This window comes from Polymorphospora sp. NPDC050346, assembly GCF_040655695.1.
Lineage (GTDB): Bacteria > Actinomycetota > Actinomycetes > Mycobacteriales > Micromonosporaceae > Polymorphospora > Polymorphospora lycopeni.
Genome location: NZ_JBFAKM010000002.1, coordinates 168,864 through 399,549, shown reverse-complemented (window position 1 = coordinate 399,549; position 230,686 = coordinate 168,864). Strand labels below are relative to the sequence as shown.

Sequence of the window (230,686 nt, the reverse complement as noted above, 5' to 3'; positions counted from 1 at the left end):
CTCGTACGCCTCGGCGGTCTCGGCGACCGACTTGAACGGCATGTTGAACTCGTCGCCGTAGCGGGCGGCCAGTTCCGGGGTGCGCTTGGCGCCCCGACCACCGATGATCACCGGCGGGCCGGGCGTCTGGACCGGCCGGGGCAGTGCGGGCGCGTCGACCAGTTGGTAGTGCTCGCCGTGGTGGTTGAACCGCCCGTCGGCCGGGGTCGCCCACAGGCCGGTCAGGATCGCCAACTGCTCCTCGAGCCGGTCGAACCGCTCGACGGTGCGCGGGAACGGGATGCCGTACGAGATGTGTTCGCGCTCGTACCAGCCGGCGCCGATGCCGAGGTCGACCCGGCCGCCGCTCATCTGGTCGACCTGCGCCACCTGGATGGCGAACGGCCCGGGCAGCCGGAACGTGGCCGAGGTGACCAGCGTGCCGAGCCGGATCCGGCTGGTCTCCCGGGCCAGGCCGGCCAGCGTGATCCACGCGTCGGTCGGGCCGGGCAGGCCGGGGTCGGCACCCATCGACTGGAAGTGGTCGGCGCGCAGGAAACCCTCGAAGCCGCTGTCTTCCACGGCACGCGCGAAGCGGAGCTGGTCGGCGTAGCTGGCGCCCCGGTGCGGCTCGGTGAAGATCGTCACTCGCACGGTCAGCGTCCCCCCACGCCCGCGGCCGCCGGCGGCTCCCGCTCCATCAGGAGTTCGTGCAGGTCGGCGCTGCACCTGGCGACCTCTTCGAGGTGCGCGTTGCGGCCGAGGCTGCGCGGGCGCGGGATGTCGATGTCGACGACCTTGCGGATCCGGCCAGGGCGGGGGCTGAGCACGACCACCCGGTCGGCGAGCAGCACCGCCTCGTCGATCGAGTGTGTGACGAAGATGATGGTCGCCTGGTTTTCCATGTGGATGCGCTGGAGTTCGACCGACAACTCTTCGCGGGTGAGCGCGTCGAGTGCGGAGAACGGCTCGTCCATCAGCATCACTTTCGGCGAGCTGATGAGCGACCGGCACAGCGACACCCGTTGTTGCATGCCGCCGGAGAGTTCGTGCGGCAGCCGCTTCTCGAAGCCGGCCAGGCCGGCCAGCTCCAGCAGTTCGTGGGCGCGGTCGACGTATTCGGCCTTGCGCCAGCCGAAGATTTCGACGGGCAGCAGCACATTGTCGAGTACCGAACGCCACGGCAACAGGGCCGGACGTTGGAAGAGCATCGCGATGTCGCGGCGGGCCTTGGTCACCCGCTCGCCGGCCACCTTCAGTTCGCCCCCAGTCACCGGCAGCAGTCCGGCCACCAGACGCAGCAATGTGGACTTACCGCAGCCCGAACGGCCGACGACGGCGACGAACTCGCCCTGGCGAATCTCGAGGTCGATGCCCCGCAACGCCTCGACGGTCCCGGTGCGGGTGGTGAAGGTTCGGGACACCCCGTGGAGCTCGATCACCCGAGTGGCTCCCATCATCGGATCAATAGCCTGGCCAGGCTAGCCGCATCGGCTGGGAAGCACTAGACGTCTGGGGCTGGCGATTTTGTGGCCGTTCCGCAACCTGATACGCGGGGTGAGCTAATCGTGACCTTCTCGTACGCTGTGCCGCGAACATTCCTCACACCGCGGCACTGGCCACCCCTCGGCGCGGTGCCGACCGGCTCAACAACTCCCCTCTGGTTGGGAAGGAAACGTCTCCATGACAAGGCTCACCCGTACGATCGCCGTTGCGGCGTTGGCCACGGCCCTCGCGGTCGTTTCCGGCTGCAGCGGCTCGAACGAGTCGGACGGTTCCGGGAGCGACGGCTCCCTGGAGAAAGTGACATATCTCACTTCGTTCGGCAATTTCGGTCGTGACTCGTACGCCTGGGTTGCGAAGGACAAGGGGTTCTTCGAAGAAGCCGGCTTCGATGTCGAAATCAAGGCCGGCAACGGCACCGGTGACAACATCAAGAACATCGTGGGCGGTCAGGCCGAATTCACTCCCATCGACCTGACCGGTGGTCTGCTGCAGATGGGTAACGGCCAGGCGAAGGACTTCGTCGCGGTCGCGGCCATCCAGCAGCGTACGATGGCCGCGATCATCGCCCTGGAGGGCGCTGGCATCACCACCCCGAAGGACCTGGAGGGCAAGAAGCTCGCCGACACCCCCGGCTCGGTCGTGCGTAACCTCTTCCCGACCTACGCCAAGCTCGCCGGTGTCGACGCCACCAAGGTGGAGTGGGTCAACGGCCAGGCGCAGACCCTGATCGGGACGCTCGCCGGCGGGCAGGTGGCCGGCATCGGCCAGTTCGTCGTCGGCAAGCCGACCGTCGAGACCGTCGCCAAGAAGCCGGCGGTGGTGCTGCCGTACAGCGACATCATGACCGACCTCTACGGCATGGTGCTGATCACGTCGTCCAAGCTCGCCAAGGAAGACCCGGACAAGGTCCGGCGCTTCACCCAGGCGCTGCTCAAGGGCCTCGAGTACAGCATCACCCACCCCAAGGAGTCCGGCGAGATCCTCAACAAGAACGTCACCACGGCCCCCGCGGCCCCGGCGGCGGCCGAGCTCGAACTGATGGGTGCCTACGTCCGGTCGGCCGGATCGGGTGCCGCGGTCGGTGTGCTCGACAGCGAGCGGGTCGCCCGCAGCATCGCCATCCTCCAGGGCGCCGGCGCCATCCCGCCGGGCCTCACGCCCGAGCAGATCATCGACTTCGACGTCACGCCGAAGTCCTGACCGGACCGTCCCGAAACAGGGGTACGCCCACCGCTCCGCGTCGGTGGGCGTACCCCTCGCGTCACCCCGGCTCCGCGAGCCGGACGAACTGAGGAGTGAAAGATGGCCGAGTTGACCGAGGTCCGGGCAGCCCCGGCAGTGGTCCCGGCACGACGGCGCAAGGGCGGTGGCAGCGTGGCGGTGGTCGGGCTGCCGGCGCTCGGGCTGGTGGTCGCGCTCACCGTCTGGTGGCTCGTCACCTCCGTATTCAACCTGATCCACCCGGTGGTCCTGCCACCGCCGCAGGACGTGCTGTCGGCGTTCAACGCCGTCCCCGCGCGGCTGCTCGAAGCGACCCTCGCGACGACCCTGGAGACCGTCATCGGTTTCCTGCTGTCGACCGTCGCGGGTGTCCTCATCGGTCTTGCGCTGGCCAGCTCCCGGCTGGTCGAGCGGATGTTCTCGCCGCTGCTGGTGGCGGTCAACGCGGTGCCGAAGATCGCACTCGGGCCGCTGCTCGTCGTCTCGCTCGGCTGGGGGCAGAAGCCGATCCTGACGATGGTCTTCCTGCTGTGCTTCTTCCCGATCGTGCTGTCCACCGCCACCGGTCTCACCTCGACCCCGGCGGACCTCGCCGAACTCGCCCGGTCGCTGGACGCCTCGCGCTGGCAGGCGTTCCGCAAGGTACGGCTGCCCGCCGCGCTGCCGCAGATCTTCGTCGGCCTCAAGGTCGCCATGCCGCTCGCCGCGATCGGCGCCGTCATCGGCGAGTTCCAGGCCGGCGAGGGCGGCCTGGGCTACGAGATCGTGCAGACCAGCGGGATCGGCGACAGCGCGACCGCCTGGGCCGCGATCATCCTGATCGCCCTCATGAGCATCGTGCTCTACTTCGCGCTCGTCCTGATCGAGCGGCTGGCGCTGCCCTGGGTCCGCGAGACGACCTCGTCACGCTGACCCCGGCACGAATCCGCCGTACGACGCAGCAGGGGCCGCCCCGAACCGGGGCGGCCCCTGCGTGGCACTCGCGGTCAGCCGGCGAGCCGCCAGCGGCCACTACGGGCGACCAGCATCGTCAGCGCCTGCGGCATCAGGCCGGAGTGGTTGTCGGGAGTCATCCGGATCGGGCCGGACAGCCCGTCGAACTGTGACGTCTCGAGCACGTCGCGGATGCCGTCCCGGTTCGGGGAACCGGAGTCGCCGTCGCCGGCCAGCACCGAGTCGACCACGAGCTGCAGGGCATCGGCGGCGAACGACGAGATGCCGTCGTAGCCGCCGTACCGGGCGGTGTAGTCCCGGAACCACTGCTTGCGGGCGGCCTTCGCCGGCGTCGTCGCGATGACGTCGTCGATGACCATGGTCTGGGTGAACACCATGGTCGCGCCGTTGGTGGACTCGCTCGCGTTGCCGCCGAAGAACAGCCCGCTCGCGGCGGCGGCGTCGAAGTAGAGCTCACCGTCGAAGTTGGCCTGGCGGGCGGCGGCCGAGGCGGCGAGCGCCTGCTCGGGGCCGGTCCAGACCACCAGCGCGTCGGTGTTGCCGCTGGCGGCCGAGCGGACCAGCGACTCGATGTTGGTGGCGTCGGGCTTGACCGCCTGGGCGCGGTTCAGCCGGATGTTGGCCTTCTCCAGCTCGGCGGTCAGGGCCGCCTGGCCCTCCCGGCCGTAACCGTCGTCGGTGTACAGCAGCGCGGCCCGGGCGACGGTCTTGCGCCGCAGTTCGCTGACGAGCGCCGCGGCACTGTCGGCCGCGTTGAGCCCGAGCTTGAACATGTAGCGGCGCTCGGCCGCCGGCGACGCGATCTCGTTCGCCGGAGCGAGGGCGACCGTGGGCAGCTTGTTGTCGGCGACGGTCGGCAGCGCGCCGATCGCGCACTCGCTGCAGCCGCCCATGATGACGGCGCTGACCGAAGTGTTCTTCGCGAAGTCGCTGACGTTACGCAGCGACTCGTTGGCGTCGGAGCGGTTGTCTTTCATGTCGACGCGGACCTTGCGGTCGCCGAGCACACCGGACTCGTTGAGCTGCTCGGCCTTGAGTTCGAGCGCCCGCCGGTATGCCTCGCCGTACGCCGACGCGGAGCCGGACAGCTCCAGGTCGGCACCGACGACGATTTCGCGTGTGTCGCGTTCTTCCTGGGTGAACTGGCAGCCGGCGAGCGACGATGCCAGAACGGCCGCGGTGAGCGCCGTGATGCTCACGGAGCGGATGCGCCTCAACTGAATCCTCCATGTTGCGCGGAGATGCCGCGGCGGAGCCGGGAACCATGGCCGATGCCGGTCGACCAGAACCGAACCGCAGTGGATGGAACGTGATGGTCTACCGTACGGTCTGCGCGAAGCCTTCAAACCTGGAGAACCTTGCCAACGGAGGGGTATCCGGGTCAAGCGGCCGACTGTTCGACTCTGGGATAGTGATCCCACGATCTGGCGAGGGGCCCCCGCCGTAGACCATTACTTTGCGGACACATGCCACCACTCTGACGATATCTGAGCTGTTCAGGGCGTTGTGGAAACGAAGGTGTTGAGTGATTCGAATAGGGCTTCGACGGTCTCCGACCGATTCCCGCCCAGTTGAGGCTTCCCAAGACGGGCTGCTTCTGATGAAATCGCGGCCGTGCCGCGTGCGGCGCCATCCGCTGCAGGAGGCAACGGTCGGTAGGTCACACGTAGAGAAAACGACGGAGGCGATGTCGTGAGCACCGGACCTACTAGCCTGCCCGGAAATGGCACGCAGGAGCATGGTGCGCGGCGCCGCTTGTTCCCTCGGCTGAGGGACACCCGGATCCGCTCGAAGCTCGCCCTCATCCTTGTCGTTCCCGTCGCCGCCGTCATGGCCCTGGCGGGAATCCGACTCGTCGACGTCGTCCAGGAAGCGTCCGCCGCCAGCATCGTCCGCTCGCTGACCGCGCTGTCGATCGACGTCTCGGCCCTGAACCACGATGTCCACCAGGAACGGATGGCCGCCGCGGCACTCCTCGCCACCCCGAACGCGGAGCCCGACGCCTTCAACCTGGCCGTACGCCGCACCGACGAACGGATCAGCGCGTACGAGTCCGAGCGACGGGCCATCGGTGAGGTCCCGGGCTCCGTCGAGGACCGGCTCGACGTCATCGACAGTCACCTCGCCACCCTGGCCGCCACCCGCCAGCAGGTCCTCGAGAGCGACGAGATGCCGGTCGCCGAGGTCGTGCTGCGCTACGGCGTGATCCTCACCGACCTGGTGTCGTACACCGACGCGGTCGCGCAGCTCTCCGGTGACGACGGCGTCGGCCGCAGCCTCCGTGCGGTCGCCGCCTTCATCAAGGCCAAGGCCGCCACCGCGGAGGAGCAGGCGGTCGCCTTCGCCGCGCTGACCTCCGGGCAGCTCGACGAGGAGCAGTACTCGTCCTTCGTGGCCACCCTCACCAGCCAGCAGGAGGCGCTCCTGGCCTTCTCGCTGGCCGCCACCCCCGCCCAGCAGAACCTGGTCGAGTTCACCGTCACCGGTGACGCCGTCGTGCTCGCGGACCAGACCTCCACCGAGCTGACCCGGTCGGTGGGCGGCCAGGCACTCATCACCGCCACCGACGCCTCGAACACCATCGGCGCGGTCAACGACCTCATGCGGTGGGCCGAGATCCAGCTCGAGGCGGACCTCCTGGCGGAGGCCGAGGAGGTCACCGCCACCGTCATCCGGCAGGCCATCACCGAGGCCGTGATCGTCTTCGTCACCCTGGTCCTCGCCATCGTGCTGGCCGTGATCCTCGCCCGGTCGCTCAACCGCTCGCTGCGCAAGCTGCGTGAAGGCGCCCTCCGGGTGGCCGACCACGACCTGCCCGACGCCGTCAGCCGGCTGCGTGACGTACGCAGCATCGGCGAGGGCGGTGTCGACGAGATCGTGCGCCAGGTCCGGGACCCGATCAAGCTCGACAACCGCGACGAGGTCGGCCAGGTGGCGTCCGCGTTCAACGTGGTCCACCGGGAGGCGGTCCGGATCGCGGCCGAGCAGGCCGCCCTGCGGACCAGCGTCTCGGCGATGTTCCTCACCCTGGCCCGGCGTAGCCAGACCCTGGTCGACCGCATGATCGGTGAGCTCGACATGATCGAGCGTGGGGAGGAGGACCCGAAGCGGCTGGCCCAGCTCTTCGAACTGGACCACCTCGCCACCCGGATGCGCCGCAACGACGAGAACCTGCTCGTGCTCGCCGGTGCCGACTCGACCGCGCCGCGGCGCGACGACGCCCTGCTGGTCGACATCCTGCGGGCCGCGCAGTCCGAGGTCGAGCTCTACAACCGGATCGAGTTCGGCACGGTCGACACCGACATCTCGGTGTCCGCGCAAGCCGTCAACGACGTCGTACGGCTCGTCGCCGAGCTGCTCGACAACGCGACCCGGTTCTCGCCGCCGCACACCACCGTCGTCGCCGACGCCCGCCGGATCCGTGACTACGTGGTCATCCAGGTCGAGGACCGGGGCCTCGGGCTGAGCGCCGACCAGATGGACTCGCTCAACCGACGGCTGGCCGAACCGCCGACCGTCGACGTGGCGGCGTTCCGGCTGATGGGTCTGGCCGTGGTCAGCCGGCTCGCGCACCGCTACGAGATCCGGGTCGAACTGCGGCGCAACGTCGAGGGCGGCACCGTCGCGCAGGTCACCCTGCCGGCCGCCATCGTCGTGCTGCCCACCCGTGGCCAGCAGGACAACATGCTGCCCCGGCCGCGGCAGCCGCTCGCGGTGGACTCGGCCCCGGCCCCCGCGCCGGCCGCCGGCTCGGGCTGGTCGGACGCGATGGCACCGGTCAACGGGGCCCGTACGTCGTCCGCGACGCTGCCCGACGAGTGGCGTCCGCAGCAGCCCGCCACCTGGGACGCCCCGGCCCAGCCGCGCAGCACCGTCGCGCCGATCACCGCCGCGCACAGCGCCGGGATGCAGCCCGCCGGCACCGAGCCGACCGGGATCCAGCCCAGCCTGGCCCCGCCGGCCCTGCCGGTACGTACCCCGCAGGCAGCACCGGCCATCCCACCGGCCATTCCGCCCGCCATCCCGCCGGCACCGTTCGCGCCGGCCATCCCGCCGGCCGCGGCCATCCCGCCGGTGTCCGCGCCGCCGAACGTGGGTACGCCGACGGTCGCCTACCCGGCCGTGCAGCAGTCGCTGCCCCGGCGGCCCGAGGGTGGCGTCGTACCGGCCACGCCGCACGCCCTGCCCCCGGTGGCCGGACTGCCGGCCGGCCCGGTCGCGGGCCTGCCCGCCGGCCCGGCGGCGGGCTTCACCCCGACCCCGCCGCCGGCACCCGTCCCGGCCGCCGCACCGATGACGCCGCCGGTCGCACCGCCGGTCGCGCCCCCCGTGGTGCCGGCCCAGCCGGCCCCGCCGCCGTCGAGCGTGCCTCCGCTGCCGCCCCGACCCGAGGACGCGGCCGAGATGCCGATCTTCCGGGAGATGGAGGCGGTCTGGTTCCGCTCGCACGGTTCGGCGTCGACGGAGATCTTCCAGGTGCCGCCGGGCGGCTACGACTCGCCGCCACCGCCGGTCACGCCGCCGGCCGCCAGCGGTCCGGCCGCCGGCCGGGGCGGACCCGCCGGCGGTGGAGCCTTCGGCGGGGCGGGCGACGCGAGCCGGGCACCGCTGCCGGCCCGTACCCCCGGCCAGTCGGCGCCACCGCGGGGCGCGGAGTCGTACCAGGCCTTCCCGCAGCCGGCCGCCCAGCCGGCGGCCACGCCGCAGCCCGCCGCTCCCGTCGAGCAGCCGGCCCCCGCCCAGCCGCTCGCGGCGACGCCGCCGCCGGCCGTACCGCAGCAGCGTGGCGGTGAGGCGGGCTGGCGTACGGCGGCCGACGAGGGCTGGTCCCGGGCCACCCGGGCGGCCGAGCCGGAAGTCACCGACACCACCCGCTCGGGGCTGCCCAAGCGGGTGCCGCAGGCCCAGCTCGTGCCGGGCGGCGTCGAGGCGACCACCAACCGGGAGCGGTCGCGGCGGACCCCGGACGAGGTCCGCGGTCTGCTGTCCGCCTACCACCGCGGAGTGCAACGCGGCCGGACCGCCAGCAACGAGCAGTTCGGCAGCACCAATAACAAGGAGACCAGCTGATGAACAGGCCAGCAGCTATGCAGGACATGGGTTGGCTGCTCAGCAATTTCGCCGACAGCGTGGCCGGGATCGCCCACGTGGTCGCCGTATCGGCCGACGGCCTGCTGCTCGCCTCGTCACGCGACCTTCCGGCGGACCGGGCCGACCAGCTCGCCGCCATCACGTCGGGTGTCGTGAGCCTCACCGACGGCGCGTCCCGGATGTTCAGCGCCGGGGGAGTGCTCCAGACGGTCATCGAGATGGACAGCGGTTACCTCTTCCTGATGTCCATCAGTGACGGTTCGTCGATGGCCGTGCTCGCCGCGCGTAGCTGTGACGTCGGTCAGGTCGGGTACGAGATGGCGCTCCTGGTCGAGCGGGTCGGGGCGGCACTCATCCCGCTGCCCCGCGAAGCAGTCGCGCCGCGGGCCTGAGCGCCGTGACAGCGAACAGTTTCATGACAGTCCGGCAACGGTGACGTCGCACCGGAACACGAGGAGGTGACCGCACGATGGGGCAGCCACGCGAGGATCCGCGCGGGTCACTGGTCAGACCGTATGCGGTCACCCGCGGCCGTACCGAACCCCGCCAGCACATCGCCATCGAGGCGGTACTGACGGCGACGGCGGCCGCGGTCCAGGAATCCCGGTTCGCCGGGCACGACAAACACCGGATCGCCTCGGTCTGCGAGGGACGCCCGCTGTCCCTCGCAGAGATCGGGGCGTACACCCGCCTGCCCCTGGGGGTGGCCCGGGTACTGGTCGCGGACATGGTGGCCGACGGCCTGCTGACGCTTCACACTCCCGCTTCGACCGAGGTTTACGAGGAGCGGATGGAACTGCTTGAAAGGGTACTTAGTGGACTTCGCAGGCTATGACCCGGCCAGGGCCCAGCCGCAACGGAGCCGGGGGATCACCTCGGCGAAGATCGTTGTCGCGGGTGGCTTCGGCGTGGGCAAGACGACCCTGGTCGGGGCGGTCTCGGAAATCACTCCGCTGACCACCGAGGCCGTGATGACCGCGGCCGGCGTCGGTATCGACGACCCGTCGAAGGTGCCCGGCAAGGAGACAACCACCGTCGCGATGGACTTCGGCCGGATCACCATGGCCGAAGACCTGATCCTCTACCTTTTCGGCACGCCCGGGCAGACCCGCTTCTGGTTCATGTGGGACGAGATCATCCGTGGTGCCGTCGGCGCCGCGGTCCTCGTCGACACCCGCCGCATCGCCGACGCGTTCGCGCCGCTCGACTACTTCGAGAACCGGGGACTGCCGTACGTCGTGGCGCTCAACCACTTCGACGGCGGGGCCCGGTACGCGACCGAGGAGATCCGCGAGGCGCTGGCCATCGCGCCGCACGTGCCGATGGTCACCTGCGACGCCCGGCAGCGGGACTCGGTGAAGTACGTCCTCGTCAACGTCGTCGAGCACGCGATGGCGAGGTTGCGGGCACAGCGCGACCGGGGACATCCGACCCCGGTCGGCTGACCCGCCCGGATCCGGCCCGGCGGCGCGGTCCGTTCGGGTCGGGTCCGCGCCGTCGGGCCGCCGGCGACGTCCGCCGGCGGTTCAGTCCACCGGCAGGCGGTAGCCGCGCTTCACCACCGTCTGCACCACGCCCGGGGTGCCGAGGCCGGCCCGCAGCCGTGCCACCGCCATCTCCACCGCGTGCTCGTCGGCGCCGCGTGGCAGCGTACGGAGCAGGGCCGACCTCGACAGCACCCGGCCCGGCGTCGCGGCCAGTGCCCGCAGCACCGCCATCGGAGCCGGCGCGAGCGGCCGCAACTCGCCGTTCATCACCGCCGCATGCCCGCGCAGGACCAGCGTGTGCCCGCCGACCTTCAGCCGGATCGCCCGCTGGGGAAGTTCGTCGACCAGGGCGTGCACGAGCGCGGCCGGATGCGCCCGGCCCGGTGTCACGACCGGCACCCCGTGCTGGCGCAGCGGTGCCGCCGTCACCGCCCCGACGCAACTCGCCAGCACGTCGGACCGCAGCGCGTCGAGTACGGCGTCGCCGTTCGCGCCGGCGGCCCGTAGCAGCGCGTCCACGGCCGGCGCCGACGTGAACGTGACCGCGTCGACGAGCCGGCCGGTGACGAGGTCGACCAGCCGGTGCAGCGGGGCCGGGTCGACCGGCGGCGCCCAGCGGTAGACCGGCACCTCGATCACGACGGCCCCGGCGGCCTCCAGGGCGGCGGCCTGCTCCGGTTGCCGTTCGCCGTGCAACTGCATCGCCACCACCCGGCCGGCGATGCCCCGCCGGCGCAGGTGCTCGACGATCTCGTCGTGCCCCTCCGAACCGGGGGACCACCCGACCCGCAGCCCGGCCGCCCGGACCGCGCGTCCGGCCTGCGGGTCGCGGGTCACGACGTGCGCCGGCCCGAGTACGGTGCGCAGCGGCTCGCCCAGCCCCCAGCCGTCGGCCGCCTCCAGCCAGCCGCGCATCCCGATCCCGGTGTTGACGATGACGATGTCGGGCGGGCTGTCCAGGCAGGCCCGGGTGGCGGCCCGCAACTCGGTGTCGTCGGCGAGCGGCACGATGCGCAGGGCCGGTGCGAGCACCACCCGGGCCCCGTGGCGTTCGAGCATGGTGGCCAGGTCGTCGCGGCGGCGGTGGGCGGTGACGCCGATGGTGAACCCGGCGAGTTCGTCGCTCACCGCCGGGCCGCCGGCCCGCTGGTGACCCGGGTGCCGGCGGGGGGCGCCGGCCGGGCGGCCGTCACCGGGCCCGTCGTCGACCCTGGTGAGGTCTTCCGCCGCTGGCAGGTGCGGTACGCGGTGACGCCCCGGCCCGGCCGCGTCGCAGCGTGTGCACTGCCTGTCATGACGGAAGCGTGCCGCCGGGCGGTTTCGCTGGAGCGTCCCGATTGTTTCGCGCCTGCTAAGAGCGGTGTCCGGCGGCCGGCCGCGCGGGGCGGCCGGGTAGGGTTCGGCGGGCGGTCCCCGTTTTGACCGTGCGTTGTACCACCGGGTATCGTTGCCTGCTGTTGTGCGACAGCCGTTTAGGCGTACCCCACGGGTACGCTTGTCGTCCGTGTGATCTGTGTGCGTGTGATCCGTACCGCGTCATTCGTGCGATTCATGCCTGGCGCGCGGTCAACACAGCGCTGACGAGAACCCAGACCGACGACGAGACAAGGTAGACCTGTGCGTACGTACAGCCCGAAGCCGGGTGAGATCGAGCGTCAGTGGCACGTCATCGACGCCTCTGATGTCGTGCTGGGCCGTCTGGCCACCCACGTCGCCACGTTGCTGCGTGGAAAGCACAAGCCCACTTTCGCGCCGCACGTTGACACCGGCGACTTCGTCGTCGTCGTCAACGCCGGCAAGGTCGCACTGACCGGCAACAAGCGGCAGACCAAGGTGGCCTACCGCCACTCGGGTTACCCCGGTGGTCTGAAGCAGGTCGGCTACGACGAACTGCTGACCAAGCGCCCCGAGCGGGCCATCGAGCTGGCCGTCAAGGGCATGCTCCCGCACAACCGGCTCGGCCGGCAGCTGATCAAGAAGCTGAAGGTCTACCCTGGTGCCGAGCACCCGCACCTCGCGCAGCAGCCGGTGCCGTTCGAGATCAAGCAGATCGCGCAGTGAGCGCCGACGAAGGAAGCAGCATGACCGACACCACCGCGCCCAGCCCGACGGCCGTCGCCGAGGCAGTGGTGCCCGCCACGACTGCCGCCCCCGTTGCGCGGGCGCCGCTCGGCGACCGCCCGATCCAGACCGTCGGCCGCCGCAAGGAGGCGATCGTCCGGGTCCGGATCGTCCCCGGCACCGGCAAGATCACCTGCAACGGGCGCGACCTCGAGGCGTACTTCCCGAGCAAGGTGCACCAGCAGCTGATCAGGGAGCCGCTGGTGACCGCCGAGAAGACCGAGGTCTTCGACGTGATCGCCAACCTGCGTGGCGGCGGCATCACCGGCCAGGCCGGTGCGCTGCGGCTCGCCATCGCCCGCGCGCTGTGCGCGAACGACCTCGACGACCGGCCCGCCCTGAAGAAGGCCGGCTTCCTCACCCGGGACGCCCGGGTCAAGGAAAGCAAGAAGTACGGTCTCAAGAAGGCCCGTAAGGCGCCTCAGTACTCCAAGCGCTGATCCGTTCAGCGCACTTGTACCTCTGACGGACGGTCGGGTCCGCCCCCCAATTCGGTGGCGTACCCGGCCGTTTCCGTTTTCTCTCTCATCGTTGGTGCTTCCGGAGGTCTCACGCATGGGTCGGTTGTTCGGCACGGACGGGGTACGCGGGAAGGCGAACGCCGACCTCACACCCGAGTTGGCGCTCGCGATCGCCGTCGCCGCGGCGCACACCCTCGCCGAGTCCGACCGCAGTCACGCTCCGCTGGCGGTCGTCGGCCGGGACCCGCGCGCCAGTGGCGAGATGCTGGAGGCCGCCGTCGTGGCAGGGCTGGCCAGCGCCGGCGCCAACGTGCTGCGGGTCGGCGTGCTGCCCACCCCCGGCGTCGCCTTCCTCGTCGGCGAGACAAAGGCCGACCTGGGCGTGATGCTGTCGGCGTCGCACAACCCGATGCCGGACAACGGGATCAAGCTGTTCGCCGCCGGCGGCCACAAGCTGCCCGACGAGGTCGAGATGCGGATCGAGGCCGCGATCGAGGCCAACGCCGCCACGGCCTGGGACCGCCCCACCGGCGCCGGTATCGGCCGGGTGCACGACCTGCTCGACGGAGCCGACCACTACGTACAGCACCTCGTCGGCTCGGTGCCGCACCGGCTCGACGGCCTCAAGGTCGTCGTCGACTGCGCCAACGGCGCGGCCGCGGACATCGCGCCGGTGGCCTACAAGGAGGCCGGCGCCGAGGTCATCGCGATCCACGCCGAACCCGACGGGCTCAACATCAACGACGGCTGCGGGTCCACCCACCTCGACGTCATCCGGGCCGCCGTGGTCGAGCACGGCGCGCACCTCGGCCTCGCCCACGACGGCGACGCCGACCGGTGCCACGCGGTGACCGCCGACGGCGAGGAGGTCGACGGCGACCAGATCATGGCGATCCTGGCGCTGGCCATGCGCGAGGCCGGGACACTGACCGACGACACCCTGGTCGCCACCGTGATGAGCAACCTCGGTCTGCGTCTCGCCATGTCGCGCGAGGGCATCCGGCTGGTCGAGACCCGGGTCGGCGACCGCTACGTCCTGGAGGAGCTGCGCGCCTCCGGGCTGGCGCTCGGCGGCGAGCAGAGCGGCCACATCATCGTGCCGGCGTACGCCACCACCGGGGACGGGGTGCTGACCGGCCTGCACCTGATGTCGCGGATGGCCGCCACCGGCCGGTCGCTGGCGGACCTGGCGTCGGTGGTGACCAAGCTGCCCCAGGTGCTGGTCAACGTGCCGGTCGGCGACCGTACCGTGGGCGCGACCGCGCCGGCCGTGGTGGCCGCGGCGGAACGGGCCGAGGCCGAGCTGGGGGAGACCGGTCGGGTGCTGCTGCGCCCGTCGGGCACCGAGCCGCTGGTGCGGGTGATGGTCGAGGCGGCCAGCGAGGAGACCGCCCGCGAGGTGGCGGAGCGGATCGCCGCCGAGGTCCGTCTGGCCAGCCCGGCCTGATCCCGCCTCAGGGTTGCGCGTTGATCAAGGAGTAGTTGCGCGACAAACGTCGTGTGACGGGCACGCTTTGTCCTTGATCAACGCGAGACCCGGGCGTGCGGTCGGCAGGGACGCGTTCAGTGCGCCATGCCGCGTAGGCGGGTGACCGCCTCGGCGAGCACCGTCGGGCGTTTGCAGAACGCGAAGCGGACCAGATGCCGGCCCGCCGCCACGTCGTCGTAGAAGACCTGGGTCGGTACGGCGACCACGCCGCAGCGGTCCGGCAGCGACCGGCAGAACTCGACGCCGTCGCGACCGCCCAGCGGGGTGATGTCGGTGGTGATGAAGTAGGTGCCCTCGGACGGCAGCACCCCGAAGCCGGCGTCGACCAGCCCCTCGGCGAGCTGGTCACGCCGTGCCTCGAGGTCGGCCCGGAACCCCTCGTAGTAGCTGTCGGGCAGGCCGAGCGCCACCGCGACCGCGGGTTGCAGCGGGCCGCCGTTGACGAAGGTCAGGAACTGCTTGACCCGCATCACGGCGGAGACCAGCGCGGCCGGACCGCTGACCCAGCCGATCTTCCAGCCGGTGCACGAGAAGGTCTTGCCCGCCGACGAGATCCGCAGGGTGCGCTCGCGCATGCCGGGCAGGGTGGCCAGCGGGACGTGCGCCGAGCCGGCGTCGGAGAAGACCAGGTGCTCGTACACCTCGTCGGTCACCGCGTATGCCCCGTGCTCCTGGCACAGCGCCGCGATCAGGGCCAGCTCGCCGGGGGTGAAGACCTTGCCGGTCGGGTTGTGCGGCGAGTTGAGCAGCACGAGCCGGGTACGTGGACCGAACGCGGCGCGTAGTTCGTCGGGGTCGAACGCGTACCGGCCGTCGGTGGCGGGGCGCAGCGTCACCGGCCGGCGGACGGCCCCGGCCAGCGCGATCGAGGCGGCGTACGAGTCGTAGTAGGGCTCGAAGGTGACGACCTCGTCGCCGGTCTCGCACAGGCCGAGGATGGCGGCGGCGATGGCCTCGGTTGCCCCGGCGGTGACCAGCACCTCGCCGTCGGGGTCGTAGTCGAGCCCCCAGAACCGGCGCTGGTGGTCCGCGACGGCGGCGCGCAGTGCGGGGATGCCGGGGCCGGGCGGGTATTGGTTGTGGCCGGTGCGCAGCGCCTCGGCCGCGGCGGCGAGCATCTCCGGCGGCCCGTCGGTGTCGGGGAATCCCTGGCCCAGGTTGACCGCGCCGGTGCGCACCGCCAGCGCCGACATCTCCGCGAAGATCGTCGTGCCGAACGGGCGCATCCGTCGCACCAGCGGGTCGGTGCCGGCTGCGATGCTCACCGGACCACCCTAGACGTGCCGGTCAGCCCCGTCGATGCTCTGCCGTACGACCGCGCCGGACCGCACGCCGGTGTCGGGCCGGTTGCTCCCGGGATCGTCCGGACCGGCCCCGCCGCGAGGCGTGTCCCCCGATGCCCGCCTCAATCAAGTCAGGTGATTGATAGCCTCACTTTCGAGCAACCATGGTGAGTGATTCTCCGCTACGCTGCTGCCCATGTGTGGAATCGTGGGGTACGTCGGCGCCCGTCCGGCGCTGAGCATCGTGCTGGACGGCCTGCGGCGGCTGGAATACCGCGGCTACGACTCGGCCGGGGTGGCGGTTGTCTGCGAGGGCGAACTGCTGACCGAGAAGCGGGCCGGCAAGCTGGCCAACCTGGAGAAGGCGCTCGCCGAGCGGGGCATCGCCGACCCGGACGGCACCGGGCCGGTCCTCGGCATCGGTGACGGCACCACCGGCATCGGGCACACCCGGTGGGCCACCCACGGCGGCCCGACCGACCGCAACGCCCACCCGCACGTGGCCCGCGACGGCCGGGTCGCCGTCATCCACAACGGCATCATCGAAAACTTCGCGAAGCTGCGGGACGAGCTGGAGGCCGAGGGCGTCGAGTTCGCCAGCGACACCGACACCGAATGCGCCGCGCATCTGCTCGCCGGCGCGCTCGCCGAGCTGCGCGCCAGCGGGGCGCCGGAGGGGCCGCAACTGCTCGCGGCCGCCATGCGGCAGGTCTGCGTCCGGCTGGAGGGGGCCTTCACCCTGCTCGCCGCCGACGCCGCCATTCCCGGCGCGGTGGTCGGTGCGCGGCGCAACTCGCCGCTGGTCGTCGGTCGTGGGGCGGGGGAGAACTTCCTGGCCAGCGACGTGTCGGCGTTCATCGAGCACACCCGCGAAGCGGTCGAGCTGGGCCAGGACCAGGTCGTGCTGATCACCGCGGACAGCATCGACATCACCGACTTCGACGGCCACCCGGCGACCGGCAAGGACTTCCACATCGACTGGGACGCGTCGGCTGCCGAGAAGGGCGGCTACGACTACTTCATGCTCAAGGAGATCGCCGAGCAGCCGCAGGCGGTCGCCGACACGCTGCTCGGCCGGCTCACCGAGACCGGCGAGATCATGCTCGACGAGGTCCGGCTCAGCGACCAGGACCTGCGCGACGTCGACAAGGTCTTCATCGTCGCCTGCGGCACCGCCTACCACTCCGGGCTGGTGGCGAAGTACGCGATCGAGCACTGGACCCGCATCCCCTGCGAGGTCGAGCTGGCCAGCGAGTTCCGCTACCGCGACCCGGTGCTCGACCGGTCGACGCTGGTGGTGGCGATCTCGCAGTCCGGCGAGACGATGGACACCCTGATGGCGCTGCGGCACGCCAAGGAGCAGAAGGCCCGGGTGCTGGCGATCTGCAACACCAACGGCTCCACCATTCCGCGCGAGTCCGACGCGGTGCTCTACACCCACGGCGGGCCGGAGATCGCGGTCGCCTCGACCAAGGCGTTCCTCACCCAGCTCGTGGCCTGCTACCTGATCGGCCTCCACCTGGCCCAGGTGCGTGGCGTCAAGTACGCCGACGAGGTGGCCGCCGTCGTCGCCCAGCTCCAGGAGGTGCCGAACAAGCTGCGTACGGTGCTCGCCGCCATGGAGCCGGTACGCCAGCTGGCCCGGGAACTGTCGACCGCCGGCACGGTGCTGTTCATCGGCCGGCACGTCGGCTACCCGGTCGCGCTGGAGGGCGCGCTGAAGCTCAAGGAACTGGCGTACATGCACGCCGAGGGGTTCGCCGCCGGTGAGCTGAAGCACGGCCCGATCGCCCTGATCGACCAGGGCACCCCGGTGATCTGCGTGGTCCCGTCGCCGGCCGGCCGGAGCGTGCTTCGCGACAAGATCGTCTCGAACATCCAGGAGGTACGCGCCCGGGGCGCCCGCACCATCGTGATCGCCGAGGAGGGCGACGAGGCGGTCCTGCCCTTCGCCGACCACGTGATCTACGTGCCGCGTACGCCGACGTTGCTCGCGCCACTGGTCACCAGCGTGCCGCTCCAGGTCTTCGCCTGCGCGGTCGCCGACGCCCGTGGGCACGACGTCGACCAGCCCCGCAACCTGGCCAAGTCGGTCACGGTGGAGTAGCCGGCAGCCGGCCCGCGTCGCCGAGCGCGATGCGGGCCATGGCGTCCAGCGCCCGGTTGTCGTGGTCCCAGTAGCCGGTGTGCCCGTTCGGGTCGCTGGCGAAGACCCGCGCGCCGAAATCGCGGTCGCTCGGATCGTGGCCGAACCACAGGTCGTCGCCGGGACGGCTGAACGCCAGCACCGGCCCGATGCCCGGCAGCGCGACACCGAGCGCCAGGTCGCCGGCGAGCGCGCCGACCGAGGGGACGTAGCGGATCACGTCGTTGCCGGCCGTGCTCGCCCACACCCGCCCGGCCGGCAGCCCGAGGTCGCGGGCGTGATCCACGCCGACCCCGGGGGAACCGACGAGCACCAGGTCGTCGGCGGCGAGTCCGTGGTCGCGGGCGGCGGATCCGACCACCAGCGAGCCGTAGCTGTGCCCGACCACCGTCTGGTGGGCGGGACCGCCCTCGTGGCTGGCCCGCAGCCCCTCCTGGAACCGGTGCAGCGCCGGCCCGGCGTCGTGGGCGTACGACGCGCGGTGAGCCTCGTGCACGAAGTCCGGTGCGTCGTAGTCGAGCCACAACACGGCCGCCGCGGGTTGGTCCGGGGCGAGTTCGGCGGCCCGGGCCAGGATCCGCTCGGCCCGGCCCAGCTCGCCGTCGGCGCTCGGCAGGTCGGACGTCATTCCCGGCACGTAGGTGACGACATGGTCGGCGCGGTCGGGGTCGCCGAGCGCCACGACGGTCCGGCCGTCACCGGCCGGGTCCAGGCCGAGCAGGTAGGCCCGTGGACCGCTCTCGGCGGCGAGCCGTGCCTCGATCGCGTCCAGGCCGCCGAGAATCGCGGCGATCCGCAGGCCCTCCAGATGGTTGCCGGGCAGCCGGGGCCAGGTGGCCAGCAGTTCGGCCCGGCGGGCGAGCAGGTCGGCCCGCAACTGCGGCAGGAGCAGCCGGTTGGCCTGGTCCCGCATCGCCACCGGCACCCCGTCGAGGCCACCGACCAGCGCCGGCTCGTGCCGTACGAGCCAGCGCCGCTGGGCCGGGGAGAGATCGTCCCACCACCGGCGTACGGCGGCCGGATCGGCGTCGCCCGCCGGGCGGTCCGGGGGCGGCTCGGTCGTCCAGCCGGTCACCGCCGCGGTGGCGAGGCCGGTGAGCCGCCCGGCCGCCTCCCGGTCGGCCCGCGTGGCGAGTTCCAGCGCGGCGCGGATCTGCGCACCGACCCGCAGCACGGCCGCGCCGGCCCGTGGGTCGACCTGCGGCACGGCGGGATCGAGCGACACGCCGCCGTGCCGGTCGATCAGCACCCGGTTCATGGCGGCACCGCGTACGGCGGCGTCGAGCAGCGCCTTGGCCCGGACCAGCAGGGCGGCGAACTCGGCCAGGATCTGGTCGATCTCGACCAGGGCCGGCGCGGCGGCCTCGACCGCGCCGCGCAGCGTGTCGAGCCGCGTCCCGGCCGTGCCGGCGGCCGGCCCGGCCCAGCTGTCGGCCAGCGCCGACCGGGTTCGGGCCACCTCGGCCGCCCGCCGCCGCACCATGGCGTCGAGTCCGCGCCAGGCCGTCCCGGCGGCCCGCCACGCGGTCGGGTCGGCGGCCCAGAGTTGCGCGTAGCCGATCATCCGATGCCGGCCATGCGTCGCGCCGCCCGGTCGTCGGCCGCCTCGTAGCCGTCGGCGGACCGCCGCAGGGCGTCGGCGGTGTCCGCCGCCCGGCCGCCCAGCACCGTCGTCGACCGGTGGACCGCCGCCTCGACCTGCGCCAGGGCGGCGGCGGTGGCCCAGCCCGGGGCGGTGACGACCAGTCCCGGAGTCGTGCCGAGCCCCTGACCGAGCCGGTGGGCCGTGGCGCTGAGGTCGCCGCCGGCCCGGCGCAGGGCGGCGATCCGCACCCGGATGGAACCGTCGGTCATGCATCCTCCCCGGACCTCGTCGTTCCGCGGACCTCGTTGTTCCCGCGGACCTCGTCGTTCCGCGGACCTCGTCGTTCCGCGGACCTCGTTGTTCCCGCGGACCTCGTCGTCCCGCAGACCCCGTCGTCCCCGCGGACCTCGTCGTCCCGCAGACCCCGTCGTCCCCGCGGACCTCGTCGGCGTCGACGCTAGGCGCGCGCCGGTGCGTACCGGGGGCCCTGTGGAGCGCGGGCGACCGGCGTACCCGCGGGTTGTCCACAGCCCTTGTCCACCACGGACCGCGCGGATAGCCTGCGCCCCGTTAGGGTGATCGGGTGATCGTGGCTGTCGGCATCGACGTGGTCCTGGTCGAGCGGTTCGCCCGGGCGCTGGCGCGCACACCCCCGCTGGCCGAACGGCTCTTCACCGAGGCGGAGCGGCACACCGGTGCCGGCAATCCGCGCTCGCCGGAGTCCCTGGCCGCGCGGTTCGCGGCCAAGGAGGCGGTGGCGAAGGCGCTCGGCGCCCCGGCCGGGTTGCACTGGCACGACTGCGAGGTCGTCGCCGACCCGGACGGCCGGCCCTGGCTGACCGTCTCCGGCACGGTCGCCGCCGCGGCCGACGAGCGCGGCGTCAACCACTGGCACCTCTCGCTGTCCCACGACGGTGGGATCGCCTCGGCGATGGTGGTGGCCGAGCGATGAGGACGGCGTGGCGGGTGGCCGACGTACGGGCCGCCGAGGACGGACTGATCGCCAGCCTGCCGGCGGACACCCTGATGCGGCGGGCCGCCGCCGGACTCGCACGCCGCTGCGCGCTGCTGCTCGCCGAACGCGGCGGGGTCTACGGCGCCCGCGTGCTGCTGCTCGTCGGCGCCGGCAACAACGGCGGCGACGCGCTCTACGCCGGTGCCACCCTCGCCGGCCGGGGCGCGACCGTGTCCGCACTCGCGCTGGCCCCCGACCGGATCCACGGTGGAGGGCTGGCGGCACTGCGTACGGCCGGCGGCCGGCTCGTCACCACCCTGCCCGACCGGGCCGACCTCGTCGTCGACGGCATCGTCGGCATCGGGGCCGCCGGCGGGCTGCGCCCGGACGCCGCCGCCCTGGTCGCGAAACTCGACACGCTTGCGTCCGCCGGGGGCGGCCGGCCCACGGTCGTCGCGGTCGACGTGCCCAGCGGGGTCGCCGTGGACACCGGCGACGTGCCCGGGGCAGCCGTACGCGCCGACGTCACCGTCACCTTCGGCTGCCTCAAACCGGCCCTGGTCGTCGGGCCGGCGGCCGTACACGCCGGCGAGGTCGACCTGGTCGACATCGGGCTCACCGACCGGCTGCGGGGCACCCCGGCCCTGCTGGTGCCGGAGTGGGACGACATCGCGGACTGGTGGCCGGCGCTCGGCCCCGAGTCGGAGAAGTACACCCGCGGCGTGGTCGGGGTCGCCACCGGCTCGACCACCTATCCGGGCGCCGCCGTGCTGTCCGTCGGTGGGGCGCTGGCCGGTCCGACCGGACTGGTCCGGTACGCGGGCGGCGCGGCGGCCGAGGTGCTGCACCAGCATCCGTCGGTGATCGCCACCGGCCGGGTCGCCGACGCCGGCCGGGTGCAGGCGTGGGTCTGCGGTTCCGGCCTCGGTGGCGGGGCGGCGGCCGCCGCCGAACTGCGGTCGGTGCTCGCCGCGCCGGTGCCGGCGGTGCTCGACGCCGACGCGCTGACCATGCTCGTCGACGGCAGCCACGCCGGCCGGCTGCGCGAGCGCACCGCGCCGACGGTGGTCACCCCGCACGACCGCGAGTTCGCCCGGCTCTGCGGCACGGCCGCCGGCTCCGACCGGGCCGGCGCCGCGCTGCGCCTGGCCGCCTGGATGAACGCGGTCGTCCTGCTCAAGGGCGACCGTACGGTGGTCGCGACGCCGGACGGCCGGGCGTACGTCAACCCGACCGGCAGCCCCGCGCTGGCCACCGGCGGCACCGGTGACGTGCTCGCCGGCCTGCTCGGATCGCTGCTCGCCGCCGGGGTGGCGCCGGAGCGGGCCGCCGTGGCCGCCGCCTTCCTGCACGGGCTGGCCGGCCGGGAGGCCGCCCGGCGCGGCCCGGTCACCGCCCCGGACGTCGTCGACGCCCTGCGCCCGGTCGTCGCCCGCCTCACCGCGCGGTGAGGCGCGAGCGCTGGTGACGGATACGTCGTGGCGACCGGCTCGGGGCGTCGGCCGCGGTCAGTAGGCTGAACAGCATGTGGCAGGCCGAGGTGCGGATCGACCTTGACGCGATCCGCGAGAACGTGGCCCGGTTGCGGGCCGGCACGAGCGCCGAGCTGATGGCGGTCGTCAAGGCGGACGGCTACGGGCACGGGATGCTCCCGGCCGCCCGGGCGGCCCTGGACGCGGGCGCCGACTGGCTCGGGGTGTGCACCCTCGACGAGGCTCTTACCCTGCGTCGCGCCGGGGTGACCGCGCCGGTGCTCGCCTGGCTGCTGGCACCCGGGCTGCCCCTGCACGAGGGGGTGGCCGCGAACGTCGACCTGAGCGCGGCCTCGGTCGACCAGCTCGACGAGGTGCTGACCGCCGCCGGCCGGGCCGGCCACCCGGCCCGCGTCCACCTCAAGGTCGATACCGGGCTGGCGCGCGGCGGGGCGACCGCCGCCGACTGGCCGGTCCTGCTGGAGGCCGCCGCCAAGGCCCAGGCCGACGGCACCATCGAGGTGGTCGGGGTCTGGAGCCATTTCGCGTACGCCGACGCGCCCGGGCACCCGACGATCGACCGGCAGCTCGCCAACTTCCACGAGGGGCTGGCGCTCGCCGAACGGTGGGGGGTGCGGCCGCGCTACCGGCATCTGGCCAACTCGGCGGCCACCCTGACCCGGCCCGACACCCACTTCGACCTGGTTCGTCCCGGTCTGGCCGTCTACGGGCTGTCCCCGGTCGTCGGCGAGCGCTACGGGCTGCGGCCGGCGATGACGGCCCGGGCCCGGGTGATGCTCGCCAAGCGGGTGCCGGCCGGCCAGGGCGTGTCGTACGGCCACACCTACACCACCGCCCAGGAGACGACGCTGGCGGTCGTACCGCTCGGTTACGCCGACGGGATTCCCCGGCACGCCTCCAACGCCGGCCCGATCCAGCTCGGCGGGCGGGTCCGCACCATCGCCGGCCGGGTCTGCATGGACCAGGTGGTGCTCGACTGCGGCGACGATCCGGTGGTGGCCGGCGACGTCGCGACGCTGTTCGGGCCGGGCGACGGCGGCGAGCCGACCGCCGACGACTGGGCCGAGGCGGCCGGCACGATCAACTACGAGATCGTGACCCGGTTCGGCGGCGTACGCGTACCCCGGGTCTACGACGGGGCCCGCTGATGGCGGCCGACAACGGGCGGACGAAGGCGAAGCGGCGGGCCGGCATCTTCGGCGCCGTGGTCGGTGTGGCGGCGGCCGGGCTCGCGGCCGGCATCGCCGCCGAACGGGCCATCGTCCGGCGGTCCAAGCGGGGCGTCGGCGACATCTACGCCGAGGAGCGGTTCGGCGCCCTGCCGTACGACGAGACGTGCACCGTCACCACCGCCGACGGCACCGACATCCACGTGGAGATCGTCGAGCCGGCCGACGGGGTCGAGATCGACGCCGGATTCATCACCGGGGTGGCGGCCGGGCCGGCCGAGCCCACCATCGTCTTCGTGCACGGCTTCTGCCTCGACATGGGCACCTTCCACTTCCAGCGTTCGGAGCTGACCCGGCGCGGCGACTACCGGATGGTCTTCTACGACCAGCCCGGGCACGGCCGTTCGGGCCGGCTCGAATCGGGGGAGTACGAGCTGCCGGCGCTGGGGGAGACGCTGCGGGCGGTGATCGACGAGACGGTGCCGGAGGGGCCGCTGGTACTCGTGGGGCACTCGATGGGCGGCATGACGATCATGGCGCTGGCCGAGCTCTACCCGCAGATGTTCGAGCGGCGGGTGGTCGGCGCCGTGCTGATCGCCACCTCCGGCGGTCTGGTGGAGCAGGCGAAGTTCGGCCTGCCGACCATCATCTCCCGGTTCGGCAGCCCGCTGCTGCCGCTGGTCAACAACGCGACCCGGCTCACCGGCGGGGTGATCGACCGGGCCCGCACCGCCGCCTCCGACCTGGCCTGGCTGATGACCCGCCGCTACGGGTTCGGCACCACCCGGCCGAGCCCGGCCCTGGTGTCGTACGTGGAGAAGATGAACTCGGGCACCACGGCCGAGACGGTCGCCCGCTACCTGCGTACCCTCTACACCCATGCCCGCTATCCGGCGCTGGCCACCCTACGGGAGACCCCGACCCTGGTCATCGTCGGTGACAAGGACATGATCACTCCGGTGGCGCACTCCGAGGAGATCCTGCGCCGCCTGCCGGACGCCGAATTCATCAAGATCGCTGACAGTGGCCACGTCGTCATGCTCGAACACGCCGACGAGGTCAACGCCGTACTGATCGACTTTCTCGGGAAGCTCGAACGATGACCGAACTGTCCACCGTGGAGGAAACCCGGGCGTACGGCGCCCGGCTCGCCGGGATCCTGCGCGCGGGAGACCTGCTGGTGCTGGCCGGGCCGCTGGGCGCCGGCAAGACCGCGCTGACCCAGGGCATCGGCACCGGACTCGGCGTGCTCGGCGACGTCACCTCGCCGACGTTCGTCATCGCCCGGGTGCACCGGCCCGACCCGGCCCGCGACGGCCGGGTGGCGCTGGTGCACGCCGACGCCTACCGGCTGGGCTCCACGTCGGACCCCCGGGCCGAGATCGACGACCTCGACCTCGACGCCTCGATGGACGACTCGGTGACCGTCGTCGAGTGGGGCGAGGGCATGGTCGAGCAGCACGGCGACGGCCACCTGCTGATCCGCATCGACCGGCGCGACGACGACACCCGGGTCGTCGAACTCGTACCGGTCGGCGGCGACTGGGCGGGCCGCCTGACGAAACTGGGATATGTCGCACCGCCGTTCTAGGGTTCGGTCATCGTCCGAACCCACGAAAGGCCGCTGATGTCCCTCGACCTCCCGGCGCTCCTCCCGCCAGCCTGGCAGACGCTGCTGGCACCGCACCTCGACGCCGACCGCACCGCCGCGCTCGGTGCCTTCGTCGCCGAGGAATACCAGACCCAGACGGTCTACCCGCCGGTCGACGACCTGTTCAGCGCCTACCGGCTCTGCACGCCCGAGGACACCCGGGTGCTGATTCTCGGCCAGGACCCCTACCACAAGGCCGGCCAGGCCCACGGGCTCAGCTTCAGCGTCCGCGACGGGGTGTCGGTGCCGCCGTCACTGCGCAACGTCTTCAAGGAGCTGAACGAGGACCTCGGTGTCCCGGTGTCCCGCAACGGCAACCTGACCGCCTGGGCCGAACGCGGCGTGCTGCTCCTCAACGCGGTCCTCACCGTCCGCGAGGCCAAGCCCGGTTCGCACGCGAACAAGGGCTGGGAGGAGTTCACCGACGCCACGATCCGGGCGCTGAACGCCCGGGACAGCCGGGTCGTCTTCCTGCTGTGGGGCGGCTACGCCCGCAAGAAGGCGGCGCTGGTCACCAACCCGGCCCACGTGGTCCTCGAAGCCGGCCACCCCAGCCCGATGAACCCGAAGGGCTTCCTCGGCAGCCGGCCGTTCAGCGCCACCAACAAGGCCCTCGCCGACGCCGGGCTGCCCGGCGTCGAGTGGGACCGCTCCGCCGGCTGACGCAGGTCGCCACCCCGGACGGGCGGGCCCGGACGGCGTGTCGCGTACGCCGGGCCGGCCGGTGCCGGGCCGGCACCACGGCGCCGATTAAGGTGCACAACGTGCTGGTACTCGTGGTGGACTCGGCGACCCCGGCGGTCACGGCCGCTCTCGTGCGGATCACGCCGGACGGGGTGGCCCCGGTGGCAGCGCGTCGCGCCGTCGACGCGCGGGCGCACGGCGAACTGCTCGCCCCCCAGGTCGACGCGCTGTTCGCCGAGTCCGGCGACCGGCCGGCCGACCTGGCCGCGGTCGTCGCCGGCCTCGGCCCCGGCCCGTTCACCGGGCTGCGGGTCGGGCTCGTCACCGCCGTCACGATGGGCCAGGTGCTCGGGATCCCGACCTACGGGGTGTGCTCGCTGGACGGCGTCGGTCGGCCGGCGGCCGGCGGCGAACCGGTGCTGGTGGCCACCGACGCCCGGCGCCGGGAGGTCTACTGGGCGGTCTACGCCGGCACCGGCGAGCGGGTCGCCGGCCCCGACGTGCACACTCCGGCCGAGGTGGCCGGCCGGGCCGGCGAACTCGGTGCCACCGCCGCCGTCGGCGACGGCGCGCACCGCTACGCCGACGCACTCGGCCTTCCGCTGCGCGCCGAGCCCCGCTACCCCGACCCGGTCGCCCTCGCCGAACTGGCCGCCGAGCGGGTCCTCGCGGCGGCCCCGTCCGAACCGTTGACCCCGCTCTACCTGCGCCGGCCGGACGCGGTGGCCGCCACCGGCCGCAAGCCGGTGCTGCCGTGACCGGGCGGGGCGAGGTGGCGCGGTGAACCCGGCGGGTTCCGGTGCACCGGGCCGCATCCGGCTGGCCCGGATGCGGTGGTGGCACGTCGACGAGGTGCTGCCGATCGAGGCGGACCTGTTCGGGGCCGAGCAGTGGTCGGCCGCCATGTTCTGGAGCGAGCTCGCCGGCGCGCACCACTACCTGGTCGCACTCGACCCGGCCGGCACCGTGGTCGGTTACGCCGGACTGGCCGTCATCCCGCCCGACGAGAGCTGGGTGCAGAACATCGCCGTACGCCGCGACGCCCAACGGTCCGGGGTCGGCCGCCGACTGCTGGAGGCGCTGCTGGCCGAGGCCGCCCGCCGCGAGGTACGACGTACCCTGCTGGAGGTCGCGGTCGACAACGCCGCCGCGCAGCGGCTCTACGCGGCGTACGACTTCGAGCCGGTCGGGATCCGGCGCGGCTACTACCAACCGAGCAACACCGACGCCCTGGTGATGATGCGCAATGGCTGACGAACCACTCGTACTCGGCATCGAGACGTCCTGCGACGAGACAGGGGTGGGCATCGTACGCGGGCACACCCTGCTCGCCGACGCGCTGGCCTCCAGCGTCGACCAGCACGCCCGGTTCGGCGGCGTGGTCCCCGAGGTCGCCAGCCGCGCCCACCTGGAGGCGATCGTGCCGACCATGCGGCGGGCGCTCGACCAGGCCGGGGTCACGATCGCCGACATCGACGCCATCGCGGTGACCGCCGGGCCGGGACTGGCCGGTGCGCTGCTGGTCGGGGTCGCCGCCGCGAAGGGCTACGCGGTCGCCGCCGAGAAGCCGATCTACGGGGTGAACCACCTCGCCGCGCACGTCGCCGTCGACACCCTGGAGCACGGCCCCCTGCCCGAGCCGGCGATCGCGATGCTGGTCTCCGGCGGGCACTCCTCGCTGCTGCTGGTCGACGACCTGACCGCCGGGGTGACCCCGCTGGGGGCCACGATCGACGACGCGGCCGGCGAGGCGTTCGACAAGGTGGCCCGACTGCTCGGGCTGCCGTTCCCCGGCGGCCCGCCGATCGACCGGGCCGCCCGGGAGGGGGACGGCGCCGCGATCGCGTTCCCGCGCGGCCTGACCGCGCCGAAAGACCTGGCCGCGCACCGGTTCGACTTCTCGTTCTCCGGGCTGAAGACGGCGGTCGCCCGCTGGGTGGAGGCAAGGGAGCGGGCCGGCGAGCCGGTCCCGGTCGCCGACGTCGCGGCGTCGTTCCAGGAGGCGGTCTGCGACGTGCTCACCGCCAAGGCGATCGACGCCTGCCGGCAGCACGGGGTCGAGACGCTGGTCATCGGGGGCGGGGTCGCCGCAAACTCGCGGCTGCGGGCGCTGGCCGAGCAGCGCTGCGCCCGGCACGGGATCACCGTACGGGTGCCACCGCCCCGGCTGTGCACCGACAACGGCGCGATGGTGGCCGCGCTCGGCTCGCACCTGGTCGCGGCCGGGATCGCGCCGAGCCGGTTGGACCTGCCGGCCGACTCCGCGATGCCGTTGACGACGGTGAGCGTGTAGTGTCCGCGCACGTGATCGTGCGGATGTGGGAGGCGCGGGCCGAGCCGGCCCGGTTCGCCGACCTCATCACGTGGGTGTGTGAGACGGTGCTGCCGGAGTTCGACCACAGTCCGCTGCACCTGTCGAGTGAGGTCTTCTCGTCGGTCGACCACCGGGTGGTGGTCATCTCGAAGTGGCGCAGCGCCCCGATGGCGCTGCCCGACCCGCCGCCGGCACTGGTGGCCCGGCCCCCCCACACATGGGACTTCACCCAGGTCGACCGCTGATCCACGAGCGGGTCGGTGCCGCCGGTCGATGCCGGCGCGATCGGCCGGAAAACCGCTGGTGACCAACGGGTGAGTCTCGTAACGTCGGCGGTGCTATGCGGCCCTTACCCGTCGGTGATCCCGGCACCCCCGACCACCGCAGCGCGACCCACTACCTGATCTGGCTGGCTCGCCGCGCGTGGCCGTCGATGACCGGCGCCGTCCTACTGGCCATCATCTGGATGGTGGCCCAGGCACTGATGCCGGCCGTGATCGGCCGCGCCATCGACGTCGGAATCGCCGGCCGGGACCCCGACGGCCTGCTGCACTGGGGGCTGGTGCTGCTCGGTCTCGGCGTGCTCCAGGCCGCCGCCGGTGTCGGGCGACACCGGTTGGCCGTCTTCAACTTCCTCGCCTCCTCCTACCGCACCATCCAGCTCACCGTCGAGCGGGCCAACCAACTCGGTGCCACCCTGCCCAAACGGCTGGCCGCCGGCGAGGTGGTCAGCATCGGCACCGCCGACATCAGCCACATCGGTGCCGCACTCGACATCACCGCCCGGGGCACCGGCGCCGTCGTCGCGATCGCCACGATCACCGTGATCCTGCTCGCCACCTCGGTCCCGCTGGGGCTCGTCGTCCTGATCGGCGTACCGCTGCTGATGGCGGTCGTCGGCCTGCTCATCCGCCCCCTGCACCGCCAACAGGAGGAATACCGCGACCAGCAGGGCACCCTGACCACCCGCGCCGGCGACATCGTGGCCGGGCTCCGCGTGCTGCGTGGCGTCGGCGGCGAACCGGTCTTCTCGGCGCGCTACCGGACCGAGTCGCAGGACCTGCGTAAACGGGGGATGCGGGTGGCCGGCATCGAGTCCTATCTGGAGGCGGCCCAGATCCTGCTGCCCGGCGTCTTCGTCGTCCTGGTGACCTGGCTCGGCGCCCGGTTCGCGCTCCGCGGCGACATCACCGCCGGACAGCTCGTCGCCTTCTACGGCTACACGGCGTTCCTGGTCTCGCCGCTGCGGACCCTGACCGAGGCGATCGAGAAGATCACCCGTGGGCACGTCGGCGCGCAGCGGGTCGTCCGGCTCTTCACGCTCACCCCGGAGCTGTCCGACCCGGACCGGCCCCGGGAGTGGCCGCGATCCGATGCCGAACTGGTCGACCCCGAATCCGGGCTCGTGGTCGCCCCCGGCCGGTTCACCGCGCTCGCAGCGGCCGACCCCGTCGACGCGGTGGCGATCGCCGACCGGCTCGGCCGCTATACCGACAGCGAGGCGAGCTATGCCGGCGTACCCCTGCGGGAGCTGGCGCTGACGTCGGTCCGGGAGCGGATCCTGGTGGCCGACAACAACGCCGCCCTGTTCACCGGCCGGCTCCGGGCCGAACTGGACCCGCACGACCGGGCCGACGACGAGACGGTCGAAGCCGCACTGGTCGCGGCGAGCGCGACGGACATCGTGGCGGCGCTGCCGGATGGGGTCGACGCGGTCGTGGCCGAGCGGGGCCGGGAGTTCTCCGGCGGCCAGCAGCAGCGGCTGCGGCTGGCCCGCGCCCTGGTCGCCGACCCGCAGATCCTGATCCTGGTCGAGCCGACCAGCGCCGTCGACGCGCACACCGAGGCGCGGATCGCCGGCCAGCTCGGGCCGGCCCGGGCCGGCCGTACGACGCTGGTCTGCACGACCAGCCCACTGGTCCTCGACCGGGCCGACCGGGTCTTCTTCGTCGAGGACGGCAAGGTCGTCGCCGAGGGCGGCCACCGTGAGCTGGTCGCCACCGAGCCGCGGTACGCCGCCGTCGTCACCCGCGGGGAGGAAGCGTGAGCGAGCGAGGTGACGTTGTGAGTGAGCGGAGCCATGGGGCTCAGTGGAGGACACGGCGGTGCCGAGCGCAGCGAGGTGACGTTGTGAGGGAGCGGAGCGAGCGAGCCATTGGGCTCAGTGGAGGACACGGCGGTGCCGAGCGCAGCGAGGTGACGTTGTGAGCGAGCGGAGCGAGCGAGCCATGAGGCTCGGTGGAGGACACGGCGGTGCCGAGCGCAGCGAGGTGACGCCGTGAGCGGGCGGGCGCTGCCGGTCGCCGACGCGGCGCAGGCGCGGGCGTACGCCCGGGTGTTGTTCCGCCGCCACCCGCGTGCCCTGGCCTGGGCGCTCGGCCTGCACGCGCTCGCCGCGATCGCCGGGCTCGTCGCGCCGCGGCTGCTCGGGGACCTGGTCGAGGCGATCTCGCAGGGTACGACCACGGTCACCGTGGACCGGATCGCGCTGGCGATCGGCGGGTTCGTGGTGGCCCAGGCGGTGCTGGTGCGGTTCGCGCACCTGGCGTCGGCGCGCCTCGGCGAGCGGGTGCTCGCCGAACTGCGGGAGGAGTTCGTCGACCGGATCCTGGCCATCCCCTTGTCTACAGTGGAGAAGGCTGGCTCGGGCGACCTGCTGACCCGGACGTCCCGCGACGTCTCGGCGCTGTCGAAGACGGTTCGGTTCGCCGTGCCCGAGACGTTGATCGCGATGGTCACCTGCGTCTTCGTCGCGCTGGCACTGGTGCTGGTCAGCCCGCTGCTGGCGCTGCCGTGCCTCATCGCGGTGCCGCTGCTGTACGCCGGAACCCGCTGGTACCTGCGCCGGGCCCCGGCCGGCTACCTGCGGGAGAGCGCCACCTACTCCGACATCACCGACGGCATCGCGGAGACCGTCGACGGTTCGCGGACCACCGAGGCACTGCGCCAGGCGGCCCGGCGCCGGGTCCGCACCGACGCGGACATCCGCCGGTCGTACGCGGCCGAGCGGTACACCCTCTTCCTGCGTACGGTGTGGTTCCCGGTTGCCGAGATCAGCTACGTCATTCCGGTGGTGGCCACCCTGGTCCTCGGCGGCTGGTTCTACCTCGAGGGCTGGGTGACGCTCGGCCAGGTCACCGCCGCCACGCTCTACGTACAGCAGTTGATCGACCCGCTGGACCGGTTGCTGTCCTGGCTCGACGAGCTGCAGGTCGGCGGTGCCTCGATGGCCCGGTTGCTCGGTGTCGCGCAACTGCCCGACGACCGGGCGGCGTCGGCGGCCAAGCCGGACGGCGAGCGGGTCGTCGCCCGGGACGTCCGGTTCTCGTACCTGGCGGAGCGCGACGTCCTGCACGGCGTCTCGCTCGCGGTCGAGCCGGGGGAGCGGCTGGCGATGGTCGGCCCGTCCGGGGCCGGCAAGTCGACCCTCGGGCGGCTGCTCGCCGGCATCCACGGTCCCCGGACCGGCGTGGTCACGGTCGGCGGGGCGCCGCTCGTCGGCCTGCCGATCGAGGAACTGCGTTCGCATGTGGCCCTGGTGACCCAGGAGCACCACATCTTCATCGGCACGCTGCGCGACAACGTCGCCATGGTCCGCCCCGACGCCTCCGAGGACCAGGTACGCGCCGCGCTGGCCGCGGTCGACGCGCTCGGCTGGGCCGACGAGCTGCCGGAGGGTCTTGCGACGGTCGTCGGCGCGAAGGGACATTCGCTGTCGGCGGCGCAGGCGCAGCAGTTGGCGCTGGCCCGTCTGGTCCTCGCCGACCCGCACACGCTGGTGCTCGACGAGGCCACGTCCCTGATCGATCCGCGGGCGGCCCGGCAGCTCGAACGCTCGCTGGCGGCGGTGCTGGAGGGGCGTACGGTGATCGCGATTGCGCACCGGCTCTTCTCCGCGCACGACGCGGACCGGGTCGCGGTGGTGGAGGACGGCCGGATCGCCGAGCTGGGATCGCACGACGAGCTGGTCGCCGCCGACGGGTCGTACGCCGCCCTCTGGCGCTCCTGGCACGGCACCCGCCCGTAGCGCCCCAGCCCCGCGAGCAGCGCGCGGGCGCGGGACGCGGGCGCGGGGTGCGGGCGTGCGGTGCGCGCGGCGCGCGCGGGGCGCGTTGATCAAGGGGAAATCGTCCCCGAGAAGCGACAAAACGGCCACGCTTTCCCCTTGATCAACGCTCCAGTGGGTGAGGAGAGGGGGAACAGGGTGGCGGGGTGGCGTTCCGATATTGCAAAGGAGTCTTTGCAAGGCTACGTTTGCAAACATGTCTTTGGAAGAGGATAGGCTCGTCCTCGACGGGCGTTCGCTGCGGGGGATCGCCCACCCGCTGCGGGTCCGCATCCTCAGCGCACTGCGCGAGGACGGACCCGCCACCGCCACCCGGCTCGCCGAACTTCTCGGCGAGTCGACCGGCTCCACCAGCTACCACCTGCGCCAGCTCGCCACCTACGGCTTCGTGGTGGAGGACACCGGGCGCGGCGTCGGCCGGGAACGCTGGTGGCGGGCCGCCCACCGGTTCACCAGCTTCGACGGCGAAGCCAACCGGGACATGCCCGAGGAGAGCGCCGCCTACCTGCGGGCCGTCGCCGCCCTCTACGCCGGGCGGGTCGAGCGCTGGCTCGACGAATCCGCTGATCGCACCGGGCCGTGGCGCGACACCGGAACCATCAGCGACTGGCGCCTCCAACTGACCGCCGAGGAAACCCGCGCGCTGGGGGAGGAGTTGACCGCGGTGCTCGACCGCTACCGCGAAGCCCGGCCGGATGCCCCCGCCTCCGACGGCACCGAGCGGGTCGTCGTCCAGTTGCAGCTCATGCCGTTCCTCCGGACCGAGGGCCGGGCGGAAGCGTGAAACGGCAGGGCCTGATCGCGCTGCTCACCGCCGAGGTCGTCTCGCTGGTCGGTAGCCGGATGAGCATGATCGCGCTGCCCTGGTTCACCCTCGTCACCACCGGCAGTGCCGCCCGTACCGGCATCGTCGCGTTCGTCGAGATGCTGCCGTACGTGCTCGCCTGCGGGCTCGGCGGACCGCTGCTCGACCGGCTCGGCCACCGCCGGGTCAGCGTCGCCGCCGACCTCGGCAGCGCCGCCGCGCTGATCGCCGTACCCGTCCTGCACGCCGGCGGCCAGCTGCACTTCGGTGTACTGATCACGCTGATCGGCGTCGTCGGGTTCCTGCGCGGGCTCGGCGACACCGCGAAACGGGTCGTCTTCCCGGAGACCGTCGCCGCATCCGGGATGGAGATGACCCGGGCCACCAGCCTGCACGACGGGCTCGGCCGCCTCGCCACCCTGCTCGGCGCCCCGCTGGCCAGCGTGCTCATCGCGACCCTGGACGCGTCGACCGTACTGGCCATCGACGCCGCCACGTTCCTGCTGGCCGGCGTGATCGTCGCGGCCCTGGTGCCCGGCGTACGGCGGGTGGTGGCCGCGGTCACCGACCGGGAGGCGTACCTGCCGGCGCTGCGGGCCGGGCTGGCGTTCCTGCGCCGGGACCGGCTCATGCTCGGCATCACGCTGCTGCTGTTCGTCACCAACCTCGCCGACGCCGCGTACGGGACGGTGCTGGCGCCGTTCTGGGCCAGCGACGTGATCGGCTCGCCGGTCGCGCTCGGGGTGCTGTCCGGCGTCTTCGCGGTCGGCGCGGTGCTCGGCAACGTGGTCTTCACCGCCGTGGCGCCGAGAGTGCCGCGGTTCGCCGTGTTCGCCGTCGGGTTCCTGATCGCCGGGGCACCGCGGTTCGCGATCCTGTCCGTGGCCGACTCGCTCTGGATCGTGTACGTCGTGTCGTTCGTGGCCGGCGTGTCGATCTCGGCGGTCAACCCGATCCTCGGCGCGGTGTCGTACGAACGGGTTCCGGAACACCTGCGGGCCCGGGTCCTCGGCCTCGGGCAGGCCATCGGGTGGGGCGGCATGCCGCTGGGCAGCCTGCTCGCCGGCTGGGCGGTGCAGGGCTTCGGCCTGAACGCGGCACTGATGCTCTTCGGTGGCGCCTACCTGGCGGTGACCGTGCTGCCGTTCGTCAGCCCGACCTGGCGTCAGATGAACCGCCCACCCACCGACCAGCCCCCCACCCCCGACCAGCCCGCACACCCCGCCGCCCCGGGCACCCCCGCCGAGCCGGTGCCGCGCTGAGTGCCGAGCCCGTGCCGCCGCCCGCGCCGAGCCGGTGCCGCGTTGATCAAGGAGGAAGCATGCCCGCTTCGTGCGAATTGTCGCGCAACAACTCCTTGATCAACGCGGCGCCAGCGGCGCCAGCCCGGGGCCGTGCGCCAGTCCCGGGGGCGGGGTCAGGGGGTGGCGTCCAGGGGGGCCGCGAGCAGGTGTTCGAAGGCCAGTTCGGCGGCGCCGATCAGGGCGGCGTCCTCGCCGAGTTGCGGGGTACGCAGCTTGACCTGCTCCCGCGACGCGGGTAGCGCCATCGAGTTGAGCCGGCTGCGGACCCGGGCGGCCGAGGCGAGGTAGACGTCGCGCAGCGTACCGCCGAAGATCACCATTCCGGGGTTGAAGATGTTGACCAGGTTCGCCACCCCGAACCCGAGCCAGTCGCCGACCTCCCGTACGGCCGCCTTGGCGCTGGCGTCGCCACGGGCCGCCGCGTCGACGATCGACAGCGCTGCCCGACGCCCGGTGCCACCGCCGCCCGCGGCGCCGTCCAGCAGGGCGTATTCGCCGATGACGGTTTCCCAGCAGCCCCGGGAGCCGCACCCGCACTCCCGCCCGCCGGGCTGCACCACCATGTGGCCGACCTCGCCGCCGAGGCCGCCGTGGCCGGTCAGCCGCCGGCCACGCACGATGATCCCGGCGTCGACGCCCACGTCACGGTGCAGGTAGATGAGGTCGTCGCAGCCGACCGCGGCGCCCCGGGCGTGCTCGGCCAGCGCCGAGACGTCGGCGGCGTTGCCGACCAGGATCGGCCGCTCCGGGTCGAGGTGCGCGTCGAGCGCCGCGCCGAGCGACCGGTCGACGAAGCCGGTCTCCGGCTTGACGTGGACCGGGCCCTCCTCCCGCATCTCCAGTCCGCAGACCGCGACGCCGGCGCCGACGTACGTCGAACCGGCCGGGACCGACTGCTGCATCTCCTTGACGAAGGCGGCGAGCAGCGGCGCGGTCTCGGCGGCGGCTACCCCGTACGGGCGGGCCGTCTCGCGCCGGTCGAGTACCGCGCCGCCGAGCCCGACCCGGGCGGCCCGCAGCCGGTCCACCTCGATGCTGTACGCGTAGGCGAAGACGCGTTCGGACTCTGGCCGGACGACCGGTGACGGCCGCCCGGCCCGGCCGGTTTCCCGCGGTGCCCCCTCGCTGACCAGGCCGGCACCGGCGAGGTCGGCGGTGAGCGCCCCGATGGTGCTGCGGTTGAGACCGAGCGCGGTGGTGAGTTCGGCCCGCGAGGTGGCCCCGTGGATGTGCACGTAGCGCAACAGGGCACCGAGGTTCTGCCGGCGGATCTCCTCCTGGCTCGGTCCTACACGCATCGTCTCGGTAACTCCACGGTGGCGGCGGTCAGCGGTTGCCGGTGGCGGTGGCCCGACGTCGGGACAGCGCGTCGACGCCAGCGGCCAGCAGCAGTACCGAACCGGTGACCACGTATTTGACCCCCGAGCTGTATCCCATCAGACCCATCCCATTGTTGATCACGGCGACCACGGCCCCGCCGAGCACCGCGTCGAGCACCCGGCCCTTGCCGCCGAAGAGGCTGGTGCCGCCGATGACCGCGGCCCCGACCGCGTAGAGCAGGACGTCGCTGCCGCCGGTGTTGGCGTCGACCGAGTTGGCCCGGCTCGCCGCCACGATTCCACCGATCGCCGCCATCGCGGAGCAGATGACGAAGACCGAGATCCGGATCCGGTCGACGTTGATGCCGGCCCGCCGGGCCGCCTCCTTGTTGCCGCCGACAGCGTAGATGTGCCGGCCGTACGCGGTGCGCTGGAGCACGAAAGTCCAGACGATCAGGAGTACGGCGATGATCGGCACCACGATCGGCACGCCCTTGAGCGAGGTGACCAGCACCCGGCTGCGTTCCTGGTTGAGGATGTAGACGGCGACGCCGAGGATCAGTGCCAGCCCGCCGATCCGGGCGGCGACCACGGCGAGCGGGTCGGTGACGAGTCCCCGGGCCGCCCGGTTGCGGTGCCGCAGCAACTGCACGGCGGCGTAGCCGGCGACCGCGACGCCGGCCAGCACCCAGCCGAGCACCGGCGGCATGTTCCGGTTGGCGATCGCCACGAGGACGCTGTCGCGCACCGACACGTTGTTGCCGCCCTTGATCAGCAACAGCACGATGCCCTGGAACGCCAGGAAGCCGGCCAGCGTCACCACGAACGACGGAATGCCGATCTTGGCGACCAGGAGCCCGAGCACCAGGCCGATCAGCACCCCGGTGCCGAGGGCCGCGAGCAGTGCCACGTACCAGGGCAGGCCCTGCTCGGTGACGAGCACCGCGAGCACGGCGGCGCAGACCCCGCTGGCGAAGCCGGCGGACAGGTCGATCTCGCCGAGCAGCAGGACGAAGACCAGCCCCATCGCGATCAGGGTGACCGCGGCGCCCTGGGTGAACAGGTTGGCGAAGTTGCCGGCCGACAGGAACGAGGGGCGCATGATCGAGAAGACCACGCAGAGCACGACCAGACCGAGTACGGCCGGCAGCGCCCCGATGTCGCCGCCGCGTACCCGGGCCAGGTAGCCCCGGACGTGGTCGCCGAGGGTCGGAGCCGGCGCCGGTGCCGACTCCTTCTGCACCGCAGCCGTCGTGGTGGTCATCGGTCCGCTCCCGTGCTGGTGGTCTTGCCGAGGTCGGCGGTGCTCTCCGTGCGACCGGCCGTGATGAGTTCGACCACCTGGGCGTGTGTCACGTCGGTGGTCCGTACCTGGGCGACCATCTGCCCGAGATAGAGCGCCGCGATGCGGTCGGAGACGGCGAAGACGTCGTTCATGTTGTGCGAGATGAGCACGACGGCCAGGCCGTTGTCGGCGAGCCGGCGGACCAGTTCGAGCACCTGCGCGGTCTGCGCGACGCCGAGCGCGGCGGTCGGCTCGTCGAGGATGACCAGCTTGCTGTTCCACAGCACGGCCTTGGCGATCGCCACCGTCTGCCGCTGCCCGCCGGACAGGCTGGAGACGTGCTGGCGCAGGGACTGGACCGTACGCACCGACAGCCCGGCGAGCGTGTCGGCGGCCATCTGCTCCATGGTCGCCTCGTCGAGCACCAGCCCGCTGCGCTTCTCCCGGCCGAGGAACATGTTCTGCACGATGTCGAGGTTGTCGCAGAGCGCGAGGTCCTGGTAGACGACCTCGATGCCCAGGCCGGCGGCGTCCCGGGGGCTGTTGATGCTGACCGGCGCGCCCTCGAAGAAGAACTCGCCCGCGTCGGTGGGATGGATGCCGCTGATGCACTTGACGAGGGTGGACTTGCCGGCGCCGTTGTCGCCGACGAGGGCGGTCACCTCGCCGGGCTGGACGGCGAAGGCGACGTCGCGCAGGACCTGTACGGGACCGAAGCTCTTGTCGATCCCGCGTAGCTCCAACAGGGGTGTCGCGGACACGGATGGTCTCCTTCTGAAGTGTCCGGTCGGGCGGTGTCCGGCAGGCCGCCGCCCGGCACCGGCGGGCGTGGGTACGCCCGCCGGTGGCCGCCGGGCGGCGGCCTGACGACCTTGGCGGGGACTAGCTGATGCCGACCTCGGCGCACCGGGCGGCGAACTCGCCGGCGCACAGTTCGGCCTGGGTGACGTAGCCGTCGTCGACGACGTCCTTGACGTTCTCCTTGAAGATCGCCTTCGGGGTGAGCAGCACCGACGGGACGTCCCGGCCGCTCTCCGGGTCCTTGACCGTCGTCTCGACGTTGCTGGTCTCGCCCTTGGCCAGCGCGATGGCCAGTTCGGCGGCGGCGTCCGCCTCCTGCTTGATCGCCTTGTAGACGGTCATGCACTGGTCGCCGGCGAGGATGTTCTGGAGCCCCTGCACGGTGGCGTCCTGGCCGGTGACCGGGACCTTGCCGTTGAGGTTGTTCTTCTTCAGCACCGAGATGACCGCGTTGCCGAGGCCGTCGTTGGCGGCGAGCACGCCGTCGATCTTGCCGCCGGTCGAGGTCAGCATCTGTTCGAAGATCGTGCCGGCCTGGGTGTTGTTCCACTCCGGGACGGACTGGTCCGGGCCCTTGGTGTATTCCTTCGAGGCGTACTTGGGGTCGAGGACCGAGTCGTAGCCGTTCTTGAACAGGGTCGCGTTGTTGTCGGTGGGGGAGCCGTTGAGTTCGGCCACCACCGGGTTCTGGGCGCCCTTGTCGGCGAGGCACTTCACCAGGCCCTCGCCCTGCTGCTTGCCGACCACCTCGTTGTCGAAGCTCACGTAGTACTGCGCGGAGCCGCCCAGGGTCAGCCGGTCGTAGTCGATCGTCGCGACGCCCTGCGACTTCGCCTTGTCCAGCACCGCCTTGCCGGTCCCGGAGTCCAGGTTGACGATCATCAGCACGGTCGCGCCGTTGGTGATCATCTGGTCGGCGATGGTCTGGAAGGCGGCCTTGTCGCCCTGGGCGTTCTGGATGTCGTGCGCGATTCCGGCCGCGTCGAACGCCGCTGCCAGGAACTTGCGGTCCGCGGTCTCCCAGCGGGCCGAGGAGGCGCTGTCCGGCAGGATCACGCCGATCTTCGGCGTCGCGCCGCCGGGGCCGGTGTCTTCGCCGTCGCCGCACGCGGCGACCCCGCCGACGGTCAGCAGGCCCACGGCGGTCAGGGAGAGGATCCCTCTGCGCATTGCACGGGTCCTTTCGGAGAGTGAGCCCCGGACGAGGGGCAGGGTGGGTTCGGACCGGGGGTGCGAAACCGGTCATAATGTTTTGTTGTGTCCGGCAACGTATTAGGTGCGGCGTGGGTCACACAAGAGCGCCGAGGTGGCGAGTTTGTTGTCGGCGATAACAATTCAGCAACGTCACCGAATTCGGCGGTCGCGGTCCTGGTCAGGCGGTTGCGATGGCGGCGAGGGTCGCGTCGGTCAGGCTGATCAGGTCACCCGGGGCGATCTCGATCTGCAGGCCTCGCCGGCCGCCGGAGACGAACACCGTCGACCACCGCGGCGCCGAGACGTCCAACACGATCGGTAGCCGGGTCCGCTGGCCGAGCGGGGAGATGCCGCCGGTGACGTAGCCGGTCGCGCGCTCGGCGGCCGCCGGCTCGGCCATCACGCCCCGCTTGCCGCCGGCCGCGGCCGCCAGCGCCTTGAGGTCCAGCGAACCGGTCACCGGCACCACGCCGACGGTGAGTCGGCCGTCCACAGTGGCCACCAGGGTCTTGAACACCCGCTCCGGCGCCACCCCGAGCGCCGCGGCGGCGGCCAGGCCGTACGACGGCGCGGCCGGATCGACCCGGTAGGGGTGCGCGGTGAACGGCACCTTCCGTCTGGCCAGCAGTGCCGTCGCCGGGGTGCCCTTGCCCGCCATGGTCGCGACCCTACCGCCGCCCCGGCCGATCGGCAGCGCGACGCCCGAGGGCCGGCTTCACCCCACTGTGGACGGCCGGCTCAGGCGACCGGCCGGCACAGGACGACGGTCGGTGCGCCGGCGACCCGGGTCAGCACGAGCGAGGTCGCCGCCGGGCCGGCGAGGCGCAGGTCACGGCGCAGCCGTTCCGGGTCGAGGGCCGAGCCCCGCTTGAGGATCTCGACCCGCCCGACGCCCCGGTCACGCAGCAGCGCCCGCAGTCTCTTGAGCGAGAACGGCAGCACGTCGGTGATCTCGAAGCAGCGGCCGTACGGCGTGACCCGGCCCTGGTCGGTGTAGACGTACGCGATCGACGGGTCGGCGAGCACACCGTCCACGGTGGCGGCGAACTCGGCCACCAGGTGGGCGCGTACCACGGCGCCGTCCGGGTCGTGGAGGTGGCCGCGCGGGGCACCGACCGGCGCGGCGAGGTCGCCCGGCCCGGTGAGTTCGGTCACGGCGGGAGCCGGGGACGCGCCGGCCGGAGCGGTGCGCAGCAGGGTGGCCCGGCGTGGCGTCGCCGCGAGCGGTCCACACCAGAACGCCGCCTCGACCACCTCACGGTCGACGCTGACCCACTCGGCCTCGGCGCCCTCGGGTACGAGCGCGTGGTCGACGCCGGGGGCGACCTTGACCACGGTTGCCGGGACCCGGCGGGTCAGTTCGACGACGAAGTCCCACGGCGGGGAGTAGGCGGTCGGGTCGAAGACCCGCCGGCCGGTGCCGGAGCGGCGGGCCGGGTCGCAGAACACGGCGTCGACGGTCGACACGTCGAACCGGGTGGCGTCGCCGCACGTGACGGTGAACCGGTCGGCCACGCCGGCGGCCACCGCGTTCGTGGCGGCCATCGCCGCGGTCAGCGGGTCGGCCTCGACGCCGTACACCCGGATGCCGGCCCGGGCGGCGGCGATCGCGTCGGCGCCGAGGCCGCACCCGAGGTCGGCCAGGGTCCGTACGCCGGCGGCGGCCAGTCGCGCGGCCCGCCGGTCGGCGACCACGGCGCGGGTGGCCTGCTCCAGGCCGGCCCGGGTGAAGAACATCCCGGCGGCGACCGGGCCGAACTTGGCGGCGGCCCGCCGCCGCAGGTCGGTCTGGGTGAGCGCGGCGGCGGCGAGGTCGGCGGGTACGCCCCGGGTCCGCAGCGCGGCGGCCGCGGCCAGCGGGTCGCCGCCGGGCAGTCCGGCGGCCGCGGCGAGTGCGGTCTCCCCGGCCGGGGTACGCAGGGCGTCGAGCACGGCGAGTTCCACCGGCCCATTGTGTCGGGCCGGTCGGCGCCGGTGCCGACTACGTCATCCGGCGGGTCGGGTTGGCACTCTCCTTGACGGAGTGCTAGCGGCGGCCTAATCTGCGATTAGCACTCTCGACAAGAGTGTGCCAGCGATCCGGCCCCGGCCGGTGGCTGGACAACGCCAGGCGGACCGGCACCCGCGACGACGGACCGCCCGGTGGCATGAGGCAGATTGACGCCGGTTGGGCGATCGACCGGCTACGAAACCAGATACCCCAGGAGGGTATGCCCGTGACTACCGCGACCAAGGTTGCGATCAAGCCGCTCGAGGACCGGATCCTGGTCCAGGCGAACGAGGCTGAGACCACCACCGCTTCCGGCCTCGTGATCCCCGACACCGCCAAGGAAAAGCCGCAGGAGGGCACCGTCCTCGCCGTCGGCCCCGGCCGCATCGACGAGAAGGGCAACCGGATCCCGGTTGACGTCCAGGTCGGTGACACCGTCGTCTACTCGAAGTACGGCGGCACCGAGATCAAGTACGCCGGCGAGGAGTACCTGGTGCTCTCCGCCCGCGACGTCCTCGCGGTCATCGAGAAGTAACCAACTGATCCGTGACGCAGCCCCGGACCGGCTCGCCGGGCCGGGGCTGCGTCGCTTCGAGAGGAACATAGATGGCGAAGATCCTGAGCTTCTCGGACGACGCCCGACACCTGCTCGAACACGGTGTCAACACCCTCGCGGACACGGTCCGGGTCACCCTCGGTCCGCGCGGGCGCAACGTCGTCCTGGACAAGAAATTCGGCGCTCCCACGATCACCAACGACGGTGTCACCATCGCCAAGGAGATCGAGCTCACCAACCCGTACGAGAACCTCGGCGCGCAGCTCGTCAAGGAGGTGGCGACGAAGACCAACGACGTCGCCGGTGACGGGACCACCACCGCGACCGTGCTCGCCCAGGCGATGGTGCGCGAGGGCCTGCGCAACGTGGCGGCCGGCGCCAACCCCTCCGGCCTCAAGCGGGGCATCGAGGCCGCGGTCGAGAAGATCTCCGCGGCGCTGCTCGAGAAGGCCGTCGAGGTCGACAGCCGGGCCGCGATCGCCCACGTGGCGACCATCTCGGCGCAGGACGCCACGATCGGCGACCTGATCGCCGAGGCGATGGAGAAGGTCGGCCGCGACGGTGTCATCACCGTCGAGGAAGGCTCCACCCTGGCCACCGAGCTGGAGGTCACCGAGGGCCTGCAGTTCGACAAGGGCTTCATCTCGCCGCACTTCGTCACCGACTCCGAGGCGCAGGAGGCGGTGCTCGACGACCCGTACATCCTGATCACCACGCAGAAGATCTCCGCGATCGAGGAGCTGCTGCCGCTGCTGGAGAAGGTCCTCCAGACCAGCAAGCCGCTGCTGATCATCGCCGAGGACGTCGACGGCCAGGCGCTGTCGACCCTGGTGGTCAACTCGATCCGCAAGACCGTCAAGGTCACCGCGGTGAAGGCACCCGGGTTCGGCGACCGCCGCAAGGCGATGCTCCAGGACATGTCGATCCTCACCGGTGCCGAACTGGTCGCGCCCGAGCTCGGCTACAAGCTCGACGCGGTCGGCCTGGAGTCGCTGGGCACCGCCCGGCGGGTCGTGGTCGACAAGGACAACACCACCGTCGTCGACGGTGGCGGACGGCCGAACGAGGTCGCCGACCGGGTCGCCCAGATCCGCAAGGAGATCGAGGCCTCCGACTCCGACTGGGACAAGGAGAAGCTGTCCGAGCGGCTGGCGAAGCTGTCCGGCGGCATCGCGGTCATCAAGGCCGGCGCGGCCACCGAGGTCGAGATGAAGGAGCGCAAGCACCGCATCGAAGACGCGATCGCCGCCACCCGCGCCGCCGTCGAGGAGGGCACCGTACCCGGTGGTGGCGCCGCGCTGGCGCAGATCACCTCGGTGCTCGACGGCGACCTCGGCCTCACCGGCGACGAGAAGGTCGGTGTCAGCATCGTCCGCAAGGCGCTGGTCGAGCCGCTGCGCTGGATCGCCCAGAACGCCGGCTTCGACGGCTACGTCGTCGTGCAGAAGGTCGCCGAGAGCGGCTGGGGCACCGGCCTCAACGCCGCCAGCGGCGAGTACGTCGACCTGGCCAAGGCCGGCATCATCGACCCGGTGAAGGTGACCCGCAACGCGGTCGCCAACGCCGCCTCGATCGCCGCGCTGCTGCTCACCACGGAGAGCCTGGTCGTGGAGAAGCCGGCCGAGCCGGAGCCGGCCGCGGGCGGCCACGGCCACTCGCACGGCCACGGACACGGCCACCAGCACGGCCCGGGCTTCTGAGTCCCGGCGTCGACGCACGCGGATCGGGGCGCCCACCGTACGGTGGGCGCCCCGATTCCGTCAGATGGTCAGTGCGCGGCGGCGGGTACGGCCGCCGGGCGTTGGGCCGGCACCGTCGACCGGTGCGGGCGGCCCAGCCGGGCCTCCAGGCGGGCGATGTCGACCCGGGACAGCCGGCGGTCGGCGGCGTCCTCCCAGCCGACGGCGAGCAGCCGCAGCCGCTCCGCCTCGCTGAAGCCACCCCACACGCCGTACGGCTCGCGTACGGCCAGCGCGTGCGCGGCACACTCGGCCCGCACCGGGCAGCTCCCGCACACGGACTTGGCCTTGGCCTCGCGCCGGTTGCGTGACGATCCCCGCTCGCCGTCGGGGTGGAAGAACTGGGCGCTGTCGCGCCCACGGCAGGCACCGAGCCGCTGCCACTCCCACAGGTCGACGATGGGTCCGGGCAGTCTGTTCACGTTCGACATCAGCACCCCTCCTCCCGCGCGGCCCCGCGGTCAGCTCACCTCGACGATCTGGCGGTCGGTCCGGGCGACGGGCCGCGCAGGCGCACCGGATCCCGACCTGTCGATGGCGATACCCCGCTTGCGCGAACCTCACACGTCCCTGATCGATTCGTTGCCGGAGGCGTGTCGATTCGTTGTCGGTAGGGAAGTGGATGGGCCGGTGAAGTGTCCGGAACTTTCCCTTTCCTAAGCCGTTAAAGCTCGTAATGATCACATGCTTCCGTGGTCTTCTCCTTGAGGAAAGGGGGATCACTGTGCGTACCGTCCTCGTGTGCGTCCGGACGCCGCTCGCCGCTCGTAACGTGGCGTCCGCCGCCGCCCGGCTCGGGATGTCCGCCGCCGTCCGCACCGCGGTTTCCGAACCCGAGGTGCTGCTCCGGCTCGCCGAGGGCCCGGCGGAGGTGGTGCTCGCCGACACCGCGCTGACCCGCCCGGACAGTGCCGGGTTCACCCGCCGGGTGCTGGCCCGCGCACCCGGCGCCGTACTGGTGCTCTTCGGGCCGGAGGACCCGCGGGTCGCCGCCGCCGCGATCGCCGCCGGTGCCCGCGGGCTGATCCAGGGCGGCGACCACGACCTGGTCAGCGTGGTCGCCAAGGCGTTGCTGCTGCTCTGTGTGCCCGGCCGGGCCGGGGTCGGACTGGGCGCCGGGCGAGGTACGGCCGGCAACGGGGTGCCCGGGACGGGTGGATCGGCGCGGCTCGCCGACCGGCCCGGGGTGCCGCCGCTGCCCGGCCAGCCCACGATGGTGCCCGCCCAGCGCGGCGACGAGGGGCACGACGGTTTCTATCCGCCGCAGGTCGACCCCCGGGCCGGAAACAGCCCCGACGGCCGCTATACCGGCCCGCCGACCCGGCGCGACACCGGCCCGCCGGCCATGGCCGCGCCGGCCGGCCCACCCGGGCGGCGGATCACGCTCACCGAACGCGAACTGCAGGTGCTGCGGGGGATGTCCGACGGCAAGAGCAACGCGGAGATCGGACGCGAGCTCTTCGTCTCGGAGGACACCGTCAAGACCCACGCCCGCCGGCTCTTCCGCAAGCTCGGCGCCCGGGACCGGGCGCACGCCGTGGCGGCCGGTTTCCGGGCGGGCCTGGTGGCCTGACCCGGGCCGGGCGACGGGGCGGTACGGTGCCGGCGCACGGGGGGCCGGCACCGGCCGGCGGCACCTGCGCGCCGGTCAGTCCCCGGTGGTCTCGTCGTCCTCGACGTCGTCGGTGCCCTCGGTCAGTGTGTCGTGCACCCCGTCGGCGTAGCCACGGGCGTAGTCCCAGGTCACGTAGTGGTCGGGATCGGGGTCGAAGGCCGGCTCGTGCACCCGTGTGCGCCCGGAGTCGAGCAGGTGTCGCAGGTTGCCGCGCAGCAGGTCCCGGTCGAAGTAGTGCGGCTCCCGGCAGTCCTCGCACTCGATGACCAGTCCGCGCACCCCGATCGGGCTCAGCAACGCCTGGTAGATCTCCAGGTCGGCGATGTCCTCTAGCACGTCCTGCCGCTCGACCTCGGTCAGCGGGTCGTGCGGGTTGTCCTGCTCGGGATCGTCGAGCCCCGCTGCCGGATCGGCGGGGTCGCCGTTGAACGGGTCGATCGGCTCGTCGTGCACCCCTCCACCGTAGTGGTAGGCGTGGCCGCCGCGCCCGCCCCGCCGTACGGTCGACGCGTCCGACCGGCCCAGGTCGCCGGGCGCGGGGCCACCACAGGCGGATGGGTACGATGAAGCGACGCGCCGCTGAGGGGACAAATCGTGGATATTTCGCCCGTGAACGATCGTGCGTCGGACCGGGTCGACGCCAGCTCGACGGGTCCGGCACCCGAGCGGATCGTGCCGCTCGGTCTGACGTTCGACGACGTGCTGCTGCAACCCGGCGAATCCGACATCGTGCCGAGCCGGGTCAACACGATCACCCGGCTCACCCGCAACGTCGAGATCGCCATTCCACTCGCGTCCAGCGCGATGGACACCGTGACCGAGGCCCGGATGGCGATCGCCATGGCCCGCCAGGGTGGCATCGGGGTCCTGCACCGCAACCTCTCGGTGGAAGACCAGGCGCTGCAGGTCGACCTGGTCAAGCGGTCCGAGGCCGGCATGATCACCAATCCGGTGACCGCCAGCCCCGACGACACCCTGCGCGACGTCGACGCCCTCTGCGGGCGCTACCGGATCTCCGGCGTGCCGGTCGTCGACGCCGACGGCATCCTGGTCGGCATCGTCACCAACCGCGACATGCGGTTCGAGACCGACACCAACATCCCGGTCCGCCAGATCATGACGCCGATGCCGCTGATCACCGCCGAGGTCGGGGTCTCCAAGGACCAGGCCCTGGCCCTGCTGCGCCAGCACAAGGTGGAGAAGCTCCCGCTGGTCGACCGGACCGGGCGGCTGCGCGGGCTGATCACCGTCAAGGACTTCACCAAGAGCGAGCAGTTCCCCAACGCGACCAAGGACAGCGCCGGCCGGCTACGGGTCGCCGCCGCCGTCGGGGTGGGCGACGACGCGTACAAGCGGGCCCGGGCCCTGATCGACGCCGGCGTCGACGTGGTGATCGTCGACACCGCGCACGGCCACCAGCGCGCCGTGCTCGACATGGTGCGGCTGCTGAAGAAGGAGACCGCGGTCGACGTGGTCGGCGGCAACGTCGGCACGTACGCCGGGGCGAAGGCACTGGTCGACGCCGGTGCCGACGGGGTCAAGGTCGGCGTCGGCCCGGGCGCCATCTGCACCACCCGGATCGTGGCCGGGGTCGGCGTACCCCAGATCACCGCGATCATGGAGGCGGCCCGCGCCTGCCGACCGGCGGGCGTCCCGGTCATCGGCGACGGCGGCATCCAGTACTCCGGCGACATCGCCAAGGCGCTGGTCGCCGGCGCCGACTCGGTCATGCTCGGCAGCCTCCTCGCCGGCTGCGAGGAGAGCCCCGGCGAGCTGCTGTTCATCAACGGCAAGCAGTTCAAGTCCTACCGCGGCATGGGTTCGCTCGGCGCGATGCAGTCGCGCGGCCAGGCCCGCTCCTACTCCAAGGACCGCTACTTCCAGCACGACGTGCTCAGCGACGAGAAGCTGGTCCCCGAGGGCGTCGAGGGGCGGGTGCCCTACCGCGGCCCGCTCGCCGCGGTGGCCCACCAGCTCGTCGGCGGCCTGCGCCTGGCAATGGGCTACGTCGGTGCCGAGGGCATCCGCGACCTGCACGAGCGGGGCCAGCTCGTCCGGATCACCGCGGCCGGGCTCAAGGAGAGCCACCCGCACGACATCCAGATGACCGTCGAAGCCCCCAATTACCACACCCGATAGGAGCCTCCTGTGCGTGACGTGGTCGAAATCGGGTCGGGTAAGACCGCGCAGCGCGGCTACCACCTGGACGACATCGCGATCGTGCCGAGCCGACGTACCCGTGACGTCGACGACGTCTCGACCGCCTGGCAGCTCGACGCCTACCCGTTCCGGATTCCGTGCGTGGCGCACCCGTCCGACGCGACCATGAGCCCCGCCTCGGCGGTCGCGCTCGGTCAGCTCGGCGGCCTCGGCGTGCTCAACGTCGAAGGGCTGTGGACCCGCTACGAGGACCCGGAGAAGGTGCTCGAGGAGCTGTCGACCCTCGACGAGGACGCGCCGGCAACCAAGCGGTTGCAGGAGGCGTACGCCGAACCGATCCGGCCCGACCTCATCGCCGAGCGGGTCCGGCAGATGCGCGAGGGCGGCAGCACCGTCGCCGTACGGGTGTCGCCGCAGCACACCCTCGCCCTCGCCCCGGTCATCCTCGACGCCGGTGTCGACATCCTCGTCATCCAGGGCACCATCGTCTCCGCCGAGCACGTCTCGACCACCGACGAGCCGCTCAACCTCAAGGAGTTCATCGCCGACCTCGACCTGCCGGTCGTGGTCGGCGGCTGCACCGACTACAAGACGGCGCTGCACCTGATGCGCACCGGCGCGGCCGGCGTGATCGTCGGTGTCGGCGCCGACGAGTGGTCGACGACCGACACCGTGCTCGGCATCCGGGTGCCGATGGCGACCGCGATCGCCGATGCGGCCGCCGCCCGGCGCGACTACCTGGACGAGACCGGCGGGCGCTATGTCCACCTCATCGCCGACGGTGACGTCCAGACCTCGGGCGACATCGCGAAGGCGCTCGGCTGCGGCGCCGACGCCGTCATGCTCGGCGAGCCGCTGGCGATGTGTGACGAGGCGCCGGCCTCCGGCGCGTGGTGGCACTCGGCGGCGAGCCACCCGCAGCTCCCACGTGGGGCGTTCGGGGTCGCCGGGGAGTCGCTCGGGACGATGGAAAAGCTGCTCTACGGCCCCTCCGACGACCCGGACGGTCAGCTCAACCTCTTCGGCGGCCTGCGCCGCGCGATGGCCAAGTGCGGCTACCGCGACCTGAAGGAGTTCCAGAAGGTCGGCCTGGTCATCGACCGGTGACGATCAAAGCTGCCCGGTCGGCGGGCACCGCCGCGCTGGTGATGGTGCTCGCCACCACCGGGTGCACGGCGCTGCCCGGCGCCGACGAGCCACCGGTCACCTTCGAGGCTGGGGCCGACGGCATCGGCGACCCCTACTTCCCGACGTACGGCAACGGCGGGTACGACGTCCTCGGCTACGGGTTGAAGCTGCGCTACGACCCGGCCGGCGACCAGCTCGGCGGCACCGCCACCATCACCGCCACCGCGACCGCCAACCTGTCCCGCTTCAACCTCGACCTGGTCGGGCTCACCGTCTCCGAGGTCACCGTCGACGGGACGACGGCCCGGCACGCCCGCGAGGGCGACGAGCTGGTGATCACGCCGGAGTCCGGCCTGCGCCGCGACTCCCGGTTCGTGGTCGAGGTCGACTACAGCGGCACCCCGGTCACGGTGCGCAGTCCCGACCTGGGCGAGGGCGGCTTCATCAACACCGACGACGGGGCGATCGCGCTCGGTCAGCCCGAGTCGGCCAGCACCTGGTTCCCGGTCAACGACCACCCGCTCGACAAGGCGACGTACGACATCGAGATCACGGTCCCGGAGGGGCTGAGCGCCCTCAGCAACGGGGTGCCGGGCGGCACGTCGACCGCCGACGGCTGGACCACCTGGAAGTGGGCGGAGCGCGCGCCGATGGCGAGCTACCTGACCACCCTGGTCATCGGCGACTACCGGGTGAACAGCGGCACCCACGCCGGCAAGCCGATCGTCACCGCGGTCGCGGCCGAACTGCCGACGACGTACGCGGACGCGGCGATGGCGCGTACCGGTGAGATCGCCGACTATCTCGCGACCCTCTTCGGCCCCTACCCGTTCGACTCGTACGGCGGGATCGTCGTCGCCGAGAGCCGCATCGGCTACGCCCTGGAGACCCAGTCCCGCCCGGTCTACGGGCCGTCGTTCTTCCGCCGCGACACCGGGGAGTGGGTGGTCGCGCACGAGCTGGCCCACCAGTGGTTCGGCGACAGCGTCTCGATCCACCACTGGCGTGACATCTGGCTCAACGAGGGCTTCGCCAGCTATGCCGAGTGGCTGTGGGAGGAACACGACGGCGGCCGTTCCGCGCAGGCCAACTTCGCGGACGAGTACGCCCAGACCGACTGGAGCCAGCCGACCGGCGACCCCGGCCGGTCCGGGATCTTCAGCCGGGCGGTCTACAAGCGTGGGGCGCTGACCGTGCACGCGTTGCGCCGTACGGTGGGCGACGACGCGTTCTTTCGGCTGTTGAAGACCTGGACCGCCGAGAAGCGGGACGGCAACGCCACCACCGCCGAGTTCGTCGCCGTCGCCGAGCGGGTCACCGGCAAGTCACTGCGGCCGTTCTTCGACGACTGGCTCTACGGCACCACCGCACCGCCGGTGCCGTGACCCCGGCCGGCCCGCCGGCACCGCGCGCGACCTGAGCCGTCGGCCGGTCAGCCCTGCAGCACCAGCGACGGGTTGGCGGCGACGAACTCGTCCTCCCGGCCGGCCCGTAGCTCGACGAGGTAGCGCTGGCCGATCTCGTCGAGTTGCTCGCCGCGGTAGCCCGAGCCGGTGCCGACCCCGGAGCCGGGCAGGCCGACCAGGGTCAGGTTCTCCGGCCGCAGGTCGCTGAGCGCGAACGCGAAGTCGATCGGCCGCTGGCCGCGGCCGTCGAAGACCAGGGCGTCGCCGATCGCGGTCAGCACCTGGCCGACGGCCAGCGGATTGGTGGCCATCGAGCTGGTCAGCACCCCACGCAGCAGCGCTTTGATCAACTGCTGGTGGTGGCGCTGCCGGTCGTACGCGCCGTTCGGCAGGTCGTACCGCTGCCGGGCGTAGTCGAGCGCCTGCCAGCCGTTGAGGTGGCGCAGGCCGGGCTCGTAGACCATCTGCGGCCCGGTGTAGCCGCCCGACCTCGACGCGGTGCGCAGCTTGCCGTCCGGCCGCAGGTGGATCGAGGCGACCCGCTGGTCGATGTGCAGGTCGACGCCGCCGACCGCGTCGACGAGGTTGCGGAAGCCCCGGAAGTTCAGCACCGCGCCCGCGTCGAACTCGTCGATCCCGGTGTAGTCGCTCACCGTGCGGGCCAGCAGTTGGAAGCCGCGGGCGACGTCCGGCGTGCCGCCGTCACGCTGCCGGCTGCCGTACACCATCGCGGCATTGATCTTGTTTCGGCCGCCCCGGTAACCGGAGGCCGGGAAGGCGGGAATGTCCACCAGCAGGTCCCGGGGGAGGGCGACCAGGTGGCCGCTCTTCAGGTCGGCGTCCACCCGCAGGATCATGATCGCGTCGGCGTTCGGCTGCCAGTCCGGCACGCTCTCCCGGGTGTCGATGCCGACCAGCAGGATGTCGAGCGGACCCTTGAGGTCGGCCCCGGGCCGCGGCGTCGGGCTGGCGGTCGGGGTGCCGCCGCCGGCCGCGCTCGCCGGGCCCGACGGTCCGAACAGGTCGGCGGTCGAGATCGGATAGCGCTGCTCCAGATACCCCTCGACGACGACCGCGGCGCCGCCGAGCAGCCCGATCGCCGCGACGATCGCCACGCACCACAAGACGAGGCGCCGGCGCCTGCCCTGTCCAGTCATCGACTTTCCTCCTGCGCAGACCGCGCCGACCCGTGGCGTGAAAGGTACCCGGCCGAGAAAATGACCCGCATGCGGTACGACGTGGTCGTCATCGGTTCCGGGTTCGGCGGCAGCGTAGCCGCACTACGGCTGGTGGAGAAGGGCTATTCGGTCGCTGTTCTGGAAGCCGGTCGGCGGTTCGCCGACCGCGAACTGCCCCGTACGTCGTGGCGCCTCCACCGTTTTCTCTGGGCGCCACGCCTCGGCTGGTACGGCATCCAGCGGATCAGCCTCCTCCGCCCGGCCCGCCGCGGGCGGGGCGCCGGGGTGCTGGTGCTCTCCGGCGCCGGGGTCGGCGGCGGCTCCCTGGTCTACGCCAACACCCTCTACGAGCCGCTGCCCGACTTCTACGACGATCCACAGTGGCGCCACCTCGCCGACTGGCGTACCGAACTCGCCCCGCACTACGACCAGGCGCGACGGATGCTGGGCGGGACGACGTACCCGGTCCGGACGGCCGCCGACGACGCGATGCGGGCGGTCGCGGAGCGGATGGGGGTCGGGCACACGCACCGGCCGACGCCGGTCGGGGTCCATCTCGGCCGGCCCGGCGAGGTGCGCCGCGATCCGTACTTCGGCGGCGCCGGTCCGGACCGTACCGGCTGCCTGCACTGCGGCGCCTGCATGACCGGCTGCCGGCACGGCGCCAAGAACACCCTGGTGAAGAACTACCTGTGGCTGGCCGAACGGCTCGGGGCGCGGATCCACCCGCGCACCACGGTCACCGCCGTACGTCCCGCCCCGGCCGGCGGCTACCTCGTGACGACCGTACGCACCGGAAGCTGGACCGGCCGGCGCCGGACCGTCGAGGCGGACCAGGTCGTCTTCGCGGCCGGGGCGCTGGGCACCCAGCGGCTGCTGCACGCGATGCGGGACAGCGGCGCGCTGCCCGACCTGTCCCCCCGGATCGGCGCGCTGACCCGGACCAACTCCGAGGCGATCCTCGGCGCCTCGGTGCCCCGGCCGGCGGCCCGGCGGCGGAACCTCGACTTCAGCCACGGGGTGGCGATCACCAGTTCGTTCCACCCCGACCGGCAGACCCACGTCGAACCGGTCCGCTACGGGCCCGGCTCCAACCTGTTGGGGCTGCTCCAGTCAGCCCTGGTCGACGGCGGCCCCCGACGGTTCCGCCGCTGGCTCGGCACGCTGGCCCGCCACCCGCTCACGTCGCTGCGGCAGCTCTCGGTGCGGGACTGGTCCCGTCGTACGGTCATCGCGCTGGTGATGCAGTCGGCGGACAACTCGCTGACCACCCGGCTGCGGCGCACCTGGACCGGTGGCCGGCGGCTGGCGACCGGGCCGGGCCACGGCCCGCCCAGCCCGACCTGGATTCCGGCCGGCAACACGGCCGCGCGGCTGCTGGCCGAGGAGATCGGCGGAGTCCCCGGCGGTGCGGTCACCGAGGCGGTCGACATCCCGATGACCGCGCACATCCTCGGCGGCGCGGTGATCGGCGGCAGCGCCGCCGACGGCGTGGTCGACCCCTACCACCGGGTGTACGGCCACCCCGGCCTGCACGTGGTCGACGGGGCGGCGGTGTCGGCGAACCTCGGCGTCAACCCGGCCCTGACGATCACCGCGCAGGCGGAGCGGGCGCTGTCGTTCTGGCCCAACCGCGGCGATCCGGACCCCCGCCCGCCGCAGGGCGCGCCGTACGACCGGATCGGGCCGGTGCCGCCCCGGCGGCCAGCCGTACCCGCCGACGCCCCGGCGGCCCTGCGCCGCTGAAGCGACCGCCGCCGATCAGTCGTTGAGCTGCGGCGACGCCCTCGGGCCGGGGGTTGCCCGGCCAGGCTCCGGCCGGGCGGGCGGGACCGGGCGGCCTGTCGCGGCGGTGCCGGTGACGGTGGGTAGGCTCTGAGCACATGAGCACGCCCCGCCCGGTCCTCGTCGTCGACTTCGGCGCCCAGTACGCCCAGTTGATCGCCCGCCGCGTCCGTGAGGCGCGGGTCTATTCGGAGATCGTCCCGCACTCGATGCCGGTGGCCGAGATGCTGGCGAAGGATCCCGCCGCGATCATCCTCTCCGGCGGCCCGTCCAGCGTCTACGCGCCGGGTGCGCCGCAGGTCGACGGCGCCCTCTTCGACGCCGGTGTACCGGTCTTCGGCATCTGCTACGGATTCCAGGCCATGGCCCAGGTGCTCGGCGGCACCGTCGCCCGCACCGGTCGCAGCGAGTACGGCGGCACCCCGCTGACCGTACGGCCGCAGGCCGGCGTGCTGCTGCGTGAGCTGCCGGCCGAGCTGCCGGTGTGGATGAGCCACGGCGACTGCGTGACCGAGGCGCCGACCGGGTTCACCGTGACGGCCGAGTCGGCCGGGGCGCCGGTGGCCGCGTTCGAGGACGTCGCGGGCCGCCGGGCCGGCGTGCAGTTCCACCCCGAGGTGCTGCACACCGAGCACGGGCAGACGGTGCTGTCCCGCTTCCTCTACGACGTGGCGGGCATCGAGCCGACCTGGACGCCGGAGAACATCATCGACGAGCAGGTGGCCCGGATCCGGGCCCAGGTCGGTGACAAGGAGATCATCTGCGCGCTGTCCGGCGGGGTCGACTCCGCGGTGGCGGCGGCGCTGGTGCACAAGGCCGTCGGTGACCAGCTCACCTGCGTCTTCGTCGACCACGGTCTGCTGCGGGCCGGCGAGGCCGAGCAGGTGGAGAAGGACTACGTCGCGGCGACCGGCATCAAGCTGAAGGTCGTCGACGCGGCCGACCGGTTCCTCGGCGCGCTCGACGGGGTCACCGACCCGGAAGACAAGCGCAAGATCATCGGGCGGGAGTTCATCCGGGTCTTCGAGGCCGCCGCCCGCGAGGTCGCCGCCGCCGGTGACGTCGAGTTCCTGGTCCAGGGCACGCTCTACCCCGACGTGGTCGAGTCCGGCGGCGGCACCGGCACCGCCAACATCAAGTCGCACCACAACGTGGGCGGCCTTCCCGACGACCTCCAGTTCTCGCTGGTCGAGCCGTTGCGCACCCTCTTCAAGGACGAGGTACGCACGCTCGGCCTGCAACTGGGCCTGCCCGAGGTCATGGTCTGGCGGCACCCGTTCCCGGGCCCCGGACTGGCCATCCGGATCATCGGCGCGGTCTCCCGCGACCGGCTGGAGGTGCTCCGCGTCGCCGACCTGATCGCCCGCGAGGAACTCGCCGCCGCCGGTCTGGAGCGCGGCGTCTGGCAGTTCCCGGTGGTGCTGCTCGCCGACGTACGCAGCGTGGGTGTGCAGGGCGACGGCCGCACCTACGGGCACCCCGTGGTGCTGCGGCCGGTCTCCAGCGAGGACGCGATGACGGCCGACTGGTCGCGTCTGCCGTACGACGTCGTCGCCCGGATCTCCACCCGCATCACCAACGAGGTGCCCGAGGTCAACCGGGTGGTGCTCGACGTGACGAGCAAGCCGCCGGGCACCATCGAGTGGGAGTGACCGGTCACGCCGCCGGCGGCGGGTCGGCCACCTTCGACCAGTTCGGCGGGGTGGGCCCGGCGGGCGGGTAGCTGCCCGGCGTCGGGTCCGGCCCGCCCGGGTACGGACCGGCCGCCGGGTGCGGCCAGGCCGGGGCGTTCGCCGGCTCCTCGGGCATCAGGAACCAGACGACCGGGTACGCCAGCAGCAGAAGCCCGCCGGTCGCCAGGACGGCCACGGCGAAGAGCACCCGGACGAGTGTCGGGTCGACGTTGAAGTAGCGGCCGATGCCGGAGGCCACCCCGGCGACCATCCGGTCGGTGGTCGGCCGGCGCAGCTGCTTGTAGGGCGGGTGGGCGGTCGGCTGTCGGGGAGGTGATTGAGTCATGCCTCCAGACTCCCGCGCCGACGGGTCCGCCGACCTCGGTGACTCTCCTGAGCCGTACCCTGACTGTCCCCGGATGGGCGATAGCCTGTCAGGAATCTGACTCGCGTCATAGACGTGTCACATGATTCGGGAAGAATCGACCGCTGTGACCCCCGCGCTGGAGCCGCTTCGCAGGATCGCGGCGTATGCCCTCTGTGTCGATTCCGATGACCGTGTGTTGCTGGTCCGGGCCTCTCCCCGCTCGGGCACACCCGGTGTGTGGTCGCTGCCCGGCGGTGCGGTCGACCACGGTGAGGACCCCAACCACACGGTCGTGCGCGAGACGGCCGCCGAGACCGGACTCTCCATCGCCGTCACCGGGCTGAGCGACGTGCTCGCCGACATGCGGTCGCTGCCGCACCGGGGCGTGACCATCCACACCGACCGGCTGATCTACCAGGGATCGGTGCGGGGCGGAAACCTCTACGACCGGATCGGCCAGCCCACCGACCTGGCCCGCTGGGTCACCCTCGACGAGGCGAAGGGGATGCCGCTGCGCCCCTTCACGGCCACCGCCCTCGGGCTGCCCGCCGAGCCGATCGACCTGCGCCCCGACGAGGCGCCCGACTTCCCGTCGTTCTACGCCGTGCCCGGCCCGGACGGGCTACACCGCGCGCAGCGCTTCGCCGCGTACGCGGTCGCCACCGACCCCGCCGGCCAGGTGCTGCTCACCCGGGTCTCCGACGGCTATCCCGGAGCCGGCTGCTGGCACCTGCCCGGCGGCGGCACCGACTACGGCGAGCAGCCCGGCGCCGCGCTCATCCGCGAACTGGTCGAGGAGACCGGCCAGCGCGGCCGGCTGGTCGAGCTGCTCGGGGTGGCGAGCCACCGCGACGCGGCGTCGCTCGGCCCGGAGGGCTATCCGATCGACTGGCACGGGGTGCGGGCCTTCTACCGGGTGGCCGTCGACACCCCGGCCCCGCCGACCGTCGGCGACGTCGGCGGCTCGACCTGCGAGGCACGCTGGTTCGGGCCGCAGGAGATCGCCGAGCTGCCCGCCGAACGGATGACCGAGGTCACCGCCGAGGCGATGCGGGCCGTCCAGCTCGTCTGAACCCGGACCGTACGATCGACCCGTCGGAGCCGCCAGTGGCGACGGGGGGTGCGGGTGGATCGTCGGCGAAGGATCGCGGCGTACGGGGTCTGTGTGGCTGCCGACGGTCGACTGCTGCTGGTCAGAGCTTCGGCCGCCACCGGACGCCCCGGCGTCTGGCAGGTGCCCGGCGGTGGCATCGAGCACGGCGAGCACCCGGCCGACGCGGTCGTCCGCGAGTTCGCCGAGGAGACCGGTCTCGCCGTCGGCGTACGCGGCCTGCGGGCCGTGGTCGCCGACGTGCAGGCCGGTCCGGACGGTGCCGTGCACACCGACCGGGTCATCTACGACGTCACCCCGCTGGGCGCGCCGCTACGCGCCGAACCGACTGGCAGGACGCTACGCGCCGAACCGACTGGCAGGACGCTACGCGCCGAACCGACTGGCAGGACGCTACGCGCCGAACCGACCGGCACCAGCGACCGTGCCGAGTGGGTCGAGCCTGGGCGGCTGGCCGCGCTGCCGCTGATGCCGTTCACCGCCGAACTGCTCGGCCGCCCGGTCGAGCCGGTGCCGGCCGACCGCGCGGTGCCGTCCGCCGACGTCGCACCGGCGGCCGCCGGGACCGGGCACGGGCAGGTGACCCCGGCCGGTGACGAACTGCCGGCGCGAGGCCAGCGTTTCGCCGCGTACGGGCTGGTCACCGACCCCGCCGGCCGGGTGCTGCTGACGCTGATCGCCCCCGGATACCCGGGCGCCGGATCCTGGCACCTGCCCGGTGGCGGCACCGACCACGGCGAGCAACCCGTCGCCGCGCTGCTGCGCGAACTCGCCGAGGAAGCCGACCAGGTCGGCCGGATCACGGCGCTGCTCGACGTCTCGCACCGGCGCAACCCGGCCGCGGTCGGGCCGGAGGGCTATCCGATCGACTGGCACGCGGTCCGGGCGATCTTCCGCGTCGTCGTCGACACACCCACCCCGGCCCAGGTCACCGAGGCGGCCGGCGGATCGACGGCCGACGCGGCCTGGTTCCCCGTGGCGCGGGCCGCCAGTCTGCCCCTCACCGATGTCGCCGCCGCCGCGCTGCCGCTCCTCGTCGACCAGTCGACCACGGAGCGTGACCGGTAGCGAAAGTACCGGTATGGCGGCTTCCGGTAAGATCCGTGGTGGAAGGGCGTCGACCGGGCGGTCCATCGGCCGGTGCGGCGGCGACCTGCGCGACAGCGGTCACGACCGGGAACGAAAGCCCGGCCACGATCGTCTGAACGCCGTACGGTGCACCCAAAACAAGATCCGCAGACACCTATCGCGAATCTTCGCTCACTGTGCGATGGTGTAGGCCGCAAAATCGGGTGGCCGCCGAGGCGGCGGATCGACCATCCCGTGTTGGAGGGATACGTGCCGAGAACCCCTTGGCGACGTCGTCGTACGACCGACAGCCCGCGCCCCGCGGGCCGCCGCTGGGCAGGGCGTCTGCGTCGGGGCGGCACAATCGCTCGCCAGGCGCTTCTCGTACGGGTCGGTCGGCGCGGCGACTCCTCCGCCCGTGCCGCGATGATGCGTTCCGACCACGTGCCGAGCGCCCCGGCCCCGTTCGGGCCGACCTCGCCGACCGCCGCCGAGATCACGGCCGCCGTCCCGGTCAGTCCCGCCGTCGGGCCGTCCAGCGCGGTCGACGCCGACGCCCAGGGCATGACCATCCCGCTGCTGCCGGGGGAGCGGACGACAGCCCGCCAGGTCAAGTTCCTCGTCGTCAACGCCTGCACGCTGGCCAGCCTGACCCTCGGCCTGATGGCGATCTTCCTGGCGATGCAGGGCGAGATCCAGAATGCCGCGTTCTGCCTGATCGCCTGCGTCGGGTTCGACGGTCTCGACGGTGCGCTGGCCCGCCGGTTCGGCGTGTCGAGCCCGTTCGGCGCCCAGATGGACTCGCTCGCCGACATGTGCTCGTTCGGGCTGGCCGCGCCCGTGGTCGTCTACGCGTCCCTGGCCGGCACCGTCTCGACCACTGCCGCCGCCGTGGCCTGCGCGCTGGTCGCCGCCTGCGCGGCGATCCGGCTGGCCCGCTTCAACGTCTCGCCGAAGGACGGCCGGTTCTTCTGCGGCGTGCCGACCACGATGGCCGCCGCCGTGCTCGCCGTCACGGTGCTGATCGGCCTGCCGGCGCCCGGATGGGTGCAGGTGACCGGGGTCGCGGTGCTGGCCGTCGCGATGGTGTCCAGCTTCCCGTACGCCAAGCTGGCCCGCCTGATCAAGCTTCCGCCGTGGCTCTGGCTCGCCCCGATCATCGGCGCCCTGGTCAACCCCCGGCTGACGTTCGCGCTCGTCGTCGCCGGATACCTGATCAGCGGTCCGCTGCTCTGGCTGCGCGAGCGCCGCGCCGCGCAGGGCATCTCGCGCGCCGCCTGACCCACGTACGAAACGGCCGCCACCCCGAACGGGATGGCGGCCGTCGACGTCGTACGGGTCAGCGCCAGCGGGCGATGACCGACGAACCGCCCAGCACCCGGTCGCCGGGGGCCACGTGCGGGTCGGCGGCGTCGGCCGGCAGGTAGACGTCGGTCCGCGAACCGAACCGGATCAGGCCGAACCGCTCACCGCGGGCCAGCAACGACCCGACCGGCGCCCGCTGCACGATCCGGCGGGCGATCAGGCCGGTCCGCTGCGCCACCACCACCGTGCCCCGGCTGGTATCGAGCACCGTGTAGGCGGCGACGTTGTGCTCGGCGTCCGGCTTCATCGCGGCGGCGAACCCGCCGTCGGCGACGAAGTAGTCGACCACCTTGCCGGCGACCGGGGCCCGGTTGACGTGCACGTCGAGCACCGACAGGAACACCGCGACCCGCAGGAACTCCTGGTCGCCGAAGCGCTCGTCACGCAGCCGTTCGACCGACAGCACCTTGCCGTCGCTGGCCGCCACGACCGCCGACGCGTCGTCGGGCACATCCCGCTCCGGGTCCCGGAAGAACGCCGCGACCGGCACGGTGGCCAGCGCCGGCACCAGCCACAGCTTCGACTTCGGCCGGCTCACCCGGGACAGGGCCGCCAGACCCAGCGCGATCCCGGCCGCGGCGACCCCGTTGGAGTCGATGTGCATGCTCCGGGTCAGCGGCACGCTCGACGGCCGGTAGGCCGGCGTCAGCTTGTCGGCGGTCGCCGGGTCGGCCGCGGTGAACCGGAGCCGGTACACCCGTACCGGCGGTTGGTTGCGCAGCACCAGGTCGGTGCCGACCCCGAAGAGCGCGCCCTGCCGGTCGAGTTCGGCGGCGGCGCCCGGCGTCGCGCCGGGCAGCGCCGGTACGGCGACCGACAGCACCGCGCCGTCGGTCAGGTGCTTGGTCAGCGCGTCCAGCGCGGTCCGGGTCTCCTCGGCGGTGCCGGCGAGGGGCTCGGCGACCATCACCACGTCGGCCGGGTCGGCCTCGGCGAGCGAGTCGACCACGCGTACCCGGTCGGCGACCCACCGGCCCTGCTCCGTGACGTGCTCCCGCAGCGCGGCGGCCTGACCTGCCTCGGCGGGCACCAGGGTGAGCGCGTCACCGGGCAGCAGCGCGTCGATCGCCGCGGCCAGGGTGGCGGAGTCGGGCGACGCGTCGACCAGCAGCGCGGTCTTCGGCGCCTGATGCCGGGCGAGTTCGGTGGTCAGGGTCCGGGCGGCGCGCTCGCCGATGCGGGCCGGGCCGCGCAGGCCGGTCGCGCGTACGGCGGGGGACTCGGTCATGTCGGGCGGGCTCCTCGCAGATCAGGATCGGACGCGTGCCGCTCGGGCCGCGTGACGGGCTGTGCCGCATCCGGTCAGCGGGGCCGCGGACCGGCCGATGGCGGCGGTACCTCCATCGGCCAGCATAGGCGGCCCCGCCGTGATCACGTCACAGCCGGCGGGCGTCCCCGGAGTCGGCCGGCGGCCCGGTGACCGGCTCGTACGGCGCGCCGCTCACCGGATCGGGGGCACCGCCGCTGGTCGGGGCGACCGGGCCGGGCCCGTCGCCGGCCGGCGCGGAGCGGCCCGACCGCAGCGCGCCGATCAGACCGAACACGCCGAGCAGGATCAGCCCGCTGGCCAGGAACCAGCCCACCGTCGGCAGCGCGAGGTGGAAGATCTGGGCGAGCAGCCACCAGCCGGCCAGACCGAGAAAGATCAGTGCGAAGGTCAGTGAGACCCCGTCGGTACGGTGTGCCTTCATCGCCGAACCTCCACATCGCCGGCTTTGACGTTCAGGTACAGGCGCAGGTCGCCGCCGCCGGTGCCGTCGGCGCCGAGATCGCGTACCTCGCGGTTGTTGCTGTCGATACCGCTCCAGCGCTGGCCGAAGACCCGCGCGTCGCCGGCGCCGATGTTGGTCACGGCCACCACGTCGACCTGGGGCGGCACGAGTACGGTGACCGTTCCGAGGGCGACGTCGACGGTGATCCGGGTGTCCTGTCCGCTGAAGTCCACCGAGCGCAGGTCGAGGGTGGCGTCCCCGAAGGTGTTCGAGTAGCGGGTGGCCAGTTCGTCGTGCGAGGTCGGACTCCAGACGACGACGGCCTGGTCCGGCCGGCCGTCGTTGTACGACTCGACCATCGTGGTGAAGCCGAGTGCGGCGGCGGCGACCAGTCCGAGAGCGATCAGCCACCGGGCCCGTCCGAACCAGGCACCGACCAGCAGGCCGACCGCGATCGTGGCCAGCACCACCGCGAAGTACGCGGACGGGCCGGGCGAGACCACACCGGCCACCTGCAGCAGCGCCAGCAGGCCGAGCAGTACGAAGATCATCGAGAAGGTGGCGGCGCCGAGCGGCGACCGCTCCTTGGGCGGCTTCGGTGGTTTCACCGGCTTGGGCGGCACCGGCGGAAGCGGGCCGGCTCCGGCGTACGGGCCGTGCGGGGCGAACGGCGGCCGGTACCCGCCCCCGGGTCCCAACGGCGGCGGGGGCACCGACACCGGCGGCCCGGCGGGCCAGAGCGGCGGCAGTACGGCGGTCATCGCCGTGCGGTCGGTCCCGGCCGGCGACGGGGCCGTCTCCGAGACGTACGGCGACGGGGAGCCGACCGTGGGCGGGTGCGCCGGCGGCGCCGTCCGGGATTTCGTGAGGTCGGGCGAACCGGCCGCGACCGGCGACTTCGTGAGGTCCGGCGGTGCCGCCGCGCCCGGCGGGGTGTGGTGGCCCGCCGGCTGGTACGCGGCATGCACGCCGCCGGTGGCCGGTGCCGGCGGCACCGGACCCGGCGGGAACACCGGTGCCGGGCCGGGGTACGGCGCCGCGGCCGGGCCGGGGTACGGCGGTACGCCCGGACCCGGGCCACCCCCGGGTGGGGCGGCCGGCGGTGGTGCCCCACCGCCGCCCGGGCCGTTCGGCGGCGGTCCGGCGCTGTTGCGGTTGAGCAGCAGCGCACCCCCGATGAGGACCGCCGTGCCGAGCATGACGGCGCGGAACGAGTCGGTGACGATGAAGCCGAACATCACCGCGACGAGGACACCGAGCACGATCACCGTCACCGGCGACATGCTCGACCGGCCGCGGCCGAGCATCGACTCGACCGGGGACGTGCTGTCACCCTCGGCCGGGGTGAGCAGCCAGACGGCGACGTACACCAGGATGCCGATACCGCCGAAGAACCCGAGTACGGCCAGCAGCACCCGCCACAGGATCGGGTCGGTGTTCGTGGCCCGGCCGATCGCGGCGCACACGCCGGCCAGGTAGCGGCCGTCGCGCGGGCGCACCAGGCCGTACCGCGAGGCGAAGGCGCCGCGCGTCGGCCCCGCCCCCCACGGGGGAAACCCACCGGGTCCACCGGGCGGTGGGCCGCCGGTGCCACCCGGGGGAGGGCCGCCGGTGCCACCGGGAGGCCCACCGGGTCCGCCGGGCGGTGGTCCGGACGGTGGTGGCCCGGCCGGCGCCGGCGGCGGGTCCGTGGGCCGTGACGGCTCGGCGGCCGGCGTCTCGGCCGTCGGGCCGGCGGCGGGCGTGCCAGCGGCCGGCCCGGCGGCGGGCGGCGGTCCGGCCGGTGGTGTGCCGGCCGGCATCGACGGCGGGGCGGGCATCGGTGCCGGTGCCGGCATGGCCTTCGGCGCCGGCATGGCCGGCGGTGGTGGCGCGGCCGGTGTTTCCGCACCGGCCGGCGCGGCGGCGGGGCGAGTGTCGGCGGCGACGGGCGGGCTGTCGGCGGCGGAAGGTGCCGAGCCGGGCAGCGGGTGCTGCGACTGGCCGGCGGGCTCCGCCGTTGCCGGTCTGCGGGACTCGGCAGCTTCATCGGTCATACGAGAATCCTTTCCCCCGACCGACCCGACCGTCGTCAGGATCGGACCCTGAACGCACCCTGAGATCCGGGGGCCGAATGTCCGGGGCGTCCCCGTGGCCGGAGGACACCACGGCGTGTGACGATCGAAGAGCCCCCGGACAGCCGGTCCGGGGCCGGCCGACCAGCAGTTCGGCGGCCGACGTCCCGCCGGCACCGCCCGCCGGCACCGAGCAGGGAGCCGACGATCACCACCGCGATCCAGCCGCCCCGCCTCTACCGCTCCCGCGACCAACGCATGGTCGCCGGAGTGGCCTCGGGGGTGGCCCAGCACCTCGCCATCCCGGTCACCGCGGTCCGGATCGCCTTCGTCGTGCTGCTCAGCCTGAGCGGGCTCGGCCTGCTGCTGTACGCCGCGTTCTGGGCGGTCGTGCCGGTACGCCCCGACGGCGCGCAGGCGCCGCCGCGCCGCGACCTCATGCAGATGCTCCCGTTCGTCGCCATCGGCATCGGCGTGATGATCATCCAGCTCATGGTCTTCGGGTCCACCGGCGTCGCCGGCACCGCCGGCTGGCTGGTGGCGATCGTCGCCGTGGGGGCCGGCGTGATCTGGCACCAGTCCGCCCCGGAGCGCCGCCGGCAGTGGAGCGAGGGCATGCCGGTGCCGTGGCTCGGCGCGGTCGTCGAGGAGAGCGACCGGCGCGCCTTCGTGCTGCGCTTCATCGGCGGCGGCCTGCTGGTGGCGGTCGGCATCATCGGCGTCGTCGCGGTCTACTCGCCGCAGGAGAGCTTCGACGCCGTACTCAACGGAATCATCTTCGCCCTGGTCGGCCTGGCCGGCGTCACCGTGGTGGCGGCACCGGTCCTGTGGCGGATCTTCAACCAGTTGCGCGCCGAGCGCGAGGGCCGCATCCGCGAGCAGGAACAGGCCGAACTCGCCGCCATGATCCACGACCAGGTGTTGCACACCCTGGCCCTGATCCAGCGCAACGCCGGCGACGTCAAGACGGTCCAGCGGCTGGCCCGGGGCCAGGAGCGGTCGTTGCGCAACTGGCTCTACAAGCCGACCGGTTCGCCGACCGAACGGTTCGCCGCCGCGCTGGAGCAGGCGGCGGCCGAGGTCGAGGACACCTACGCGATCACCGTCGAAGCGGTGGTGGTCGGTGACCGGGAAACCGACGAACACGTCGCGGCCCTGGTCGCCGCGGCCCGCGAGGCGCTGGTCAACGCGGCCCGGCACGCGAAGGTGCAGACCGTGTCGCTCTACGCTGAGGTGGAGCCCGAACAGGTGAGCGTGTTCGTCCGCGACCGTGGCGCCGGCTTCGACCTGTCGACGGTGGAAGATCATCGGCACGGGGTACGCGGCTCGATCATCGGGCGGATGAAGCGGCACGGCGGGCGGGCCGAGATCCGCAGCGAGCCGGGTGAGGGCACCGAGGTAAGGCTGATCATGCCGACGGCACGGGACAGCTCGTCGTCAGGGAAGGACAGGTAGCGCAGATGACCGACCAGCAGGCGGAGGCCGGGGCGGGCGCCGGCGGCGACACCCAGCGGCGGCTGCGCGTGTTCCTCGTCGACGACCACGCGATGTTCCGGGCCGGCGTACGCGCCGAACTCGGCGCGCACGTCGACGTGATCGGCGAGGCGAGCACGGTGGCCGAGGCGCTCAGCCGGATCGCCGCCACCGAGCCGGACGTGGTGCTGCTCGACGTACACATGCCGGACGGGGGCGGCCGGGCGGTGCTGGAGGCGCTGCGGCGTACGCATCCGCAGGTGCGGTTCCTGGCCCTGAGTGTCTCCGATGCCGCCGAGGACGTGATCGGGCTGATCCGGGCCGGTGCCCGGGGATACGTCACCAAGACCATCTCGCCGGACGACCTGGCCGCGGCGATCCGCCGGGTGGCCGACGGCGACGCGGTGTTCAGCCCGCGGCTGGCCGGTTTCGTGCTCGACGCCTTCGCCGCCCGGCCCGACACGCCGGTCGCCGACCCGGAGCTGGACCAGCTCACCAACCGTGAGCGGGAGGTGCTGCGGCTGCTGGCCCGTGGGTACGCCTACAAGGAGATCGCCAAGGAGCTGTTCATCTCGATCAAGACGGTGGAGACGCACGTGTCGAACGTGCTGCGCAAGCTGCAAATGTCCAACCGTTACGAGCTGTCCCGCTGGGCCGCCGACCGTCGACTTGTCTGACGACCGCCGGCTGGGCTGACCGCCGGGGTCACTCCGTACGCAACACCGTGAACGCCTCGGCCAGCCGCCCGGCGGGGAGCCCGGCGTTCTCGGCCACGGTCGTCAGCACGTCGCGCAACCAGGTTTCCAGGTCCATGTGCGCGGTCTGGGTGGCGTGCGCCCGCATCGCGGCGAGCTTGCGCGGATACATGTCGGTGATGTCGACGACGTGATCGGGCGCCGGCCCGCCGGCGTACCAGACCTCCCGCACCACCCAGGGCTCCAGTCCCCGCTCCAGCAGTTCGGGAAAGGCGAAGCGGTTGCGGGCGTCGGGGTAGATGGCGCAGGTGGTCGCCTCGCCGACGGCGAGGTGGTCGGGGTGGCTGGGGCCGGCGAGCCGTTCCCAGCGGCGCAGCGGTGAGCTGGTGAGCACCCGGTCGGGACGGAAGCGGCGGATCGCGGCGGTGATGTCGCGGCGCAGGTCCAGGGTCGGGGTCAGCGTCCCGTCGGCGTACCCGTCGAGGAAGTCGACCTGCCGGACGCCGACCGCGGCGGCCGCCGCCCGTTGTTCCTGTTCACGGATCTCACGCATCCGCTGGCGGGGTGTGTCGTCGTATCCGCCGGCATCTCCGCGCGTGATCAACAAATAACTGACGTCGATACCCTGGTCGATCCAGGAGGCGACCGTGCCGGCAGAACCGAAGTCGACATCGTCCGGATGGGCGAATACGGCAAGTGCCCGACTTACGTCGGAAAGTGATGGCGCCGACGCCGGAAAGCCCATGGAACGATCATACGAGCCATATGGGTGCGCCCGAAACCTGCCTGTCCGGTAGGGTATGTGCCCGTCGACTGGTTAACGACTGACTGTTACAACTGGACCGCCGTCCAGTGATTGACCTGTTATCTGAACGATGCATTGGGCTATTCCGAAAGTCGCTGTCAGCGGGCTAGCTTTTGCCGAACAGACGAAGCGATCCTTCGTCGGCAAAGGAGGCCCCGGTCCATGAGTAGCACCACCTCTCCGCCCGGCATGCAGCCCGTCGGTGACGGGATGACAGGCTCGGCGATGGAGGTCGGTTCCCCGACCGACGCGCCCAAGACCACCGCCGAAGAGCGGAGGATCGTGGGTCGGTCGCCGGGGCAGCTCGCCTGGCTGCGGCTCAAGCGCGACAAGACGGCCCTCTTCAGCTTCTCGCTCGTCGTCTTCTTCGCGGTTGTCGCGCTTACCGCGCCGCTCATCGAGATGTTCTACGGGGTGAGCCCGACCCAGAACCACAGCGACAAGCTCAACCGGCAGGGCTTCCCGCTCGGCTACGCCGGCGGCATGTCCAGCGAGCACTGGCTGGGCCTCCAGGGCGGCAGCGGGCGTGACGTCTTCATGCAGCTCGTCTACGGCCTGCGCACCTCGCTGCTCATCGCCTCGGTGGCAGCGGTCATCACCGTCGTGGTCGGCATCGTGATGGGCATCGTCGCCGGCTACTTCGGTGGCTGGATCGACCAGGCGATCACCTGGCTCGTCGACTTCATGCTCGCCTTCCCGTTCCTGATCTTCGCGCTCGCGGTCATCCCGATCGTCAACCTCTACTTCTACGAGCCGGGCGAAGAAGTGCCGGGGTGGTTCCGGATCGCGGTGATTATCGGGGTCTTCTCGCTCTTCGGGTGGATGTCGACGGCCCGGCTGGTCCGCGGCCAGGTGCTCTCGCTGCGCGAGCGGGAGTACGTCGACGCGGCCCGCGCCGCCGGCGCGCGCACCCCACACATCCTCTTCCGGCAGTTGCTCCCCAACATCTGGGCGCCGATCCTGGTGACCTTCTCACTGGCGCTGCCCGCCTTCATCACCGCCGAGGCCGCCCTGTCGTTCCTCAACATCGGCGTGATCGAGCCGACGCCCGACCTGGGCCGGCTGGTCTACGCGGCGCGTGAATACCTGGAGCCGATGCCGACCTACTTCCTGTGGCCGGCGCTGACGGTGTTCCTCCTCGTGCTCGCCTTCAACCTGTTCGGCGACTCGTTGCGTGACGCGCTCGACCCCAAGTCGGACAAGTAGGTCCGAGCGGTCCCCCATAGAAGATTAAAAATATGCTTCCGTTCCCGCCGTGGCGGGCCGAGTGGCCCAGGTGCGGAACGGCAGGAGGGAAGGAGAAAGACGTGCGACGGAAGCTTGGAGCGCTCTCTGCCGGCGTTCTGGCGGTCGCTCTGGTTGCCACGGGTTGCTCGGAGACCACCGATTCCGAGGACGGCAACGGAGAGGCTGTAGTTCAGACCGGCACCATCGCGACCGACCCCGCCGAGTCGCAGGGCCCGGCGAAGGAGGTTCAAGGCGCCACCAAGGGTGGCATCGTCAAGATCCTCCACGAGTCCGAATTCGCGCACCTGGACCCGCAGAAGATCTACGTGTCCGACGCGCTGTCCTTCGCGACCCAGTTCGCCCGGACGCTGACCGGCTACAAGGAGGACGGCACCGGCAAGCTGCGGCTGGTCGGCGACCTCGCCACCAACGCCGGTGAGGACGTCAACAGCGACTGCAAGACCTGGAAGTACACGCTGAAGGACGGCCTCAAGTTCGAGGACGGCTCGCCGATCACCGCGCAGGACGTGGTCTACGGCATCTCGCGCTCGTTCGACCCGGACTGGGGCGACGGCCCGCTCTACCTCCAGCAGTGGCTGGCCGACAGCACCGAGTACAACACCACCTACAAGGGCCCGTTCCAGTCGGCCGGCGCGCAGGTTCCGGGCGTCACGGTCGAGGGCAACACCATCACCTTCACCTTCGCCAAGGCGCGGTGCGAGGTCCCGTACGCGGTGGCCATGCCGACGACCGCTCCGGTCCCGGCGGCGAAGGACACCAAGGGCGACTACGACCTCAAGCCGGTCTCCTCGGGTCCGTACATGATCCAGGAGCACCAGTACGACCAGTTCATCAACATGGTCCGCAACCCGCACTGGGACCCGGCCACCGACCCGATCCGTAACGCCTACCCGGACGGCATCCGGGTCGAGTTCGGCACCAACGCCGAGACCGCGTCCAACCGGATCATCGCGAACGCGCCGGACGACCAGTCGGCGATCATGTGGGCGAACGTCCCGGCGGCCAACCTGCCGAAGACCCAGTCCGGTGAGGTTGCCGAGCGGGTCGCCAAGGGCCCGTCGCAGTACGTCGAGTACCTCTACATCAACAACCTGCGGGTGACCGACCTCAAGGTCCGCCAGGCGCTGAACTACGCGATGGACCGGGACGCGCTCATCAAGCAGACCGGTGGCATCCACTCCTTCGGCGCCACCCTGATGTCGCCGACCCTGTCCGGCTACAAGGACTACAACGCCTACGACGGTGGCCAGACCGGTGACGTCGAGAAGGCCAAGGAACTGCTCGGCGGCCAGACCGTCAAGCTGACCTACGCCTTCCCGAACACCGCCGTCCACCAGAACCGGGCCGCGCTGTACAAGGAGATGCTGGCCAAGGCGGGCTTCGACATCGTGCTGAACCCGCTGGACTCGGCGACCTACTACGCCACGGTCGGCACCAAGAGCAACCAGTTCGACCTGATCCGTGGCGGCTGGGGTGCTGACTGGCCGAGCGCCTCGACGGTCTTCCCGGCCCTGTTCGACGGCCGTTCGATCCGCGACACCGGTAACAACAACCTGGCGTACTTCAACGCCGAGGACGTCAACACCGAGATCGACCGGATCCAGACGCTGCCCGTCGCCGAGGCGGAGGGTGCCTGGCAGGCTCTCGACGAGAAGATCATGCGGGAGCACGCCCCGGTCGTGCCGCTCTGGTACATCGGCAACTACGAGCTGTTCGGCTCGAAGATCGGCGGGACGTTCCTCAGTGACTCGTTCGGTCACCTGACGCTCAACACCATCTTCGTCAAGCCGTAAGTAAGTAACAGCGACGGCGGGATGGCCGGACCCCGGCCATCCCGCCGCTCGTCACCGATGACCCGGTGACCGGCCGAAAGTGCTGATTAAATGCTCCGTTTCCTGATAAAGCGTCTGCTCCTGGGAGCGATGACGTTGATCCTGGTCTCGATCGTCGGCTTCGCGCTCTTCTTCATGGTGCCGTCGAGCCCGGCGTACGTCATGTGCGGCAAGAACTGCTCCCCGGAGCGGATCGCGCAGGTCAACGAGAGCCTCGGGCTCGACCGTCCGGCCCACCAGCAGTACGCGGACTTCGTCAAGGGCGTCTTCGTCGGCCGTACCATCGTCGACGCCACCACCGTCCGCGAGTGTCCCGCACCGTGCCTCGGCTACTCGTTCCGTGGTCGCGAGCCGGTCACCGACATGATGAAGCGCGCCTTCCCGGTGACGGCGAGCGTCGTCGGTGGAGCGATGGTCATCTACCTGACCGTCGGCGTCGGACTGGGGATGATCTCCGCGCTGCGAAAAGGCACCTTGTTCGACCGGGGCGCCATCGCACTCTCGCTCGGCTTCGCCTCGACCCAGGTCTACACCCTCGGGTTCCTGTTGTTGCTGGTCCTGGTCTACACCCTGGGCTGGCTACCGAACCCGTCATATACCCCGATAACCCAGGATCCAATAGCCTGGGCGAGTGGTCTGCTGCTGCCGTGGATCACCCTGGGCCTGATCAACTCGGCAGGCTACGCCCGGTTCTCCCGGGCCCAGATGGTGGAGACGCTGTCGGAGGACTTCGTCCGTACCGCCCGGGCCAAGGGGCTGCCGAACCGCACCGTCAACGGCCGGCACGCGCTGCGCGCCGCCATCACCCCGATCGTGACGATCGCCGGCCTGGACCTCGGTGTCCAGCTCGGCGGTGTGCTCATCACCGAGTCGGTCTTCAGCCTGAACGGCATCGGCCGGGCGGCGGTCGAGGCGGTCGGCGAGCTCAACCTTCCGGTGGTGATGGCCACGGTGCTCATCGCGGCCTTCTTCATCGTGACGATGAACATCATCGTCGACGTGCTGTACGCCGTCATCGACCCGCGTGTCCGGCTCGGCTGAGGCCAGGGGGAGCAGCTATGAGTACTTTGGCCTCCGGTAACACCGCCGCGACCGAGGCGGCGAAGGGCCCGTACCTCCAGGTCAAGGACCTGAAGGTGCAGTTCAACACCGAGGACGGCGTGGTCCGCGCGGTCGACGGTGTCTCGTTCTCGGTGGAGCGCGGCCGCACCCTCGGCATCGTCGGGGAGTCCGGCTCCGGCAAGTCGGTCACCAGCCTGTCCATTCTCGGCCTGCACAACGCCAAGCGCACCAGGATCTCGGGCGAGATCGAGGTGGGCGGCCGCAACGTCGTCGGGATGGCCGAGGAGCAGGTGCGGCGGCTGCGTGGCCGGGACATGGCCATGATCTTCCAGGATCCGCTGTCGGCTCTGCATCCCTATTACAAGGTGGGGCGGCAGATCGCCGAGGCGTACAAGGTGCACCACCCGTCGGCGTCGAAGTCCGAGGCCAACAAGCGGGCCGTCGAGATGCTCGACCGGGTCGGCATCCCGCAGCCACAGAAGCGGGCCAACTCCTACCCGCACGAGTTCTCCGGCGGCATGCGCCAGCGGGCGATGATCGCGATGGCCCTGGTCAACGACCCCGACCTGCTGATCGCCGACGAGCCGACCACCGCGCTCGACGTGACCGTGCAGGCGCAGATCCTCGACCTGCTCGAGGACCTGCAGAAGGAGTTCAACTCCGCGATCATCATGATCACTCATGACCTCGGTGTGGTCGCCCAGGTCGCCGACGACGTCCTCGTGATGTACGGCGGCCGGGCGGTCGAGTTCGGGAGCACCGAGCAGGTCCTCCGCCGGCCGCAGCACCCGTACACCTGGGGTCTGCTCGCCAGCGTGCCGTCCCTGCACGGCGACGCCGACGCGGAACTGGTGCCGATCAAGGGCAACCCGCCGTCGTTGATCAACCTGCCGTCCGGGTGCGCGTTCAACCCCCGGTGCCGGTACGCCGGACGCAACGGCGACCGCTCCTTCACCGAGGTGCCGGAGCTGCGCCAGGTTCAGGAGCGCGGTCACCTGGTGGCCTGCCACCTGTCCGAAGCCGACCGGAAGCGGTACTACGCCGAAGACATCGCACCGTCCGCGGGGGTGGCGCAGTGAGCGACACGACACTGGTCAAGAAGCCGGCCGACGAGCCAGCCGGGGAGAAGCAGTCCGACCGCGAGCCACTGCTCGTGGTCAAGGACCTCACCAAACACTTCCCGGTGCGCGGCGGGCTCATCAGCCGCAAGGAGTACGTACGCGCCGTCGACGGGGTGAGCTTCTCGGTCGCCCCCGGCGAGACCCTCGGGCTCGTCGGCGAGTCCGGCTGTGGCAAGACCACCACCGGCCGCATGCTCGTACGCCTGCTGGAGCCGACCTCGGGCAGCATCGTCTTCGAGGGCAAGGACATCACCCACGCCAAGCGCGGCGGTCTTCGGGCCCTGCGCCAGGACATGCAGATCATCTTCCAGGACCCGTACGCCTCGCTGAACCCGCGGCACACGGTCGGCAACATCATCTCGATGCCCCTCGAGGTCAACGGGATCAACCCGCCGGGCGGGGTGAAGAAGCGGGTCCAGGAGCTGCTCGAACTGGTGGGTCTGAACCCCGAGCACTTCAACCGCTACCCGCACGAGTTCTCCGGCGGCCAGCGCCAGCGGATCGGTATCGCCCGGGCGCTTGCCCTCAAGCCGAAGATCATCATCGCCGACGAGCCGGTGTCCGCGCTCGACGTGTCGATCCAGGCCCAGGTCATCAACCTGCTGCGTGAACTCCAGCGCGAACTCGGGCTGGCGTTCGTGTTCATCGCGCACGACCTGGCCGTGGTCCGGCACTTCAGCCAGCGGATCGGGGTCATGTACCTCGGCAAGCTGGTCGAACTCGGCGACCGTGAGCAGATCTACGAGCGGCCGTCGCACCCGTACACCCGGGCCCTGCTGTCCGCGGTGCCGGACGTGACGAAGTTCGGCACCGGGGGCCGTATCCGGCTGGAGGGCGACGTGCCGACGCCGCTCAACCCGCCGTCCGGCTGCCGGTTCCGCACCCGGTGCTGGAAGGCGCAGGACATCTGTGCCACCGAAGAGCCGCCGCTGAGCGTGAAGCCGAGCGGGTCGCTGGCGGCCTGCCACTTCCCGGAGTCCGGCGAGCTGACCTGACGGGAACGCGCGTATCCGGGGGAGTCGGCCACTGGCCGGCTCCCCCGAGCGGTTTCCGTCGGCCGTACCCGGCGTCTGACCGGCCGGCGGCTGGCCGCGGATCGCCCGGCGGCCCGTTCGGAACGGGGCGAGGGACCGCTCAGAGCCGGCCGCGACCGGCGCGCAGGATCAGCAGGGCGAGCTGGGTGCCGTCCTCGCCCAGCGCCTCCCGGAACCGTTCCAGGATCTCCCGCTCGCGCGACAGCACCAGGCGGGTGCCGCCCGACGCCATCCGGGTCGCGCCGATCTGTTGGGACAGGGCAGCCCGTTCCTGCCACAGCGCGATGAACTCGGCGTCGATCTCGTTGATCCGGTCGCGCAGTTCTCTGATCTGGTCGGCGGCGGCGGGGGAGTTGGTGCCGGTCTGGTCGCCGCCCGGCTTCTCGGGCTGCGTGGCGAGGTTCGTCGTCATCGGGTGCTCCCTGAGCGGTGAGGTCCCGGGTGTCGTAATCCCGAAGCGAAACGCCCCGGGACTCCGCGAGCCCGGGGCGTTTCGTAGGTCTTCGATCAGGCGTGACCCACGGCTGCCGGACTCCCGGAGCCGTAGTAAAAGTAGAAGCCAGCCTGCTGGATCACGCTGAGAAGTATGCCCACCTCAGCGCGGAGTACGCAACCCAAACCGACCATCTGGTGGGACCGCGGCGGCGGGTGCCGGACGGTCCTCGCCGGGGCCCACGGCGGACGCCGGATTCCGGAAGTGACAGGTTTCGTTTCGTCGGCGTGCACGGGGCAGGGATGTCGGACCGCGGGCATAGACTCGCTCTGCGATGCATGCTCTCTTCGAAATCCCGCCGGCCCAGAACTCTCAATCGGCCCAGAACTCCCCATCGGGCCAGAACTCCCCATCGGCCCAGGACACGCCACCGGCCCCAGGCACGCCGTCGGCCCAGGGCCGGTCCGCGGCCCACCGGCAGCGTCCGGGGCACGACCCGGAGGCGCTGCTGGCCGGCCTCAACGGGCCCCAGCGTGACGCGGTGACCCATTCGGGTGCACCGCTGCTCATCGTGGCCGGAGCCGGGTCCGGCAAGACCCGCGTGCTGACCAACCGGATCGCCTACCTGCTCGCCGCCCGCGACGTGCACCCCGGCGAGATCATCGCGATCACCTTCACCAACAAGGCCGCCGGCGAGATGAAGGAGCGGGTCGCCGCCCTGGTCGGCGGCCGCGCCCGGTTGATGTGGGTGTCGACGTTCCACTCGGCCTGCGTCCGGATCCTGCGTGCCGAGCACGAGCACGCCGGGCTGAAGTCGACCTTCTCCATCTACGACGCCGACGACTCGCGCCGGCTGATGCAGATGGTGGCCCGCGAACTCGACCTGGACCCCAAGCGCTACCCGGCGCGCGGGCTGGCGACGCAGGTGTCCAACCTCAAGAACGAGCTGATCGACCCCGACGAGTTCGCCGGACGGGCCAAGGGCCCCAACGAGCGGGCCCTGGCCGAGGCATACACGCTCTACCAGCGGCGGCTCAAGGAAGCCCACGCGCTCGACTTCGACGACCTGATCATGACCACGGTGCACCTGCTCCAGTCGCACCCGCACGTCGCCGAGACCTACCGTCGTCGCTTCCGCCACGTGCTCGTCGACGAATACCAGGACACCAACCATGCCCAGTACACCCTGGTCAAGGAGCTGGTGTCGGGCACCGAGGGGGTGCCACCCGCGGAGCTGTGCGTGGTCGGTGACGCCGACCAGTCGATCTACGCGTTCCGGGGTGCGACGATCCGCAACATCCTGGAGTTCGAGCGGGACTTCACCGACGCGCGCACCATCCTGCTGGAGCAGAACTACCGCTCGACCCAGACGATCCTCAACGCGGCCAACGCGGTCATCGACAACAACTCGTCCCGTAAGCCCAAGCGGCTGTGGAGCGACGAGGGGCCGGGCGAGCGGATCGTCGGCTACGTCGCCGACACCGAGCACGCCGAGGCCGACTGGGTGGCCCGCGAGATCGACCGGCTGTGCGACGACGGTAAGGCCCGCCCGGGCGACGTCGCCGTCTTCTACCGCACCAACGCCCAGTCCCGGGTCTTCGAAGAGGTGTTCATCCGGGTCGGCCTGCCCTACAAGGTGGTCGGCGGCGTCCGGTTCTACGAGCGCAAGGAGGTCCGCGACGCGCTGGCCTACCTGCGGGCGGTGGTCAACGACGACGACACGGTCAGCATCCGGCGCATCCTCAACACCCCGCGCCGGGGGATCGGTGACCGCGCCGAGGCGTGCGTCGAGGCGCTCTCGGCGCGCGACCGCGTCTCCTTCGGCGCCGCGCTGCGCCGGGCCGGCGACGCGCCCGGGATCTCCACCCGGGCCGCCAACTCCATCGCCGACTTCGTACGGCTGCTCGACGACATGCGCGAGCTGGCCACGACCGCCCCGCCCGAAGAGGTGCTGGAGGCGGTGCTGCTCCGCTCGGGCTATCTGACCGAGCTGGAGGAGAGCCTCGACCCGCAGGACGCCGGCCGGGTGGAGAACCTCCAGGAGTTGGTCAGCGTTGCCCGCGAGTTCACCGAGCGGGTCGAGGCACAGACCGAGGACGGGCCGGGTGCCACCCTCGCCGGTTTCCTGGAGCAGGTGGCGCTGGTCGCCGACGCCGACCAGGTGCCGTCGGACGATCCCGAGCACCAGGGCGTCGTCACGCTGATGACCCTGCACACCGCGAAGGGCCTGGAGTTTCCGGTGGTCTTCCTCAGCGGGCTGGAAGACGGGGTCTTCCCACACCTGCGGGCCCTCGGCGACACCCGGGAGCTGGAGGAGGAGCGCCGGCTCGCCTACGTGGGCATCACCCGGGCCCGGCAACGCCTCTACCTGTCGCGGGCGGTCACCCGGTCGGCGTGGGGGCAGCCGGCCTACAACCCGGCGTCGCGTTTCCTGGAGGAGTTGCCGGCCGAGCTGGTGCGCTGGGAGCGCACCGAGGGGTCGTACACCTCGTGGTCCGGCACGGGCGGCGGCGTGGGTGGGCGGTCCGGCGGCGCGGACCGCGGCGGCGCCGCGCGCGGTGGCGGCTTCGCCGGCGGTACGCCGCGGGCGGCGCAGCTCGCCGCCCGGCTCGGGATCGACGGCAGCCGGCTGGCGACCGCGAGCGAGCTGCCGAGCGCGCCGAAGGTGGCGGCCGGTGACCGGGTCAACCATCAGCGGTACGGGCTGGGCCGGGTGCTCGCGGTGGAGGGGCACGGGCCGGGCGCCCGGGCCCAGATCGACTTCGGTGACCAGAAGATGTGGCTGGTCCTGCGGCACGCGCCGATCGAGAAGCTCTGACTGGTGCCGGGCGGGATCGCACCCGGCCGGCGTGCAGGATGGGTCGGACCCGGTCCGGTGATCACCGGACCGGGCCCTTCGTCGTGGCCGGCCGCGCCGCGCCGTGGCCCGGCGGGTGGCTCGCGGCTCAGCAGCCGAGGTCGACGCCGCGCTGCCGCATCCACGGGCCCGGGTCCACCTGGTTCCACATGCCCAGGTGCACCTCGAAGTGCAGGTGCGGGCCGGTCGAGTCGCCGGTCGATCCCTCGTAGCCGATGACCTGACCGGCGCTGACCCGTTGGCCGACCTCGACCGCGGTGCGGTTCTGGTGGGCGTAGTGCGTGAATACGTTGTCGCCGTGGTCGATGACCACCGAGATGCCGTAGCCGGCGTAGGCCCAGCCGACGATGGTGACGGTGCCGGCCCCGGCGGCGCGGATCGGGGTGTTCGCCGGCTCGGCGAGGTCGATGCCGGCGTGCAGGGCGCCCCACCGCTGCCCGTAGCAGGAGGTGGTGGCGGCGCCCGGCATCGGGTTGACCCAGTCGGCCTTCGGCGCCGCCGGGGTGGTGGGAGCCGGCGCCGCGGCCCGCTCCGGGGTCGCCGTCGTCCGCTCCGGCGCCGGCGCCGAACTGCTCGGTTCCGGCTGTTCCTCGGCTGGCGTGGCCTGCGGCTTCGGGGCCTCCGCCGGCGGGCTGCCGGCCTGCGCCGGCGCCGTCGTCGGGGCGGGCGCCTCGCGCGCGGACCGGTCGGCCCGCTCGGCGGCACGTTCGCGGTCGCCGGCGTCGGTGGCGACCGGCGTGGCGGCCGGGGTGTCCGTACCGCCGGTGGCGGCCGCGGCGACCCCGGCGAGGCCGATGCCGAGGACGGCGGTGGCGGCGAGGGCGACGACCGGGCGCCGGCCCTTCAGCAGGTTGCGACCGCTGTCGAGCAGGTCACCGGCGCCGGGCAGCCGGCGGCCGTTCCGGCGGCGGTGGCGAGCCCCCCGGGAGGCGGGGCGGTCGCCGGCGTTGCTGTCTGGGGGGGTGCTCTCCGACACGGCGGGAACCTCCGTGGTCTTGTGGTGCGGACCCGGAAATGTTGGTTTGGCCGGCGGGCGGGCTGGGCAGGGGGTAGGGCGGGGATCGGGCAGCGGGGCCGTCGGTGGGCATCCGGAGCGGCAGGCTATGCCCGTTTATGCGGTATTACTTCCTGGTACGTGCGGCTCCTCGATGCGTGACGTCCGTCACTCGAGCCTGTGTGGCGTAGGGAACTTTCACGCAGAGTGATCATGAAAAAACCGCCCATCCTTGTCGGAGTGGGCGGTTAATCGGACAGTGCGTAGGGTCAGGAGGCGACTACGCCGGTATAGATTGCTTCGACTTGTAGCTTGATGTCCACTCCGCGATCCCGCAGATAGGGGATCGGGTCTTTCGGCGTCCCGTTGACATGCACCTCGAGATGTAGGTGCGATCCGAACGAGTGGCCCGTGCTGCCGACCAGCCCGAGCTTGTCGCCGGCCTTCACCTGCTGCCCCTCCTGGACCAGCAGTTGCGACGAGTGCGCGTAGATCGACTCGGTGCCGTCGCCGTGGTCGAGGATGACCGCGTTCCCGTAGCCGCCGTAGTAGCGGGCCAGCTTGACCTTGCCGTCCCGGATCGCGTGGTAGGGCGTGCCCTCTTCGGCGGCGAGGTCGACGCCGGCGTGCAGCTTGTCCCACCGCATCCCGTACGGGGTGGTGAAGGTGTAGCCGTGCAGCGGCAGCCGCCAGACCTCGGCCTGGTCCTCCATCGAGGTCTCCAGGCCGCCCCGGTCGTCACGGGAGGCGCGCTCGGCGTCCTCGGCCCGTTCGGCGGCCTGCTCGCTGGTGAGAGAGGCTGCCTCCAGGTCTGCGAGGACGGTCGGGCTGACCGACTTCGCGTCCGGCAGGCTCGCCCCGGCGCCGAGGGCGACGACGCCGGCCCCGACGAAGGCGGTGGCGACGACCGCCGCGTAGCGGCTGCGAGGGGGGGTGGGTACGCGTCGACGACCGCGATATCGGTCCGGCTCAGACGACAGGCGCTGGCGCACGCACACCCTCCGTGGTCGGGCAACAAAGGCGGCCGTCACCGGCATCGGTGAACCGGGGGTGAAAGCTTGGTGGCCGCGTCGTCGGCCGGCGAGAACCGGATGACAACCGTGGGACACGGTAACCAACCCCTAGGCACCTCACAAGCCGCACCGCCAAATTGGCGACGCGAAACTGTCACCGTGCGCCATGGAATGCCTGAATTCGTAACCTTTTGTAGGCCCGCTCGTTAGTAGCGTTCGGTGTTATTGATGATTACGTATCGTATATGTGAGCGATTCAACTCCAATAATGAATTGCCGCCCCCGTAGGGGGTTTCCAGGAGCGTGGCCGCGCTCCGGTCGGCGGGGCGCGGCCGGTCTGTCGGACCCGGTTCCCCGGTCGGGGCCGTGGGGGTTACCGTTCGTTCAGGTGGTTTTCCGGTGCCCTGGAGAGGTGTTGCGCTGATGAGCTCTCGAACTCGGGTCGTCGTCGCCAAGCCGGGCCTGGACGGCCACGACCGTGGCGCCAAGGTGGTCGCCCGTGCCCTGCGCGACGCGGGCATGGAGGTCATCTACACCGGGCTGCACCAGACGCCCGAGCAGATCGTCGAGACCGCGATCCAGGAGGACGCCGACGCGATCGGCCTCTCCGTCCTGTCCGGCGCGCACATGACTCTCTTCCGGCGGGTCCTCGAACTTCTCGCCGAGCGCGAGGTCACCGACATGGTGGTGTTCGGCGGCGGCATCATCCCCGAGGCCGACATACCGGAACTCGAACAGCTGGGCGTCGCGAAGATCTTCACGCCCGGGGCGACCACCGGGTCGATCGTCGACTGGGTACGCGACAACGTGACCGAACCCGTCGGCTGATCCCTACCGCGACAGCTCCGCGAGGCCGGGGCGCGAGGCCCGGTGCGCAAATGGAGGGAGGGGCCGGACGCACCCCTCACACGTCCGGCCCCTCTATGCGCGATGCCCCGCCGCCACCCCTCGACCGACAGGGCATCGGCCGTATCCGCCGGGCCGCTCCAGCGCGCTCCGACATCAGACTCAACGACGCCCGGTCGGCGGGGTTACGCGCGTCACGGAGAACTTTTCCGGCGATGGCATGATGGGGCCTCGTCATGATCGGTCCGCCGAGCCTGACGCCCCCGAAGACCAAGGTCTGGAGTCGCCGTGACCATGCCGCCGCAGCAGCCTCCGGTGCCGCCCGCCGGCTGGCAGCCCGCCCCGGCCGGGCCCCCGCCCGGGGGGTGGCCGCCGCCCCCGCCCGTGCCGGTCACCAAGCGGATCCCGGAGGACCAGCCGTTCATCGTCCGGGCCAGCGCGGGCAAGCGGATTCTCCAGTTCGGCCTGCTCACCCTCTTCGTGCTGGCCGCACCGGCGTGCTCGCTCGGGCTGGTGGCGTCCACCAACGGGGAGAGCGTGCTGCCGATCCTCGGCGTCCTCGGGGCGCTGGCGGTGTTCATGGGGCTGCTCTTCGGGCTACAGGTCTACCTGCTGGTCTCCGGCGGACCGGTGCTCGCGGTCGGTCCGGCCGGCCTGTGGATCAAGACCCGACCCACGCGGGGACAGGCGGTGTGGCTGCCGTGGGAGGCGATCGAGCAGATCTACACCCGCCGGTGGGCCTTCGACAAGAACGTCTGCGTCAAGCCACGCGATCCGCGTACGGGCGGCAACCTCGGCGCCTTCACCGCGGTGGACTCCAGCATGCAGCAGTTGGTGTTCGGTACGGGCCTCACGGCGCCGCTGGCCTTCGCCGACCGTCCCGAGCGGGAGATCATGGGCGCCATCGTCCACTTCTCGGCCGGTCGTACGTTCATCCGCTGATCTTCCGGTCGCCGTACGCCCGATCCGCCCGCGACGGGTGGTACCCGCGGCAGGGCGTGTGCATTTGAGCACACCGCGCGCCCGCTCGGTTGCCAGCAGTGTGCCCGTCGTTAGGCTGCCCCAAATGGCCTGTCGATGCGGGACCGGCAGGCGTCAACCAATTTCACGCTGGCGACGGCGCGACGGCGCGCCGCGCGGACTAGGACGGGACGCGTAAACGTGGACCTGTACGAGTACCAGGGGCGCGAACTGTTCGACCGGCACGGGCTGCCCGTGCTGGCCGGCGGCGTCGCGACGACCCCGGACGAGGCTCGGGCGATCGCCGAGCGCCTCGGTGGCCGGGTGGTCGTCAAGGCCCAGGTTAAGGTCGGTGGCCGAGGCAAGGCCGGGGGCGTCAAGCTCGCCGACGACGCCGGGGACGCGGTGGCCCGGGCCACCGACATCCTCGGCATGGACATCAAGGGCCACACGGTCCACAAGGTCATGCTGACCGTGACGGCGGACATCGAGCAGGAGTTCTACCTCTCCTACCTGCTCGACCGGTCGAACCGTACGTTCCTGTGCATCGCCAGCGTCGCTGGCGGCATGGACATCGAGCAGGTCGCCGAGGAGACCCCGGAGCGGGTGGCCAAGGTCGCCATCGACGCCAACCGTGGTGTCGACGAGGCGCTGGCCCGCGAGATCGTCGCCAAGGGTGGGTTCCCGGCCGAGGTCGCCGACCAGGTGACCGACATCGCGGTCAAGCTGTGGCAGGCGTTCGTCGCCGAGGACGCCACGCTGGTGGAGGTCAACCCGCTGGCCCGTACGTCCGAGGGCAACGTGCTCTGCCTCGACGCGAAGGTGACGCTCGACGAGAACGCCGCCTTCCGCCACCCCGACCACGAGGCACTGGTCGACCAGGGCAGCGTCGACCCGCTGGAGCAGCGGGCCAAGGAGAAGGACCTCAACTACGTCAAGCTCGACGGCGAGGTCGGCATCATCGGCAACGGCGCGGGCCTGGTCATGTCCACGCTCGACGTGGTCGCGTACGCCGGGGAGAAGCACGGCGGGGTCAAGCCGGCCAACTTCCTCGACATCGGCGGCGGCGCCAGCGCCGCGGTCATGGCCAACGGGCTCGAGATCGTGCTGTCCGACCCGGCGGTCAAGAGCGTCTTCGTGAACGTCTTCGGCGGCATCACCGCCTGCGACGAGGTCGCCAACGGCATCATCCAGGCGCTCGCCCTGCTGGAGCAGCGCGGCGAGAGCGTGACCAAGCCGCTGGTCGTACGGCTCGACGGCAACAACGCCGAGGCGGGCCGGGCGATCCTCGACGCCGCCGCCAACCCGCTCGTGCAGCGGGTGGACACCATGGATGGAGCGGCCGAGCGCGCCGCCGAGCTCGCCGGTGCGGGGGTCTGAGATGGCAATCTGGCTGACCAAGGACTCGAAGGTCATCGTCCAGGGGATGACCGGCTCCGAGGGGTCGAAGCACACCCGTCGGATGCTGGCCGCCGGCACCAACATCGTCGGTGGCGTCAACCCGCGCAAGGCGGGCCAGTCGGTCGACTTCGACGGCACGTCCCTGCCGGTCTTCGCCGGGGTCGCCGACGCGATCAAGGAGACCGGGGCCGACGTCACCGTCATCTTCGTGCCGCCGCAGTTCACCAAGGCGGCCGTGGTCGAGGCGATCGACGCCGAGATCCCGCTCGCCGTGGTCATCACCGAGGGCGTGCCGGTGCACGACACCGCCGCGTTCTGGGCGCACAACGTGGCGTCCGGCAACAAGACCCGCATCATCGGCCCGAACTGCCCCGGCATCGCCTCGCCGGGCCAGTCCAACGCCGGCATCATCCCGGCCGACATCACCCCGGCCGGCCGGATCGGCCTGGTCAGCAAGAGCGGCACGCTGACCTACCAGCTCATGTACGAGCTGCGGGACATCGGCTTCTCCACCAGCGTCGGCATCGGCGGTGACCCGATCATCGGCACCACCCACATCGACGCGCTCGCCGCCTTCCAGGACGACCCGGACACCGACGCCATCGTGATGATCGGTGAGATCGGTGGCGACGCCGAGGAGCGGGCGGCCGACTTCATCAAGGCCAACGTGACCAAGCCGGTGGTCGGCTACATCGCCGGCTTCACCGCGCCGCCCGGAAAGACGATGGGCCACGCCGGCGCCATCATCTCCGGCTCGTCCGGCACCGCCGACGCCAAGAAGGCGGCACTGGAGGCGGCCGGGGTGCGGGTCGGCAAGACGCCGAGCGAGACCGCGCGACTGATGCGCGAGATCATCACCGGCGCCTGAGTGACGTACGGTAACGGGGCCGGCCGTGTGACACGGTCGGCCCCGTTCGTCGTTCGTGGAGTGACCTGGGCGTAGAGAGATTTGCGCTTAATGTCCACCGCTACAGGGAACTGACGCGTCGGCGACGGTGGTGTCGCGAACCACCACACCCTTTCGCGTGTTTAAGTGGGGCCTTGATGGCAGCCAGCACCCCTGACCAGCCTTCTCGCGCCGACGGGGCCGAGGAGCCGTTTCCCGCCGACCTGGGCAGCCGCCAGACCGAGCCGATCGACGTCGGCAACCGCCGCACCGAGCCGATCGACGTCGGCAACCGGCCGACCGTACGCCTGCCCACGCAGCGGTCCGGTGGCGTGCGTCGCGGCGGCCGGGCACCCATCGCCGTCGCCGCAGCCGTCGCCACGCTCTGGGCGGCGCTGGTCTCCTACCTGCCGGTCGCCGTCGTCATGGGCCTCGCCCAGCTCGCCGAGGACGCCGCCACGTTCGGCGGCGCCGCCCGGGTCGGACTCGCCGCCTGGCTGCTCGGCCACGGGGTGCCACTGGAGACCGGCGCCGGACCGCTCGGCCTCGCGCCGATGGCGCTCGCCGCCCTGGCCGCGTGGCGGGTCAGCCGCGCCGGCGTACACGTCAGCCGGGCGATCGGCGCCCGGCACCACGGCTCACCGCGGCAGGCCTTCCTCGTCGCGGTCGTCATCGGTTGCGCGTACGGACTGATCGGGGCGCTCGCCGCGCTCGCCGTCGGCACCGACGGACTGCACGTCTCACCGCTGCGGGCCGCCGCCAACCTCGCCGTCTTCGGGGCGCTCGCCGCCCTGGTCGGCGCCCTGCGCACCACCGGGGCGCTGCGCGTCGTCGCCCGGCGCCTGCCCGGCCCCCTGCGACACGGCATCCGCACCGGGGTCGTCGCGGCGCTGCTGCTGATCGGCGCCGGGGCCGGTACGGCCGGACTGGCGGTGGCGACCGGTGGCGGCGACGCCAGCAGCATGATCCAGGCCTACCGGGCCGGAGTGACCGGCCAGGCCGGCATCACCCTCGTCAGCGTCGCGTACGCCCCCAACGCGGCGATCTGGGCCAGCGCCTACCTGCTCGGTCCCGGCTTCGCGGTCGGCACCGACACGGTCGTGCGGACCACCGAGGTCACCGTCGGGGCGCTGCCCGCCATCCCGCTGATCGCCGGCCTGCCGCACGGGCCGGTCGGCGGGTTCGGCGCGGCGATGCTCACCGTGCCGGTGTTCGCCGGGATGGCCGCCGGCTGGCTGCTCGCCCGCCGGCGGCTGCGGTCGGCCGCCCGGGACCGTACGCCGCTGTCCTGGAAGGGGCTGCTGGGCGCGGCGGCGATCGGCGGCCCGGTCGCCGGACTGGTGCTCGGTGTCGCCGCCACCGTCTCCGGCGGCCCGGCGGGCGGCGGCCGGCTCGCCGAGGTCGGGCCGGTCGGGTGGCAGGTCGCCGTGGTCGCGACCGTGGTCGTCGCGGTCGGCACCGTCGTCGGTGCGGCCGCCACCCGGGTTTTCACCGGGAACTGAGCGGCGCCGGCCCGCAACGGCGAAGGGCGCCCCGGCCATGGTGGCCGGAACGCCCTCGACGTGCTGCGACGATCAGGTGAAGCTCGGACCCAGATCGATCATCTGACCGACGATGACCATGATGATCGCCAGGACGATGCTCGACGCACCGCAGATCAGAGCGGCCATGGCCTGGCCACGGTTGCTGGCCTGCCCCTGGTCGGCCTTGTTCTTGCCGAGGAAGCCGAGCACGATCGCGCCGACGCCGAGCGGCAGGCTGAACAGGCCGCAGCAGAACGCCAGCGGCAACGCCACGATGCCGACGATCATGCCGATCAGGCCGAGCGTGTTGTTCTGCGAGGACGCGGGCGCGCCGTAGGAGGCCGCCGGGTAGCCCGGTGCGGTACCGTACGGCTGGCCCGAGGTCGGCTGCTGCTGCTGGGCGTACGGGTCCTGGTACGACGGCTGGCCGTAGGGGCTGCCGGACACCGGCTGGCCGTACGGGTCACCGGACACCGGCTGGCCGTAGGCCGGCTGCCCCGAGGTCGGCTGGCCGTAGGGCTGGCCGGAGGTGGGCTGGCCGTACGGCTGCTGCGGCTGCGCGTACGGGTCCTGGTACTGCGGCGCATTCGGGTCCTGCGGCTGCTTGCCGTACGGATCCTGGCCGGGATAGCCGGGCTGCATGGGCACTCCTTGTTCGGCGGACTATTTCTCAGACTGTGCTAGAGGCTATCGAGCCCGCCATCACCACGAAGTAGATGACGCAGCAGATGATGCTGATCACGTACCACGAGATGCCGACGATCAGGGCGAGTTTCGACCACTTCCGGGACTCCGCGGCCGCCGCCTGGGCGCCCATGAAGTCGCCCTGCTGAAGCAGTTGGTTGACCTTGGAGGCGTTGATGATGGCCGGAATGGCCAGCGGCCAGAACAGGAAGATCGAGACGATGGACATCGTCATGTTGTTGTCCACCTGGTGCGGTGGGTGCGAGGGGTAGCCCACGGAACCTGCTCCTTGACGATTCACTGTCGAGTCGGACATCGATGCCCGAGCGTCCGGCAGCGTACCCGGTCGTGGCGACAATTCGGCACCAACTATCAGGCGACATGCAGCTCCGTGCATCGCCTCGCATCAGCCGTCCGGCAGCCCGGCTCCGCCGGTGCGGTGCCCGCCGGCCGGGCGCGCGGGGCGCGAAAAGGTCGTCGTGACCTGGCCGGTAGGGTGCTCTGCGTGACCGACCGCGCGCCAGCCGCCCGCCTCGTCGTCCTCGTCTCCGGATCCGGAAGCAACCTCCAGGCCCTGCTCGACGCGTGCGCCGATCCCGCGTACGGGGCCCGGGTCGTGGCCGTCGGCGCGGACCGGGACGGGATCGCCGGGCTCGACCGGGCGGCCGCCGCCGGGGTCCCGACCTTCGTCGAGCGGGTCCGCGACCACGCCGACCGCGCCGACTGGGACCGGGCGCTCACCGCACAGGTCGCCGAGCACAAGCCCGACCTGGTGATCTCGGCGGGCTTCCTGAAGCTGGTCGGCACCGATTTCCTCGCCTCCTTCGGCGACCGCTACCTCAACACCCACAACTCGCTGCTGCCCGCGTTCCCGGGCATCCACGGCCCCCGCGACGCGCTCGCCTACGGCGTGAAGCTGGCCGGCGCGACGCTGTTCTTCGTCGACGCCGGGGTCGACACCGGGCCGATCATCGCCCAGGTCGCGGTGCCGGTGCTGCCCGACGACGTCGAGGAAACCCTCACCGAACGGATCAAGGAAGCCGAGCGGCGGCAGCTCGTCGACAGCGTCGGCCGGCTGGTCCGCGAGGGCTGGACCATCACCGGAAGAAAGGTCACGATTCCATGAACGCCGCGCCGGACGGCCGCCGCCCGATCAAGCGGGCGCTGGTCAGCGTGTACGACAAGACCGGGCTGACCGAGCTGGCCCAGGCGCTGCACGCGGCCGGGGTCGAGATCGTCTCCACCGGTTCGACCGCGTCGACCATCGAGGGCGCCGGTGTCCCGGTGACCCGGGTGGAGGAGCTGACCGGCTTCCCGGAGTGCCTCGACGGGCGGGTCAAGACCCTGCACCCGCGGGTGCACGCCGGCCTGCTCGCCGACCTGCGGCTGGAGTCGCACGCCGATCAGCTCGCCGAGCTGGGGATCGCGCCGTTCGACCTGCTGGTCTCCAACCTCTACCCGTTCCAGGAGACGGTGGCGTCCGGCGCCGACGTCGACGGCTGCGTCGAGCAGATCGACATCGGTGGGCCGGCGATGGTCCGGGCCGCCGCCAAGAATCACCCGTCCGTGGCGGTCGTGACGTCGGTGACGGCGTACCCGATGCTCTTCGCCGCCCTGTCCGACGGTGGTTTCACCCTCGCCCAGCGCCGGCTGCTCGCCGCACGGGCCTTCGCCGACATCGCGGAATACGACGTCGCCGTCGCCGCCTGGTGCGCCCGGGTGCTGGCCCCCGACGAGGAGTGGGCGCCGCGCTTCGCCGGCCTGGCACTGCGCCGCTCGGCCACGCTGCGGTACGGCGAGAACCCGCACCAGCAGGCCGCGCTCTACCTCGACCCGGACGCCCCCGCCGGACTCGCCCAGGCCGAGCAGTTGCACGGCAAGGAGATGTCCTACAACAACTACGTCGACGCCGACGCGGCGTGGCGGGCCGCCCACGACTTCACCGAGCCCACGGTGGCGATCATCAAGCACGCCAACCCGTGCGGGATCGCGGTCGGTGCCGATGTCGCCGAGGCGCACCGAAAGGCGCACGCCTGTGACCCGGTGTCGGCGTTCGGCGGCGTCATCGCGGTCAACGCGCCGGTCACCGTCGAGCTGGCCAAGCAGGTCGCCGAGATCTTCACCGAGGTCGTGGTGGCCCCGGCCTACGAGGACGGCGCGGTCGAGGTGCTGTCCGGCAAGAAGAACATCCGCCTGCTGAAGGCGCCCGCCTGGCGGCCGGCGCCGGTCGAGTGGCGGCAGGTCAGCGGGGGAGTGCTGACCCAGACGGCCGACCGGGTGGACGCTCCCGGCGACGACCCGGCCACCTGGCGGCTGGTCGCGGGCGAGGCCGCCGCCGACGACGTACTGCGGGACCTGGCGTTCGCCTGGCGGGCGGTGCGCGCGGTCAAGTCCAACGCGATCCTGCTGGCCGCCGACGGGGCGACCGTCGGGGTCGGGATGGGCCAGGTCAACCGGGTCGACGCCGCGCACCTGGCGGTGTCGCGCGCCGGTGCCGAGCGGGCGCGCGGGGCGGTCGCCGCCTCCGACGCGTTCTTCCCGTTCCCCGACGGCCTGCAGGTGCTGCTCGACGCCGGGGTCCGCGCGGTCGTGCAGCCCGGCGGATCGCTACGCGACGAGGAGGTGATCGCGGCGGCGCAGGCGGCCGGCGTGACCCTCTACCTGACCGGCACCCGCCACTTCTTCCACTGACTGTGAGCATGGCGGGGTCGGTTCATCAGTGGTGAGCTGATGCGGGTGGTAGTGGGCGGTGACTTTGGGGTCCTTCCTCGGCAAACCGTCAGGGCACCCGTGATCGTCTGCTGCCCAGCAGTTCGACACGCCGTACGGACAACCGCGGAACAACTAACGATCACCACACACACCGCCACGTCACGAGAAGCGTGGGGTAGCGGCCGGTTGACGCACCATCGGAGCGTCCGGAGGCCGGTGGGCCGCCCCGCAACCGCCGGGGCGGCCCACCGACGCCCGCCGTGGGCTGCTCGATCGCGTTGTATCACCTTGATCAGTGCGCCGCCCGCGCCGTCCGCGCCGGCGTGGCTTCCTGGTGGGCGGGATCTTGGGGGGTTCGCCGGGTCGGCGCCGGCCGCGTGAGACGATCCGGACGTGACGGCGAACCTTCTGGACGGCAAGGCCACCGCGGCGGCGATCAAGGACGAGTTGCGGGGGCGGGTCAAGGCCCTCGCCGAGCGGGGCATCGTCCCCGGGCTCGGCACGGTGCTGGTCGGGGAGGACCCCGGCTCGCAGGCGTACGTCAACGGCAAGCACCGCGACTGCGCCGAGGTCGGCATCGCCTCGATCCGGCGCGAGCTGCCCGCCGACGCCACCCAGGACCAGGTCGACGAGGTGGTGGCCGAGCTCAACGCCGACCCGGCGTGCCACGGCTACATCGTGCAGCTGCCGCTGCCCGGGCAGATCGACACCCAGCGGGTGCTCGAGTCGATCGCCCCGGACAAGGACGCCGACGGGCTGCACCCGGTCAACCTCGGCCGGCTGGTGCTCGGCTACGACGCCCCGCTGCCGTGCACCCCGCGCGGAATCGTCGAGCTGCTGCGCCGGTACGACGTACCGCTGCGGGGCGCCGAGGTGGCGGTCGTCGGGCGGGGCAACACCGTCGGCCGGCCGCTCGGGCTGCTGCTGACCCGGCGCAGCGAGAACGCGACCGTGACCCTGTGCCACACCGGCACCCTCGACCTGGCCGCGCACACCCGGGCGGCCGACATCGTGATCGTCGCGGCCGGCGTACCCGGTCTGCTCACCGCCGAGATGGTCCGGCCGGGGGCGGTGGTCATCGACGTCGGGATCACCCGGGTCGTCGGCGCCGACGGCAAGGGGCACTACACCGGCGACGTCGACGCCGAGGTGCGCGAGGTGGCCGGCGCGATCGCGCCGATGCCCGGCGGGGTCGGCCCGATGACCCGGGCGATGCTGCTGACGAACGTCGTGGAGCGCGCCGAACGCTCCTGACCCTTCTCGCCCTGGTCCCGCGATCTTGCACTTGTCTCCTCCCTTTGCCCTGTTTGGGAGGTGATATGGGCAAGATCGCGGCGTGGCGACCCGGGACGCGTGTCTGATTTGGTAACTATGAGGGGATGCGAACCCCTATCGCGTCTTTTGTAGTCATCGTGCTGGTCGCCGGCATCCCGGCGCCCGTGCACGCCGCAGCGCCCGCCGACCTCGCCGACGCGGTCGCCGCCCACCTGCGCGACGGGCAACTCCGCACCCAGCAGTCGCGGGCCGAGCAGCGGCAGGGCGGACCCGTCCCGTCCGTCGCCGACCCGGACCCCGACGTCGTCGTCGCGCGGAGCACCGACGAGCACGGGTTCGGCAGCGTGGTGGTACGGGCACCCGCGGCCGCCGGGGCGTACCCGGTGGGGTGGCTCTTCGTGGCCCGGCGGGCGGGCGGTGAGTGGCGGGTCGCGGTCGAGGGCGAGCCGGCGTTCGCCGAACTCAGCGCCGGTTCGACGATCCTGCGCGAGGACGAACGCCGGATTCTCGGCCGGGCCGGCGGGCGGTCCGAGGCCGGCCCGCTGTCGGTGAACCCCGCCGACCGGCGCACCGGGATGCGGCTGCCGTACGCGGTCGGCCAGTCGTGGCGCTACACCGGCGGTCCGCACCCGATGAACGGCGGCGTACGCAGCTCGGTCGACTTCGCCGGCGGCGACGGCCGGGTGCTGGCCGCCCGCGGCGGGCTGGCGTACACCATGTGCGGCTCCGGCAAGGGCTGGATCCGGGTGGTGCACGACCGGGGCTTCGCCACCGACTACTACCACCTCGCCGGCAACATCCAGGCCGACGGCCGGGCGGTCAAGGAGGGCGACTTCCTCGGCAACATCGGCAACGACGTCTCCTGCGGCGGCTCGTCCACCGGCGCGCACGTGCACTTCTCGCTGCGCCGGAACAACGCGTACGTGCCGATCGACCGTTACAACTTCGGCAAGTGGGTGATCTCGGCCTCCGGCGCCGACTACAGCGGCTCGGCCTGGCACGGCTCCCGCCGGGTCGACGTGGGCGGGACGCTACACAACCACGGTGTGCTCGGATTCACACAGGGGGTCGTCGACACCGACGGCGGCACCGTCCTCAACCGCCGCTCCGGAGCCGGCGCCAACCATCCCGTGGCGGGTACGGTCGCCGACGGCGCGACCGTCACCATCGAGTGTTCCGCCCGGGGTACGCGTCACGTGGGCCGGAACGGGTACAGCAGCGACCTGTGGAACAAACTGACCGACGGAACCTGGGTCAGCGACGTGTTTCTATGGACCGGCACGGGTGACCCAGTCAACGGCCTGTGCCCCTAGCCCGGCGGGGCCCCGCCCTGACTGGTACGGTCCGCCCAAACCAGCCTTCCGGTATCAGAGAGTGAGACGACCATGGGCAAGAAGGTCACCGTCGTCGGCGCCGGCTTCTACGGCTCGACGACCGCGCAGCGCCTCGCCGAGTACGACGTCTTCGACACGGTCGTGCTCACCGACATCGTCGAGGGCAAGCCCGAGGGCCTCGCCCTCGACCTCAACCAGTCCCGGTCGATCGAGGGCTTCGAGACCAAGATCGTCGGCGCGACCACCGGCCCGAACGGCGAGGGCTACGAGGCCATCGAGGGCTCCGACGTCGTCGTCATCACCGCCGGCCTGCCCCGCAAGCCCGGCATGAGCCGGATGGACCTGCTCGAGGTCAACGCCAAGATCGTCCGGAGCGTGGCGGAGAACGTCGCCAAGTACGCCCCGAACGCCGTCGTCATCGTCGTCTCCAACCCGCTCGACGAGATGACCGCGCTGGCCCAGCTCGCCACCCAGTTCCCGAAGAACCGGGTCCTCGGCCAGGCCGGCATGCTCGACACCGCCCGCTTCACCAACTTCGTCGCCGAGACGCTCGCCGTGCCGGTCAACACGGTGAAGACGCTGACCCTCGGCTCGCACGGCGACACCATGGTGCCGGTGCCGTCGCAGAGCAGCGTCAACGGCAAGCCGCTGGCCGACGTGCTCCCGGCCGACAAGATCGAAGAGCTGGTCGTCCGGACCCGCAACGGCGGCGCCGAGGTGGTGGCCCTGCTCAAGACGGGCTCCGCCTACTACGCCCCGTCCGCCGCCGCCGCCCGGATGGCGAAGGCCGTCGCGGAGGACTCCGGCGCGGTCATGCCGGTCTGCGCCTGGGTCGACGGCGAGTTCGGCATCTCCGGCGTCTACCTCGGCGTCGAGGCCGAGATCGGTGCCGAGGGTGTCAAGAAGGTCGTCGAGACCAAGCTGACCGACAACGAGCTGGCCGACCTCAAGGCCGCCGCCGAGGCCGTACGCGCCAAGCAGCAGGACGTCGCGGGCATGTGATCCCGCCCACCGGACCGCCGTACCCCGCCCGGGGTGCGGCGGTCCGTCGTTTCACCCGGGAGGTTCGGCCGGGGCGCCGAAGGTGATGAACGGATCGGTCAGATGCGGGGTCGCCAGGACCGCCGCCGGTCGGGCGGCGAGGTCGCGTAGCAGCGCCTCCCGTGACAACCGGGCGGTCGCCGGATCGACCTCGTGCGCGTACGGCTGCGCCGGGTCGATCAACTGCACCGGGTGCACGAGCAGATCACCGGTGAGCAGCACGACTTCCGTGCCGACCTCGAGCAGCACCGACTGGTGGCCGGGCGTGTGCCCGGGCGTCGCGACGACCCGTACCTCGGGGGTGAGTCGTCGGTCACCCTCGACCATGTGCAGTTGGCCAGTCGCCGTCAGCGGATCCAGCAGGTACGCCGCCAGTTCCGGGTTCGCGGCCCGGACCGCCGCCAACTCCGCACCCTGCACGACGTAGCGGGCGTTGGCGAAGTACGGCGCGCCGCCGGTCACCGCCCACCCCACATGGTCGGTGTGCAGGTGGGTCAGTACGACAGTGTCCACCTCCGCCGGGTCGATGCCCGCCGTCGCCAACTCGTCGGGCAGTCTCCCGGGCACCGGGGCCCAGGCCCGGGCCGGTGCCTCGGCCGGGCCGATACCGGCGTCGACCATGATCACCCGATCGTCGTCGAGCCTGATCGCGAAGCACCGGAACCGCAGCCACCACTGCCCGTCGGCGGTCACCGTGCCCGGGTCGTACCCGTCCGCCCGGCGCCACAACGCTGGCGTGACCTGCGGGAACGCGGTTGATCGGGGTTCGAAGAACGGCCCTTCGCCGTCCGGCAGGGCGATCACGGTGACTGACCCGAAGCGGCGACTGACCGGCACCGCGCCATCCTGTCATCCGCGGTTCGTGGTGGGTGCTTGCCGGACCTGCCTGAGCGCCCTCACGTGCATCCAGTACGCTCGTACTGCTAGTACTGAGGTTCCCGAGAGGAGCGCCGGCCGATGGCGAAGATCAAGGTAGCGAACCCGGTCGTCGAACTCGACGGCGACGAGATGACCCGGATCATCTGGAAGCAGATCCGGGAGCAGTTGATCCTGCCCTACCTCGACGTCGAACTCGACTACTACGACCTGTCGATCCAGTACCGTGACCAGACCGACGACCAGGTGACCATCGACTCCGCGAACGCCATCAAGCGGCACGGCGTCGGCGTCAAGTGCGCCACCATCACCCCCGACGAGGCCCGCGTCGAGGAGTTCGGGCTCAAGAAGATGTGGCGGTCGCCGAACGGCACCATCCGCAACATCCTCGGCGGCGTCGTCTTCCGCGAGCCGATCATCATGTCCAACGTGCCGCGGCTCGTCCCGGGCTGGACCAAGCCGATCATCATCGGCCGGCACGCCCACGGCGACCAGTACAAGGCCACCGACTTCGTCGTACCCGGCCCCGGCTCGGTCACCGTCACCTACACCCCGGCCGACGGTGGCGCCCCGATCGAGATGGAGGTCGCCAACTTCTCCGGCGGCGGCGTCGCGATGGGCATGTACAACTTCGACGAGTCGATCCGCGACTTCGCCCGCGCCTCGATGCGCTACGGCCTCGACCGCGGCTACCCGGTCTACCTGTCGACGAAGAACACCATCCTCAAGGCGTACGACGGCCGCTTCAAGGACATCTTCGCCGAGGTCTTCGAGGCCGAGTTCAAGGCCGAGTTCGACGCCGCCGGCATCACCTACGAGCACCGGCTGATCGACGACATGGTCGCCGCCGCGCTGAAGTGGGAGGGCGGCTTCGTCTGGGCCTGCAAGAACTACGACGGTGACGTCCAGTCCGACACCGTCGCCCAGGGCTTCGGCTCGCTCGGCCTGATGACGTCGGTCCTGATGACCCCGGACGGCCGTACGGTCGAGGCCGAGGCCGCCCACGGCACCGTCACCCGGCACTACCGGCAGTGGCAGAAGGGCGAGAAGACCTCGACCAACCCGATCGCCTCGATCTTCGCCTGGACCCGGGGCCTCGCCCACCGCGGCAAGCTCGACAACACCCCGGCGGTCACCGACTTCGCCAACACGCTGGAGCAGGTCTGCATCGAGACCGTCGAAGGCGGCCAGATGACCAAGGACCTCGCGCTGCTGATCTCCCGCGACGCGCCGTGGCTGACCACCGACGAGTTCATGAACGCTCTCGACGAGAACCTGGCGCGCAAGCTCGGCGCCTGACCAGCACCTCGGAAAATGCCCGCCAGCGGTTCGCCGGCGGGCATTTTCGTGCTTCCGGCCGCTCTGTCCGTGGTCGCCGTTCCGGCATCAGGGGCGACGTCGGACGCCGCCAGCGATCGACACCGAGCGTTACCGCGGATGCGCCGCCGTCGTTGTACGGGGTGGACGCGATGCCAGTCGCGTCCGGGGGAGCGAAGCCGGTCGAGGACGCCCGACCGGGACGCCGGCCCGGCCAGCTCCCCGGCTGTGCCGCACAGCCTGCCGTCCCTTCCCATTGCGGGGGGCCCTGTCCCGAGCCCCCCGCAGCCCTGACCGCTCGCTCAGCAGAGGTGGCTTCCGCAGTACCGGTTGATCGTGGCGTAGGCGGTCTGCGTGCGACTCTGCCCGTTCTGCGTGTAGGTGACGGTGGCGACGATCATCGCGTCGGAATTGGCCACCCACACCGAGCAGGAGGACGAGGTCGCGGTGCAGCCGGTGTTGATCGACTGGTAGGGGCCGCTGACGCTCCAGGAGAAGGTGTAGCTTCCGGACGTGTTCAGTACGGCGAAACCGGCGTTGTAGGTGCTGGCCGGCGCGCTGTTGGTGCAATACGTGTTCCAGGTCAGCACGACGCCCGGCGCGATGCGGCAGCCGAACGTCTCCTGACCGATGGCGGCGGCCGGTGCGGCGCCGGCGAACGCGAGGGTCGTCGCCGCGACCAGGCCGGCGACGACACCGGCGATGATGGACCGGATGCGGGTGTGCTTCATGGGTCGCTCCGTTCTTCGGCGGGGGTGAGTCGACCCTAGTTACCGCTATTCTTTTCCGGCAATGACGAAAATAAATGTCTATTGGTAATGCCGTCCAGGTGCTGACAAGTCGTGAATTGCGTCGATGTCGTTGGTGACGACGTCCGGCCGCGCGCTAGCCGGCCCGGCGGCTGGACACCTGGCGCAGCATGGCCGCCGCCTGTTCGGGGCGGATGTCGTTGATGAAGACGCCCATCGCCGACTCGGAGCCGGCGAGATACTTCAGTTTGTCGGCGGCGCGGCGGACGCTGAACAGCTGCAGGTGCAGGTAGCCGAGGTCGCGGTCGACGCGTACCGGGGCCTGGTGCCAGGCCGAGATGTACGGCATCGGCTTGTCGAAGAGCTGGTCGAAGCGGCGCAGGACGTCGAGGTAGAGCGGCCCGAAGGCGGCGCGCTCGGCGTCGTCGAGCGCGGGCAGGTCGGGCATCTGCCGGTGCGGTGCGATGTGCACCTCGAACGGCCAGCGGGCGGCGGCGGGGACGTACGCGGTCCAGTGCGCGTTCGACGCCACGACCCGTTCGCCAGCGTCCCGTTCGGCGGCGAGTACGTCGGCGAACAGGTTGCGTCCGCCGGTGCGCTCGGCGTGCCGCCGGGCCGCGGCCATCATCGCCCGGGTGCGCGGGGTGAGGAACGGGTACGCGTAGATCTGGCCGTGCGGGTGGTGCAGGGTGACGCCGATCTCGACGCCGCGGTTCTCGAAGCAGAAGATCTGCTCGACGCCGGGTAGCTCGGACAGTTCGCCGGTCCGGTCGGCGAGCGCGTCGAGCACGGTGCGGACCCGGGCCGGGGGCAGGGTGGCGAACGACGCGTGGTGGTCGGCGGTGAAGCAGACGACCTCGCACCGCCCGAGGCCGGGCCGGGTCGGGGTGTAGGGCGTCGGCTCCTCGCCGGGCTCGCCGGTGCGGGCGCTCAGGGACGGGAACCGGTTCTCGAACACGGCGACGTCGTAGTCGTACGCCGGGATCTCCGACGACTGGTCCGGTGTGGACGGACACAGCGGGCACTGGTCGGTCGGTGGCAGGAAGATGCGGGTCTGCCGGTGGGCGGCGATCGCCACCCACTCGTCGAGCAGCGGGTCGTAGCGCAGCTCCGAGGCGGGTGGTGGTGGCGGCAGGTCGCGCCGGTCGGGTCCCTCGCGTACGGCGTCGTCGCGTTCGTCGTAGTAGATGAGGTCGCGGCCGTCGGCGAGCCGGACCATCGTGCGCTTCATCGTCGACTCCCGGATTCGAACATCCGCTGGCCCCCAGATCCAAACGTAATCCAACAGATACGCACACTAGCGGCCATCGTGCTGGCGCGGAACGCCGGGCTGCCCCAGCGGTCGGTTCAGATCCCGCGGCCGCGCCGGTGCAGGGTGGCGAGCACGTTCTCCACCCGTACCGCGCCGGTGATCGCGGCGAGGGCGATCGCCGCCCGCGGCTCCCGCCAGTTGGACCGCACCGCCTCCCGGGTCCACCGCCACGCCTCCGCCCGGTTGCCGGTCGCCGCCGACCAGCAGGCCAGCTGCCCGTAGACCCGGGCCGCGCCGGGGCGGCAGCCGCTGATCTCCGGATGCCGGGCCATCATCCAGCGCAACGACGAGATCTTGGTGGCGTACTCGTAGGCGTAGTGCGACGTACGCCCCCAGAGCACGCGTACCAGCGGCTCGTCGACGTGGACGACGGGTGACCGGCGGGCGGCCCGCAACAGCAGGTCCCAGTCCTCGTTCTGGCTGCCCGGCGCGTCCTCCGCGACCAGGCCGATCCGGTCGGGGTCGGTCAGCGCGGCGCGTTCGACGAGGAAACTCGATGAGTGCAGCATCGCCATCCGGGAGCGGGCCAGGTGGTCGACGGTGACCCGGTCGACACCGGCGAGCCGGGGGGTGCGGTGGCCGTCGTACTCGACCTCGATCGCGCACGACGCGAACTCGGCGCCGGACCCGGCGGCGGCCAGGGCGGCCACCTGCCGGCGCAGCTTGTCCGGCGCCCACCGGTCGTCGTCGTCGCAGAACGCGACCAGGTCGGTGTCCAGCGCCACGATCGCGGTGTTCCGGGCGCCGGCGAGGCCCGGGGTGCGGCAGTTGCCGAGCACCATCACCGGCACCCCGTCGGTGGTGGCCAGCAGGTAGTCCGGGGCGCTGTGGTCGAAGACGACGACCACCCGCAGCCGGCCGGGGTAGTCCTGGGCGCGCACGCTCGCCAGCGTCCGGCGTAGCAGTTCGGGGCGGTCGCGGGTCGGGACGACCACGCCGACCGACGGCCACGCGATCACCGCTGGTCACCCGGGGTGGCGGCGACCCCGGTACGCGCCGTGCCGGTCCCGCGCAGCGGATAGCCGTACGCGCGCAGCAGCGGTGCGCAGACCGCGCCGACCAGCCGCCGCTGCCCCGGTGGCAGGGCGGCCATCCAGGTGTCGTCGTGCCGCAGCGGGATCCGGCCGACCTGGAACCGCATCGGGTTGCCCGCCGCGCTGTGCCCGACCCGCAGGTCGGCGTGCGTGCCGGTGACGAAGCCGAGATCGGTGCCGGAGAGGTCGACGCCGGTGAAGGCGGCCAGCCGGCGCAGCTCGTCGACCGGCCCGCCGACCAGTTGTTCGTACCGGACCCGCAGGACGGGCACGCCGCGCCGGGCGAGCAGCCCGAAGGCGGCGTTGTGCGCGTTCCAGAGCAGGGCGGAGCGGCCGGGCGCGTACCGGGTCATGGTGTCGGCGCCGTCGGTCTCCGGCCGCCCGACGGTCTTGGTCCAGGAGTACGCGACCCCGCGCGCGTCGCGTACGACGTGGGCGACCCGCAGGTCGATGCCGGGTGCCCAGCGCAGGCAGTGGGCGAGCGCGCTGTGCTTGGAGGAGTCGACGACGACGGTGGCGCCGGAGACGTCGGCGGCGGCGGCGTAGACGGCGCGGTAGTAGCCGGCGTACTCCTCGACGAGGCCGCGCAGGTCGTCGGGGAGGCGGCTGCCGGCGAGCCGGGGGATGTGCCGGGTCCGTTCGACGGCCTCCTTCAGCGCCAGCACCCGGTAGACGTCGACCTGCTGCCAGCCGCCGAAGGCGCGTTCGCCGACGAGTTGCCAGAACCGGCAGGCCGAGAAGCGGGCCCCGCAGCCGCATCGTTCGTCGTCGCGGACGTCGCGTTGCCAGAGGTGTACGACCTCGCCCAGAGCGCACACGCCGGGCAGTTCACCCATCAGGCGCTCGACCAGTGTTGTGCCACTTCGCCCTAATCCACCGACAAAGAGAACTACTGCCACTTTTAACCGCCTTCGCTCGTTTCATAGGTATAACGAGCGATCGACCGGTGAGGAGCTTGGTTTGGGGCTGTACGCGACGTTTCGTCGGATAAACGTCGGAGGTACCGACTTCGACGCACTCACCGAGGACCGGGTGGTCGCGATGGTCCGCGACGCGCTGCGCCGGGGAGCCGGCGGCCGGATCATCACCCCCAACGTCGACATCCTCCGGCAGGCCCGGACCGACCCCGGCGTACGCGCCCACCTCGCCGACGCCACCCTCGTCGTCGCCGACGGCATGCCCCTGGTGTGGGCCAGCCAACTCGCCGGCAGCCCCCTGCCGGAGCGGGTCGCCGGTTCCAGCCTGCTCTGGTCGCTGTCGTACGGCCTCGGGCTGGACGGCCGTTCGGTCTTCGTCCTCGGCGGCGACCCGCCGGCCGCCGGGACCGCCGCCGGTGCCGTCCGCGCCGCCCGGCGGATCACCGCCGGCTGCCCCGGCCTGCGCGTGGCCGGCACGCTGAGCCCCCGCTACGGCTTCGACCGCGACCCCGCGCACCTCGACCGGGTCTGCGCCGAGGTGGTGGCCGCCCGGCCCGACCTGGTCCTGGTGGGGCTCGGCTTCCCGAAGCAGGAGCGGATCATCGACCGGCTGCGGGCCCGGATGCCGGCCGCCTGGTTCCTCGGCTGCGGAGCGGCGGTCAACTTCGCGGCCGGCGACCAGCTCCGCGCTCCACTGTGGATGCAGCGGTCCGGTCTGGAGTGGGCGCACCGGCTCGGCACCGAACCCCGCCGCCTCGCCGGCCGCTACCTGTGCCACGACGCCCCGTACGCGCTGCGGCTGCTCGCCACGACGGCGGCGGCCCGGCACGCGGTGTCCCGCCGTACGTCACCCGGCCGGGCGCTGCCGCGCCGGCCGGCGTCGAGGCGGGCGGTGCCGCTACCGGCGCGCTGACCGGGTGCCGCCCGCGCGGCACCCGGGATGCTCAGCCGCCCGGGTTGAAGTACGGATCGCGGGCCAGTTCGGTGAACGCGGCGAAGGCCGGCGGGTCGTCCGAGAGCTGGAACTGCCCCTTGGGCGGATTGCCGTCCGGATCCGACTCGAAGTACGCCACCGCCTTGATCTGCGGGTTCGCCTTGAAGAGCACGGCGGCGTCACGCAGCCACGCCGCCCGGCCCGCCGAACCCCACTCCCGGGCCACCCCGAACTCGCCCACGATGATCGGCTTCGGCCGCTGCGCCGCCCAGCGCAGGAACGGGTCCATCAACTCCGCCAGCGGCCGGAACCGCTGGCCGGCGTACACGTCGACGCACGTCCAGTCGACGGCGTCGTCACCGGGGTAGAAGTCCGGCGCGTCGCCCCGGACGAAGCCCTCGGCCGTCGGGCACCACACCCAGGAGGCGTTGGTGACCCGTTCCTCGTCGAAGATCCGGCGGGTGTGCCGCCAGGCCGCGACGAAGTCCGGCCCCGACCACATGGTGGCGCGCAGGTTCGGCCGGTCCATCTCCCACCGGTAGCGCAGCAGCACCGGGCGCTGTGCGGCGCGTACCCGGCGGGCCTGGGCCCGGATCAGCTCGTCGTGATGTCCGTCCACGATGGATCTGGTGTCGCCGGACGCCCAACTGAGCATGACGGTCACGCCACGGGCCATGAACTCCCGGTCGGTCAGGGTGAGGAACTCCTCGTCGAACCGCCGGTAGGTGTTGACGATGTCGAGCGGGCGGTCGAGAGACTCCTCGTAGCCGGTGATGGCTGCCCGCCGCCCGTCCTGGCCCCAGACCCGGGGCTTGACCCAGGCGCCGAGCCGGGCGCCGGCGGTGGGGGCGGCGACCGGGCCGCTGTCGTACGGGCCGGGGTTGGTGGCGACACCGGCCGGCGGTGCGGCGGTGGGTTCCGGCGGGGCGGGTGCCGCCGTACAGCCGGCCAGCACGGCGGCGAGCACCACGACCGCGCTCCTGGTCCACCTGCTCATCGGGACTCCTCGTTCTCTGGCCCACGAAGACCCGCGTGATCAGGGACGACGCGCCGGCGACGCGCGCGACCTACTCCCTGATCACGCGGATCATGGGGGAGTTACCAGGTGGTGGCGTCGGGGTGGGGCGGCGGCTGGACCCGCGGCGGGGCCACCTGGGGGACGGTGCGGCGGGCCGCGTAGAGCACGTTCACGCAGTAGCGGCTCAGGGCCGGGACACGGGTCGCCACGTTGTCGACGACCGTCGCCACGGGGCGCAGCCAGCGCCGGTCGTACCAGCCCCGGGTCAGCACCGAGAAACCGCGCCGCTCCACGATGCTGAAGCCGTACCGGGCCAGCAGCGTCGTCACCTCCTCGTGGGAAAGCTCGGCGAACCACGGCTCACCCACGTGCCGGCGGTGCCGCAGGTGCCGGGCCGAACCCCGGTTGCCGTGGTTCTCCACCACCAGCAGCCCGGCCTCCTGATGCGGCAGCACCCGGGCCGCGAACGCGATCGCCCGTTCCCGTACCTCGTCACCGGCGTTGAGCAGCAGCCGGAACACGGTGACGATCGCCGGCGAGTCGGTCGCCACCGGCGACGGCACCGGCCCGGTCGCCTCGACCCGGTGCAGTTCGGCCAGGGCGCCCAGCTCGTCGGCCTTGGCCAGCATCGCCGGCGACGAGTCGTAGCCGTGCGCGCCGCGCACCATGCCGTGCAGCGCCCGCAGTGCCCGCCCGGTCCCGCAGGCGAAGTCGTGCTGCACCGGCCGGCGGGTCTCGAACGACCGCCCGACCAGGTCGCGCAGGTACGCGCGCTGCCGCCGGTTGATCGCCGCCGCGTACCCGTCCGGGGCGTACTCGACGGACTCGTACCGCTCGACGGCGGCGGTGTCCTGGAAGACGTCGGCGTAGTCGTTGCGCAACTTGCTGCTCCTCGGTTCGGTGTCGGGCTGGTCAGTTCGGTGTGGGGCGGACGGTCCTGCCCGGGCTGGTCAGTTCGGTGTCGGGTGGCCGGGTCCCGGTCGGTCGGGGCTTGCCGGCGGCGGGCTCCTCCGCCCGGCCGGCGGCCGGCGCCGGGCCGGGCCGTGGAGCTGGGCCGGGTCGTGGCGCCGGGCCGGGCCGTGGCGCCGGACGGGGGCCGACGGCGCGGGCGGCCGTCCGTGGGCGCCGGAAGGCGTCCAGCGCGAGCGGGCCGCGCAGCAGCCGTACGCCGGCCAGGTATGCGACGCCGGCCACGGCCACCGCCGTGAGCGCGGCCGCCGGGTCGGTGCCGGCCGCCGCCACGAAGATCCGGGGCAGTACGCCGAAACAGCCGACGGCGAGCGCGGCGGCGGTCAGCGTGCCGGGCCCGAACGGGTGCAGCCCCAGCGCCACGCCGACCTGGGCCAGCGGCAGGACGTTGTTGACGGCGACGGCGGCGGCGAGCCCGATCGCGGCCCCGAGCGCCCCGAGGCTGGGGATGAGGGCGAGGTCCAGCACGACGGTTACGCCCAGCGCGAGCGCGATGTTGGCCAGGTTCCAGCTCGTGCGGCCGGCCATCGCGAGCACCATGTCGACCATGCCGCAGCCGGTGGACAGCAGCATGGCACCGGCGAGTACGGCGACGATCGGGCCGCCGTCGCGGTAGGCGTCGCCGAAGAAGCCGAGGTAGAGCGGGGCGTACGTGAGCAGCAGCAGGTAGAGCGGCCAGGTGGCGAGCACCAGCCAGCCGGTGGCCGCCTGGTAGAGCCGCTTGGCGGTGGCCCGGTCGCCGGTGGCCAGCGCCTCGGCGAGCCGGGGCTGTACGGACTGCGAGATCCCCTGGTTGGCGAGCTGACCGAGTACGACGAACCGACCGGCGACGGCGTACAGCGCGGCCGCCCCGAGCCCACCGAGCCCCGCCACGAGCAGCAGGTCGACCCGCTGGAGGGCGAGCTGCCCGACACTCCCGACCGCCCGCGGCCAGTTGAACCCCCAGAACGCCCGCCAGACGCCCTTCTCCACCCGCCGCCGCCCCCCAAGATCCGTGTGATCAGGGGGCGCGCCGCCGACACGCGCGATTTGATCCCTGATCACCCGGATCTTGGGGGGACCGGGCTGACCGGGACGGCGGGGGCGCGGGGCGGTGGTGGTGTGGGTGCGGTACAGGGCGTACCCGGCCAGGACGGCGACCGGCAGGTACGGCAGCACCCAGGCCAGCGCGTACGCGGTGAGCGGCATGGCCAGCCACCCGGCGGCGACGGTGACCGCCGCGATCCCGGCGAGTTGCAGCAGCGGCCGGGCCGCCCGTTCGAGCACCAGCGTCGGTCCCAACCGCCGGTAGCCCCGGGTCGCCGCGAGCGCGGCGTCGGTGAAGGCGGCCAGCGGTACGAACCCGGCCAGCACCCGCAGCCCGGCGGTGTGCTGGGCGACGGTGTCCGGGCCGGCGTCGCCGGCGGTGATCCGGGCCAGGAACGGTGCCGCGACCAGCAGCCCGGCCCCGAGGACGACGGCGGCCCCGGCGACCGGGGCGAGGCCGGCCCGCAGGCAGATGCCGAGCAGGTGCCCCTGGCCCCGGGCCCGCAGCCGGGCCGGCCAGTAGACCAGCCCGGTCTGGGTGCCGAGCTTGGCGACCGCGCCGATCAGCACGAAGAGGGCGGTGGCGGCGAAGAACGCGCCGGCCTGTTCGGGGCCGAGGCCGCGGGTCACCAGCCAGGTGACGCCGATCCCGGCGACGGCGGCGAAGCCGGCCCCGGCGATGCCGGCCACCCCGCCCCGGGCCACCGCCCGCACCCCGCCCGTCGGCGTCGGCTCCGGCCGTACCGCAGGGGTCGGCGCGGCCGACGGAACCCCGCCGACGCTCACCGGTGCCACGACGGCGGGCGGCCGAGCCACGAGGTGAGCTGTTCGTCGTACGGGGCGTAGTGGGCGGTCAGGTCACGCCGTACCCGGTCCTCCATCGCGGTGCCGCGCGGCCGGGCGTTGTGCCGCTCGAACGCGGGGTAGCCGAGGTTCGGCAGGCCGAGGAAGTCCAGCACCTCGTCGTAGACGTCTTCCGGGGTGGCGAAGAACCGTTCGCTCTCCACCACGTGGATCCGGTCCCGGCCGACCCGGGCGGCCAGTTCGGCGAGGTGGGTCGCGTACTTGCCGCGGGCCCGGTAGGCGTGGTGCTGGTGGGCGAAGCTGTGGTACGTCGGATCGCCAGCGAGTCGCCGCTGCTCGCCGCGCAGCCGGGCCGGCTCCAGCGCCAGTGCCCGGCTGAACGAGGTCTCCGACTCGAAGCCGCGGGCCAGCTCGTGGGCGTGGTGCGAGTAGGCCCGCTCGACCGGATCGCGGACCAGCACGACCAGCTTCACGCCGGGCAGGTCGCGGGCGATCCGGGCCGGCGCGTGCGGGTGGTACATGTAGTACGGGCTGGATTCGAAGGTCTGCACCGGCACCCCGTGCCGCTCGGCCAGCCGGTCGGCGGTGCGGCGCAGCGGGAAGTGCGCCCGATACCAGGACAGGCCCCGGTGGTAGGACGTGTCGAAGTAGTGCACGCCCTTGTGCAGCACGGCCTTGAGGACCGCCGGGTGGGCGGCCATCGCCCGGTAGAGCGAGGTCGTGCCGCACCGTTGCCCGCCGCAGATCAGGAACGACGGCAGCATCCGGGCCGGCGCGGTGAGCCGGCCGTACGAGCGGGAGCCGAGGTGCGCGACCCGTTTGACCGGCTCGGGCACCCGGGAGGACCGGATCACTGGTAGCCCTCCACCCGGCGGACCAGGACCGGCAGCAGCCAGGTGCCGAGGACCCCGAGCCGGGCGCCGGCCTCGGCCTGCCGGTCGGCGAGATAGCGGGCGGCGAGGTCGATCAGGTAGAGCAGCGCGGTCAGTTCGGCGGTGCCGGGCGGGGTGTCGAAGGGGCGGAGCAGCAGCGGGGCCTGCCGTACGATGGCCTCGACCGCGGCCGGCGCGTCGCCGTTGGCCATGATGCGCTGTTGCAGGTCGTGGTGCAGGGCGTCGAACCCCAGCGGTACGCCGGTCGCGAACCGCTCCCAGTCCCAGACCAGCAGCCGGTCGCCGAGCGACGCCATGTTCCACGGCGCCCAGTCGCCGTGCCACGCGCCGTACCGCAGGTCGGTGTCGCCGGCACGGGCGGCGAGCGACCGGGCGGCCCCGGCGAGCGCGGCGCCCTCCGGCCGGTCGGCGACGGCGGTGAGCCGGTCGCGCATCTCGGCCCAGTACGGGCTGGTGGCCAGCCAGCCCCGGGAGATGCCGCAGCAGCCGGCGATCTCGCGCATCGCGTCGGTGAGCCGGTGCGGCTGCAACGGCTGGCGTGGCTCCCAGACCGGCAGCGCCGACTGCACCAGCACTTGGTGGCCGTGCCACTGGCCGGCGTGCCGCACCGCGGGCACCATCAGGTGCCGCAGATCCACGTGGGACAGCGCGGTCAGGGCGGCGGTCTCGGCGCGGACCAGGCGCCGGGTCAGCGGGCCGACGCCGAGCTTGGCGAATCCGGCGGTCTCGCCGGCCGGCGAGATGAGTTGCAGCACGGGTTTCCGGTTGGCCCGGGCGGGTCCGATGTGGACGCTGATGGCGAGGTCGGTGTCGAGTTGCCGGCGCAGGTAGCCGTCGATACCGCTCCCGGCCGGGCCGGTGACCCGGATCCGGTCCCGGAGCATCACCTTCGACGCCCCGCTGCGCAGCGCCAGCACGACGGCGTCGCGCTTGAGCCGGGCCGACCGGGACTGCGGTTCGGCGTAGTGGCGGACGGCGGCGGCGGCGACCCGCCGCGACCGGGTCGGGACCAGCAGCCGCGGCCGGCGGGCGTCGGGCACCACGAGATAGCCGGCGACCGGGCCGGCGCCGTCCCGCGGCCCGCCGTCGACGGCGCACGGCGGCGGGTAGAGCACGCCGAGCACTTCCTCCAGGTATCGCGCGCGCAACGCCGCGTCACCGTCGGTCAGGTGTGCCGGTGCGGTGGTGACCGGACTCATCTGCCTGCCTCCCCTCGTTGCGCCACAGCAGCGCGTAGGCCAAGAACATGAACGCCAGGGGGGTGACCAGCGCGTTGTACCAGAGCATGGCGGCGAACGAGCCGAGGATCGCGCAACTCCCGGCGATCCCGACCGGACTTCGGTCCCGCCGGAATCGCCACACTCCGTAACCGAGAAAGCCGAGGTACGCGAACGTGCCGGTCAGCCCGTGCGCGATGAGCAACTGCCAGAGTTGGCCGTTGCCGCCGATCGTGAAGTTGCCGCACCGTTCGCAGTCGGCGCTCTCGCCGACGGTGATCGAGTGGCGGCCGCCGATCGTGGTCCGGGTCGAGCCGTAGCCGATCACCGGTGACTCGGCGACGCCGGCGACCGCCCGCCCGATCAGGTAGGACCGCACGCCGTTGGACTTGCCGTTGTCGAGCCGGGCGGTGACCACGTTGCCGAGCGGGGTGACGACCAGCGCCGCCGCCAGCGCCACGGCCGCCGCCGCGAGCGCGCCGATCACCCAGACCCGACCGGCGAGGGCCAGCCGCAGTGCGACGTACCCGGCGGCCAGGCCGAGCCCGATCCACAGGCCCCGGTTCAGCGAGATCACCACCGGTACCACCGAGACGGCGAGGCAGGCCAGCGCGAGCAGCCGGGTACGCCGCCGGGTCACCTGCCCCCACGCCGCGACCACGAACCAGACCACCAGCAGGCAGAAGTTGTTGCCCCAGGTGTTGGTGTAGCCCCACGGGGCGGCCGGCCGGGGGCGCTGGTCGCCGATGATGTCGTGGATCTGTGCCGCGTACGGGTGCACCAGCGACTGCACGAACCCCCGGCCGCGGATCTCCGGCGGGAGCAGCATCTCGACCGGGGAGGTGAACTCGAACGTGCCGGCGAACACCCCGAGCAGCCCGCCGGCGACGGTGACCACGAACAGCCAGCCGAGCAGCCGGACCAGCCGCCGGACCGGCAGCTCGCGTTCGGTGAGGTTGCCGGCGTGGATCAGCAGCACGGTCATCGCCAGGTACTCGACGAGGCGGAAGAGCACGCCGACCATCCGGCCGGACGCCGGCCCGGGTACCGCGCCGGTCGGCTCGGAGCCGAGGGCGGCCATGCTCACGACCAGGACGGCGAGGAAGACGGCCCACAGCCAGAAGCCGGGCGGCAGCCGTACCGGGCGGCCACCGAGGTGCGCGCGCAGCAGCGCGTACGCCATCGGCACCGCCAGGATCGGGAAGATCAGTACGCCGAGCCCGAGCGCCCACCACAGTGGATAGAGCAGGAGCAGCCCGGTCACCGGCCAGGCGGGCAGGACCGGCGGCGGGCCGGCCGCCCGGTGCTTGCCACCGGCCACCGGCCCGACGGCGTACCCGGCCATGGGCGGGTGGCCCGGAGCGTCGCCCGGCGGCGCCTCCCGGTCGGGGGGCCGACCCGGGCCGGCGGCCGGTGCGACGACGGTCACCGGCCGGGCCCGTCGCGGCCGTCGTCGCCGGTACGCGCCGACGGCAGCCCGCCGTCGCCGGTGGTCGGCCAGCCGTCGGCCGTGGCACGGTCCATCTCGGCCAGCGTGAGCCGGTCGAGCCGGTGCAGTACGGCGGTCTCGACGCCACCGTCGCCCTCACCGGCGTCGGTGCCCGGCCCGGTGGCCGTCCGGGTACGGATCAGCGCGGTGCCGGCGGTGAGGTCGAGCCGCGCGACCCGGGCCTCGTCGGCCGTCCTGCCGCTCCGACCGGCGCCGTCGCGGGTCGTGCTGGCACGCGAGAGGGCGTCGCGCGAAACGGTGTCGCGGGCGGCGGCATCGGGTGCGGCGGCGATCCGGGGTGCCGCGTCGCGGGTGGTGCCGTCGTGCGACACGCCGCCGCGGGTGGCCGCCTCGCGCGCGGTGCCGCTTCGCTTCCCGGTACGGCCGCGCGGGGCCGCCCCGGACTCGCCGTCCCGCTGCGGGGTGAGGCGCGGCAGGACGACCGCGCCGAGCAGCGGGGTGCCGATCCGGCGCAGTTGGTCGGCCGCGTCGGTGACCTCGTCCCGGCGGGTCCGGCGCAACTCCACCGCGATGAGCGCGGCGTCGGCGAAGGAGGCGAGGCTCTGCGCGTCGGCGCTGGTCGCCGTCGACGGGGCCTCGATGACGACGTACGCGGTGCCGCCGCTGAGCCGGTCGAGCACCTCGCCGAGGTAGGGCGAACGCAGCAGGCCGGCGGCCGTCGCGGTGCCACCGGTGGTCAGCACCCGCAGCCAGGGGTTGCGGGGCGCGCGCTGGGCGGCGGTGTCGAGGTCGACCTTGCCGGCGAGTACCTCGGACAGGCCGGGCGTGGATGCCACACCGAAGAGCTGGGCGAGCGGTGTCGTCTCGGCGATGCTCCCCGCCGGGTTCGCGCCGACGAGCACGACCTCGGAGCCGGTGTGCGCCAGGGTGGCGGCGAGATTGGCGGCGACCAGGGTCGACGCGGTGCCCCGGCTGGCGCCGGTGACCACCACGATCCGGTCGTCGGGCCCGAGGCTGGCCAGCACCTCGTTGCGCAGCCGGTAGAACGTGTGCCCGCCGGGCCCGTACGGCTGGTGCAGGTCGTCGACGCGCGGCGCGGTCCGGTCGCTCAGCTCGGCGAGGACCGGTACGCCGGTCCGGCGCCCGACGTCGGAACCGGCGCGGATCCGGCGGTCGAGGCGTTCCCGGGCGGCGGCCACGCCCAGCCCGAGCAGCAGGCCGAGCATGGCGCCGCTGGCGAGGTTGAGCAGGGTGTCGGGCCGGCTCGGCCGGGTCGGCAGCCGGGCGTCGCTGATGATCCGTCCGGCGCTGACGGTGGCGGTGGTCAGTTCGTTGAGCTTGCCGGTCAGCGAGTTGAGCTGGGCCTGGGTGGTGGCGCGCTGGCTCTCCAGATTGGCCCGTTGCGGGCTGCCCGCGGACAGTCCGGCGAGCCGGCCGATGACCTGGACCAGCGCCGCGTCCAGCTCCTTGATCTTGCTGTTCAGGGCGGCGATCTGGGTGTCCAGGTCGGCGCGGGCGCTGGCCTCCCGGTTGCGCAGGTAGGCCTCCGCGAAGGCGTGCGAGCCGGCGCGGGCCGCCTCGGGCTCGCCGGCCGCGAAGGTGATGACCAGGACCGAGGTGTTGGCCGGCACCTTGACCGAGACGTCGTGCGCGAGGTCGTCGGCGGCGGTGTCGACGCGCAGGAGTTCGGCGGCGCCGGTCGCCACCGCGGTGGAGCGGACCAGTTGGGCCTCGGTGTCGAGGTTGATGTCGCCCCTGGTCCGGCCGCCGACCACGTTGGTGTCCTGGCCGGCGGGCTGGACCAGCACCGACGTCGAGGACTCGTAGACCCTGGCCTGGGTGCTGGTCACCACGCCCGCGCCGGCCAGCCCGGTGACCAGCAGCGCGAGCACGACCCACCACTGGCGGCGGAGCAGGCCGAGGTGGTCGGACAGGTCTGGAGACACCGGACGAGACACGTCCATCAGATTCGGGGGCCCTTTCCACAGATGGCGGCGCCGCCCGACCGGCTTGTCGGACGACGACATGTTCTGGGGGGTTTGTCACTTCGGCGGCGTATCTCCCCCTGAGGGGTAAACGGGCGGTCGGGCCGTACGTAACTCTTGATGCGGAGACCGGCCCAGGATGCCAGGAAGATAACGATTGAGGGGTAAACGAGGCTTTAGCTGATTTACGCGGCTCTAGAGGTTAAATGTGTTTTAAGCAACATGTGTCAGGAAAGTGGGAGGCAACGGACGGGCGAGCCGCCGAGGAGGACTTGCCCCAGGCACGGAAGGACCTCCGGCCATGGTCAGAAGGGACACCCTCGCCGCGACCGGCACCGCGGTCGCCGCCATCGCCCTGGCGGTCCTGCTCGGACATCTCGGCGGACAGGTCGGGGCCGCCCCCGACCAGCGGATCCCGGTCAGCGACGACACCTACACCGCGACCGACGTACCCACGACCGTCTCCGGCGGCCGCTCCGAACTGGTGGCCGGCGGCACCGGCGGGGCGGCCCGGATCACATACCTCAAGTTCACCGTCGGCCCGCTGCGCGGCGGCCGCGAACCGGCCCGCGCCGAGATCCGCCTGACCAGTCGGGGCACCGAACTGCCCGGCCACATCGAGCTGACCCGGGTCCCGGCCAACACCTGGCGGGAGTCGTCGGTCACCGACCGGTCCGCACCCCGGCTCGGCTCCGTGGTGGCCACCGCGGCACCGCGCCCGGCCGACCCCGGCGTCACCTTCGACGTCACCGACGAGGTACGCGGACCCGGTACGTACTCGTTCGCGGTGACCGTGCCGGGCGGCGACACGATGGCCCGGTTCGCCGCGAAGGAAGGCGTACGGCCCGCCGAGGCACTGTCGCAGCCGACCCTGTGGCTGTCCTGGCTCGGCGCCCGTGGCGGCCGGGCACCGGGCGTGCCGGCCGCCGGGGCACCGGGGGCACCGACCGCCGGAGCACCCGGCGTGCCGGCCGCCGCCGCACCCGGCATACCGGGTGCCCCGACCGCGACGAGCACCCCGACAGCGACACCGTCCGGCACCCCGTCGCCGTCCGGCACCCCAGACCCGACACCGACCGGCACCCCGACCGCCAGTCCGACGCCCACCGGGCCGGGCAGCCCGACGCCCACCGGGCCGGGCAGTCCGACGGCCACCCCCGGTCCCACCGCTCCCACCACCGGCCCGCCCGGTGACCCCGACTGCGCGGTCGGCGCGAAACTCGTACCCACCTGCGGTGTGCTGTGGGGGGTCGCACCGGGCGCGCACACCGGCACCCCGCGTACGACGGCCCTGCGCGAGTTCGAGCTGAAGACCGGCCGGCCGCAGGCGATCTACCACGCCTACCACCGGGGCACCGAGATCTTCCCGACCGCCGAGGAGATCGCCATCGCCCGCGACCCCCGCAACCCGCGCCTGCTCTTCCTGAACTGGAAACCGCAGGGCGCCTCCTGGGCGCGGATCGCGGCGGGCGATCCGGAGGTCGACGCCCACCTGGACCGGCTGGCCGCGCACCTGCGGACCAACTTCCCGGAACAGTTCTTCTTCACCGTCCACCACGAGCCGGAGGACGACGTACGCCCGGAGCCCGGGTCCGGCTACACCGCCGACGACTACGCCGCCATGTTCCGGTACGTCGTCACCCGGCTGCGCGACGCCGGCGCCACCGGCATCGTCTCCACCCTGGTGCACATGGCGTACGTGCCGTGGAACGTCCAGCCGTGGTTCCCTGATCTCTACCCCGGCGACGACGTCGTCGACTGGATCGCCTGGGACGCCTACGCCTACAGCGATCCCGGCTACGGGTACGGCGACTTCGCCGAGATGATGAACCGGCGGTCGGACCGGCACCCGTCGTGGCCCGGGTTCTACAACTGGGCGGCGGCCCGCTATCCCGACAAGCCGCTGATGCTCAGCGAGTGGGGTGTCTGGCACTCCGACCGCAACCCGAACCACAAGGCCGGGTTCTACCGCTCGGTCGGCGACCAGATGCGGCTCTTCCCACGGGTGAAGGCGATGGTCTACTTCGACACGCCCCGCAACCAGCAGGGCTACGACTCGCGGGTGGACAGCAGCCCGTTCGCGCTGATCGCCTACCGCGCCCTCGGCCGGCAGGCACAGTTCCAGGTCGACGTACGTCGTCGCTAGCACCACCGGACGCCGAAGGCCGGCTGCCGACAGGGCGGCCGGCCTTCGTGCCGGATCAGTCGTCGTCGCGGTCGTCGTCCTGCTCGAACTTGACGATCTCGCCGGTCTCCCGGTCGACGTCGACCTCGTATTCGACCCGGTCCTTGTAGATCTCGACCTCCCAGACCGGGCGGCCGTGCTCCCGGTCCCGGTCGACCTCCTCGACGGTGCCGCCGCCGACCCGGGCGAGCGCGATCTCCTTCGCGCGTTCCGCCGAGACCGGGTCGGTCGCCGGGCCGGTGCCGGCGTCGCCGGTCCGCGCGGCCGCCACGGCCGGCCGGCGGTCCTGGCCGGTGTCCGCCGCCACGGCGGCGATCGCCGTACCGGTGATCGCCAGGGCGGCGACGCCGCCGACGGCCAGGGCGACGATCGTTTTGCGGGTCATGGTGGGCCTCCTTCGGTTGCCTGTGGACCAAAGGTTCGCCCGGGACGGGATAGCGCCGCGCTGTGCCGGCGCTAAGGCCCGGTTAAGGCCTCCGTCGGGGGGAGATGGGGCTCCACCCAGCCGGTCTCGATCAGATAGTGCAGGACCGCCTCGACACCCGCCTCGATGCTCGAGTTGCTGGTGTCCACGACCAGTTCGGCGTCGGTCGGCACCTCGTACGGGTCGTCGATGCCGGTCATCCCGGTCAGTTGGCCGGCGCGGGCCCGCGCGTAGAGGCCCTTGCGGTCGCGCCGCTCGCACACCTCCAGCGGGGTGGCGACGTGTACCAGCACGAAACCCGCCCCGGCGGCGTGCGCCATCGCCCGCGCGGTCGCCCGGGCCCGCTCGTACGGGGCGATCGGGCAGCAGATCGCCAGCCCGTGGTGGCGTGCCACCTCCGCCGCGACCCAACCGATCCGGCGCACGTTGAGATCCCGGTCGGCCTTGCTGAATCCGAGCCCGGCGGACAGTTCCCGGCGTACGACGTCACCGTCGAGCAGGGTGACCGTCCGCTCGCCGCTCTCCCGCAGCGCGTCGGCGACTCCACGGGCGATCGTCGACTTGCCCGACCCGGACAGCCCGGTGAAGAACAGCACCAGTCCACGGAAGCGGCGCGGCGGCCGGGCCCGGGCGAGTTCCTTGGCGACCGCCGGCGGCGTGTGCCATTCCGGCAGCGGGAAACCGCGGTCGAGGAGGTCCTCGACCTCGGCCGGGCTCAGCGCCAGCCGCCGGTTGCGCGGCGGGATGTCGTCGCGCCAGCGCCACTGGCCGTCACGGCTGTCGTAGGCGAGTTCGCGGGGCACCAGCACCCGCAACCCGCCGCCGGAAAGCGTGTCACCGGTCGACAGCAGATGGGTCACGCCGTACGCGGCGGCGACCCGGGCCCGCAGCAGCGCGTCGCGGATCTCGTCGCCGCGTCGGGCCATCGGAACCACGACCAGGGTGGCCGGCGGCATCCGGTCGCGGGCCGCGAAGACGCTGCGGACCAGCACCTCGGGCGCGAGCCCGTCGATCCCGTGCTCGGTCAACGGGATCAGGATCAGCACATGGGCGGCGAGGGTACGGGCCGCGTGCGCGATCTGGGCCAGTTGCGGCCGGTGCAGCGGCCGGTCGGCGAGCACCCCCAGCACCCGGCCGGGCGGCAGTAGCCCGCGGATCTCGGCCGGTGCCCGGCGCAGCCGCTGGAACGGGCCGTTGGCGCCGTCGCCGAGCCGGCGGACCGTGCCCCCGACGCCGGCCCAGCCGTCGCGGGTCGACCAGAGGTCGGTGACGTCGACCGCCGCCAGCGGGGCACCCTCCGGATCGGTCAGCACCAGCACCCGCTGCAACGGGTTGTCCAGGTCGAAGTTGGTGACCAGCTGGACCGGCACCTCCAGCGTCACCGGCACCGGCCACGGCGTGCCGTCGGCGAGCCGGGCCCGGTGGTGCAGCGCGGACAGGTCGACGCGACCGAGGAACCCGGTCAGCGGGGCGTACGCGCCGGAGAGCAGCAGCTCCAGGTCGGCCAGTTCGTGCGGGCGCGGCGTGTAAGCCGGCGCGTCCCGCAGCACCCCATCGGGCAGCACCCACCCGTTGCTCATCGCACCCCCAACTGCTGACCGGCACACAGTTTCGCAGCCCCGGCGGGCATCGGTCGAGAGTGCCACGGCGCGGTTGCCGCGGCACCGCCTCCGTCCCAGCCGTTACCGTCCCGGAACCTGCCCCATCATCGCGCACCGATGGCGGGCGCCGCGCCGCTGCCCCGGGTCCGCCCCTAGGGTCGCCGGACGGGGGCGTCAGGGCAAGCTCAGGGAAAAGGGTCGACTTCGGTCGGTCCCACGACGGCCCGCCGATCCCTACGCTGGGCGGCGTGACACTTATCGCGACCCAGTCGCTCACCAAGACGTACGGCGGGCGGGTGACCGCCCTGTCCGACCTGACGGTGACGGTCGAGCCGGGCATCGTCGGCCTGGTCGGCGCCAACGGCGCGGGCAAGTCGACCTTCATCAAGATCATGCTCGGTCTGCTCGAACCGAGCAGCGGCCAGCTCCGGGTCCTCGATCTCGACCCGACGACGCAGGCCGAGCAGGTCCGGGCCCGGGTCGGCTACATGCCCGAACACGAGAGCCTGCCGCCCGACCTGTCGGCGGCCGAATTCGTCACCCATCTCGGCCGGATCAGCGGGCTGCCGCGCACCATCGCCCGGGAGCGGGCTTCGGAGGCGCTGCGCCACGTCGGCCTCTACGAGGAGCGCTACCGGCAGATCGGTGGCTACTCCACCGGCATGAAGCAGCGGGTCAAGCTCGCCCAGGCGCTCGTGCACGACCCCGACCTGCTGCTGCTCGACGAGCCCACCAACGGGCTCGACCCGGCCGGCCGCGACGCGATGCTCAACCTCATCCAGCGCATCGGCACCGAGTTCGGCATCTCCGTACTCGTCTGCTCGCACCTGCTCGGCGAGGTCGAGCGGATCTGCGACTCGCTGATCGCGATCGACGGCGGCCGACTGCTGCGCGCCGACAACATCTCGGCCATGACCGGCGCCACCGACGTGCTCACCATCGAGGTCAGCGAGGGCGTCGACGAACTCGCCGCCCGCCTCACCGCGGACCGGCTGCCGGTGCGCCGCGAGGGCCGGCTGCTGCTCGTACCGGTCGAGAGCGACCAGACGTACGACCTGATCATGACCGCGGTGGCCGAACTCGAACTGCCGCTGCACCGTCTCGACCAGCGGCGGCACCGGGTGGCCGAGCTGTTCGCCCAGAGGGAGACCACCAGTGCCCACGCCTGAGACCCACGCCCCGACGGGCGTCATCCACGACATCGGATACCAGCGCTACACCGGGCCCCGGCTCGGCCGGCGGTACGTCGTCGGCTCGCTCTACGTGCACGCGCTGCGTACGGCGTTCGGCCTCGGCCGCAGCGCCAAGGCGAAGATCTTCCCCTGGCTGATCGTCGGCGTCGTCACCCTCGTCGCGGTCATCGGGACCGCCGTACGGGCCCAGATCGGCGAGGTCCTGTTCACCTATGCCCAGTTCGCCGACGCGCTGAGCTGGCTGGTCATCTTCTTCGTCGCCATCGTCGCGCCCGAACTGGTCTCCCGCGACCTGCGCAGCGGCGTCCTGCCGCTCTACTTCTCCCGGCCGTTGCGCCGCGGCGACTACGCCCTGACGAAGCTGGTCGCCCTCGTCACCGCGGTCTGGCTGCTGCTCGGCGGACCGCAGCTACTGATGTTCATCGGGGCCGCGTTCACGCTCGACGGCGGCGCCGGCGCGGTCTGGGACGAGGTCCTCGACCTGGTGCCCGGGCTGCTCTACGCCGGCATGTGGGCGGTCCTCTTCGGCGTCGTCGGGTTGCTCGTCGCCTCCCTGACCGGCAAGCGGGCGTTCGCCGCCGGTGGCATCGTCGCCGTCTTCCTGATGACCACCCCGGTCGCCGGCGTGCTGTCGGTCATGCCGTCGCAGGCCGTCAACGAACTGGCCGGGATCGCCGCCCCGTCCACCCTCGTGCAGGGCATCGGCATCTGGCTGTTCCGCGACCAGCTGATCACCTTCGACGGCGGTGTCGCGGGAATGCCCGGCGACTTCGGACCCGTGTACGGCCTGTTCGCCGTCGCCTTCGTCGCCGCCTGCGTCCTGCTGCTGCTCGCCCGATACCGGAAGGTCGCCGCCTCATGAGCAACGTCGAGTTGGCGGGCGTCTCCCGCTGGTACGGCAACGTCGTCGCGGTCAACGACGTCACGATGACCCTCGGCCCGGGCGTCACCGGGCTGCTCGGCCCGAACGGCGCCGGCAAGACCACCCTGCTGCACATGATGGCCGGCTTCCTCGCCCCGTCCCGGGGAACCCTCACCGTCGACGGCGCGCCCACCTGGCGCAACCCGTCGATCTACCGGCGGCTCGGGCTGGTCAGCGAACGTGAGGCGGCCTACCCGTTCCTCAGCGCGTACGAGTTCGTGCTGGCCAGTGCGCGGCTGCACGGGCTGCCCGATCCGGTCGCCGCCGCCAAGTCGGCGATCGACATGGTCGAGATGGCCGACGCGCAACACCGGCGGATCGGCACGTACTCCAAGGGCATGCGGCAGCGGGCCCGGGTCGCCGCCGCTCTCGTCCACGACCCGCAGGTGCTGCTGCTCGACGAGCCGTTCAACGGCATGGACCCGCGGCAGCGGATGCACATGATGGACCTGCTGCACCGGCTCGGGGACGCCGGCCGGACCATCCTGTTCAGCTCGCACATCCTCGAAGAGGTCGAGCAGCTGTCCGGCACGGTGCAGGTGATCGTCGCCGGCCGGCTCGCCGCGTCCGGCGACTTCCGCTCCATCCGGCGGCTGATGACCAACCGGCCGCACGTCTTCGCCGTCCAGTCGACCGACGACCGGCGGCTGGCCACCGCGCTCATCGCCGAGCCGTCGGTCGCCGGCGTCGAACTCGACCGCGTCGGCCTGACCGTCCGCGCCAGCGACTACGGCACCTTCACCCGGGTGCTGCCCCGGGTCGCGCTCACCACCGGCATCCGGGTCCGCCGCCTGCTGCCGTCCGACGAGTCGCTGGAGAGCGTGTTCTCGTACCTGGTGGAGGCGTGACCGTGCCCGGCACCGCGCCCGCCGATCGTCCATAGAGGAGTCTTCTTGTCCACCGTCACCTGGATCACCGCCCGCGGCCTGTTCGGTCGCCGCCGGTTCCTGCTGCTGGTCCCACTACCGCTGCTGGTGGTCGCGCTCGCCGTCGCGTCCCGGGTCGTCGGCATCGACCCCGACGCCTGGGGGCAGGCGGTCGTGCTCGGCCTCGGGCTGGCCGTCGTACTGCCCGTCGTCGCGCTCATCGTCGGCACCGGCGTACTCGGCTCCGAGATCGACGACGGAACCGTCGTCCACATCCTGACCACCCCGTTGCCCCGCTGGCAGATCATCCTGCCCAAGCTGTTCGTGGCGACCGCGGTCACCACGGTCACCGCCGCGATCCCGCTCTACATCGCCGGGGTGCTCGCCCACTCGGTACGGTTCGGGCTGGCCCTGGTCGCGGTCAGCGCGATCGGTGCGCTGGCGTACTCGGCGTTCTTCCTGGCGCTGAGCCTGCTCACCCGGCGGCCGGTGCTGCTCGGCCTGGTCTACGTGCTGATCTGGGAGGGGCTGCTCGGCAACTTCGTCAGCGGCACCCGGGTGCTGTCCATCCAGCAGTACGTGGTGACGCTGGCCGACAAGATCGCCCCGACCGAGATCCTGACCGCCACGGTCGGCGTCCCGCTGGCCGTGGTGATGAGCGTCCTGATCACGGTGGCCGGCACGGTGCTCGCCGTCGACCGGCTGCGCTCCTTCAGCGTCGCCGGCGAAACGAGCTGACCCCTCAAGATCCCCGTGATCAGGGACCGAATCCCGCGTGGCGTCGGCGTGCCGCGCGACGTACTCCCTGATCACGCGGATCTTGCGGGCGAGCGGCCGGGCGGGGGCCGGGACGGTGGGGCGGCGGCGCAGCTTAGCCGCGCCGCCGCGTGGGGCCAGGGTCAGCCGGTGTTGCGCATCCCGGCGGCGATGCCGTTGACCGTGGTCAGCAGGGCCCGTTCCAGCGCGGTGCCGTCGTCGGGGCCACGCCGGGCGCCGGGAGCGGTCGCCACCGCCCGGCCGGCCGCACCCGAGTCCCGGTACTGCCGCAGCAGCGCCACCTGCAGGTGGTGCAGCGGCTCCAGGTAGGTGTCGCGGACGGCCAGCGTGCGCTGGAGCACCGGCGAGTTCTCCAGCAGGTCGGGTGCGCCGGTGATGGCGAGCACCTCACGCCTGGTCTGCTCGTACTCCTGCTCGATCGTGGCGAAGATCGGCTGTAGCGGCTCGGGCACCAGCGTCTCCACGTACCGCCGGGCGATGCTGAGATCGGTCTTGGTCAGCATCATCTCGACGTTCGACACGAACGTACGGAAGAAGTGCCAGCTGTCGTGCATCTCGGTCAGGACATCCGACAGCCCCGCCGCCCGCGCCGCCGCCAGCCCCGACCCGACCCCGAACCAGCCGGGCACGATCTGCCGCGACTGGGTCCAGCCGAAGACCCACGGGATGGCCCGCAGGCCGCCCAACCCGGCACCGGTGTTCGGTCGCTTCGACGGCCGGGAACCGATGTTGAGGGCACCGAGCAGCTCGGTCGGCGTCGACGCCCAGAAGTATTCCGGCAGGTCCGGGTTCTCGACCAGGGCCCGGTAGACGCGGAACGCCGCGTCGGAGACGACGTCCATCGCCGCGTCCCACCGCTCCAACTGCTCCTCCGGCTGCCGCGGCGTGGTGTGCAGCAACGTCGCCTGGAGCACCGCGGCGACGGTCAGTTCGAGGTTCTCCCGGGCCAGCGCCGGCAGCGTGTACTTGTCGGAGATGACCTCACCCTGCTCGGTGACCTTGATCGCGCCGTCGAGGGTGCCGTACGGCTGGGCCAGGATCGCCTCGTGGGTCGGCCCGCCGCCCCGGCCGACGGTGCCGCCCCGGCCGTGGAAGAGCCGCAGCCGTACGCCGTGCCGGGCCGCCACGTCACGCAGCGACCGCTGGGCCCGGTGGATCGACCACTGCGACGTGGTGATGCCGGCCTCCTTGTTGGAGTCGGAGTAGCCGAGCATCACCTCCTGCACGTCGCCCCGGGCCGCGACGATTGCCCGGTAGGCGGGCAGCGACAGCATCTCGTCGAGCAGTTCGCCGCCGGCGTTCAACTCGGCGGGCGTCTCCAGCAGCGGCACGAACCCGATCCGGGCCCGGCCGTTGTGCACGTCGACCAACCCGGCCTCGCGGGCCAGCACGGCCGCGGCGAGCACGTCGTCGACCCCGAGCGTCATCGAGATGATGTACGACTCGACCACCTCGGCCCCGAACCGCTCCTGCGCGTCGCGGATCGTGCCGAACACGTCGAACGTCTTTCGCGCGCTCTCGGTCAACGGGGTGTCGATGCTGGTCAGCGGCCGCCGGCCGGTGAGTTCCTCGGCCAGCAGCTTGGTCCGGTCGGCCCGCGACAGCCGGTTGTAGTCGGTCACCTCGCCGACCCGCCCGTAGAGCTGGGCCAGCACCGCGTGGTGCGCCTCGGCGTGCTCGCGTACGTCCATCGTGGCCAGGTGCAGCCCGAACGACGACACCGTACGGATCACCGAGGCGAGCTTGCCGACGGCGGTGAGCTGCCCGGCGTTGCGGGCCAGCGACGCCCGCATCACCTCCAGGTCGGCGAGCAGTTCGCCGGAGCCCCGGTAGTCGCGGCCCGGCACGTGCGCGGTGCCCCGGGCCAGCCGCTGCCGGGTGTTGTCGAGCTTGGCCTTCACGCAGCGCGCCTTGAGCCGGTAGGGCTCCTCGGCGTTCGTGCGCCGGAACCGGGGCGCGACCTCGGGCAGCGCGTCGAGGTCCTTGGCGAGACTGGCGGACAGGTCCAGCGAGACCCCGCGCAGCCGGCGGGACACCGACACCTCGTCGATGAGGGCGTCCATCGCCTTCTCGGTCGCCTGGATGCCGTGCTCGTGCTGGATGAGCAGCACGTCGCGGGTCACGGTCGGGGTGACGAACGGGTTGCCGTCGCGGTCGCCGCCGATCCAGGTGCCGAAGGTCAGCGGCCGGCTGGTCGGCGACGTCTCCACGCCGAGCGTCCGCAGCGTGTCGGCGAGGTCGTCGAGCACCTGCGGGGCGGCGTCGCCGTAGAGGTCACGCAGGTAGTAGACGGCGTTGCGGGCCTCGTCGGTCGGGTCGGGCCGGTCCAGCCGCAGCTCGTCGGTCTGCCACAGCAGGTCGAGCAGTTCGGCGAGGCGCCGGCTGGTCGGGCCCTCGTCGGTGGCGCCGTACAGCACCGAGTTGGCGGCCTCGGCGTCGAGTTCGTCGGCGACGGCACGCAGCTTCGACAGGATCGACCGCCGGGCGGCCTCGGTCGGGTGCGCGGTGAAGACCGGCCGTACGGCGAGCCGGCGGGCGGCGGCGGCGATCTCGTCGGCCGGCACGCCGCGTTCGGCGATCAGCTTGGCGGCCTGGTCCAGCCAGCCGCCCTGGGTGGCCCGGCGGCGGCGCAGGTCGCGGGAGCGGTGCACCTGCTCGGTGATGTTGGCGAGATGGAAGTAGGTGGAAAAGGCGCGGGCCAGCTTGGTGCCCGTGGTGACGTCCATCGCGGCGAGCCGCAGCGCGGCGGCCTCGGCGTCGGACCGGACCAGGGCGCGGATCTCCTCGACCAGGTCGAGCAGGGGACGCCCCTCCTGGCGGGCCAGGGTCTGTCCGAGGAGGGTGCCGAGCCGCCGGATGTCGGCGCGCAGCGCCGCGTCGGGGCCGTCGTGGTCTAGCTGGTCGGTCACCGTGCGCTCCTTACAGTTGTACGGAGGACAGCGCTGTCCGGCTCCAAGAATGCTATCGGCGGTGCCACCGGCCGGGGTCGGGGTGGTGAGTCAAGTCTCAGGGGTTACCTGATCGCTACCCTATATCGCCCGAAAGGTGCGATAAGTAAGTGAGCCGAAAACCGCGTGCCCGGGTCGCCGGCCAGGGATAGCGTCGGTCGGCATGCGCTATCCGCCGAAGCCGAAGCCCGGTGACCGGGTCGCGGTGATCTCCCCGTCCGCCGGCCTGCCGGCGATCTTCCCGCACGTGTACGAACTCGGCCTGCGCCGACTGCGCGAGGAGTTCCTCCTCGAACCGGTCGAATACCCGACCACCCGGGTGACGGGGGCCAGCGCCGCCGACCGGGCCCGGGACACCACAGCCGCGTTCGCCGACCCGACGATCACCGCCGTACTCGCCACCGTCGGCGGCGACGACCAGATCACCGTCGTCCCACACCTCGACGACGCCGTGCTGCGCGCCAACCCGAAGCCGTTCTTCGGCTACTCCGACAACACCAACCTGCTCAACCACCTCTTCGGGCTCGGCATCGTGTCGTACCACGGGGGTTCGGTCCTGGTGCACCTCGGCAGGCCAGGGACGCTGCACCCGCAGACCGCGGAGTCGCTGCGCGCCGCCCTGTTCACGTCCGGCTGGTACGACCTCACACCCGCCGACAGTTGGAACGACGAGCCCGCCGACTGGGCCGATCCGGCCAACCTCGACCGCGACCCGACGATGTTTCCCGGGGCGGGATGGCACTGGCAGGGGCCGGCGACGGTGGTCGAGGGGCCGGTCTGGGGCGGCAACCTGGAGATCCTCCACTGGCTGCTCGCCACGAACCGGGTCGGCCCGACCCCGTGGCTGGGCCCGCCGCCCGACCCCGCCGCCGAGCCGCCAGGCGCTGCCACCGCTTCGGGCGCTGCCACCGCGTCGGGCGCTGCCACCGCGTCGGGCACTGCCGCCGCGTCGGGTACTGCTACCGCGTCAGGCGCTGCTGCCGCCTCGGGCGCTGCCGTCGAGCGGGGCGGCATTCTGGTCGTGGAGACGTCGGAAGAGTTGCCGTCGGACGTCGAGGTCTACCGCATCCTGCGCAACCTCGGCGAGCGCGGCCTGCTGGCGAACTTTCCGGCCGTCGTCGTCGGCCGCCCCAAGTCCTGGGACTTCGCCAAGCGGCTGTCGCCGCCGCAGAAGCAGGAGTACGCGGCGGCCCAGCGTGCGGCGGTCACCCGCGCCGTCGGGGAGTACAACCCGGACGCCGTGCTCGTCTTCGACGTGGACCTCGGCCACACCGACCCACAGTTGATCATCCCGTACGGCGGCCTCGCCCGCGTCGACGCCGTCCAACGCCGCATTTCCGTCCGCTACTGACGGACGCCCGTCTGTACCGACGGACGCCCGAGTTGATCTGGGCACGAACCACCCTACGAGGACTTCATAAGGTGGTTCACGCCCAGATCAACTCGGGCTATCGGTGGCCTGAGCAGCTCGTCGGCGTTCGGCGATGGCCTGGCGCACCAGGGCGATGATCCGGTCCGGGTGCCGGAGCACGTCGTCGGCGGTGAACCGCAGCACGAGCCAGCCGCAGGCGCGCAGGTCGTTGAGCCGGGCGACGTCGCGGCGGAACTGGGTGCGTTCCCGGTGGTGGTCGCCCTCGTACTCGATGGCGATCCGCCACCGTGGGTAGGCCAGGTCGACGCGTCCGACGAACCGGCCCCGGTGGTCGTGGACCTCGTGCTGGGCGACGGGCGTCGGCAGGCCCCCGTCGATCAGGACGAGGCGGAGTCTGGTCTCCATCGGTGACCCGCTGTGCGGCTCGGCGAGGGCGAGCACCTGCCGGAGTTGCCTGATTCCGGGGCAGGGCGGGTGGGCGGCGAGATACCCGGCGAGGGTGTCGACCCGGACGAGCCGTCGGGCGAGCAGCGCGTCGACAGCTACGACCGCCTCGACGCGGGGCAGCAGGCGGCCGAGATCGAACGCCGTCCGAGCCGGTGTGGTGACCGGCAGGTTCGCGAAGCGGGTGATGTCGTCGCCGGTCAGTCGCTGGTAGCTGGCTGCCACGCGCTGGTGTCCGCGGGGCCGGTAGTTGCCCGGCAGCACGACCGCAACGGGACTTTGTCGATCAAGGAGATTCACGCCCCAGAGGTAGGCGGCGCTGCGCCCGCAGATGGCCGCGCACGGTGGCAGGGTCAACGCGACCGCGTCGCACCACATCCGGTGGTCGTCGGGCTGGTAGCCGTCGGCATGGACGTAGACATCGGGCAGCAGCCGGTGCCAGGCCTGTCCTTCGAGCATCCGCCTGGTGAGGAGTCCGTCGGCGATGGCTCGACTGCCGAGAAACGGGAGGAAGGCCAACTCTCGCGGAACTTTGGCGGTGCGTGGCATCCGGCGAGCATGTCGCCTGCCGGACGGCCCCGTTGCCCCGCGCCGACGGCCGACGGTGGAGTCAGGGCAGCACGGCGAAGGCGCGTACGGGGAGGGTGCCCATCCCGGCGACCATCGGTGGCGCCGCGGTGAAGCGGAAGCCCTCCGGCGGAAGCTGGTCGAGGCCACGCAGGTGCTCGACGATCGGGATGCCGGCGGCCAGCAGCGCGCTGTGCGTCGGCCGCTGCCCGCCGGCGGCGGGGGAGGAGTCGTCGATGTTCAGCGAGTCGATGCCGACCAGCGCCGCACCCTGTTCGACCAGCCATCGCGCCCCGTCGCCGGAGAGATACGGGTGATCCGGGCCGCCGTACCGCTCGGTGCCGAAGTGCGCGTCCCAGCCGGTGTGTAGCAGCACCGCCCGGCCGGTCACCTCGTACGGGGCGAGCAGCAGCCGGTCGATGGCACGTATCCCGTCCGGGACGCGTACGACGAGACCGGGCAGGTCGGCGAGCCGGTCGAGCCCGACGCCGGAGAGATCGGGCGTACCGGCATAGCGGTGTGCGGGCGTGTCGACGTACGTACCCGTGTTGCCGATCATGGTGATCCGGGCGACGTGGAACTCGACGCCCTCGGCGTAGCGGGCCCGGGACGCCTCGCGTGACAGCCACTCGTCGATCACCGGGCCGGGCCACCCGGGCAGCGTCGTCATGCCGTCGTGGATGACGTGGCTCAGCTCGACCAGCCGCCGCCCGCCCCGCCCACCCTCGGCAGTGGTGGTGCTGCCGGTGCCGCGACCACCTCGGTGCGCCTCGCGGAGCAGGGTCTTCCCGCTGATCCGCACCTCGGCGACCATGAGCAGCCCCAGGTGGCGTACGAAGAGCGCGGCGAGATCGTCGTCGCTGATGTCCGACCCCGGGATGTCGAGCCGGAAGTCCTCGGTACGCAGCCCGCCACCATTGGTGAAGGTCACCTCGGCGTCGAACCGCACCCGCCACTGTTCGGTCGGGTGCCCCCTCACTTCGTTCGGTGGCACCCGACTTGGACTGGGTTGGCTGGTTCCCTCGCTCCGCTCGGTCACGTGCCCCCTCACTTCGTTCGGTGGCACCCGACTTGAACTGAGTTGGCTGGTTCCCTCGCTTCGCTCGGTCACGGGAAAAGCCGATCAGGCGTAGCGGCGTGAGGCAAGCGGTTATCGTGCGGCGGTCCCGGATCCGGCGGGGATAGGCTGGTCGGGCACGCTTCGACCCCCGCCCCTACCGGGCGCGGGGGCGCTCGCGCGTGCCTCCACGATCCGGTGCCTCCCCGTGCCACGCGAGGAAGTGACGTCCCATGATGCTCTCCGGTCTGCTCACCGCCGCCCTCGGCGACAAGGGGCTCGCCCGTGCCCGTGACCTGGCCCGGGCCGGCTTCGGCCAGGCCGACGACCTCGACGTGACGGCACCGCCGGCGCTGCGCCCGTTCGTCGTGGCCGCGATGGCCGCCACGGCTGACCGCGGCGGGGCGGACCGGCCGGTGCTGGCGGTCACCGCGACCAGCCGGGAGGCCGACGACCTGGCCGCCGCGCTGCACAGCCTGCTGCCGCCGGAGCAGGTGGCGGTGTTTCCGTCGTGGGAGACGCTGCCGCACGAGCGGCTGTCGCCGCGGTCGGACACCGTCGGCCGGCGGCTGGCGATCCTGCGCCGGCTCACCCACCCCGAACTGGGCGACCCGCTGAAGGTGGTCGTCGCCCCCGTACGGTCGGTGCTCCAGCCGCAGCTCAAGGGGCTCGGTGACCTGGAGCCGGTCGAGGTTGCCGTGAAGGGCGAGGCGTCGCTCGACGACATCGTACGGCGGCTGACCGACATGGCGTACGCCCGGGTCGACCTGGTCACCAAGCGTGGCGAGTTCGCCGTGCGGGGTGGCATCCTCGACGTCTTCCCGCCGGTCGACGAGCACCCGTCCCGGGTCGAGTTCTGGGGCGACGAGATCGAGGAGATCCGCACCTTCGCCGTCGCCGACCAGCGCACGATCGAGGCGGTCGACCGGCTGCATGCCCCGCCGTGCCGGGAACTGCTGCTCACCCCGAAGGTCCGGGCCCGGGCGGCCGAGCTGGCCGAGCAGCACCCGGAGCTGGCGGAGATCCTGGAGAAGCTGGCCGAGGGCATCCCGGTGGAGGGGATGGAGTCGCTGGCCCCGGCCCTGCTCGACGGCACCGGCGCGATGGAGTTGCTGCTGCACCGGATGCCGGCCGGCACCCACGTACTGCTCTGTGACCCGGAACGGATCCGCACCCGCGCCCACGACCTGGTCCGTACGTCGGCGGAGTTCCTGGAGGCGAGCTGGGCGGCGGCCGCGGTCGGCGGCCAGGCCCCGATCGACCTGGGCGCGGCCGCGTTCCGGACGCTGGCCGAGGTGCGCGCCACCGCCGCCACGCTGCGCCAGCCGTGGTGGTCGGTGGCGCCGTTCGGCCTGGTCGAGGGCGAGGCGGCGGCCGGCGAAGCACAGCCGTGGCTGGACGAGCCGGAGGAGGTGGCCGTCACCCCGGACACGAGTGACGCGATCACCCTGGCCGCCCACCCGACCCAGCTCTACCACGGCGACACCGGCCGGGTCGTCGACGACCTGAAGCGCTGGGTCGGTGACGGCTGGGCGGTCGCGCTGGTCTTCGAGGGGCACGGTCCGGCCCAGCGGTCGGTCGAGGTGCTGCGCGACGCCGGGCTCGGCGCGGTGCTCACCGAGACGATCGAGCGGCCGCCGGCCGCCGGTCAGCTCGTCGTCGCCTGCGGCGCGTTCAACCACGGCTTCGTCGACGAGGCGGCCCGGCTCGCCGTACTCACCGGCAACGACGTCACCGGTGGCCGGGGTGCGTCGACCCGCGACATGCGCAAGATGCCGAGCCGGCGGCGCAACACCATCGACCCGCTGGAGCTGAAGGCCGGCGACCACGTGGTGCACGAGCAGCACGGCATCGGCCGCTACGTCGAACTGGTGCAGCGCACCGTCAACGGCGCCGAACGCGAATACCTGGTCATCGAGTACGCCGCCTCCAAGCGCGGTCAGCCGGGTGACCGGCTCTTCGTCCCCACCGACCAGCTCGACCAGCTCTCCCGCTACGTCGGCGGCGAACAGCCCACCCTGCACAAGATGGGCGGCTCGGACTGGCAGAAGGCCAAGGCCCGGGCCCGCAAGGCGGTCCGCGAGATCGCGGCACAGCTCATCCAGCTCTACGCCGCCCGCAAGGCGTCCAAGGGCCACGCGTACGGGCCGGACACCCCGTGGCAGCGGGAGCTGGAGGACGCGTTCCCCTACACCGAGACGCCGGACCAGCTCGCCGCGATCGAAGAGGTCAAGCGGGACATGGAGCAGCAGTCGCCGATGGACCGGCTGATCTGCGGCGACGTCGGCTACGGCAAGACCGAGATCGCGGTACGGGCGGCGTTCAAGGCGGTCCAGGACGGCAAGCAGGTGGCGGTGCTGGTGCCGACGACGCTGCTCGCCCAGCAGCACTACAACACGTTCGCCGAGCGGATGAGTCAGTTCCCGGTGCAGATCCGGCAACTGTCCCGGTTCCAGACGCCGAAGGAGGCCGAGCAGACGCTGACCGCCGCCGCGGAGGGCAGCGCCGACATCGTCATCGGCACCCACCGGCTGCTCCAGTCGGCGACCCGGTTCAAGCAGCTCGGCATGGTCATCGTCGACGAGGAGCAGCGCTTCGGCGTCGAGCACAAGGAACACCTGAAGACGCTGCGTACGGCGGTCGACGTGCTGACCATGTCGGCCACCCCGATCCCGCGCACCCTGGAGATGGCGATCACCGGCATCCGGGAGATGTCGACGATCGCCACCCCGCCGGAGGAGCGGCACCCGGTGCTGACGTTCGTCGGGGCGTACGACGACAAGCAGGTCGCCGCGTCGATCCACCGCGAGCTGCTCCGTGACGGCCAGGTCTTCTACCTGCACAACCGGGTCGAGTCGATCGACCGGGCGGCCCGCCGGCTGCGTGAGCTGGTGCCGGAGGCCCGGGTCGCGGTGGCGCACGGCCAGATGGGCGAGGACGCCCTGGAGAAGGTCATGGTCGGCTTCTGGGAGAAGGAGTACGACGTACTGGTCTGCACCACGATCGTCGAGTCCGGCATCGACATCCCGAACGCGAACACGCTGATCGTGGAGCGGGCCGACCTGCTCGGCCTGGCCCAGCTGCACCAGATCCGGGGCCGGGTCGGCCGGGGCCGGGAGCGGGCGTACGCCTACTTCCTCTACCCGCCGGAGAAGCCGCTGACCGAGCACGCGCACGAGCGGCTGGCCACCATCGCCCAGCACACCGAACTCGGCGCCGGCATGTACGTGGCGATGAAGGACCTGGAGATCCGGGGCGCCGGCAACCTGCTCGGCGGCGAGCAGTCCGGGCACATCGAGGGGGTCGGCTTCGACCTCTACGTCCGGATGGTCGGCGAGGCGGTGCAGCAGTTCAAGGGCGAGCGGCCGGAGGAGGAGGTCGACGTCAAGATCGACCTGCCGGTCGACGCGCACCTGCCGCACGACTACGTCGGCGTGGAGCGGCTGCGTCTGGAGATGTACCGCAAGCTCGCCGAGGCCCGCGACGACAACCGGCTGCGCGAGGTGGTCGCCGAGATGACCGACCGCTACGGCACCCCGCCGGAGCCGGTGCAGAACCTGGTCGCGGTGGCCCGGTTCCGGCTGCTGGCCCGCGCGTACGGCCTGACCGACGTCTCGTTGCAGGGCCGGCACCTGCGGTTCGGCCCGCTGCCACTGCCGGACTCCAAGCAGATGCGGCTCAAGCGCTACCACCCGGACTCGGTCTACAAGTCGGCGACCGACCAGGTCAGCGTGCCCCGGCCGACCACCCGCCGGATCGGCGGCGAGCCCCTGCGTGACCAGGCACTGCTGGACTGGTGCGCCCAGTTGCTCAAGGATGTCCTCGGCGACCCGGCCGGGGCCCGCCGCGAGAACGCGTGAGAGAGTGTCGACCATGCAGCGTGCCCGTCGTCTGGTGTCGATAGCAGTCATTGCCGCCCTTGGACTCGGCGGGATGACCGCCTGCCGGTCGCAGCCGGGCGTCGCCGCGTACGTCGGCGACGGCCACATCACCGAGAAGCGGGTCGACGCGCTCTACAACGACGCGCTCGACCAGCTGACCGCCGCGATCGAGCAGCAGCGGGCCGCCCAGCCGGAGCAGACCGAGGGACCGACCCCGACCGAGGTCACCCTGCCGATCACCCGGCAGGACATCGTGGTGACCCTGCTCGGCATCGACGTGCTCGGCGGGCTCGCCCGGGAGAAGGGCCTGACCGCGACCCCGATCGCGGTCGAGCAGGTCGTGCAGCAGCTCCGGCTGCCGCCGACCGCGGAGTTCACCCAGCGGTTCGCCGAATACGAGGGCTACGTGCAGGCGCTGGTCGGCGCCTCGCAGCCGGTCGAGCCGAGCGAGGCCGACCTGCGCGACGTCTACGACCGGCTGGCGAAGGGTGGCGGCTTCCGCGACCCGGCGCCGACCTTCGAGGAGTTCGTCGCCACCCTCGGCACGCAGGACCGCCAGACGCTGTCGCAGAGCATCGGCCTGCGCGACGAGGTCTTCGCGCAGGTGCGGAAGGTCGACGCGACGGTCAACCCCCGGTATGCCCCGGCCCAGCTCGCGCTGGTCACCTTCCAGGGCCCCGACGGGCAGCCGCAGCCGCTGGTGATCCTGCCGTTCGAGGCGAAGACCGCCGAGCCCGCGGTCATCAACCGCTGACCGCATGGCGCGGATCGTACTGCTGGTCACCTCGCCCCGGCTGCCGGCCGGTCTGCTGACGGCGGCGGCGTGGGACGTCGTACGCGCCAATCCGGTCTTCGCCGGGGCGGACGGTGAGATGGTCACGGCGGTGCGCGCGGCGGGCGCCGAGGTCACCGTCACCGAAGACCCGGCGGCCGACCTGCTGGCGGTGGCCGCTTCCGGCCGTACGGTGGTCTGGCTCGCCGGCCCGGCCGGTGACCAGGCGCTGGCCCGCGAGCTGGGGCTGCGCCTGGTCCGCGAACCCGGCCTGGCCGAGCTGGAGCTGATGTACGGCTCGTGGGACCCGCCCGGGGCCCGGCTGCTGGACGCGGTGGCCGTGATGGACCGGCTGGCGTCACCCGGCGGCGACCCGTGGAAGCGGGCGCAGACGCATGCCAGCCTGGCCCAGTTCCTGCTCGAGGAGTGCTACGAGGCGTACGACGCGATCGAGGCCGGTGACCTGGACGCGTTGCGCGAGGAGCTGGGCGACGTCCTGCTCCAGGTGGTGCTGCACGCCCGGCTCGCGCAGGAGCGGCCCGAGGGCGAGCGGTGGAACGTCGACGACGTGGCCGGCGGCCTGGTGGAGAAGATGATCCGCCGCAATCCGCACGTCTTCGCCGGCCGCACGGTCGAGGACATCGACGAGATCGTCGACAACTGGGAGCAGATCAAGCGGGCGGAGAAGGCCCGTGGTTCGGCCATGGACGGGATCGCGCTCGCCCAGCCGGCGCTGGCCCTGACCGCGAAGATCCTGCAACGGGCGGAACGGGCCGGCGTCGCGGTGCCGCTGCCGACCGGTGGCCCGACCCCCGAGCCCGCCGCCGCGGCGGCGGCGCCGGACGCGTCGGTCGCCGAGCACGGCCTCGGAGTGGAACTGCTGGCGATCGTGGCGCGGGCGCGGGCCGAGGGGCTGGACGCGGAGGCGGCCCTGCGCCGGACGGCGCTCGCCTACGCCGAGGCGGTACGCGCCGCCGAACGTTCCCCAAGATCCGCCTGATCAGGGGGCGGACGCCGCGACACGCCGGCGACCCGCCCGAACAGCTCCCTGATCACGGGGATCGTGGAGGGCGGCGGGGCACGCGGCGCTTGTCGTAGGTTGGCGGGATGCCGCAGTTCGCTCCGCTCGCCGACCGGATCGTCGAAGCGCTCCTCGACAGTGACCCCGCCCTCGCCTCGTCCGCCGGTGACCATCGGGCCGACGACCGGCTGCCCGACCTGTCCACCGACGGTGTCGCCGCCCGGCTCGCCATGCTGCGCGAGGCCGGCAACGCGCTCGCCGAGGTCGACGTCGACCCCCTCGACCGGCAGGAACAGGTCGACCACGCCATCCTGACCGCCCTCGTCGAGCGCCAGACGTTCGAACTGACCGAGGTACGCACCCACGAGTGGGATCCGCTGAAGCACAACCCGGGGCCGCTGCTCTACGCGCTGCTGGCCCGCCCGTTCGCCCCGGTCGACGTACGGCTGGCGAGCCTCGCCGGCCGGCTCGCCGCCGTACCCGACGCCCTCGCGGCGGCCCGGGCGACCCTGCGGGACGTGCCGCGTATCCACGCCGAGACCGCCGCCGGCCAGTTCGCCGGCACGGCGGCGCTGGTCCGCGACGAGCTGCCGGCGCTGCTCGACCAGGCGCCCGGCCTGCGCGACCGGCTGGAACCGGTCGCCCGCGACGCGGTCACCGCGCTGGAGGACTTCTCCGCCTGGCTCCGGGTCGACCGCGGTCCGGGCCGCGATCCGCGGCTCGGCCGGCGGCTGTGGGAGGCCCGGCTCTGGCACACCCTCGACACCGAGCTGCCCGCCGCCGAGGTGCTGCGCCGGGCGCGGGCCCACCTGGCGGAGGCGGGGGAGGAGTTGCGCGCGGCAGCGGCCGAGCTGGTCGGTGGGCCGGCCACCGACGAGACCGTACGGCGGGCCCTGGACCAGCTCGGCGCCGAGCACCCCGACGACGCGTCGATCGTGGCCGCGGCGGCCCGGTCGCTGGCCGCGACGACGGAGTTCGTGGCCGGTCACGACGTGGTGTCGCCGGTCACCGATCCGTGCGTCATCCAGCTGATGCCGGAGTTCGCCCGGGGCGTCGCGGTCGCGTACTGCGACCCGCCCGGTCCGCTGGAGACCGCCGACGTGCCGACCCTCTACTGCATCGCGCCCCCACCGTCGGACTGGCCGGCGGAGCGGGTCGAGTCGTTCTACCGCGAATACAACAACCACATGATCGAAAACCTGACCGTCCACGAGGCGATGCCCGGCCACTTCCTGCAACTGGCCCACGCCCGGCGGTTCCGGGGTACGACCAGGGTCCGGGCGCTGGGCTGGTCGGGCCCGTTCGTGGAGGGCTGGGCGGTCTACGCCGAGCAGGTGATGACCGAACTCGGGTACGGCGGCCTGCCGGTGCGGCTCCAGCAGCTCAAGATGCGGCTGCGGATGTCGATCAACGCGATCCTCGACCAGCTCGTGCACTGCGAGGACCTGTCCGAGGCCGACGGGATGGCGCTGATGACCGGGCCGGGGTTCCAGGAGGAGGGTGAGGCGGCCGGCAAGTGGCGGCGGGCCCTGCTCACCTCGACCCAGCTCTCGACGTACTTCGTCGGCTACACCGAGGTCGCCGAGATCGGCGCGCGGCGGCCGGCCGGCCGGACCCGGCGCGAGTGGCACGACGCGATGCTCGCGCACGGCTCGCCCCCGCCCCGCCACCTCCGCACCCTGCTGGACCTCTGACCCACCCAAGATCCGCGTGATCAGGGATCGAATCGACCGTGTCGCCGGCGTGCCGGGGTACGAACTCCCTGATCACCCGGATCTTGGCCCGGGCGGCCGGCGGCCGCCCGGCCGGTGGGCGAGCGGTCAGGCCGGCGGCGCGCTGCGGACGGCGTCGTCGATCAACCAGCGGGAGATCGAGTACGCCGGCGGGATCTCCGCCGGCAGCCGGTCGAGCGGGAACCAGCGGGCGTCGGCGAGTTCGGTGCCGTCGACGACCGGTTCGGCGTCGGCGGCGCAGACCGCGTGGAAGCCGGCGAGCACCACCCCGGGACCGGACATCGCCCACGGCTGGCTGCCGAAGTAGGTGACCCGGTCGACCGTGAGCCCGACCTCCTCGCCGACCTCCCGGTGCACCGCCTCTTCGAGCGACTCGCCGGCCTCGACGAACCCGGCGACCAGGGCCCAGATGTCGGTCGGCCCGTACGTGTGCCGGACCAGCAGCAGTTCGTCGGCACCGCCGGCCGGGCCGGGCCTTCGGATCGCGGCCAGGATGGCGGGGGAGAGTTGCATCGGCACGTAGAGCGAGCAGGACGGGCAGCGGCGTGCGTGTTCGCCGGGCACGTCGGCCAGTTCGGTCGCGCAGGCGCCGCAGAACCGGTGGGTGCGCCGCCAGGTCATCACCTGGAGTGCCCGGCTGGCGAGTGCGGCGTAGGGCTCGCCCAGTTCGGCGGCGAGCGCCGGCCAGCCCAGCCAGTGACCGAGGTCGTCCCCGGCGGGTTCGGGGCGGGCACCGTCCCGGCCGGTGCCGGTGGCCGGGAGGTGGGTGGCCGGGGCGGTTTCGGACCCGGTCGGCACGCCGGCCCAGACCCGGGCGCCGTCGAGGGTGCCGAGCGGGATCCATTCGGTGCCGGCCGGCAGGTCGCGTACGGCGGGAAAGCCGCCCGCCGCGCCGACCAGCAGCTTCCGGCCGTCGACCAGCAGGCAGAGGTCGTCCGGCAGGGCGGGACCGGTGCCCAGGGCGTCGGGGACGAACCGCCCACGCACCACGGACCCGACCGGCGGGCGTGGCGGCGGCACGGTCATGGGTGGCCGGCGCGCCGGTCGACGACAGTGGCCTCGGCGGGTACCTCGAAGGCGTCCGGGGCGACCGCGTCGCGCAGCCGGCTCATCGCGAGTTCGACCGGCTTGCCCTCGACCACCCCTCGGAAACTGCCGAGTACGCCCTCGGTGGTGACGCAGGCGGTGAAGTCCGACGCGGCCACCTCGCCGACCTTGACGCAGGTGGCGTGCCGGCCGGCGACCGTGGTGTCGGTCTGCTCGATGACCGCGTCCGGGTCGAGCGCGGCCGTGGTCAGCATGTTGATCACCATGGTCGGGGTGACCAGCCCCTGGTTGCCCGCGTTCTGGAAGACCGTGATGGCGGGCTTGGCGCTCGGCGACGGCGGCGGCGTGATGGTGCAGGTGGTGCGGTCCTCGGTGACGCAGATGACGGTCGCCTCGTCGGTGACGGTGAGCTTGCCGCCGGGGTAGGTGTAGGCGGCCCGGACCGGCTTCTGTGCCTGGACGATGCTCGCCGTCTGGCCGCCGGCGATCTGGTAGTCGGCCGAGTACGTCAGCTCGGTGGACCGGTCGAGCCGGGCGGCGAGATCGTTCACCAGCTCGGCGCGGTCGATCACCTGCCCGGCGTCGCCCAGCGTCTGGCACCCGGAGAGCAGCATCACGGCGACTAGCGATCCCACGAGGACGCGGGGCAGGGACGGGTGGGCCGGCATGGCCCCCAGCCTTGCCGATGGGGCGAAGTCCGCGCAAACCGGTTCCCGCAATATGTGACCCTGGTGGCTAAATGTCGGAAAGCTGACTCATGCGGGTTGCGTACCCGCGGCCCCGGAGGCGACGCCCGGCCGCCAACCGACGCCCGATACGCTGCCAGTGAACGCCCAGCCACGCTGTCCCGGGCCGCAGAGCCGACCGCAACGGCCGGACGCTGCCAGGCCGTGCCGCCGTGGCGGGAAAGTAGGCTCAGCCGCACCGTCGCGGCCCGACCGGTAAGCCCCGGCCGTGCCGAAGCGGCCCAGGGGACTCGTAGGAACCCGACAACGAGGAGCGACCACAGTGGCCACCATCGAGGGGATCGTCGCCCGGGAGATTCTCGACTCGCGCGGCAACCCGACCGTCGAAGTCGAGATCGGGCTGGACGACGGCACGATCGCCCGCGCCGCCGTGCCGTCCGGCGCGTCCACCGGCGCGTTCGAGGCGGTAGAGCTGCGCGACGGCGTGAAGGACCGCTACAACGGCAAGGGCGTCGAGAACGCGGTCGCCAACATCGAGGACCGCATCGTCGAGCAGCTCCTCGGCTACGAGGCCAGCGAGCAGCGGCTGATCGACCAGAAGCTGCTCGACATCGACGGCACCGCCGACAAGTCGGAGCTGGGCGCGAACGCGATCCTGGGCGTGTCGCTGGCCGTGGCGAAGGCGGCGGCCAGCAGCGCCGAGCTGAGCCTCTTCCGCTACCTGGGCGGCCCCAACGCCCACCTGCTGCCGGTGCCGATGATGAACATCCTCAACGGTGGGGCACACGCCGACTCCAACGTCGACGTGCAGGAGTTCATGATCGCCCCGATCGGCGCGCCGACCTTCCGCGACGCGCTGCGGTCCGGCGCCGAGGTCTACCACGCCCTCAAGGCCGTCCTGAAGAAGAAGGGCCTGTCCACCGGGCTCGGCGACGAGGGTGGCTTCGCGCCCGACCTGCCGTCCAACGCCGCCGCCCTCGACCTGATCGCCGAGGCGGTGCAGGCCGCCGGCTACCAGCTCGGCACCGACATCGTGCTGGCGCTCGACGTCGCCGCGACCGAGTTCTACAAGGACGGGTCGTACGTCTTCGAGAGCGCCCAGAAGAGCGCCGACGAGATGGTCAACTACTACGCGAAGCTGGCCGAGGCGTACCCGATCGTGTCGATCGAGGACCCGCTGGCCGAGGACGACTGGGCCGGCTGGTCGGCGATGACCGCCTCGCTCGGCAGCAAGCTGCAGATCGTCGGCGACGACCTCTTCGTCACCAACCCGCAGCGCATCGCCCGGGGTATCGCGGAGAGCGCCGCCAACGCGGTGCTGGTCAAGGTCAACCAGATCGGTTCGCTGACCGAGACCTTCGACGCGGTCGAGCTGGCCCACCGCAACGGTTTCCGGACCATGATGAGCCACCGCTCCGGCGAGACCGAGGACACCACGATCGCCGACCTGGCGGTGGCCACCGGCAGCGGCCAGATCAAGACCGGCGCACCGGCCCGTTCCGAGCGGGTCGCGAAGTACAACCAGCTCCTGCGGATCGAGGAGGAGCTGGCGGACGCGGCGCGCTACGCCGGAGCCGGCGCGTTCCCGCGATACCGTTCTGCGTAGCATCCCGTCGATCCCCGTGGTCATGGCGGGTAGCCGGCCACGACCACGGGGTCACGGAGCACCTCGGGGAGGGGGCGCGACGATGGCGCAGCGCCGCACACCAAGCGGTCAGGGCCCGGCCCGCCGGCCGGGCCAACCGGGCCGGGGCACGACCCGCCGCACCGGCCGGCCGGCCGCCCGTGACTTCGGCGTACGCGTCGACGCGCGGGGCGGATCCGGCCGTACGCCGGGAACCGGCCGGACCACCGACGGGCCGCGTTCGGCCAGCCGGCCGGCCGCCGCCCGGCGGGCCGCCGCCGGCGGTGCCGCCAAGCGCACGACCGCACAACAGCCGCGCCGGATCACCGGCCGGGCGACGGTCCTGATCGCGGTCCTCGTCGCGCTCGCCCTGGCCTACACCTATCCGGTACGCCTCTACCTCAGCCAGCAGTCCGACATCGCCCGGATCGAGGCGGCGCAGGCGGCCCAGCGCGAGCACATCGACGAGCTCGCCGAGCGGGCCGAGCTGTGGCAGGACCCGGAATACGTCAAGACCGAGGCCAGGAAGCGGTTCTACATGGTCATGCCGGGTGAGGTGCCAATGGTCGTCCTGACCGATCCCGAGGGGGCGGCCCGGGACGCCGGCGTCGAGCCGGCCGGCCCGCCCGCAGACCCTGCACCCTGGTACGACACGCTGTGGGCGAGCATCCAGGCGGCGAACGACGAAGGCCAGCATCCGTGAGCGCGAGGAGTGCAGCGCAGCGGAGCCCCGCAGTCGTGAACAAGAGGAAGACGGCATGACGGTTGAGCCACCCGCGGAAGCGGCCGCCGCGGCCGTACCGCCGCCGGTGCGGGAACCGGCGACCGAGGCCGACCTGGCCGCTGTCGGCGCGCAGCTCGGCCGGCCGCCGCGGGGTACCCGCGCGGTGGCCCACCGGTGTCCGTGTGGGCTGCCGGACGTGGTCGAGACGACGCCCCGGCTGGCCGACGGCACCCCGTTCCCGACGCTGTTCTACCTGACCTGCCCGCGGGCGACGGCCGCGTGCAGCCGGCTGGAGTCGGCCGGCGTGATGAAGGAGATGGCGGAGCGGCTGGCCGATGACCCGGAGTTGGCGGCCCGCTACCTGGCCGCCCACCACGACTACCTGGCCCGGCGGGAGGCGATCGGCGAGGTGCCGGAGATCGCCGGGGTGTCCGCCGGCGGTATGCCGGGCCGGGTCAAGTGCCTGCACGTGCATCTCGGCCACGCGCTGGCCGCCGGCCCCGGCGTCAACCCGTTCGGCGACGAGACGCTCGAACTGGTCGAGCCGTGGTGGACCGGCGGCCCGTGCGTCGACGTGCCTACGACTGGATCACACTGACGTCGACGATCTCCGCGCCGGCCGGCGGGGCGAACGCGGATCCGTCGACCCGGTCGGAGTAGCCGCTGAGTTCGAGCGAGGCCTTCTCGCCCGTGTCGGTGGTGCCGTTGAACGCCGCGAGTACGCCCGACTCGGTCACGCAGACCGAGAAGTCCTGCGCCACCGTGTCGGCCCCGGCGTTGGGGTCCTTGATCCCGGTCACGTCGGCGCACAGTGACTTCTGGCCGGCGATGGTCCGCTCGGAGGTCTCGACGTCGGCGTCGGGAACCAGCGCCGCGAGGGCGACCATGCCGAGCGCGATCTCTGGGGTGATGAAGCCGGGTCCGGCCACTCCCGCGAGGAGGGCCGGATCGCCGGTGGCGGCGGCGTGGTTGGGGGCCTTCTGGCAGGTGACCCGACCGGCCGTCGGGCCGCAGAAGATCATGTGTTCCGGTGTGAAGATCATGCGGCCGTCGCCCTTGACGGTCGCGGTGTTCGGCGGCTGCTGCACGTAGCTGACCGTGTCGCTGTCGCTGCCCTCGATCCGGTATTCGGCGGTGTAGGTGAGGCCGGCTGCCTTGCCGAGCCGGTCGGAGAATTCCGACAGGACGCCGGCGGTGTCCACCACGTTCCGGACGGTGTCGATGACGCCGCAGCCGAGCGAGCCGACGGTGAGGACGACGGCGGCCGGGATGGCGACGAAGCGCGCGGCGAAGGGTGCGCGGGGCGTTGTCATGCTCTCACTGTCGGCTTCGATCGGCCGCCGTCGACATTCGCGGTGCGGGCCCGACACGAATCCGGGATTCCGGACCGCCCCGGCGGTTCGGCCCGGAACCGGCGGTCCTAGTTTGGTGGGCATGGATTTCGTCGTACGCCGGGCGCGTACCTCGGACGTGCGGGTCATCCGCCGTTTGATCGACACCTACAGCGGTGGCCGGCGGATGCTCAGCAAGGCCACGGTCACCCTTTTCGAGGACATCCAGGAGTTCTGGGTGGCGGTTCGGACCGAGGACGGGGCGGTCGTCGGCTGTGGGGCGCTGCACGTCATGTGGGAGGACCTGGCCGAGATCCGTACCGTCGCTGTCGACCCGGACTGCCGGGGCATGCGGATCGGTCACCGGATCGTCGACGCCCTGCTGGCCACCGCCCGCGAACTCGGGGTGGCCCGGGTCTTCGTGCTGACCTTCGAGACGCGCTTCTTCGGCTCGTTCGGGTTCGTCGAGATCGACGGGGCGCCGGTGCCACACCAGGTGTACGAGCAGTTGCTGCGCTCGTACGACGAGGGGGTCGCCGAGTTCCTCGGCCTGGAGCGGGTCAAGCCGAACACGCTGGGCAACGTACGGATGCTCCTGCACCTGTGACGGCGGGCCGGCGCGCCGGGCTCGACGTGACCTCGTAGGGTTGCGGCGTGACGAGAGTGGCGGCGATCGACTGCGGTACGAACTCGATCCGGCTCCTGGTGGCCGACCTGCCCGGGCCGGACGCCCCGCCGGGCGCGCCGCTGGTCGACCTGATCCGGCAGATGGAGATCGTGCGGCTCGGCCAGGGCGTCGACCGCACCGGCCGGCTGGCTCCGGAGGCGATCGAGCGCACCCGGGCGGCGCTGGTCGGCTACGCGGAGCGGATCGAGTCGCTCGGCGTCGACCGGGTACGCATGTGCGCCACGTCGGCGTCCCGCGACGCGTCGAACGCCGACGACTTCCGGGCCATGGTGCTCGACACGCTCGGGGTGGCGCCGGAGGTGGTGACCGGTGTCGAGGAGGCACGGCTGTCGTTCACCGGGGCCGTACGTGGGCTGCCCGCCGATGCCCGGCCGCCGTACCTGGTCGTCGACATCGGCGGCGGTTCGACGGAGTTCGTCGTCGGCGGTGCCGAGGTCGAGAGCGCGGTCTCGGTCGACATCGGCTGTGTCCGGATGACCGAGCGGCACCTGCACGGAGATCCGCCGAGCGCGGCCCAGGTCGCGGCGGCCGAGGCCGACATCGCCGAGGCGGTCGACCGGGCGCTGGCCGTCGTACCGGGTAGGGAGGCCGCGACGCTGGTCGGCCTGGCCGGTTCGGTCACGACCGTGGTCGGCATCGCGCAGGAACTGCCCGAGTACGACCCGGCCCGCATCCACCACGCCCGGGTGTCGTACGAGGCGGTGGCGAAGGTGACGGCCGACCTGCTGACCCGGTCGGCGGCCCAGCGGATGGAGATCCCGGTGATGCACCCGGGCCGGGCCGACGTGATCGGTGCGGGGGCGCTGGTGCTGCGGGGGATCATGGAGCGGGCCGGGATGACCTCGGTGGTGGCCAGCGAACACGACATCCTCGACGGCATCGCCTGGAGCCTCGCCTAGTGCTGTGACCGGAAACGTTGGCCGGGTTGGTCAGGCCACTGCCCGGTCGGTGGTCTGGCCCCAGCGTCGTTGGCGTTCGGAGCGGATGCGGGCGCGTTCGCGGCGTTGGGCGGCCAGGATGTCTGGGTGGCGGGCGTTGGCGTTACGCCAGCGTAGGTAGTTGTGCAGGGCTTGGGTCGCGACCGGGTGGTTGGGATGGTTCGATCCGGCGACGACGAACATCCGTAGCGGTCCGAAGTGCGCCTCGATCGGGTTGGCCCAGGACGAGTAGGTCGGGGTGAAGCACAGCTCGACCTTGTTGCGTGCGGCCCAGGCCCGGATCGTCTTGCCCTTGTGCGCGGACAGGTTGTCCAGGATCACGTAGATCGGGGCGCCGTCCGGCCGCGCCCTGCGGATCGACTTGAGCGCGGCCAGGGTGTTCCCGGCGGACTTGCGGCGCCGCACGACGCCCCACATGGTGTCGTCGCCGACGCTGTAGCAGGCATGGAACTGCCGCACGCCGTGCAGCTTGTGGTAGTTGCCGGGCAACCGGTCCGGATGCCCGGCCGGCGTCCACGACGCGCCGGCGTGCGGCCTGATGCTCAACGGGCCGAATTCGTCGAAGGCGAAGACGCGGTCCGGGAACGCGGTGGTCACCGCCTCGATCCGAGCGAGCTTCGCCTCGGCGTTCGGGTCGTTGGTCTCCTTCCAGGTCCTGGTTCGCTGGAGCGTGATGTCGTGCCGGTGCAGGAACTCCCGCAGCCGTTCCCGGCCGACGACCACGCGGCGCGGACCGCGGTTGTGGGCCAGGTAGTCGGCGAGTTTGCGCAGGCTCCACCGGGTGAACGGCTGACCGAGCGCCTGGGGTCTGGTACGGGCCGTCGCGACGATGAACGCTTCGTCGTCTTCACTGATCCGGCGGGGACGGCCACCCGCCCACCGAGGGTCCAGGCAGGCCAGACCGATCTTGTTGAACCGGTGGATGACCTCACGGATCGCGTCCTCGTCGCCCTGGACCAGACGGGCGATCGCCGGGACGGTGTTCCCACTGGCCGAGGCCATGATGACCATCGCCCGTCGCAGCCGGATCGGTGATCCCGTCCCACGCCGCACGATCTGTTGTAGTCGCCGGCCCTCGTCATCGGTGAGCCGGCGCGCCCGAACAGGATCTGCCATCCCGACAGCCTGAACCCCGCCCGACACCGAACCGGTAACGCTGACCGGCGTGTCACCCAACCCGGCCAACGTTTCCGGTCACAGCACTAGTTGGGCGGGGCGGGCGCCGGATCGGCTCAGCCGGAGCGGCGCATCTCCGCGCGGAACTGTTCGCGCGGCTCTGCCTCGTCCCGTGACCACCACCAGCCGTAGCTGACCGCGCCCGGCTGCGGAACGGTGAGCGTGATCCGGGCGACCATCGGCCCCTCGTAGGCCGTGAACTGGTTGGGTGCGGTCTGCGCGAAGCGCACCACGCCGGGAAGTTTCAGGCAGGCGACGTGGAGTTCGGGCCGGCCGCCCTCGCCGACCACGAGCACGGTGTGTTCGACGTGCTGGAGGCCGTCGCGGTCGCTGGTCGCCTCGTAGTCGAGGATCAGGGCCCGCCCGTGCACCGCCGAGGTGACCGCCATCCGGGCCACGAACGGGCCGCTTTCGGGGCCGTCGCCCCGGCCCCGGTAGACGCCGGGCGCGGCGGCGAGGCGGCTGAGGAGTTCGTTGGCAGGCACGGCGTCAGATTAGCGGCAACACGCCAGCGGGTAGCGCGCGGTTGACGCTACTGTGTAATGCGAAGTAGCGTTCGGCCCGTGGACACCACCCAGTTGCTCAAGGGCGTGCTGGATCTGGCCGTACTCGCCGTGCTCAGGGATGAGGACGGCTACGGTTACGACATCCTGCGCCGGCTGCGTGCCGCCGGGCTCGACGAGGTGGGCGACGCCTCGGTCTACGGCACCCTGCGCCGCCTCTTCCAGTCCGGTTTCCTGACCACCTACGTCGTACCGAGCGAAGAGGGGCCGCACCGCAAGTACTACTCGCTCAACGCCGCCGGCCGCGACCAGCTCAACCGCAGCGCCAAGGTCTGGCGCGAATTCGCCTCCACAATGGACACCTTGCTGGACGATCGGGGGATGGCGGCATGACCGAGCCGCGCGAGGGAATCAGTTGGCTCAGGTTGCAGTCATGCGGCTGCCGAGCGGAGCGAGGTGCCGCATGAGTGAGCGGAGCGAGCGAATCAGTTGGCTCAGATTGCAGTCATGCGGCTGCCGAGCGGAGCGAGGTGCCGCATGACCGTCATTAGTGGACCGGAGATCACTCGCTACGTGGAGCAGGTGCGGGCGGCGCTCGCCGACCTGCCACCGGCGGTTCGCGACGAGTTGCTCGAAGACCTGCCGGAGCATCTCGCGGAGATCGCCGCCGAGGGGGAGGGGCCGCTGGCCGACCGGCTCGGCTCGCCGGCCGCGTACGCCGCCGAACTGCGGGCTGCCGCGAACGTCCCGGTCAAGGGGCCGGCACCCAACCTCGACGACCGGATCGCCGGGGTGGTCCGCCGGACCCGGGGGCAGATCAGGGCCGCCGACACCCGGCTCGGCCCGTTGATCGGCTACTCGCAGGTCTCCGACTTCCTGCGGCTGCTGCGGCCGGCCTGGTGGGTGCTGCGGGGCTATCTCGCCGCGATGCTGGTCGCGTTCTTCGTCAACGATGGCAGCCTGTCACTGGTTCCGATAGTGGACGGCACGATCTTCGGCACCCTGTTCCTGATCGTCGCCTTCGTGGTCGGCTCGATCTGGCTCGGCCGGCGTGGCCCCGACCGCCTGGGCCGGTGGCAGCGGCGCGGGCTGCACGCCGCCGGGATCGTGGTGGCTGTCTTCGGCTTCGTGGCACTCGTCGACTCCGACCCGCCGCCGACCTACTACCAGCCCACGTACGGCGACCCCTATTCCGAGGTCCGCGACGTGTACGTCTACGACGAGCAGGGTCGGCTGATCCAGAATGCCCGGCTGCTCGACCAGGACGGCCGGCCGATCCGGCTCGGCCGTGCGTGGTGCGAGGAGGCCATGCGGGCGGAAATGGAGGGAAGTCCAAAGCGGACCTACCCGTACTGCCCGGAGGGCGCCCCCATCAAGCCGTTCAGCACGGTGCCGGAAGCGCCGACGCCGACGCCGACGTCGGTGCCGTCGGAAGCCGCGCCGACCGACCCGGCGCCGACCGGGCCGGACCCGTCGCCGACCGCGACGGCCGATCCGTCCCCGGCTACGCCTGATGTGCCGGAGCCCACGGCGACCGGCTGAAGGGGCCCGGATCGCCCTAAATGATCAACTGTTCGGTCGGGTCAGGTCGACCGGCCGTATCGATCATGTCGATTCCGTGGAATCGGGTCGATGATTGTCGGTGGTCCCCGTTACGGTGTCGCCTGCCAGATCAACCCCCATGGAAGGAAACCCTCCGTGTCTGAGCAGGTTGCACCGCCGCCCCCGCCGCCGGCCGGTGCCCCCAACCCCTCGATGACGCCTCCTCCGCCGCCGGCCCCGCCGTCGCGCGGCAAGGCGTTCCTCGGCGGCATCGCCAAGCAGATCATCGGCGTGGTCGTGGTTCTCGTCGTGATCGCCGTCGGCGGCTTCATCTGGAACAACCTGACCGGCGCCCCGTCGACGGCCAACGTCGGCGAGTGCCTGATCGGCCAGGACGAGGATTCCCTCAAGACGATCGACTGCGGCGACCCCACGGCCGAGTGGAAGGTCGTCGGCAAGATCGAGGGCAAGACCGAGGCCGAGGCTCGTGACGTCGAAACCGTCTGCGCCGCCCACCCGACCACCCAGGTCAACTACTGGGAGGGCAAGCCGGGCGGTAAGGGCGACGTGCTCTGTATGGAGCCGGCCGCCGGGTAAGAACCGCCAACCGGTTCGATGAAGCCGGCGGCGACGGGGCACACCTCGGGTTAAGAGGAGGTGTACGCCACGTCGCCGCCGGCTTCCGCGTTCCTGTCCGGCATGACAGGCTGACGGCCACGCAAGACCACTGTGCGACCAGCCAACGATGACTGACCGACAGGAGGACGGCCGATGGGCGAAATGGTGAGTTACCGCAGCAACGGCGGGACCAGTGAGGGCTACCTCGCCCTGCCGACAGGCGAGCGGTCCTCTGCCGCCCCGGCCGTCATCGTCATCCAGGAGTGGTGGGGCCTGGTGCCGCACATCACCTCGATCGCCGACCGGTTCGCCGAGGCCGGATTCGTGGCCCTGGCACCCGACCTCTACCACGGCAAGTCGACCAGCGAGCCCGACGAGGCCGGCAAGCTCATCATGGGTCTGGCGATGGACCAGGCGGCCAAGGACATCGGCGGTGCCGCCGACTATCTGGCGCAGCGGCCGGAGGCCAACGGGCGGGTCGGCACCGTCGGCTTCTGCGCCGGGGGCAGCCTCGCGCTGTGGTCGGCGACCCTGTCCGACCGGATCGTGGCGACCGCCGGGTTCTACCCGGTCCTGCCGTGGGAGCGGATGCGTCCGGAGTGGACGGACTACGCCGGCAAGGCGGCGGTCATCCACTGCTCCGAGGAGGACGGCACGTCGGCGGCCGAGGGCGTGGTCACGGCATCACGCGCCATCGAGGCCGCCGGTGGCGAATGCGCGGTCTACGACTACCCCGGTACCCGGCACGCGTTCTTCAATGACGACCGGCCGGAGGTCTTCGACCGGGCGGCCTCGGCCAGCGCCTGGGCCCGTACCTTGGAGCTTTTCCGCACCAGACTCACCGCCTGATCGGACCCGGCCCCGGTCTGGCAGCATGGGGCGGGTCGAGCAGGGGAGGGTACGTGGTGAGTCGTACCGCTGTGGACGTCGTCGCCGGCGCCCGGCGTGCCGGGGACCTCGCCGCACTCGACGCCGCGGTGGCCGACTGCTTCGCCTGCCCCCGGCTGGTCGAGTGGCGCGAAGAGGTCGCGACGACCAGACGGGCGGCGTTTCGCGACCAGGTCTACTGGGGCCGTCCGGTGCCGGGCTTCGGGGCCGGCGACGCCAAGATCGGCATCCTCGGTCTCGCGCCGGCCGCGCACGGCGGCAACCGCACCGGTCGGATCTTCACCGGTGACCGCTCCGGCGACGTGCTTTTCGCCGCGCTGCACCGCGCCGGGCTGGCGAACCAGCCGACCAGCCTGGCCCGCGACGACGGCCTCACCGTGCGGGGCACCCGGATCTTCGCGGCGGTGCGGTGCGCGCCGCCGGACAACAAGCCCACCCCGGCCGAACGCGACACCTGCGCGCCGTGGCTGCACCGGGAGATCGAACTGATCAGGTCGACCCTGCGGGTCGTGGTCGCGCTCGGCGCGTTCGCCTGGGCCGCGTGGTGGCCGGCCATGACCCGGGTGTACGGCGTACGCCCGCCCAGTCCACGCCCGGCGTTCGGGCACGGCGCGCACTGGTCGCCGCCGGCGCCGGTCCCGCACCTGCTGGGCTGCTATCACGTCAGCCAGCAGAACACCTTCACCGGACGGCTCACCCCGGCGATGCTCGACGAGGTGTTCGGCCGGGCGAAGACCCTCGCCGGGCTGGATTGAGGGCCACCATGGATGCCAACTCGTTGCGCCGGCTCTGGCCGCTGGCAGTCGTCGCGCTGCTGCTCGCGGTGACGGCGGTCGCCGCCGGCCATTCGTCGCTCGAGTTCAGCCGCGTCGAGCCGACGGTCGACAACGACGTCGTACCGGGGCTGCCCGACTACTCGCAGGAGCGGGAGCTTCCGTCCTTCCCGCCGGAGCCCAGCGCGGTCGCCCCGGCCGAACCCACCGAACTGCCGGACTGGCTGGCCCCGTTGGCCGCCACCCTGTGTGTGCTCGCCGTCGTGGTCGCGGTCGGCCTGCTGGTGTGGGCGATGCTGCGGGACAGGCTGGGTCGCCGGACCCGTCGCGTCCGGCCGGACGCGCCACGACGGGCCGCCGGCCGTACGGCCGAGGAGGTGGTCGCCGCCGTCGACGCCGGCCTGGTCGACCTGTCCGACGCCGACGCCGACCCGCGGCGCGCGGTGATCGCGTGCTGGTTGCGGCTGGAGCAGGCCGCCGCCGCGGCGGGTGTACGGCGTGAGGTCGGCGACACCCCGACCGACCTGGTGACCCGGTTGCTCAGCGGCAACCGCGGGGTCAGTGCCGACGTGCTCGGCCCGTTCGCCACCGTCTACCGGGAGGCGCGCTACGCCACCCGTACCGTCGACGAGCGGATGCGTACCCAGGCCCGAGCGGCCCTGCAACGGCTCCGCGGCGAACTCACCACGGAGGTAAAGCCGTGAGCGAGCGGAGTGAGCGAACCGGTCGGCTCAGTTCCAGTCACGCCGTCACCGAGCGGAGCGAGGGGGCGGGGTGAGCGAGTGGAGTGAGCGAACTGGTCGGCTCAGTTCGAGTCACGCCGTCACCGAGCGCAGCGAGGGGGCGGGGTGACCGGGGCGAGTATCGACGACCTGCTCCAGCACGAGGAGGAGCCACCACCCCGGCTTCGGCGGGACCGGTCGGGGCTGCGGCTGTGGCTGCGTACGGTGGCCATCGCCGCCGCCTGCACCGCCGTGACGCTCTTCGGGCTGCGGTTGTTCGGGTTCGCGGTGCCGATGGTCGCCGTCTTCGCCGGCTTCCTGGCGCTGCTCGTGCTGCGCCAGGTCACCGCGCGGCTCGCCCCGCCGGCCCCGGTGCGGCCGCTGCTACGGGAGGACGACGGCGCCTACAACTGGTCCGCGCAGGATGCCCTGCAGACCGCGGTCGGCCGGTGGGAGACCGTGCTGGCGCGGGCGCAGAACGACCCGGAGCGGTTCAACCAGGTGGTGCTGCCGGCGCTCGGTGAGCTCGTCGACGAACGGTTGCGGCAGCGGCACGGTTTCACCCGGGCGACCGACCCGGAACGGGCCCGCGCGCTCCTGACCGATCCACTGTGGAAGTTGCTGACCACTCCGGCCCGGCGCAAGCCCAGGCCGGCCGACATCGCGGCGGCCGTCGCGCAATTGGAGAAGACATGACCGGTGGGGACGCCGTATCCGGAGGCCGGCAGGCGGGCGGGATCGCCGTACCCGATGTGGGCCGCATGGCGCGGGCGGTGCTCGACTCGGTCGGCACGGTCGTGGTCGGCAAGCAGGATGCCCTCGAACTCGTGCTCGCCGGCATTCTCGCCGGTGGGCACGTGCTGCTGGAGGACCTGCCCGGTCTGGGCAAGACGCTGACGGCGCGGTCCTTCGCCCAGGCGCTCGGGCTCGACTTCCGCCGCCTGCAGTTCACCCCGGACCTGCTGCCCGCCGACGTGACCGGCTCGTTCCTCTACGACCAGAGCAAGGCCGACTTCACCTTCCGCGCCGGCCCGGTATTCACCAACCTGCTGCTCGCCGACGAGATCAACCGGACGCCGCCGAAGACGCAGGCGGCGCTGCTGGAGGCGATGCAGGAGAAGCAGGTGTCGGTGGAGGGCGTCACCTACCGGCTCGACGCCCCGTTCCACGTGCTCGCCACCGCCAACCCCATCGAGTACGAGGGCACCTATCCGCTGCCGGAGGCGCAGCTCGACCGGTTCCTGCTCCGCGTCTCGTTCGGTTACCCCGACCGTGAGCAGGAGTGGGACATCCTGCGCCGGCGGATGTCCCGCCAGCGCGAGGAGGCCGATCTCGAGCCGGTCGTCGACGCCGCCGCCCTGCTCGCCATGCAGGCCGCCCTGGAGACGGTCGTGGTCGAGGACTCCATCGGCCGGTACATCGTCGATCTGACCGCGGCGACCCGCGAGCACGCGTCGGTCCTGGTCGGTGCGTCGCCGCGTGGTTCGCTGGCCCTGCTGCTGCTGGCCCGGGCGAAGGCCGCGCTCGCCGGCCGTGACTACGTCATCCCGGAGGACGTCAAGGAGGTCGCCGTTCCGGCGCTGGCCCACCGGATCACGCTGCGTCCGGAGATGTGGCTGCGCCGGGTCGACCCGTCGTTCGTCGTCGACGAGGTGCTGTCCAGCACGCCGGCCCCGGCCAGCGGGGCACTGCCGACGTACGCGGCCGGCTTCTGATGCTGCGGCCCGCGGTGCCGGGCGCGCAAGCCGTGCCCGACCACGACCCCACCGACCAGCCGGACTGGACCCCGACCCGGGCGCTGCGCCGCGCGGTGTTGCTGGTCGGGCTGCTGCTCGTCGCCGGGGTTCTGCTGGGCCGGGTCGACCTCGTCGTGCTGGCGACTCCGTTCGCGCTCGGCACCGCGTGGGCGTTGCGCCGCCGGCCCGCCGATCCGCCCCGGCTGCGGATCGAGGCCGGCGACAGCCATCTGGTCGAGGGCGGGCCGGTCACCGGTACGGTCACCGTCGGCAACCACGACACCGTCGGGTACGACCTGGCGGTGGTACGCACACGCACGTCGCCCTGGCTGCGGATCGAGCGTGGCGACCGGCCGCATGCGATCGCCGTACCCGGCGGCGGCGAGGTCGACGTCGAACTGCGCGGCGAGGCGCTGCGCTGGGGACGCCAGCCGCTCGGCCCGGCCGGGGTCCAGGTCGCGGCCGCCGACGGTCTGGTGGTCGGCCGGCCGGTGATCGCCGAGCCGCGGGGCGTGCCCGTCTATCCGGTCACCGACCCGTTCGACGCCGACGAGGCGATGCCCCGGGCCGCCGGGCTCGTCGGCGGGCACCGGTCCCGGCGGCCGGGCGAGGGCGGCGAGTTGGCCGGCGTACGGATCTTCGGGCCGGGTGACCGGCTGCGCCGGATCGACTGGCGGGTGTCGCTACGGACCCGGCAACTGCACGTCGCCTCGACGCTGTCCGACCGCGACGCCGAGGTGGTGCTGCTGCTCGACGTGCTCGCCGAGGCCGGCCGGTCGGGCGGGATCAAGGGCAGCCCGTCGGTGCTCGACACGACGGTGCGGGCCGCCGCCGCGGTCGCCGAGCACTACCTGCACCGCGGCGACCGGGTGTCGCTGCTGGAGTACGGTCCGGCCGCCCGACGGTTGCGCCCGGCCACCGGCCGCCGGCAGTACCTGACCGTGCTCGAATGGCTGCTCGACGTACGCGCCGAGTCCAGCCCGTACGAGCCGTACGACCAGGTCTTCGGCCCGCACGTGCTGTCGTCGGACGCGCTGGTGGTGGTGCTCACCCCGCTCGTCGACCCGAGGTCGGCGGAAATGCTCGCCCGGCTGGCCCGGTCCGGCCGGTTCGTGGTCGCCGTCGACACCCTGCCGGACTCGGCGGTCCCGCCGGGCCGGGGCCAGTGGAGCGACATCGCGCACCGGTTGTGGCGCCTCGACCGAGACAACACCATCGGCCAGCTCCGTGAGCACGGCGTGCCGGTCGTCGCCTGGGCCGGTGCCGGCAGCCTCGACCTGGTGCTGCGCGACGTGGCCCGGCTCGCCTCCGCACCCCGGCCGGTGCACCGGTGATCAGCTCGATCGTCGACCGGTTCCGGTCGGTCCGGACCGTGGTCACCCGGGCGACGCTGCCGCCGCTCGGGGTGCGCGGCGGCATCCTGCTCACCGGGATCGTGGCGCTGGTGCTGGCCTACCCGGCGCAGATCTTCCTCAGCCGCTTCGTCTTCGCCCTGCTGGCCGCCGCCGTCCTGCCGGTGCTCGCCCCGAGAGGCCGGTGGGCGACCCTCTTCGCGGTCGTCGCGGTCGGCGGCTGGGTGCTGTCCACCAGCCGGTACGGCGAACCCGTCGCCCTGTGGCGGCTGCTCGGCCTGGCCACCTTCCTCTACCTGCACCACACGCTGTGCGCGCTCGCCGCCGTCCTGCCGTACGACGCGGTCGTCGCCCCCGAGGTGTTCACCGGCTGGCTGTTCCGGGCCGGGGCGGTGGTGCTGGCCTCGGCGGTGCTGGGAATCCTGCTGCTGTCCGCCGCCGGTTGGGGCGGCGGGCGTACCTTCCTGGCCGTCGCGCTGGCCGGCCTCGCCGTCGCGGTCGGGGTGGCGGCGCTCCTCGCCCGCCTGCTCCGCCGCTGACGCCGGCGGGGCGTGACGGCCGACACGGAGCGACGTCACACCGTTGTCCTCGGTCACATTGGCCGGGATCGGCGGCATAACCGGCGGCCGGCAGGAGAAAGATGGGGGTGTGAAAACGCAGCGGATTTTGGTGGTGGGCGCCGGTCACGTCGGGCTCTACGCGGCCCTGCGCCTTTCGAAGAAGCTCGGGTCGCGCGAGGCCGAAGTCGTCGTCGTCGACCCGCAGCCCCACATGACCTATCAGCCGTTCCTGCCCGAGGCGGCGGCCGGCAACATCTCGCCGCGGCACTCCGTGGTGCCGCTGCGCCGTGAACTTCGCAAATGCCACATCGTCGCCGGCACCGTCACCCGGGTCGAGCACGCCCGCAAGACCGCGACCGTGCAGCCGATCATCGGGCCGGCCCGTGAGATCCCGTACGACCACATCGTCGTCGCCCCCGGCGCGGTGTCCCGTACCCTGCCGATCCCCGGCCTGCGCGAGCACGGCATCGGGTTCAAGACCATCGGTGAGGCCATCTACCTGCGCAACCACGTGCTCGACCGACTGGACGTGGCGGCCGCCACCGCCGACCCGGAGACCCGCCGAAGTGCGTTGACGTTCGTCTTCGTCGGCGGCGGCTACGCCGGCATCGAGGCGCTGGCCGAGATGGAGGACATGGCCCGGGACGCGCTGAAGTACTACCCGGAGCTGAAGGCCGAGGACATGCGCTGGGTGCTGGTCGAGGCGACCCAGCGGGTGCTGCCCGAGGTCGACCGGGACATGGGTGCGTACACGGTCGAGGTGCTGCTCAAGCGGGGCATGGACATCCGGCTGGACACCCGGCTGGAGTCGTGTGTCGACGGGCTGGTGAAGCTCTCCGACGGCGACGCCTTCCGCGCCGACACCATCGTCTGGACCGCCGGCGTCAAGCCGTCGCCGATGCTCGACAACACCGACCTGCCGCGCGACGAACGCCGGCGGGTCACCTGCCTGCCGACGCTGCAGGTGGTCGACGGGGACACGGTCGTCGAGGGTGCCTGGAGCGCCGGCGACTGCGCGGCCGTACCGGACCTGACCGGTCCGCCCGGGGCCTTCTGCTCGCCGAGCGCGCAGCACGCCGTACGGCAGGCGTCGCGGCTGGCCGACAACATCCGGGCGGTGATCCGGGGCCGGGAGCCCGTCGAGTACAAGCACAAGCACGCCGGCAGCGTCGCCAGCCTCGGCCTGCACAAGGGCGTCGCCCAGGTCTACGGGATCAAGCTCAAGGGCCTGCCGGCCTGGTTCATGCACCGGACGTACCACATGAGCCGGATCCCGTCGCTGAACCGCAAGGTACGGGTCGTCGTCGACTGGACGCTGGCCTTCTTCCTGCGCCGCGAGGTGGTCGCGCTCGGGCAGTTGCACGACCCGCGTGAGGAGTTCCTGGAGGCGACACCCCGGCTGGACGCCGACAGCCGGGCCTGACGCTCCACCTGACCCCGGGCGCCGACCGGCGCCCGGGGTCAGCGCACCTTCCAGGTCCAGGCGTCGGCCGACCGGGTCGGCGGGCCGAAGAGCTGCTCCAGCGTGCTGCGCAGGCTGTCGACGTGTGGTGTCCCGTCGGCCAGGGCCACGCAGGACGCGCCCCAGAAGTCGATGTCGGCGCTGGCCCGCTGCCGGTCCTCGTCGTCGATCGCCGGCACCGCACCGGTCCGGGCCACCTCCGCCAGCAGCGCGGACGTGGCCTGCTTGTAGGTGCCCATCGACGCCTGGCCGTCCGCCGCGTACGGGCCGATGAAGAACCCCTCGGGCAGGCCGAACTCGGCATCGGCCGCCGCCGCCCAGCGCTGCGGCCACGGCTCCTGCGGGGTCGGTGGCGGCACCGGCACCAGCACCCCGCCCGGTTCGACGCAGTCGCGCCAGTGCCCGCCGGTGATGAACTGCGGCAGGGCCGGGCGGTCGGCGGTCGGCAGCGGCGCCGGGAATACCGTCACCAGCGCGACCGCGACCGCCCCCGGCACGAGGAGCCGTACCGGCCAGCCGGGGGCGCGCAGGGCCCGGTCGACGGCGAACGCGACAATCGTGGCGATCAGCGGTACGGCCGCGACGGCGAAACGCATCGGCAGCGCCCCGTCGACCACCGGCACCCCGAGCAGCAGCGCGTAGGGGCCGGGGATCTCGGTGCGTACGCCGTTGATCACCAGTTCGGGGCCGAGCGACAGGCCGGCCATCACGACCGTGGCGACCGCGCAGGCGACGACGATCGGGCGGCGGATCAGCCAGGCGGCGCAGCCGACCGCGACGACGATCAGCGGCCAGCCGAGGAACGTGTTGTACTCGGCCGGGCCGGTCGTCAACCGGGCCGACACCTCGCTACCGGCGTACGACAGTGGTGAGATCGCCGCCCAGCTCGCCAGGTCGGCGGAGAAGTAGTGCGGGCTGAACAGCCCGTTCGGCACGCTGCCCGGCCCGGCGAACTGGAACCACAGCGGATAGGCGAGCACCAGGCTGGCGGAGCCGACCGCGAGCGCCATGCCGGCGGTGGCGCCGGGCAGGATCCGCCGTACGTGCCGCCAGTTGGTGGCGGCGTACGCCAGGGTGATCACGACCAGGGCGAGTGCGGTGAGGAAGACGACCTCCTCGCCGATGAACACCTGGGCGGCGACGGCGGCACCGAGACCGAGGCCGGAGGTGACGATCCGCCGCCGGTCCGGCCCGGTGACGGCGGCCGGGTCGGCGGGGCCGGCTGGGTCGGCGGGGCCGGCCGGGTCGGCGGCGCGGACCAGGCGGACGACCAGCCAGACGATCACCGGGACCATGAACTGGGCGGTCATGTGCAGGTGGCTGTTGGTGTGCGACACCATCGCCGGGGCGAAGCCGCACAGGCCGGCGCCCAGCGCGGCGGCGAGCCGATGCACCCTCGCCGTACGGGTGAACAGCAGATACCAGGCGATCGCGGTCGCCGCCAGGCACAACCCGGCCAGTACGGCGAACGTGACCGGTACGCCGAACAGCAGCGTCACCGGCGCGAAGACCACCCCCAGCAGGATCACCGTCGTGTTGGCCATCAGATTGACGCCGTCCGGTGCGTTCAGCCGGTCGGTACGTAATCCGACATCGCCGAACAGCAGCCGCGCATCGTTGGCGAGGAACCACTCGTAGAGCGTCTGGTCCGCCGGGTTGAGTGCCAGCACCCGGCTGCCCGGATCGGGCCACATCCCGTGGGTGACCCAGCCGGCGACGATCACGAAGAGCAGGCAGATCGCCAGATCGGGAAGATAGTTACGGATCATCGTCCGGCCGGCCGGGCTGGACCGCCGTTCGCCCGTACCGTTCTCCGGATCCGTCGAATCCTGTCCGGCGTCCGTGGCGGTAGTGCTGGTCACGGCCATGACCCTAGCGTCGCGCGCTGCAACGGGTACGCCCCGGTCGGTACAGACCCGCTACCGTATGGGCAGCGCGGCGATGGGCCGCTGCGGACCGCCCGGCCCGGGTGGTGGAACGGCAGACACGGCCGCCTTAAAAGCGGCTGCCGAAAGGCGTGCGGGTTCGATCCCCGCCCCGGGCACCTCGTGCGTTCAGCGTGCTCACAGGCTGTGGAACTCCCGAATATTCGTGGAGGAGATTACTGTTGTAGTGCACGGTTACCGTGCAACGACCTCTGAAGGAGGCCTGACAGTGAGAACTTCCAACCCGGTGCTGGCCCGGCTCGGCCGCGCGGCCGAGCGCGAGCGGGCCGCCGGGTACGCCCCCGCCGGCCAATTCGGTCAGCCGTACCCGACGGCGGCGGGATACCCGGACGCGCCGCCCGCCGTGCAGCCGATGTCGGTCGACGACGTCGTCGTCAAGACCGTCACCCTGCTCGGCATCGTCGGCGCCTCGGCCGCCGCGGCGTGGGTCCTCGTGCCCGACGCGCTGCTCAGCGCGGCCTGGATCGGTGCGGCGGTCGTCGGGCTCGTGCTCGGCCTGGTCATCTCGTTCTCCCGGATGGCCAACCCGGCGCTGGTCGTCACCTACGCCGTCGTCGAGGGTGTCTTCGTCGGCATGGTGAGCAAGTACTTCGAGGTCGTCGCCGGCTTCCAGGGCATCGTCCTCCAGGCGGTGGTCGCCACCTTCGGGGTGTTCTTCCTGATGGCGATGCTCTACAAGGTGCGCGCCATCCGGGCCACGCCGAAGTTCGTCCGCGGCATGATCGCGGCGATGGTCGGCCTCTTCGCCGTCATGCTGATCAACCTGGTGCTGTCGCTCTTCGGCGTCGACACCGGCCTGCGCAGCGGTGGCGCGCTGGCGATCGGCTTCAGCGTGGTCTGCATCATCGTCGCCGCGCTGAGCTTCGTCCTCAGCTTCCACGAGGTCGAGGAAGGCGTCCGGATGGGGCTGCCGCAGCGCTACTCCTGGACCGCGGCCTTCGGCATCCTGGTCAGCCTGATCTGGCTCTACATCGAGATCCTGCGGCTGCTCAGCTTCTTCCAGGGCGACGACTGACCGTCCCCTGCCGGCGCCGCCCGACGGCGACGCCACCGATCACGACCGACGCCCGCCCCACCCCGGGGCGGGCGTCGCCCTTTCCACCGCCGGCCCGCCTTCTCCAGGCCGGCTCGCCTCTTCCTGAGCGGCCCGGTTTCCTGAGTGGCCCGGCCTTTCCTGGCAGCGGCCCGGCGGCCTTGTCGCGCGGCGGCCTTGTCGCGCGGCGGCCTTGTCGCGCGGCGGCCTTGCCGTTGTGGCGGTTCTGCCGTGGCGGTTCTGTCGTGCGGCGGCCTTGTCGTGCGGCGGTTCTGCCGTGCGGCGGTCCGGCCAAGCCGCAGCGGTCCCGGCTTGCGATGGCGGCCCTGCCGTGTGGCGGTCCGGCCGAGCCGCGGAGGTCTCGGCTTGCGATGGCGGCCCTGCCTTCGCGACGGCCCGACGGCTCGGCCCTGGCGGCACCCCGGCCCCTCTCCGGGGCGGAAAGGGCGGCGATCAAGGCCATCTAGGTCGGACTGCCCGGCCTGGCTGAGACAGGCGTTGCAACGAGGCCGATCATTGACGGTTTGCCGGGATTGCAGCCAGCGGTTGTTGTTGATCTGGGCGGGAGAGACCTAACCCGGGGCGGATAAGGTCTCTCCCGCCCAGATCAACGTCTTCTCCTCAGGCGGGCGACCTGCGCGTTGATCGGGAGGGGGCTGCGCGAGCGTTCCGAGCGTGGGGTCGACGTCGGCGAGGGGTAGTCCATCCGAACCCACCGTGCAGCAGCGTTCGGGGAAGTAATCGGCGGATGGCAGTAACTGCGACCAGAGCCCGGCGTCGATCCAGCGCCGCCGCACCCTGACGAGCCCGAGGCCCGCCCCGCGAAGGGCCGCGGCCCAGGGCGAAGACGGTGCATAGGCGGCGCGAAGCGGAGCGCGTCAGCCCTCGCGGAGCGAGCCAGCCCTCGCGAAGCGGAGCTAGCCGGCCCTCACGGAGCGAGCCGTCCGAGAAGAGCGAGAGCCAGCCGGCTCGGCCAGCCTCGCCGAGGCGGGCCAGCAAAGACGGCGAGACCAGTCAACTCCCCTAGACTGACCCGCCATGAGCGTCGAGGAGTTCGGTCGCGCGGTGGACCTGCTCGTGCGTCAGGTCGGCCACTGGGAGGCACCGCGCTGGCGGGCCGCGGCGGGCTCCGGCGGTCTCCTGCCCGGCCGTACCACCGGTGCGGCGACCTCGGCCAGCTCTGACAACGCGGCGGCAACCGCGGCCAGCTCTGACACCGCGGCGCCGACCCCGGCCAGGTCTGACGGTGCGGCGGCGACCCCGGCCACATCTGACGGTGCGGCGGCGATGCCGGCCCGCTCTGACGGTGCGGCGGCGGCCCCGGCCGGACCCGCCGGTGCGGCGGCGGTTCCCGCCACATCTGACGACCTGGGCGTGCCGGCGACGCGGGGGGATCTGATGCACGCACTGGTGCAGCGGATCGCCGACCGGGCCGCCGATGCCGAGGGCGAGCCTCGGCGACCGGTGCCCCGCCTGCCGAACGACCTCGCCCTCACCGACCAGTTGAAGGTCGTCGCCGCGGATCTGGTCGTCGCCGGTCCGGCACCGGAGCTGCTCGGCGCGCTGGCCGCGGACGTACAGGCGACCCGGCGCGCGCTGTGATCCGTACCGTCCGGGGTTGGCAAGATCCCCGTGATCAGGGAGCTGGACACGCGCCGGCGACCCGCCGGTATTAGTCCCTGATCACGGGGATCTTGGAGGTCAGCTCAGGCGTTCGACGATCATCGCCATGCCCTGGCCGCCGCCGACGCACATCGTCTCCAGGCCGATCGTGCGGTCGTGCCAGTCGAGCGCGTTGAGCAACGTCCCGGTGATCCGTGCCCCGGTCATCCCGAACGGGTGCCCGACCGCGATCGCGCCACCCATCACGTTGAGCTTGTCCAGCGGAATCCCCAGCTCCCGGTACGACGGGATCACCTGCGCCGCGAACGCCTCGTTGATCTCGACCAGGTCGATGTCGTCGATGGTCATGCCGGCCCGGCGCAGTGCCTGCCGGGACGCCTCGACCGGGCCGAGCCCCATGATCTCCGGCGACAGGGCGCTGACCCCGGTCGACACGATCCGGGCCAGCGGGGTGATGCCGAGTTCGCGGGCCCGGCTCTCGCTCATGACCACCACGGCGGCGGCGCCGTCGTTCAGCGGGCAGCAGTTGCCGGCGGTGACCCGGCCGTCGGGCCGGAACACCGGCTTGAGCCCGGCCACCCCCTCCAGGGTCACCCCGGCGCGCGGGCCGTCGTCGGCGCTGACCACCTCGCCGGACGGCAGCGTCACCGGCGTGATCTCGCGGGCCCAGAACCCGTCGGCGATGGCTTTCTCGGCGAGGTTCTGGCTGCGTACGCCGAACTCGTCCATGTCGGCCCGGCTGACGTCGTGCGCCTCGGCGAGGTTCTCCGCCGTCTGTCCCATCGTGAGGTAGATGTCGGGCAGTTCGTCGTCGAGCCGGGGGTCGTGCCACCGGTCCGTGCCACCGCGTGCCCGGGTCGCCGACCGTTCCCGCGCCGCCGCGAACCGGGGGTTGTGCCATCCGCCGCCGACCAGTTCCTGCGCTTCGGGCGGCAGGCTGTCGGAGTTGCCGCGGGCGTACCGCGAGACGCACTCGACGCCGGCGGAGACGAAGATGTCGCCCTCCCCGGCGGCGATGGCGTGGAAGGCCATCCGGGTGGTCTGTAGCGAGGAGGCGCAGTAGCGGGTCACGGTCGCGCCCGGCACGGTGTCGAGGCCGAGCAGGGTGCCGACCACCCGGGCCATGTTGAAGCCCTGCTCGCCGCCGGGCAGGCCGCAGCCGAGGTAGAGGTCGTCGATCCGCGTCGGGTCGAGCTGCGGCACCTTGTCCAGGGCGGCCCGGACGATGGTGGCCGCGAGGTCGTCGGGCCGGAGTTCGCGCAGTGACCCCTTGGCGGCGCGGCCGATGGGGGATCGGGCGGTGGAGACGATGACGGCGGTGCGGGACGGCTCTGTCGACATGAGCCCAACTTAACCCGCGGGTAACTTCGGCGGGAAGGGTGAAGGCGGTGCGGCGCTCAGCTGCGGTCGGCGCCGCTCGCGGCACGCGACACGGCCGGCAGCAGGGCGTGCGCCCAGACCCGGTATCCGTCGGCCGACGGGTGGTAGCCGTCGTGGCAGAGCGTTCCGGCGTCGGCCCGGAAGACCGGACCCGCCTCGGCGGCCAGGTCGACGGTCTGGCCGCCGGCGTCGTGCACCGCCCTGGTCTGGGCCCGCGCCGTCACCCGCCCGGCCCAGCCGACCACCTGTCGCAGCGGGGGAGCGATCGCCCGTACGGCGCCGAGGTCGGGGCAGGTGCCGACGACGACCTCGACGCCGGCGGCACGCAGGCGACGCACCGCCGCGCCGAGGTGTGCCGCCGCCTCGACCGGCCGGCGCAGGCCGGTGGCGTCGTTGGCGCCGATCAGGATCACCGCCACGTCCGGGAGCCGCCCCAGCAGCGCCCGCGCCACCTGCGTCGCGAGATCGGTGGACCGCGACCCGGAGACGCCGACGCTGGACAGTTCGACCCGCCGCCGGCCGGCGGCCGCGCCGTCGCCCTCGCTGAGCAGGCGGGCCAACTGGCCGCCGACGGTGTCGGCCACCTGGTCGACGCCGACGCCTAGCGCCAGCGAGTCGCCGAGCAGGACCAGCCGCAGCGGGGGCGCCGCCGGGGCACCGACCGTCGCCCGCAGCGTCAGGCCCATCTCCGGTTGCGCGTAGCGGCGGGTGCGGGCGACCAGTGCCTCGCCGGCGAGCAGCGCGGCACCGCCGACCGTGCCGGCGATCAGGGTCAGGGCGGCGGCGCGCCCGACGCGTAGCGCCATGCCGGTCATCGGGTCACCCCGTGGCGGACGAGGCCCGACGGCGAGTGTTCACCGGGGTTTCTCCACCGTGGATGGTTGCGCCGCGTCGTGTGACCCATGCCTCAAGGGTACGGCGACCGGGGCCGGATCGTCGGCCCTCGAATTGCCGAACAGGGCCGGCAGCCCGCCGCTCGGCAGCGGGCCGAGCCAGGCCGGCCGGCGCCGGCGCAACTGCGCCCAGCGGCCGCCCGGCCCACGGTCGCGGCCGGCGACCTGGGTGCCGGTGACCTCGGTGCCCGGCTCGCGGGCGGCCTGTGCGGCGGCCTGGGTCAGGGAGCGCGGTCCTTCGCCGGCGACCGGTACGGCCCGTCGTTCCTCGCCGGCACCGAGCGCGGACAGAACCGTGGGCAGCAACGCGGCCACCGCCACCGCGTAACCGTCGGCGGACGGGTGGTAACGGTCCCAGGCGAACATCCGGACCGGATCGGCGGCGAACCGCGGACCGAGCAGGTCGCCGAGCGACACCGTGCGGCCGCCCGCCTCGACCACCGCCACCGTCTGCGCCGCCGCCAACTGCCGGCTCCACCGGCGGGCCAGCCACCGCAACGGTGGCTTGATCGGCTGGATCGCGCCGAGGTCGGGGCAGGTGCCGACGACGACCTCGGCGCCGGCCCGGCGCAGGTCGCGTACGGCGTCGACGAGGTGACGCACCGCGATGCCGTACGGCGTCCGGTTGGTGATGTCGTTCCCGCCGATCAGGATGACCGCGAGGTCGGGTTTAGCCTCGATCGCCACCTCGACCTGTGGTGCCAGACCGGCGGATATCGACCCGACGACGGCGAACCGGCGCAGTCGCACCGGCCGCCCCAGCCGGCGGGACACCCCGGTGGCCAGCAGCGCGCCGGGTGTCTCACGTGGACGGTGGACGCCGTAGCCGGCCGCCGTCGAGTCACCGAGCACCGCCAGGGTGATCGGCCGGCCGGGGAACTTGGCGCCGTAGACACCCTCGCCGCGCGGCGGTGGGGCCTCGGCCATCGGGATGGTGCGGCGGGCCCGGTTGGCCTGGCCGAGCAGGATCCCGCCGAGCGTGGCGGCACCGGCCGCGGTCAGGCCCGCCCCGATCGCGGCGGCGAGCCCCACGCGTCGGACGACCCGCCACGAGGCCGATCCCTGTTCGACCGTCTCCATCCGAGCCATCCCGTCCCCCCGGACCGTCGCCTGCCGCCGTAGCCCGCCGCCGGACACCCGGCCGCCGGCACCGGGCCGGCCGGTCGTGGCGTGCGTCGTACGGTCTTCGAGGTTAGCCCCCGGAGGCGACGTACCGCTTGACCGATTGCCTAGATCCGCGACCGGTTGGGTACGTACCGCGACGGAGGCGCCGGTTGGCGTACAGGTGCATCATTGGCGGCAGGGAGGTCGGCGACATGGCCAAGACTTTGAAGCGGACCGCCGCTTTCGCGGCGTTGGGGCGGGCACTGACGTCGGGCGCCCGCGGTGGCCCCGGCCTGGGCAAACGGATCGGGGCGCTGCCCCGGATGCTCAAGGCCACCGCACGGGGCGAATACGACGGGGGGCTGCGGCTGGCGATGATGGCGGCGGCGACGGCGTACATCGCGTCGCCGGTCGACCTGGTGCCGGAGTTGTTCCTCACCTTCTTCGGCCTGGCCGACGACGCGCTCATGGCGACCTGGCTGGCCGGGTCGATCCTCGCCGAGACCGAACGGTTCCTGGAGTGGGAGGCCAAGCGATCCACGGTCATCCCGGGACAGGTCGTGACCTGAACCGCACGTAGTCTTGACGTGACCCGTGCGATCACCGGCCCGGCCACCTGCCGTGGCGCCTCCGAGAAGGGCACAACGACGTGCGCTACTACGACAATGTCGTCGAGCTGATCGGTAACACCCCGCTGGTGCGGCTGCGCAGCGTCACCGAGGGCATCGCCGCCACCGTGCTGGCGAAGGTCGAATACTTCAACCCCGGGGGCTCGGTCAAGGACCGGATCGCCGTACGGATGGTCGAAGAGGCGGAGAAGAGCGGCCTGCTCCAGCCCGGCGGCACGATCGTCGAGCCGACCAGCGGCAACACCGGTGTCGGGCTGGCCCTGGTGGCGCAGCTCAAGGGATACCGCTGCGTCTTCGTCTGCCCCGACAAGGTCAGCGAGGACAAGCAGAACGTGCTGCGGGCGTACGGCGCCGAGGTGGTGGTCTGCCCGACCGCGGTGGCCCCGGAGGATCCCCGCTCCTACTACAACGTCTCCGACCGGCTGGCCCGGGAGATCCCCGGCGCGTGGAAGCCCAACCAGTACGCCAACACCGCCAACCCCCGCTCGCACTACGAGACGACCGGCCCCGAGCTGTGGGAGCAGACGGCCGGCCGGATCACCCACTTCGTGGCCGGGGTCGGCACCGGCGGCACCATCTCCGGCATCGGCCGCTACCTCAAGGAGGCGTCCGAGGGGCGGGTCCGCATCGTCGGCGCCGACCCGGAGGGCTCGGTCTACTCCGGCGGCACCGGCCGGCCCTACCTCGTGGAGGGCGTCGGCGAGGACTTCTGGCCGGAGACCTACGACCGGACCATCTGCGACGAGATCGTCGAGGTTTCCGACAAGGAGTCCTTCGACCTGACCCGGCGGCTCGCCCGTGAGGAGGGTCTGCTCGTCGGCGGCTCCTGCGGCATGGCGGTCGTCGCGGCGCTCGACGTCGCCCGGCGGGCCGGCCCCGACGACGTCGTCGTGGTGCTGCTGCCCGACGGCGGCCGCGGCTACCTGTCGAAGATCTTCAACGACGAGTGGATGGCGCGCTACGGCTTCATGGAGACCGGCGGGGCCGAGGCGACCGTGGCCGAGGCGCTGGCCGGCAAGCCGGGCGGCATGCCGGAGCTGATCCACGTGCACCCGACCGAGACGGTCCGCGACGCGATCGACTACATGCGCGAGTACGGCGTCTCCCAGCTCCCGGTGCTCAAGGCCGAGCCGCCGGTCGTGACGGGCGAGGTCGCCGGTTCGGTCGCCGAGCGTGATCTGCTCGACGCGCTCTTCTCCGGCCAGGCGCACCTGCACGACACGATCGAGCGGCACATGGGACCGCCGCTGCCGGTGGTCGGTGGCGGGCAGCCGGTGAGCGAGGCGGTCGCGCTGCTGGAGAAGTCCGACGCGGCCCTGGTGCTCGTCGACGGCAAGCCGAAGGGCGTGCTGACCCGGCAGGACCTCCTGGCGCACCTCGGCGCCCGGTGACGACGTCCGGACGTCGCACAAACTGTCCGACCCGTCGGGTCCGCCGCACCGTTGACTAGGTGTACGCGGGGCACGAACGGCCCGCGGTACGACACCGAGAACGCAGTCTTCGCACCAGCGGTGACCACCGGCGATGCCCCGCCAGCACCCGATGGTCCCGCATCGCCCACCCGATCAGGTGACCGGCAGCCTCCGCCGGTCTGACGCCTCCGGCCAGGCGTTTCCCCCCGGGTCCGGTGGGCACGGTGGGCGAGGGTGCGTGACCATACGGTTCCCCCGCATACATAGGTCACGTACTCTCGCCCGCCACAAACCTCCCGCACACACCGACGGGCGGCGGGAGCGCTCAGCGGAGCGGACGGTCGTACCGGATCTCCTTGACCGGCGGGCCGAACGTGCTGTCGCGGCACCACCCGGTCGGCTGCCAGCCGCCGCGCTCGTAGAAGCCGCGCGCCCGGTCGTTGCCGGCCAGGACCCACAGCGCCGCCCGCTGCCAGCCCTGTTCCCGCAGGGTCGCCAGCGCCTCGGCCATCAGGGCCCGCCCGGTCCCGCGGCCCCGCTCGGCGGATTCGAGGTGGATGGCGTAGAGCAGGCCGGTGTCCGCCTGGCTGCCCTCGTCGTCGGGGCCGACATAGGTGAACCCCACCAGCCGCCCGTCGCGTTCGGCGACGGTGAGCACGTGCGTCTCCCGCTCGTAGCTCCACCGCTCCACCCACCAGTCGGCGAACACCGGTGCCGGCACCCGGGTGAGTGTGTCGTAGCTCACCAGGTCGGCGTAGGCGTCGATCCGCGAACGGCGGTGCAACTCGGCGATCCGGGGCACGTCCACCGCCTCGGCGACCCGCAGCGAGACCGACATCCGCCGAGTGTATGCCCAGGGTGATGATGGTCGGCGCCGTTCTGGCCCGGCGGCGCGGCTCGCCGCCCGTCAGACCGTGGGAGGTACCGGCACCCGCATCAGGTCGTCGGCCACGACGAGATCACCGTCGAACTCTTCCCGCGCCTCCGCCGCGAACCGCTCCGGATCCGGATACCGCTGCGAGAAGTGGGTCAGCACGAGCCGGCGTACCCCGGACTCGGCCGCCACCCGACCCGCCTGCGCCGCGGTCAGGTGGCCGACCTCGGCGGCGAGGGCGGCGTCCACGGACAGGAACGTCGACTCGATCACCAGCAGGTCGGCCTCCTCGGCCAGGGCGAACACGTTGTCGCACAGGCCGGTGTCCATGACGAAGGCGAACCGCTGGCCGCGCCGGTGCTCACTGACGGCCTCCAGGGACACGCGGCGCCCGTCCAGGTCGAGGTGGCCGTCGCGCTGCAACGCGCCGACCGCCGGCCCGGAGATGCCGTACGCGTCGAGCCGGTCCCGCAGCATCCGTCGCCCGTCCGGAGCCAGGAGCCGGTAGCCGTACGTCTCGACGGGATGTCGCAGCCGGCGTGCCTCCAGCACCCCGGCGCCGATGTCGAACCGCTGGCCGTCGGTGCCGACCGGTTCGGCGCGTACGTCGGCGACGTCGTGGAACGAGCTGGCGTGCCGTAGCCGCTCGAAGTAGCCGGCCCCGCCGGCGGGGAAGTGCACGGGCACCGGATGCGGCACCCGGTCGAGTGACAGCCGCTGGACGATGCCGGGCAGGCCCAGGCAGTGGTCGCCGTGGAAGTGGGTGACACAGACCCGGGTCAGGTCGGTGGCGGAAACCCCGGCCAGCAGCATCTGCCGCTGGGTGCCCTCACCCGGGTCGAAGAGGATGCCCTCGCGGTCCCAGCGCAGCAGATAGCCGTTGTGGTTACGCCGTCGGGTGGGCACCTGGCTGGCCGTGCCGAGTACGACGAGTTCGCGCGACGACACGCGGCGGCCGCCTTCCGCAGACCGGGGAACAGGACCGGGGAACAGGACGACCCCCGGGGGTTTCCGCTGAAGCGGGCCGGCTGGACTGGGCCGGCACCCCCGGGGGTCGGGTGGCTGTCATGGATTCGCCGCGCCGTTGCCACACGGTCTCGACGAACGAAAACTGTCAAGGACAGCGGCTAGCGGGCAGCCACCTCACGAGTCCTATTGCCAATCAAAGCTTGGACCACCTCCCTTCCCGTGTACGGCCACGCTATCCAGTGGCCGCGCGGGGCGGCAACGGTTTTTCGAGATCGCTACCGGGGCGGTCCGTAGCCGGGGGCGTACCCGTAGCCGGCCGACCGCTGCTGCAGCAGGCGCTTGCGGTGCGAACCGCGGCGCAGGGCGACCACCAGGGCGATCACCCCGCCGACGACCATCCCGAGACAGGGCAGCAGGGTCAGCGCGCCGATCCCGCCGAACAGCCGGCCGGCGAAGCCGAGGGCCTCCCCGAGCTGTGGCGGCTGGCCGACCGCGAGGGCGACCGGCGTGGTGCCGCCACCCGCGGTGCAGGTCAGCTCGTAGGTGCCGGCGCCGGCGGCAGAAAGTTGGTAGAGGCTGCGCCACTCCCCGGTCGAGTTGGTCACCGTCCAGGTGGTCGTGGGAGTGCCGAGGACGGCCGATCCGGAGACGTCGCAGGTCGCGCCGCTGCCGACCGCGGACGCGTCCACCCATACGATCTTCCGCTGGTCGGCGGCCAGTTCGACCGACACCGTGTCGCCGGTCTGGAAGACCTGCTCGGTGCTCTCGTTGAACCCCTCGGTGACGCTGTCCATGCTGTCGGTGGCGCTGTTCAGGCTGAGGACGAAGAGCAGGACGCCGGCGACCACCCCGGCGAGGGCGATCAGGGCGGCGACGAGAAACCACGTCCGGCGGGGGCGCAGCTCGGCGGACGAGACGGTTGGGCTGGGGTACATGCCGCCATGCTGGCCGGCGGCCGCAAGCCGGCCCGTACTTTGCCGCCTATCCGACTCAGTGCTGTCGGTTAGGTGGTCGGCCGGCGCACCGCTACCTTTCGGAACCGAGATTGGCCACCGATCGCACCAATCCACACCGTTCGAGCGCGACCAGTACGTCGGCGGGCCGCATGGGCGGGTTCCGCCGTGAATCCGCGATCTGCTGGACGCAGCCCCACACCGTCTTCGGGCTGAGGTCGACCTGGTCGGATACGAAGTCGTCGGCGCTCAACGGTTCGATGTCGAACGGGCGTAGCGCGTCGAGCGGAAAGTGTCGAAGGTTGTCGGTGACGATGACCTGGGCCCTGGCCCGGATTGCTGCCGCCAGGACGTGCCGGTCGTCCGGATCCGGCAGTGTGAGGGCGGGAATCAGCGATTCGTAGTCGGTCACCAGACAGTCGCGGAGAGCGCGGTTCATGAGCTGTCGGGTCCGGGCCAGCCGTTCCGGGTCAAGGTCGGGGCGGTTCTTCTGGACGTTCGTGAAGACCTCGTCGAGGATCCGTTCGGTCCATCTCGCGTGTACGAGTCCCGCCTGTGCGATACGGATCAAAAGGTCTCGCAGGACGTTCGGGTAGAGCACGTTCGCGTCGTAGAGGACGACGAAGTTCACTCGTAGAGACCCATCTCTTCGGTCAACTCGGCCAGTTCGTCAGCGGCCGCGCGCCTACGCCGATCATCCCTGCGCTGATACGCCAGCAGTGAGGCCGCCCGTACCCGACGGTGCTTGCCGACCCGGCGATAGTCGATCTCGCCAGCGTCCAGCAGGCCGATCAGGTAGGGCCGCGACACGTTGAGGAGCGTGGCCGCCTGCTGGGTGGTCAGTTCGGCGTGCTCGGGAACGACGGTGACGCCGTGACCGGCGGCCATGTGGGCGAGGATCTGGGCGAACAGTTCGACGGCGGCGCGGGGAACCACCACCACCTCGCCGTCGTCCTCGACCCGTACCCGGATGCGGGTCGCCCGTGGCGTACCCGTCGCCAGATAGTTCCTGACCCGGTCGACGGCCGCGTCGGCGGTCGAGATGGCCTCGGCGTCGGGAACCACCGGTTCGAGCGCTGAGAGTGTCACTGGGCACCTCCCGCGTCGTAATCGCAGCAGTCGCAGTAAGTGCAATAAACGTAACACGGTCGCCCGGCTCGGCACGAGGGAATCTCCGGGTACGCCGAAGCCCCGGACCGGGGCCGGTGGCCGGCCTGGTCCGGGGCTTCGGGGCGTACCGCGTCGCGTCGCCCGCGCTCCGGTGCGCTCCGCGCACGTCGGCGTCAGGCGCCGGTCTTCGCCACCCCGATCGGGCAGCTCATCCCGTTCGGTCCATGGTTGCAGTAACCGTTGGGGTTCTTGGTGGGCGCCAGGTACTGCTGGTGGTAGTCCTCGGCGAAGTAGTAGTCACCGAGTGGCTGGATCTCCGTGGTGATCTCGCCACGGCCGGTCCCCGCCACCACCGGGGCGAACGCCTCCCGGGACGCCTGCGCGATCCGGAGCTGCTCGTCGTTGGTGGTGTAGATCGCCGACCGGTACTGGGTGCCCACGTCGTTGCCCTGGCGCATGCCCTGGGTCGGGTCGTGGTTCTCCCAGAAGACCTTCAGCAACTGCTCGTAGTCGATCCGGGCCGGGTCGTACACCACCTGCACGACCTCGTTGTGCCCGGTCATACCGGAGCAGACCTCCTCGTACGTCGGGTTGGGGGTGATCCCGCCCGCGTAGCCGGCCGAGGTCGTGATGACCCCCGGAAGGGTCCAGAACAGCCGTTCGGCGCCCCAGAAACAACCCATCCCGAAGACCGCCACCCGGGCACCCTCCGGCCAGGGACCCTGCAACGGGGTGCCGAGCACCTCGTGCCGGTCCGAGACCGGCATCGCGATCGCCCGGCCCGGCAGGGCCTGATCCGGGGTCGGCAGTTCGTGCTTCATACGCCGTAGGAACACGGTCGACTCCTCTCGTACCTCTCACCGGATTGCAACACCGACGCCGGGCCGGTCCTTACCCGGCACTTACCCCCTGGTCGGCGGGGCAACCGCGGCGCCGATCCGGGCGGCGTACGTCGCGGCCTGCCCGTCGTCGTCGTAGCGGGTCCGGGGCCAGAAGAAGCCGCGCAGCCCGTCGCCCTTCGTGCGGGGTACGACGTGGGTGTGCAGATGGGGGACGGACTGCGACACCCGGTTGTTCATCGCCACGAAGGTGCCGCCGGCGTCGAGACCCGACTCGACGGCCGCCGCGACCCGGCGGACCAGTCCGAAGTAGCCGGCCAGGTCCGCCTCGGGCAGGTCGGTCAACGTCTCGAGGTGTGGTCTGGGCACCACCAGCACGTGCCCGCGGAAGACCGGGCGGGAGTCGAGGAACGCCACGCCGGAGGGCTCCCCGACGACCTGGAACGACGGCACCGATCCCGCCACGATTCGACAGAAGACGCACCCCGACACCCGATGAGACTAGCCTCGCACCCATGACGTACGGCTTTGAGACCCTCGCCATCCATGCCGGCCAGAAGCCGGAGCCCCGCACCGGGGCGGTGGTGCCACCCATTTTCCAGACCAGCACCTACGCGCAGGACGGCGTCGGCGCGCCGCGCGAGGGCTACGAATACAGCCGGTCCGGCAACCCGACCCGCGACGCGTTGCAGCAGTGCCTGGCGGCGCTGGAGGCCGGGCACACCGCCCTCGCGTTCGCCAGCGGGCTGGCGGCCGAGGACACCCTCCTGCGCACCGTCTGCCAGCCCGGCGACCACGTGGTGATCCCCGACGACGCGTACGGCGGCACCTACCGGCTCTTCGCCCGGGTGGCGCAGCGGTGGGGGGTGAGCTGGACGGCCGCGAAGGTGTCCGACGTCGACGCCGTCCGGGCCGCGATCGAGCCGGGGCGGACGAAGCTGGTCTGGCTGGAGACCCCGACCAATCCGCTGCTCGGCATCGCCGACATCGCCGCGCTCGCGACGGTGGCCCACGACGCGGGGGCCCGGCTCGTGGTCGACAACACCTTCGCCTCGCCCTATCTGCAACAGCCGCTCGTCCTCGGCGCCGACGTCGTCGTGCACTCCACCACCAAATACGTCGGCGGACACTCCGACGTGGTCGGTGGCGCCCTGGTCACCGCCGACGCCGAACTCGGCGCCGAACTGGCCTACCACCAGAACGCGATGGGCGCGATCAACGGCCCGTTCGACGCCTGGCTCACCCTGCGCGGGGTCAAGACCCTCGGCGTACGGATGGACCGGCACTGCGACAACGCCGAGCGGGTCGCCGAGTTCCTGACCCGGCACAAGGCGGTGGCGCAGGTGCTGTACCCGGGCCTGCCCGACCACCCCGGGCACGAGACGGCGGCCAAGCAGATGCGCCGCTTCGGCGGGATGGTGTCGTTCCGGGCCACCGGCGGCGAGGCGCACGCCGTCGAGATCTGCAACCGGACCAAGGTCTTCGTGCTCGCCGAGTCGCTGGGCGGGGTCGAGTCCCTGATCGAGCACCCGGGCCGGATGACGCACGCGAGCGCGGCCGGGTCGCCCCTTGAGGTTCCCGCCGATCTCGTGCGACTGTCGGTCGGCATCGAGACGGTCGACGATCTGCTCGCCGACCTGGCGCAGGCGCTCGGCTGATCCGACGCCCGGCCGGGGACCCCGGCCGGGCGCTGCCGCCCCGGCCGGGCGGCGGCGGCCGCACCGCCGCATAATTGCAAGGCCGATGGGGAGGTGGCCGTGCAGGACATCGTGCCGACCTGGGTAGGTGCGACCGCGAAACAGATCGCGCGGGCGGTCCGTCGCGGCGACGCGTCCGCGACGCAGGTGGTCGCCGACCACCTCGACCACGTCGCCACCGCCGATCCGGTGGTGTCCGCCTTCCGCGCGGTGCGCGGCGGCGAGGCGATCGTCGAGGCGGAGAAGGTCGACGAGCAGGAGGAGCTGGCCAACCTGCCGCTGGCCGGGGTGCCGGTCGCGGTGAAGGAGAACACCGCGGTGGCCGGCCTGCCGACCTGGAACGGGTCCGCGGCGGCCCGCAGCCCGGTCGCCGAGGACGACCACGAGGTCGTACGCCGCCTGCGTGGCGCCGGGGCGGTGGTGCTCGGGGTGACCCGGATGCCGGAACTCGGCCTGTGGGCGGTCACCGACGACGGCACCTCGGTGACCCGTAACCCGTGGCGCACCGACCGGACCCCGGGCGGGTCGTCGGGTGGCGCGGCGGCCGCCGTCGCCGCCGGCATGGTCCCGATCGCGCACGCCAACGACGGGCTCGGTTCGATCCGGATCCCGGCCGCCTGCTGCGGCCTGATCGGCCTGAAGCCGGGCCGGGGAGTGGTGCCCTGCCAGCTCGGCCCCGAGGACTGGTTCGGCCTGACCGAGCACGGCATCCTGGCCACCACGGTCGCCGACGCCGCTGTCGGGTTCGCGGTCCTCGCCGGCCGCCGGCCGGAGAAGCTCGTCGAGCCGCGCCGGCTGCGGGTCGCGATGTCGCTGCGGTCGCCGGTCCTGGGCGTACGCGCCGACCAGCCCAACCGGGACGCGGTCGCGACCGCCGTCCGGCTGCTCGTGGACGCCGGCCACGACACCGTCACCCTCGACCCGGTCTATCCGACCTCGATCGGCCTGCGTGGTGTCGCCACCTGGCTGGCGGCGGCGGCCAGCGACGTCCGGGCCGGTGGCCTCGACCCGCGCGCCCTGCAGCCGCGTACCCGCCGGCACGCGTCGCTGGGCGAGTGGGCGCAGCGGCGTGGCTACGTACGCGAGGCCGACCGCACCGCCTGGCGGGAGAAGTCGATCGGGTTCTTCACCGACAACTCGGTCGACGTGCTGCTGACCCCGGCACTGGCCGGCGCGCCGCCGGCGGCCGGCGGCTGGGCCGGCCGGTCGTGGCGGGCCAACCTCACGGCCAGCATCAGATACGCCCCGTTCGCCGCGCCGTGGAACATCGCCGGCCTGCCGTCGCTCGTGGTGCCGGTCGGGGTGCGTCCGGACGGGCTGCCGGTCGCCGTGCAGCTCACCGGCCCGCCCGGCAGCGAACTGCTGCTGCTCGCCGTCGCCGGTCAGTTCGAGATGGCCGCCCCGTGGTCCCGGCACGCGCCGGGCTGGCCGAAGGTTCCCACCCGTACGGTCTGACCGCTCGCCGTGGACGGTGCCCGCGGTTGCGGTCCCGGCCGGTGATGCGACGATCAGGGCATGACTGAGCTGGTCGGACTCGCCGACGTCGAGGCCGCGCGGGAACTGCTTACCGGGGTGACCCGGACCACCCCCCTCGAACCGTCGCGACCGCTCAGCGCCGCCCTCGGCGGCCCGGTCTGGCTCAAGTGCGAGAACCTTCAGCGGGCCGGCTCATACAAGGTGCGGGGCGCCTACGTCCGGATCGCCCGGCTGGCGCCGGACGAGCGGGCCCGTGGTGTGGTGGCCGCCAGCGCCGGCAACCACGCCCAGGGGGTCGCGCTGGCCGCCGGACTGCTCGGCATCCCGTCCACAGTGTTCATGCCGGTGGGTGCGCCGTTGCCGAAGGTCGTCGCCACCAAGGGGTACGGCGCCCGGATCGAACTGGTCGGCAACACCGTCGACGAGTCGCTGGTCGCGGCCCGGGAGTTCGCGGAGCGCACCGGGGCGGTGTTCATCCACCCGTTCGACCACCACGACGTCATCGCCGGGCAGGGCACGGTGGCGCTGGAGATCCTGGAACAGTGCCCGGAGGTCGAGACGATCGTGGCCGGGGTCGGTGGCGGGGGCCTGATCTCCGGTATCGCGGTCGCGGCCAAGGCGCTGCGGCCGGACGTACGGGTGGTCGGGGTGCAGGCCAGGGGTGCGGCGGCGTACCCGCCCTCGCTCCTGGCGGGCGGGCCGGTGCGGTTGTCGCAGTACGCCACGATCGCCGACGGCATCGCGGTCGGCCGTCCGGGTGACCTGACGTTCGCGCACGTGAGCAAGCTGGTCGACGACATCGTGACGGTGTCGGAGGAGGACATCTCCCGGGCGCTGCTGATGCTGCTGGAGCGCGGCAAGCAGGTGGTCGAGCCGGCCGGCGCGGCCGGGGTGGCGGCCCTGCTGGCCGGTACGGCGACCGTCGGGTCGCCGGTGGTGGCGGTCCTGTCGGGCGGCAACATCGATCCGCTGCTGCTGCTGCGGGTCATCGAGCACGGGCTGGCCGCGGCCGGCCGGTTCCTGCGTTTCACGGTGCGCTGTGTGGACCGGCCCGGGCAGTTGGCGTCGCTGCTGTCGCAGATCGCCGAGCAGCGGGCGAACGTCGTCGACGTCGTGCATCTGCGGCAGAACCCGTTGCTGCGGTTGGGGGAGGTGGAGGTGGCGCTGTCGGTGGAGACCCGTGGCGCGGATCATTCCGAGCGCCTGGTGGCCGCGTTGCGGGGCAGCGGCTACACCGTCGAGATCTCGGCACCGCCGGCCTGAGCGGTCGGGTCGGTCGAGCCGGCCGGTGGTCGCGGGAGTCCACGACCACCGGTCGCCGACATGTCGTCAGCCGCCGTACGGCTCGAACTTGACGACGGTGACCTTGATGTCCGCGCCGCTCGGCGCGGTGTAGGTGACGGTCTGGCCGGCACCGCTGCCGAGGATCGCCTTGCCCAGGGCGGACTCCGGGCTGTAGACGGTCAGATCGGTGGTGGCCGAGATCTCCCGCGAACCGAGCAGGAAGGTCTCGGTGTCGCTGCTGTCCTCGTCGAAGTAGATCGTCACGACCGTGCCGGGTGCGACCTTGTCGGCGGCCGGTGCCTCGCCGACCTGCGCTGTGCGGAGCAGTTCCTGCAGGTAGCGAATCCGACCCTCCTGCTTGCCCTGCTCTTCACGGGCGGCGTGGTAGCCGCCGTTCTCGCGCAGGTCACCCTCTTCGCGACGGGCGTTGATCTCCGCGGCGATCACCGGTCGGGCGGCGATCAGCTCGTTGAGCTCGGCTTGCAGGCGGTCGTACGCGTCCTGGGACAGCCAGGTGGCGGGCGCCTCGCGGTCGGTCGTGGACACAGACGATCTCCTCGGTGGGCTTGGGAACAGCGTGGTAACTGGACAGGTGTTCGGGTGCTCGGTGTGAAGGTAGAAGTACCAACTTACCAGCGAAACACACCGCGCAGCGGTGAGTGATTTCCTGACCGCTGTCAGTCAGCGGCGCGGCAGCGCATGACCTCGCCGATCATCGGCCGGGCCGAGGTGGCCAGCCGGTGCCGTACGACGGGGTGCTTCTCGCCGGCCGGGGCGTCGACGCGTACCTCTTCGCGGGCCACCTCGGCGCCGTCGCGCGACCGGGCCCGCAGTACGCAGACCGCCGAGCCGCCCTCGGGCACGGTGACCTGGAAGTCGACGAGGATCTGGCTGTCGGTGATCTCGGTGTAGGTGATCACCTTCGCGTCGTAGGTCGGGTCGCCCCACATCCGGTATAGCCGGACGCTCAGCCCGAGGCCGCCGATCACCAGGACTGCCACCAGCGCACCGACGACCCACGGACGGGTCCGGCGGGCCTCCCGCCGCCGCCCGTAGCGGCCGGGCGGGAACATCGACGCGCCGGGCTGCGTTGTGGCTCGCGTCTCGGTCACCGGGTCGGCTCTCCCGCGTTCTTGTCGGTGGCATCGGATTACCTGGACAGGTCCATCATCGCAGGACGCCGTCGGCCCGATGCGCCGGGTGCTGTCAACCGGGTGCGGCGGATCTGACTTGCAACAGGTGCGACGATTGCAAAAGTTGTGTCGTGCCGGGCCACGCCGGCCCGGCGAGGGTACGGACTAGGGAGTCCCGTTGGCAGAGCAACTGCGCCTCATGGCCGTGCACGCCCACCCCGACGACGAGTCGAGCAAGGGTGCGGCCACGATGGCGAAATACGTGGCCGAGGGCGTCGAGGTGCTGGTCGTGACCTGCACCGGCGGCGAACGGGGCAGCGTGCTCAACCCCAAGCTCGACCGCCCGGACGTGTGGGAGAACATCGCCGAGATCCGTCGCGCCGAGATGGACGCCGCCCGGGCGATCCTCGGCGTCGAGCAGGCCTGGCTCGGCTTCGTCGACTCCGGGCTGCCGGAGGGCGACCCGCTGCCGCCGCTGCCCGAGGGCTGCTTCGGCCTGCAGGACGCGCAGGTCGCCGCGGGCCCGCTGGTGCGGCTGATGCGCGAGTTCCGCCCGCACGTCGTCACCACCTACGACGAGGACGGCGGCTACCCGCACCCCGACCACATCATGTGTCACAAGATCAGCGTCGCCGCGTTCGAGGCGGCCGGCGACCCGGACCGCTTCCCCGATCTGGGCGACCCGTGGCAGCCGCTCAAGCTCTACTACTGCATGGGCTTCTCCAAGGCCCGGGTGGTCGCGCTGCACGAGGCGATGCTCGCCGCCGGCCTGGAGTCGCCGTACGCCGAGTGGCTGGAGAAGTGGGAGGACCGGGAGGACAAGGGGCCCCGGGTCACCAGCCGGATCGAGTGCGCCGACTACTTCCCGGTACGCGACGACGCGCTGCGGGCCCACGCCACCCAGGTCGACCCCGACGGCTTCTGGTTCCACGTGCCGCTGGAGGTGCAGCGCAAGGCGTGGCCGACCGAGGATTTCGAACTGGTCCGCTCGATGGTCGACAGCCCGGTGCCGGAGTCCGACCTCTTCGCCGGTATCCGGGAGACCGTCCACGCACGCTGAGCAGGGCCAGGCGTACGGTGGACGGCACACACGTACAACGTCGGACCGGTCGCGGGAGGCGCGCCCGGTCCCGGCGCAGGATCCGTTGTGCGCTCGGGCGTACGTCGCGATGGAGGAACCGTCATGTTGACCGCGGCCCAGGTGCTGGCCCAGAACAACTTCGGCAACACCCGTAGCGGGGGCCTCGCCGGCCCCATGGGGCTCTTTCTCATCATCCTGCTCGCGATCGCGACGGTGCTGCTGATCCGCAACATGAACAGCCGCCTGCGCCGGCTGCCCGAGCAGTTCCCGGCCCCCGGCGCGGACGCGCGGACCGCGGCGGTGGACGCCGGGGCCGTGGCGGTCGATGCCGGGGCCCGGCCGACCGAGACGACCGGTGAGCCGACGGATTCGACGCAACAGCAAACCCGTCGATAGAGTTCCCTCCGAAACGGTCGCGGGTGTCCACCATCTGGGCGGTGGCCACGTCCGCGACCACGGTTCGGGCAAAAGGGCACGACGCCCCCTGTTGCACCCTTGCGCTTTGGCTTAGCCTTCCGCCGGGGGACCAACACTCCCGATGCCGCGCGCGGAAGGGGGGCGCCGATGAGCATCCGATCCGCCGCGCGGTCGTCGTCCGGGGTGGTGGCGGCCCCGCCGTGCCATCGGCCGGCAGACGGAGGCGGTCCGTGACGTCGGGCCAGGCGTGGCCCGCCCCATCATCCGCGCCGTCCGGTCTGCGCAGGATCGTCCCGCTGACCGGCGCGGTCCTGACCCTTGCGATCACCGCCGTGGTGCTCGGCCCCATCTTCGCGGGCGGCAGCCCGGGTGGAACGTCCGACCTGCTGGCCCGGCTGGGAATCGTGGCCGTGGTCTTCGCCGCCGGCCAGTTGGCCCGGCTGCGGCTGCGGGTCGGCTCCGGCGGCGTCAGCGTCACCTGGGGCGAAGCCGCCCTGATCGTCGGGCTGCACCTGGTGCCCGCCGGTTGGCTGCCCGCCGCCACCCTCGTCGGCGCCGGGGTCGCCTGGAGCATCCTGGCGGCCCTCGACGGCCGTCGCGGCGTGCTCGAGGTGCTGCACTGCGTCGCGTCGCTGACCACGGCGGTCGGAGTCGCCGCCGCCGTCACCCAGGCGCTCGCCCCGCCGCTCGGGGCGCCGCTGTCGCCGACGCTGGCTGGTGCACTGCTTCTCGGGGCGGCGACCTACCTGGCGACCACGACGGCACTCGCCACCGTCACCATGGTGATCCGCTACCGGCGGCCGGCCGGACCGCTGTTGCTGCGCATCCTGCGCGGGAAACTGCTGATGTTCGCCGGCAACGTCCTCGTCGGTCTGGCCGCGATCGTCATGATCGACAGTGATCCCCGCTGGCTGCTGCTGGTGCCGCCGGCGCTCTGGCTGCTGCAACAGACCTACCTGCACCGGGTCCGGGCCGACGACGAACGGGAGGCGTGGAGCACCCTCGCCACCGCCGTCGGCGGCCTCAACCGGCTCGACGAACGGGCCGTCGTCAGCGCCGCGCTGGAGTCCGCCAACCGGGTGTTCCGGGCCGAACGCGTCGAACTCGACGTCACCCGGGCCGACGGCAGCCGGCGGCGTTACCGGCTGGCTTCCGACGGCGAACTCGCCGTACGGGCCATCCCGGCCGACACCCGCCCCGACGCCGACGACCAACTGCACAACGTCGAGCTGACCGCGGGCGGCACGAGGGTCGGCGACCTGCGGGTCAGGTTCTCCCGCGGGGCCACCCCGGGACACCGCGAAGAGGCCGCGTTGTCGATCTTCGGGGCGGCGCTGGCCACCGCGCTGCACGACGCGATCATCCACCGCGAGCTGCGCATCCTGACCTCCCGGTCGGCATACGAGGCGGTGCACGACCCGCTCACCAAGCTGGTGAACCGGGCGGCCATGCTCAGCAAGGGCGACGTCGCGCTGCACCGGCTCACCCACGAGCATCCGGTCGCCCTGCTGCTGCTCGACATCAACAACTTCAAAGAGGTCAACGACACGCTCGGGCACGCGGCCGGTGACGAACTGCTCCAGGTGACCGCCGGCCGCCTCAAGGCCAGCATGCGACCCGGCGAACTGCTCGGCCGGCTCGGCGGCGACGAGTTCGCCCTCCTGGTCACCGCCGTGCCCGTACGCGCCGACACCGCGGGCAGCGGCTCCAGCCTGCCGGCGGCGATGCGCCGGGCCCGGGACATCGTCGAGCGGCTCGCCGTGCCGGTCGAGGTCGCCGGGGTCAAGATGTCGGTGGAGGCGTCCGTCGGCGTGGTCGTCGCCGGTGCCGGCGCCGCCGACATGACCGAACTGCTGCGCCGGGCCGACATCGCCATGTACCAGGCCAAGAACGGCGGCAGCAACATCGCCTCGTACGACAGCGGCCGGGACGCGGCCAGCACCGACCAGCTCGCCCTGCTGGCCGAGCTGCGCGAGGCGCTCGCCGTCGACAACCAGCTCGTGCTGCACCTGCAACCCGCGGTCGACCTGGTCACCGGCGAGCCGACCGGCGTCGAGGCCCTCATCCGCTGGCACCACCCGCGGCGGGGCACGCTCGGCCCCGGCGACTTCGTACGCGCCGTCGAGGGCAGCGACCTGCTCGCCCCGTTCACCCGGTACGTCGTCGACCGGGCGCTCACGGTCGCGGCCGAGTGGGCCCGCGCCGGCCTCGACGTACCGATCTCGGTCAACCTGTCGGCCCGCAGCCTGCTCGACCAGCGCCTGCCCGCCGAGGTCGGCGAGTCGCTGCGCCGCCACCAGGTGCCGGCCCACCGTCTCGTACTCGAGATCACCGAGACGGTCGTGATGAGCGAACTCGACGTGATCGACGACGTGCTGGCCGACCTGCGGGCGTTGGGCGTTCAGCTTGCGGTCGACGACTTCGGCACCGGTTTCTCGTCGCTCAGCTTCCTGGCCCGGATCGCCGTACACGAACTCAAGGTCGACCGGTCCTTCGTGATCGGTATGGTCGATTCGCCGGAAGCCGCGGCGATTGTCCGGACCACCGTCGAGTTGGCCCACGAACTGGGCCTGCGGGTCGTCGCCGAGGGGGTGGAGACGGCCGACCAGCGGACCGCGCTCGCCGCCCTGGGCTGCACCTCAGCGCAGGGCTACCACTTCTTCAGGCCGATGCCCGCAGACAAGATCGTGGCGGTGTTGCGCAACATGTCCGACTCGGCGCAGGCGCAGATCCTGCCGCTGCGAGTGGACGGCGTCTCGTAGTTTCCGCCTGACCGGGCCGAATGGCCGCGATGTCGCGAAAGAGTGCGGCGGGTTACGTGGCGCATGGCGCCTGATGTGCCGGATGTCCGATATTTGGGTGGCCCCCGGGGTGCCGTGGCGGAATGGCCGGCGGGCCGGGGTGGTTATGCCATCCACACGAGCCGGTAGCACCGCCCGGACGTGTTCGCAAGACCCGCCGGGTGGCGGCGGCCGGAATGCCGGCCCGGCCCGCGTGGTTATGTCTCCCCGCACGACCCCCGGAACCACGAACCGCGACCGGGTCAGCCCCGCCGGAATGCCGGCCGGCCGCCCGCGGTTATGTACCCCGCTCGACGCGGTAGCGCGCCGCGGATCGGTACCCGGCGGAATGCCGACCGGGTCCCCGCGGTTATGTGAGTTCGCTCCGGTACCAAGCACGGACGCGCACAGGTCCTGCCAACCCCCGGCCGGACCGCATCTTCCCCCCATCCCTTCCCCCGGGACGAGAGAGGTGTGCAACATGACCCCCATCAAGCAGTGGATCCCCACCGTCTTCCAGGCTCCGGTCATCCGAAAGGCTGCCCTCGGCGTCGCCGGGCTGGCCATGGCAGGCGGCGTGGTCGCCGGCCCGGCCACCATGGCCCACGCGGCCACCCCGACCGCCGACAAGCCGACCACCACCGTCGCGGCGGTCAGCCAGGACAAGCGCACCAGTGCCAAGGAACTCGACTTCGACTACGAGTTCCAGGAGACCTACTACTACTGTGCCCCGGCCGCGACCAAGATGGCGCTCTCCGCGCAGGGTAAGGACTTCAGCCAGGACGAGATGGCCCGCAAGCTGGGCACGACCGAGGCGGGTACCGACTCCGCGGTCGAGACCACCCGGGTGCTGAAGGACGTGACCGGTAAGGACTACCGGACCGTGGAGATCAGCGGTGCCCAGGCCGACCAGGGGCAGACCGACCAGCTGCGGACCGACGTGGTGCGGGCGGTCGACGACCAGCGTGCCGTGGTGGCGAACGTCGCGGGTAGCGCGGCGGACGTGGACGGCGACCGGCACTCGTACGAGGGCGGCCACTACATCGCCGTGACCGGGTACGCCGACGGCGGCGACAAGGTCAAGATCGGTGACTCGTGGTCGGACAAGGGCGAGTACTGGATCAGCACCGACGCGCTGGCCGACTGGATCGCCTCGCGTGGCTACTCCGCCTGATCCGGGCGATGCCCAACTGAACAGACCTGATGAGGGCCAGCCTTCGGGCTGGCCCTCATCGTCATGTCTGCGTTCTGTAGCGAAAACGCTATAGAACGCAGCGTTAGCTGACCGCCGGACCTCCGTGGTCGGGGTGGAGGCGGGCGTCGGGCGGGCCGGTGTGAGAGGTTGGACGCATGAACCGGCTCGGTGGCGCGACCTCGCCGTACCTGCAGCAGCACGCCGACAACCCGGTGGACTGGTGGCCGTGGTGTGCCGAGGCGTTCGAGGAGGCGCGGCGGCGCGACGTACCCGTGCTGATCTCGGTCGGCTACGCGGCCTGCCACTGGTGTCACGTGATGGCGCACGAATCGTTCGAGGACGAGGCGGTCGGCCGGCTGCTGAACGACAACTTCGTCTCGATCAAGGTCGACCGGGAGGAGCGGCCCGACGTCGACGCCGTCTACATGACCGCCACGCAGGCGATGACCGGCCAGGGCGGCTGGCCGATGACGGTCTTCGCGACGCCGGACGGCACCCCGTTCTTCTGCGGCACCTACTACCCGCGCGCCAACTTCGTACGGCTGCTCGAATCGGTGACCACCGCGTGGCGCGACCAGCGTGACGCGGTGGTCGAGCAGGGCGCCGCGCTGGTCCAGGCGATCGGCGGCGCCCAGGCGGTCGGCGGCCCGGCGGCGCCGCTCACCGCCGAGCTGCTGGACGCCGCCGCGACCCAGCTCGCCAAGGAGTACGACGGCACCAACGGCGGGTTCGGCGGCGCCCCGAAGTTCCCGCCGCACATGAACCTGCTCTTCCTGCTGCGCCACCACCAGCGCACCGGCGACCGGCAGAGCCTCGAACTCGTCCGGCACACCGCCGAGGCGATGGCCCGCGGCGGCATCTACGACCAGCTCGCCGGCGGGTTCGCCCGCTACTCGGTCGACGCGCACTGGACCGTGCCGCACTTCGAGAAGATGCTCTACGACAATGCGCTGCTGCTGCGGGTCTACACCCAGTTGTGGCGGCTCACCGGCGACGCGATGGCCCGCCGGATCGCCGCCGAGACCACCGAGTTCCTGCTCGGTGACCTCGCCACGCCGGCCGGTGGACTGGCCAGCGCCCTGGACGCCGACACCGACGGGGTGGAGGGCGCCACCTACGCCTGGACACCCGACCAGCTCGTCGAGGTGCTCGGCGGCGACGACGACGGCCGGTGGGCGGCCGACCTGTTCGCCGTCGCCGCCACCGGCAGCTTCGAACACGGCACCAGCGTGCTACGGCTGGCCCGCGACGTCGACGACGCCGACCCGGCCGTACGGGACCGGTGGCGGCGGGTCCGGGAACGGCTCCGTACCGCCCGGGCGGCCCGACCGCAGCCGGCCCGCGACGACAAGGTGGTCGCCTCCTGGAACGGGCTCGCGGTGACCGCGCTCGCCGAATACGCCGTGCTGACCGGTGACACCGCCGCCGGCGACGCCGCCGTCGAGATCGCCGGAGTGCTTGCCGACCGGCACATCGTCGACGGACGGTTGCGCCGGGTCTCCCGGGACGGGGTGGTCGGCGACCCGGCCGGGGTGCTGGAAGACCACGGCTGCGTGGCAGAGGCGTTCGCCGCCGTACACCAGCTCACCGGCGACGGTCGGTGGCTGGCGCTGGCCGGGCAACTGCTCGACACCGCGCTGGCCCGGTTCGCCACCGGTGCCGGCGGGTTCTACGACACCGCCGACGACGCCGAACAACTGGTCACCCGGCCCGCCGACCCGACCGACAACGCCACCCCGTCCGGCCAGTCGGCGCTGGTCGCGGCGCTGGTGACGTACTCGGCGCTGACCGGGGAGCCGCGCTACCGGCAGGCGGCGGAGACGGCACTGGCGACCATCGCGCCGATCGTCGCCCGGCACGCCCGCTTCACCGGCTACGCGGCCGCGGTCGGCGAGGCGCTGCTGTCCGGGCCGTACGAGATCGCCGTCGTCACCGACAACCCCGCCGGCGACCCACTGGTCGAGGCGGCCCACCGGCACGCCCCACCCGGGGCGGTGATCGTCGCCGGGGAGCCGGACCGGTCGGGCGTACCACTGCTCGCCAGCCGGCCACGGGTCGACGGCCGGCCCACCGCGTACGTCTGCCGCGGCTTCGTCTGCGACCGCCCGGTCACCGACGCCGCCGACCTGGTCGCCCAACTGACCTGATCCGGTGACGGCCCTGGTGGGGCCGGCGGTGGCGCGTAATAGGCTTGCGCGCGTTATGGATACCCGCACCGGTCTGCCCACCGTCGGCATGGTGGGCGGTGGCCAGTTGGCCCGTATGACCCACCAGGCCGCCATCGCCCTCGGCCAGTCACTGCGCGTCCTCGCGACCTCGCCCGAGGACGGCGCCGCACTCGTCGCCGCCGACGTGCAGTACGGCGACCACACCGACCTCACCGCGCTGCGCACCTTCGCCAAGGGCTGCGACGTCGTCACCTTCGACCACGAACACGTGCCGACCGGACACATCCGGACCCTGGAGGCCGAAGGCGTACGCCTCTATCCGGGCTCGGACGCGCTGCTGTACGCCCAGGACAAGCGGGCGATGCGCGAGCGGCTGGCGCAGCTCGGCGCGCCGGTGCCCCGCTGGCGCCCGCTGACCGGGCCCGACGACCTCGCCGGCTTCGGCGCCGAGGTCGGCTGGCCGCTGATCGTGAAGGCGACCCGGGGCGGGTACGACGGCCGGGGCGTGTGGCTGCTGGCCGGCCCGGACGAGGCCGCCGAGCTGTTCGCCAGCGGCACCGAGCTGATCGCCGAGGAGCGGGTCGACCTGCGCCGGGAACTGGCGGTGCAGGTGGCCCGGTCGCCGTTCGGCCAGGTCGCCGTCTACCCGGTCGTCGAGACGGTGCAGCGCGACGGCATCTGCGTCGAGGTGCTGGCGCCCGCCCCCGACCTGCCCGAAGACCTGGCTCTCAGCGCCCAGCAGTTGGCGATCGACATCGCCACCTCGCTCGGCGTCGTCGGCCTGCTCGCCGTCGAACTCTTCGAGGCCACCGGGCCGGACGGTGCCGCCCGGCTGGTGGTCAACGAGCTGGCGATGCGGCCGCACAACTCCGGGCACTGGACCATCGAGGGGGCCCGGACGTCGCAGTTCGAGCAGCACCTGCGGGCCGTCCTCGACTATCCGATGGGCGAGACCGCGCTGGCCGCGCCGGTCGTGGTGATGGCCAACGTGCTCGGTGGCCCCGATGGCGGGATGCCGATCGACGAACGGCTGCACCACCTGTTCGCCGCCGACCCGGGCGTCAAGGTCCACCTTTACGGCAAGCAGGTGCGACCCGGCCGCAAGATCGGGCACGTGACCGTGCTCGGCGAGGACCTGACCGATGTACGGGCCCGGGCGGCACGCGCCGCGCGCTGGCTGCGTGAGGGGAGCGAGGCATGACCGCCGTTGGCCTGATCATGGGCAGTGACTCGGACTGGCCGACGATGAAGGCGGCCGCCGACGCGCTCGACGAGTTCGGGGTCGGCTTCGAGGTCGGGGTCGTGTCCGCGCACCGCACTCCGGTCGCGATGATCGAGTACGGTCGCGCCGCCGCCGACCGGGGCCTCAAGGTGATCATCGCCGGTGCCGGTGGCGCCGCCCACCTGCCCGGGATGGTCGCCTCGGTGACGCCGCTGCCGGTGATCGGGGTGCCGGTGCCGCTGAAGCACCTCGACGGCATGGACTCGCTGCTGTCCATCGTCCAGATGCCGGCCGGCGTGCCGGTCGCCACCGTGTCCATCGGCGGGGCGCGTAACGCGGGGCTGCTCGCCGTACGGATGCTCGCCGCCACCGACCCGGATCTGCGGGCCCGGATGGTTGCTTTCCAGGCGGCCCTGGAGGCGCTGGTCGCCGAGAAGGACGCCGCCCTGCGCGCCACTCTGACCACCCGGCCGGCACCGACCGCCTGAGGCAGCCCGCCACTTACGCCGACGAGCCGGTGCTACGGCAAGCGCCGGCCAACCCCTGCACACGTGCCCGGGTGCGACCTCCGGTCGAACCCGGCACGTGGCCCTGCGTAGCGCCCGGTCAAACCCGGCACGTGGCCTTGCGTGATGTCCGGTCAAACCCGGCACGTGGCCTTGCGTGACATCCGGTCGGACCCGGCACGTGGCCTGCGCAACCACCGACCAACGCCCAATGACCATCCGAATCAATCATTTCATCCTGAAGAGCGCCCCCCGGACCCGATCTTGGGTGCGGCGCCGGCGCTCGTTGCTGGCGCCGAGGGCGACCAGCACGATGCCGGTCGGGATCAGCAGCCACCAGCCGCCGGCCAGGGTCAGCGCGTGCAGGGCCACCAGGGCGGTCGCGATCGCCCCGGTGACGACCGGGGCCTGCCGGCGGGTCACCGAGCCGACGATGAGGGTGGCGACCGCGCCGAACAGCAGCAGCACCCGCCGTGTGGTGCTGGTGTCGGTCGCGATCATGATCACCAGACTGGGCAGGAACGCGGCCACCAGGGCCGGTCCGAACGCCGCCCAACTGCCCAGGTCGGAGCGCTGGCGCAGCTCCATGAGCCCGACCAGCAGCGCGAGCACCGCGAAGGGCAGTGTGTAGGCCTCCGGCAGCGCCACGTCGGCGAGTCCCATGAGCAGCCACCAGGCGCTGATCTCACAGCCCACCGCCGCCCAGAACAGGACGCGGCGCTCCATCGGACCCCGTCCCGACCGGATCGCGGCCACGCCGAGCACCGCGCCCCACGCGGCGAGCAACGCCGCCACGTGGCGGGGGGAGTCGTATGCCAGCGCCGCCGCGATGAGCGCCGCCGAATACCCGCTCCACTCCACGGTCGACGCCTCGCGGGTCGCCTCCGGCTGCCGCAGTCGTGGCAGCCGGGCCGCGACGAGTAGCAGGACCGCACCGACGCCCAGCACGCCGAACGCCGACCAGGCGGGGTCGAAGCCGGCCGCGACACCGATCGTGAAGACGAAGAGTTGAGCCATGACCGAGGCGAACACCCAGCCCAGGATGCGAGCCCGGGCCGACCGCCCGAAGATCGCGGCGACAGCACCGACGGCGACCGCCCCGCCGAGGGCGAGCAGCGTCAGGTCGGCGGTGGCCAGGCTGCCGGCCAGGCCGGCCCCACCGCCGGCGAGCCCGATCACGAAGACGATCACCCGGGCGACGCGTACGGGGCGGGCCCGGTCGGTGTCGGGTGGTGGCGGGGTCAGCGCGAGGCCGAGCATCGCGATCGCGAACACGGCGAGAGCGGCCAGGGTGGCGTTGGGCCAGCCGAGCCCGAGCGAGGTCGGCGCGATCAGCAGGGTGAGGGCGATGCCGGGCAGCGAGACCGGGATCGCCTCGGCCGGCCGCCCGCCGCTGAACCCGACCGCGGCCAGCGCCGTCGCGACGGTGAGCAGGAGAGCGGTGAGCACGTTCGTGGGTTCGACGACCGCGGCGCCGGGGCCGGCCGGTGGACCCTCCCAGATCTGCCACAGGGTCTGGTAGGGCTGGACCAGCGCGGCCAGCAGAGCCGGCGCGATCGTGACGAACGCGAGAATGGTCGGCACGGTGGCGATGACGATCGCGCCCCGGACCGGGCTGATCGACCACCGGGTGACCGGGGCGTTCGGCAGCCGGCGCATCACCCCGCCGAGCATGACCGTCCACCGGTGCACCGGCTCGCCCCCGGAACCGGGTGGCGGGGTCGCCGCGCGCAGCAACTCGGCGAGGACGGCCAGCAGCGCCGCCGCGGCGGCGTACACGCCGGTGGGTGCGTCGGTCGGCAGGGAGACCGCGGCGGTCACCGTGGCGCCACCCGCGATGCCGATGGTCGCGTACGGCAGGTAGCGCGGCACCTCGCGGCTGACCAGGGCGAGGATCGCCACGCCCAGGGCCGAACCGGCGAGCGCGGCGGTGAGTACGACCGCCTCCGTCCACTTGAACTCGGCGGCCAGGGCGGCGAGCGCGCCGGGCAGCGCCAGCAGGGCACCACCGGTCGCGGCGCCGCCGATCGTGGCCAGGTGCGGTGGCATCGGGTCGGCGTCGGAGGGCAACTCGACCGGCCCGTCGTCGTCCGGCAGCGTGGCGACCATCCGGGCGAGCACCGCCACGACGGTCCCGACCAGGGCGATCACCCCGAGTGCGGCGGCCGTCGTCCACGGCCGGACGAGGCTCGCGCCGACCGCGTGCAACGCGACCGCCGCGGCGACCGCGGCCCGGGTGAGGCCGGCGCGTGGATCGGCGGCGGCGACGGCGAAGATGCCGTAGCCGGTGGCGACCAGCCCGCCGACCACGATCGGTGACCACCACGGCATGCCGAACGCGGCCGGGGTGCCGATGGTGGCGAGAGCGACGCAGACCCCCGCGACGTCGTACGACCACGGGCGGGGGAGCACCACCGCGGCGGCGCCGGCCAGCAGCACCAGGGCGGCGGGCATCTGCCAACCGGTGCCGCCGGCCTCGGCGACCGACCACGCGTCGAGGTCACCGGCCCAGATCGCCCCCGGGGTGGCCAGCACCCGCAGCCCGCCACTGATCGCGGTCCAGCCGGCGATCACGGCGATCACGGCCCCGCTGACGGTGACGCCGAGGATCGGGCCGCGCCGCCACTCCACCGGCATCGCCCGTACGGCGAACGCGACGACCAGGATCAGCGCGGCGGTGACCACCAGTTCGGCCTCGGGCAGCAGGATCGTGGCGATCCGGCCGAGGGTGCCCACCAGGGCGGCGGTCGCCGCCGCGGCGGCGAAGTCGGGCCCGTCGAAGAGCCGGTCCGCCCGGCGCCCGGCGTCGATCGCCGGGGAGAGCAGGAGGAGGGCGGCGGCCACGACGAGCAGGGCCGCCACCCACGCGTCGGTCACGGTCGCACCGGGCGCGCCGAAGGCGACGGCGGCGACCGCGAGGGCACCGAGGCCGCTGCCGAGGGCGAGCGGCGGGCTGATCTGCCGCTTCGCGACCTGGGTGACCGCGGCGTAGCCGAGGGTGGCGCAGACGGCGAGGAAGCTCGCGGCGAGCACCGGCAGGGTGGCGGACTGCAACTCCCCCGTGGTCGGGTTGGCGTCGACCGGTATCGAGGCCGCCACCAGCGCGGCCACCGCACCCGGCGCGGCGAAGGCGGCGCCACCCGCCGCCCAGGGGCCGACCACGTCGGCGCCCGTGCCCGGGGCGACCGTGTCGGTGGCGGCCAGCAGGGCGACGAGCACGCCGCCGGCGGTCAGCGCGAGGAGCGCGGCGGCGGTCAGGCCGGGGCGGGCGAGCGCGGCACCGGCGCCGGCAAAGCCGACCAGGCCGGCGCCGACGAGATGCACCCGGGCGGCCCGGTCGCTGTCGGTCCACAGCCCGGCCGCGCCGATCCCGATCGCCGCCAGCACCGGCGGCCACGGCGCCGCCCACCACGGCAGGGCGAGCGAGGCGGGCGCGGCGAGCGCGGTGAGGGCCACGCCGGCGACGGCGAACTCCCGGCGCACCTCCGCCGGCAGCGACAGGACGGCGGCGATGGTGAGCAGGAACGCGGTCGCGGCGAGCTGCCATCCGGTCGCCGCGACCGATTCGGCCAGCACGTGGGGGTAGTCGACGAGGTCGGCCGCCCAGACCGGGGTCGCGGCCCGGATCGGGGCGAGGGCGGCCCGGATCGCGCTGCCCGCGACCACCACACCGATGACGACGAGAGCGGCGACCGAGGCCAGCTGCGGCCCGCGCCGGGCCCAGGCGGGCAGGGAGCGTACGCCGACCCCGGTCAGCGTGATCACGGCGGCGATGACCAGCAGTGCCCGGCCGGGCAGGGCGAGAGCCGCCACCCGGCCGGCCGCCCCGATGACGGCGAGGGTGAGGATGCCGGCGGCCAGATCCGGCAGCGGCGGCTGCCGCAGCGTGTAGGCGCCGAGCAGCCCGACCAGGGCGGCGATCACCAGCGTGACACCGGCCCGGGCGGCGGCGGACACGGTGTCGGCGTCGACGAGCGCGGCGACGGCGTAGACCAGCGCGGCACCGATCGCCAGGCCGTGCAGCACCCAGGTCAGCTCACGCAGCCAGAACGTCGCGGGGGCGGCCGCGGCGACGGGCTCCGCGGGCCGGGGCTTCGCGGGCCGGGGCTTCGCGGGCTCTTCGTCGACGTCGGCGAACGCCTGCCCGGTGTCGTCGGCGTCCAAGGTGCCGAACGGATCCCGGGCACGGCGTTTCGCGGTGCCCGGCGGCTCGGCGGTGACGACCGCGTCGGCCTCTTCCGGTGCGCTTTCCGGCCGGTCGGTGCCGGGTTCGGCGCTGGCGGGTGCCGCTCCCGTCCCGGTGTCGGCCACCGGCCCGGGGCGGCGGCCCAGCCACGGCGGCAGCACCAACCGGCCCGGCTGGGCGAACAGTCGGACGAGGTAGAGGTCGAGGGCGGCCACCGCGCTCAGGGTGATCGCCCAGCCGGCCGGTCCGAGGATCCAGTCGTACGCCAGCAGCGGGATGATCGGTTGCACGGCGAGCACGGTCGCCCAGCGGGGCACGGTCAGCCCGGTCCCCGAGGTGTACGCGGCCGCGATGCCGGCGGCGACCGCGAACGTCAGCGCGCCGAACACGGCCCCGGACAGCACACCGGTGCGTACCGACTCGGCGGTCCACAGCGCGTAGCCGGTGAGCGGCACCAGCAGGAGACCGACGCCGGCGAGCGTCTCGGCGGTCGAGGTCAGCGCCCGGCGGGCCATCAGTGGCGCCGCGAGCAGCAGCAGCCCGGTGGCGGCGACCAGGATGGTCATCCGGCTCAGCGTGTCGAGCGTGCTGATCGCCACGACGGCGAAAACCACCGCGGCCACCCCGAGCAGCAGCGCGCCGAGACCGAGCAGGATGTTCTGCACCTCGCGCTGCGACGCCTCGGGACGTGCTTCGGGGTCGTCGAGATCGGCGACCCGGGGCGCCTCATCCGGTGGCGGCGGTGGAGGCCGGTCCCGGTCGCCGCCACCGGTCTGCCGTGGGATGCGCCACGGCGGTGGCGGGCCGGCGTCGGCGGTCGGTGGGCGCTGCCCGGGCCGGCGACGCAGCACCCGGCGTGGCTTGGTCGCGCCCTTGGCCCGCTTGTCGTTGGCGTGCGCGAGGATGTCCCGCTGGAAGACGGCCGCCTGAAGCTTCGAGGCGATCTGCTTCTGCTCCTTGGCGATCGCCACGTCGCGGGCCTTCATCTCGGCGATCGACCGCTCGATGCGGGCCAGATCATCGGCCCACGTTCCCTGCGCCTCACCGCAGTGCGGGCACTCGGGGGCAGGTTCGATCTGCCGACCGCACGAGGGGCACCGGTATGTGGTCACTGGCACCTCCTCGCCTCACGTCGCCGCCGGGACGATCCCGCCGCGCAGACCGCCGGCACGGCCACCGGACCGCGCCCCCGGCCATGCGTTCATGACCGTCGGCCACGGTCGGCCAGGCCCTGTTACCCCGGCACCGCGCTGCACTGTGGACTCTCCACCCACGAAGCATGCCCAACCCGGGTCAGGGTTGAACAGTCCTTACGGGCGTGTCCGCGCATCTTCTCGATCGGCGCTCGCCGCCCGGCGAACGAAAACGCCGGCCACAGCCCACACGGGGCCATGGCCGGCGCCACGGTTTCGGAACGTCGATCAGGGGCGACCCATGCCCCGGTAATCCCAACCGGCGCCGGTCCAGAGCGTGGAGTCGAGGCAGTTCCGGCCGTCGATCACCCGGCGGCCGCCGACGATCTCGCCGAGCGCGACCGGGTCGGCGTTGCGGAAGTCGGCCCACTCGGTGAGGACGCAGACCAGGTCGGAGTCCTGCACGGCGGCGTTCATCGAGGTCTCGTAGCTGAGATCCGGCAGCGTCCGGCGGGCGTTCTCGTTGCCCTCCGGGTCGTAGAGGTGCACGTCGGCGCCGGCCTTCGCGAGCATCGCGGCGACGGCCAGCGACGGCGCGTCGCGTACGTCGTCGGTGTTCGGCTTGAAGGTGGCGCCGAGCACGGCGATCCGGGTGCCGGACAGGTCCGGTCCGGCCGGGCCGACGCGCCGGTCGAGCAGTTCGGCGGCGAGCGTCAGCACCCGGGTGCGGCGCCGCAGGTTGATCAGGTCGACCTCGTGCAGGAAGCGCAGCGCCTCGCCGGCACCCAGCTCCTGGGCGCGGGCCTGGAAGGCCCGGATGTCCTTGGGCAGGCAGGCGCCGCCGAAGCCGAGGCCGGCCTGGAGGAAGCGGTTGCCGATCCGCGGGTCGTAACCGATCGCCCGGGAGAGTTGGGTCACGTCGCCGCCGGCGACCTCGCACACCTCGGCCATCGCGTTGATGAACGAGATCTTGGTGGCCAGGAACGCGTTGGCCGCGACCTTGACCAGTTCGGCGGTGGCGAAGTCGGTGACCACCAGCGGGACCTCGCGGTCCTCGGTGGCGGCGAGGTCGAAGACGCCCTTGTGCGCGGCGTAGAGCATGCCGTTGGCCCAGTCGCTCTTCACGCCGACGACGATGCGGTTGGGCCGCAGCACGTCCTCGACGGCGAAGCCCTCCTGCAGGAACTCGGGGCTCCAGGCCACCTCGATGCCGAGGTCTGCGGGGGAGTGCTTGCCGACGAGCTGCTCGACCCACTCGGCGGTGCCGACCGGGACGGTGGACTTGCCGACGATCAGCGCCTTGCGGGACAGGTGCGGTGCGAGGCCGGTGACGGCGGTCTCGACGTAAGACAGGTCGGCGCCCATCCCGTCGGCCCGCTGCGGGGTCCCGACACAGATGAAGTGCACGTCGCCGAACTCGGCCGTCTCCTGGTAGGAGGTGCTGAACCGCAGCCGGCCGGCGGCCAGGTTACGGCGCAGCAGCTCGTCCAGGCCGGGCTCGTGGAACGGCACCGAACCGGCGGCCAGCTTGGCGATCTTGGCCTCGTCGACGTCGAAGCCGATCACCTCGTAGCCCAGCTCCGCGAAGCAGATGGCGTAGGTCGCACCCAGGTAACCGGTGCCAAGGAAGGTCAGCCGCGGGCGCGATGCGCCGGACGGTGGGGAGACCGCGGGGATGGCCGGCATGGGCTGGCTACTCGGGTACGGGATCGTCACGCGTGGATTCTCCGCTCGCACAGGGCGGCGCTTGTTGCGTCGCAGTCGGGGGGCGCCGAATCGGCGCTGTCTCGGACATCTTGTGTTGTATGTCTCAATGGCTGTCTCGTCCGCGCGATCCAGCCTCGGGACCCGCGTGAACCGGCGTCGGCCGCGAGGTGGCGCAGGCGACCATAGTGGCTCAGCCTACGCGGCGGTAGGGGTTGCCGTGAGCATGGTCGGTATCCTCACATGCGCGTGGCAGCCCACACGTGAGCAGGACGCTACAGATACGTTCCGCGGGGGCCAAGGGGAGGGCCAGAATGACGACAGAGGCGCTGTTCGACGCATACCGGCTTCCGGAAGAGCACTCCGACATCCGGGCGGCCGTCAGGGCGGTCTGCGATGCCAAGGTGGCCCCGAACGCCGCGCACGCCGACGAGACCGGCGAGTTTCCGACCGGGTCGTACGACGCCCTGCGCGCCGCCGACTTCCACGCCCCGCACATCCCGGTCGAGTACGGCGGCGCCGGCGCCGACGCGCTGGCCACCGCCATCGTGATCGAGGAGGTCGCCCGGGCCTGCGCGTCGTCCTCGCTGATCCCGGCGGTCAACAAGCTGGGCACCATGCCGCTGCTGCTGGCCGGCTCCGAAGACCTCAAGCGGCGCTTCCTGACGCCGGTCGCCGGTGGCGAGGCGATGTTCTCGTACTGCCTGTCCGAGCCGGACGCGGGCAGCGACGCCGCCTCGATGTCGACCCGGGCGGAGCGTGACGGAGAACACTACGTCCTGAACGGCGTGAAGCGGTGGATCACCAACGCCGGGGTCTCCGAGTACTACACGGTCTTCGCGGTGACCGATCCGGCCGCCCGTTCCCGGGGCATCTCCGCGTTCGTGGTCGCCAAGTCCGACCCGGGAGTCACCTTCGGCGCACCGGAGAAGAAGCTGGGGATCAAGGGCTCACCGACCCGCGAGGTCTACCTCGACAACGTACGCATCCCCGCCGACCGCATGATCGGCGCGCCCGGCACCGGCTTCGCCACCGCCATGCAGACCCTCGACCACACCCGGGTCACCATCGCGGCCCAGGCCGTCGGCATCGCTCAGGGCGCGCTCGACTACGCCAAGGGCTACGTCAAGGAGCGCCACCAGTTCGGCAAGCCGATCGCCGACTTCCAGGGCATCCAGTTCATGCTCGCCGACATGGGCATGAAACTGGAGGCGGCCCGCCAGCTCACGTACGCCGCCGCCGGCCGGTCCGAGCGCGGCGACGCCGACCTGACCTACTTCGGCGCGGCCGCGAAGTGCTTCGCCTCGGACGCCGCCATGGAGATCACCACCGATGCGGTGCAACTGCTCGGCGGGTACGGCTACACCCGGGACTACCCGCTGGAGCGCATGATGCGCGACGCGAAGATCACCCAGATCTACGAGGGCACCAACCAGGTGCAGCGGATCGTGATGGCGCGGCAGTTGCTGCAGGGCTGACCGACCGGCGCCGGTCCGGCCGGCTCAGTTCGTCCGGCCGGCTCGGTCCGTCCGGCCGGCGGCGGTTCGTCACAGGCGCCGGGTCACGTCCGGATCGACCGGCGGCGCGGTCGGCGTCGAATGGCCGGGCGGCGGGTAGGCCGCCGGCGGCGGCGGTGTGTCGCGCAGCCGGGCGGTCACCTCGTCGATCCGCTCCGTCGCCTCGTCGATCCGTTCGGTGGCCCTGATCCGTTCGGTGACCTCGTCGGTCATGGCCGGCCGGGCCGGAGCGGGTTCGCCGGTCGTCGGCGTGGCGACCGTGGGGTGCTCGTCGCCGGGCGGGCGAAGGACCGTGGTGGCCTCGCCGTCGGCGGCGGACGCGGGCGCACGGAACGGGACCGCGACGGCGGCGGTGTCCGGCTCGGGCGACGGCGTGCCCGGCGCCATGGTGGCCTCGGCGTCAGGCTGCGCCGGTTTCCGCAGGTCGGAGGTTGGCTGATCGGGCGCCACGAATGCCGGGACCGCCGGCGGCGACAGGCGGGCGGTGGCGTCGGTGTCCAGTTCACGCCCCGCCGGCCGGAGCGGCGGGAGCCCGGCCGGGGCCGGCACCCCGGAAGTCGGTGCGGCGTTGGCCGGGGCGGGTACTGCGGACGCCGGCTCGGTGCCGGCCGGGGCCGACCGTCCGGCGTCTCCGGCAGCCGGTGCGAACCTGGCGGGCGGTGACGGGAACCCGGCGGGTGCCGGGGTGAAGCCGGCGGCCGGCCCGGTCCGCGGCGCGAACCCGGGGGCACCCGAGGTGGGGCTCGGCGGCAGATGGACGGTCGCGTCGCCGGGCGCCGGGTGCGGCGGGGCGTACGACCCGGGCGGTGGCGGGGCGGAAACCGCCGGTACCCGATCCTGGCCGCGCCAGCGGCGTGGGCTGAGCCCGGTGGCGAGCAGCGGTACGGCCAGCACCGCCGCGAGGCCGCCGGCCGGTGACGCCAGCGCGAGGTCGAGGCCGAACAGGTCGTCCGGCAGCACGCGACGCAGCGCCGGGAGGTCGGCGGTGGCCCAGGCGGTCATCGCGAGCAGCAGCAGTCCGGCCAGGATCGGCCCGGCCGGAGAGGACCGGGGGAGCAGCAGCAGCGCGAGCAGTCCACCGGCACCGAGCAGGGCGAGGAGACCGAGGAACACCTCCGGCCCGGGGTCCGCTCCGGCCCGGGCGTACGCGGTCAGCCCGATCGCGGTCAGCACCCAGGTGAGCGGGGTGACGAGCAGGGCCAGGGCCAGCGATCCGATGTGGCGCATCCGACCTCCTACGGGTTGCCGCCATCGGCACCGTACTCCGGTCGGGCAAGGCCGTTGATCATCCGCGCGGCCCCCGCCGGGCCGGCGATCGGGGCTCTGACCTGGCCCTACGGCGAGCCCGACTGGGGGGCCGGAGGGGGTGGTGGCGGGTCGTACGGGTAACCGAGGCTCGGCGGGCGGGCCTCCTGGTCGGGCGGCCCGGTCGGCCAGTCGAGCGTCGGGTCGTCGTAGCTCCGCTCGCCGTAGCCGGGTTGCGGCGGATAGTTGGCCGGCGGCGGCGGGGGCAGCACCACCGGCCGCGGCCAGCGCCGCCACCGCTTCGCGCTGAACGTCGCCATCACGAGCAGGCCGCCGAGGAAGAAGAGCGTGCCGTTCTCGAGCGGCTGGCGCAGGTCGACCGGGTCGCCGAAGAGTCGCCAGTCGGCGGGTACGGCGTCGCGCACCGCGAACGGGTCGGCGAACAGCGCCGCGTACGGGAAGAGCAGCAACAGGCCGGCGAGGAGTGGCCCGAGCGGTGAGATCCGCAACGTGGCGACCAGGCCGAGGACGATCCCGCCGGCGCCCAGGTAGACCGCCGGTTGGAGGAGGTCGGCCCCGTTGAACCGGTCCGCCTCGAACCAGGCCGAGACGGTACGGCTGGAACCACGCTGGCCGAGCGCGACGAGCACCCAGGCCAGGGGTGCGGCAACCGCCCCGGCGAGCAGGCTCAGGATATGTCGCATTCACGCACCGTATCCGCCGCGTGCCACCCGTAGGACCAGGTGACGGCGCTGTCGAGGGGCGAAATCACCCGCGATCGACTAGTGTAAATAACCTGAAGAGTACGGACATATACCGATCGGTTAGGGTCGCCAGGTGTCCAGTCCCTCCCCAACGTACCTCGCCAATGATGGACAAAAGGGTCGTCTTGCCAGCCTGGACGGCCTGCGGTTCGTTGCCGCCCTCATGGTGGTTCTCTTCCACTTCGTGGCGACCGGCCGTGACGCCTGGGGAGAGGACCCGCGTCCCCTCTTCCCGGTGCTGCACCTGATCGCCTCGTACGGCTGGCTCGGCGTCGAACTGTTCTTCGTGATCAGCGGCTTCGTCATCTGCATGAGCGCCTGGGGCAGGTCACTCGGCGACTTCTTCGTCTCCCGGGCCAGCCGGCTCTACCCGGCGTACTGGCTGGCGGTGATCGTCACCACCGTCGCGCTGCGCCTGTTCGAGTCGCCGGAGCCGGTCCCGTCGATCCGGGCCGCGCTGCTCAATCTGACCATGCTCCAGGACGCCGTACGGGCGCCGCGGGTCGACGGCGTCTACTGGACGCTCTGGATCGAGCTCTGCTTCTACCTGCTCTTCGCGCTGGTTGTGTGGCGTGGCCTGACCTACCGCCGGGTGGTGGCGTTCTGCCTGCTGTGGACGGTCGCCTCGGTCTTCGCCCTGTACGCCGACAACCCGGTCGTCAACCTCTTCCTCAACCCCCGCTACTCCAGCTACTTCATCGGTGGCGTCGCCATCTACCTGATGACCCGGTTCGGGCAGAACCTGCTCCTGTGGGGCATCGTCGGGGTGTCCCTGCTCCGGGCGCAGTACGACATCACCGAGCAGATCAACGCGATGGGCGGCTTCGCCGGCCAGGGGCTGTCGTGGCCGGTGGTGGCCGCTCTGATCACGGCGTTCTTCCTGGTCGTGGCCGCGATCGGGCTCGGCTGGCTGCCCGCCGTCCGGTGGCGCTGGCTGACGCTCGCCGGGGCGCTGACGTATCCGCTCTACCTGACCCACAAGCTCGGCCTGATGGCGATCGTGCAGTGGCGGGACAGCGTCGACCAGTGGGTGCTGCTCGGCGCGACGACGGCCGGCACACTGGTCGTCGCGTGGCTGGTGTACCGCCTCGTCGAACGTCCCCTGATGCCGCTGCTGCGCCGGCTGCTCAAGAAGTCGTTCGCCGACCTGCGCGCGCCGACCGACCGGGCCCCGGCCGTCGCCACCCCGGCCGCCGGCCCGCCGAACCGCACCGCGCCGGTCGCCGTCGACCCGGACCGCGGCGCCGCGGGCACCGGCGAGCAGCGCATGGTCACCGTGGCCGGCCGCCCGGCCGGCACGCGGACCGTACCCGAGCAGAGTTGGCCGCCGCGGGAACGGGGCCCACGCCCGGCGGCGGCCGGCGCGGACCGGCGTCGCGACCCCTGATCATGGCCGCCGCCGACATGGTCGGCGGCCAACTGTGTGGAGCGCCCACGCGTCGCCGCCCGCCCGACGGCCAGACAATGACCGTCCGGGGTAGGGCAGGATGTCGGCACGGGTCGGCACACCGCCGTGCCGCCGGGGAGGAGGGCGACGGTGCAGGGCGAGATCCTCTGGACGCCGCGGGCCGATGTGCGCGAACACACACGTATCGGCGACTACCTGAGGTGGCTCGGGGAGCGACGCGGCCTCGACTTCGCCGACTACGACGAGCTGTGGCGCTGGTCGGTCACCGACATCGACGCCTTCTGGCGGTCGATCTGGGACTACTTCGAGGTGATCGCGCACACCGCGCCGACCGCCACCGTCGAGCATCCCGCGATGCCCGGCACCCGCTGGTTCCCCGGCGCCACCCTCAACTACGCCGAACACGTGCTGCGGATGCCGGGCCTCGCCGACGACGACCCGGTGGTCGTGGCGCACAGCCAGACCCGGGCACCGGTCACCCTGACCGCCGCGCAACTGCGCGATCGGGTCCGGCGGGTCCGCGCCGGCCTGCGCCGGCTGGGGGTCGGCCCCGGCGACCGGGTCGCGGCGTACGCGCCGAACATCCCGGAGACCTTCGTGCTGATGCTCGCCACCGCGAGCCTCGGCGCGATCTTCTCCTCGTGCGCGCCGGAGTTCGGCACCCGCAGCGTCACCGACCGGTGGCAGCAGATCGAGCCGACGGTGCTGGTGGCCGTCGACGGCTACCGCTACGGCGAGAAGCCCATCGACCGGCGGGCCGAGGTCGCCGCGATCCGGGCGGCGCTGCCGTCGGTCGTACACACGGTGTTGCTGGGGTACCTGGACCCGGCCGCGACCGGCGACGGGACGCTGACCTGGTCGGACCTTGCCGCCGACACCGACGAGCCGCTGGCCTTCGAGCCGGTGCCGTTCGACCACCCGCTCTACGTGCTGTACTCGTCGGGCACCACCGGGCTGCCCAAGCCGATCGTGCACGGACACGGCGGCATCCTGCTCGAGCACCTGAAGATGCTCGCCCTGCACCACGACCTCGGCCCGGGAGACCGGTTCCTCTGGTTCTCCACCACCGGCTGGATGATGTGGAACTTCCTGGTCAGTGGCCCGGCGGTCGGTGCGGCCATCGTGCTGTTCGACGGCAATCCGGCCCACCCCGGGCTCGACGCGCTGTGGCGGCTCGCCGAGGAGACCGGCACCACCTACTTCGGCACCTCCGCGCCGTTCCTGCTGGCCTGCCGCAAGGCCGGGCTGGTGCCGTCGGAGGTCGCCGACCTGCGGGCGCTGCGCGGCCTCGGCTCGACCGGGGCGCCGCTGCCGGCGGAGGGGTTCCGCTGGGTCTACGAGACGGTCAACCCCGACCTGCAACTCCAGTCGCTGTCCGGCGGCACCGACGTCTGCACCGGCTTCGTCGGCGGGGTCGCGCTGCTGCCGGTGCACGCCGGCGAGATCGCCTGCCGCTGTCTGGGGGCGAAGGTCGAGGCCCGGTCGGCCGACGGCACCCCGGTCGTCGGCGAACTGGGCGAGCTGGTGATCACCGCCCCGATGCCGAGCATGCCGGTCGGGTTCTGGGGCGACACCGACGGGCGGCGCTACCGGGAGGCGTACTTCGACGTCTATCCCGGCGTGTGGCGGCACGGCGACTGGATCACCGTCAGCGAACGGGGCACCTGCGTCATCACCGGTCGCTCCGACGCGACCCTCAACCGGGGCGGGGTACGCCTGGGCACCGCCGAGTTCTATTCGGTGGTGGAGGGGCTCGACGAGGTCGCCGACTCGGTGGTCGTGCACCTGGAGGACGACGAGGGCGGCGCGGGCGAACTGCTGCTGTTCGTGGTGCTCCAGGGCGGTCGTGAGCTGGACGACGAGCTGCGCCGCCGGATCTGCCGGGAGCTGCGTACCGCGCTGTCGCCGCGGCACGTGCCGGACGAGATCTACCAGGTGGGCGCGGTGCCGCGCACCCTGTCGGCGAAGAAGCTGGAGGTGCCGGTCAAGAAGATCCTCACCGGCACCCCGGTCGAGTCGGCGGCGGCGAAGGGGGCACTGGCGAATCCGGAGTCGTTGACCGCCTTCGAACGGTTCGCCAAGGAGCGGAACGCCGGCTGACCCATCGGCCGACGGAGACCAGCCGGTCGTGTGGCAACGCGCCGACGGGACCGTGCGTCTTCATCTTCGTGGGCATCTACCTGCGGCTGACCATCACCGACACGCTCGGCACGCGTGTCGGTGGCCACCATTCGTTCAGCCCGCACGCGCGGGTCACCCGGACCTTCTGGTACCGGGTGCCCGGCGAGTGGGTGGCCGGCGGGGTGCTCTGCCCGCGTCGGCGGGACCAGCTCGTCGACCGCCTCTACGAGCCCGGCTGGCGCGACGGCGGCCCGGGCGGCAGCGCGTACGTGATCCTGGATCTCCAGGACAAGGTGCTCAGCGCCGAGGAGGTCCTGGGCCGGCCGTGGCTCGGTGACCGGGCCGGCTTCTTCGTGTGTGCCGAGGACGGTTCGCTGCGCGAGGTCGTCCCGGCCGAGCTGTGACCTGAGGGCCGGCGGCGGGTCAGGCCAGCGTGACCGTGACCCGTTCGGCGGCGACCCGGCCGGGCAGCCGGTCCGGGTCCAGCCGGCCGCACAGGACGGTGCTGGCGCCGGCCGCCAGCGGGGCGAGCAGCCAGTCCAGCGGGTCGGGGTGCCGGGCGGCGTCGAAGAGCACCCGGTCGCCGGCCGACAGCCCCAGTTCCGCCGCCCTGGCCACCGCGCGCACCGCCAGGTCCGCGCCCTGCCCGTCCCGTCGTGGGTACGGCGTGAAGTGGTCGCCGTGGGCCCGTACCTCGACCACGTAGTCGACCCAGCCGGCCGGCACCTCGCGCAGCGGCATCGCCATCGGGGCCAGCGACAGCGCGAAGCGGTCACCGGACGGCCAGGCGGCCGCCTCGTCGACCCGATCCGCGGCGGCGAAGAGCACGTCGACCGGGGCGGGCCCGTCGAATGCCACCGACACGCCGGCGGACCAGCAGCCGAGCAGCACCGCGGCGGTCTGCCAGTGGGGCGGGAGCAGGGCGGCGGCGGTGTCCCCCGGGGCCAGCCCGGCCGAGTCGACGAGCAGGTTGGCGGTCTTGGCCACCCAGTTCGCCAGCGTGGCGCCGGACAGTTCGGTGCGGTCGCCGGTCGCGTCGTCGTACCAGGTCAGCAGCGGGCGGGTGGGGTCGGCCGCGACGGTCGCGGCGAACCGGCCGGCAATGTCGTCGTTCATCGCGGGCGACGATACCCATCGTGGTCGTGCCGACGGTGGCAGGCCCGGCGGTGGCCCGCAAGTTAACAGGTTGGGAAAGGCCATCCTCGATCGCGTTGCCGTCGTCGGGTCCGCGCGGGCGCGGCGTAGGCTGGTGCGCGAGTGTCGTATGCCACACGGTTCGGCACCTGGCATAGCCGTATCGGCATGAGATGTGCCGAAGTGGCGAAATGCCCCATACAGGCCAACGCACAGTCGAGGAGTTGCCCAGTGACCGCCGGTCGCCCGCCCCGCGTTCTAGTCGACGCCACCAGCGTCCCCGCCGACCGTGGCGGCGTCGGGAGATACGTGGACGGGCTGCTCGGCGCCCTCGGGCAGGCGGGCGGACCAGCGGTCGAACTGGTCGTGATGAGCCTGCGCACCGACCACGAGCGCTACCGCCGGATGCTGCCCACGGCCGAGGTGATCGCCGCCCCGGCCGCCGTCGCGCACCGGCCCGCGCGGCTCGCCTGGGAGCAGACCGGGCTGCCCCTGCTCGCCCAGCAGGTCGGCGCCGACGTGCTGCACTCGCCGTTCTACACCTGTCCGCTGCGGGCGGGTTGTCCGGTCACGGTGACCGTGCACGACGCGACCTTCTTCACCGAGCCCGAGCACTACGACAAATCGCGGCGGACCTTCTTCCGCAGCGCGATCAAGACCTCGCTGCGCCGCGCCGACCGGGTGATCGTGCCCAGCAAGGCGACCCGCGACGAGTTGATCCGGCTGCTCGACGCCGACCCCACCCGCATCGACGTCGCCTACCACGGCGTCGACCACGCCGCGTTCCACGCCCCGACCGAGGAGGAGAAGGCGCGGGTCCGGGCCCGGCTCGGGCTCGGCGGCTCGGGCTACGTCGCCTTCCTCGGTGCCAAGGAGCCCCGCAAGAACGTGCCCAACCTGATCCGTGGCTGGGTACGGGCCGTGCACGACCTGCCCAACCCGCCCGCCCTCGTCGTCGCCGGTGGCCAGGGGCACGACGACGACATCGACCGGGCCGCCGCCGACGTACCCGGCCACCTGCGCCTGCTGCGTCCCGGCTACCTGCGCTACGCCGACCTGCCCGGCTTCCTCGGCGGTGCGCTCGTCGCCGCCTACCCGTCGTACGGGGAGGGGTTCGGCCTGCCGATCCTGGAGGCGATGGCCTGCGCCGCGCCCGTACTGACCACGCCGCGGCTCTCGCTGCCCGAGGTCGGCGGTGACGCGGTCGCGTACACCAGCGAGGACCCGGACCAGATCGCGATCGACCTCGCGGCGCTGCTCGACGACGAGTCACGCCGGCTGACCCTGGCCAAGGCCGGCTTCGACCGCGCCAAGGAATTCACCTGGCAGTCCAGCGCGGAGGTACACGTCGCCGCCTGGAGCCGGGCGTCCCGGGGACGTACGGACTGACCCGCACCGTCGCGAGGGGACGACAGACCGCCGGACGACACTCCATCACGCAGGGTGAACCCCGGTATGCGTGAGAAAGGTAGCCGTTCGGCATGATGTCCTGATGTTCTTCGCCGTGATCCCGGCAGGCGGCAGCGGCACCCGCCTCTGGCCGTTGTCCCGCGCCGGTCATCCCAAGTTCCTCCACCCGCTGACCGGCACGTCGTCGTCGCTGCTACAGGCGACGGTCGAACGGCTCGGCCCGCTGACCACGCCCGACCACACCATCGTGGTCACCGGCGCCGCGCACGTGGCCGCCGTCGCCCGGCAACTGGTCGAGGTTCCGGAGGAGAACATTCTCGTCGAGCCGACGCCGCGTGACTCCTGCGCGGCGATCGCGCTGGCCGCCGCCGTCGTCGCCGAACGTGAACCGGACGCCCTGATGGGCTCGTTCGCCGCCGACCACCTGATCGGCGATCCGCAGCGCTGGGTCGAGACGGTGCGCCGGGCGATCACCGGCGCGCAGCAGGGCCTGCTGATGACGATCGGCATCAAGCCGACGCGGGCCGAGACCGGCTACGGCTACCTCCAGTTCGGCGATCCGATCGGCGACGGCCCGGTGCACCGGGTCGAGGAGTTCAAGGAGAAGCCGCCCGCCGCCGTGGCCGAGACCTATCTTCGCTCCGGCCACCACCTGTGGAACGCCAGCATGTTCGTCTGGCGCACCGACGTCTTCCTCGCCGAACTCGCCCGCCAGCAGCCCGAGCTGCACGCCGGCCTGACCCGCATCGCCCGGGTCTGGCACAGCCGCGAGCGCGAAGAGGTGCTTCACGAGGTGTGGCCGACCCTGCCGAAGATCTCGGTCGACTACGCCGTCATGGAGGGTGCCGCGGCGGCCGGCCGGGTCGGCACCGTACCGGGCGACTTCGGCTGGAACGACGTCGGCGACTTCCACACCCTGGGTGAGGTGATTCCCGGCGACGCGGCGGGCAACGTGGTCGTGGCCGGCGAGTCCACCGAGACGAAGCCGGTCGTGCTGCTGCACGAGACCGAGGGGCTCGTGGTCGTGCCGCAGTCCGGCCGCCTCGTGGCCGCGCTGGGCGTACGCGACCTGGTCGTGGTCGACACCCCCGACGCCCTCATGATCTGCCCACGGGACCGGGCCCAGGATGTGAAGAAGCTTGTCGACACGCTGAAGCAGCGCGGCGACGAGAGGTTTGTCTGAGGCGGCGGCCGGGCTCGGCCGGGAAACCGCCGGCCGGGCTTCCGGGTGCGGACATGGACGTGCGCCCGGACGCCACCTCTGCGGAGCAAGGGCCGCAGACCCTCGTGGTGGACGTCCGGGCGGCTCGCACCCTCCCCGGCCCAGGTCAAGAGCATGACGGCCGGGCCGCCGGACCGTCGAGGTCTTTCAGTCTGAGCCGAAAGACGCAGGTCATAGGCAGTCGGTAGAGTGCGAGCCGATGCCCGCCGCCCCCGAGGTCGGGCACCCGGTGGGAGCGTGCCCGTGCTGCGGATCCACTTCTCCGGCGACGACATCGCCCGGACCCGGGTCGCGCCCGCCGCCGACCCGCTCTGGGAGCTGATCCTGAGCGTCCACCTGTTCCAGACCCGGACCCGCGACCCGGTCGTCGCCGGGTGGCGCGGCGAGGTCGCCCGGGCCCTGCGCCAGGAGGCGCGGGGCACGTTCCAGTTGCTGTTCGCGCTCAACCCGCCGCGTGGCTACTTCCCCGACTTCCTCACCCCGTACGCGAGTGCGGGCGGGATCGAGGCCGGCCTCGACGCGATCCGCTCGACTCCCGTCGCCCAACTCGACCGGGACCTGAACCGGCTCGCCGCCGAGGGCGAACTGCCGCCCGGTACGGCCGGCGTGGCCGGTGGCGACACCGACGCCCTGCACCACCTGATCGCCACGATGCGGCGCTACGACGGGCTGGCCGTCACGCCGTACCGGGCCCGGGTCCAGACCGCCGTCGAGGCCGACCGCGCCCGCCGGGCCCGGGCCCTGCTCGACGGCGGGGCGGAGGGGCTACTGGCCAGCTACCGGCCGACGATGCGCTGGGAGGGCGGGGTGCTGGAGGTGCCCGACTATCCCGCCGACCGCGACCTGCACCTCAACGGCAGGGGACTGTTGCTGGTGCCGTCGTTCTTCTGCGCCCGTACCCCGGTGGGGTTGCTCGACCCCGACCTGCCGCCGGTCCTGGTCTATCCGGTCGACCGTCTCGGCGGGATCCTGCCCGGTTCCGGCGAGGGCGGTACGGTCCCCGGGCGGCCGGACGGACGGGGGGCGTTGGGCGCCCTGCTCGGACACACCCGGGCGGCGGTGCTGGCGGCGGTGCACGACGGCTGCTCGACCGGTGAGGTGGCCCGCCGGCTGGGCATCTCACCGGCCGCGGCGAGCCAGCACGCGAGCGTGCTGCGCGAGGCCGGCCTGCTGGTCAGCCACCGCGACCGCAACACCGTCCTGCACACCCTCACCCCGCTCGGCCGGGCCATCCTGAACGGCCACTGAAAGATCCGCGTGATCAGGGACCGCGTCGCGCGTGTCGTCGGTGTGCCGACGTACGCGGCCCCTGATCACGGCGATCTTTCAGTGGTCGCCGACGGCGGTCACAGGGCGAGCAGGGCGAGGCCGCCGTCGGCCGTCGGGGCCGGCGGGACGAGCAGGGTCGACGGAACCCCCTCGGCGGCGAGCGCCGCACGCAGCCGGTGCAGATCGGCGCCGAGCCGCAGCACGGCCGTCGCGTCCGGGCTCGCCGGCAGGTGACCGGTCACGACCGTGCCCGCCGCCGCCGGCCACCCGGCACCGGCGGTGATCTCGGCGGTCGCCGCCACGACCCGGAACTCGGTTCCGGGCGCCACCACCCCGGCGACCACCGCGACCGCCCGGTCCACCGCCGCCCGGTCGACCGGCGCCACCGGGTCGCCCGGCGCCACCGCCGCCGGGTTGTCGGGGAGCGTCGCCGCGGCCCGCAGCCCGGCCGCCCGGGCCTCGGCCGTGCCGAGCGAGAACAGGTCGAGTTCGGCGTCGCGGACCAGCGCGGCGGCGCCGGGGCCGTCGGCCGCCTCGGGGGTACGCAGGTAGCCGCGCACGACCGCGACCGGCACCTGGTCGCACTTGCCCTTGACGAGTTCGCCGGCACCGGCCAGCTCGTCGACCACGGCCATCTGGGTCAGTTGCAGTTCGTTGCCGTACGGGTCGGTCTCGCCGCGGTGGTCGCGGATCGGGCCGATGCCGGCGGCACCGAGGGCGACGTCGGTCAGCCCGTTGCGCCACGGCCGGCCCATCGTGTCGGAGACGACCACGGCGACGTCGACGTCGTGCCGCTCGCGCAGTGCCGCGCGCAGCGACCGGGCGGAGGCGTCGGGGTCCTTCGGCAGCAGCACGAGCCGACTCGCATCCACATTGGACGCGTCGATGCCGGCGGCGGCCATCACGAAGCCGTGGTGGGTCTGCACGATCCGGGTCGGCCCGCGCCGGGCCACGACCCGGGCGGTCTCGGCGGTCAGCACCTCCTCGCGCGCCGTCTCGCGCTCCGGCCCGTCGACCGGTACGTCGACCAGCCGCCCCTCGGCCTTAGAAATGATCTTGCTGGTGACGACGAGTACGTCACCGTCGCGCAGCCAGGGCGCGGCCCGGGCGATCAACGCCGCGAGGTCGTCACCGGGCGTGATGTCGCCGAGGCCGAGCACCGGCAGGATCTCGAGTTTCATGCCAGCTCCAGCGCGGCTCGTACCATCGCGGCGGTCGCCGCCTCGTCCGTCATCCAAAGGGGGGCGGCACCGACCGTCACCCCGGGCACCTCCGTGCCGGCGTCGGTGCTGTCGACCAGCCAGCCGTCGAGCACCCCGCCCGCGCTGCGCGCGCCGAGCAGACCGCCGACACCCGCCGCCGTGCACTCGACCCCCAGCACCGCCAGGCACCGGTCGGCCATGCCCCGCACCGGCGCCCCGCCGATCACGGGGGAGACGCCGACCACCGGCGCCGTCCCGGCGGTGAGCGCCTCGCGCAGCGCCGACACCGCGAGGATCGGCGCGATGCTGACCACCGGGTTGCTCGGCGCCACCAGCACCACGTCCGCCGTGGACAGTGCGTCGAGCACCCCGGCCGCCGGCTTGGCCACGTCGGCGCCGACGAAGACGAAACGGCGGGTCGGGATGTCGCCCCGGTGACGGATCCACCACTCCTGGAAGTGGATCGCCCGCTGGCCGGTGTCGTCGGCGACGACCACGTGCGTCTCCAGCCGGTCGTCGGTGGCCGGCAGCAGCCGTACGCCGGGCTGCCAGCGCGCGCACAAAGCCTCGGTCACCGCCGACAGTGGATACCCCGCGTTGAGCATCGTGGTCCGGACCAGATGGGTGGCGACGTCCTTGTCCCCGAGGCCGAACCAGGTCGGCTCGGCGCCGTACGCCGCCAGCTCGCCCTTGATCGCCCAGGTTTCCCCGGCCCGGCCCCAGCCCCGCTCGGGATCGGCGCCGCCGCCGAGGGTGTACATGACGCTGTCGAGGTCGGGCGAGATCCGCAGGCCGTGCAGCACGACGTCGTCGGCGACGTTGACGATGGCGGTCACATCGGCGCCGGTCGTCCTGGCATGGGCGCGTACGCCGGCCAGGAAACGGGCACCGCCGATGCCTCCAGCGAGAACCACGATGTGCATGCAGCCCATCCTCGCTCACCCGCGTACCCGTTCACCGCGTGGGTTGTGCGACTAGGCTCACGTGCGCAGCCTTCCGTCACCGCATCAGGGGGAGCCCTTGAGCAGCCAACCCGAGCCCGCGCCCGCCGAAAAGGCGCCGGCCAGCCAGATAACCAAGCCACTGCGCGAACTCATCGCGGCGGTGCTTCTCGGCGCGAACGCCATCCTGCTCTTCGTCGGCCTCATCAACCTGTTGGTGCCCTACTCCACCAGCAGCAGCTTCGCCACCCGGGCCGGCAGCACGTTCTTCGACTTCGCCGGGCTGGAGCAGATCGTCCTGCCGCTGCTGGCGGTGCTGCTGGTTACCCACATCGAGCCGGTCACCGGCCGGGCCAAGCTGATCACGATCGGCGCCCTGGCCGAATATGCCGCCTCGGCGCTGTTCGGGGTCGTCACCCTGTTCTCCTTCCTGGCCGGCGGGTTCATCGACGGCCGGTTCCGGGACGTGCTGACCGGCCTGCTCGCCCGCTTCGCCTACCTGGCGCTGCTCGCCGTGGCCGCGCTGGTGGTGTTCAAGGTGTGGCAGAAGCTGTTCTACGTCGCCAAGCCCAAGCCGCAGCCCGGCCTGTACGGCCAGCCCGGCTACCCGCAGCAGGGCGGCTACCCGCCGCAGTACGGCCAGCAGCCCGGCTACCCGCAGGGCCAGCAGCCCGGTTACCCCACCCAGCCGGGCTACCCGGCGCAGCCCGGCTACCCGCCGCAGCCGGGCTACGGCCAGCCGACCGGGCAGCAGCCGGCCGCCTACCCGCCGGGGGCGTACGGCCAGCAGTGGGCACCGCAGGACCAGACCGGTGCCCAGTCGGGCGCGTTCCCGGCCGGTCCCGCCTCCGCCCCGCCCGCGCCGGCCTCGGCCCCGCCCGCGTCGGCGCCACCCGCCTCGGGACCGCCGGCGTCCGCGCCGCCGGCCGGGCCGGCCGGATTCACCCCGGCGCCCGCCCCGCCGGGCGAGGACCCGACGCAGGTCGTCGCCGGGCCGTACACGATGCCGGCACCCCCGGCCGCGCCGTCGCCGTACGCGCCGATCTCGGCGCCGCCGTCCGCCCCGGCGGTGCCCGGCCAGCCGGCCGGACCCAGCCTGACCAAGGGAGGCGCCGGTGCCGAGTCGACCCAGGCGGTCGCCACCGGCGAGGACGACCTGAGCCAGCGCACCCAACTGATCAACCCGGCCAGCCAGCAGCCGTCGGCCGGTTCGCCACCGCCGGCCGCCGCGGTGGGCGACGAGCCGACGCAGCGTTACCAGTCCTGAACCGCGGGGCCGACGGCCCGATGACCGCGAGGGCGCTCCCGCCGGGGGCGCCCTCGCGGCGTGTGTGACCGCTACCACCGACCGCGACAGGTGGTACGGCCTAGGCTGCACACGTGGTTGACAGCACCGACCCCCGACCGACCGAGGCCAGCCTGCGCCGCGCGCTCCGGCGGGCCGCCGACGGGCAGGCCCTCGACCCGGGTGAGGCCGCCGATCTGCTCGCCGCGCGCGGCGAGCACCTTGACCGGCTGCTCGCGATCGCCTCGGGTATCCGCGACGCCGGACTGCGCGAGGCCGGCCGGCCGGGTGTGGTGACGTACTCCAGGAAGGTGTTCATCCCGCTCACCCGGCTCTGCCGGGACCGGTGCCACTACTGCACGTTCGCGACTGTTCCGCACCGGCTGCCGGCGGCCTTCCTCGACCGTGACGAGGTGCTGGCGATCGCCCGCGACGGCGCCGCCCAGGGCTGCAAGGAGGCGCTGTTCACGCTCGGCGACCGGCCGGAGGAGCGCTGGCCGGCGGCGCGGCGGTGGCTCGACGAGCGCGGCTACGACTCGACGCTGGACTACGTACGCGCCTGCGCGATCGCGGTGCTGGAGGAGACCGGCCTGCTGCCGCACCTCAACCCCGGCGTGCTCTCGTGGGCCGAGCTGCAGCGGCTCAAGCCGGTGGCGCCGAGCATGGGCATGATGCTGGAGACGACCGCGACCCGGCTGTGGTCGGAGCCCGGCGGCCCGCACTACGGCTCGCCCGACAAGGAGCCCGCGGTCCGGCTGCGGGTGCTCGACGACGCCGGCCGGGTGGCGGTGCCGTTCACCACCGGCATCCTGATCGGCATCGGGGAGAACCGGGCGGAGCGGATCGATTCGATCTTCGCGATCCGCCGGGCGGCCCGCGAGTACGGCCACATCCAGGAAGTCATCGTGCAGAACTTCCGCGCCAAGCCGGACACCGCGATGCGCGGCATGCCCGACGCCGAACTGCACGACCTGGCGGCCACCGTGGCGGTCGCCCGCGTCCTGCTCGGCCCAAAGGCCCGGATCCAGGCCCCGCCCAACCTGATCGCCGGCGAATACGAGCTGCTGCTGCGGGCCGGCATCGACGACTGGGGCGGGGTGTCCCCGGTGACCCCGGACCACGTCAACCCGGAGCGGCCCTGGCCGCAGATCGACGAGCTGGCCAAGCACAGCGCCGCCGCCGGTTTCACGCTGCGCGAACGGCTCACCATCTACCCCGAATACCTGCGGCGGGGCGACCCCTGGCTCGACCCGCGCCTGGGGCCGCACGTGGCGGCGCTGGCCGAGCCGGCGACCGGCCTGGCGGACGAGGAGGCCCGTCCGGTCGGCCGGCCGTGGCAGGAGCCGGAGGACTCGTTCGTCCCCGGCGGTCGCACCGACCTGCACGCGACGATCGACACCACCGGTCGCACCGGCGACCGGCGCGGCGACTTCGACAGCGTGTACGGCGACTGGGCCGAGGTCGCCGCCCAGGTGACGCCGGGCGGTGCTCCGGCGCGTACCCCGGCCGACCTGCTCGCTGGACTGAAGCTGGCCGCCGACGACCCGGCGGCCCTGCTCGAACCGGCGAACGAGGCGGCGGCCATGGCGCTCTTCGGCGCCGAGGGCGCGGCACTCGACGAGGTGTGCCGGATCGCGGACGACGTACGCCGGGACGCCGTCGGCGACGACGTCACCTACATCGTCAACCGCAACATCAACTTCACCAACGTCTGCTACGTCGGCTGCCGGTTCTGTGCCTTCGCCCAGCGGGAACGTGACGCCGACGCGTTCCGGCTCTCCGTCGAGCAGGTCGCCGACCGGGCCGAGGAGGCGTGGCGGGCGGGTGCGACCGAGGTCTGCATGCAGGGCGGCATCGACCCGAAGCTGCCGATCACCACGTACGCGGACATCGTGCGGGCGGTCAAGGCCCGGGTGCCGGGGATGCACGTGCACGCGTTCTCGCCGATGGAGATCGTCACCGCCGCCGCCAAGGGCGGACTGTCCATCCGGGACTGGCTGACGATGCTGCGGGAAGCCGGTCTGGACACCATTCCGGGCACCGCCGCCGAAATCCTCGACGACGAGGTGCGCTGGGTGCTCACCAAGGGCAAGCTGCCGGCCGCCACCTGGGTCGAGGTCGTCACGACCGCGCACCAGCTCGGCATCCGGTCCAGTTCGACCATGATGTACGGCCACGTCGACCACCCCCGGCAGTGGCTCGGGCACTTCCGGGTGCTGGCCGGGGTCCAGGACCGCACCGGCGGGTTCACCGAATTCGTGGCGTTGCCGTTCGTGCACACCAACGCGCCGATCTATCTGGCCGGAATCGCCCGGCCCGGCCCGACCTGGCGGGAGAACCGGATCGTCCACGCGATGGCCCGGCTGCTGTTGCACGGCCGGATCGACAACATCCAGTGTTCGTGGGTGAAACTCGGCGACGAGGGCACGGTCGCGATGCTCCGGGGCGGTTGCAACGATCTCGGCGGCACCCTGATGGAGGAGACAATTTCCCGGATGGCGGGATCCGACAACGGTTCGGCGCGTACGGTCGCACAACTGCACGCGATGGCCGAGGCGGCCGGCCGGCCGGCGCGCGAGCGCACCACGGCGTACGGCCGGACCCGCTGAGCCGGCCCGCCCGGCGGGCCGCGCGGCCCGGTCGCCGGACCCCGGCGCGACCGGGTGGCGGGTCGATCGGGCAGCTCAGAGCGGCCCGGCCGCGAAGCCGGGCGGCGTGACGGGCTGCCCGTCGTCGATATTGCCATTCGTCGTGCGGAACCGCCTGGTTACGGCCACAATCAACGCGGCACGCCGATTTCTCCGGGCGACTCGCCGATACGGGCGTTACCCGTCCGGGGGCTGGATCGATAGGGCAGCGAGGCGGCTCGGAGGGGCCGTCAGGACACGGCGAAAAAGCGACCCCATTTATCAGGTTCGGCTTGACGACGCACGCATTACACGCGTGTAATTTCGGTTGGGGTTGTCCGAACGGGGGGCATGAAAAGCCACCGTTCGGGGCAATAGACACGCCTTCCGCGTGGGGGGTTGCGCCGGCACCGCTGCTGGCGCGCGATAAGGAGGCATGCATGGACGGCCGGCTAGAAGTAGCCGACCTGCTCGGAGATGCGCCGGAGTGGCAGGAGCGGGCGCTGTGCTCGCAGACCGACCCCGAGGCGTTCTTCCCTGAGAAGGGCGGATCCACCCGCGAGGCGAAGCGCATCTGCTCGCGCTGCGAGGTCCAGACCGAATGCCTGGAGTTCGCGCTGGGCCACGACGAACGGTTCGGCATCTGGGGCGGCCTGTCCGAGCGCGAACGGCGCAAGCTCAAGCGTCGGGTCGCCTGATCCGTCCCGGTCCGCCCCGCGGACCACGAAACACCGGCTGACGGCCGGGCGGTGGGGGCCGCCCGGTCCGGCCACCCGCCGTCGGCCCGATCCGGCGGGTCCGGCACGACGGAGCGTCCCGCCGGGGCCGCTCAGGCCAACTCGTCCGGATCGACGCCGAGCAGGTTGGCGACCTGCTCGATGATCACGTCGTGCACCAGGTCGGCGAGGTCCTCCCGGTCCATCGCGCGGAACTCCAGCGGCCGCCGGTAGAGCACGATCCGCGGCGGCACCTCCTGCCGGCCGGGCCGGCCCGGCAGGAGCCGGGCGAGCGGCACCTCGCCGTCCTCCAGCACGTCGGAGTCGTAGACGTTGAGGTCCGGCGGCACGTCCTCGACGGCGAACTCGACGCCGGCCAGTTCCTTGGCGAAGCGGCGCTCCAGGGTCTCCACCGTGTCGAGCACCAGGTCGTCGAAGATCTCGGCCTTGGTCCGCGACAGCGGCACGGTCGCGGGCACGAGTCGCCCGCGCAGGCCACGCCCGTGCCGGTCGCGCCGGGAACGGCGGCCCGGACCGGGGCGCCGGTGCTGCGGGACGGTCACCTCGCCCTCCCGCCGTACGCGGGTCCGGCGCCGGCGACCCGTACCCGGTGTGGTGCCGCCCGGTCGTGCCGGCCCACCCTCCGGCGGTCGGTCCTGTCCTGGTCCGGCCGGCACGCCGGACCGCCCCCCATCCCCATGTTCACGTCGCCAGGGTAGTCCCGCGACCGCCCGACCGGACGGCGGACGGCGCCGGCCGTGGCGCGTCGTCAGATCGTGATCTACGGATCATCGGCGTGTCGCGGCGGTAACAGGAGCGGGAGACCCGGTAAGAGAGATAACGTGCCCGCCGTGAGGTCACCACGGCGTTGCTCCCGCAACGGCTGCCCCCGACAGGCCGTCGCCACGCTGACCTATGTCTACACCGAGTCGACGGCGGTGGTCGGGCCGCTGGCCGCCTTCGCCGAGCCGCACACCTACGACCTGTGCGAGCAGCACGCCCGCAGTCTGACCGCCCCGCGGGGCTGGGACGTCGTCCGGCACGAGGGCGAGTTCGAGCCGCCGCCGCCGACCACCGACGACCTGGTCGCACTGGCCGAGGCGGTGCGCGAGGCGGCCCGTCCGGTGCAGCGCACCGAAGAGCCCGACGACGGGCAGGGGCCGCAGGTCGGCCGGCGTGGCCATCTGCGGGTCATCCCGCCCACCCACTGAGCCCACCGACGGCGCGACCGCTGCCCGGTCAGCGCGGCGGGTGGGGTGGCTTCAGGTAGACGAACGCCTCGGTCGACACGACGCCGTCGGCCGTCCGGAGCTGCCGCAGGATCTCCAGCAGGTGGTCGTCGTCACGGCAGACCACCTCGGCCAGCAGGTCGAACGAACCGGCCGTGATGGCCACGTGACTGATCTCGTCGAGTTCGGCCAGCCGGTCGGCCACCCGTTCCAGGTCGCCAGAGGTGCGCAGGCCGACCATCGCCTGCCGGGGGAAGCCGAGGCGTAGCGGGTCGGTCACCGCCACGATCTGGATCACCCCGGCGTCGAGCAGCCGCTGCACCCGCTGGCGTACGGCCGCCTCGGAGAGCCCGACCGCCCTGCCGATCGTGGCGTACGCCCGCCGGCCGTCCTCCTGTAGTTGTTCGATGATCTGTCTCGCCACCTCGTCGACGGGCGCGTTGTCGGTACTTTCGCGGACCGCGACCCGTCGTCCGTTCCCGGTGGTGCGGCGGTCGTCAAGTTGTCGCGCGACCATCCGTTCCCCCCTGTCTGCCGTGGGGCGCGAGTGCGTGCCCGCCCGGTGTCAAGTGTCGAAGGTGTATTTCGTGGCAAAAACCAAGATATGCAACGAAATCCCTTGTGACATACCCTATTGCATGCCAAGATCAGTAGTCGGCGACACCCCATCGACGACCGCCTGGATCCACCACCACCGGATCCGACCGCCGCAGGAGCCGTCACCATGCACAACAGCTTCCACTCCCCGCCGGCGCCCGCGGTCGCCGCACTGCTGTCCGCGCACCGCCTGTCCCGCCGCTCCATCATGCGCGGTGCGTTCGGCGCCGGCGTGCTGGCCGTCGCGGGCGGGGTCGCCGGCTGCGGCACCGAGGGAGCGCGGCAGACCGGGGAGAGCTGCGCCAGCGACGACCTGTCGGACACCGAACGGTGGCTGAACTTCTCCAACTGGATCCAGTACCTCGACGTCGACGACACCGACCCCGACCGGCGGCCCACCCTCGACGCGTTCGTCGACCGGACCGGCATCCGGGTCACCTACACCGAGGACATCAACGACAACAACGAGTTCTTCGGCAAGGTGCAGGCCCAACTCGCCGCCTGCCAGCCCATCGGCCGCGACCTGATCGTGCTCACCGACTGGATGTCGGCCCGCCTGATCCGGCTCGGCTGGGTGCAGAAACTCGACCGCTCCCGGCTGCCCAACGTCGAGCGCAACCTGCTCGCCTCGCTGCGTGACCGGCCCTTCGACCCCACCGGCGAACTCGCCGTACCGTGGCAGTCCGGACTCGCCGGGCTCGCCTACAACGGCGCCGTGACCGGCGAGGTGCGGACCATCGACGAACTGCTCACCCGGCCCGACCTGAAGGGCCGGGTGACCGCGCTGACCGAGATGCGCGACACGATGGGACTGCTGCTCCAGTCGGCCGGACACGACCCGGCCGACTTCACCGACGCGCAGTTCGACGACGCGCTGGAGCGGCTGCGCCGGGCGGTCGCCGACGGCCAGATCCGCCGGTTCACCGGCAACGACTACGCTCCCGAACTGGCCCGCGGTGACATCGCCGCCTGCATCGGCTGGTCCGGCGACATCATCCAGCTCGCTGCCACCGACGACCGGATCCGCTTCGTCGCCCCCGAATCCGGCGCGATGCTCTACTCCGACAACCTCCAGGTGCCCAACCGGGCCACCCACAAGGCCAACGCCGAAGAGCTGATCAACCACTACTACGAGCCCGCCGTCGCCGCCCAGCTCGCCGCGTACGTCAACTACATCTGCCCCGTCGAGGGCGCGCGGGCCGAGATGGAGCGGATCGACCCGACGCTCGCCGACCACCCGCTGATCTTCCCCGACGACGCGACGCTGGCCGGTACGAAGGTGTTCATGGCCCTCACCGACGAGCAGGAGCGGGCGTACGAAACGAAGTTCCAGCAGGTCATCGGGGCGTGACCGGATGGCCGAAAAGGAGCCTGCCGGCGAGCTGCGACTGGTCGGCGTCACCAAGCGGTTCGGCGCCGTCGCCGCCGTCGACGACCTCGACCTGACCGTCGCGCAGGGATCGTTCTTCGCGCTGCTCGGCCCGTCCGGCTGCGGCAAGAGCACCACACTGCGCATCGTCGCCGGTCTCGAACAGCCCACCGCCGGCCGGGTGTTCCTCGCCGGCCGCGACGTCACCGACCTGCGGCCGTACCAGCGGCCGGTCAACACCGTGTTCCAGAGCTACGCGCTCTTTCCGCACCTGGACGTCTTCGACAACGTCGCGTTCGGCCTGCGTCGCCGGGGAATGGCCGGCGTGGCCGGCCGGGTCGCGCGGATGCTCGAGATGGTCCGGCTCGACGGGTTCGAGCGGCGTCGGCCCGCCGAACTCTCCGGCGGGCAGCAGCAGCGGGTCGCGCTCGCCCGGGCGCTGGTCAACGAACCCCGCGTGCTGCTGCTCGACGAGCCGCTCAGCGCGCTCGACCTGAAGCTGCGCCGGCAGATGCAGATCGAGCTCAAACGCATCCAGACCGGCGTCGGCGCCACCTTCGTGCACGTCACCCACGACCAGGAGGAGGCGATGACGCTGGCCGACACGGTCGCGGTGCTCAACGCCGGCCGGGTCGAGCAGTTGGGTGCCCCGGCCGACCTCTACGAACTGCCGGCCACCGCGTTCGTGGCCAACTTCCTCGGCCAGGCCAACCTCCTCACCGGCCGCGTGACCGGCCGGGCCGGTGGCGAGGTGCTGATCGAGGCGTACGGCTCGCGGTTCTCGGTGCCCGCCGGCCGGTCCCGGTCCACCGCCGGCCCGGTCCTGCTCGGCGTACGCCCCGAACGGCTGCACCTGGCCCCCGACGGCACGGACGTCCCGGCCGGCCACCAGCACGTCACCGGCGTGGTCACCGACTCGTCGTACGTGGGGCTCGGCACCCGCCACCTGGTACGCACCCCGTGGGGCGCCGAACTGACGGCGTTCGCCGCGTACGGGACCGGTGACCCGGCCGTCGGGGCCGGAACCGGGGCTGCCGTGGTGGCGCACTGGAACCCGGCCCACGCCTTCCTGGTGCCCGGCGACACCGGACCCGGGCCGGCCGGCACCCACCCGTGAAGACGAGCCGGCGGCTGCTGCCGTACCTGCTGGTCCTGCCCGGCGGGCTGTGGCTGGCGCTGTTCTTCGTCGCGCCCGCCGGCCAACTCGCCGCGACCAGCCTCTACGACCCGGCCGGCTCGGTCGCCGACGGCTACGACATGACCTGGTCGTTCGGCAACTACCCGGCGGCCCTGCGGGCGTACGGCGGCCACTTCGGCCGGTCGCTGCTCTACGCCGGCATCGCCACCGCGATCGCCCTGCTGCTCGGCTATCCGCTGGCGTACGCGATGGCCCGCCGGGCCGGCCGCTGGAAGAACCTGCTCATGGTCTGCGTGGTCGCCCCGATGTTCACCAGCTTCCTGGTCCGCACCCTGGCCTGGAAGACGATCCTGTCGGACAACGGCTGGCTGGTCGGCGTGCTGCGCGACCTGCACCTGCTGGAGCCGGACGGCCGGCTGCTGGCCACCCCGGTCGCGGTCGTGCTCGGCCTGACGTACAACTTCCTGCCGTTCCTGGTGCTGCCGCTGTACGCCAGCCTCGAACGGCTCGACGGGCGGCTGCTGGAGGCGGCCCGCGACCTCTACGCCGGCCGGCTGCGGACCTTCGTCACCGTCACCCTGCCGCTGTCGGCACCCGGCCTGACCGCCGGCATCCTGCTCTTCTTCATCCCGGCCAGCGGCGACTACGTCAACGCCCGGCTGCTCGGCAGCCCCAACGAATACCTGGTCGGCAACGCGATCGACTCGGCGTTCCTGGTCCGGCTCGACTATCCGCAGGCCGCCGCGCTGTCGTTCCTGCTGATGGCGATGGTGCTCGCGCTCGTCGTCGCCGGCCTGCGCCGGGGCCGGGCCGGGGAGGTGTGGTGAACCGGCCGGCGCGGTGGCTCGCCGCCCACTGGGTGACCGCCGTCGGGCTGATGGTGCTCGGCTACCTGCTGTTGCCGGTCGGCGTCGTCGCCGCGCTGTCGTTCAACCGGCCCTCGTCGCGGCTGTCGTACGACTTTCACGAGTTCACCGTCGACAACTGGGCGAACCCGTGCGCCAACGCCGAACTGTGCGCGGCCGTGTGGCGCAGCGCCCAGATCGGGCTGGTCGCCACGCTGGGCGCGACCGTGCTCGGCACCCTGATGGCGTTCGCCCTGGCCCGGCACCGGTTCCGCGCCCGGCCGGCGGTCAGCCTGCTGGTGCTGCTGCCGATGGCGACCCCCGAGGTGGTCCTCGGCTCGTCGCTGCTGACGCTCTTCGTCGCCGGCCGGGTGCCGCTCGGCTTCTGGACCGTCGTCGTCGCCCACGTGATGTTCTGCGTATCGTTCGTCGTGGTCACCGTCAAAGCCCGACTGTCCGGAATGGACGGCCGACTGGAGGAGGCGGCGATGGACCTCTACGCCGGCCCGTGGCAGACCTTCCGCCGGGTCACGCTGCCGCTCGCCGCGCCCGGCATCGTGGCCGCCGCCCTGCTGGCCTTCTCGCTGTCGTTCGACGACTTCATCATCACCAACTTCAACTCCGGCAGCACCGTCACCTTCCCCATGTACGTCTGGGGCGCCGCCCAGCGCGGCATCCCGCCCCAGGTCAACGTCGTCGGCACCGCCATGTTCGCGATCGCCGTGCTCTTCGTGCTCGGCACCGCCGTACCGCGCCGGCGACCCCGGGCCGGCGGTGCCCGGTGACGGCCGCCGCCCGGCGCGCCCTCGCCGACGCCGTCCACCGCCCCTACTGGCTCGACCGGCCGGAACGTCCCGACCCGCTGCCGCCCCTGACCGGCGCCGACAGTGCCGACCTGGCCGTCGTCGGCGGCGGCTACAGCGGCCTGTGGACCGCCCTGCTCGCGAAACAGGCCGACCCCGGCCGCGACGTCGTCGTCCTGGAGGCCGGCACCTGCGGCTGGGCCGCCTCCGGGCGCAACGGCGGATTCTGCGCCGCCTCGCTGACCCACGGCTCCGCGAACGGCGCCGCCCTCTTCCCCGACGAGATCGTCACCCTCGAACGGCTCGGCCGCGCCAACCTCGACGACATCGGGGCGACCGTCGACCGGTACGACATCGACTGCGACTTCCGGCGCACCGGCGAACTCACCGTCGCCGTCGAGCCGTACCAGCTCGCCGGGATCGCCGACGACGCCGCCCTCGCCGCCCGGCTCGGCCACCCCGGCATCCTGCTCGACCGCGACGCGCTGCGCGCCGAGATCGACTCGCCCACCTACCTCGGCGGGTTCTGGGACACCGACGGGGTCGCGATGCTCGACCCGGCCCGGCTCGCCTGGGGACTGCGCCGGGTCTGCCTCGACCTCGGCGTACGCATCCACGAACACACCCGGGTCACCGGCCTGCACCGCGACCGGGCCGCGCTTCGCCTGCGTACGCCACACGGGCGGCTGCGCGCCGACCGGGTGGCGCTGGCCACCAACGCCTTCCCGCCGCTGCTGCGCCGCCTGCGGCACTACCTCGTGCCGGTCTACGACTACGCGCTGATGACCGAGCCGTTGAGCCCAGCCCAACTCGCCGCCGTCGGCTGGCACAACCGGCAGGGCATCTCCGACGCCGCCAACCAGTTCCACTACTACCGGCGCACCGCCGACGACCGCATCCTGTTCGGCGGCTACGACGCCGTCTACCACGCCGGTGGCCGGATGACGCCCGCGCTGGAACACCGGACCGTCACCTTCGTCCGGCTGGCCGAACACTTCCGGGCCACCTTCCCGCAGTTCGACGGCGTACGGTTCAGCCACACCTGGGGCGGCGTCATCGACACCTGCACCCGGTTCTGCGCCTTCCACGGCACCGCCTACGACGGCCGCCTCGCCTACAGCGCCGGATTCACCGGCCTCGGCGTCGGCGCCACCCGCTTCGGTGCCCGGGTCATGCTCGACCTGCTCGCCGGCGCCGACACCGAACTGACCCGGCTCGCCCTCGTCCGCGACCGGCCGGTCCCGTTCCCGCCCGAGCCGCTGCGCACCGCCGTGATCCAGTTGACCCGCCGCTCGATGGCCCGCGCCGACGCGAACGAGGGCCGCCGCGACGCCTGGCTACGCACCCTCGACCGCCTCGGCCTCGGCTTCGACTCCTGATCCGGGTATCCCGGCTTCCGTCCGGCGCGGACGTCGGGAATCATTGCCCGGATGGGTGACGAATACCTGTGGCTCGAAGACGTCGACGGCGCCGACGCCGGCACCTGGGTGCGTGAGCGCAACGCCGAGGCCGTCGCGCGGCTCGCCACCGGCGGCACGTTCGACGACCTGAAGGCCGAGATCCGGCAGGTGCTCGACGCCGACGACCGCATCCCCTACGTCGCCCGCCGCGGCGACCACGTCTACAACTTCTGGCGGGACGCCGCCCACCCCCGCGGCCTGTGGCGGCGGACCACCCTCGACGACTACCGCCGGCCCGAACCGGACTGGCAGATCCTGCTCGACATCGACGCGCTCGCCGCCGACGAGGACGAGAACTGGGTCTGGGCCGGGGCGGCTGTGCTACGCCCAGACCACCGTCGCTGTCTGGTCAGCCTGTCCCGGGGCGGCGCGGACGCCACCGTCGTACGCGAATTCGACCTGGTCGACCTGGCCTTCGTCGCCGACGGGTTCACCCTGCCCGAGGCGAAGACGAACGTCGGCTGGATCGACGTCGACCACATCTACGTCGGGACCGACCTCGGGCCCGGCTCACTCACCGCGTCCGGCTATCCCCGGGTCGTCCGGCGGTGGCGCCGGGGCACCCCGCTGGCGCAGGCGCCGACCGTCTTCGAGGGGCGGGCCGAGGACGTGGCGGTGCACGCCAGTCACGACCCGACGCCGGGGTTCGTACGCGACTTCGTCAGCCGCCGTATCGACTTCTTCCGCAGCGAGAGCCACCTGCTGGCCCCCGACGGGACGCTGCGCCGGGTCGACGTACCCGACGACGCCGACTGGGACGTGCACCGGGAATGGCTGCTGGTCCGGCCGCGCTCGGACTGGACCGTCGGCGACGTGACGCATCCGGCGGGTGCGCTGCTGGTCATCACGTTCGACGAGTTCCTTGCCGGTGGGCGGGACCTGACGGTGCTCTTCGTGCCGGACGCGCGAACGTCGGTCAGCGAATACGCGTGGACCCGCAACCACCTGCTCCTGGTGCTGCTGCGCGACGTACGGACCGAACTGCTGGTGCTGACGCCCGGCCCGGACGGCTGGCGGCGGGAGCCGCTGCCCGGCGGCCCGGCGATGGACCACAGTGGAATCCTGGACACCGAGCCGGACCACGACGACTACTACGTGACGACGTCGGAGGGGTTCCTGCAACCCGACACGCTGCGCATCGGCACGGTCGGCGGCGGCGTCGAACCGGTCAAGCGGGAACCGGCGTACTTCGACACCGACGGGCTTACCGTCCGGCAGTTCTTCGCCACCTCCGCCGACGGCACCCGGGTCCCCTACTTCGTGGTCGGCGACCCGGACGCGTCGCCCGGACCCACCCTGCTGACCGGGTACGGCGGATTCGAGATCGCCCGTACGCCCGCCTACGACGCGGTCGCCGGCCGGGGCTGGCTGGCCCGGGGCGGCACCTACGTGGTCGCCAACATCCGCGGCGGCGGCGAGTACGGTCCGCGGTGGCACCACGCCGCACTGCGCGAGCGCCGGCCGCGGGCGTACGAGGACTTCGCCGCCGTCGCCACCGACCTCGTGACCCGCGGCATCACCGAGCCGGCCCGGCTCGGCACCAGGGGCGGCAGCAACGGCGGCCTGCTGATGGGGGTCATGCTGACCCGCTACCCGGAACTGTTCGGCGCGATCGTCGTGCAGGTGCCGCTGCTCGACATGCGCCGCTACCACCTGCTGCTCGCCGGGGCGTCCTGGGTGGCCGAGTACGGCGACCCCGACAACCCCGACGACTGGGCGTTCCTGCGCGAATACTCGCCCTACCAGAACGTGCGCCCCGGGCAGCCGTACCCGCCGGTGCTGCTGACCACCTCGACCCGCGACGACCGGGTGCACCCCGGCCACGCCCGCAAGATGGCGGCCCGGCTGGCCGGGCAGGGCTACGACGTGTCGTACTACGAGAACGTCGAGGGCGGGCACGGCGGCGCGGCCGACAACGAGCAGGCGGCGTTCATGTCGGCGCTGACGTACGAGTTCCTGTGGCGCAAGCTGTCCGGGCCGGCCGGGTCGGTGCCCCACCAGCCGGAGCGGGCCGCCCTCGACGTGCGGTAGGTCGCCGCGGCATCCACCGGTAGGCCGCGGCGAGATCAATTCCGTATCTGATCAACACGGCATCTTAGGTTGACAGAAATCAATCAACGGTCGGCTTTTGCCTGCCTTTTTCTGCCTATCATCTGGCCACCAATCCCTCTTCCTGCGATCCAGGTCAGGAGAAATCTGTGGTCAAACCGCCCCCTGGTGAACTGCTGCGCGCCGCACCGGAAACGATCTCCGCGCCATCCGTCGACGCCGCGTCCGAGCCGAAAGCGACGTCACCATTCGTCAATGGTCATTTCCCGCGCCGACGCGGATTGATCATCGGCCTCAGTGTGCTGGCCGGCTTCCTGCTGACGGTGGTCTGGTCGGCCCACTTCGTCGACTCCACCATCGGTGACAACGTCGCCAACACCCTGCTCGGCCACGACGCCAAGGAAACCCCGATCGCCGGCATCGCCGCCGGGATTCTTTTCGCCTTTGTTTCCGGGCTGGCCGGCACGTTCACCGCCTGTAACATCGCCACCTTCGGCGCGATGGCCCCGTTGTTGGGCAGTGGCGGCAGCCGGTGGAGCCGCATCGTGCACACCCTCAAGCCGCTCGGCTGGGTGTCGGTCGGAATGCTCGCCGTGTCATCGGTGTACGGCGTGATCGTCGGGCTCGTCGGCACCTCGATGCCACAGTTCTCGCAGGCGGCCAACCAGCCCGGCAGCCTTTCCCCGCGCAGCATCCAGTCGATGGTCGTCTACGGCATCATCGGCCTGGTCATGTTGTATCTCGGATTGGCGTCGCTGGGGCTGGTCCGCGACCCGTTCGCCAAGATCTCCAAGCGATTCCCGAACGCCCCGATGGTCTTCATGGGCATCCTGATCGGCGCGTTCCTGATCGGCCGGCCGTTCCCGCTTTTCCGGCAGATGTTCCGCGACGCCGCCGAAAGCGGAAACCCGCTCTACGGCGCCGCCGCGTTCAGCCTCCAGTCGATCGGCAACATTCTGGTGATGGCGATCCTCTTCCTGATCATCGCCAACTTCACCGGCAACCGGCTCCAGCGGTGGCTGACCGCCAACCCGCGCCGCCTCACCGTCATCACCGCCGTCGCGTTCCTCGTCGCCGGCGCCTTCACGTTCCTCTACTGGGACGTCCGCCTGCTCGCCCGGCGCGAGATCATCCCCTGGTACCCGACCGCACCCTGGGCCTAGCCCGGATGCCGCGCCGCCCGGCGAGCCGCCGGGCGGCGCCCATTCCCACGACGGGCGCCACAACGCACACAGCACGCCGAATGCCGCATCGGCGCACAGGGCTCGTTGACCGTGCCGGGAGCCCGCCCTACGGTCCACTTGACCTTGGGAGGGCGCCCGGATGGCCACAAAGGACCGTGCCGTCGTACTCGGCGGGAGCGTGGCCGGCCTGCTCGCCGCCCGCGCACTCGCCGGCAGCTACGGCGAGGTGGTGCTCGTCGAGCGGGACCCGCTGCCGGCCGGCACCTCGACCACGCCCCGGACCGGCGTACCGCACGGGCGGCACGCGCACGGTCTGCTCGTCGGCGGGCTGCGGGCGATCGAGACACTGCTGCCCGGTGCCACCGCCGACCTCGTCGACGCGGGTGTGCCGGCCGGCGACATGTGCGGCGGCATCCGGCTCTACGCCGACGGGCATCCACTGCGCCAGGGCACCATCGGCGAACTCGGCCTGGCGGTGAGCCGGCCCTACCTGGAGAGCTACGTCCGGACCCGGGTGCTCGACATTGCGAACCTGAAGGTGATCGACGGCTGTGACGTCGCCGGACTCGACTCGGATGCCGGTGCCGTCACCGGGGCGCGGATCCACCGGCGGTCCGGCGGGGGTGGCGGGGAGACCGTTCCCGCCGACCTGGTGGTCGACGCGACCGGGCGCGGCTCGCGCACCCCGCGCTGGCTCACCGAAATGGGCTACGCGGCACCGGCGGAGGAGCGGCTCGAGATCAACCTCAGCTACACGACCCGGAAGTTCAAGATGGCGCCGGACGGCCTCGGTGGCAACCACACGGTCATCGTGGCGCCGTCGGTGACCAACCCGCGCGGCGGCGTCCTTCAGGTCGTCGAGCAGGGCCGGGCCGTCGCCACCGTCTTCGGCATCCTCGGCGACGCCGCGCCCGCCGACCTCGACGGGTTCCTCGCCTTCGCGCGGACCCTGCGGGCACCGGAGTTCGACGGGATCCTCCGGGCGGCCGAGCCGCTCGACGACCCGGCGATCTTCCGGTTCCCGGCCAGCGTGCGCCGCCGCTATGAGCGCCTGGACCGCTTCCCGGCCGGCCTGCTCGTGATCGGCGACGCGATCTGCAGCTTCAACCCCCAGTACGCGCAGGGGATGAGCGTCTCGGCGATGGAGGCGGCCACCCTGCTGCGGATGGCGCCCGACGGGGTGTCGGCCCCGGAGTTCTTCCGGGCCGTCGCGCCGATCATCGACGTACCGTGGGAGATCGTGACCGGCTCGGATCTGGCGCATCCGGGCGTGCCGGGGGAGCGCACCCGCACGATCCGGTTCGTGAACGCCTACCTGCGCCGGCTCCAGGCGGCCGCCCGCCGCGACGCGACCCTGACCGAGGCGTTCGCCCGGGTGCTCAACCTGATCGCGCCGCCCCGGTCGCTGATGCGCCCCGACCTCGCCGCCCGGGTCCTGGTCGGCGGCCGGGCCGCGCGCTGAGCCCGCCGGCCCGGCCCGTGGCGGACCACGGACCGGGCCGTACGGGTCAGGTCAGCAGGCGGGAGCGGATCAGGAAGCGCACCCCCTCCGGCGCCTCCAGCGAGAACCCGCTGCCCCTTCCCGGCACGACGTCGACGGTCAGGTGGGTGTGCCGCCAGCGTTCGTACTGCGACGCCGACATCCAGAACGGCACCGGTTCGGGCACCCCGTCAACCTGGAGCGACTGGAGGAGTACGTCGGAGGCGCCGGTCCGGAACTCGCCCGCCGGATAGCACATCGGCGCGCTGCCGTCGCAGCACCCGCCGGACTGGTGGAACATCAGCGGCCCGTGTGCCTCCCGCAGCGACCGGATGAGGTCGGCCGCCGCGGGGGTCACCGCGACCCGCTCGACGGCCGCCCCGGTGTCCGGGCCGGCGTCCGGGGGGCCGCCCATCAGAAGAATCCGAGCTTGTCGGGGGAGTAGCTGACCAGCAGGTTCTTGGTCTGCTGGTAGTGCTCCAGCATCATCTTGTGGTTCTCCCGGCCGATGCCGGACTGCTTGTAGCCGCCGAACGCCGCATGTGCCGGGTACGCGTGGTAGCAGTTGGTCCACACCCGGCCGGCCTGGATGGCGCGCCCGGCCCGGTACGCGGTGTTCATGTCCCGGGTCCACACGCCGGCGCCGAGGCCGTACAGGGTGTCGTTGGCGATCTTGATGGCGTCGGCGAAATCGCTGAACGAGGTCACCGAGACGACCGGGCCGAAGATCTCCTCCTGGAAGATCCGCATCGCGTTGTCGCCCTCGAAGATGGTCGGCTGCACGTAGTAGCCGCCGGCGAGGTCGCCGCCGAGATCGGCGCGGGCGCCGCCGGTCAGCACCTTGGCCCCCTCCTGCCGTCCGATGTCCAGGTAGGACAGGATCTTCTCCAGTTGGTCGTTGGACGCCTGCGCCCCGATCATGGTGTCGGTGTCCAGCGGGTTGCCCTGCTTCACCGCCCTGGTCCGCTCGACGGCGGCAGCCAGGAAGTCGGCGTAGTGGCCCTGCTGGATCAGGGCGCGCGACGGGCAGGTGCAGACCTCGCCCTGGTTGAGGGCGAACATGGTGAACCCCTCGAGCGCCTTGTCGAAGAAGGCGTCGTTGGCGGAGCTGACGTCGTCGAAGAAGATGTTCGGGCTCTTGCCGCCGAGTTCCAGCGTGACCGGCTTGATGTTCTCGCTGGCGTACTGCATGATCAGCCGCCCGGTGGTGGTCTCGCCGGTGAACGCGACCTTGGCCACCCGCGGGCTGCTCGCCAGCGGCTTGCCGGCCTCGACGCCGAAGCCGTTGACGATGTTGACCACGCCCGGCGGCAGCAGGTCGGCGACCAGGCTCAGCCACAGGTGGATCGAGGCCGGGGTCTGCTCGGCCGGCTTGAGTACGACCGCGTTGCCGGCGGCCAGCGCCGGGGCCAGCTTCCAGGTCGCCATCAGCAGCGGGAAGTTCCACGGGATGATCTGGCCGACCACGCCGAGCGGTTCGTGGAAGTGGTACGCCACGGTGTCGTCGTCGAGTTCGCCGAGCGAGCCCTCCTGGGCGCGGATCGCCCCCGCGAAGTACCGGAAGTGGTCGATCGCGAGCGGGATGTCGGCCGCCAGGCACTCCCGCACCGGCTTGCCGTTCTCCCAGGTCTCGGCGACGGCGAGCAGTTCGAGGTTGGCCTCCATCCGGTCGGCGATCCGGTTGAGGATGTTGGCGCGTTCGGCGACCGGGGTACGGCCCCACGCGTCGGCGGCGCCGTGCGCGGCGTCCAGCGCCAGCTCGACGTCCTCGGCGGTGCCGCGGGCGATCTCGGTGAAGGGGCGGCCGGTGACCGGGGTGACGTTCTCGAAGTACTGGCCGCGGGCCGGCTTGACGTACTCGCCGCCGATCCAGTGGTCGTAGCGGGTCTGATACGACGCGAGCGCACCTTCGGTGCCCGGCGCTGCGTAAAGGGTCATGGTGTGCCCTCCCGGCGTCAGCCGCCCGGGTGCGGGGCGGCGGTGATGCCGGTCACGCTAGTTTCGCCGACGTTGCAACTACGTTGCGCGCGGGTGGCGCCCGACCGGGCTGCCGGGCCGTCCCGTGGCCGTCCCCGGCCGCGCCGCGAGGCCGTACTCGCCGCGCAGGTGGCGTACCCGGTCGAGGGTGAGTGGCCGGCGCGGCGACCCGGGTGGCAGCAGCGTGGCGAGGGCCTCCCACATCTCCAGGTCGTCGCCGCCCCACGGGGCCCGGGTCCAGGCCGACAGCAGCGCCGGGTCGCGGGTGGCGAGCACCCCGGCCCGGAGCTGGCCGTCGAGCAACCGGCGGAGCCGGACCACGCCGGGCGCGTCCGACCCGGGCAGGAGCGGACCGCGGTACGCGTCGAGCGCCTCGGCGACCCGTCCTTGATCGAGGAGTCGGGTTACCGCCGTGAAGTCGGCGTCCAGACCGACCAGCAGCCGGTAGGGCCGGGAGTCGAGCAGGGCCGGCCCGAGAATCCGCCGCAACCGGGACAGCTCGGCCCGTACGGTGACCGGGTTGAGCATCGCGTCGCGGTAGAGGTCGAGGCCGAGCTGGTCGCCGCTGCGCCCCTCCGGATGGCAGGCGAGCAGCACCACCAGCTCGCTGTGCCGGCGACCCAGCCGGACCGGGCGCCCGTCGACGGTCAGCACCGCCTCGTCCCGGCCCAGCGCGGTCAGTGCCGCGCCCGGCCGCGCCCCGGCCGCCCGCGCCAGCCCGGCGAGATGTGCCTCGGCCGCCCGCGCGGTCGCCCGCACCAGCGCCAGGCTGTGCGGGTTCGCCAGATGGTCACCCCCGGTGACGTCGATGGCGCCGAGCAGCCGCCCGGTCAGCGGATCGTGGATCGGTGCCGCCGCACACGTCCACGGCTGCACCAACCGGCTGAAGTGCTCGGTGGCGAAGATCTGCACCGAGTGGTCGACGGCGAGCGCGACCCCGGGCGCGTTGGTGCCGGCGTGCCGCTCGTCCCAGCGGGCCCCGGCGACGAAGTTCATCGCCTCGGCCCGGCGCAGCACCCGGGGATGGCCCTCGACCCAGAGCATCCGGCCGTGCGCGTCGCAGACCGCCATGATGTGCTCGCCGTCGTCGGCGATGCCGCCGAGCAGGTCCCGGAAGACCGGCAGCACGGCCGCCAGCGGATGCCCGGCCCGGTAGCTGTCCAACTCGTCGTCGCTGAGGTCGATCGGGGCGGTGGCGTCCGGATCGACGAGGGCACCCGCCGACCGTCGCCACGAGTCGGCGACGACGCCCCGCACCTGGTCGGGCACCGGGTCTCCGGTTTCGCCGGTGACAAACCGCTCGTGGGCGCGTCCCACCTGACCGATCCGCTCGCTGGGATCGGCCCCGGACCGCAGGGCGAGCCACGGGTTGGACATCGGCGTCGTCCTCCTCGTACCCAATCGTGACCGACGTCACCGCGGACGACAAGGCGCCGAGCGGGCCGCCGGGCCGACCGCCGGCGCGGCCCGGGTCGGCCCGGCCGGCGGCCGGACCGGCCGGGCGCCACTAGGCTGCGGTACGTGGAACCGATCCCGTTCTACGTCGCCGGGCAGCCCGCCGTCAGCGACGACACGCTGACCGTGCGGCACCCGTACGACGGGCGCCCGGCCGGGCGTACCACGTACGCCACCCCGGACCAGGTCGAAGCCGCGATCTCGGCCGCCGTCGGGATCACCGCGGTGGCGGCGGCGCTCCCGGCGTTCCGGCGGGCGGCCGCGCTCGACCACGTGTCGCGCCGGCTCGCCGAACGGGCCGACGAGGTCGCCCGCCTGATCACCGCCGAGAACGGCAAGCCGGTCAAGTGGGCGCGGGCCGAGGTCGGCCGGGCCGTCGCCACCTTCCGGTGGGCCGCCGAGGAGGCCCGCCGCTTCTCCGGCGACCTCCAGCGACTCGACACCGACCCGGCGTCGGCCGGCCGGCTCGCCGTGGTCCGCCGGGTGCCCAAGGGACCGGTCCTGGGCATCACGCCGTTCAACTTCCCGCTCAACCTGGTCGCCCACAAGGTCGCCCCGGCGATCGCGGTCGGCGCCCCGATCATCGTCAAACCGGCGCCCGCGACACCGCTGTCCGCCCTCCTGCTCGGCGAACTGCTCGCCGAGACCGACCTGCCCGCCGGCATGTTCTCGGTGCTTCCGCTGCCCAACGACCGGGCCGCCGACCTGGTCGAGGACCCCCGGCTGCCGGTGGTGTCGTTCACCGGCTCGGGGCCGGTCGGCGCGGCGATCCAGGCCGCCGTACCCGGCAAGCACGTCACGCTCGAACTCGGCGGCAACGCCGCGGCGCTGATCTGCGAGGACTACGCCGCCGACGCCGACTTCACCTACGCCGCCCAGCGGATCGCCACGTTCGCCAACTACCAGGCCGGGCAGAGCTGCATCGCCGTTCAACGGGTCTACGTGCACGAATGGCTCTACGACGGCTTCCTGCCCCGGCTGGTCACCGCCGTCGAGGCGCTGCGGGTTGGCGACCCCACCGACGAGACCGTCGACGTCGGGCCGCTGATCAGCGAGGAGGCCGCCCGCCGGGTCGAGGCGTGGGTCGACGAGGCCGTCGCCGCCGGTGCCGAGATCGCGGCCGGCGGCCGGCGGGAGGGCGCGACCTACCCGCCGACGGTCCTGACCGGTGCGCCGGCCGACGCGAAGGTCTGCACCGAGGAGGTCTTCGGTCCGGTGCTGGTCATCGCCCCGGTCGCCGACGACGAGGCGGGATTCGCCGCGATCAACGACTCGATGTACGGGCTCCAGGCCGGGATCTTCACGCACGACCTCCGGACCGCGTTCAGCGCCCACCGTACGCTCCAGGTCGGCGGGGTCGTCGTCGGCGACGTGCCGTCGTACCGGGCCGACCAGATGCCGTACGGCGGCACCAAGGCCAGCGGGGTCGGCCGGGAGGGGCTGCGCAGCGCCATGGACGACTACACCGAGCCACGGGTGATGGTGCTGACCGGCATCGACCTGTAGGGCCGGCTCACCAGGTCCCGTCGTCGTGGAGGCGGGCCGGCGCCCGCCCGAGCAGCAGGTTGGTCAGGGCGGTGTCGATGTCGGACCCGACGAACCACTCGCCGCCCTGGTCGAGCGCGAACACCCGGCCCCGCTCGTCGACGGCGAGGATGCTGTCGCCGCCCTCGCTGCCGATCGGGAAGAGCCGGCAGCCGATCAGCCGGGCCAGGTCGCCGAGGGTGTCGGCGGTGTGCGCGACGCTGCCCGGGTTGATCTCGAACCGGCGGACCCACACCTGCTCGCCCGGCCCGCGCCGGCCGCTGACCAGCCCCGGAAACGCGGTCAGCGCCTCCTTCGCCGCCGGAAACGCCTCGTGCCGGAACTCCCGGCCGGGCACCGCGGTGACCCGGGCGATGGCGGCGTCCGCCAGCACGTCGTCACCGGTCCCGGGCCGCCAGCCCGCCTCGACCAGCGCGTGCGCCACCTCTGCCGAAAACCGCCCCGGCACCGGCACCGGTTGCGGGGCGGGGTGCCACTCCTGGGCAAACGCCAGGTGCGACCACGGCAACACTCCGAAGTAGACCAACGCCTTGACGCACGAGTCGCACGGCCGCTCCGCCGGGCCGCCGGCCGGGTCGCCCGGCTCGCGGATCCGGAACAGCTCCAGGTAGGAACTGCCCAGCAGCTCCCGCGCGGTCTCCTCGGTCAGCGGCGGCTGGCCGGCCGCGGCCTGCCGCCGGTCGTATTCGTGCAGCACGTCGGACACCACGATCAGTTCGGCGTGCCGTTCCCCGCCCCGGACCAGGTGCCCGGGGGGCAGGTCGTCCAGGTAGTCGCGGACCAGCGGGTGGTGCCGCAGTTCCACCTCGCCCTTGGCGCCGTGCGCGATGTGCTGGTCGTACTGCACGGTCAGGTGCGCGGCCGCGCCGGGCGTCACGGCCCGGCCGGTGTTGCGCCGCAACTCCAGCGTCGGGTCGACGGTGCGCAGGCCACCGAGCCGGGCGGCCCGCCCACGCCGGTACATGTCCTGCACGACCGTCGGCGGCAGGGCGGGCCAGCTCGACACCTCGCCGGTCTCCTTGTCGATGACCGTCGTCGCGCCGCTGCCGGGCACGCTCACCACGTCCGGCGGAAGTTTGGACCACACCACGTAGCCGACATCGAACTCGCTGAGCATCGGCGTGCACTCGTAGCCCAGCCGAAGGGTCTCCCGCCGGGCCCACTCGGCGGCGATCCGTTCCGCCTCCGGTCGACTGATCATGCCTGTCGCCTCCCCGTCATCCGGTCGCCGCCGCGGAAGCGGTCGGGCCGGCTCGGCTCTGCTGCGCAGAAACTACCGGACAACGCTGTTTCGTGGCGCCCGGTATGGTGCGGCGTTACCGAGAGTCGATCAACCATCGATCTTGATCGAGGTTGACATGGGGGAGGGACGCCGGTGACACAGTCCGTGGATCGTGACGCCAACCGTGCGCTGAGGGCGCGCTTCGACGAGGTGCACGACCAGTACGAGCGGCTCCGCAGCGGACTCGACGAGCTGCGGCACCGGCTGGCGGCGGTCGAGGTGACCGCGACCTCCGACGACGGCCACATCGCCGCCACCGTCGGGCCGCGCGGCCAGCTCGTCAGGCTCGTGCTCGACCCACGCGTCCACCGCACCCACGACACCGAGGCGCTCGCCGCCCGGATCACCGGCACCGTGCAGCGGGCCGCCGCGCGGGCCACCACCGTCGTACGGGAACTGGTCGCCGGCTACCTCCCACCCGGCTCCGGCGCGGGCGACTTCCTCGACGGCGGCGACTTCGGCGCGCTGCTGCGGCGCGGTGACGCGGCCCTGCGCGAGGAGGCGGCCCGTGGCGCCTGACGGCGACCTCTGGCTCGACCCGGCCCTGGCCCGCCGCGCCGGCCGCGACCTCGCCGCCGCCGGGCGGGCGATCACCGCGCAACGCGACCGGCTCGGCGCCGACCTCGCCGCCCGCGGCGCCGCCCGGCCCTGGGGGCGCGACGACATCGGCGCCGCCTTCGACCGGGTCTACCGCACCGCCGAGACGACCGTCCTGAAGGGATGGCGCGGCTCCGGCCGCCACGTCGAAGGGCTCGGCGACCGCGTCGTCAGGGCCGTCGACGCCCACGTCCGCGACGACGCCGGCACCGCCCGGCGGGTCGCCGCCGCCGCGACCTGACCGTGGAGGGAGCACGGCACCCGTGACGATCCTGCCGAGCCCGATCCCGCACCCGCTCGACCTGCTGCCCTGGGACCTGCCCGGCTGGGCGTACGAGGGCCTCGACTGGGTCGTCGGGGCCGAGTGGCCCGAGGGCGACGAGAAGGCCGTCTGGGACCTCGCCGACCAGTGGTATGCCGTCGCCGCCGCGCTGGCCGGGCCGCGCGACGACGCCCACCTCGCCGCCGGCGAGGTCCTCGCCGGGTTCGGTGCGGGCGGGGCCGCCGGTACGGCGTTCGGCGCCGCGTGGCGCGACTTCAGCCAGGGCGACGACGCGCCCCTGCCGGTCCTCCAGACGGTCAGCGGCGAACTCGGCCGCATCGTCGAGGAGTGCGGCTGCGACATCGAAGGCGCCAAGATCGAGGTCTGGATCCAGCTCGGCATCCTGGTCGTCGAGCTGATCGCCCTGACCGTCGTGGCCGCGCTCACCCTCGGCGCCGCCTCGCCGGCGGCCGCCGCCGCCATGGCCGCGACCCGGCTCGTCGTGCAGCAGATCTTCCGGCGCCTCGCCGCCCAACTGACGAAAAAGGCGATCAAGGAAGGCGTACGCGAGGCCGCCGAACGGGCCGCCAGGGACGTCACCGGGCGCGGCCTGAAGAACTTCGCCCGATACGCCGCGACGCAGGGTGGCAAGGAGGCCGGCGAAGAGGTCGCCGTCGACCTCGGCATCCAACTGCACCAGAACGACAGCGGCCGACGGGACGGCCTCGACGCCCGCTCGCTGGGCCTGTCGGCGGTGGGCGGCTTCGCCGGCGGAGCGGCGGCGAGCCTGGCCACCCTCGGCCCGCACGCGGCCGGCCGGGCCACCAGGTTCGGCGAGGACACCGTCCGGGGCGCGGCCGGCGAGGTGCTCGCCGAACAGGCGGCGAGCCTCGCCACCGGCAACGGCCTCGTCGCGCTCGACGACGCCGGCCGCGCCGCGACCTCGGGCGCGGTCAGCGCCGGAGTCAACCACACCACGACCGGCCTCGACCGGGACCTGGACACCCGCCTCGCCGGCCTGTCGTCGACGCCCGACCTCCCACCGGCGGCCGGCACCGCCGAAGCGCGGGGGCTGACCGGGACGGCACCGGCCGGCGACGTGGCGACGGTTTCGGCGGCGACGACCGTGGGATCCGTGGCGCCGACGCCGGTCGCGGTCGGGGAGAGCGGGCTGCCGGACGCCGCCCGGTCGGGTGTCCTCCCGGCGCCGGACGTCGCACTGTCGCCGGCGGTCCCGCTGACCGATGCCGACCGGACCGCCGCCGTTGACCGGGCCGCCGAAGCCGACCGGGCCGCCGACGTCGCGCCGGACCCGTCACGCGAGGGGCCGCCGCCGCAGCAGCAGCCGGCCGCCGAGCCGCGCGAAGCGGCGACCTCGCCGGCCGACCAGACCCTCCATGTCGGAGACTCGAACGGCCGGGACGGTTCCGTCGGTGGCGCTACCGTCCCGGCCGCCGAAGCGGCCTTCGCGCCGGTGACCGGGACCGCCGGTCCCATGATCGCGACGGTGCCCGCGCCGGTCACCGACCCGCCGTTGCCGTCCGCGTCGCCGTTGTCGCCCGCGCCGCCGTTGTCGCCCGGGCCGGCGTTGTCGCCCGGGCCGGCGGTCACGTCCGGTCCGCTGGCGCCGACCCCGCTCCCGACCCCGCTCCCGGCACCGGCCACCGAGCCGCCGGTCGGCAGCGCGATTCCCGGCCCCCGGCCACCGGCATCCCCGGCCACCCCCGCCCCGCCGCACCCGCCCACGCCGCCGGATCCGCCCGCCCCGCCGAAGCCACCGGCCCCGGCTCCGGTGGCTGATCCGACCCCGGCGACCGATCCGGCGCCGGTGCCCGGGCCGACCCGGCCGACCCGGCCACTCCGGACACCCCGAACACCACCCTTCCAGCAGGCCATGCTCGACCAACGGGAGCGCCTCCGCTATCGCGAGTACGCCCGCCGGCAGCGGGAAAGCTACGAGCGGAATCGCCGCGAGGACGAAGCGGCCCGGCTGCGTGCCGAGTCGCGTGAGAATCTGCGGCGCCACACCACCTTCGCCGCCGAGAGCGACCGGATGCGCGCCATCGGTGAGACGGAACTCGCCCAGCAGTTGTCGGCGGCCGCCCGGCGGGAGATCCACCGAGCCGACCTGCGGGCCGACCGGGCGAACGCGGTGCTCGCCGGGACGATCACCCCCGACCGGCACGACGTCCCCGACGGACTCGACTTCCGGCGGCTCAACCGCGACGCCGGCAGTCTCTTCACCGGCCCGCCCCGGGCCGGTGACCATTCGGTGCTGACCGGCACCGACCGTCCGCCGCCGGTCGACAACACGCGCGCCTACGGCCGGCGGGGCGGGCTGCGCCGGCCGCTGGCACTGCACCAGCGGGACCTCGACGAGCGGATGCCCCGCGACCGCGACGGCGCCGTCGTCCGTACGGCCGATCCGCGCTCCGGCGGGTGGTTCCGGTTCGCGAACGACGGCGGTCCGCTGGCCGACCCCACGCGGGCGATCAACTGCGTGGACTGCACGCTGTCGTTCTACGAGACGTGGGTGCACGGGCGGCCACGGGTGTCGGCGCCCCGCACCTTCGACGGCTACGCCCACGGCAACATCGACTTTCCGCTCGACGGCGAACTCGACGGTCCGGGCCGGGTCGAGGACGTCACCGGCGGCCGTTTCCAGCAGCTGTGTCCGGACGTACGCGGGCTGCCGCCGGCGGTCGGACGGGAGCGGGTCGGGGCGGCGTACGCCGAACTGGCCGGGCAGTTGCGGGCCGGCGGGCACGGCTCCTACGCCTTCGTCATCAACACCTGGGCGACCGGTGCGTCGCACGCCTGGGTGGCGATCAACCAGGGCGGCACCATTCTGTTCCTTGATCCGCAAAGTGGACATGTCTCGGTCGGGCAACCGCTGTACGGCCACGACGGGACCCGCAACGACGGCAACGTCACCGCGCTCGACGTCCTCGTGCTCGGCGGCGACGCCACGCCGATGCCGCTGCCGGACCGTCCACCGGGCACCTTCAGCGCCCGCCCACCGCTGACGGCGGACGACCCGCCCGTGCCGCCGCCCCCGGACAACCCGCCCGTGCCGCCGCTTCCGGACGACCCGCCCGTGCCGCCGAGCACCGACGAGCCGCCGCCGGCCCCGCCGGCGCCGGAGGAGCGCCCGGTGCCGGTGCCGCGGGTGGACGGGGACACCCCGGACTTCAACCGGGTGCATCTGCTGGAGGGTTCCACGACACACTCCGTGCCGCCCCCGCCGCCGGGCCCCGGCGCCCACTCGGGCAGCATGCTCCGGTGACCGAGGTACGCGTACCGGCCGACTGGCCGACGAGCGAGGAAGCGGCCCGGGCCGAACAGGACCGGCTGCGTCCGCTGGTGGACCTGACCGGACCGGGGCCGGCGGCGCCGCGACTGGTGGCGGGGCTGGACGTGGCGTACGCGGAGAGCGGCGACCGGCTCGCGGCGGCCGTGGTGGTGCTCGAGACGTCCGGCCTGACCGTGGTCGACGCCGCCGTGGCCGTGGGGCGGGCGGCGTTCGGTTACGTCCCCGGCCTGTTCGCGTTCCGCGAGCTGCCGGCGCTGCTGGACGCGCTCGACCGGTTGACGGCCGCACCGGACCTGCTGGTCTGCGACGGGCACGGGCTGGCGCATCCGCGCCGCTTCGGCCTCGCCTGCCATCTCGGCGTGCTCACCGGGCTGCCGGCGGTCGGGGTCGGCAAGACCCCGCTGGTCGGCACCTGGGATCCGCCGGCGCCGCGCCGCGGGTCGTGGTCCGACCTGCGGGACGGTACGGACACCGTGGGGCGGGTGCTGCGCACCCGGGACGGGGTCAAGCCCGTCTTCGTCTCGGTCGGGCACCGGATGAGTCTGGACAACGCCACGGTCCAGGTGCTCGCGTTGTCGCCGAATTTCCGGCTGCCGGAAACGACCCGGGCGGCCGACCGGATGTGCCGGGAGGCACTGGCCGGCCAGCTCGGGTGAGGCGGGGCGGCGGGTACGTATCAAAGATCGATACCTCGGTCGGGCGAGGTGGGTCCGGCCAGGGCGTACGGGCCGTCCGGGGGAGTGGCACGACGAGTGGTTGGCGGCGGTTCGGGGCGATCTTGAGTGGTTTGGGCGTCTCGGCCCGCAGGTCAGGTGCGGGGTAGCCTGTCCGCCGTACCAGGTCCGGCCCGAGCAGCGAGGTGATCATGACAGTACGGCGCGGCGCGATCCGGCTCGCGACGGTGCTGGCGCTCGTGGGCGGCCTCGTCGCGGTCGGCGCGAGCCCGGCGATGGCCGACGAGGACCGGGTGTCGGTCAAGCTCCCCGGCAGCTTCAAGGTCGGTTCGCCGAGCGGTATCACGGTCACCGTGGCGAAGCGGACCGAGGGCTGCGTCACGGTCCGGACCGCACTGGCCTTCAACCTTCCCCAACTCTCGCCCGACCAGGTCGAGGTGCAGGTCGCCGACGACGGCGAATGGCGCCGGGTGATCACCTCCGACGGCGGTGGCGGCCTGATCGTCACCGAGCGCACGGCACCGGAGAAGTCGCGGTTGTGCGAGCGCAAGAGCGTGTCCATGCGCTACCGGGTGCAGTTCCTGGCGGGCGCACCGAGCGGCACGGTGAACGTCGTCGCGGAGGCGTACGGCAACCCCGGCGGGGTGCTGGACCGGGCCGCCAGCACCCGGCGGGTCACCGGCGGGGTGAGTCCCACGCCGGCACGGCCGTCGAAGTCGCCCACCCCGTCGCCGTCGGCGAGCCCGTCCCCGTCGGAGTCGGCGGTCGAACCGTCGCAGGAGACGGTGCCGGTCGCCGAGGGCTCGCCCGCCGCGGCCGCGCCACCGTCGGGCGGTGGCGGCGGCTTCTTCGGCGTCGGCACCATGGTCATGACGGCTGGTGTGGGGATGGTCGTCGTCGGCGTCGTGCTGCTCATCTTCCTGCTGCGTCGCGGCCGGGGCGGTGACGATCCCGGCCCGGGCGGCGGGTACGGGTTCGGTTCCCCGCCGCCTCCGCCGCCGCGCGGTGGAGGCGACGGCGACGCGACGGCGATCCTGCCGCGCGTTCCGTACTGAACCCCGCGCCGGCCGGGACGATCCGCGCCGGCCGGGACCCCGACTCCGCACCGACCGGAACCCGACCGCACGCCGGCCGGGTCGCAACCGCGCCTCGGCACGGTTGACGGCCTCGGCTCCGATACGCTCAGACGGTTGGATACTGATCGGCTGAGGAGCGAGACAATTGTCTGACTTGTCCCGGATCGTCAAGGCCTACGACATCCGCGGCACCGTGCCGGACCAGTGGGACGAGCGGGTCGCCGAAGCACTCGGGGCGGCCTTCGCCCAACTGCTGCGCGGGTCCGAAGACGGCGGCGACACGGTCGTCATCGCCCACGACATGCGTGACTCGTCGCCCGGTCTCGCCGCCGCCTTCGCCACCGGTGTCCGGGCCGAGGGGTTCGGGGTCGTCGAGGCCGGTCTCGGTTCCACCGACATGCTCTACTACGCGTCCGGTGCGCTGGACATGCCCGGTGCGATGTTCACCGCGAGCCACAACCCGGCGCAGTACAACGGGATCAAGATGTGCCGGGCCGGTGCCCGGCCGATCGGGCAGGACTCCGGCCTGGCCGAGATCCGGGAGCGGGCCGAGGCCCTTCTCGACCGCCCCGCGCAGCACCCGGCCGGCCCGGCCAAGGAGGCGGCGGAGCGCCGCAACCTGCTCCCCGACTACGCCGCCCACCTGCGCACCCTCGTCGACCTGTCGAGCATCCGGCCGCTCAAGGTGGTCGTCGACGCCGGCAACGGCATGGGCGGCTACACCGTGCCGGCCGTCCTCGGCGACGCGGCACTGCCGGCCCTGCCGCTGACCATCGTGCCGCTCTACTTCGAACTCGACGGTTCGTTCCCCAACCACGAGGCCAACCCGCTGGACCCGGCCAACATCGTCGACCTCCAGCGCGCCGTCGTCGAGCACGGCGCCGACCTCGGTCTCGCGTTCGACGGCGACGCCGACCGCTGCTTCGTCGTGGACGAGCGGGGCGAACCGGTCTCGCCGTCGGCGATCACCGCCCTGGTCGCCACCCGCGAACTGGGCAAGCACCCCGGCTCCACGGTCATCCACAACCTGATCACCTCCACCGCCGTGTCGGAGATCGTCCGGGAGCACGGTGGCGAGCCGGTACGCAGCCGGGTCGGCCACTCGTTCATCAAGGCCGAGATGGCCCGCACCAACGCGGTGTTCGGTGGTGAGCACTCCGCGCACTACTACTTCCGCGACTTCTGGTTCGCCGACACCGGCATGCTCGCCGCGATGCACGTCCTGGCCGCCCTCGGCGAGCAGGACCGCCCGCTGTCGGAGGTCGGCCGGGACTACGAGCGGTACGTCGCCTCCGGCGAGATCAACTCGACGGTCGACGACCAGCAGGCAAAGCTCGACGAGATCAAGCGCAACTACGCCGACGCCGACACCGACGAACTCGACGGTCTCACCGTCCGCTTCGCCGACGGGGCGTGGCTCAACCTGCGTGCCTCCAACACCGAACCGCTGCTGCGGCTCAACGTCGAGGCGCCCACCGCCGAGCGCATGTCCGCGTTGCGCGACGAGGTACTCACCCTCGTACGCGGATAAGATCCGTCCGCCGGTCGGCGGCGCATGATCGGCCCGGTACGGGACCGGGCGACGCCGACCCCGACCGCCCACGACCGTAAGGGGAGTCGCGTCATGGCCCTGGATCCGCAGTTGCTGGAGATCCTCGCCTGTCCGGACACGCATCACGCACCGCTCGACCACGATCCGGTCGCGCAGACCCTGACCTGCACCGAGTGCCGGCGGGTGTTCGAGGTGCGCGACGACATCCCGGTGCTGCTGCTCGACGAGGCGCGCGGCGGAAACGAACAGGTGGAGGCGCACTGATGGCCGGTCCGATCGAGGGCGCCGCCGGCGTACGCGGCAGCCGGATCGCCGACGAGGCACTGCTCGACGACCCCGACGCGCTGGCCGAAAACGACCCGGGCGGCATGCTGCGCTTCACCGCCTCGGCGGGCGCCCAGGTACGCGAGTCGGCCAGCCTGGCCGCCGAGGCCAACCTGTCGGTGCTGGCCGACGAGGGGCGTCCCCGGGCCGTGGTCATCGCCGGCATCGGCACCGCCGGCCGCACCGGCGACGTGCTCGCCACGGTCGCCGGCCCGCGCTGCCCGGTGCCGGTGATCGCCCACCGCAGCGCGGGGGTGCCGGGCTGGGTGGGTGCCGCCGACGTGGTCATCGCGGTCAGCGCGTCCGGCCGTAGCCCGGAGGCGCTCGGCGCGGCCGAGGCCGCCGCCCGGCGCGGCGCCCGGCTGGTCGCGGTCGGCGCGCCCGACTCGCAGTTGCAGTCGGTGGCCGAGGGGGTCCGCGCCCCGTTCATCCCGGTGCCCCGGCGGGCCCCGGCCCGGGCCAGCCTGTGGGCGCTGACCGTGCCGGTGCTGCTGGCGGCCCGCACCCTCGGGCTGGTCAAGGTCAACGAGGCCGACCTGGCGGAGACCGCCGCCCGGCTCGACGCCGACGCCGACCGGTGCCGGCCCGCCGCCGAGTCGTTCGTCAACCCGGCCAAGGCGCTCGCGTTGGGGCTCAGCGGCTCGGTCCCGATCGTCTGGGGCTCCTCGCCGCTGGCCACCGTCGCGGCGCGGCGGTTCGGCGACACGCTGTCCGCCAACGCCCGTTATCCGGTCGTCACGGGCGCGCTCGGCGAGGCCGGCCGGGGCCGGGTCGGCCTGCTCGACGGCGTGTTCGGCGGGCTTGTCGAGTCGACCCGGGACATCTTCGCGGACCCCGAGGACCAGTCCGACGCGACCCGGTTGCGGCTGGTGCTGCTGCGCGACGGCGGACTCAACGCCGACGAGGACACCGACGAGCCGTTGGCCGTGGAGGAGCGCCGGGCCGACGCCGTCCAGACCCTCGCCGAACGCCGTGGCGTGCGGTGCGACGTGGTCACCGCCGAGGGCGGCTCGGCCCTCGAACGGCTGGCCTCCCTGATCGCCGTACCGGACTTCGCCTCCATCTACCTCTCTCTCGCGCACGGGCTCGACCCGATGGCCGTGCCGGCGGTGCAGGAGATGAAGGAACTGTCCAACCAGTGACCTTCGCGGGCCGCCCCGGTGGCGGCCCGGACTCGGCCCGGCGGTGGCCGTCGGCGTGCCCGGCGGCCACCGCCGACGTCTGGCCCGGCGGCCCGCCGGTGTCCCGGGCGCCGGCCGCCGTGGGATTCGGCCCACCGTCGGGCACCGTCGTGGATATCCTCCCGGTGAAACCGGCCGCCCGGCCGACGCGCGGCCGGGATCGCGGCCCGGGAGCGGTCGTCCGGGACCGGCTGCCGCCGACAGCGGCGGTCGCCCGGTCGACCTACCTTGGGGCCGACATCCACCACACCGCGGCCGGCCACGTGCCGGCCAGGGCCGGCCCACGACCCGTGGAGTGACCGTGCGACTGCTGCGCAGCCCGATCCGCGACTACGCCTGGGGATCCCGTTCCGTGATCGCGGAACTGCAGGGGCGTCCGGCGCCGAGTGACGGCCCGGAGGCCGAACTGTGGCTGGGGGCCCATCCGGGGGCACCGTCACTGGTCGAGTTGGCCGACGGGACACCGAGCCTCGTCGACGTGATCGCCGCCGCGCCCGGGCACTGGCTCGGGTCCGCGGTGGTGTCACGGTTCGGCCCGCAGTTGCCATACCTGATGAAGGTCCTGGCCGCCGACGCCCCGCTGTCGTTGCAGGCCCATCCCGATCTCGACCAGGCCCGGGCCGGCTACGCGGCGCAGGCCGTGGCCGGTGCCGGGCACCGCAACTACGCCGACGGCAACCACAAGCCGGAACTGCTGGTGGCGCTCACCCCGTTCGAGGCGCTCTGCGGCTTCCAGCGGCCGGACCTGTCGGCCGACGTGCTGGCCGGGTTCGGGATCGCCGCCCTCGACCCGGTGATCGCGTCGCTGCGCGCGGGCGTCGACGGGCTGCGCGAGGCCGTACGGCTCCTGCTGTGCTGGCCGCCGGCCGAGCGGTCCGGTCTCGTGGCGGCGGTCGCCGCGGCCGAGCTGCCCGAACGGTTCGCGGCCGAGCAGGCGTTGGCCCGCCGGCTCGCCGGCCACTATCCGGGTGATCCGGGCGTGCTGGTCGCCCTGCTGCTCAACCACGTCCGGCTCGAACCCGGCGAGGCGGTCTGGATGCCGGCCGGCAACCTGCACGCCTACCTGCGGGGTGCCGGCGTGGAGATCATGGCGGCCAGCGACAACGTGTTGCGCGGTGGCCTGACCCCCAAGCACGTGGACGTCGCGGAGCTGTTGCGGGTGCTGCGGTTCGAGGTGCTCGACGAGGTGGCGCTGCCGCCGGTCCCGGTCTCGCCCGGGGTGGTCACCTGGCCGGTGCCGGTTCCCGACTTCGTGATCCACCGGGTGACCGTCGACGGGGAAAGTCCTCGGGTGACGCTCCCGGTCGACGGGCCGCGGGTCGTGCTCTGCACGGCGGGGCAGGTGGCCGTCACGGACGGCTCCGGAGCGGTCGATCCGGATGGCCGGCCGGCCCCCGGCCCGGCCGAGGTGGTGACGGTGCCGCCCGGGCGGGCGGCGATCGGCGCGGCGGCGGGTGGCGCGCTGACGTTCACCGGGGCCGGTACGGCGTACGTCGCCTCCGTCGGCGTGCGCTGACCCCTCCCTCGACCGCCGCCGGCAGGCGTGCCGGCAAGGGTGCGCAATTGACCATTTCTGGATTTTTCCGAAATCCCTTGACAGGGTAGTTGCTGAGTGTGACTCTATAGGTACGCAGCGTTATCGCGACGAAGGTCCGAGACACGCGCGAGGAACCAAACCGGGGGGATGCGCGGGGCGGTCGGGCAGTGAGCGGGAAACCGTTCATCAGCTCGCCCGCCCCGCGCGCTGTCCGCGTACGGGTGTTGGCGCCCGCCGACCGCGAACTGGCGCGGGACCGACAGGTCCGCGCTGATGGTCAACTGCCCAGCGTAAGCTTGACCGTCGCGCAGCAGACTCGTACGACAGGAGCTTTTATGACCAGCACCCTTCCGGCGACCGCTGACGGGACCCGCCCGCAAACCCTCGCCGAGGGCGACTTCAAAGTGGCCGACCTGTCCCTGGCAGCGTTCGGGCGCAAGGAGATCCAGCTCGCCGAGCACGAGATGCCGGGGCTGATGGCGATCCGTCGGGAGTACGCCGCGAGCCAGCCGCTGCGGGGTGCCCGGATCACCGGATCGCTGCACATGACGATCCAGACCGCCGTGCTGATCGAGACCCTCGTGGCGCTCGGCGCGCAGGTCCGTTGGGCGTCCTGCAACATCTTCTCCACTCAGGACCACGCCGCCGCGGCGATCGTGGTCGGCCCGGACGGCACCCCCGAGGCGCCGGCCGGCGTGCCGGTCTACGCCTGGAAGGGCGAGACGCTCGAGGAATACTGGTGGTGCACCGAGCAGGTGCTGGTCTGGCCGGACGGCCAGGGCCCCAACATGATCCTCGACGACGGTGGCGACGCGACGCTGCTGGTGCACAAGGGCGCCGAGTTCGAGGGCGTCGGCGCCGTACCGGCGGTCGAGACCGCCGACTCCGAGGAATACGCCGTCATCCTGGGCCTCCTGCACCGGTCGCTCGCGGAGGACAACCGGCGCTGGACCCGCGTCGCGGCCGGCATCAAGGGCGTGACCGAGGAGACCACCACCGGTGTCCACCGGCTCTAC

The 230,686-nt window shown here is 72.6% G+C and carries 198 protein-coding genes, 1 tRNA gene and 1 pseudogene (2 of these 200 only partly in view); 126 read left to right on the top strand and 74 right to left on the bottom strand.

The genetic code is table 11. The features are described from left to right. Both AB0I42_RS04330 and AB0I42_RS04325 read right to left on the bottom strand, forming a co-directional pair. Nucleotides 1–633, bottom strand: partial view of an LLM class F420-dependent oxidoreductase gene (locus AB0I42_RS04330; RefSeq protein WP_357534063.1) — the 5' portion only. It extends 318 nt beyond the left edge of the window; the window shows 633 of its 951 coding nt (coding positions 1–633); its start codon is at nucleotides 631–633; its stop codon lies off the left edge, out of view. A 2-nt stretch (nucleotides 634–635) separates the two neighbouring features. Continuing rightward, a complete protein-coding gene (locus AB0I42_RS04325; RefSeq protein WP_357534061.1) occupies nucleotides 636–1,421 on the bottom strand; it encodes an ABC transporter ATP-binding protein in 786 nt (261 codons plus the stop codon). 241 nt (nucleotides 1,422–1,662) lie between these two features. Between AB0I42_RS04325 and AB0I42_RS04320 the strand changes: the two genes are divergently transcribed. Then, a complete protein-coding gene (locus AB0I42_RS04320) occupies nucleotides 1,663–2,685 on the top strand; it encodes an ABC transporter substrate-binding protein (RefSeq protein ID WP_357534059.1) in 1,023 nt (340 codons plus the stop codon). A gap of 102 nt (nucleotides 2,686–2,787) precedes the next feature. Next, nucleotides 2,788–3,618, top strand: coding sequence for an ABC transporter permease (locus AB0I42_RS04315; protein ID WP_357534058.1), 831 nt, complete (start codon nucleotides 2,788–2,790; stop codon nucleotides 3,616–3,618). Between the two features lie 74 nt (nucleotides 3,619–3,692). On the opposite strand, the gene AB0I42_RS04310 is transcribed toward AB0I42_RS04315, so the two are convergent. Further along, on the bottom strand, nucleotides 3,693–4,877 hold the full coding sequence (locus AB0I42_RS04310; RefSeq protein WP_357534056.1) for an ABC transporter substrate-binding protein: 1,185 nt from the start codon (nucleotides 4,875–4,877) through the stop codon (nucleotides 3,693–3,695). 475 nt (nucleotides 4,878–5,352) lie between these two features. Here AB0I42_RS04310 and AB0I42_RS04305 point away from each other — a divergent pair, with 475 nt between their 5' ends. From AB0I42_RS04305 to AB0I42_RS04290, 4 genes are all read left to right on the top strand, one after another. After that, nucleotides 5,353–8,730: a nitrate- and nitrite sensing domain-containing protein gene (locus tag AB0I42_RS04305; RefSeq protein WP_357534054.1), complete on the top strand. Its 3,378-nt coding sequence runs from the start codon at nucleotides 5,353–5,355 to the stop codon at nucleotides 8,728–8,730. Continuing rightward, the gene (locus tag AB0I42_RS04300) at nucleotides 8,730–9,143 is read left to right on the top strand and encodes a roadblock/LC7 domain-containing protein (RefSeq protein ID WP_212822939.1); all 414 of its coding nucleotides are present in this window, start codon (nucleotides 8,730–8,732) and stop codon (nucleotides 9,141–9,143) included. The genes AB0I42_RS04305 and AB0I42_RS04300 overlap by 1 nt, the downstream gene beginning before the upstream one ends. A gap of 77 nt (nucleotides 9,144–9,220) precedes the next feature. Continuing rightward, on the top strand, nucleotides 9,221–9,586 hold the full coding sequence (locus tag AB0I42_RS04295; RefSeq protein WP_357534052.1) for a DUF742 domain-containing protein: 366 nt from the start codon (nucleotides 9,221–9,223) through the stop codon (nucleotides 9,584–9,586). Further along, complete coding sequence (locus AB0I42_RS04290) at nucleotides 9,567–10,196, top strand: ATP/GTP-binding protein (protein WP_357534050.1); 630 nt, start codon at nucleotides 9,567–9,569, stop codon at nucleotides 10,194–10,196. Before AB0I42_RS04295 ends, AB0I42_RS04290 begins: the two co-directional genes overlap by 20 nt. Before the next feature lie 81 nt (nucleotides 10,197–10,277). On the opposite strand, the gene AB0I42_RS04285 is transcribed toward AB0I42_RS04290, so the two are convergent. Further along, complete coding sequence (locus AB0I42_RS04285) at nucleotides 10,278–11,366, bottom strand: uroporphyrinogen-III synthase (RefSeq protein WP_357534049.1); 1,089 nt, start codon at nucleotides 11,364–11,366, stop codon at nucleotides 10,278–10,280. A 489-nt stretch (nucleotides 11,367–11,855) separates the two neighbouring features. On the opposite strand from AB0I42_RS04285, the gene rplM reads away from it, so the two are divergent. From rplM to glmM, 3 genes are all read left to right on the top strand, one after another. Continuing rightward, entirely contained in the window at nucleotides 11,856–12,299 is a 444-nt protein-coding gene (gene rplM / locus AB0I42_RS04280; protein ID WP_357534048.1) for a 50S ribosomal protein L13, read from the top strand. Nucleotides 12,300–12,319: 20 nt separating this feature from the next. Then, nucleotides 12,320–12,799: a 30S ribosomal protein S9 gene (gene rpsI, locus AB0I42_RS04275; RefSeq protein WP_357534047.1), complete on the top strand. Its 480-nt coding sequence runs from the start codon at nucleotides 12,320–12,322 to the stop codon at nucleotides 12,797–12,799. A gap of 115 nt (nucleotides 12,800–12,914) precedes the next feature. After that, complete coding sequence (glmM, locus tag AB0I42_RS04270; RefSeq protein WP_357534046.1) at nucleotides 12,915–14,267, top strand: phosphoglucosamine mutase; 1,353 nt, start codon at nucleotides 12,915–12,917, stop codon at nucleotides 14,265–14,267. A gap of 116 nt (nucleotides 14,268–14,383) precedes the next feature. Here the strand turns inward: glmM and AB0I42_RS04265 are convergent, their stop codons facing one another. Then, complete coding sequence (locus AB0I42_RS04265; RefSeq protein ID WP_357534144.1) at nucleotides 14,384–15,568, bottom strand: pyridoxal phosphate-dependent aminotransferase; 1,185 nt, start codon at nucleotides 15,566–15,568, stop codon at nucleotides 14,384–14,386. Between the two features lie 220 nt (nucleotides 15,569–15,788). Between AB0I42_RS04265 and glmS the strand changes: the two genes are divergently transcribed. Beyond that, entirely contained in the window at nucleotides 15,789–17,699 is a 1,911-nt protein-coding gene (glmS, locus tag AB0I42_RS04260) for a glutamine--fructose-6-phosphate transaminase (isomerizing) (RefSeq protein WP_357534044.1), read from the top strand. On the opposite strand, the gene AB0I42_RS04255 is transcribed toward glmS, so the two are convergent. Next, nucleotides 17,686–19,302 carry an alpha/beta hydrolase gene (locus tag AB0I42_RS04255; protein WP_357534042.1) on the bottom strand — a complete coding sequence of 539 codons (1,617 nt, stop codon included), beginning with the start codon at nucleotides 19,300–19,302 and terminating at the stop codon, nucleotides 17,686–17,688. The genes glmS and AB0I42_RS04255 overlap by 14 nt on opposite strands. Further along, on the bottom strand, nucleotides 19,299–19,592 hold the full coding sequence (locus tag AB0I42_RS04250; protein ID WP_357534040.1) for a type VII secretion target: 294 nt from the start codon (nucleotides 19,590–19,592) through the stop codon (nucleotides 19,299–19,301). Before AB0I42_RS04250 ends, AB0I42_RS04255 begins: the two co-directional genes overlap by 4 nt. Nucleotides 19,593–19,906: 314 nt before the next feature. Here AB0I42_RS04250 and AB0I42_RS04245 point away from each other — a divergent pair, with 314 nt between their 5' ends. The 14 genes from AB0I42_RS04245 to AB0I42_RS04180 all read left to right on the top strand — a co-directional run bounded on the left by AB0I42_RS04245 (nucleotide 19,907) and on the right by AB0I42_RS04180 (nucleotide 33,722). Further along, nucleotides 19,907–20,275, top strand: coding sequence for a holo-ACP synthase (locus AB0I42_RS04245; protein WP_357534038.1), 369 nt, complete (start codon nucleotides 19,907–19,909; stop codon nucleotides 20,273–20,275). Further along, nucleotides 20,272–21,729: an NAD(P)H-hydrate dehydratase gene (locus AB0I42_RS04240; protein ID WP_357534036.1), complete on the top strand. Its 1,458-nt coding sequence runs from the start codon at nucleotides 20,272–20,274 to the stop codon at nucleotides 21,727–21,729. Before AB0I42_RS04245 ends, AB0I42_RS04240 begins: the two co-directional genes overlap by 4 nt. 74 nt (nucleotides 21,730–21,803) lie before the next feature. Continuing rightward, complete coding sequence (gene alr / locus AB0I42_RS04235; RefSeq protein WP_357534034.1) at nucleotides 21,804–22,919, top strand: alanine racemase; 1,116 nt, start codon at nucleotides 21,804–21,806, stop codon at nucleotides 22,917–22,919. After that, on the top strand, nucleotides 22,919–24,043 hold the full coding sequence (locus AB0I42_RS04230; protein WP_357534032.1) for an alpha/beta hydrolase: 1,125 nt from the start codon (nucleotides 22,919–22,921) through the stop codon (nucleotides 24,041–24,043). The genes alr and AB0I42_RS04230 overlap by 1 nt, the downstream gene beginning before the upstream one ends. After that, complete coding sequence (gene tsaE / locus AB0I42_RS04225) at nucleotides 24,040–24,531, top strand: tRNA (adenosine(37)-N6)-threonylcarbamoyltransferase complex ATPase subunit type 1 TsaE (RefSeq protein ID WP_357534030.1); 492 nt, start codon at nucleotides 24,040–24,042, stop codon at nucleotides 24,529–24,531. Before AB0I42_RS04230 ends, tsaE begins: the two co-directional genes overlap by 4 nt. Before the next feature lie 36 nt (nucleotides 24,532–24,567). Continuing rightward, complete coding sequence (locus AB0I42_RS04220) at nucleotides 24,568–25,254, top strand: uracil-DNA glycosylase (RefSeq protein ID WP_357534029.1); 687 nt, start codon at nucleotides 24,568–24,570, stop codon at nucleotides 25,252–25,254. A 101-nt stretch (nucleotides 25,255–25,355) separates the two neighbouring features. Continuing rightward, nucleotides 25,356–26,033, top strand: coding sequence for a tRNA (adenosine(37)-N6)-threonylcarbamoyltransferase complex dimerization subunit type 1 TsaB (gene tsaB / locus AB0I42_RS04215; protein ID WP_357534027.1), 678 nt, complete (start codon nucleotides 25,356–25,358; stop codon nucleotides 26,031–26,033). A 70-nt stretch (nucleotides 26,034–26,103) separates the two neighbouring features. Continuing rightward, nucleotides 26,104–26,529, top strand: a complete 426-nt coding sequence (rimI, locus tag AB0I42_RS04210) for a ribosomal protein S18-alanine N-acetyltransferase (RefSeq protein ID WP_357534143.1) — start codon at nucleotides 26,104–26,106, stop codon at nucleotides 26,527–26,529. Continuing rightward, nucleotides 26,522–27,568 (top strand): tRNA (adenosine(37)-N6)-threonylcarbamoyltransferase complex transferase subunit TsaD, encoded by a 1,047-nt coding sequence (tsaD, locus tag AB0I42_RS04205; RefSeq protein ID WP_357534026.1) that lies wholly within the window; start codon nucleotides 26,522–26,524, stop codon nucleotides 27,566–27,568. The genes rimI and tsaD overlap by 8 nt, the downstream gene beginning before the upstream one ends. 11 nt (nucleotides 27,569–27,579) lie before the next feature. Then, entirely contained in the window at nucleotides 27,580–27,834 is a 255-nt protein-coding gene (locus AB0I42_RS04200; protein WP_357534141.1) for a hypothetical protein, read from the top strand. 95 nt (nucleotides 27,835–27,929) lie between these two features. Continuing rightward, nucleotides 27,930–29,636 carry an ABC transporter ATP-binding protein gene (locus tag AB0I42_RS04195; protein WP_357534023.1) on the top strand — a complete coding sequence of 569 codons (1,707 nt, stop codon included), beginning with the start codon at nucleotides 27,930–27,932 and terminating at the stop codon, nucleotides 29,634–29,636. 231 nt (nucleotides 29,637–29,867) lie between these two features. Further along, complete coding sequence (locus AB0I42_RS04190) at nucleotides 29,868–31,616, top strand: ABC transporter ATP-binding protein (RefSeq protein ID WP_357534021.1); 1,749 nt, start codon at nucleotides 29,868–29,870, stop codon at nucleotides 31,614–31,616. A 235-nt stretch (nucleotides 31,617–31,851) separates the two neighbouring features. Further along, nucleotides 31,852–32,439 (top strand): winged helix-turn-helix domain-containing protein, encoded by a 588-nt coding sequence (locus tag AB0I42_RS04185; RefSeq protein WP_357534019.1) that lies wholly within the window; start codon nucleotides 31,852–31,854, stop codon nucleotides 32,437–32,439. Beyond that, the gene (locus AB0I42_RS04180; protein WP_357534018.1) at nucleotides 32,436–33,722 is read left to right on the top strand and encodes an MFS transporter; all 1,287 of its coding nucleotides are present in this window, start codon (nucleotides 32,436–32,438) and stop codon (nucleotides 33,720–33,722) included. The genes AB0I42_RS04185 and AB0I42_RS04180 overlap by 4 nt, the downstream gene beginning before the upstream one ends. Nucleotides 33,723–33,877: 155 nt before the next feature. On the opposite strand, the gene AB0I42_RS04175 is transcribed toward AB0I42_RS04180, so the two are convergent. The 6 genes from AB0I42_RS04175 to AB0I42_RS04150 all read right to left on the bottom strand — a co-directional run bounded on the left by AB0I42_RS04175 (nucleotide 33,878) and on the right by AB0I42_RS04150 (nucleotide 40,307). Further along, complete coding sequence (locus tag AB0I42_RS04175; protein ID WP_357534016.1) at nucleotides 33,878–35,062, bottom strand: ROK family protein; 1,185 nt, start codon at nucleotides 35,060–35,062, stop codon at nucleotides 33,878–33,880. A 28-nt stretch (nucleotides 35,063–35,090) separates the two neighbouring features. Further along, complete coding sequence (locus AB0I42_RS04170) at nucleotides 35,091–36,347, bottom strand: ABC transporter permease (RefSeq protein ID WP_357534015.1); 1,257 nt, start codon at nucleotides 36,345–36,347, stop codon at nucleotides 35,091–35,093. Beyond that, the gene (locus AB0I42_RS04165) at nucleotides 36,344–37,129 is read right to left on the bottom strand and encodes an ATP-binding cassette domain-containing protein (protein ID WP_357534013.1); all 786 of its coding nucleotides are present in this window, start codon (nucleotides 37,127–37,129) and stop codon (nucleotides 36,344–36,346) included. The genes AB0I42_RS04170 and AB0I42_RS04165 overlap by 4 nt, the downstream gene beginning before the upstream one ends. Before the next feature lie 121 nt (nucleotides 37,130–37,250). Then, nucleotides 37,251–38,339, bottom strand: a complete 1,089-nt coding sequence (locus AB0I42_RS04160; protein ID WP_357534011.1) for a substrate-binding domain-containing protein — start codon at nucleotides 38,337–38,339, stop codon at nucleotides 37,251–37,253. A gap of 202 nt (nucleotides 38,340–38,541) precedes the next feature. After that, complete coding sequence (ybaK, locus tag AB0I42_RS04155) at nucleotides 38,542–39,021, bottom strand: Cys-tRNA(Pro) deacylase (protein WP_357534009.1); 480 nt, start codon at nucleotides 39,019–39,021, stop codon at nucleotides 38,542–38,544. An 80-nt stretch (nucleotides 39,022–39,101) separates the two neighbouring features. Then, nucleotides 39,102–40,307, bottom strand: a complete 1,206-nt coding sequence (locus AB0I42_RS04150; RefSeq protein WP_357534007.1) for a methyltransferase domain-containing protein — start codon at nucleotides 40,305–40,307, stop codon at nucleotides 39,102–39,104. A 266-nt stretch (nucleotides 40,308–40,573) separates the two neighbouring features. Between AB0I42_RS04150 and groES the strand changes: the two genes are divergently transcribed. Together groES and groL are read left to right on the top strand one after the other, a co-directional pair. Then, nucleotides 40,574–40,888, top strand: coding sequence for a co-chaperone GroES (gene groES / locus AB0I42_RS04145; RefSeq protein WP_212822863.1), 315 nt, complete (start codon nucleotides 40,574–40,576; stop codon nucleotides 40,886–40,888). 71 nt (nucleotides 40,889–40,959) lie between these two features. Continuing rightward, entirely contained in the window at nucleotides 40,960–42,609 is a 1,650-nt protein-coding gene (gene groL / locus AB0I42_RS04140) for a chaperonin GroEL (RefSeq protein ID WP_357534006.1), read from the top strand. A 68-nt stretch (nucleotides 42,610–42,677) separates the two neighbouring features. Here groL and AB0I42_RS04135 read toward each other — a convergent pair whose 3' ends face one another. Beyond that, a complete protein-coding gene (locus tag AB0I42_RS04135; RefSeq protein WP_357534005.1) occupies nucleotides 42,678–43,079 on the bottom strand; it encodes a WhiB family transcriptional regulator in 402 nt (133 codons plus the stop codon). 293 nt (nucleotides 43,080–43,372) lie between these two features. Here AB0I42_RS04135 and AB0I42_RS04130 point away from each other — a divergent pair, with 293 nt between their 5' ends. Further along, nucleotides 43,373–44,221 carry a helix-turn-helix transcriptional regulator gene (locus AB0I42_RS04130; protein ID WP_357534003.1) on the top strand — a complete coding sequence of 283 codons (849 nt, stop codon included), beginning with the start codon at nucleotides 43,373–43,375 and terminating at the stop codon, nucleotides 44,219–44,221. A gap of 75 nt (nucleotides 44,222–44,296) precedes the next feature. Here AB0I42_RS04130 and AB0I42_RS04125 read toward each other — a convergent pair whose 3' ends face one another. Then, nucleotides 44,297–44,716, bottom strand: a complete 420-nt coding sequence (locus AB0I42_RS04125; RefSeq protein ID WP_357534002.1) for a DUF5319 domain-containing protein — start codon at nucleotides 44,714–44,716, stop codon at nucleotides 44,297–44,299. Between the two features lie 216 nt (nucleotides 44,717–44,932). Between AB0I42_RS04125 and guaB the strand changes: the two genes are divergently transcribed. Genes guaB through AB0I42_RS04110 form a run of 3 tightly spaced genes read left to right on the top strand, consistent with a single transcriptional unit; the run spans nucleotide 44,933 to nucleotide 48,936 of the window. Next, the gene (gene guaB / locus AB0I42_RS04120) at nucleotides 44,933–46,402 is read left to right on the top strand and encodes an IMP dehydrogenase (RefSeq protein ID WP_357534139.1); all 1,470 of its coding nucleotides are present in this window, start codon (nucleotides 44,933–44,935) and stop codon (nucleotides 46,400–46,402) included. A 9-nt stretch (nucleotides 46,403–46,411) separates the two neighbouring features. Continuing rightward, a complete protein-coding gene (locus AB0I42_RS04115; RefSeq protein WP_357534000.1) occupies nucleotides 46,412–47,530 on the top strand; it encodes a GuaB3 family IMP dehydrogenase-related protein in 1,119 nt (372 codons plus the stop codon). After that, complete coding sequence (locus AB0I42_RS04110; protein WP_357533998.1) at nucleotides 47,527–48,936, top strand: M1 family metallopeptidase; 1,410 nt, start codon at nucleotides 47,527–47,529, stop codon at nucleotides 48,934–48,936. The genes AB0I42_RS04115 and AB0I42_RS04110 overlap by 4 nt, the downstream gene beginning before the upstream one ends. Nucleotides 48,937–48,983: 47 nt before the next feature. Here the strand turns inward: AB0I42_RS04110 and AB0I42_RS04105 are convergent, their stop codons facing one another. Beyond that, the gene (locus AB0I42_RS04105; RefSeq protein ID WP_357533996.1) at nucleotides 48,984–50,114 is read right to left on the bottom strand and encodes an LCP family protein; all 1,131 of its coding nucleotides are present in this window, start codon (nucleotides 50,112–50,114) and stop codon (nucleotides 48,984–48,986) included. 69 nt (nucleotides 50,115–50,183) lie between these two features. On the opposite strand from AB0I42_RS04105, the gene AB0I42_RS04100 reads away from it, so the two are divergent. Both AB0I42_RS04100 and guaA read left to right on the top strand, forming a co-directional pair. After that, the gene (locus AB0I42_RS04100; protein WP_357533995.1) at nucleotides 50,184–51,881 is read left to right on the top strand and encodes a GMC family oxidoreductase; all 1,698 of its coding nucleotides are present in this window, start codon (nucleotides 50,184–50,186) and stop codon (nucleotides 51,879–51,881) included. Nucleotides 51,882–52,018: 137 nt separating this feature from the next. Next, the gene (gene guaA, locus AB0I42_RS04095) at nucleotides 52,019–53,572 is read left to right on the top strand and encodes a glutamine-hydrolyzing GMP synthase (protein WP_357533993.1); all 1,554 of its coding nucleotides are present in this window, start codon (nucleotides 52,019–52,021) and stop codon (nucleotides 53,570–53,572) included. A gap of 4 nt (nucleotides 53,573–53,576) precedes the next feature. Here guaA and AB0I42_RS04090 read toward each other — a convergent pair whose 3' ends face one another. Further along, entirely contained in the window at nucleotides 53,577–53,939 is a 363-nt protein-coding gene (locus AB0I42_RS04090; RefSeq protein WP_357533992.1) for a PspC domain-containing protein, read from the bottom strand. Nucleotides 53,940–54,084: 145 nt separating this feature from the next. Between AB0I42_RS04090 and AB0I42_RS04085 the strand changes: the two genes are divergently transcribed. The 3 genes from AB0I42_RS04085 (at nucleotide 54,085) to AB0I42_RS04075 (ending at nucleotide 57,420) form a co-directional block, all read left to right on the top strand. After that, the gene (locus AB0I42_RS04085; protein WP_357533990.1) at nucleotides 54,085–55,032 is read left to right on the top strand and encodes an NUDIX domain-containing protein; all 948 of its coding nucleotides are present in this window, start codon (nucleotides 54,085–54,087) and stop codon (nucleotides 55,030–55,032) included. A 54-nt stretch (nucleotides 55,033–55,086) separates the two neighbouring features. Next, complete coding sequence (locus AB0I42_RS04080) at nucleotides 55,087–56,139, top strand: NUDIX domain-containing protein (RefSeq protein ID WP_357533988.1); 1,053 nt, start codon at nucleotides 55,087–55,089, stop codon at nucleotides 56,137–56,139. Between the two features lie 345 nt (nucleotides 56,140–56,484). After that, on the top strand, nucleotides 56,485–57,420 hold the full coding sequence (locus AB0I42_RS04075) for a CDP-alcohol phosphatidyltransferase family protein (RefSeq protein ID WP_357534138.1): 936 nt from the start codon (nucleotides 56,485–56,487) through the stop codon (nucleotides 57,418–57,420). Nucleotides 57,421–57,478: 58 nt separating this feature from the next. On the opposite strand, the gene AB0I42_RS04070 is transcribed toward AB0I42_RS04075, so the two are convergent. The 3 genes from AB0I42_RS04070 to AB0I42_RS04060 form a co-directional block, all read right to left on the bottom strand. Further along, nucleotides 57,479–58,732: a phosphatidylserine decarboxylase gene (locus AB0I42_RS04070; protein ID WP_357533986.1), complete on the bottom strand. Its 1,254-nt coding sequence runs from the start codon at nucleotides 58,730–58,732 to the stop codon at nucleotides 57,479–57,481. 148 nt (nucleotides 58,733–58,880) lie between these two features. Then, complete coding sequence (locus AB0I42_RS04065) at nucleotides 58,881–59,195, bottom strand: hypothetical protein (protein WP_357533984.1); 315 nt, start codon at nucleotides 59,193–59,195, stop codon at nucleotides 58,881–58,883. Continuing rightward, nucleotides 59,192–61,252 carry a PspC domain-containing protein gene (locus AB0I42_RS04060; RefSeq protein ID WP_357533983.1) on the bottom strand — a complete coding sequence of 687 codons (2,061 nt, stop codon included), beginning with the start codon at nucleotides 61,250–61,252 and terminating at the stop codon, nucleotides 59,192–59,194. Before AB0I42_RS04060 ends, AB0I42_RS04065 begins: the two co-directional genes overlap by 4 nt. A 276-nt stretch (nucleotides 61,253–61,528) precedes the next feature. Between AB0I42_RS04060 and AB0I42_RS04055 the strand changes: the two genes are divergently transcribed. Further along, nucleotides 61,529–62,725, top strand: coding sequence for a PspC domain-containing protein (locus tag AB0I42_RS04055; RefSeq protein WP_357534137.1), 1,197 nt, complete (start codon nucleotides 61,529–61,531; stop codon nucleotides 62,723–62,725). 5 nt (nucleotides 62,726–62,730) lie between these two features. Next, a complete protein-coding gene (locus AB0I42_RS04050) occupies nucleotides 62,731–63,420 on the top strand; it encodes a response regulator transcription factor (RefSeq protein WP_357533981.1) in 690 nt (229 codons plus the stop codon). A gap of 28 nt (nucleotides 63,421–63,448) precedes the next feature. On the opposite strand, the gene AB0I42_RS04045 is transcribed toward AB0I42_RS04050, so the two are convergent. Then, nucleotides 63,449–64,183, bottom strand: a complete 735-nt coding sequence (locus AB0I42_RS04045; protein WP_357533979.1) for a PIG-L deacetylase family protein — start codon at nucleotides 64,181–64,183, stop codon at nucleotides 63,449–63,451. 222 nt (nucleotides 64,184–64,405) lie between these two features. Here AB0I42_RS04045 and AB0I42_RS04040 point away from each other — a divergent pair, with 222 nt between their 5' ends. From AB0I42_RS04040 to AB0I42_RS04020, 5 genes are all read left to right on the top strand, one after another. Next, nucleotides 64,406–65,449, top strand: a complete 1,044-nt coding sequence (locus tag AB0I42_RS04040) for an ABC transporter permease (RefSeq protein ID WP_357533977.1) — start codon at nucleotides 64,406–64,408, stop codon at nucleotides 65,447–65,449. A gap of 101 nt (nucleotides 65,450–65,550) precedes the next feature. Next, nucleotides 65,551–67,284 (top strand): ABC transporter substrate-binding protein, encoded by a 1,734-nt coding sequence (locus tag AB0I42_RS04035; protein ID WP_357533976.1) that lies wholly within the window; start codon nucleotides 65,551–65,553, stop codon nucleotides 67,282–67,284. 90 nt (nucleotides 67,285–67,374) lie between these two features. Continuing rightward, on the top strand, nucleotides 67,375–68,364 hold the full coding sequence (locus AB0I42_RS04030) for an ABC transporter permease (protein ID WP_357533974.1): 990 nt from the start codon (nucleotides 67,375–67,377) through the stop codon (nucleotides 68,362–68,364). Nucleotides 68,365–68,381: 17 nt separating this feature from the next. Continuing rightward, complete coding sequence (locus AB0I42_RS04025) at nucleotides 68,382–69,464, top strand: ABC transporter ATP-binding protein (protein ID WP_357533972.1); 1,083 nt, start codon at nucleotides 68,382–68,384, stop codon at nucleotides 69,462–69,464. Nucleotides 69,465–69,475: 11 nt separating this feature from the next. Next, nucleotides 69,476–70,501, top strand: a complete 1,026-nt coding sequence (locus AB0I42_RS04020; RefSeq protein WP_357534136.1) for a dipeptide ABC transporter ATP-binding protein — start codon at nucleotides 69,476–69,478, stop codon at nucleotides 70,499–70,501. A gap of 139 nt (nucleotides 70,502–70,640) precedes the next feature. On the opposite strand, the gene AB0I42_RS04015 is transcribed toward AB0I42_RS04020, so the two are convergent. Further along, the gene (locus AB0I42_RS04015; RefSeq protein ID WP_357533970.1) at nucleotides 70,641–70,952 is read right to left on the bottom strand and encodes a chorismate mutase; all 312 of its coding nucleotides are present in this window, start codon (nucleotides 70,950–70,952) and stop codon (nucleotides 70,641–70,643) included. A gap of 526 nt (nucleotides 70,953–71,478) precedes the next feature. On the opposite strand from AB0I42_RS04015, the gene pcrA reads away from it, so the two are divergent. Continuing rightward, nucleotides 71,479–73,791 (top strand): DNA helicase PcrA, encoded by a 2,313-nt coding sequence (pcrA, locus tag AB0I42_RS04010; protein ID WP_357534134.1) that lies wholly within the window; start codon nucleotides 71,479–71,481, stop codon nucleotides 73,789–73,791. A 127-nt stretch (nucleotides 73,792–73,918) separates the two neighbouring features. On the opposite strand, the gene AB0I42_RS04005 is transcribed toward pcrA, so the two are convergent. Together AB0I42_RS04005 and AB0I42_RS04000 are read right to left on the bottom strand one after the other, a co-directional pair. Continuing rightward, entirely contained in the window at nucleotides 73,919–74,806 is an 888-nt protein-coding gene (locus AB0I42_RS04005; protein ID WP_357533968.1) for a peptidoglycan DD-metalloendopeptidase family protein, read from the bottom strand. A gap of 287 nt (nucleotides 74,807–75,093) precedes the next feature. Next, nucleotides 75,094–75,816, bottom strand: coding sequence for a M23 family metallopeptidase (locus AB0I42_RS04000; protein WP_357533966.1), 723 nt, complete (start codon nucleotides 75,814–75,816; stop codon nucleotides 75,094–75,096). Nucleotides 75,817–76,260: 444 nt separating this feature from the next. Between AB0I42_RS04000 and AB0I42_RS03995 the strand changes: the two genes are divergently transcribed. The 5 genes from AB0I42_RS03995 to AB0I42_RS03975 all read left to right on the top strand — a co-directional run bounded on the left by AB0I42_RS03995 (nucleotide 76,261) and on the right by AB0I42_RS03975 (nucleotide 81,432). After that, nucleotides 76,261–76,665 carry a cobalamin B12-binding domain-containing protein gene (locus tag AB0I42_RS03995; RefSeq protein ID WP_357533965.1) on the top strand — a complete coding sequence of 135 codons (405 nt, stop codon included), beginning with the start codon at nucleotides 76,261–76,263 and terminating at the stop codon, nucleotides 76,663–76,665. Nucleotides 76,666–76,971: 306 nt separating this feature from the next. Then, entirely contained in the window at nucleotides 76,972–77,625 is a 654-nt protein-coding gene (locus tag AB0I42_RS03990) for a hypothetical protein (protein ID WP_357533963.1), read from the top strand. A 219-nt stretch (nucleotides 77,626–77,844) separates the two neighbouring features. After that, nucleotides 77,845–79,023 (top strand): ADP-forming succinate--CoA ligase subunit beta, encoded by a 1,179-nt coding sequence (gene sucC / locus AB0I42_RS03985; protein ID WP_357533961.1) that lies wholly within the window; start codon nucleotides 77,845–77,847, stop codon nucleotides 79,021–79,023. 1 nt (nucleotide 79,024) lies between these two features. Next, nucleotides 79,025–79,912, top strand: coding sequence for a succinate--CoA ligase subunit alpha (gene sucD / locus AB0I42_RS03980; RefSeq protein ID WP_357533959.1), 888 nt, complete (start codon nucleotides 79,025–79,027; stop codon nucleotides 79,910–79,912). A gap of 176 nt (nucleotides 79,913–80,088) precedes the next feature. Beyond that, a complete protein-coding gene (locus AB0I42_RS03975) occupies nucleotides 80,089–81,432 on the top strand; it encodes a DUF6350 family protein (RefSeq protein WP_357533958.1) in 1,344 nt (447 codons plus the stop codon). Nucleotides 81,433–81,504: 72 nt separating this feature from the next. On the opposite strand, the gene AB0I42_RS03970 is transcribed toward AB0I42_RS03975, so the two are convergent. Both AB0I42_RS03970 and AB0I42_RS03965 read right to left on the bottom strand, forming a co-directional pair. Beyond that, nucleotides 81,505–82,095, bottom strand: a complete 591-nt coding sequence (locus tag AB0I42_RS03970; protein ID WP_357533956.1) for a DUF4190 domain-containing protein — start codon at nucleotides 82,093–82,095, stop codon at nucleotides 81,505–81,507. Nucleotides 82,096–82,123: 28 nt separating this feature from the next. Further along, the gene (locus tag AB0I42_RS03965) at nucleotides 82,124–82,414 is read right to left on the bottom strand and encodes a CD225/dispanin family protein (RefSeq protein ID WP_357533954.1); all 291 of its coding nucleotides are present in this window, start codon (nucleotides 82,412–82,414) and stop codon (nucleotides 82,124–82,126) included. A gap of 228 nt (nucleotides 82,415–82,642) precedes the next feature. Here AB0I42_RS03965 and purN point away from each other — a divergent pair, with 228 nt between their 5' ends. The 5 genes from purN (at nucleotide 82,643) to mdh (ending at nucleotide 88,460) form a co-directional block, all read left to right on the top strand. Continuing rightward, complete coding sequence (gene purN / locus AB0I42_RS03960) at nucleotides 82,643–83,263, top strand: phosphoribosylglycinamide formyltransferase (protein WP_357533952.1); 621 nt, start codon at nucleotides 82,643–82,645, stop codon at nucleotides 83,261–83,263. Beyond that, nucleotides 83,260–84,828 carry a bifunctional phosphoribosylaminoimidazolecarboxamide formyltransferase/IMP cyclohydrolase gene (purH, locus tag AB0I42_RS03955; protein ID WP_357533951.1) on the top strand — a complete coding sequence of 523 codons (1,569 nt, stop codon included), beginning with the start codon at nucleotides 83,260–83,262 and terminating at the stop codon, nucleotides 84,826–84,828. Before purN ends, purH begins: the two co-directional genes overlap by 4 nt. 414 nt (nucleotides 84,829–85,242) lie before the next feature. After that, nucleotides 85,243–86,103: a bifunctional methylenetetrahydrofolate dehydrogenase/methenyltetrahydrofolate cyclohydrolase gene (locus AB0I42_RS03950; RefSeq protein ID WP_357533949.1), complete on the top strand. Its 861-nt coding sequence runs from the start codon at nucleotides 85,243–85,245 to the stop codon at nucleotides 86,101–86,103. 125 nt (nucleotides 86,104–86,228) lie between these two features. Continuing rightward, nucleotides 86,229–87,437 carry a M23 family metallopeptidase gene (locus tag AB0I42_RS03945; protein WP_357533948.1) on the top strand — a complete coding sequence of 403 codons (1,209 nt, stop codon included), beginning with the start codon at nucleotides 86,229–86,231 and terminating at the stop codon, nucleotides 87,435–87,437. 72 nt (nucleotides 87,438–87,509) lie between these two features. After that, nucleotides 87,510–88,460, top strand: a complete 951-nt coding sequence (mdh, locus tag AB0I42_RS03940) for a malate dehydrogenase (protein ID WP_357533946.1) — start codon at nucleotides 87,510–87,512, stop codon at nucleotides 88,458–88,460. A gap of 51 nt (nucleotides 88,461–88,511) precedes the next feature. Here the strand turns inward: mdh and AB0I42_RS03935 are convergent, their stop codons facing one another. Then, nucleotides 88,512–89,336 (bottom strand): MBL fold metallo-hydrolase, encoded by an 825-nt coding sequence (locus AB0I42_RS03935; protein ID WP_357533944.1) that lies wholly within the window; start codon nucleotides 89,334–89,336, stop codon nucleotides 88,512–88,514. Between the two features lie 120 nt (nucleotides 89,337–89,456). Here AB0I42_RS03935 and AB0I42_RS03930 point away from each other — a divergent pair, with 120 nt between their 5' ends. Then, on the top strand, nucleotides 89,457–90,674 hold the full coding sequence (locus AB0I42_RS03930) for an NADP-dependent isocitrate dehydrogenase (protein ID WP_212822778.1): 1,218 nt from the start codon (nucleotides 89,457–89,459) through the stop codon (nucleotides 90,672–90,674). Nucleotides 90,675–90,994: 320 nt separating this feature from the next. On the opposite strand, the gene AB0I42_RS03925 is transcribed toward AB0I42_RS03930, so the two are convergent. The 4 genes from AB0I42_RS03925 to AB0I42_RS03910 all read right to left on the bottom strand — a co-directional run bounded on the left by AB0I42_RS03925 (nucleotide 90,995) and on the right by AB0I42_RS03910 (nucleotide 94,686). After that, on the bottom strand, nucleotides 90,995–91,423 hold the full coding sequence (locus tag AB0I42_RS03925; protein ID WP_357533942.1) for a hypothetical protein: 429 nt from the start codon (nucleotides 91,421–91,423) through the stop codon (nucleotides 90,995–90,997). A 154-nt stretch (nucleotides 91,424–91,577) separates the two neighbouring features. Beyond that, nucleotides 91,578–92,672: a galactose-1-phosphate uridylyltransferase gene (gene galT / locus AB0I42_RS03920; protein WP_357533940.1), complete on the bottom strand. Its 1,095-nt coding sequence runs from the start codon at nucleotides 92,670–92,672 to the stop codon at nucleotides 91,578–91,580. Nucleotides 92,673–92,788: 116 nt separating this feature from the next. Next, nucleotides 92,789–93,709 carry a glycosyltransferase gene (locus tag AB0I42_RS03915; RefSeq protein ID WP_357534133.1) on the bottom strand — a complete coding sequence of 307 codons (921 nt, stop codon included), beginning with the start codon at nucleotides 93,707–93,709 and terminating at the stop codon, nucleotides 92,789–92,791. Then, on the bottom strand, nucleotides 93,709–94,686 hold the full coding sequence (locus tag AB0I42_RS03910; RefSeq protein WP_357533938.1) for a sulfotransferase: 978 nt from the start codon (nucleotides 94,684–94,686) through the stop codon (nucleotides 93,709–93,711). The genes AB0I42_RS03915 and AB0I42_RS03910 overlap by 1 nt, the downstream gene beginning before the upstream one ends. 61 nt (nucleotides 94,687–94,747) lie before the next feature. Here AB0I42_RS03910 and AB0I42_RS03905 point away from each other — a divergent pair, with 61 nt between their 5' ends. Beyond that, nucleotides 94,748–95,617, top strand: a complete 870-nt coding sequence (locus tag AB0I42_RS03905; RefSeq protein WP_357533936.1) for a WecB/TagA/CpsF family glycosyltransferase — start codon at nucleotides 94,748–94,750, stop codon at nucleotides 95,615–95,617. Nucleotides 95,618–95,648: 31 nt separating this feature from the next. On the opposite strand, the gene AB0I42_RS03900 is transcribed toward AB0I42_RS03905, so the two are convergent. From AB0I42_RS03900 to AB0I42_RS03870, 7 genes are all read right to left on the bottom strand, one after another. After that, nucleotides 95,649–96,635 carry a glycosyl hydrolase gene (locus AB0I42_RS03900; protein ID WP_357533934.1) on the bottom strand — a complete coding sequence of 329 codons (987 nt, stop codon included), beginning with the start codon at nucleotides 96,633–96,635 and terminating at the stop codon, nucleotides 95,649–95,651. A gap of 101 nt (nucleotides 96,636–96,736) precedes the next feature. Next, nucleotides 96,737–97,537, bottom strand: a complete 801-nt coding sequence (locus AB0I42_RS03895) for an SAM-dependent methyltransferase (RefSeq protein ID WP_357533932.1) — start codon at nucleotides 97,535–97,537, stop codon at nucleotides 96,737–96,739. Between the two features lie 31 nt (nucleotides 97,538–97,568). Then, nucleotides 97,569–99,437, bottom strand: a complete 1,869-nt coding sequence (locus AB0I42_RS03890; protein ID WP_357533930.1) for a lipopolysaccharide biosynthesis protein — start codon at nucleotides 99,435–99,437, stop codon at nucleotides 97,569–97,571. Then, the gene (locus AB0I42_RS03885; protein ID WP_357534131.1) at nucleotides 99,434–100,306 is read right to left on the bottom strand and encodes a sulfotransferase domain-containing protein; all 873 of its coding nucleotides are present in this window, start codon (nucleotides 100,304–100,306) and stop codon (nucleotides 99,434–99,436) included. Before AB0I42_RS03885 ends, AB0I42_RS03890 begins: the two co-directional genes overlap by 4 nt. Continuing rightward, nucleotides 100,306–101,547 carry a hypothetical protein gene (locus tag AB0I42_RS03880; protein ID WP_357533928.1) on the bottom strand — a complete coding sequence of 414 codons (1,242 nt, stop codon included), beginning with the start codon at nucleotides 101,545–101,547 and terminating at the stop codon, nucleotides 100,306–100,308. Before AB0I42_RS03880 ends, AB0I42_RS03885 begins: the two co-directional genes overlap by 1 nt. Next, on the bottom strand, nucleotides 101,504–102,994 hold the full coding sequence (locus AB0I42_RS03875; RefSeq protein WP_357533926.1) for a hypothetical protein: 1,491 nt from the start codon (nucleotides 102,992–102,994) through the stop codon (nucleotides 101,504–101,506). The genes AB0I42_RS03880 and AB0I42_RS03875 overlap by 44 nt, the downstream gene beginning before the upstream one ends. Further along, nucleotides 102,991–104,961 (bottom strand): Wzz/FepE/Etk N-terminal domain-containing protein, encoded by a 1,971-nt coding sequence (locus AB0I42_RS03870; protein ID WP_357533924.1) that lies wholly within the window; start codon nucleotides 104,959–104,961, stop codon nucleotides 102,991–102,993. Before AB0I42_RS03870 ends, AB0I42_RS03875 begins: the two co-directional genes overlap by 4 nt. Before the next feature lie 340 nt (nucleotides 104,962–105,301). On the opposite strand from AB0I42_RS03870, the gene AB0I42_RS03865 reads away from it, so the two are divergent. Further along, nucleotides 105,302–107,146 (top strand): DNRLRE domain-containing protein, encoded by a 1,845-nt coding sequence (locus tag AB0I42_RS03865; RefSeq protein ID WP_357533922.1) that lies wholly within the window; start codon nucleotides 105,302–105,304, stop codon nucleotides 107,144–107,146. Between the two features lie 55 nt (nucleotides 107,147–107,201). Here AB0I42_RS03865 and AB0I42_RS03860 read toward each other — a convergent pair whose 3' ends face one another. Next, entirely contained in the window at nucleotides 107,202–107,570 is a 369-nt protein-coding gene (locus tag AB0I42_RS03860; RefSeq protein WP_357533920.1) for a PepSY domain-containing protein, read from the bottom strand. A gap of 71 nt (nucleotides 107,571–107,641) precedes the next feature. Further along, nucleotides 107,642–109,189, bottom strand: a complete 1,548-nt coding sequence (gene cysC, locus AB0I42_RS03855; RefSeq protein ID WP_357533919.1) for an adenylyl-sulfate kinase — start codon at nucleotides 109,187–109,189, stop codon at nucleotides 107,642–107,644. Between the two features lie 269 nt (nucleotides 109,190–109,458). Here cysC and AB0I42_RS03850 point away from each other — a divergent pair, with 269 nt between their 5' ends. Genes AB0I42_RS03850 through AB0I42_RS03835 form a run of 4 tightly spaced genes read left to right on the top strand, consistent with a single transcriptional unit; the run spans nucleotide 109,459 to nucleotide 112,929 of the window. Beyond that, nucleotides 109,459–110,379 carry an ABC transporter ATP-binding protein gene (locus tag AB0I42_RS03850; protein ID WP_357533918.1) on the top strand — a complete coding sequence of 307 codons (921 nt, stop codon included), beginning with the start codon at nucleotides 109,459–109,461 and terminating at the stop codon, nucleotides 110,377–110,379. Then, entirely contained in the window at nucleotides 110,366–111,265 is a 900-nt protein-coding gene (locus tag AB0I42_RS03845; RefSeq protein ID WP_357533915.1) for an ABC transporter permease, read from the top strand. The genes AB0I42_RS03850 and AB0I42_RS03845 overlap by 14 nt, the downstream gene beginning before the upstream one ends. After that, nucleotides 111,262–112,173, top strand: a complete 912-nt coding sequence (locus AB0I42_RS03840; protein WP_357533913.1) for an ABC transporter ATP-binding protein — start codon at nucleotides 111,262–111,264, stop codon at nucleotides 112,171–112,173. Before AB0I42_RS03845 ends, AB0I42_RS03840 begins: the two co-directional genes overlap by 4 nt. Nucleotides 112,174–112,218: 45 nt before the next feature. Next, complete coding sequence (locus AB0I42_RS03835; RefSeq protein ID WP_357533911.1) at nucleotides 112,219–112,929, top strand: ABC transporter permease; 711 nt, start codon at nucleotides 112,219–112,221, stop codon at nucleotides 112,927–112,929. Nucleotides 112,930–113,090: 161 nt separating this feature from the next. Here AB0I42_RS03835 and ppc read toward each other — a convergent pair whose 3' ends face one another. Continuing rightward, nucleotides 113,091–115,877, bottom strand: a complete 2,787-nt coding sequence (gene ppc, locus AB0I42_RS03830; RefSeq protein WP_357533909.1) for a phosphoenolpyruvate carboxylase — start codon at nucleotides 115,875–115,877, stop codon at nucleotides 113,091–113,093. A gap of 202 nt (nucleotides 115,878–116,079) precedes the next feature. On the opposite strand from ppc, the gene AB0I42_RS03825 reads away from it, so the two are divergent. Next, nucleotides 116,080–117,267 carry a S66 peptidase family protein gene (locus AB0I42_RS03825; protein ID WP_357533907.1) on the top strand — a complete coding sequence of 396 codons (1,188 nt, stop codon included), beginning with the start codon at nucleotides 116,080–116,082 and terminating at the stop codon, nucleotides 117,265–117,267. Between the two features lie 87 nt (nucleotides 117,268–117,354). On the opposite strand, the gene AB0I42_RS03820 is transcribed toward AB0I42_RS03825, so the two are convergent. Both AB0I42_RS03820 and AB0I42_RS03815 read right to left on the bottom strand, forming a co-directional pair. Then, nucleotides 117,355–118,281, bottom strand: coding sequence for a DUF559 domain-containing protein (locus AB0I42_RS03820; protein WP_357533905.1), 927 nt, complete (start codon nucleotides 118,279–118,281; stop codon nucleotides 117,355–117,357). Nucleotides 118,282–118,342: 61 nt separating this feature from the next. Next, the gene (locus tag AB0I42_RS03815; RefSeq protein ID WP_357533903.1) at nucleotides 118,343–119,278 is read right to left on the bottom strand and encodes a cyclase family protein; all 936 of its coding nucleotides are present in this window, start codon (nucleotides 119,276–119,278) and stop codon (nucleotides 118,343–118,345) included. A 314-nt stretch (nucleotides 119,279–119,592) separates the two neighbouring features. Between AB0I42_RS03815 and mfd the strand changes: the two genes are divergently transcribed. The 4 genes from mfd to AB0I42_RS03795 all read left to right on the top strand — a co-directional run bounded on the left by mfd (nucleotide 119,593) and on the right by AB0I42_RS03795 (nucleotide 126,724). Next, entirely contained in the window at nucleotides 119,593–123,216 is a 3,624-nt protein-coding gene (gene mfd, locus AB0I42_RS03810) for a transcription-repair coupling factor (RefSeq protein ID WP_357534130.1), read from the top strand. A gap of 73 nt (nucleotides 123,217–123,289) precedes the next feature. Further along, nucleotides 123,290–123,991 (top strand): hypothetical protein, encoded by a 702-nt coding sequence (locus tag AB0I42_RS03805; RefSeq protein WP_357533901.1) that lies wholly within the window; start codon nucleotides 123,290–123,292, stop codon nucleotides 123,989–123,991. Nucleotides 123,992–123,995: 4 nt separating this feature from the next. Further along, nucleotides 123,996–125,009: a nucleoside triphosphate pyrophosphohydrolase gene (locus AB0I42_RS03800; protein WP_357533899.1), complete on the top strand. Its 1,014-nt coding sequence runs from the start codon at nucleotides 123,996–123,998 to the stop codon at nucleotides 125,007–125,009. A 107-nt stretch (nucleotides 125,010–125,116) separates the two neighbouring features. Beyond that, on the top strand, nucleotides 125,117–126,724 hold the full coding sequence (locus AB0I42_RS03795) for a DUF885 domain-containing protein (protein WP_357533897.1): 1,608 nt from the start codon (nucleotides 125,117–125,119) through the stop codon (nucleotides 126,722–126,724). Nucleotides 126,725–126,850: 126 nt separating this feature from the next. On the opposite strand, the gene nudC is transcribed toward AB0I42_RS03795, so the two are convergent. Together nudC and AB0I42_RS03785 are read right to left on the bottom strand one after the other, a co-directional pair. Beyond that, nucleotides 126,851–127,753 carry an NAD(+) diphosphatase gene (gene nudC / locus AB0I42_RS03790; protein WP_357533896.1) on the bottom strand — a complete coding sequence of 301 codons (903 nt, stop codon included), beginning with the start codon at nucleotides 127,751–127,753 and terminating at the stop codon, nucleotides 126,851–126,853. Nucleotides 127,754–127,785: 32 nt separating this feature from the next. Further along, nucleotides 127,786–128,478 (bottom strand): hypothetical protein, encoded by a 693-nt coding sequence (locus AB0I42_RS03785; protein ID WP_357533894.1) that lies wholly within the window; start codon nucleotides 128,476–128,478, stop codon nucleotides 127,786–127,788. 340 nt (nucleotides 128,479–128,818) lie between these two features. Between AB0I42_RS03785 and eno the strand changes: the two genes are divergently transcribed. The 3 genes from eno (at nucleotide 128,819) to AB0I42_RS03770 (ending at nucleotide 131,442) form a co-directional block, all read left to right on the top strand. Next, the gene (gene eno / locus AB0I42_RS03780) at nucleotides 128,819–130,102 is read left to right on the top strand and encodes a phosphopyruvate hydratase (protein ID WP_357533892.1); all 1,284 of its coding nucleotides are present in this window, start codon (nucleotides 128,819–128,821) and stop codon (nucleotides 130,100–130,102) included. A gap of 82 nt (nucleotides 130,103–130,184) precedes the next feature. Next, nucleotides 130,185–130,823, top strand: a complete 639-nt coding sequence (locus tag AB0I42_RS03775; RefSeq protein ID WP_357533889.1) for a septum formation initiator family protein — start codon at nucleotides 130,185–130,187, stop codon at nucleotides 130,821–130,823. A 55-nt stretch (nucleotides 130,824–130,878) separates the two neighbouring features. Beyond that, nucleotides 130,879–131,442: a DUF501 domain-containing protein gene (locus tag AB0I42_RS03770; RefSeq protein ID WP_357533888.1), complete on the top strand. Its 564-nt coding sequence runs from the start codon at nucleotides 130,879–130,881 to the stop codon at nucleotides 131,440–131,442. Here the strand turns inward: AB0I42_RS03770 and AB0I42_RS03765 are convergent. Further along, nucleotides 131,423–132,157 carry a hypothetical protein gene (locus AB0I42_RS03765; RefSeq protein ID WP_357533886.1) on the bottom strand — a complete coding sequence of 245 codons (735 nt, stop codon included), beginning with the start codon at nucleotides 132,155–132,157 and terminating at the stop codon, nucleotides 131,423–131,425. The genes AB0I42_RS03770 and AB0I42_RS03765 overlap by 20 nt on opposite strands. A 121-nt stretch (nucleotides 132,158–132,278) precedes the next feature. On the opposite strand from AB0I42_RS03765, the gene AB0I42_RS03760 reads away from it, so the two are divergent. Then, on the top strand, nucleotides 132,279–132,782 hold the full coding sequence (locus AB0I42_RS03760; RefSeq protein WP_357533884.1) for an amino-acid N-acetyltransferase: 504 nt from the start codon (nucleotides 132,279–132,281) through the stop codon (nucleotides 132,780–132,782). A 56-nt stretch (nucleotides 132,783–132,838) separates the two neighbouring features. Beyond that, entirely contained in the window at nucleotides 132,839–133,762 is a 924-nt protein-coding gene (locus AB0I42_RS03755) for a Ppx/GppA phosphatase family protein (protein ID WP_357534128.1), read from the top strand. A gap of 30 nt (nucleotides 133,763–133,792) precedes the next feature. On the opposite strand, the gene AB0I42_RS03750 is transcribed toward AB0I42_RS03755, so the two are convergent. Both AB0I42_RS03750 and AB0I42_RS03745 read right to left on the bottom strand, forming a co-directional pair. Then, nucleotides 133,793–134,917, bottom strand: a complete 1,125-nt coding sequence (locus AB0I42_RS03750) for an IS630 family transposase (protein ID WP_357533882.1) — start codon at nucleotides 134,915–134,917, stop codon at nucleotides 133,793–133,795. Between the two features lie 116 nt (nucleotides 134,918–135,033). Further along, on the bottom strand, nucleotides 135,034–135,462 hold the full coding sequence (locus AB0I42_RS03745; protein ID WP_357533881.1) for a hypothetical protein: 429 nt from the start codon (nucleotides 135,460–135,462) through the stop codon (nucleotides 135,034–135,036). A gap of 78 nt (nucleotides 135,463–135,540) precedes the next feature. Here AB0I42_RS03745 and AB0I42_RS03740 point away from each other — a divergent pair, with 78 nt between their 5' ends. From AB0I42_RS03740 to AB0I42_RS03690, 11 genes are all read left to right on the top strand, one after another. Then, nucleotides 135,541–135,873 (top strand): PadR family transcriptional regulator, encoded by a 333-nt coding sequence (locus tag AB0I42_RS03740; protein WP_357533879.1) that lies wholly within the window; start codon nucleotides 135,541–135,543, stop codon nucleotides 135,871–135,873. Nucleotides 135,874–136,017: 144 nt separating this feature from the next. After that, nucleotides 136,018–137,022 (top strand): hypothetical protein, encoded by a 1,005-nt coding sequence (locus AB0I42_RS03735; RefSeq protein WP_357533877.1) that lies wholly within the window; start codon nucleotides 136,018–136,020, stop codon nucleotides 137,020–137,022. A 156-nt stretch (nucleotides 137,023–137,178) separates the two neighbouring features. After that, nucleotides 137,179–137,619: a hypothetical protein gene (locus AB0I42_RS03730; protein WP_357533875.1), complete on the top strand. Its 441-nt coding sequence runs from the start codon at nucleotides 137,179–137,181 to the stop codon at nucleotides 137,617–137,619. A 174-nt stretch (nucleotides 137,620–137,793) separates the two neighbouring features. Further along, nucleotides 137,794–138,489: a dienelactone hydrolase family protein gene (locus AB0I42_RS03725; RefSeq protein ID WP_357533873.1), complete on the top strand. Its 696-nt coding sequence runs from the start codon at nucleotides 137,794–137,796 to the stop codon at nucleotides 138,487–138,489. Nucleotides 138,490–138,542: 53 nt separating this feature from the next. Beyond that, a complete protein-coding gene (locus AB0I42_RS03720; protein ID WP_357533872.1) occupies nucleotides 138,543–139,283 on the top strand; it encodes a uracil-DNA glycosylase in 741 nt (246 codons plus the stop codon). An 8-nt stretch (nucleotides 139,284–139,291) separates the two neighbouring features. Continuing rightward, entirely contained in the window at nucleotides 139,292–140,005 is a 714-nt protein-coding gene (locus AB0I42_RS03715; RefSeq protein WP_357533871.1) for a DUF4129 domain-containing protein, read from the top strand. 144 nt (nucleotides 140,006–140,149) lie between these two features. Continuing rightward, entirely contained in the window at nucleotides 140,150–140,719 is a 570-nt protein-coding gene (locus AB0I42_RS03710; protein WP_357533869.1) for a hypothetical protein, read from the top strand. Beyond that, nucleotides 140,716–141,738, top strand: coding sequence for a MoxR family ATPase (locus AB0I42_RS03705; protein WP_357533867.1), 1,023 nt, complete (start codon nucleotides 140,716–140,718; stop codon nucleotides 141,736–141,738). Before AB0I42_RS03710 ends, AB0I42_RS03705 begins: the two co-directional genes overlap by 4 nt. Before the next feature lie 14 nt (nucleotides 141,739–141,752). Continuing rightward, nucleotides 141,753–143,093 carry a DUF58 domain-containing protein gene (locus AB0I42_RS03700; RefSeq protein ID WP_357533866.1) on the top strand — a complete coding sequence of 447 codons (1,341 nt, stop codon included), beginning with the start codon at nucleotides 141,753–141,755 and terminating at the stop codon, nucleotides 143,091–143,093. Then, nucleotides 143,093–143,650: a hypothetical protein gene (locus AB0I42_RS03695; RefSeq protein ID WP_357534126.1), complete on the top strand. Its 558-nt coding sequence runs from the start codon at nucleotides 143,093–143,095 to the stop codon at nucleotides 143,648–143,650. Before AB0I42_RS03700 ends, AB0I42_RS03695 begins: the two co-directional genes overlap by 1 nt. Before the next feature lie 109 nt (nucleotides 143,651–143,759). Further along, nucleotides 143,760–145,094, top strand: coding sequence for an NAD(P)/FAD-dependent oxidoreductase (locus tag AB0I42_RS03690; protein ID WP_357533864.1), 1,335 nt, complete (start codon nucleotides 143,760–143,762; stop codon nucleotides 145,092–145,094). A 38-nt stretch (nucleotides 145,095–145,132) separates the two neighbouring features. On the opposite strand, the gene AB0I42_RS03685 is transcribed toward AB0I42_RS03690, so the two are convergent. After that, a complete protein-coding gene (locus AB0I42_RS03685) occupies nucleotides 145,133–147,001 on the bottom strand; it encodes a hypothetical protein (RefSeq protein ID WP_357533862.1) in 1,869 nt (622 codons plus the stop codon). Nucleotides 147,002–147,096: 95 nt separating this feature from the next. Here AB0I42_RS03685 and AB0I42_RS03680 point away from each other — a divergent pair. The 3 genes and pseudogenes from AB0I42_RS03680 to AB0I42_RS03670 form a co-directional block, all read left to right on the top strand. Continuing rightward, nucleotides 147,097–147,177: transfer RNA gene (locus tag AB0I42_RS03680), tRNA-Leu, on the top strand. A gap of 110 nt (nucleotides 147,178–147,287) precedes the next feature. After that, entirely contained in the window at nucleotides 147,288–148,094 is an 807-nt protein-coding gene (locus AB0I42_RS03675) for a Bax inhibitor-1/YccA family protein (protein ID WP_357533861.1), read from the top strand. A 1,401-nt stretch (nucleotides 148,095–149,495) separates the two neighbouring features. Next, a pseudogene (locus tag AB0I42_RS03670) lies at nucleotides 149,496–149,714 on the top strand (hypothetical protein); the annotation flags it as partial. 99 nt (nucleotides 149,715–149,813) lie between these two features. On the opposite strand, the gene AB0I42_RS03665 reads toward AB0I42_RS03670, so the two are convergent. From AB0I42_RS03665 to AB0I42_RS03655, 3 genes are read right to left on the bottom strand one after another with little or no spacing between them, the layout of a single operon-like run. Beyond that, a complete protein-coding gene (locus AB0I42_RS03665) occupies nucleotides 149,814–151,076 on the bottom strand; it encodes an acetyl-CoA C-acetyltransferase (RefSeq protein ID WP_357533859.1) in 1,263 nt (420 codons plus the stop codon). Between the two features lie 56 nt (nucleotides 151,077–151,132). After that, the gene (locus tag AB0I42_RS03660; protein WP_357533857.1) at nucleotides 151,133–151,930 is read right to left on the bottom strand and encodes an SGNH/GDSL hydrolase family protein; all 798 of its coding nucleotides are present in this window, start codon (nucleotides 151,928–151,930) and stop codon (nucleotides 151,133–151,135) included. Between the two features lie 39 nt (nucleotides 151,931–151,969). Continuing rightward, the gene (locus tag AB0I42_RS03655) at nucleotides 151,970–153,088 is read right to left on the bottom strand and encodes an SGNH/GDSL hydrolase family protein (protein ID WP_357533856.1); all 1,119 of its coding nucleotides are present in this window, start codon (nucleotides 153,086–153,088) and stop codon (nucleotides 151,970–151,972) included. Between the two features lie 236 nt (nucleotides 153,089–153,324). Between AB0I42_RS03655 and AB0I42_RS03650 the strand changes: the two genes are divergently transcribed. Together AB0I42_RS03650 and AB0I42_RS03645 are read left to right on the top strand one after the other, a co-directional pair. Further along, a complete protein-coding gene (locus AB0I42_RS03650) occupies nucleotides 153,325–153,681 on the top strand; it encodes a DUF1232 domain-containing protein (RefSeq protein WP_357533854.1) in 357 nt (118 codons plus the stop codon). An 80-nt stretch (nucleotides 153,682–153,761) separates the two neighbouring features. Beyond that, a complete protein-coding gene (locus AB0I42_RS03645; protein WP_357533852.1) occupies nucleotides 153,762–155,132 on the top strand; it encodes a cystathionine beta-synthase in 1,371 nt (456 codons plus the stop codon). Between the two features lie 346 nt (nucleotides 155,133–155,478). On the opposite strand, the gene AB0I42_RS03640 is transcribed toward AB0I42_RS03645, so the two are convergent. The 7 genes from AB0I42_RS03640 to AB0I42_RS03610 all read right to left on the bottom strand — a co-directional run bounded on the left by AB0I42_RS03640 (nucleotide 155,479) and on the right by AB0I42_RS03610 (nucleotide 160,390). After that, a complete protein-coding gene (locus tag AB0I42_RS03640; RefSeq protein WP_357533850.1) occupies nucleotides 155,479–155,991 on the bottom strand; it encodes a GNAT family N-acetyltransferase in 513 nt (170 codons plus the stop codon). Nucleotides 155,992–156,060: 69 nt separating this feature from the next. After that, nucleotides 156,061–156,975, bottom strand: a complete 915-nt coding sequence (locus tag AB0I42_RS03635; protein ID WP_357533848.1) for a ribonuclease Z — start codon at nucleotides 156,973–156,975, stop codon at nucleotides 156,061–156,063. Between the two features lie 296 nt (nucleotides 156,976–157,271). Then, a complete protein-coding gene (locus AB0I42_RS03630) occupies nucleotides 157,272–157,931 on the bottom strand; it encodes a hypothetical protein (protein ID WP_357533846.1) in 660 nt (219 codons plus the stop codon). 91 nt (nucleotides 157,932–158,022) lie between these two features. Continuing rightward, nucleotides 158,023–158,580 carry a PIN domain-containing protein gene (locus AB0I42_RS03625; protein WP_357533845.1) on the bottom strand — a complete coding sequence of 186 codons (558 nt, stop codon included), beginning with the start codon at nucleotides 158,578–158,580 and terminating at the stop codon, nucleotides 158,023–158,025. Continuing rightward, on the bottom strand, nucleotides 158,577–159,038 hold the full coding sequence (locus tag AB0I42_RS03620) for a helix-turn-helix domain-containing protein (RefSeq protein ID WP_357533842.1): 462 nt from the start codon (nucleotides 159,036–159,038) through the stop codon (nucleotides 158,577–158,579). The genes AB0I42_RS03625 and AB0I42_RS03620 overlap by 4 nt, the downstream gene beginning before the upstream one ends. A 194-nt stretch (nucleotides 159,039–159,232) precedes the next feature. Further along, entirely contained in the window at nucleotides 159,233–159,895 is a 663-nt protein-coding gene (gene msrA, locus AB0I42_RS03615) for a peptide-methionine (S)-S-oxide reductase MsrA (RefSeq protein WP_357533840.1), read from the bottom strand. 66 nt (nucleotides 159,896–159,961) lie between these two features. Continuing rightward, a complete protein-coding gene (locus AB0I42_RS03610) occupies nucleotides 159,962–160,390 on the bottom strand; it encodes an HIT family protein (protein ID WP_357533839.1) in 429 nt (142 codons plus the stop codon). Nucleotides 160,391–160,413: 23 nt separating this feature from the next. Between AB0I42_RS03610 and AB0I42_RS03605 the strand changes: the two genes are divergently transcribed. From AB0I42_RS03605 to ilvA, 3 genes are all read left to right on the top strand, one after another. Beyond that, nucleotides 160,414–161,556: a cystathionine gamma-synthase gene (locus AB0I42_RS03605; RefSeq protein ID WP_357533837.1), complete on the top strand. Its 1,143-nt coding sequence runs from the start codon at nucleotides 160,414–160,416 to the stop codon at nucleotides 161,554–161,556. 93 nt (nucleotides 161,557–161,649) lie between these two features. Beyond that, nucleotides 161,650–163,050, top strand: coding sequence for an amidase family protein (locus AB0I42_RS03600; RefSeq protein WP_357533835.1), 1,401 nt, complete (start codon nucleotides 161,650–161,652; stop codon nucleotides 163,048–163,050). A gap of 60 nt (nucleotides 163,051–163,110) precedes the next feature. Then, a complete protein-coding gene (gene ilvA, locus AB0I42_RS03595; protein ID WP_357533834.1) occupies nucleotides 163,111–164,334 on the top strand; it encodes a threonine ammonia-lyase in 1,224 nt (407 codons plus the stop codon). Between the two features lie 66 nt (nucleotides 164,335–164,400). Here ilvA and greA read toward each other — a convergent pair whose 3' ends face one another. Then, nucleotides 164,401–164,901, bottom strand: coding sequence for a transcription elongation factor GreA (gene greA, locus AB0I42_RS03590; protein WP_357533832.1), 501 nt, complete (start codon nucleotides 164,899–164,901; stop codon nucleotides 164,401–164,403). Between the two features lie 131 nt (nucleotides 164,902–165,032). Then, a complete protein-coding gene (locus tag AB0I42_RS03585; protein ID WP_357533830.1) occupies nucleotides 165,033–165,467 on the bottom strand; it encodes a DUF4307 domain-containing protein in 435 nt (144 codons plus the stop codon). Between the two features lie 199 nt (nucleotides 165,468–165,666). Here AB0I42_RS03585 and mca point away from each other — a divergent pair, with 199 nt between their 5' ends. From mca to purE, 7 genes are all read left to right on the top strand, one after another. Continuing rightward, nucleotides 165,667–166,548 carry a mycothiol conjugate amidase Mca gene (gene mca / locus AB0I42_RS03580; RefSeq protein ID WP_357533829.1) on the top strand — a complete coding sequence of 294 codons (882 nt, stop codon included), beginning with the start codon at nucleotides 165,667–165,669 and terminating at the stop codon, nucleotides 166,546–166,548. Nucleotides 166,549–166,671: 123 nt separating this feature from the next. Then, nucleotides 166,672–166,965, top strand: coding sequence for a hypothetical protein (locus AB0I42_RS03575; RefSeq protein ID WP_357533827.1), 294 nt, complete (start codon nucleotides 166,672–166,674; stop codon nucleotides 166,963–166,965). Between the two features lie 251 nt (nucleotides 166,966–167,216). Next, nucleotides 167,217–169,748, top strand: coding sequence for an EAL domain-containing protein (locus AB0I42_RS03570; protein WP_357533826.1), 2,532 nt, complete (start codon nucleotides 167,217–167,219; stop codon nucleotides 169,746–169,748). A 499-nt stretch (nucleotides 169,749–170,247) separates the two neighbouring features. Then, complete coding sequence (locus AB0I42_RS03565) at nucleotides 170,248–170,940, top strand: C39 family peptidase (RefSeq protein ID WP_357533825.1); 693 nt, start codon at nucleotides 170,248–170,250, stop codon at nucleotides 170,938–170,940. Between the two features lie 176 nt (nucleotides 170,941–171,116). After that, nucleotides 171,117–173,108, top strand: a complete 1,992-nt coding sequence (locus tag AB0I42_RS03560) for a thioredoxin domain-containing protein (RefSeq protein WP_357533823.1) — start codon at nucleotides 171,117–171,119, stop codon at nucleotides 173,106–173,108. A 55-nt stretch (nucleotides 173,109–173,163) separates the two neighbouring features. Then, a complete protein-coding gene (locus AB0I42_RS03555) occupies nucleotides 173,164–174,330 on the top strand; it encodes a 5-(carboxyamino)imidazole ribonucleotide synthase (RefSeq protein ID WP_357533821.1) in 1,167 nt (388 codons plus the stop codon). Next, a complete protein-coding gene (purE, locus tag AB0I42_RS03550) occupies nucleotides 174,327–174,839 on the top strand; it encodes a 5-(carboxyamino)imidazole ribonucleotide mutase (RefSeq protein ID WP_357533819.1) in 513 nt (170 codons plus the stop codon). Before AB0I42_RS03555 ends, purE begins: the two co-directional genes overlap by 4 nt. Nucleotides 174,840–175,085: 246 nt before the next feature. Here the strand turns inward: purE and AB0I42_RS03545 are convergent, their stop codons facing one another. Both AB0I42_RS03545 and AB0I42_RS03540 read right to left on the bottom strand, forming a co-directional pair. After that, nucleotides 175,086–180,155, bottom strand: a complete 5,070-nt coding sequence (locus tag AB0I42_RS03545) for a zinc ribbon domain-containing protein (RefSeq protein WP_357533818.1) — start codon at nucleotides 180,153–180,155, stop codon at nucleotides 175,086–175,088. Between the two features lie 309 nt (nucleotides 180,156–180,464). Beyond that, the gene (locus AB0I42_RS03540) at nucleotides 180,465–181,892 is read right to left on the bottom strand and encodes a UDP-glucose/GDP-mannose dehydrogenase family protein (RefSeq protein ID WP_357533816.1); all 1,428 of its coding nucleotides are present in this window, start codon (nucleotides 181,890–181,892) and stop codon (nucleotides 180,465–180,467) included. Nucleotides 181,893–182,194: 302 nt separating this feature from the next. Between AB0I42_RS03540 and AB0I42_RS03535 the strand changes: the two genes are divergently transcribed. Then, nucleotides 182,195–183,358 (top strand): acyl-CoA dehydrogenase family protein, encoded by a 1,164-nt coding sequence (locus AB0I42_RS03535; protein ID WP_357533814.1) that lies wholly within the window; start codon nucleotides 182,195–182,197, stop codon nucleotides 183,356–183,358. A gap of 69 nt (nucleotides 183,359–183,427) precedes the next feature. Here AB0I42_RS03535 and AB0I42_RS03530 read toward each other — a convergent pair whose 3' ends face one another. Continuing rightward, the gene (locus tag AB0I42_RS03530; protein ID WP_357533812.1) at nucleotides 183,428–184,624 is read right to left on the bottom strand and encodes a hypothetical protein; all 1,197 of its coding nucleotides are present in this window, start codon (nucleotides 184,622–184,624) and stop codon (nucleotides 183,428–183,430) included. A gap of 107 nt (nucleotides 184,625–184,731) precedes the next feature. Then, nucleotides 184,732–185,346: a hypothetical protein gene (locus AB0I42_RS03525; RefSeq protein WP_357533811.1), complete on the bottom strand. Its 615-nt coding sequence runs from the start codon at nucleotides 185,344–185,346 to the stop codon at nucleotides 184,732–184,734. A 133-nt stretch (nucleotides 185,347–185,479) separates the two neighbouring features. Here AB0I42_RS03525 and AB0I42_RS03520 point away from each other — a divergent pair, with 133 nt between their 5' ends. The 3 genes from AB0I42_RS03520 (at nucleotide 185,480) to AB0I42_RS03510 (ending at nucleotide 189,339) form a co-directional block, all read left to right on the top strand. Beyond that, nucleotides 185,480–186,793: an acyltransferase gene (locus AB0I42_RS03520; RefSeq protein ID WP_357533809.1), complete on the top strand. Its 1,314-nt coding sequence runs from the start codon at nucleotides 185,480–185,482 to the stop codon at nucleotides 186,791–186,793. Between the two features lie 150 nt (nucleotides 186,794–186,943). Further along, a complete protein-coding gene (locus tag AB0I42_RS03515; RefSeq protein ID WP_357533808.1) occupies nucleotides 186,944–188,914 on the top strand; it encodes an acetoacetate--CoA ligase in 1,971 nt (656 codons plus the stop codon). Between the two features lie 68 nt (nucleotides 188,915–188,982). Further along, on the top strand, nucleotides 188,983–189,339 hold the full coding sequence (locus tag AB0I42_RS03510) for a hypothetical protein (RefSeq protein WP_357533806.1): 357 nt from the start codon (nucleotides 188,983–188,985) through the stop codon (nucleotides 189,337–189,339). A 19-nt stretch (nucleotides 189,340–189,358) separates the two neighbouring features. On the opposite strand, the gene AB0I42_RS03505 is transcribed toward AB0I42_RS03510, so the two are convergent. Further along, a complete protein-coding gene (locus AB0I42_RS03505; RefSeq protein WP_357533804.1) occupies nucleotides 189,359–190,051 on the bottom strand; it encodes a TIGR03089 family protein in 693 nt (230 codons plus the stop codon). Nucleotides 190,052–190,300: 249 nt separating this feature from the next. Between AB0I42_RS03505 and AB0I42_RS03500 the strand changes: the two genes are divergently transcribed. From AB0I42_RS03500 to AB0I42_RS03490, 3 genes are all read left to right on the top strand, one after another. Further along, nucleotides 190,301–191,458 carry a glycosyltransferase family 1 protein gene (locus AB0I42_RS03500; RefSeq protein WP_357533803.1) on the top strand — a complete coding sequence of 386 codons (1,158 nt, stop codon included), beginning with the start codon at nucleotides 190,301–190,303 and terminating at the stop codon, nucleotides 191,456–191,458. A gap of 103 nt (nucleotides 191,459–191,561) precedes the next feature. Then, entirely contained in the window at nucleotides 191,562–192,662 is a 1,101-nt protein-coding gene (locus tag AB0I42_RS03495) for a mannose-1-phosphate guanylyltransferase (RefSeq protein ID WP_357533802.1), read from the top strand. A gap of 276 nt (nucleotides 192,663–192,938) precedes the next feature. Continuing rightward, complete coding sequence (locus AB0I42_RS03490) at nucleotides 192,939–193,949, top strand: winged helix-turn-helix domain-containing protein (RefSeq protein ID WP_357533801.1); 1,011 nt, start codon at nucleotides 192,939–192,941, stop codon at nucleotides 193,947–193,949. A 98-nt stretch (nucleotides 193,950–194,047) separates the two neighbouring features. On the opposite strand, the gene AB0I42_RS03485 is transcribed toward AB0I42_RS03490, so the two are convergent. Together AB0I42_RS03485 and cofD are read right to left on the bottom strand one after the other, a co-directional pair. Then, nucleotides 194,048–195,151 carry a coenzyme F420-0:L-glutamate ligase gene (locus tag AB0I42_RS03485; RefSeq protein ID WP_357533799.1) on the bottom strand — a complete coding sequence of 368 codons (1,104 nt, stop codon included), beginning with the start codon at nucleotides 195,149–195,151 and terminating at the stop codon, nucleotides 194,048–194,050. After that, on the bottom strand, nucleotides 195,148–196,095 hold the full coding sequence (cofD, locus tag AB0I42_RS03480) for a 2-phospho-L-lactate transferase (protein ID WP_357533797.1): 948 nt from the start codon (nucleotides 196,093–196,095) through the stop codon (nucleotides 195,148–195,150). The genes AB0I42_RS03485 and cofD overlap by 4 nt, the downstream gene beginning before the upstream one ends. Nucleotides 196,096–196,192: 97 nt before the next feature. Between cofD and AB0I42_RS03475 the strand changes: the two genes are divergently transcribed. From AB0I42_RS03475 to AB0I42_RS03465, 3 genes are all read left to right on the top strand, one after another. Further along, on the top strand, nucleotides 196,193–197,380 hold the full coding sequence (locus tag AB0I42_RS03475; protein ID WP_357533796.1) for a hypothetical protein: 1,188 nt from the start codon (nucleotides 196,193–196,195) through the stop codon (nucleotides 197,378–197,380). A gap of 113 nt (nucleotides 197,381–197,493) precedes the next feature. Continuing rightward, nucleotides 197,494–200,007, top strand: coding sequence for a bifunctional FO biosynthesis protein CofGH (locus tag AB0I42_RS03470; RefSeq protein ID WP_357533795.1), 2,514 nt, complete (start codon nucleotides 197,494–197,496; stop codon nucleotides 200,005–200,007). Between the two features lie 458 nt (nucleotides 200,008–200,465). Next, nucleotides 200,466–200,723 carry a WhiB family transcriptional regulator gene (locus tag AB0I42_RS03465; protein ID WP_212822629.1) on the top strand — a complete coding sequence of 86 codons (258 nt, stop codon included), beginning with the start codon at nucleotides 200,466–200,468 and terminating at the stop codon, nucleotides 200,721–200,723. A gap of 131 nt (nucleotides 200,724–200,854) precedes the next feature. On the opposite strand, the gene AB0I42_RS03460 is transcribed toward AB0I42_RS03465, so the two are convergent. Continuing rightward, nucleotides 200,855–201,304 carry a metallopeptidase family protein gene (locus AB0I42_RS03460; RefSeq protein WP_357533793.1) on the bottom strand — a complete coding sequence of 150 codons (450 nt, stop codon included), beginning with the start codon at nucleotides 201,302–201,304 and terminating at the stop codon, nucleotides 200,855–200,857. Nucleotides 201,305–201,592: 288 nt separating this feature from the next. Here AB0I42_RS03460 and AB0I42_RS03455 point away from each other — a divergent pair, with 288 nt between their 5' ends. Further along, nucleotides 201,593–201,952 carry a DUF3499 domain-containing protein gene (locus tag AB0I42_RS03455; protein ID WP_357533791.1) on the top strand — a complete coding sequence of 120 codons (360 nt, stop codon included), beginning with the start codon at nucleotides 201,593–201,595 and terminating at the stop codon, nucleotides 201,950–201,952. 28 nt (nucleotides 201,953–201,980) lie between these two features. On the opposite strand, the gene AB0I42_RS03450 is transcribed toward AB0I42_RS03455, so the two are convergent. Then, nucleotides 201,981–202,487, bottom strand: a complete 507-nt coding sequence (locus tag AB0I42_RS03450; protein WP_357533790.1) for an Lrp/AsnC family transcriptional regulator — start codon at nucleotides 202,485–202,487, stop codon at nucleotides 201,981–201,983. A 207-nt stretch (nucleotides 202,488–202,694) separates the two neighbouring features. Here AB0I42_RS03450 and AB0I42_RS03445 point away from each other — a divergent pair, with 207 nt between their 5' ends. From AB0I42_RS03445 to AB0I42_RS03410, 8 genes are all read left to right on the top strand, one after another. Next, a complete protein-coding gene (locus AB0I42_RS03445; protein WP_357533788.1) occupies nucleotides 202,695–203,918 on the top strand; it encodes a spermidine/putrescine ABC transporter substrate-binding protein in 1,224 nt (407 codons plus the stop codon). A 4-nt stretch (nucleotides 203,919–203,922) separates the two neighbouring features. Next, nucleotides 203,923–205,053, top strand: a complete 1,131-nt coding sequence (locus AB0I42_RS03440) for an ABC transporter ATP-binding protein (RefSeq protein WP_357533787.1) — start codon at nucleotides 203,923–203,925, stop codon at nucleotides 205,051–205,053. Next, the gene (locus AB0I42_RS03435) at nucleotides 205,050–205,901 is read left to right on the top strand and encodes an ABC transporter permease (protein ID WP_357533785.1); all 852 of its coding nucleotides are present in this window, start codon (nucleotides 205,050–205,052) and stop codon (nucleotides 205,899–205,901) included. Before AB0I42_RS03440 ends, AB0I42_RS03435 begins: the two co-directional genes overlap by 4 nt. Then, nucleotides 205,898–206,704 carry an ABC transporter permease gene (locus tag AB0I42_RS03430; protein WP_357533783.1) on the top strand — a complete coding sequence of 269 codons (807 nt, stop codon included), beginning with the start codon at nucleotides 205,898–205,900 and terminating at the stop codon, nucleotides 206,702–206,704. The genes AB0I42_RS03435 and AB0I42_RS03430 overlap by 4 nt, the downstream gene beginning before the upstream one ends. Continuing rightward, on the top strand, nucleotides 206,701–208,101 hold the full coding sequence (locus tag AB0I42_RS03425) for an FAD-dependent oxidoreductase (RefSeq protein ID WP_357533782.1): 1,401 nt from the start codon (nucleotides 206,701–206,703) through the stop codon (nucleotides 208,099–208,101). Before AB0I42_RS03430 ends, AB0I42_RS03425 begins: the two co-directional genes overlap by 4 nt. A gap of 51 nt (nucleotides 208,102–208,152) precedes the next feature. After that, nucleotides 208,153–210,213, top strand: coding sequence for a prolyl oligopeptidase family serine peptidase (locus AB0I42_RS03420; RefSeq protein WP_357533780.1), 2,061 nt, complete (start codon nucleotides 208,153–208,155; stop codon nucleotides 210,211–210,213). A gap of 167 nt (nucleotides 210,214–210,380) precedes the next feature. Then, nucleotides 210,381–211,394, top strand: a complete 1,014-nt coding sequence (locus tag AB0I42_RS03415) for a hypothetical protein (protein ID WP_357533778.1) — start codon at nucleotides 210,381–210,383, stop codon at nucleotides 211,392–211,394. 160 nt (nucleotides 211,395–211,554) lie between these two features. Further along, nucleotides 211,555–212,877, top strand: coding sequence for an FAD-dependent oxidoreductase (locus tag AB0I42_RS03410; protein ID WP_357533777.1), 1,323 nt, complete (start codon nucleotides 211,555–211,557; stop codon nucleotides 212,875–212,877). Between the two features lie 46 nt (nucleotides 212,878–212,923). Here AB0I42_RS03410 and AB0I42_RS03405 read toward each other — a convergent pair whose 3' ends face one another. The 3 genes from AB0I42_RS03405 to AB0I42_RS03395 all read right to left on the bottom strand — a co-directional run bounded on the left by AB0I42_RS03405 (nucleotide 212,924) and on the right by AB0I42_RS03395 (nucleotide 216,249). Then, nucleotides 212,924–213,310 (bottom strand): DUF779 domain-containing protein, encoded by a 387-nt coding sequence (locus AB0I42_RS03405; RefSeq protein ID WP_357533776.1) that lies wholly within the window; start codon nucleotides 213,308–213,310, stop codon nucleotides 212,924–212,926. Then, nucleotides 213,310–214,833, bottom strand: a complete 1,524-nt coding sequence (gene adh, locus AB0I42_RS03400) for an aldehyde dehydrogenase (protein ID WP_357533774.1) — start codon at nucleotides 214,831–214,833, stop codon at nucleotides 213,310–213,312. Before adh ends, AB0I42_RS03405 begins: the two co-directional genes overlap by 1 nt. A 78-nt stretch (nucleotides 214,834–214,911) precedes the next feature. After that, nucleotides 214,912–216,249, bottom strand: a complete 1,338-nt coding sequence (locus tag AB0I42_RS03395) for a GAF domain-containing protein (protein ID WP_357533772.1) — start codon at nucleotides 216,247–216,249, stop codon at nucleotides 214,912–214,914. Nucleotides 216,250–216,393: 144 nt separating this feature from the next. Between AB0I42_RS03395 and AB0I42_RS03390 the strand changes: the two genes are divergently transcribed. Next, a complete protein-coding gene (locus AB0I42_RS03390) occupies nucleotides 216,394–217,833 on the top strand; it encodes an aldehyde dehydrogenase family protein (protein ID WP_357533771.1) in 1,440 nt (479 codons plus the stop codon). A 7-nt stretch (nucleotides 217,834–217,840) separates the two neighbouring features. On the opposite strand, the gene AB0I42_RS03385 is transcribed toward AB0I42_RS03390, so the two are convergent. Beyond that, the gene (locus tag AB0I42_RS03385; RefSeq protein WP_357533770.1) at nucleotides 217,841–219,073 is read right to left on the bottom strand and encodes an SUKH-3 domain-containing protein; all 1,233 of its coding nucleotides are present in this window, start codon (nucleotides 219,071–219,073) and stop codon (nucleotides 217,841–217,843) included. Nucleotides 219,074–219,247: 174 nt separating this feature from the next. Here AB0I42_RS03385 and AB0I42_RS03380 point away from each other — a divergent pair, with 174 nt between their 5' ends. The 10 genes from AB0I42_RS03380 to ahcY form a co-directional block, all read left to right on the top strand. After that, nucleotides 219,248–219,673, top strand: coding sequence for a YbaB/EbfC family nucleoid-associated protein (locus AB0I42_RS03380; protein WP_357533768.1), 426 nt, complete (start codon nucleotides 219,248–219,250; stop codon nucleotides 219,671–219,673). Beyond that, nucleotides 219,663–219,992 carry a hypothetical protein gene (locus AB0I42_RS03375; RefSeq protein WP_357533766.1) on the top strand — a complete coding sequence of 110 codons (330 nt, stop codon included), beginning with the start codon at nucleotides 219,663–219,665 and terminating at the stop codon, nucleotides 219,990–219,992. Before AB0I42_RS03380 ends, AB0I42_RS03375 begins: the two co-directional genes overlap by 11 nt. A gap of 22 nt (nucleotides 219,993–220,014) precedes the next feature. Continuing rightward, nucleotides 220,015–223,299, top strand: a complete 3,285-nt coding sequence (locus AB0I42_RS03370) for a toxin glutamine deamidase domain-containing protein (RefSeq protein WP_357533765.1) — start codon at nucleotides 220,015–220,017, stop codon at nucleotides 223,297–223,299. Further along, the gene (locus AB0I42_RS03365) at nucleotides 223,296–223,982 is read left to right on the top strand and encodes an endonuclease V (RefSeq protein ID WP_357533763.1); all 687 of its coding nucleotides are present in this window, start codon (nucleotides 223,296–223,298) and stop codon (nucleotides 223,980–223,982) included. The genes AB0I42_RS03370 and AB0I42_RS03365 overlap by 4 nt, the downstream gene beginning before the upstream one ends. A 209-nt stretch (nucleotides 223,983–224,191) precedes the next feature. Next, nucleotides 224,192–225,055 (top strand): hypothetical protein, encoded by an 864-nt coding sequence (locus AB0I42_RS03360; protein WP_357533761.1) that lies wholly within the window; start codon nucleotides 224,192–224,194, stop codon nucleotides 225,053–225,055. A 166-nt stretch (nucleotides 225,056–225,221) separates the two neighbouring features. Beyond that, nucleotides 225,222–226,607: a phosphomannomutase/phosphoglucomutase gene (locus tag AB0I42_RS03355; protein ID WP_357533760.1), complete on the top strand. Its 1,386-nt coding sequence runs from the start codon at nucleotides 225,222–225,224 to the stop codon at nucleotides 226,605–226,607. A gap of 93 nt (nucleotides 226,608–226,700) precedes the next feature. After that, nucleotides 226,701–226,892 (top strand): Trm112 family protein, encoded by a 192-nt coding sequence (locus tag AB0I42_RS03350; protein ID WP_357513781.1) that lies wholly within the window; start codon nucleotides 226,701–226,703, stop codon nucleotides 226,890–226,892. Beyond that, on the top strand, nucleotides 226,892–228,094 hold the full coding sequence (locus tag AB0I42_RS03345) for an SIS domain-containing protein (RefSeq protein WP_357533758.1): 1,203 nt from the start codon (nucleotides 226,892–226,894) through the stop codon (nucleotides 228,092–228,094). The genes AB0I42_RS03350 and AB0I42_RS03345 overlap by 1 nt, the downstream gene beginning before the upstream one ends. A gap of 340 nt (nucleotides 228,095–228,434) precedes the next feature. Next, nucleotides 228,435–229,649 carry a mannose-6-phosphate isomerase, class I gene (gene manA, locus AB0I42_RS03340; RefSeq protein ID WP_357533756.1) on the top strand — a complete coding sequence of 405 codons (1,215 nt, stop codon included), beginning with the start codon at nucleotides 228,435–228,437 and terminating at the stop codon, nucleotides 229,647–229,649. 356 nt (nucleotides 229,650–230,005) lie between these two features. Continuing rightward, nucleotides 230,006–230,686, top strand: the 5' portion of a protein-coding gene (ahcY, locus tag AB0I42_RS03335) for an adenosylhomocysteinase (RefSeq protein ID WP_357533755.1). 807 nt of this gene lie beyond the right edge of the window; the window shows 681 of its 1,488 coding nt (coding positions 1–681); its start codon is at nucleotides 230,006–230,008; the stop codon falls past the right edge of the window.

What these genes read in the sequence shown, in the direction of transcription:
- purH (WP_357533951.1), top strand. Translation starts at nt 83,260, where the DNA reads ATGAACGCCGCGCCGGACGGCCGCCGCCCGATCAAGCGGGCGCTGGTC.
- AB0I42_RS04295 (WP_357534052.1), top strand. Translation starts at nt 9,221, where the DNA reads ATGGGGCAGCCACGCGAGGATCCGCGCGGGTCACTGGTCAGACCGTAT.
- AB0I42_RS03970 (WP_357533956.1), bottom strand. Translation starts at nt 82,095, where the DNA reads ATGCAGCCCGGCTATCCCGGCCAGGATCCGTACGGCAAGCAGCCGCAG.
- AB0I42_RS03445 (WP_357533788.1), top strand. Translation starts at nt 202,695, where the DNA reads ATGCACAACAGCTTCCACTCCCCGCCGGCGCCCGCGGTCGCCGCACTG.
- AB0I42_RS03575 (WP_357533827.1), top strand. Translation starts at nt 166,672, where the DNA reads ATGTTGACCGCGGCCCAGGTGCTGGCCCAGAACAACTTCGGCAACACC.
- AB0I42_RS04320 (WP_357534059.1), top strand. Translation starts at nt 1,663, where the DNA reads ATGACAAGGCTCACCCGTACGATCGCCGTTGCGGCGTTGGCCACGGCC.
- AB0I42_RS04090 (WP_357533992.1), bottom strand. Translation starts at nt 53,939, where the DNA reads ATGACTCAATCACCTCCCCGACAGCCGACCGCCCACCCGCCCTACAAG.
- AB0I42_RS03405 (WP_357533776.1), bottom strand. Translation starts at nt 213,310, where the DNA reads ATGGGCGGCCCCCCGGACGCCGGCCCGGACACCGGGGCGGCCGTCGAG.
- AB0I42_RS04185 (WP_357534019.1), top strand. Translation starts at nt 31,852, where the DNA reads ATGTCTTTGGAAGAGGATAGGCTCGTCCTCGACGGGCGTTCGCTGCGG.
- purE (WP_357533819.1), top strand. Translation starts at nt 174,327, where the DNA reads ATGACCGCCGTTGGCCTGATCATGGGCAGTGACTCGGACTGGCCGACG.
- AB0I42_RS04065 (WP_357533984.1), bottom strand. Translation starts at nt 59,195, where the DNA reads ATGAAGGCACACCGTACCGACGGGGTCTCACTGACCTTCGCACTGATC.
- AB0I42_RS03775 (WP_357533889.1), top strand. Translation starts at nt 130,185, where the DNA reads ATGGCGCAGCGCCGCACACCAAGCGGTCAGGGCCCGGCCCGCCGGCCG.
- AB0I42_RS03560 (WP_357533823.1), top strand. Translation starts at nt 171,117, where the DNA reads ATGAACCGGCTCGGTGGCGCGACCTCGCCGTACCTGCAGCAGCACGCC.
- AB0I42_RS03715 (WP_357533871.1), top strand. Translation starts at nt 139,292, where the DNA reads ATGGATGCCAACTCGTTGCGCCGGCTCTGGCCGCTGGCAGTCGTCGCG.
- tsaE (WP_357534030.1), top strand. Translation starts at nt 24,040, where the DNA reads ATGACCGAACTGTCCACCGTGGAGGAAACCCGGGCGTACGGCGCCCGG.
- AB0I42_RS03555 (WP_357533821.1), top strand. Translation starts at nt 173,164, where the DNA reads ATGGATACCCGCACCGGTCTGCCCACCGTCGGCATGGTGGGCGGTGGC.
- ybaK (WP_357534009.1), bottom strand. Translation starts at nt 39,021, where the DNA reads ATGGCGGGCAAGGGCACCCCGGCGACGGCACTGCTGGCCAGACGGAAG.
- AB0I42_RS03420 (WP_357533780.1), top strand. Translation starts at nt 208,153, where the DNA reads ATGGGTGACGAATACCTGTGGCTCGAAGACGTCGACGGCGCCGACGCC.
- AB0I42_RS04050 (WP_357533981.1), top strand. Translation starts at nt 62,731, where the DNA reads ATGACCGACCAGCAGGCGGAGGCCGGGGCGGGCGCCGGCGGCGACACC.
- galT (WP_357533940.1), bottom strand. Translation starts at nt 92,672, where the DNA reads ATGAAGCGCACGATGGTCCGGCTCGCCGACGGCCGCGACCTCATCTAC.
- AB0I42_RS03650 (WP_357533854.1), top strand. Translation starts at nt 153,325, where the DNA reads ATGGCCAAGACTTTGAAGCGGACCGCCGCTTTCGCGGCGTTGGGGCGG.
- AB0I42_RS03495 (WP_357533802.1), top strand. Translation starts at nt 191,562, where the DNA reads ATGTTCTTCGCCGTGATCCCGGCAGGCGGCAGCGGCACCCGCCTCTGG.
- AB0I42_RS03685 (WP_357533862.1), bottom strand. Translation starts at nt 147,001, where the DNA reads ATGGCCGTGACCAGCACTACCGCCACGGACGCCGGACAGGATTCGACG.
- AB0I42_RS03350 (WP_357513781.1), top strand. Translation starts at nt 226,701, where the DNA reads ATGGCCCTGGATCCGCAGTTGCTGGAGATCCTCGCCTGTCCGGACACG.
- AB0I42_RS03395 (WP_357533772.1), bottom strand. Translation starts at nt 216,249, where the DNA reads ATGTCCAACCCGTGGCTCGCCCTGCGGTCCGGGGCCGATCCCAGCGAG.
- AB0I42_RS04170 (WP_357534015.1), bottom strand. Translation starts at nt 36,347, where the DNA reads ATGACCACCACGACGGCTGCGGTGCAGAAGGAGTCGGCACCGGCGCCG.
- AB0I42_RS04015 (WP_357533970.1), bottom strand. Translation starts at nt 70,952, where the DNA reads ATGACGACGAACCTCGCCACGCAGCCCGAGAAGCCGGGCGGCGACCAG.
- guaA (WP_357533993.1), top strand. Translation starts at nt 52,019, where the DNA reads ATGAGCACGCCCCGCCCGGTCCTCGTCGTCGACTTCGGCGCCCAGTAC.
- AB0I42_RS03760 (WP_357533884.1), top strand. Translation starts at nt 132,279, where the DNA reads ATGGATTTCGTCGTACGCCGGGCGCGTACCTCGGACGTGCGGGTCATC.
- AB0I42_RS03485 (WP_357533799.1), bottom strand. Translation starts at nt 195,151, where the DNA reads ATGAAACTCGAGATCCTGCCGGTGCTCGGCCTCGGCGACATCACGCCC.
- tsaD (WP_357534026.1), top strand. Translation starts at nt 26,522, where the DNA reads ATGGCTGACGAACCACTCGTACTCGGCATCGAGACGTCCTGCGACGAG.
- AB0I42_RS03705 (WP_357533867.1), top strand. Translation starts at nt 140,716, where the DNA reads ATGACCGGTGGGGACGCCGTATCCGGAGGCCGGCAGGCGGGCGGGATC.
- AB0I42_RS03410 (WP_357533777.1), top strand. Translation starts at nt 211,555, where the DNA reads ATGGCCACAAAGGACCGTGCCGTCGTACTCGGCGGGAGCGTGGCCGGC.
- AB0I42_RS03465 (WP_212822629.1), top strand. Translation starts at nt 200,466, where the DNA reads ATGGACGGCCGGCTAGAAGTAGCCGACCTGCTCGGAGATGCGCCGGAG.
- AB0I42_RS04030 (WP_357533974.1), top strand. Translation starts at nt 67,375, where the DNA reads ATGCTCCGTTTCCTGATAAAGCGTCTGCTCCTGGGAGCGATGACGTTG.
- AB0I42_RS03770 (WP_357533888.1), top strand. Translation starts at nt 130,879, where the DNA reads ATGACGGTTGAGCCACCCGCGGAAGCGGCCGCCGCGGCCGTACCGCCG.
- AB0I42_RS03640 (WP_357533850.1), bottom strand. Translation starts at nt 155,991, where the DNA reads ATGTCGGTCTCGCTGCGGGTCGCCGAGGCGGTGGACGTGCCCCGGATC.
- mfd (WP_357534130.1), top strand. Translation starts at nt 119,593, where the DNA reads ATGCTCTCCGGTCTGCTCACCGCCGCCCTCGGCGACAAGGGGCTCGCC.
- AB0I42_RS03530 (WP_357533812.1), bottom strand. Translation starts at nt 184,624, where the DNA reads ATGCGCCACATCGGATCGCTGGCCCTGGCCCTGCTCGTCACCCCGCTC.
- AB0I42_RS04300 (WP_212822939.1), top strand. Translation starts at nt 8,730, where the DNA reads ATGAACAGGCCAGCAGCTATGCAGGACATGGGTTGGCTGCTCAGCAAT.
- AB0I42_RS04105 (WP_357533996.1), bottom strand. Translation starts at nt 50,114, where the DNA reads ATGACTGGACAGGGCAGGCGCCGGCGCCTCGTCTTGTGGTGCGTGGCG.
- AB0I42_RS03975 (WP_357533958.1), top strand. Translation starts at nt 80,089, where the DNA reads ATGGCAGCCAGCACCCCTGACCAGCCTTCTCGCGCCGACGGGGCCGAG.
- sucD (WP_357533959.1), top strand. Translation starts at nt 79,025, where the DNA reads ATGGCAATCTGGCTGACCAAGGACTCGAAGGTCATCGTCCAGGGGATG.
- AB0I42_RS04070 (WP_357533986.1), bottom strand. Translation starts at nt 58,732, where the DNA reads ATGACCGAGTCCCCCGCCGTACGCGCGACCGGCCTGCGCGGCCCGGCC.
- AB0I42_RS03385 (WP_357533770.1), bottom strand. Translation starts at nt 219,073, where the DNA reads ATGATCAGTCGACCGGAGGCGGAACGGATCGCCGCCGAGTGGGCCCGG.
- mdh (WP_357533946.1), top strand. Translation starts at nt 87,510, where the DNA reads ATGGGCAAGAAGGTCACCGTCGTCGGCGCCGGCTTCTACGGCTCGACG.
- AB0I42_RS03655 (WP_357533856.1), bottom strand. Translation starts at nt 153,088, where the DNA reads ATGGAGACGGTCGAACAGGGATCGGCCTCGTGGCGGGTCGTCCGACGC.
- AB0I42_RS04160 (WP_357534011.1), bottom strand. Translation starts at nt 38,339, where the DNA reads ATGCGCAGAGGGATCCTCTCCCTGACCGCCGTGGGCCTGCTGACCGTC.
- AB0I42_RS04135 (WP_357534005.1), bottom strand. Translation starts at nt 43,079, where the DNA reads ATGTCGAACGTGAACAGACTGCCCGGACCCATCGTCGACCTGTGGGAG.
- AB0I42_RS04240 (WP_357534036.1), top strand. Translation starts at nt 20,272, where the DNA reads ATGAGGACGGCGTGGCGGGTGGCCGACGTACGGGCCGCCGAGGACGGA.
- AB0I42_RS03735 (WP_357533877.1), top strand. Translation starts at nt 136,018, where the DNA reads ATGACCGTCATTAGTGGACCGGAGATCACTCGCTACGTGGAGCAGGTG.
- AB0I42_RS03565 (WP_357533825.1), top strand. Translation starts at nt 170,248, where the DNA reads ATGACCCCCATCAAGCAGTGGATCCCCACCGTCTTCCAGGCTCCGGTC.
- AB0I42_RS04255 (WP_357534042.1), bottom strand. Translation starts at nt 19,302, where the DNA reads ATGATCGGCTACGCGCAACTCTGGGCCGCCGACCCGACCGCGTGGCGG.
- AB0I42_RS04230 (WP_357534032.1), top strand. Translation starts at nt 22,919, where the DNA reads ATGGCGGCCGACAACGGGCGGACGAAGGCGAAGCGGCGGGCCGGCATC.
- AB0I42_RS04040 (WP_357533977.1), top strand. Translation starts at nt 64,406, where the DNA reads ATGAGTAGCACCACCTCTCCGCCCGGCATGCAGCCCGTCGGTGACGGG.
- AB0I42_RS04195 (WP_357534023.1), top strand. Translation starts at nt 27,930, where the DNA reads ATGCGGCCCTTACCCGTCGGTGATCCCGGCACCCCCGACCACCGCAGC.
- AB0I42_RS03930 (WP_212822778.1), top strand. Translation starts at nt 89,457, where the DNA reads ATGGCGAAGATCAAGGTAGCGAACCCGGTCGTCGAACTCGACGGCGAC.
- AB0I42_RS03345 (WP_357533758.1), top strand. Translation starts at nt 226,892, where the DNA reads ATGGCCGGTCCGATCGAGGGCGCCGCCGGCGTACGCGGCAGCCGGATC.
- AB0I42_RS03450 (WP_357533790.1), bottom strand. Translation starts at nt 202,487, where the DNA reads ATGGTCGCGCGACAACTTGACGACCGCCGCACCACCGGGAACGGACGA.
- AB0I42_RS03605 (WP_357533837.1), top strand. Translation starts at nt 160,414, where the DNA reads ATGACGTACGGCTTTGAGACCCTCGCCATCCATGCCGGCCAGAAGCCG.
- AB0I42_RS03525 (WP_357533811.1), bottom strand. Translation starts at nt 185,346, where the DNA reads ATGCGACATATCCTGAGCCTGCTCGCCGGGGCGGTTGCCGCACCCCTG.
- AB0I42_RS03820 (WP_357533905.1), bottom strand. Translation starts at nt 118,281, where the DNA reads ATGCCACGCACCGCCAAAGTTCCGCGAGAGTTGGCCTTCCTCCCGTTT.
- AB0I42_RS04060 (WP_357533983.1), bottom strand. Translation starts at nt 61,252, where the DNA reads ATGACCGATGAAGCTGCCGAGTCCCGCAGACCGGCAACGGCGGAGCCC.
- AB0I42_RS03660 (WP_357533857.1), bottom strand. Translation starts at nt 151,930, where the DNA reads ATGACCGGCATGGCGCTACGCGTCGGGCGCGCCGCCGCCCTGACCCTG.
- cysC (WP_357533919.1), bottom strand. Translation starts at nt 109,189, where the DNA reads ATGAGCAACGGGTGGGTGCTGCCCGATGGGGTGCTGCGGGACGCGCCG.
- AB0I42_RS03665 (WP_357533859.1), bottom strand. Translation starts at nt 151,076, where the DNA reads ATGTCGACAGAGCCGTCCCGCACCGCCGTCATCGTCTCCACCGCCCGA.
- AB0I42_RS04220 (WP_357534029.1), top strand. Translation starts at nt 24,568, where the DNA reads ATGTCCCTCGACCTCCCGGCGCTCCTCCCGCCAGCCTGGCAGACGCTG.
- AB0I42_RS03865 (WP_357533922.1), top strand. Translation starts at nt 105,302, where the DNA reads ATGGTCAGAAGGGACACCCTCGCCGCGACCGGCACCGCGGTCGCCGCC.
- AB0I42_RS03795 (WP_357533897.1), top strand. Translation starts at nt 125,117, where the DNA reads ATGCCGCAGTTCGCTCCGCTCGCCGACCGGATCGTCGAAGCGCTCCTC.
- AB0I42_RS04315 (WP_357534058.1), top strand. Translation starts at nt 2,788, where the DNA reads ATGGCCGAGTTGACCGAGGTCCGGGCAGCCCCGGCAGTGGTCCCGGCA.
- groES (WP_212822863.1), top strand. Translation starts at nt 40,574, where the DNA reads ATGCCCGTGACTACCGCGACCAAGGTTGCGATCAAGCCGCTCGAGGAC.
- alr (WP_357534034.1), top strand. Translation starts at nt 21,804, where the DNA reads ATGTGGCAGGCCGAGGTGCGGATCGACCTTGACGCGATCCGCGAGAAC.
- ilvA (WP_357533834.1), top strand. Translation starts at nt 163,111, where the DNA reads ATGACTGAGCTGGTCGGACTCGCCGACGTCGAGGCCGCGCGGGAACTG.
- AB0I42_RS03630 (WP_357533846.1), bottom strand. Translation starts at nt 157,931, where the DNA reads ATGTACCCCAGCCCAACCGTCTCGTCCGCCGAGCTGCGCCCCCGCCGG.
- AB0I42_RS03800 (WP_357533899.1), top strand. Translation starts at nt 123,996, where the DNA reads ATGGCGCGGATCGTACTGCTGGTCACCTCGCCCCGGCTGCCGGCCGGT.
- AB0I42_RS03505 (WP_357533804.1), bottom strand. Translation starts at nt 190,051, where the DNA reads ATGAACGACGACATTGCCGGCCGGTTCGCCGCGACCGTCGCGGCCGAC.
- AB0I42_RS03900 (WP_357533934.1), bottom strand. Translation starts at nt 96,635, where the DNA reads ATGAGCAGGTGGACCAGGAGCGCGGTCGTGGTGCTCGCCGCCGTGCTG.
- AB0I42_RS04045 (WP_357533979.1), bottom strand. Translation starts at nt 64,183, where the DNA reads ATGGGCTTTCCGGCGTCGGCGCCATCACTTTCCGACGTAAGTCGGGCA.
- AB0I42_RS03535 (WP_357533814.1), top strand. Translation starts at nt 182,195, where the DNA reads ATGACGACAGAGGCGCTGTTCGACGCATACCGGCTTCCGGAAGAGCAC.
- glmS (WP_357534044.1), top strand. Translation starts at nt 15,789, where the DNA reads ATGTGTGGAATCGTGGGGTACGTCGGCGCCCGTCCGGCGCTGAGCATC.
- AB0I42_RS03785 (WP_357533894.1), bottom strand. Translation starts at nt 128,478, where the DNA reads ATGCCGGCCCACCCGTCCCTGCCCCGCGTCCTCGTGGGATCGCTAGTC.
- AB0I42_RS04175 (WP_357534016.1), bottom strand. Translation starts at nt 35,062, where the DNA reads ATGCGTGTAGGACCGAGCCAGGAGGAGATCCGCCGGCAGAACCTCGGT.
- AB0I42_RS04055 (WP_357534137.1), top strand. Translation starts at nt 61,529, where the DNA reads ATGGTCGCCGGAGTGGCCTCGGGGGTGGCCCAGCACCTCGCCATCCCG.
- AB0I42_RS03925 (WP_357533942.1), bottom strand. Translation starts at nt 91,423, where the DNA reads ATGAAGCACACCCGCATCCGGTCCATCATCGCCGGTGTCGTCGCCGGC.
- AB0I42_RS03440 (WP_357533787.1), top strand. Translation starts at nt 203,923, where the DNA reads ATGGCCGAAAAGGAGCCTGCCGGCGAGCTGCGACTGGTCGGCGTCACC.
- glmM (WP_357534046.1), top strand. Translation starts at nt 12,915, where the DNA reads ATGGGTCGGTTGTTCGGCACGGACGGGGTACGCGGGAAGGCGAACGCC.
- cofD (WP_357533797.1), bottom strand. Translation starts at nt 196,095, where the DNA reads ATGCACATCGTGGTTCTCGCTGGAGGCATCGGCGGTGCCCGTTTCCTG.
- rpsI (WP_357534047.1), top strand. Translation starts at nt 12,320, where the DNA reads ATGACCGACACCACCGCGCCCAGCCCGACGGCCGTCGCCGAGGCAGTG.
- AB0I42_RS03880 (WP_357533928.1), bottom strand. Translation starts at nt 101,547, where the DNA reads ATGAGTCCGGTCACCACCGCACCGGCACACCTGACCGACGGTGACGCG.
- AB0I42_RS03805 (WP_357533901.1), top strand. Translation starts at nt 123,290, where the DNA reads ATGACCGCCTGCCGGTCGCAGCCGGGCGTCGCCGCGTACGTCGGCGAC.
- groL (WP_357534006.1), top strand. Translation starts at nt 40,960, where the DNA reads ATGGCGAAGATCCTGAGCTTCTCGGACGACGCCCGACACCTGCTCGAA.
- AB0I42_RS03360 (WP_357533761.1), top strand. Translation starts at nt 224,192, where the DNA reads ATGACAGTACGGCGCGGCGCGATCCGGCTCGCGACGGTGCTGGCGCTC.
- rimI (WP_357534143.1), top strand. Translation starts at nt 26,104, where the DNA reads ATGCGGTGGTGGCACGTCGACGAGGTGCTGCCGATCGAGGCGGACCTG.
- AB0I42_RS03750 (WP_357533882.1), bottom strand. Translation starts at nt 134,917, where the DNA reads ATGGCAGATCCTGTTCGGGCGCGCCGGCTCACCGATGACGAGGGCCGG.
- AB0I42_RS03860 (WP_357533920.1), bottom strand. Translation starts at nt 107,570, where the DNA reads ATGACCCGCAAAACGATCGTCGCCCTGGCCGTCGGCGGCGTCGCCGCC.
- AB0I42_RS04250 (WP_357534040.1), bottom strand. Translation starts at nt 19,592, where the DNA reads ATGACCGACGGTTCCATCCGGGTGCGGATCGCCGCCCTGCGCCGGGCC.
- AB0I42_RS03945 (WP_357533948.1), top strand. Translation starts at nt 86,229, where the DNA reads ATGCGAACCCCTATCGCGTCTTTTGTAGTCATCGTGCTGGTCGCCGGC.
- AB0I42_RS04100 (WP_357533995.1), top strand. Translation starts at nt 50,184, where the DNA reads ATGCGGTACGACGTGGTCGTCATCGGTTCCGGGTTCGGCGGCAGCGTA.
- AB0I42_RS04025 (WP_357533972.1), top strand. Translation starts at nt 68,382, where the DNA reads ATGAGTACTTTGGCCTCCGGTAACACCGCCGCGACCGAGGCGGCGAAG.
- AB0I42_RS03725 (WP_357533873.1), top strand. Translation starts at nt 137,794, where the DNA reads ATGGGCGAAATGGTGAGTTACCGCAGCAACGGCGGGACCAGTGAGGGC.
- adh (WP_357533774.1), bottom strand. Translation starts at nt 214,833, where the DNA reads ATGACCCTTTACGCAGCGCCGGGCACCGAAGGTGCGCTCGCGTCGTAT.
- AB0I42_RS03840 (WP_357533913.1), top strand. Translation starts at nt 111,262, where the DNA reads ATGAGCAACGTCGAGTTGGCGGGCGTCTCCCGCTGGTACGGCAACGTC.
- AB0I42_RS03995 (WP_357533965.1), top strand. Translation starts at nt 76,261, where the DNA reads ATGAGCTCTCGAACTCGGGTCGTCGTCGCCAAGCCGGGCCTGGACGGC.
- AB0I42_RS03825 (WP_357533907.1), top strand. Translation starts at nt 116,080, where the DNA reads ATGCGCTATCCGCCGAAGCCGAAGCCCGGTGACCGGGTCGCGGTGATC.
- AB0I42_RS03765 (WP_357533886.1), bottom strand. Translation starts at nt 132,157, where the DNA reads ATGACAACGCCCCGCGCACCCTTCGCCGCGCGCTTCGTCGCCATCCCG.